The organism is Bradyrhizobium sp. B097 (assembly GCF_038957035.1).
Classification (GTDB): domain Bacteria; phylum Pseudomonadota; class Alphaproteobacteria; order Rhizobiales; family Xanthobacteraceae; genus Bradyrhizobium.
The window spans coordinates 6,132,796-6,363,481 of sequence record NZ_CP152412.1; the positions used below are offsets into that span (position 1 = coordinate 6,132,796).

At 64.8% G+C, this 230,686-nt stretch carries 195 protein-coding genes and 1 pseudogene (2 of these 196 running past the window's edge); 71 read left to right on the plus strand and 125 right to left on the minus strand.

Translation table 11 applies throughout. The annotated features are described in order from the left end of the window. The 3 genes from eutC to AAFG07_RS28640 all read right to left on the minus strand — a co-directional run. Window positions 1–436, minus strand: the 5' portion of a protein-coding gene (gene eutC, locus AAFG07_RS28630) for an ethanolamine ammonia-lyase subunit EutC (protein WP_342723134.1). Its footprint begins 359 nt before the window's first position; the window shows 436 of its 795 coding nt (coding positions 1–436); the start codon lies at window positions 434–436; its stop codon lies off the left edge, out of view. A gap of 4 nt (window positions 437–440) precedes the next feature. Continuing rightward, entirely contained in the window at window positions 441–2,027 is a 1,587-nt protein-coding gene (locus AAFG07_RS28635) for a B12-binding domain-containing radical SAM protein (protein WP_342723135.1), read from the minus strand. Between the two features lie 128 nt (window positions 2,028–2,155). After that, window positions 2,156–3,538 (minus strand): ethanolamine ammonia-lyase subunit EutB, encoded by a 1,383-nt coding sequence (locus AAFG07_RS28640; protein WP_342723136.1) that lies wholly within the window; start codon window positions 3,536–3,538, stop codon window positions 2,156–2,158. Between the two features lie 347 nt (window positions 3,539–3,885). Between AAFG07_RS28640 and AAFG07_RS28645 the strand changes: the two genes are divergently transcribed. Beyond that, window positions 3,886–5,592 carry a methyl-accepting chemotaxis protein gene (locus AAFG07_RS28645; protein WP_342723137.1) on the plus strand — a complete coding sequence of 569 codons (1,707 nt, stop codon included), beginning with the start codon at window positions 3,886–3,888 and terminating at the stop codon, window positions 5,590–5,592. Between the two features lie 171 nt (window positions 5,593–5,763). Then, on the plus strand, window positions 5,764–7,266 hold the full coding sequence (locus AAFG07_RS28650; protein ID WP_342723138.1) for a sensor domain-containing diguanylate cyclase: 1,503 nt from the start codon (window positions 5,764–5,766) through the stop codon (window positions 7,264–7,266). A 46-nt stretch (window positions 7,267–7,312) separates the two neighbouring features. Here AAFG07_RS28650 and AAFG07_RS28655 read toward each other — a convergent pair whose 3' ends face one another. The 11 genes from AAFG07_RS28655 to AAFG07_RS28705 all read right to left on the minus strand — a co-directional run bounded on the left by AAFG07_RS28655 (window position 7,313) and on the right by AAFG07_RS28705 (window position 23,497). Beyond that, window positions 7,313–8,191, minus strand: a complete 879-nt coding sequence (locus AAFG07_RS28655) for a transglutaminase family protein (RefSeq protein ID WP_342723139.1) — start codon at window positions 8,189–8,191, stop codon at window positions 7,313–7,315. After that, window positions 8,188–10,656, minus strand: coding sequence for a circularly permuted type 2 ATP-grasp protein (locus AAFG07_RS28660; protein WP_342723141.1), 2,469 nt, complete (start codon window positions 10,654–10,656; stop codon window positions 8,188–8,190). The genes AAFG07_RS28655 and AAFG07_RS28660 overlap by 4 nt, the downstream gene beginning before the upstream one ends. Window positions 10,657–10,739: 83 nt before the next feature. Continuing rightward, window positions 10,740–14,006 (minus strand): transglutaminase family protein, encoded by a 3,267-nt coding sequence (locus tag AAFG07_RS28665; protein ID WP_342723142.1) that lies wholly within the window; start codon window positions 14,004–14,006, stop codon window positions 10,740–10,742. Between the two features lie 224 nt (window positions 14,007–14,230). Next, a complete protein-coding gene (locus tag AAFG07_RS28670; RefSeq protein ID WP_342723143.1) occupies window positions 14,231–14,728 on the minus strand; it encodes a GDSL-type esterase/lipase family protein in 498 nt (165 codons plus the stop codon). 340 nt (window positions 14,729–15,068) lie between these two features. Then, window positions 15,069–16,592, minus strand: coding sequence for an altronate dehydratase family protein (locus AAFG07_RS28675; RefSeq protein WP_342723144.1), 1,524 nt, complete (start codon window positions 16,590–16,592; stop codon window positions 15,069–15,071). A 209-nt stretch (window positions 16,593–16,801) separates the two neighbouring features. Further along, window positions 16,802–17,578: an aldolase/citrate lyase family protein gene (locus AAFG07_RS28680; RefSeq protein ID WP_212311132.1), complete on the minus strand. Its 777-nt coding sequence runs from the start codon at window positions 17,576–17,578 to the stop codon at window positions 16,802–16,804. 39 nt (window positions 17,579–17,617) lie between these two features. Then, window positions 17,618–18,703 (minus strand): malate/lactate/ureidoglycolate dehydrogenase, encoded by a 1,086-nt coding sequence (locus AAFG07_RS28685; protein WP_342723145.1) that lies wholly within the window; start codon window positions 18,701–18,703, stop codon window positions 17,618–17,620. A gap of 36 nt (window positions 18,704–18,739) precedes the next feature. Further along, the gene (locus tag AAFG07_RS28690) at window positions 18,740–19,468 is read right to left on the minus strand and encodes an ABC transporter ATP-binding protein (protein WP_050406791.1); all 729 of its coding nucleotides are present in this window, start codon (window positions 19,466–19,468) and stop codon (window positions 18,740–18,742) included. Next, a complete protein-coding gene (locus tag AAFG07_RS28695; RefSeq protein WP_342723146.1) occupies window positions 19,468–21,240 on the minus strand; it encodes a branched-chain amino acid ABC transporter ATP-binding protein/permease in 1,773 nt (590 codons plus the stop codon). Before AAFG07_RS28695 ends, AAFG07_RS28690 begins: the two co-directional genes overlap by 1 nt. Then, on the minus strand, window positions 21,237–22,112 hold the full coding sequence (locus tag AAFG07_RS28700) for a branched-chain amino acid ABC transporter permease (protein WP_029082157.1): 876 nt from the start codon (window positions 22,110–22,112) through the stop codon (window positions 21,237–21,239). Before AAFG07_RS28700 ends, AAFG07_RS28695 begins: the two co-directional genes overlap by 4 nt. Before the next feature lie 239 nt (window positions 22,113–22,351). Then, window positions 22,352–23,497 carry an ABC transporter substrate-binding protein gene (locus AAFG07_RS28705; RefSeq protein ID WP_342723147.1) on the minus strand — a complete coding sequence of 382 codons (1,146 nt, stop codon included), beginning with the start codon at window positions 23,495–23,497 and terminating at the stop codon, window positions 22,352–22,354. A gap of 289 nt (window positions 23,498–23,786) precedes the next feature. Here AAFG07_RS28705 and AAFG07_RS28710 point away from each other — a divergent pair, with 289 nt between their 5' ends. After that, entirely contained in the window at window positions 23,787–24,782 is a 996-nt protein-coding gene (locus AAFG07_RS28710) for a GntR family transcriptional regulator (protein ID WP_342723148.1), read from the plus strand. A 25-nt stretch (window positions 24,783–24,807) separates the two neighbouring features. Here the strand turns inward: AAFG07_RS28710 and hpaR are convergent, their stop codons facing one another. Then, on the minus strand, window positions 24,808–25,341 hold the full coding sequence (hpaR, locus tag AAFG07_RS28715; RefSeq protein ID WP_342723149.1) for a homoprotocatechuate degradation operon regulator HpaR: 534 nt from the start codon (window positions 25,339–25,341) through the stop codon (window positions 24,808–24,810). 110 nt (window positions 25,342–25,451) lie between these two features. On the opposite strand from hpaR, the gene hpaH reads away from it, so the two are divergent. The 6 genes from hpaH (at window position 25,452) to AAFG07_RS28745 (ending at window position 32,012) form a co-directional block, all read left to right on the plus strand. After that, window positions 25,452–26,258, plus strand: coding sequence for a 2-oxo-hept-4-ene-1,7-dioate hydratase (hpaH, locus tag AAFG07_RS28720; RefSeq protein WP_074129044.1), 807 nt, complete (start codon window positions 25,452–25,454; stop codon window positions 26,256–26,258). A gap of 21 nt (window positions 26,259–26,279) precedes the next feature. Continuing rightward, window positions 26,280–26,678, plus strand: coding sequence for a 5-carboxymethyl-2-hydroxymuconate Delta-isomerase (locus tag AAFG07_RS28725; protein ID WP_342723150.1), 399 nt, complete (start codon window positions 26,280–26,282; stop codon window positions 26,676–26,678). Then, window positions 26,671–28,215 carry a 5-carboxymethyl-2-hydroxymuconate semialdehyde dehydrogenase gene (hpaE, locus tag AAFG07_RS28730; protein ID WP_342723151.1) on the plus strand — a complete coding sequence of 515 codons (1,545 nt, stop codon included), beginning with the start codon at window positions 26,671–26,673 and terminating at the stop codon, window positions 28,213–28,215. The genes AAFG07_RS28725 and hpaE overlap by 8 nt, the downstream gene beginning before the upstream one ends. A gap of 126 nt (window positions 28,216–28,341) precedes the next feature. Further along, window positions 28,342–29,325: a 3,4-dihydroxyphenylacetate 2,3-dioxygenase gene (gene hpaD, locus AAFG07_RS28735; protein WP_342723152.1), complete on the plus strand. Its 984-nt coding sequence runs from the start codon at window positions 28,342–28,344 to the stop codon at window positions 29,323–29,325. Between the two features lie 162 nt (window positions 29,326–29,487). Further along, window positions 29,488–30,360: a fumarylacetoacetate hydrolase family protein gene (locus tag AAFG07_RS28740; protein WP_342723154.1), complete on the plus strand. Its 873-nt coding sequence runs from the start codon at window positions 29,488–29,490 to the stop codon at window positions 30,358–30,360. A 23-nt stretch (window positions 30,361–30,383) separates the two neighbouring features. Beyond that, entirely contained in the window at window positions 30,384–32,012 is a 1,629-nt protein-coding gene (locus AAFG07_RS28745) for a thiamine pyrophosphate-dependent enzyme (protein WP_342723155.1), read from the plus strand. Window positions 32,013–32,124: 112 nt separating this feature from the next. On the opposite strand, the gene AAFG07_RS28750 is transcribed toward AAFG07_RS28745, so the two are convergent. The 10 genes from AAFG07_RS28750 to AAFG07_RS28795 form a co-directional block, all read right to left on the minus strand. Continuing rightward, window positions 32,125–33,333, minus strand: a complete 1,209-nt coding sequence (locus AAFG07_RS28750; RefSeq protein ID WP_342723156.1) for an MFS transporter — start codon at window positions 33,331–33,333, stop codon at window positions 32,125–32,127. A 42-nt stretch (window positions 33,334–33,375) separates the two neighbouring features. Further along, complete coding sequence (gene alkB / locus AAFG07_RS28755) at window positions 33,376–34,029, minus strand: DNA oxidative demethylase AlkB (protein WP_342723157.1); 654 nt, start codon at window positions 34,027–34,029, stop codon at window positions 33,376–33,378. 12 nt (window positions 34,030–34,041) lie between these two features. After that, the gene (locus AAFG07_RS28760; RefSeq protein WP_342723158.1) at window positions 34,042–34,785 is read right to left on the minus strand and encodes a 2OG-Fe(II) oxygenase; all 744 of its coding nucleotides are present in this window, start codon (window positions 34,783–34,785) and stop codon (window positions 34,042–34,044) included. Window positions 34,786–35,035: 250 nt separating this feature from the next. Continuing rightward, window positions 35,036–35,722 carry a DUF2848 domain-containing protein gene (locus tag AAFG07_RS28765; RefSeq protein WP_342723159.1) on the minus strand — a complete coding sequence of 229 codons (687 nt, stop codon included), beginning with the start codon at window positions 35,720–35,722 and terminating at the stop codon, window positions 35,036–35,038. Further along, window positions 35,715–37,064, minus strand: coding sequence for an amidase (locus AAFG07_RS28770; protein ID WP_342723160.1), 1,350 nt, complete (start codon window positions 37,062–37,064; stop codon window positions 35,715–35,717). Before AAFG07_RS28770 ends, AAFG07_RS28765 begins: the two co-directional genes overlap by 8 nt. Window positions 37,065–37,174: 110 nt before the next feature. Then, window positions 37,175–37,894 carry an ABC transporter ATP-binding protein gene (locus tag AAFG07_RS28775; RefSeq protein WP_342723161.1) on the minus strand — a complete coding sequence of 240 codons (720 nt, stop codon included), beginning with the start codon at window positions 37,892–37,894 and terminating at the stop codon, window positions 37,175–37,177. Next, entirely contained in the window at window positions 37,884–38,615 is a 732-nt protein-coding gene (locus tag AAFG07_RS28780; protein ID WP_342723162.1) for an ABC transporter ATP-binding protein, read from the minus strand. Before AAFG07_RS28780 ends, AAFG07_RS28775 begins: the two co-directional genes overlap by 11 nt. Continuing rightward, a complete protein-coding gene (locus AAFG07_RS28785; RefSeq protein WP_229164454.1) occupies window positions 38,605–39,525 on the minus strand; it encodes a branched-chain amino acid ABC transporter permease in 921 nt (306 codons plus the stop codon). The genes AAFG07_RS28780 and AAFG07_RS28785 overlap by 11 nt, the downstream gene beginning before the upstream one ends. Next, window positions 39,518–40,441, minus strand: coding sequence for a branched-chain amino acid ABC transporter permease (locus AAFG07_RS28790; protein WP_092125078.1), 924 nt, complete (start codon window positions 40,439–40,441; stop codon window positions 39,518–39,520). Before AAFG07_RS28790 ends, AAFG07_RS28785 begins: the two co-directional genes overlap by 8 nt. Window positions 40,442–40,589: 148 nt before the next feature. Next, complete coding sequence (locus tag AAFG07_RS28795) at window positions 40,590–41,837, minus strand: amino acid ABC transporter substrate-binding protein (protein WP_342723163.1); 1,248 nt, start codon at window positions 41,835–41,837, stop codon at window positions 40,590–40,592. Window positions 41,838–42,082: 245 nt separating this feature from the next. Here AAFG07_RS28795 and AAFG07_RS28800 point away from each other — a divergent pair, with 245 nt between their 5' ends. The 4 genes from AAFG07_RS28800 (at window position 42,083) to AAFG07_RS28815 (ending at window position 46,017) form a co-directional block, all read left to right on the plus strand. Continuing rightward, complete coding sequence (locus AAFG07_RS28800; RefSeq protein ID WP_024579400.1) at window positions 42,083–42,496, plus strand: Zn-ribbon domain-containing OB-fold protein; 414 nt, start codon at window positions 42,083–42,085, stop codon at window positions 42,494–42,496. A 4-nt stretch (window positions 42,497–42,500) separates the two neighbouring features. After that, the gene (locus AAFG07_RS28805) at window positions 42,501–43,640 is read left to right on the plus strand and encodes a thiolase (RefSeq protein WP_212311151.1); all 1,140 of its coding nucleotides are present in this window, start codon (window positions 42,501–42,503) and stop codon (window positions 43,638–43,640) included. Between the two features lie 157 nt (window positions 43,641–43,797). Further along, window positions 43,798–44,712 carry an SDR family oxidoreductase gene (locus tag AAFG07_RS28810; RefSeq protein WP_342723164.1) on the plus strand — a complete coding sequence of 305 codons (915 nt, stop codon included), beginning with the start codon at window positions 43,798–43,800 and terminating at the stop codon, window positions 44,710–44,712. Between the two features lie 192 nt (window positions 44,713–44,904). Next, entirely contained in the window at window positions 44,905–46,017 is a 1,113-nt protein-coding gene (locus AAFG07_RS28815; protein ID WP_342723165.1) for an SMP-30/gluconolactonase/LRE family protein, read from the plus strand. A 135-nt stretch (window positions 46,018–46,152) separates the two neighbouring features. Here AAFG07_RS28815 and ppc read toward each other — a convergent pair whose 3' ends face one another. From ppc to AAFG07_RS28830, 3 genes are all read right to left on the minus strand, one after another. After that, entirely contained in the window at window positions 46,153–48,960 is a 2,808-nt protein-coding gene (gene ppc, locus AAFG07_RS28820) for a phosphoenolpyruvate carboxylase (RefSeq protein ID WP_342723166.1), read from the minus strand. 274 nt (window positions 48,961–49,234) lie between these two features. Next, window positions 49,235–50,779, minus strand: a complete 1,545-nt coding sequence (locus AAFG07_RS28825) for an acyl-CoA synthetase (RefSeq protein ID WP_342723167.1) — start codon at window positions 50,777–50,779, stop codon at window positions 49,235–49,237. Window positions 50,780–50,922: 143 nt separating this feature from the next. Further along, a complete protein-coding gene (locus tag AAFG07_RS28830) occupies window positions 50,923–51,735 on the minus strand; it encodes a crotonase/enoyl-CoA hydratase family protein (protein WP_342723168.1) in 813 nt (270 codons plus the stop codon). A gap of 101 nt (window positions 51,736–51,836) precedes the next feature. Between AAFG07_RS28830 and AAFG07_RS28835 the strand changes: the two genes are divergently transcribed. Together AAFG07_RS28835 and AAFG07_RS28840 are read left to right on the plus strand one after the other, a co-directional pair. After that, a complete protein-coding gene (locus AAFG07_RS28835; RefSeq protein WP_092125071.1) occupies window positions 51,837–52,712 on the plus strand; it encodes an SDR family oxidoreductase in 876 nt (291 codons plus the stop codon). 243 nt (window positions 52,713–52,955) lie between these two features. Continuing rightward, complete coding sequence (locus tag AAFG07_RS28840; protein WP_342723169.1) at window positions 52,956–54,536, plus strand: fatty acid--CoA ligase; 1,581 nt, start codon at window positions 52,956–52,958, stop codon at window positions 54,534–54,536. Window positions 54,537–54,686: 150 nt separating this feature from the next. On the opposite strand, the gene AAFG07_RS28845 is transcribed toward AAFG07_RS28840, so the two are convergent. Together AAFG07_RS28845 and AAFG07_RS28850 are read right to left on the minus strand one after the other, a co-directional pair. Further along, window positions 54,687–55,160, minus strand: a complete 474-nt coding sequence (locus AAFG07_RS28845; RefSeq protein ID WP_342723170.1) for a GFA family protein — start codon at window positions 55,158–55,160, stop codon at window positions 54,687–54,689. An 82-nt stretch (window positions 55,161–55,242) separates the two neighbouring features. Beyond that, window positions 55,243–56,517 (minus strand): acyl-CoA dehydrogenase family protein, encoded by a 1,275-nt coding sequence (locus AAFG07_RS28850; protein WP_342723171.1) that lies wholly within the window; start codon window positions 56,515–56,517, stop codon window positions 55,243–55,245. Window positions 56,518–56,737: 220 nt separating this feature from the next. Here AAFG07_RS28850 and AAFG07_RS28855 point away from each other — a divergent pair, with 220 nt between their 5' ends. Further along, a complete protein-coding gene (locus AAFG07_RS28855) occupies window positions 56,738–57,517 on the plus strand; it encodes an enoyl-CoA hydratase-related protein (protein ID WP_342723172.1) in 780 nt (259 codons plus the stop codon). A gap of 223 nt (window positions 57,518–57,740) precedes the next feature. Here AAFG07_RS28855 and AAFG07_RS28860 read toward each other — a convergent pair whose 3' ends face one another. Genes AAFG07_RS28860 through AAFG07_RS28870 form a run of 3 tightly spaced genes read right to left on the minus strand, consistent with a single transcriptional unit; the run spans window position 57,741 to window position 59,950 of the window. Next, a complete protein-coding gene (locus AAFG07_RS28860; RefSeq protein ID WP_342723173.1) occupies window positions 57,741–58,115 on the minus strand; it encodes a DUF6285 domain-containing protein in 375 nt (124 codons plus the stop codon). A gap of 60 nt (window positions 58,116–58,175) precedes the next feature. Continuing rightward, window positions 58,176–59,159, minus strand: a complete 984-nt coding sequence (locus AAFG07_RS28865; protein ID WP_342723174.1) for a phosphotransferase family protein — start codon at window positions 59,157–59,159, stop codon at window positions 58,176–58,178. Continuing rightward, on the minus strand, window positions 59,156–59,950 hold the full coding sequence (locus tag AAFG07_RS28870) for an enoyl-CoA hydratase/isomerase (RefSeq protein ID WP_342723175.1): 795 nt from the start codon (window positions 59,948–59,950) through the stop codon (window positions 59,156–59,158). Before AAFG07_RS28870 ends, AAFG07_RS28865 begins: the two co-directional genes overlap by 4 nt. A 151-nt stretch (window positions 59,951–60,101) precedes the next feature. Here AAFG07_RS28870 and AAFG07_RS28875 point away from each other — a divergent pair, with 151 nt between their 5' ends. The 5 genes from AAFG07_RS28875 to AAFG07_RS28895 all read left to right on the plus strand — a co-directional run bounded on the left by AAFG07_RS28875 (window position 60,102) and on the right by AAFG07_RS28895 (window position 64,442). Then, entirely contained in the window at window positions 60,102–60,884 is a 783-nt protein-coding gene (locus AAFG07_RS28875; protein ID WP_092125065.1) for an SDR family oxidoreductase, read from the plus strand. A gap of 469 nt (window positions 60,885–61,353) precedes the next feature. After that, entirely contained in the window at window positions 61,354–61,731 is a 378-nt protein-coding gene (locus AAFG07_RS28880; RefSeq protein ID WP_342723176.1) for a VOC family protein, read from the plus strand. A 176-nt stretch (window positions 61,732–61,907) separates the two neighbouring features. After that, window positions 61,908–63,182 (plus strand): acyl-CoA dehydrogenase family protein, encoded by a 1,275-nt coding sequence (locus tag AAFG07_RS28885; protein ID WP_342723177.1) that lies wholly within the window; start codon window positions 61,908–61,910, stop codon window positions 63,180–63,182. A 357-nt stretch (window positions 63,183–63,539) separates the two neighbouring features. Beyond that, a complete protein-coding gene (locus AAFG07_RS28890; protein ID WP_342723178.1) occupies window positions 63,540–64,157 on the plus strand; it encodes a flavin reductase family protein in 618 nt (205 codons plus the stop codon). A 9-nt stretch (window positions 64,158–64,166) separates the two neighbouring features. Further along, window positions 64,167–64,442 carry a GNAT family N-acetyltransferase gene (locus AAFG07_RS28895; protein WP_342723179.1) on the plus strand — a complete coding sequence of 92 codons (276 nt, stop codon included), beginning with the start codon at window positions 64,167–64,169 and terminating at the stop codon, window positions 64,440–64,442. A 136-nt stretch (window positions 64,443–64,578) separates the two neighbouring features. On the opposite strand, the gene yghU is transcribed toward AAFG07_RS28895, so the two are convergent. Next, complete coding sequence (gene yghU / locus AAFG07_RS28900; protein WP_342723180.1) at window positions 64,579–65,457, minus strand: glutathione-dependent disulfide-bond oxidoreductase; 879 nt, start codon at window positions 65,455–65,457, stop codon at window positions 64,579–64,581. A 279-nt stretch (window positions 65,458–65,736) separates the two neighbouring features. Between yghU and AAFG07_RS28905 the strand changes: the two genes are divergently transcribed. After that, entirely contained in the window at window positions 65,737–66,870 is a 1,134-nt protein-coding gene (locus AAFG07_RS28905; RefSeq protein WP_342723182.1) for a nitronate monooxygenase, read from the plus strand. 144 nt (window positions 66,871–67,014) lie between these two features. Then, the gene (locus AAFG07_RS28910) at window positions 67,015–68,526 is read left to right on the plus strand and encodes an acetyl-CoA acetyltransferase (RefSeq protein WP_342723183.1); all 1,512 of its coding nucleotides are present in this window, start codon (window positions 67,015–67,017) and stop codon (window positions 68,524–68,526) included. Window positions 68,527–68,702: 176 nt separating this feature from the next. Here the strand turns inward: AAFG07_RS28910 and AAFG07_RS28915 are convergent, their stop codons facing one another. From AAFG07_RS28915 to ltnD, 7 genes are all read right to left on the minus strand, one after another. Beyond that, on the minus strand, window positions 68,703–69,905 hold the full coding sequence (locus AAFG07_RS28915; protein WP_342723184.1) for an efflux RND transporter periplasmic adaptor subunit: 1,203 nt from the start codon (window positions 69,903–69,905) through the stop codon (window positions 68,703–68,705). Then, on the minus strand, window positions 69,892–73,071 hold the full coding sequence (locus tag AAFG07_RS28920) for an efflux RND transporter permease subunit (protein ID WP_342723185.1): 3,180 nt from the start codon (window positions 73,069–73,071) through the stop codon (window positions 69,892–69,894). Before AAFG07_RS28920 ends, AAFG07_RS28915 begins: the two co-directional genes overlap by 14 nt. A gap of 387 nt (window positions 73,072–73,458) precedes the next feature. After that, on the minus strand, window positions 73,459–75,165 hold the full coding sequence (locus tag AAFG07_RS28925; RefSeq protein ID WP_342723186.1) for a methyl-accepting chemotaxis protein: 1,707 nt from the start codon (window positions 75,163–75,165) through the stop codon (window positions 73,459–73,461). Window positions 75,166–75,357: 192 nt separating this feature from the next. Continuing rightward, a complete protein-coding gene (locus AAFG07_RS28930; protein WP_342723187.1) occupies window positions 75,358–77,049 on the minus strand; it encodes a methyl-accepting chemotaxis protein in 1,692 nt (563 codons plus the stop codon). 178 nt (window positions 77,050–77,227) lie between these two features. Beyond that, a complete protein-coding gene (gene otnK / locus AAFG07_RS28935; RefSeq protein WP_342723188.1) occupies window positions 77,228–78,517 on the minus strand; it encodes a 3-oxo-tetronate kinase in 1,290 nt (429 codons plus the stop codon). Further along, complete coding sequence (otnI, locus tag AAFG07_RS28940) at window positions 78,514–79,296, minus strand: 2-oxo-tetronate isomerase (protein ID WP_342723189.1); 783 nt, start codon at window positions 79,294–79,296, stop codon at window positions 78,514–78,516. The genes otnK and otnI overlap by 4 nt, the downstream gene beginning before the upstream one ends. A 12-nt stretch (window positions 79,297–79,308) precedes the next feature. Next, a complete protein-coding gene (gene ltnD, locus AAFG07_RS28945) occupies window positions 79,309–80,220 on the minus strand; it encodes an L-threonate dehydrogenase (protein WP_342723190.1) in 912 nt (303 codons plus the stop codon). 193 nt (window positions 80,221–80,413) lie between these two features. Between ltnD and AAFG07_RS28950 the strand changes: the two genes are divergently transcribed. Beyond that, window positions 80,414–81,070, plus strand: a complete 657-nt coding sequence (locus AAFG07_RS28950; protein WP_342723191.1) for an aldolase — start codon at window positions 80,414–80,416, stop codon at window positions 81,068–81,070. A gap of 33 nt (window positions 81,071–81,103) precedes the next feature. Further along, window positions 81,104–81,394 (plus strand): hypothetical protein, encoded by a 291-nt coding sequence (locus AAFG07_RS28955; RefSeq protein ID WP_342723192.1) that lies wholly within the window; start codon window positions 81,104–81,106, stop codon window positions 81,392–81,394. A gap of 248 nt (window positions 81,395–81,642) precedes the next feature. On the opposite strand, the gene AAFG07_RS28960 is transcribed toward AAFG07_RS28955, so the two are convergent. The 6 genes from AAFG07_RS28960 to AAFG07_RS28985 all read right to left on the minus strand — a co-directional run bounded on the left by AAFG07_RS28960 (window position 81,643) and on the right by AAFG07_RS28985 (window position 87,254). After that, entirely contained in the window at window positions 81,643–82,347 is a 705-nt protein-coding gene (locus AAFG07_RS28960) for an ABC transporter ATP-binding protein (protein ID WP_092125049.1), read from the minus strand. After that, complete coding sequence (locus AAFG07_RS28965) at window positions 82,331–83,062, minus strand: ABC transporter ATP-binding protein (RefSeq protein ID WP_097670506.1); 732 nt, start codon at window positions 83,060–83,062, stop codon at window positions 82,331–82,333. Before AAFG07_RS28965 ends, AAFG07_RS28960 begins: the two co-directional genes overlap by 17 nt. Further along, window positions 83,059–84,045, minus strand: coding sequence for a branched-chain amino acid ABC transporter permease (locus tag AAFG07_RS28970; RefSeq protein ID WP_342723193.1), 987 nt, complete (start codon window positions 84,043–84,045; stop codon window positions 83,059–83,061). The genes AAFG07_RS28965 and AAFG07_RS28970 overlap by 4 nt, the downstream gene beginning before the upstream one ends. Further along, complete coding sequence (locus AAFG07_RS28975) at window positions 84,045–84,878, minus strand: branched-chain amino acid ABC transporter permease (protein ID WP_342729268.1); 834 nt, start codon at window positions 84,876–84,878, stop codon at window positions 84,045–84,047. The genes AAFG07_RS28970 and AAFG07_RS28975 overlap by 1 nt, the downstream gene beginning before the upstream one ends. Before the next feature lie 222 nt (window positions 84,879–85,100). Then, complete coding sequence (locus AAFG07_RS28980; protein WP_176532652.1) at window positions 85,101–86,348, minus strand: ABC transporter substrate-binding protein; 1,248 nt, start codon at window positions 86,346–86,348, stop codon at window positions 85,101–85,103. 87 nt (window positions 86,349–86,435) lie between these two features. Further along, entirely contained in the window at window positions 86,436–87,254 is an 819-nt protein-coding gene (locus tag AAFG07_RS28985; protein ID WP_342723194.1) for a putative hydro-lyase, read from the minus strand. 120 nt (window positions 87,255–87,374) lie between these two features. Here AAFG07_RS28985 and AAFG07_RS28990 point away from each other — a divergent pair, with 120 nt between their 5' ends. From AAFG07_RS28990 to AAFG07_RS29000, 3 genes are all read left to right on the plus strand, one after another. After that, window positions 87,375–88,292, plus strand: a complete 918-nt coding sequence (locus AAFG07_RS28990) for a LysR family transcriptional regulator (RefSeq protein ID WP_176532654.1) — start codon at window positions 87,375–87,377, stop codon at window positions 88,290–88,292. A gap of 122 nt (window positions 88,293–88,414) precedes the next feature. Further along, the gene (locus tag AAFG07_RS28995) at window positions 88,415–89,665 is read left to right on the plus strand and encodes a Zn-dependent hydrolase (RefSeq protein WP_342723195.1); all 1,251 of its coding nucleotides are present in this window, start codon (window positions 88,415–88,417) and stop codon (window positions 89,663–89,665) included. A 30-nt stretch (window positions 89,666–89,695) separates the two neighbouring features. Further along, window positions 89,696–90,607, plus strand: a complete 912-nt coding sequence (locus AAFG07_RS29000; RefSeq protein WP_342723196.1) for an NAD(P)-dependent oxidoreductase — start codon at window positions 89,696–89,698, stop codon at window positions 90,605–90,607. A 352-nt stretch (window positions 90,608–90,959) separates the two neighbouring features. Here AAFG07_RS29000 and AAFG07_RS29005 read toward each other — a convergent pair whose 3' ends face one another. Next, window positions 90,960–92,036, minus strand: coding sequence for a tartrate dehydrogenase (locus tag AAFG07_RS29005; protein ID WP_342723197.1), 1,077 nt, complete (start codon window positions 92,034–92,036; stop codon window positions 90,960–90,962). A gap of 170 nt (window positions 92,037–92,206) precedes the next feature. Between AAFG07_RS29005 and AAFG07_RS29010 the strand changes: the two genes are divergently transcribed. After that, the gene (locus AAFG07_RS29010) at window positions 92,207–92,983 is read left to right on the plus strand and encodes an SDR family oxidoreductase (protein ID WP_342723198.1); all 777 of its coding nucleotides are present in this window, start codon (window positions 92,207–92,209) and stop codon (window positions 92,981–92,983) included. Window positions 92,984–93,097: 114 nt separating this feature from the next. Here the strand turns inward: AAFG07_RS29010 and AAFG07_RS29015 are convergent, their stop codons facing one another. Then, window positions 93,098–93,952, minus strand: coding sequence for an alpha/beta hydrolase (locus tag AAFG07_RS29015; RefSeq protein ID WP_342723199.1), 855 nt, complete (start codon window positions 93,950–93,952; stop codon window positions 93,098–93,100). A gap of 88 nt (window positions 93,953–94,040) precedes the next feature. On the opposite strand from AAFG07_RS29015, the gene AAFG07_RS29020 reads away from it, so the two are divergent. After that, window positions 94,041–95,465 (plus strand): amidase family protein, encoded by a 1,425-nt coding sequence (locus AAFG07_RS29020; RefSeq protein WP_342723200.1) that lies wholly within the window; start codon window positions 94,041–94,043, stop codon window positions 95,463–95,465. 62 nt (window positions 95,466–95,527) lie between these two features. Here the strand turns inward: AAFG07_RS29020 and AAFG07_RS29025 are convergent, their stop codons facing one another. After that, on the minus strand, window positions 95,528–96,160 hold the full coding sequence (locus tag AAFG07_RS29025; RefSeq protein WP_342723201.1) for a TetR/AcrR family transcriptional regulator: 633 nt from the start codon (window positions 96,158–96,160) through the stop codon (window positions 95,528–95,530). A gap of 177 nt (window positions 96,161–96,337) precedes the next feature. On the opposite strand from AAFG07_RS29025, the gene AAFG07_RS29030 reads away from it, so the two are divergent. The 5 genes from AAFG07_RS29030 (at window position 96,338) to AAFG07_RS29050 (ending at window position 101,176) form a co-directional block, all read left to right on the plus strand. Further along, window positions 96,338–96,544 (plus strand): ferredoxin, encoded by a 207-nt coding sequence (locus AAFG07_RS29030; RefSeq protein ID WP_016842874.1) that lies wholly within the window; start codon window positions 96,338–96,340, stop codon window positions 96,542–96,544. A gap of 74 nt (window positions 96,545–96,618) precedes the next feature. After that, a complete protein-coding gene (locus AAFG07_RS29035) occupies window positions 96,619–97,845 on the plus strand; it encodes a cytochrome P450 (protein ID WP_342723202.1) in 1,227 nt (408 codons plus the stop codon). 84 nt (window positions 97,846–97,929) lie between these two features. Continuing rightward, entirely contained in the window at window positions 97,930–99,252 is a 1,323-nt protein-coding gene (locus tag AAFG07_RS29040; protein ID WP_298369758.1) for an MFS transporter, read from the plus strand. Window positions 99,253–99,265: 13 nt separating this feature from the next. After that, entirely contained in the window at window positions 99,266–99,928 is a 663-nt protein-coding gene (locus AAFG07_RS29045) for a sulfite oxidase-like oxidoreductase (RefSeq protein WP_342723203.1), read from the plus strand. Between the two features lie 27 nt (window positions 99,929–99,955). Then, on the plus strand, window positions 99,956–101,176 hold the full coding sequence (locus tag AAFG07_RS29050; protein WP_342723204.1) for a bifunctional alpha/beta hydrolase/OsmC family protein: 1,221 nt from the start codon (window positions 99,956–99,958) through the stop codon (window positions 101,174–101,176). 223 nt (window positions 101,177–101,399) lie between these two features. On the opposite strand, the pseudogene AAFG07_RS29055 reads toward AAFG07_RS29050, so the two are convergent. Further along, window positions 101,400–101,495, minus strand: a pseudogene (locus AAFG07_RS29055) (IS5/IS1182 family transposase); the annotation flags it as partial. Window positions 101,496–101,917: 422 nt separating this feature from the next. Here AAFG07_RS29055 and AAFG07_RS29060 point away from each other — a divergent pair. From AAFG07_RS29060 to AAFG07_RS29070, 3 genes are all read left to right on the plus strand, one after another. Beyond that, a complete protein-coding gene (locus tag AAFG07_RS29060) occupies window positions 101,918–103,678 on the plus strand; it encodes an adenylate/guanylate cyclase domain-containing protein (protein ID WP_342723205.1) in 1,761 nt (586 codons plus the stop codon). An 81-nt stretch (window positions 103,679–103,759) separates the two neighbouring features. After that, window positions 103,760–104,950 (plus strand): efflux RND transporter periplasmic adaptor subunit, encoded by a 1,191-nt coding sequence (locus AAFG07_RS29065; protein ID WP_342723206.1) that lies wholly within the window; start codon window positions 103,760–103,762, stop codon window positions 104,948–104,950. Between the two features lie 26 nt (window positions 104,951–104,976). Continuing rightward, window positions 104,977–108,141 (plus strand): multidrug efflux RND transporter permease subunit, encoded by a 3,165-nt coding sequence (locus AAFG07_RS29070; RefSeq protein WP_342723207.1) that lies wholly within the window; start codon window positions 104,977–104,979, stop codon window positions 108,139–108,141. A gap of 560 nt (window positions 108,142–108,701) precedes the next feature. On the opposite strand, the gene AAFG07_RS29075 is transcribed toward AAFG07_RS29070, so the two are convergent. Then, on the minus strand, window positions 108,702–110,159 hold the full coding sequence (locus AAFG07_RS29075) for a PLP-dependent aminotransferase family protein (RefSeq protein WP_342723208.1): 1,458 nt from the start codon (window positions 110,157–110,159) through the stop codon (window positions 108,702–108,704). A gap of 81 nt (window positions 110,160–110,240) precedes the next feature. Here AAFG07_RS29075 and AAFG07_RS29080 point away from each other — a divergent pair, with 81 nt between their 5' ends. Together AAFG07_RS29080 and AAFG07_RS29085 are read left to right on the plus strand one after the other, a co-directional pair. Further along, a complete protein-coding gene (locus tag AAFG07_RS29080) occupies window positions 110,241–111,149 on the plus strand; it encodes a DMT family transporter (RefSeq protein WP_342723209.1) in 909 nt (302 codons plus the stop codon). Window positions 111,150–111,389: 240 nt separating this feature from the next. Beyond that, on the plus strand, window positions 111,390–111,956 hold the full coding sequence (locus AAFG07_RS29085; RefSeq protein ID WP_342723210.1) for a hypothetical protein: 567 nt from the start codon (window positions 111,390–111,392) through the stop codon (window positions 111,954–111,956). 128 nt (window positions 111,957–112,084) lie between these two features. Here AAFG07_RS29085 and AAFG07_RS29090 read toward each other — a convergent pair whose 3' ends face one another. The 16 genes from AAFG07_RS29090 to AAFG07_RS29165 all read right to left on the minus strand — a co-directional run bounded on the left by AAFG07_RS29090 (window position 112,085) and on the right by AAFG07_RS29165 (window position 126,847). After that, complete coding sequence (locus AAFG07_RS29090) at window positions 112,085–113,140, minus strand: YeeE/YedE family protein (protein WP_342723211.1); 1,056 nt, start codon at window positions 113,138–113,140, stop codon at window positions 112,085–112,087. A 143-nt stretch (window positions 113,141–113,283) separates the two neighbouring features. Next, the gene (gene iaaH, locus AAFG07_RS29095; RefSeq protein WP_342723212.1) at window positions 113,284–114,714 is read right to left on the minus strand and encodes an indoleacetamide hydrolase; all 1,431 of its coding nucleotides are present in this window, start codon (window positions 114,712–114,714) and stop codon (window positions 113,284–113,286) included. Window positions 114,715–114,750: 36 nt separating this feature from the next. After that, entirely contained in the window at window positions 114,751–116,076 is a 1,326-nt protein-coding gene (gene paaK / locus AAFG07_RS29100; protein ID WP_342723213.1) for a phenylacetate--CoA ligase PaaK, read from the minus strand. Between the two features lie 16 nt (window positions 116,077–116,092). Further along, window positions 116,093–116,551, minus strand: coding sequence for a hydroxyphenylacetyl-CoA thioesterase PaaI (gene paaI, locus AAFG07_RS29105; RefSeq protein ID WP_342723214.1), 459 nt, complete (start codon window positions 116,549–116,551; stop codon window positions 116,093–116,095). Window positions 116,552–116,689: 138 nt separating this feature from the next. Then, a complete protein-coding gene (gene paaE, locus AAFG07_RS29110) occupies window positions 116,690–117,766 on the minus strand; it encodes a 1,2-phenylacetyl-CoA epoxidase subunit PaaE (RefSeq protein WP_342723215.1) in 1,077 nt (358 codons plus the stop codon). A gap of 2 nt (window positions 117,767–117,768) precedes the next feature. After that, the gene (gene paaD / locus AAFG07_RS29115; RefSeq protein WP_342723216.1) at window positions 117,769–118,272 is read right to left on the minus strand and encodes a 1,2-phenylacetyl-CoA epoxidase subunit PaaD; all 504 of its coding nucleotides are present in this window, start codon (window positions 118,270–118,272) and stop codon (window positions 117,769–117,771) included. After that, entirely contained in the window at window positions 118,266–119,042 is a 777-nt protein-coding gene (gene paaC, locus AAFG07_RS29120; protein WP_342723217.1) for a 1,2-phenylacetyl-CoA epoxidase subunit PaaC, read from the minus strand. Before paaC ends, paaD begins: the two co-directional genes overlap by 7 nt. A 124-nt stretch (window positions 119,043–119,166) precedes the next feature. Continuing rightward, entirely contained in the window at window positions 119,167–119,454 is a 288-nt protein-coding gene (paaB, locus tag AAFG07_RS29125; RefSeq protein ID WP_342710425.1) for a 1,2-phenylacetyl-CoA epoxidase subunit PaaB, read from the minus strand. Between the two features lie 13 nt (window positions 119,455–119,467). Then, window positions 119,468–120,460, minus strand: coding sequence for a 1,2-phenylacetyl-CoA epoxidase subunit PaaA (gene paaA, locus AAFG07_RS29130; RefSeq protein WP_342723218.1), 993 nt, complete (start codon window positions 120,458–120,460; stop codon window positions 119,468–119,470). Between the two features lie 76 nt (window positions 120,461–120,536). Next, entirely contained in the window at window positions 120,537–121,406 is an 870-nt protein-coding gene (gene paaX / locus AAFG07_RS29135; protein ID WP_342723219.1) for a phenylacetic acid degradation operon negative regulatory protein PaaX, read from the minus strand. A gap of 237 nt (window positions 121,407–121,643) precedes the next feature. After that, entirely contained in the window at window positions 121,644–122,414 is a 771-nt protein-coding gene (locus AAFG07_RS29140) for an alpha/beta hydrolase (protein WP_342723220.1), read from the minus strand. A gap of 205 nt (window positions 122,415–122,619) precedes the next feature. Next, on the minus strand, window positions 122,620–123,903 hold the full coding sequence (locus AAFG07_RS29145) for a DUF445 family protein (protein ID WP_342723222.1): 1,284 nt from the start codon (window positions 123,901–123,903) through the stop codon (window positions 122,620–122,622). A gap of 230 nt (window positions 123,904–124,133) precedes the next feature. Next, the gene (locus tag AAFG07_RS29150) at window positions 124,134–124,610 is read right to left on the minus strand and encodes a phasin (protein WP_342723223.1); all 477 of its coding nucleotides are present in this window, start codon (window positions 124,608–124,610) and stop codon (window positions 124,134–124,136) included. Between the two features lie 181 nt (window positions 124,611–124,791). Continuing rightward, window positions 124,792–125,388 (minus strand): GNAT family N-acetyltransferase, encoded by a 597-nt coding sequence (locus AAFG07_RS29155; RefSeq protein WP_342723224.1) that lies wholly within the window; start codon window positions 125,386–125,388, stop codon window positions 124,792–124,794. Next, complete coding sequence (locus tag AAFG07_RS29160; protein ID WP_342723225.1) at window positions 125,385–126,467, minus strand: alpha/beta fold hydrolase; 1,083 nt, start codon at window positions 126,465–126,467, stop codon at window positions 125,385–125,387. Before AAFG07_RS29160 ends, AAFG07_RS29155 begins: the two co-directional genes overlap by 4 nt. Continuing rightward, window positions 126,464–126,847 (minus strand): hypothetical protein, encoded by a 384-nt coding sequence (locus AAFG07_RS29165; RefSeq protein WP_342723226.1) that lies wholly within the window; start codon window positions 126,845–126,847, stop codon window positions 126,464–126,466. The genes AAFG07_RS29160 and AAFG07_RS29165 overlap by 4 nt, the downstream gene beginning before the upstream one ends. A gap of 181 nt (window positions 126,848–127,028) precedes the next feature. Here AAFG07_RS29165 and AAFG07_RS29170 point away from each other — a divergent pair, with 181 nt between their 5' ends. Both AAFG07_RS29170 and AAFG07_RS29175 read left to right on the plus strand, forming a co-directional pair. Beyond that, the gene (locus AAFG07_RS29170; protein ID WP_342723227.1) at window positions 127,029–127,949 is read left to right on the plus strand and encodes an alpha/beta hydrolase; all 921 of its coding nucleotides are present in this window, start codon (window positions 127,029–127,031) and stop codon (window positions 127,947–127,949) included. A gap of 216 nt (window positions 127,950–128,165) precedes the next feature. Further along, window positions 128,166–128,630 carry a nuclear transport factor 2 family protein gene (locus tag AAFG07_RS29175; protein WP_342723228.1) on the plus strand — a complete coding sequence of 155 codons (465 nt, stop codon included), beginning with the start codon at window positions 128,166–128,168 and terminating at the stop codon, window positions 128,628–128,630. A gap of 252 nt (window positions 128,631–128,882) precedes the next feature. Here the strand turns inward: AAFG07_RS29175 and AAFG07_RS29180 are convergent, their stop codons facing one another. The 15 genes from AAFG07_RS29180 to AAFG07_RS29250 all read right to left on the minus strand — a co-directional run bounded on the left by AAFG07_RS29180 (window position 128,883) and on the right by AAFG07_RS29250 (window position 146,845). After that, on the minus strand, window positions 128,883–129,977 hold the full coding sequence (locus tag AAFG07_RS29180; protein ID WP_342723229.1) for a branched-chain amino acid ABC transporter permease: 1,095 nt from the start codon (window positions 129,975–129,977) through the stop codon (window positions 128,883–128,885). Further along, a complete protein-coding gene (locus AAFG07_RS29185) occupies window positions 129,974–130,840 on the minus strand; it encodes a branched-chain amino acid ABC transporter permease (RefSeq protein WP_342723230.1) in 867 nt (288 codons plus the stop codon). The genes AAFG07_RS29180 and AAFG07_RS29185 overlap by 4 nt, the downstream gene beginning before the upstream one ends. 7 nt (window positions 130,841–130,847) lie before the next feature. Continuing rightward, on the minus strand, window positions 130,848–131,552 hold the full coding sequence (locus AAFG07_RS29190) for an ABC transporter ATP-binding protein (RefSeq protein WP_342723231.1): 705 nt from the start codon (window positions 131,550–131,552) through the stop codon (window positions 130,848–130,850). Continuing rightward, window positions 131,549–132,262 carry an ABC transporter ATP-binding protein gene (locus AAFG07_RS29195; RefSeq protein ID WP_342723232.1) on the minus strand — a complete coding sequence of 238 codons (714 nt, stop codon included), beginning with the start codon at window positions 132,260–132,262 and terminating at the stop codon, window positions 131,549–131,551. Before AAFG07_RS29195 ends, AAFG07_RS29190 begins: the two co-directional genes overlap by 4 nt. A gap of 85 nt (window positions 132,263–132,347) precedes the next feature. After that, window positions 132,348–133,649 carry an ABC transporter substrate-binding protein gene (locus tag AAFG07_RS29200; protein ID WP_342729269.1) on the minus strand — a complete coding sequence of 434 codons (1,302 nt, stop codon included), beginning with the start codon at window positions 133,647–133,649 and terminating at the stop codon, window positions 132,348–132,350. A 122-nt stretch (window positions 133,650–133,771) separates the two neighbouring features. Continuing rightward, window positions 133,772–135,562 (minus strand): FAD-dependent monooxygenase, encoded by a 1,791-nt coding sequence (locus AAFG07_RS29205; protein ID WP_342723233.1) that lies wholly within the window; start codon window positions 135,560–135,562, stop codon window positions 133,772–133,774. Between the two features lie 35 nt (window positions 135,563–135,597). Next, a complete protein-coding gene (locus AAFG07_RS29210) occupies window positions 135,598–136,500 on the minus strand; it encodes an intradiol ring-cleavage dioxygenase (RefSeq protein ID WP_342723234.1) in 903 nt (300 codons plus the stop codon). A gap of 25 nt (window positions 136,501–136,525) precedes the next feature. Next, window positions 136,526–137,647: a maleylacetate reductase gene (locus AAFG07_RS29215; protein WP_342729270.1), complete on the minus strand. Its 1,122-nt coding sequence runs from the start codon at window positions 137,645–137,647 to the stop codon at window positions 136,526–136,528. A gap of 185 nt (window positions 137,648–137,832) precedes the next feature. Next, entirely contained in the window at window positions 137,833–138,720 is an 888-nt protein-coding gene (locus AAFG07_RS29220; protein WP_342723236.1) for an AraC family transcriptional regulator, read from the minus strand. Window positions 138,721–138,842: 122 nt separating this feature from the next. Then, window positions 138,843–139,517: a spermidine synthase gene (locus AAFG07_RS29225; protein ID WP_342723237.1), complete on the minus strand. Its 675-nt coding sequence runs from the start codon at window positions 139,515–139,517 to the stop codon at window positions 138,843–138,845. A gap of 260 nt (window positions 139,518–139,777) precedes the next feature. Continuing rightward, complete coding sequence (locus AAFG07_RS29230) at window positions 139,778–143,011, minus strand: cytochrome P450 (protein WP_342723238.1); 3,234 nt, start codon at window positions 143,009–143,011, stop codon at window positions 139,778–139,780. 162 nt (window positions 143,012–143,173) lie between these two features. Continuing rightward, window positions 143,174–144,169 (minus strand): alpha/beta hydrolase, encoded by a 996-nt coding sequence (locus AAFG07_RS29235; RefSeq protein WP_342723239.1) that lies wholly within the window; start codon window positions 144,167–144,169, stop codon window positions 143,174–143,176. 11 nt (window positions 144,170–144,180) lie between these two features. Next, window positions 144,181–145,731: a wax ester/triacylglycerol synthase family O-acyltransferase gene (locus AAFG07_RS29240; protein ID WP_342723240.1), complete on the minus strand. Its 1,551-nt coding sequence runs from the start codon at window positions 145,729–145,731 to the stop codon at window positions 144,181–144,183. Window positions 145,732–145,790: 59 nt separating this feature from the next. After that, window positions 145,791–146,525 (minus strand): alpha/beta hydrolase, encoded by a 735-nt coding sequence (locus tag AAFG07_RS29245; protein WP_342729271.1) that lies wholly within the window; start codon window positions 146,523–146,525, stop codon window positions 145,791–145,793. Between the two features lie 65 nt (window positions 146,526–146,590). Beyond that, window positions 146,591–146,845 carry a DUF6489 family protein gene (locus AAFG07_RS29250; RefSeq protein WP_038383850.1) on the minus strand — a complete coding sequence of 85 codons (255 nt, stop codon included), beginning with the start codon at window positions 146,843–146,845 and terminating at the stop codon, window positions 146,591–146,593. Between the two features lie 432 nt (window positions 146,846–147,277). Here AAFG07_RS29250 and AAFG07_RS29255 point away from each other — a divergent pair, with 432 nt between their 5' ends. From AAFG07_RS29255 to AAFG07_RS29310, 12 genes are all read left to right on the plus strand, one after another. Further along, window positions 147,278–148,876, plus strand: a complete 1,599-nt coding sequence (locus AAFG07_RS29255; protein WP_342723241.1) for an ABC transporter substrate-binding protein — start codon at window positions 147,278–147,280, stop codon at window positions 148,874–148,876. A 105-nt stretch (window positions 148,877–148,981) separates the two neighbouring features. After that, entirely contained in the window at window positions 148,982–149,962 is a 981-nt protein-coding gene (locus AAFG07_RS29260) for an ABC transporter permease (RefSeq protein WP_342723242.1), read from the plus strand. Window positions 149,963–149,973: 11 nt separating this feature from the next. Continuing rightward, window positions 149,974–150,936, plus strand: coding sequence for an ABC transporter permease (locus AAFG07_RS29265; protein ID WP_212311227.1), 963 nt, complete (start codon window positions 149,974–149,976; stop codon window positions 150,934–150,936). Next, a complete protein-coding gene (locus AAFG07_RS29270) occupies window positions 150,933–151,916 on the plus strand; it encodes an ABC transporter ATP-binding protein (RefSeq protein WP_342723243.1) in 984 nt (327 codons plus the stop codon). The genes AAFG07_RS29265 and AAFG07_RS29270 overlap by 4 nt, the downstream gene beginning before the upstream one ends. After that, window positions 151,913–152,908: an oligopeptide/dipeptide ABC transporter ATP-binding protein gene (locus tag AAFG07_RS29275; protein ID WP_223970653.1), complete on the plus strand. Its 996-nt coding sequence runs from the start codon at window positions 151,913–151,915 to the stop codon at window positions 152,906–152,908. Before AAFG07_RS29270 ends, AAFG07_RS29275 begins: the two co-directional genes overlap by 4 nt. Window positions 152,909–153,008: 100 nt before the next feature. After that, entirely contained in the window at window positions 153,009–154,814 is a 1,806-nt protein-coding gene (locus AAFG07_RS29280; RefSeq protein WP_342723244.1) for a gamma-glutamyltransferase family protein, read from the plus strand. Between the two features lie 9 nt (window positions 154,815–154,823). Next, the gene (locus tag AAFG07_RS29285) at window positions 154,824–155,534 is read left to right on the plus strand and encodes a DUF1028 domain-containing protein (protein ID WP_342723245.1); all 711 of its coding nucleotides are present in this window, start codon (window positions 154,824–154,826) and stop codon (window positions 155,532–155,534) included. Beyond that, entirely contained in the window at window positions 155,531–156,520 is a 990-nt protein-coding gene (locus AAFG07_RS29290) for an ABC transporter ATP-binding protein (protein WP_342723246.1), read from the plus strand. Before AAFG07_RS29285 ends, AAFG07_RS29290 begins: the two co-directional genes overlap by 4 nt. Then, entirely contained in the window at window positions 156,517–157,599 is a 1,083-nt protein-coding gene (locus AAFG07_RS29295) for a dipeptide ABC transporter ATP-binding protein (protein ID WP_342723247.1), read from the plus strand. The genes AAFG07_RS29290 and AAFG07_RS29295 overlap by 4 nt, the downstream gene beginning before the upstream one ends. Before the next feature lie 33 nt (window positions 157,600–157,632). Beyond that, entirely contained in the window at window positions 157,633–159,144 is a 1,512-nt protein-coding gene (locus AAFG07_RS29300; protein WP_342723248.1) for an ABC transporter substrate-binding protein, read from the plus strand. Window positions 159,145–159,175: 31 nt separating this feature from the next. Beyond that, window positions 159,176–160,117 (plus strand): ABC transporter permease, encoded by a 942-nt coding sequence (locus tag AAFG07_RS29305; RefSeq protein ID WP_342723249.1) that lies wholly within the window; start codon window positions 159,176–159,178, stop codon window positions 160,115–160,117. A gap of 4 nt (window positions 160,118–160,121) precedes the next feature. Next, window positions 160,122–161,012 (plus strand): ABC transporter permease, encoded by an 891-nt coding sequence (locus AAFG07_RS29310; protein ID WP_342723250.1) that lies wholly within the window; start codon window positions 160,122–160,124, stop codon window positions 161,010–161,012. Window positions 161,013–161,120: 108 nt separating this feature from the next. Here the strand turns inward: AAFG07_RS29310 and AAFG07_RS29315 are convergent, their stop codons facing one another. From AAFG07_RS29315 to AAFG07_RS29340, 6 genes are all read right to left on the minus strand, one after another. Continuing rightward, window positions 161,121–161,864: a hypothetical protein gene (locus tag AAFG07_RS29315; protein WP_342723251.1), complete on the minus strand. Its 744-nt coding sequence runs from the start codon at window positions 161,862–161,864 to the stop codon at window positions 161,121–161,123. Between the two features lie 261 nt (window positions 161,865–162,125). After that, entirely contained in the window at window positions 162,126–165,227 is a 3,102-nt protein-coding gene (locus AAFG07_RS29320) for a multidrug efflux RND transporter permease subunit (RefSeq protein WP_342723252.1), read from the minus strand. 174 nt (window positions 165,228–165,401) lie between these two features. Next, complete coding sequence (locus tag AAFG07_RS29325) at window positions 165,402–166,595, minus strand: efflux RND transporter periplasmic adaptor subunit (RefSeq protein WP_092124986.1); 1,194 nt, start codon at window positions 166,593–166,595, stop codon at window positions 165,402–165,404. 1 nt (window position 166,596) lies between these two features. After that, window positions 166,597–167,298: a TetR/AcrR family transcriptional regulator gene (locus tag AAFG07_RS29330; protein ID WP_092124985.1), complete on the minus strand. Its 702-nt coding sequence runs from the start codon at window positions 167,296–167,298 to the stop codon at window positions 166,597–166,599. Between the two features lie 64 nt (window positions 167,299–167,362). Next, window positions 167,363–167,953, minus strand: coding sequence for a thiamine pyrophosphate-dependent enzyme (locus tag AAFG07_RS29335; RefSeq protein ID WP_342723253.1), 591 nt, complete (start codon window positions 167,951–167,953; stop codon window positions 167,363–167,365). Beyond that, on the minus strand, window positions 167,950–168,483 hold the full coding sequence (locus AAFG07_RS29340; RefSeq protein WP_342723254.1) for a phosphonopyruvate decarboxylase: 534 nt from the start codon (window positions 168,481–168,483) through the stop codon (window positions 167,950–167,952). Before AAFG07_RS29340 ends, AAFG07_RS29335 begins: the two co-directional genes overlap by 4 nt. A gap of 201 nt (window positions 168,484–168,684) precedes the next feature. Between AAFG07_RS29340 and AAFG07_RS29345 the strand changes: the two genes are divergently transcribed. Then, window positions 168,685–169,908 carry a cytochrome P450 gene (locus AAFG07_RS29345; RefSeq protein ID WP_342723255.1) on the plus strand — a complete coding sequence of 408 codons (1,224 nt, stop codon included), beginning with the start codon at window positions 168,685–168,687 and terminating at the stop codon, window positions 169,906–169,908. Between the two features lie 118 nt (window positions 169,909–170,026). Continuing rightward, window positions 170,027–171,241 (plus strand): ornithine--oxo-acid transaminase, encoded by a 1,215-nt coding sequence (gene rocD, locus AAFG07_RS29350; protein WP_342729272.1) that lies wholly within the window; start codon window positions 170,027–170,029, stop codon window positions 171,239–171,241. Window positions 171,242–171,783: 542 nt separating this feature from the next. Here rocD and AAFG07_RS29355 read toward each other — a convergent pair. Next, window positions 171,784–171,939 carry a hypothetical protein gene (locus AAFG07_RS29355; RefSeq protein WP_342723256.1) on the minus strand — a complete coding sequence of 52 codons (156 nt, stop codon included), beginning with the start codon at window positions 171,937–171,939 and terminating at the stop codon, window positions 171,784–171,786. Between AAFG07_RS29355 and AAFG07_RS29360 the strand changes: the two genes are divergently transcribed. Together AAFG07_RS29360 and AAFG07_RS29365 are read left to right on the plus strand one after the other, a co-directional pair. Next, window positions 171,931–173,196, plus strand: coding sequence for a Spy/CpxP family protein refolding chaperone (locus tag AAFG07_RS29360; RefSeq protein WP_342723257.1), 1,266 nt, complete (start codon window positions 171,931–171,933; stop codon window positions 173,194–173,196). The genes AAFG07_RS29355 and AAFG07_RS29360 overlap by 9 nt on opposite strands. 140 nt (window positions 173,197–173,336) lie before the next feature. Continuing rightward, on the plus strand, window positions 173,337–174,014 hold the full coding sequence (locus AAFG07_RS29365; RefSeq protein WP_249131235.1) for a potassium channel family protein: 678 nt from the start codon (window positions 173,337–173,339) through the stop codon (window positions 174,012–174,014). 86 nt (window positions 174,015–174,100) lie between these two features. Here AAFG07_RS29365 and AAFG07_RS29370 read toward each other — a convergent pair whose 3' ends face one another. The 10 genes from AAFG07_RS29370 to AAFG07_RS29415 all read right to left on the minus strand — a co-directional run bounded on the left by AAFG07_RS29370 (window position 174,101) and on the right by AAFG07_RS29415 (window position 185,084). Next, window positions 174,101–175,246, minus strand: coding sequence for an alpha-hydroxy acid oxidase (locus AAFG07_RS29370; protein ID WP_342723258.1), 1,146 nt, complete (start codon window positions 175,244–175,246; stop codon window positions 174,101–174,103). 113 nt (window positions 175,247–175,359) lie between these two features. Beyond that, complete coding sequence (locus AAFG07_RS29375) at window positions 175,360–176,223, minus strand: sugar phosphate isomerase/epimerase family protein (protein WP_342723259.1); 864 nt, start codon at window positions 176,221–176,223, stop codon at window positions 175,360–175,362. Next, window positions 176,223–177,416: a dihydrodipicolinate synthase family protein gene (locus tag AAFG07_RS29380; protein WP_342723260.1), complete on the minus strand. Its 1,194-nt coding sequence runs from the start codon at window positions 177,414–177,416 to the stop codon at window positions 176,223–176,225. Before AAFG07_RS29380 ends, AAFG07_RS29375 begins: the two co-directional genes overlap by 1 nt. A gap of 14 nt (window positions 177,417–177,430) precedes the next feature. Beyond that, entirely contained in the window at window positions 177,431–178,582 is a 1,152-nt protein-coding gene (locus tag AAFG07_RS29385) for a Gfo/Idh/MocA family oxidoreductase (protein WP_342723261.1), read from the minus strand. After that, the gene (locus AAFG07_RS29390) at window positions 178,579–179,982 is read right to left on the minus strand and encodes a hypothetical protein (RefSeq protein WP_342723262.1); all 1,404 of its coding nucleotides are present in this window, start codon (window positions 179,980–179,982) and stop codon (window positions 178,579–178,581) included. Before AAFG07_RS29390 ends, AAFG07_RS29385 begins: the two co-directional genes overlap by 4 nt. A 14-nt stretch (window positions 179,983–179,996) precedes the next feature. Beyond that, complete coding sequence (locus tag AAFG07_RS29395; protein ID WP_342723263.1) at window positions 179,997–180,845, minus strand: ABC transporter ATP-binding protein; 849 nt, start codon at window positions 180,843–180,845, stop codon at window positions 179,997–179,999. 163 nt (window positions 180,846–181,008) lie between these two features. Beyond that, window positions 181,009–181,917, minus strand: a complete 909-nt coding sequence (locus AAFG07_RS29400) for an ABC transporter substrate-binding protein (RefSeq protein ID WP_342729273.1) — start codon at window positions 181,915–181,917, stop codon at window positions 181,009–181,011. Window positions 181,918–182,066: 149 nt separating this feature from the next. Further along, the gene (locus AAFG07_RS29405) at window positions 182,067–182,876 is read right to left on the minus strand and encodes an ABC transporter permease (protein ID WP_342723264.1); all 810 of its coding nucleotides are present in this window, start codon (window positions 182,874–182,876) and stop codon (window positions 182,067–182,069) included. Window positions 182,877–183,236: 360 nt separating this feature from the next. After that, window positions 183,237–183,893, minus strand: a complete 657-nt coding sequence (locus tag AAFG07_RS29410) for a TetR/AcrR family transcriptional regulator (RefSeq protein ID WP_342723265.1) — start codon at window positions 183,891–183,893, stop codon at window positions 183,237–183,239. Window positions 183,894–184,223: 330 nt separating this feature from the next. Further along, window positions 184,224–185,084, minus strand: a complete 861-nt coding sequence (locus AAFG07_RS29415; RefSeq protein ID WP_342723266.1) for a VOC family protein — start codon at window positions 185,082–185,084, stop codon at window positions 184,224–184,226. Window positions 185,085–185,306: 222 nt separating this feature from the next. On the opposite strand from AAFG07_RS29415, the gene AAFG07_RS29420 reads away from it, so the two are divergent. Then, window positions 185,307–186,200, plus strand: coding sequence for a sugar kinase (locus tag AAFG07_RS29420; protein WP_342723267.1), 894 nt, complete (start codon window positions 185,307–185,309; stop codon window positions 186,198–186,200). Between the two features lie 27 nt (window positions 186,201–186,227). Then, entirely contained in the window at window positions 186,228–187,163 is a 936-nt protein-coding gene (gene rbsK / locus AAFG07_RS29425) for a ribokinase (protein WP_342723268.1), read from the plus strand. Between the two features lie 99 nt (window positions 187,164–187,262). Here rbsK and AAFG07_RS29430 read toward each other — a convergent pair whose 3' ends face one another. After that, on the minus strand, window positions 187,263–188,480 hold the full coding sequence (locus tag AAFG07_RS29430) for an FAD-dependent oxidoreductase (RefSeq protein ID WP_342723269.1): 1,218 nt from the start codon (window positions 188,478–188,480) through the stop codon (window positions 187,263–187,265). 260 nt (window positions 188,481–188,740) lie between these two features. Here AAFG07_RS29430 and AAFG07_RS29435 point away from each other — a divergent pair, with 260 nt between their 5' ends. Further along, window positions 188,741–189,532 (plus strand): enoyl-CoA hydratase/isomerase family protein, encoded by a 792-nt coding sequence (locus tag AAFG07_RS29435; protein ID WP_342723270.1) that lies wholly within the window; start codon window positions 188,741–188,743, stop codon window positions 189,530–189,532. A 180-nt stretch (window positions 189,533–189,712) separates the two neighbouring features. On the opposite strand, the gene AAFG07_RS29440 is transcribed toward AAFG07_RS29435, so the two are convergent. The 4 genes from AAFG07_RS29440 to AAFG07_RS29455 form a co-directional block, all read right to left on the minus strand. Further along, window positions 189,713–191,053: a TRAP transporter large permease gene (locus AAFG07_RS29440; RefSeq protein ID WP_342723271.1), complete on the minus strand. Its 1,341-nt coding sequence runs from the start codon at window positions 191,051–191,053 to the stop codon at window positions 189,713–189,715. Then, window positions 191,050–191,634, minus strand: a complete 585-nt coding sequence (locus tag AAFG07_RS29445) for a TRAP transporter small permease (RefSeq protein ID WP_342723272.1) — start codon at window positions 191,632–191,634, stop codon at window positions 191,050–191,052. Before AAFG07_RS29445 ends, AAFG07_RS29440 begins: the two co-directional genes overlap by 4 nt. 165 nt (window positions 191,635–191,799) lie before the next feature. Beyond that, window positions 191,800–192,768: a TRAP transporter substrate-binding protein gene (locus AAFG07_RS29450; RefSeq protein ID WP_342729274.1), complete on the minus strand. Its 969-nt coding sequence runs from the start codon at window positions 192,766–192,768 to the stop codon at window positions 191,800–191,802. A 186-nt stretch (window positions 192,769–192,954) separates the two neighbouring features. Next, a complete protein-coding gene (locus tag AAFG07_RS29455; protein WP_342723273.1) occupies window positions 192,955–194,658 on the minus strand; it encodes an IlvD/Edd family dehydratase in 1,704 nt (567 codons plus the stop codon). Window positions 194,659–194,832: 174 nt separating this feature from the next. On the opposite strand from AAFG07_RS29455, the gene AAFG07_RS29460 reads away from it, so the two are divergent. Together AAFG07_RS29460 and AAFG07_RS29465 are read left to right on the plus strand one after the other, a co-directional pair. Next, window positions 194,833–195,525, plus strand: a complete 693-nt coding sequence (locus AAFG07_RS29460) for a GntR family transcriptional regulator (RefSeq protein ID WP_342723274.1) — start codon at window positions 194,833–194,835, stop codon at window positions 195,523–195,525. Between the two features lie 34 nt (window positions 195,526–195,559). Continuing rightward, window positions 195,560–196,129, plus strand: a complete 570-nt coding sequence (locus AAFG07_RS29465; protein WP_342723275.1) for an invasion associated locus B family protein — start codon at window positions 195,560–195,562, stop codon at window positions 196,127–196,129. Here the strand turns inward: AAFG07_RS29465 and AAFG07_RS29470 are convergent, their stop codons facing one another. After that, complete coding sequence (locus tag AAFG07_RS29470; RefSeq protein ID WP_342723276.1) at window positions 196,130–196,951, minus strand: NAD(P)-dependent oxidoreductase; 822 nt, start codon at window positions 196,949–196,951, stop codon at window positions 196,130–196,132. Between the two features lie 113 nt (window positions 196,952–197,064). Between AAFG07_RS29470 and AAFG07_RS29475 the strand changes: the two genes are divergently transcribed. Continuing rightward, window positions 197,065–198,027: an SMP-30/gluconolactonase/LRE family protein gene (locus tag AAFG07_RS29475; protein ID WP_342723278.1), complete on the plus strand. Its 963-nt coding sequence runs from the start codon at window positions 197,065–197,067 to the stop codon at window positions 198,025–198,027. Window positions 198,028–198,239: 212 nt separating this feature from the next. On the opposite strand, the gene AAFG07_RS29480 is transcribed toward AAFG07_RS29475, so the two are convergent. Both AAFG07_RS29480 and AAFG07_RS29485 read right to left on the minus strand, forming a co-directional pair. Next, window positions 198,240–199,673 (minus strand): aldehyde dehydrogenase family protein, encoded by a 1,434-nt coding sequence (locus AAFG07_RS29480; protein WP_076862559.1) that lies wholly within the window; start codon window positions 199,671–199,673, stop codon window positions 198,240–198,242. A 323-nt stretch (window positions 199,674–199,996) separates the two neighbouring features. Continuing rightward, window positions 199,997–202,363 carry a transketolase gene (locus tag AAFG07_RS29485; protein WP_342723279.1) on the minus strand — a complete coding sequence of 789 codons (2,367 nt, stop codon included), beginning with the start codon at window positions 202,361–202,363 and terminating at the stop codon, window positions 199,997–199,999. Window positions 202,364–202,494: 131 nt separating this feature from the next. Between AAFG07_RS29485 and AAFG07_RS29490 the strand changes: the two genes are divergently transcribed. Further along, window positions 202,495–202,956: an Lrp/AsnC family transcriptional regulator gene (locus AAFG07_RS29490; RefSeq protein WP_024579268.1), complete on the plus strand. Its 462-nt coding sequence runs from the start codon at window positions 202,495–202,497 to the stop codon at window positions 202,954–202,956. A 510-nt stretch (window positions 202,957–203,466) separates the two neighbouring features. Continuing rightward, on the plus strand, window positions 203,467–205,056 hold the full coding sequence (locus tag AAFG07_RS29495) for a Spy/CpxP family protein refolding chaperone (RefSeq protein WP_342723280.1): 1,590 nt from the start codon (window positions 203,467–203,469) through the stop codon (window positions 205,054–205,056). 78 nt (window positions 205,057–205,134) lie between these two features. Here AAFG07_RS29495 and AAFG07_RS29500 read toward each other — a convergent pair whose 3' ends face one another. Both AAFG07_RS29500 and AAFG07_RS29505 read right to left on the minus strand, forming a co-directional pair. Further along, complete coding sequence (locus tag AAFG07_RS29500) at window positions 205,135–205,443, minus strand: hypothetical protein (RefSeq protein WP_342723281.1); 309 nt, start codon at window positions 205,441–205,443, stop codon at window positions 205,135–205,137. Between the two features lie 281 nt (window positions 205,444–205,724). Next, window positions 205,725–206,897 (minus strand): fumarylacetoacetate hydrolase family protein, encoded by a 1,173-nt coding sequence (locus AAFG07_RS29505; protein WP_342723282.1) that lies wholly within the window; start codon window positions 206,895–206,897, stop codon window positions 205,725–205,727. A gap of 146 nt (window positions 206,898–207,043) precedes the next feature. On the opposite strand from AAFG07_RS29505, the gene ppk2 reads away from it, so the two are divergent. Continuing rightward, window positions 207,044–208,006, plus strand: a complete 963-nt coding sequence (ppk2, locus tag AAFG07_RS29510; protein ID WP_342723283.1) for a polyphosphate kinase 2 — start codon at window positions 207,044–207,046, stop codon at window positions 208,004–208,006. 338 nt (window positions 208,007–208,344) lie between these two features. Further along, window positions 208,345–209,223 (plus strand): transporter substrate-binding domain-containing protein, encoded by an 879-nt coding sequence (locus AAFG07_RS29515; protein ID WP_342723284.1) that lies wholly within the window; start codon window positions 208,345–208,347, stop codon window positions 209,221–209,223. 164 nt (window positions 209,224–209,387) lie between these two features. On the opposite strand, the gene AAFG07_RS29520 is transcribed toward AAFG07_RS29515, so the two are convergent. From AAFG07_RS29520 to AAFG07_RS29560, 9 genes are all read right to left on the minus strand, one after another. Continuing rightward, window positions 209,388–210,056, minus strand: a complete 669-nt coding sequence (locus AAFG07_RS29520; protein WP_342723285.1) for an amino acid ABC transporter permease — start codon at window positions 210,054–210,056, stop codon at window positions 209,388–209,390. 70 nt (window positions 210,057–210,126) lie between these two features. Then, window positions 210,127–211,386, minus strand: a complete 1,260-nt coding sequence (locus AAFG07_RS29525) for an FAD-dependent oxidoreductase (protein WP_342723286.1) — start codon at window positions 211,384–211,386, stop codon at window positions 210,127–210,129. 4 nt (window positions 211,387–211,390) lie between these two features. Then, entirely contained in the window at window positions 211,391–212,149 is a 759-nt protein-coding gene (locus AAFG07_RS29530; RefSeq protein WP_342723287.1) for an SDR family oxidoreductase, read from the minus strand. Between the two features lie 82 nt (window positions 212,150–212,231). Further along, window positions 212,232–213,314 carry a zinc-binding dehydrogenase gene (locus AAFG07_RS29535; protein WP_342723288.1) on the minus strand — a complete coding sequence of 361 codons (1,083 nt, stop codon included), beginning with the start codon at window positions 213,312–213,314 and terminating at the stop codon, window positions 212,232–212,234. A 119-nt stretch (window positions 213,315–213,433) separates the two neighbouring features. Continuing rightward, complete coding sequence (locus AAFG07_RS29540; protein WP_342723289.1) at window positions 213,434–217,225, minus strand: autotransporter domain-containing protein; 3,792 nt, start codon at window positions 217,223–217,225, stop codon at window positions 213,434–213,436. A gap of 248 nt (window positions 217,226–217,473) precedes the next feature. Then, entirely contained in the window at window positions 217,474–218,412 is a 939-nt protein-coding gene (locus tag AAFG07_RS29545; protein ID WP_342729275.1) for a DMT family transporter, read from the minus strand. A gap of 445 nt (window positions 218,413–218,857) precedes the next feature. After that, window positions 218,858–219,697, minus strand: coding sequence for an aldo/keto reductase (locus AAFG07_RS29550; protein ID WP_342723290.1), 840 nt, complete (start codon window positions 219,695–219,697; stop codon window positions 218,858–218,860). Window positions 219,698–219,798: 101 nt separating this feature from the next. After that, a complete protein-coding gene (locus AAFG07_RS29555; protein WP_342723291.1) occupies window positions 219,799–220,740 on the minus strand; it encodes a transposase in 942 nt (313 codons plus the stop codon). A 344-nt stretch (window positions 220,741–221,084) separates the two neighbouring features. After that, on the minus strand, window positions 221,085–222,569 hold the full coding sequence (locus AAFG07_RS29560) for an aldehyde dehydrogenase family protein (protein ID WP_342723292.1): 1,485 nt from the start codon (window positions 222,567–222,569) through the stop codon (window positions 221,085–221,087). A gap of 116 nt (window positions 222,570–222,685) precedes the next feature. On the opposite strand from AAFG07_RS29560, the gene AAFG07_RS29565 reads away from it, so the two are divergent. Further along, window positions 222,686–223,771 (plus strand): substrate-binding domain-containing protein, encoded by a 1,086-nt coding sequence (locus AAFG07_RS29565; RefSeq protein ID WP_342723293.1) that lies wholly within the window; start codon window positions 222,686–222,688, stop codon window positions 223,769–223,771. An 85-nt stretch (window positions 223,772–223,856) separates the two neighbouring features. After that, on the plus strand, window positions 223,857–224,594 hold the full coding sequence (locus AAFG07_RS29570) for a glutamine amidotransferase (protein ID WP_342723294.1): 738 nt from the start codon (window positions 223,857–223,859) through the stop codon (window positions 224,592–224,594). On the opposite strand, the gene AAFG07_RS29575 is transcribed toward AAFG07_RS29570, so the two are convergent. The 6 genes from AAFG07_RS29575 to AAFG07_RS29600 all read right to left on the minus strand — a co-directional run bounded on the left by AAFG07_RS29575 (window position 224,595) and on the right by AAFG07_RS29600 (window position 230,529). Continuing rightward, window positions 224,595–225,497: an SMP-30/gluconolactonase/LRE family protein gene (locus tag AAFG07_RS29575; RefSeq protein WP_342723295.1), complete on the minus strand. Its 903-nt coding sequence runs from the start codon at window positions 225,495–225,497 to the stop codon at window positions 224,595–224,597. 185 nt (window positions 225,498–225,682) lie between these two features. Continuing rightward, window positions 225,683–226,108 carry a globin family protein gene (locus AAFG07_RS29580; RefSeq protein WP_342723296.1) on the minus strand — a complete coding sequence of 142 codons (426 nt, stop codon included), beginning with the start codon at window positions 226,106–226,108 and terminating at the stop codon, window positions 225,683–225,685. 78 nt (window positions 226,109–226,186) lie between these two features. Next, window positions 226,187–226,981 carry an ABC transporter ATP-binding protein gene (locus AAFG07_RS29585; RefSeq protein WP_342723297.1) on the minus strand — a complete coding sequence of 265 codons (795 nt, stop codon included), beginning with the start codon at window positions 226,979–226,981 and terminating at the stop codon, window positions 226,187–226,189. Between the two features lie 10 nt (window positions 226,982–226,991). Continuing rightward, entirely contained in the window at window positions 226,992–227,894 is a 903-nt protein-coding gene (ntrB, locus tag AAFG07_RS29590; RefSeq protein ID WP_342723298.1) for a nitrate ABC transporter permease, read from the minus strand. Window positions 227,895–227,954: 60 nt separating this feature from the next. Next, a complete protein-coding gene (locus AAFG07_RS29595; RefSeq protein WP_342723299.1) occupies window positions 227,955–229,271 on the minus strand; it encodes a CmpA/NrtA family ABC transporter substrate-binding protein in 1,317 nt (438 codons plus the stop codon). A gap of 343 nt (window positions 229,272–229,614) precedes the next feature. After that, the gene (locus AAFG07_RS29600; RefSeq protein ID WP_342723300.1) at window positions 229,615–230,529 is read right to left on the minus strand and encodes an intradiol ring-cleavage dioxygenase; all 915 of its coding nucleotides are present in this window, start codon (window positions 230,527–230,529) and stop codon (window positions 229,615–229,617) included. A gap of 148 nt (window positions 230,530–230,677) precedes the next feature. Between AAFG07_RS29600 and AAFG07_RS29605 the strand changes: the two genes are divergently transcribed. After that, a protein-coding gene (locus tag AAFG07_RS29605) for a serine hydrolase domain-containing protein (RefSeq protein ID WP_342723301.1) crosses the window boundary here: on the plus strand, window positions 230,678–230,686 show its 5' end (the start). 1,266 nt of this gene lie beyond the right edge of the window; the window shows 9 of its 1,275 coding nt (coding positions 1–9); it begins with the start codon at window positions 230,678–230,680; its stop codon lies off the right edge, out of view.

Here is a 230,686-nt window from a genome sequence, read left to right on the forward strand (position 1 = left end):
CGATCTTGTCGGCCGCAAGCCGCGGCACGAGATGCCGGATCAATTCGACGGCGTGCACATTGACCGCGGTCGGCGACAGGCCGTCGCCGATCACAATCGCGCAGGAGCATGCGGTGATGCCGCACCCTTCCAGCGACCGCCGCGATGCTGAGTCCAGCATGCGTCCGAGATCGGGCCGGCGCAGATAGTCGCGCCGGACGGGCGCCTGGCTCGACACCTCGCGCGGCGTGATGCCAAGGCTGGCAAGACCGGCCGTAATGCCGCTGACATTGAAGGCCGCGTGAACGGCGTCGCGGGCGCGGGCGTGATCGAGCGTAAACGAGAGCAGCGCATCGGTCGGCAGGCTGGCCCCGAACCGGCCGAGGCCGACGCGCGCCGGCGTGAGGTCGCGCAAATCGGAAAGCGACGGGGGCGATGGCGCCGGCGGTGTCGTCATGCTGTCATTCGGCGGGTACGGAAGCCTCGCGCAACCGGATCGAGTAGTTCGAGGCGTTCTGCCGGCCGCTGGAGGCTGCGCGCGCAAACGTGATCAGATGATGCGCAACCAGCGTCGCCGAGATCAGCCCTTCGATGTCGCCGCGCTTGAGCCGGCCGAGCGCAAACTTCCAGAACACGCGCTTGTAGTCGCCGAGCACGCCGACCTTCCAGAAGATGTTGCGCAGCATGATCAAGCCGCGCCGGATGTTGGCCCAGCTCTTCATCTCCGGGCTGACCGGCACCTTGATGCGGTTGGCATAGGTGTAGTTGCATTGATGCAAATAGCGCTCGAACAGCTTCTCGGGCTGGTAGGCGATCTCCATGCATTTGCGCCAGGAACTGACCACGTCCTCGTAGGGCAGCAGGAACTCGACATTGGAGTCGCGGCCCTCGTCATGGACCAGCCGTCCTGCCTTTTCGAGTCGATCCCACAGCGGCGTCTTCGGCAGCGCCTGCAGCAGGTTGATGGTGAGGAGCGGAATCCGGGACTCCTCGACGAAGGAGAGCAGCGCGTCAGCGGTCTGGGGCTTGTCGGTATCGAGCCCCATGATGATGCCGGAGACGACCTCCATGCCGAAGGAGTTGATGGTGCGCACGCCCTCCAGGATCGGAACCATCATGTTCTGATCCTTGTGCATGGCCTTCAGCGCGTCGGGATCGGGCGTCTCGATGCCGACGAAGATCGTCACGAAGAAGGCCTCGCGCATCTTCTCCAGGATCTCGGGGCGCTTGGCGATGTTGAGCGTCGCCTCGCAGGCGAGCCGCGTGACATAGCCGGTCCGCTTCTGCCACTCGATCAGATGCGGCAGCAGATCGCTCGCCGCCTTGCGGTTGCCGATGAAATTGTCGTCGACGAAATAGACGGTGTCGGTCGCGCCGCAGGCACGCAGCTTGTCGAGTTCGGCGATGATCTGCTGCGGCGACTTCAGCCGCGGATTGCGGCCATAGAGCCCGGGGATGTCGCAGAACTCGCACTGATAGGGGCAGCCCGACGAGAACTGAATGCTGCCGAGGAAGTACTTCTTGGTCTCGGCGAGCTCATAGGCCGGCAGCGGGAATTCCGTCATGGGCAGGCGGTCGATGGTCTTCAGCACCACCTGCTCGTCGGGGCGGCTGGTGTCCTGCTCCAGACGCTTGATCAGCTCATTGGTCGCATCGCCGAGCTCGCCGACGTGAAGGTAGTCGAATGAGGGATAGTAGTCCGGACAAGCACTGACCGATGGGCCGCCGATTGCGACCACCAGGTCGTGGTCATGCGCGCGGTGGCAGATATCGTTCATCTGCTGGCGCTGGATGTGCATACCGCTGACGAACACGGCTTCCGCCCACTCGAAATCCTCCGCCGCGGCCGGACGCAGGTTCTCGTCGACGAAACGGACCTGCCAGTTCTCGGGGAGGTATGCGGCGATCAGCAGCAGGCCCTGCGGCGGCATGAACGCCTTGACGCCGTCGGTCAGAGGATAGGAGTGCTCGAAGGTCCCAAAAGACGACGTATAGCGCGGAAAGACGCAGAGGATACGCCGTGCTGTCTTTATGCCCTCAGCTCTCATCAATCGACCCCGAAGCACCCGCAAATCTAACCATAGCGTGGAACGCTGGGCCAGAAATTCTTCAACATTGTGGCGCTTACCAACGTCACAACGATGAGATAGTTGCTCTGCAGAATTTCGCTATCCCGTCAGGTCAAAAGCCTGGCGGCGAGGTCGGGCAGCTGCCCCGCATCGGCAACGAGGCGGAAATCCCGCCCCGCAAGGCCGACGCGCGCCAGCCAGTCGTCGAATTCGGGCGCCCGCTTCAGGCCGAACAGGTCGCGGACGTAGAGCGCATCGTGAAACGATGTCGACTGATAGTTCAGCATCACGTCATCGGCGCCCGGCACGCCCATGATGAAGTTCACGCCGGCCGCCGCAAGCAGCGTCAGCAGATTGTCCATGTCGTCCTGATCGGCCTCGGCGTGGTTGGTATAGCAGACGTCGATCCCGAGCGGCAGGCCGAGCAGCTTGCCGCAGAAATGGTCCTCGAGCCCGGCGCGGATGATTTCCTTGCCGTCATAGAGGTATTCCGGACCGATGAAGCCGACCACGCTGTTGACGAGCAGCGGATCGAAGGCCCGCGCCACCGCATAGGCCCGCGCCTCGCAGGTCTGCTGGTCGACCTGGTGATGGGCGTTGGCCGACAGTGCCGAGCCTTGCCCGGTCTCGAAATACATGACGTTGTCGCCGACCGTGCCGCGGCGGAGCGACAGCCCGGCTTCCCGTGCCTCCCGGAGCAACGAGAGGTCGACGCCGAAACTGCGGTTCGCCGCCTCAGTGCCTGCGATCGACTGGAACACGAGATCGACCGGCAGCCCCTGCCCGATCAGGCCGAGCGTGGTCGTAACATGGGTCAGCACGCAGCCCTGCGTCGGAATCCCGAGCCGGGTGATGACGTCGTCCAGCAGCCGCAGCAGGGTGCCGATGACGTTCGGATCGTCGCTCGCCGGATTGATGCCGATGCAGGCATCGCCGGATCCGAGCAGCAGCCCGTCGAGGATCGAGGCGGTGATGCCCTTGGCATCGTCGAACGGATGATTCGGCTGCAGCCGCGTGCTCATGCGCCCGCGCAAGCCGATGGTGTTGCGGAAGCGGGTCGTCACCTCGCATTTCTTCGCAACCAGGATCAGATCCTGGTTGCGCATCAGCTTCGACACCGCCGCCACCATCTCCGGCGTGATGCCGCGCGAGATCCGGTTGATCGCGTCTCCAGTGGCGGCATCCGAAAGCAGCCAGTCGCGGAAGCCGCCCACGGTGAGCGACGACACCGGCAGGAAGCCGGCAACGTCGTGGCTGTCGAGGATCAGGCGGGTGACTTCGTCGTCCTCATAGGGGATGACCGGCTCATCGAGGAATTGCTTGAGCGGAACGTTGGCAAGCGCCAGCCGCGCGGCGATCATCTCCGCGGCGCTGTCGGCCGCGATGCCGGCCAGGCGGTCGCCCGACCGCGGCGGCGAGGCCTTGGCAAGCAGGATGCGCAGATCGTCGAATGCATAATTGGTGGCGTCGATGGTGTGACGATAGAGCATGGGGATTCGCGTCGAGGCTGGGGACGGCGTAACCTAGCACCTCTTTGCGAAAGTCGTGCCATCAGCTTCGCCCGGTGCGCCGGGGGATGTTGATGAATGATGATGATGGCGGTCCGTCATTCAACACGACGGCAAGCCGCCGCCATTCGGTCGCCTCGGAGCATCTCATAAGACATTGGTATTATTTAGAGATTTTAACGGTTGCGGCGGCACAGAACGCACGTGTTAAGAGATTGTCCATGAAGATTTTGCATAAGCTTTAATTGGCCGAAGGTACTCCCCGGCCTTTTGGAGTGCCCTCAATGCCGTCCCCCGTCACATCCCCCATCTCCACATCCCGACCTCCAATGGCATCCCGATTCTCGCTTGCTGCCAGGCTGTACTCGACGTTTGCGCTGATCGCGGCGCTGACCGCAGCCATCACCGTCCTGTCCGACTACAACGCGCGGCGCAATGCCGAACTGACCGCGGCCGTCGACCTCGCAAGCCGCGCCGCGCTCAATGTCGAGCGGGTCAACTCGCTGGTTTACGCGGTGGTGATGGAATCCCGCGGCATATACATGTCGACCGAACCTCCGGCAGTGAAGAAATACGGCGACGGGCTGCTGGCGTTCAACGACCGCATCCTCGGCGTGGTGAGGAATTGGGAGACGCTGGTGCAGGCCGACGACGCCGCGGAGTTCGCGGTGTTCAAGAAGCGCATCGAGCAATTCATCGAGTTCCGGAAAGAGCTGGTCCGCCGCGGCATCGAAATCGGCGCCGCTGCCGGGCGTGAGTGGGGCGACAACGACGCCAACCGCGACGTGCGCACCGCACTGAACAAGGATCTCGAGGCGCTGTCCAAGGTCTACGCCGAGCGCAGCAAGAAGCTGGCGCAGCAGACCGACACCAACCGCGAGTTGGCGCTGCTGCTGACCGGGCTCGGTGCGGCGGCCCTGATTGTGGTGGTGCTCGGCGTGCTGATCATCGCCCGGTCGGTGGCGCGGCCACTGTCGCAGATCACCACGACCATCAAGCACGTCGCCGAGGGGGCCGACCATGTCGACGTGCCGCACGTCGGGCGCAGCGATGAAATCGGCGCACTGGCACGCGCCATCAAGGTCTTCCAGGAGGCGATGGACCGCAATCGCAGCCTGAACACGCAAGTCATAGAGGAATCCCAAGCCCGCGATGCCCGCGGCCGGCATATCGAAAGCTTCGTCGAGACGTTCCGCGGCACCATCGGTGAGGTGCTCCGCGCGGTGCACGACAACGCTGCGACGATGCGGCAAACCGCGCAGACCATCGCGACCGTCGCGGCGGACGCCAGCGGCCGGACCGTTGCGGCGGCAGGCGCGACCGAACAGGCCTCGAGCAACGTGTCTGCGGTGGCAAGCGCAGCCGAAGAACTCTCCGCCTCGGTCGAGGACATCGGCCGCCAGGTCAAGCAGTCGTCCGGCGCGGTCGATCAGGCGGGCGCGCGCACCGACCGGTCGATCACCGAGATCGAGAGCCTTGCCGCCACCACGCAGCGCATCGATGGCGTGCTGAACCTGATCCAGGCGATCGCCGAGCAGACCAACCTGCTCGCGCTCAACGCCACCATCGAAGCCGCCCGCGCCGGCGACGCCGGCCGCGGCTTCGCGGTCGTTGCGCACGAGGTCAAGGCGCTGGCCGGGCAGACCGCCAAGGCAACCGCCGAGATCAGCGAAAATGTCGGCCTGATCCAGGCCTCGACCCGCAACTCGGTGGCCGCCGTGCGCGAGATCGGCCAGGCGGTGCGCGAGATCAGCAACGTCACCGCCAACATCGCAAGCGCGATCGGCCAGCAGGATGCAGCCACGCGCGAAATCTCCGCCAACGCACAGATGGCCGCCCAGGGCAACGAAACCCTGGTGACGAATGTCGGCTCGCTCCGCGACGACATGGACCAGACCAGCAAGGCGGCGGAATCGGTGCTCGCGGCGTCGAACGACCTGACCGCAACCGCCGAGACGCTGTCGCGCGAGGTCGAGCAGTTCTTCCGCAACCTGCGCAGCGACGCTGCCGAGGACCTGCGACGGACCGGAACCTGAACGGATCAGCCGATCTGTCCAGGCCCCGCAACGGGTTCCGATCAACCTGGAATGGTTAAGACTATCGCAACGCGCGGGCGCAAATTGCCCGTGCTTGCGCTCGCCTTTCTCAATTTGATGCCCCTATAGAAAGTCAAAGTGCGCGGGGGCGCGGGGAAGTGGAAGCGAGCAATGAACGGACTGTTGCCAAAGCCGAAGGCGGTGCCGACCAAACGGCTCCTCGCGCTCGGGATCGGTCTCGTCTTGTGCTTTTCGGCGATCTGCGCGTCCATTCTCTGGGAGATGGCCGGCAAGGACTATCAGCATGCGAAGGAAGGCGCGACCAACCTCGTCGCCTCCATCGCCAGCGAGATCGACCGCAACATCGAGCTCTATGACCTGTCGCTGCAGGCCGTCGCCGACGGCGTCAAGCTGCCGGAGCTCGGCAAGATCAGCCCGGAGCTTCGCCAGGTCGTGCTGTTCGACCGCGCCGCCACCGCCAAGGATCTCGGCTCGATCCTCGTGCTGAATGCGGCGGGAGACGTCACGCTCGATTCCCGGACATTGACGCCGCGGACCGCAAATTTCGCCGATCGGGACTTCTTCCAGGTGCATCAGGCGCGAGCCGACAGCGGACTGTTCATCAGCGCTCCCTGGGTGACTTCGGACGGCGAATATCTGATCAGCCTGAGCCGGCGCATCAGCAATGACGACGGGTCCTTTGCCGGCGTCGTCGCGGGCAGCATGCGGCTCAGCTATTTCCACAATCTGTTTCGCAAGCTGAGCTTCGGCCTCGGCGATAGCATGGCGTTGTTCAACACCGATGGCGTCATGCTGATGCGGGCACCGTTCGACATCGGCAAGATCGGGCAAAGCATCAAGGACTCGCAGGTCTTCAAGCAGTTCCCGGCACGGCAATCCGGCTCCTACATGACGAAATCGCTCGTCGATCATGTCAGCCGGCTCTATGTCTTTCAGGCGGTCGGACACCATCCCCTGCTGATCGCCGAGGGCCTCGCGCTCGACGGCATCTATGCCGATTGGTGGCAACAGCTCTGGCTGATCGGAAGCGTGGTGGCGACGCTCTGCGGCTTTTCGATCGTCCTGATGTTCTACCTGCTGGCCGCTCTCAAACGGCGGGCCGCCGCGGAAGGCCGGCTCGCGCACCTCGCGAACACCGATGCGCTGACGGGCCTCGCCAACCGCCGCCGCCTCGACGATACGCTTGATGTCGAATGGCGACGTGGCATGCGCGCAAAGTCGCCGGTATCGCTTCTGATGATCGACGTCGATCATTTCAAGACCTTCAACGACACGTACGGCCATCAGGCCGGCGACGCCGTGCTCGCCACTGTGGGACGGTGCATCGCCACCAGCACCAAGCGCGCAACCGATCTCGGCGCGCGCTACGGCGGCGAGGAGTTTTCGGTGCTGCTGCCCGGCATTGGCAAAGCGGGTGCATTGGAGGTTGCCGAGCAGATCCGCGCGAAGCTGACCGCTGCGCGCGAATCCGAGCATGAGTTGCCGACCGTCAGCATCGGACTGTCTTGCCTCGTCCCGGATCACGAGCGCACATCGCGCGATCTGCTCAAGGCCGCGGACCTCGCGCTCTATCAAGCCAAGCATGAAGGCCGCGACCGCGTCATCATCAGCCCGATCGGGTGGGACAAATCGGGCAAGCGGCAGGTCGCCTGATCGAGATGGCGGCGGCGCGGGCGAACGCGCGCCTCGCCCCCTCGGTTCACTCCACCGGCAACACGTCGACGGCGACGCTGAGCTTCTGCTTGCGCGCGCCGACGATGACGCCGTCGACTGGCGAGACGTCGGCGAAGTCGCGGCCGATCGCGAGAATGATATGGTCGTTTGCGACCATGAGATCGTTGGTCGGATCGAACCCGACCCAGCCGAGCTCGCTGCCGCACCAGACCGACACCCAGGCGTGGGTTGCGTCCGCGCCCTGCAGCCGCGGCTGGCCCGGCGGCGGAATGGTGCGCAGATAACCGCTGACATAGGCCGCCGGCAGGCCGAGGCCGCGCAGTCCGGCGATCATCACATGGGCAAAATCCTGGCAGACGCCGTGGCGCTTCTCGAACACGTCGCGAAGCGGCGTCGAGATCACGGTCGCCTTCGGATCGTATTTGAAGTCGCCGCGGATACGACGCATCAGGTCGGCCGCACCGGCAAGGATACCGCCGCCGGGCGAAAAGCTCGCCGAAGCGTAGGCCGTCACCGGCCGCAGCACCGGCACCAGCGCGCTGGCGAAGACGTAGCCGACCGGCGAGCCCGCATCGAGGCTCAACGCCTCGAACGCGTTGTCGCGCACGCACTCCCAGGGCGGGCTCGCCGCGTCACGGAGCGGCGGCTGCCGCGCCACGGAGACCCGCGAGCGCGAATCGATGCGAAGGCTGCGATGCGCGGTCTCGATCAGGACGCTTTCGGTCAGCGTGCCGAAAAAGTCGCGCCGCGCGGTGCGCTCCGCGGGCTTCGGACGAATCTCGACCGAATGGAAAACCAGCTCCTGCCCGTCGCCGGTGATCGGCTCCAGCCGCAGCGCGCAGCGCGCGAAGCTGACCTGGGTCTCGTAGCTGTAGGTCGTGACGTGACGGATGTCGTAGATCACGCCAGCCCCGTGAGCTTCTCCGGCCGGCTGGCGTTCGGTCCGTGCGGGAAATAGTGCAGCCCGACGGAGTCGGCGAGGTTGAGCAGGTCCTGCTCCAGCGCAAACAGTGTCTTGACGTCGAGGCTGCTGGCTTCGGCCGTCGTCAACATCGCCTCGACCGCAACCGCGAGCCGCTGCGGCCGCTCGATCAGGCCGTGCTCCTTCAGGCTCGGCAGCGCAGCGATATGCCCGTTCAGCGCCGCAACCTGGAATGCGACCGAGCGCGGATTGTAGGGATCGAGCACGGCAAGATCCCGCACCGGCGTCAGCAGCGGCTGCACCAGATACCGCGAGCGGTAGGTGATCTGGCAATCGACCAGCGTGAGCAGAACGTCGAGGTCTTCGTCGCCGGCTTCGTCATAGGCGAACTGACGGGCAAAGCGTGTGGTGTTGATGGCGCGCTCGGCACGGCGGCCCATCTCGAGGAAGCGCCAGCCGGCGGCGCGGTTCATGTTCTCCTGCGCGAGGCCGGCGAAACTTGCGAGCTCCTGCAAGGTCAGCTCGGCGGCGCTGACGACGCCGTCATCGTCGTGAACCTCGATCGCGAGCCGATCCGCCATCTCGGTGATGACCTGCCAGGCGTCCGGCGACAGCCGCTCGCGCAGCGAGGTTGCGGTGCGCTGCGCCGATCGCACCAGCGATAGCGCCGAGCCGAACTTCTCCTCGTTCTGCAACGCTTCGAGCGCAACCTTGGCGGGATTGGCGCGCGCGGTCTGCGAGGCCGCGCCCCAGGCAACCAGCATGCGCTGGATGCGCTCGGCCGAATGCATCGCCGGCGTCGAGCCGGTTGAATTCGCCCGCGCCGGATCGCGCAGCGGCGTGCACAGCGCGCGGATCAGCCGAATGGTGGCTTCGGCGCGCTCGAGATAGCGGCCGAGCCAGAACAGATTGTCGGCGGCGCGGCTCGGCAGCACGCCGGCGATGCGGCGGATGCGGACGGTGTCGACCGCCGGCAGCAGGGTCGAGGTCGCAACCGCCTTGTCGGAGACCACCCAGACGTCGGCGGACACCGCGCCATCGCCCATCGACACCGCGCGCGCATCCGCCCGATCGGCAATCCGGCAGAAGCCGCCGGGCAACACGGTCCAGCCGTTCGGCGTCGCCGCCGCGAACACCCGCAGCACGAACGGGCGCGGCGCGATGCGGCCGTTCTCCCACACCGGCGTGGTCGACAGCCGCACCAGCTCCTGGCCGACATAATCGATGCCGCGATGGCTGATCGCATCCTTCAGGCGGTCGCGGTCCACGGCCGATAGTTCGCCCGGGAGCACCGGCCCGTGGCCTGGAAAATCCGCAACGCCGCGGCCATAGGCGCCTTCGATCGCGAATTCGTCGAACCGCGACAGCACCTGCTCGCGGGCGGACTTCTGGCCGCACCACCAGGTCGCGATGTGCGGCATCATCAGGTCTTCACTGAGCAGACGCCTACACAGACTGGGCAGGAAGCCGAGCAACGCCCTCGCCTCCATCACGCCCGAGCCCGGCATGTTGGCGACCACGACGCCGCTCTTGCGCAGCACCTCGACGAGCCCGGGCACGCCGAGATAGGAGGAGGCGTCGAGCTCGAGCGGATCGAGCATGTTGGAATCGACCCGGCGCAGCAGCACGTCGAGCCGCTTCAATCCGGCGACGGTGCGGATGTGGATGCGGTCGCCGGAGACCGCGAGGTCGTCGCCCTCGACCAGCAGGAAGCCGAGATAGCGCGCCAGCGTGGCATGCTCGAAATAGGTCTCGCTGAAGGCGCCGGGCGTCAGCAGGCCGATCCGCGGCTCGTCGCGATCGGCGCTGGCGCGAAGTGAATCGCGGAACGCTTCGAAGAACGGCGCGACGCGCTCGACATTCATCGACTTGTAGAGGTTGGAAAAGGCGCGCGACAGCACCAGGCGGTTTTCCAGCGCATAGCCCGCGCCCGACGGGGCCTGGGTGCGATCGCCGAGCACCCACCAGCGGCCGTCAGGCCCGCGGCCGATGTCGGCGGCATAGAGATGCAAATAGCGGCCGCCCGGCGGCTTGATGCCGCTGACCGCGCGCAGATATTCGCTGCTGCCGGCGATCGCCGCGGCGGGAATCGCCCCCTCTGCGACGAGACGGCCGTCGCCGTAGAGATCGGCCAGCACCATTTCCAAAAGCTGCGCGCGCTGCGCGACGCCGGCAGCGAGCTGGCGCCAATCGGCCGCATCGATGATCAGCGGCAGATGGCTGAGCGGCCAGATCCGGTCGGACGTATCGCCGGGCGCGCGATAGGTGACGCCGGCCTCGCGCAGATGGCGATCGGCGGAGGCGAAGCGGCGTTCGATATCGGCCGGCGACAGCCCGGCAAAGGCGTCGAAGAAGCGGGCCCAGACCGGCCGCGGCGCACCGTTCTCGGCAATATATTCATCGGGAATGCCGGGCAGCCGGACATAGTCGCGGGTCCACTGCGCCATCCGGCGCTGACCGGGACGGGCCCTGCTCTCTTGACTGTTTCCTTGGCCACCCGATGCGGTCATTGCACTTCCCCTGCACCCAATTACTGCAGGAGCGGCGTCCGCAAGTCGAGGGTCAAGGGAAACTCAATTGTGCGTTCCTCCGGCGGTGGTTCGATCCTGCCGGGGGTATGACCGTGCTCCTGGAAGCGCGCCAGCCGCCGCGCCTCGGCCTCGTAGGAATTGACCGGCTTGGTCTCGTAGTTGCGGCCGCCGGGATGGGCGACATGATAGACGCAGCCGCCGAGCGAGCGGCCGTTCCAGGTATCGATCAGGTCAAACGTCAGCGGCGCGTGCACGGGAATGGTCGGATGTAGGCCGGAGGCCGGCTGCCAGGCCTTGAAACGCACGCCGGCCACCGCCTCGCCGGCGCGGCCGGTCTCGGTCATCGGCATCCGCCTGCCGTTGCAGGTGATGACGTGGCGGCCCTCGACGAAACCGGTCGCCTTCACCTGCAGCCGCTCGACCGAGGAATCGACGTACCGCACGGTGCCGCCAGCGGTGCCCTCCTCGCCCAGCACATGCCACGGCTCGAGCGCCTGCCGCAGCTCGAGGCCGACGCCACCATGGTGGATGCGGCCGAAGGCGGGGAAGCGGAATTCGAGCTGAGCCTGATACCACTCCGGCTCGACGTCGTAGCCGGATTGCTTGAGCTCGGCGAGCACGCCCACAAAATCCTCCCAGAGGAAATGCGGCAGCATGAAGCGGTCATGCAGCGCGGTGCCCCAGCGCACGAACTTGCCCTGCTGTGGCTCGCGCCACAGCTTGGCGATCAGCGCTCGGATCAAGAGCTGCTGCGCCAGCGACATGCGCGGGTCCGGCGGCATTTCGAGCGCGCGGAATTCGACCAGGCCGAGCCGGCCGGTCGGGCTATCAGGCGAATAGAGCTTGTCGATGCAGATCTCGGCGCGATGGGTGTTGCCGGTGATGTCGACCAGGATGTGCCGGAACAGCCGATCGACCAGCCACAGCGGCGCATCCATCCCCGGCGGCGGCACGTGCGACAGCGCGATCTCAAGTTCATAGAGTCCATCATGCCGCGCCTCGTCAATGCGCGGCGCCTGGCTGGTCGGGCCGATGAACATGCCGGAGAACAGATAGGACAGCGACGGATGCCGCTGCCAGTACAGCACGAGGCTCTTCAGCAGATCGGGCCGGCGCAGGAACGGCGAATCCTCCGGCTTGCTGCCGCCGACCACGATGTGGTTGCCGCCGCCGGTGCCGGTGTGGCGGCCGTCGATCAGGAAGCGGTTGGCCCCGAGCCGCGTCTTTGCCGAGTCCTCATAGAGGCCGAGAGTGATGTCGACAGCCTCGCGCCAGCTCTGTGCCGGCTGCACGTTGATCTCGATCACGCCGGGATCCGGCGTCACCTTGATCACCTCGATCCGCGGATCGAACGGCGGCGCATAGCCTTCGACATGGACTTGCAGTTGCAGCTGCTCGGCGGCGGCCTCGATCGCGGCGATCAGTTCGAGATAGTCCTCCACCTTCTCCACCGGCGGCATGAAGGCGCACAGCACGCCATCGCGCACCTCGATCGACATTGCGGTACGCACCGGCAGCGGCTCGTCAATGTCCTTGAGCGCCTGCGTCAGCTCCGGATCGATCTCGCCCAGTGCATCGCGCGGCGCCATCGGATCCTTCTCGATGACGTAGGGAAAATCCTCGGGCGGGACGTGTTCGAGCGAAGAGATCGGAAGCCGCAGGCCCAGCGGGGAATCGCCCGGAAAGAGAAACAGATGACTGCGCCGGATCTTCCAGTGCTCGCTGCGCCAGCGCGCCGGCCCGCGATCGCCGAGCGGGCTCCAGCGCTGGATCGGCAGCACGTAGCCCTTCGGCGTGGTCAGCCCCTCGTCGAACACCCGCGCCAGCCGCGCGCGTTCTTCCGGATCGGTCAATTTGGAATTCGCAGGGCTGACATTGGCCGGCAAGCCGGCTTCGCGCTCTAGCCAGAACGCAGTGTCCTCAAAGGCCGGCATGACGTGGTCAGCCTTCAGGCCGAGCCGCGCGGCAATGCCGATTGCGAGGTGCTCCGCATCGGCGATCTCAGCCTTGCCCGGATTTTCGACTGAAGCGATCAGGCCGGCATTGTTCCAGATCGGCTTGCCGTCCTTGCGCCAATAGAGGCCGAACGCCCAGCGCGGCAGGCTCTCGCCGGGATACCATTTGCCCTGGCCGTAATGCAGCAGGCCGCCGGGCGCGAACCGCGTGCGCAGCTTGCGGATCAACTCGTCGGCGAGCCCGCGCTTGGTCGGACCGACCGCGGCGACGTTCCACTCCGGCGATTCCAGATCGTCGACCGAGACGAAGGTCGGCTCGCCGCCCATGGTCAGCCGCACATCGTCTTTCTGCAGATCGGCATCGACCTGCTCGCCGAGCCGGTCGAGCCGCGCCCAGGATTCATCCGAAAACGGCTTGGTGATCCGCGGCGCCTCGCGGATCCGCTTGACGCTCATCTCGAAGCCGAACTCGACATTGGCGAAGCCCGCGGTGCCGGTCACCGGCGCGGCCGAGCGGTAGTGCGGCGTGGCGCAGACCGGGATATGTCCCTCGCCTGTCAGCATGCCGGAGGTGACGTCGAAACCGATCCAGCCTGCACCCGGCAGATAGACCTCGGCCCAGGCGTGCAGGTCGGTGAAATCGCTCTCGACCTCGCGCGGCCCCTCGAGCGGATCGATGTCGGGCCGCAGCTGAATGAGATATCCGGAGACGAAGCGCGCGGCGAGCCCGAGATGGCGCAGCGCCTGGATCAGGAGCCACGCCGAGTCGCGGCAGGAGCCGGAGCCCGCGGCCAGCGTCTCCTCCGGCGTCTGGATGCCGGCCTCCATGCGGATCACGTAGCCGATCTTCTTTTGCAGCTGCGCGTTCAGCTCGACCAGGAAATTGACGGTCGAGTCGGCCTTGCGCGGAATGTCCTTCAGATAAGCCGCGAGCAACGGCCCAGGCACCTCGGTCTCAAGATAAGGCGCGAGCTCGGTCTTGAGATCGCCGGGGTATTCGAATGGAAAGCTGCCGGCATAGGGCTCGACGAAGAAGTCGAACGGATTGACCACCGCCATCTGCGCGGTGAAGTCGACCTCGACCTTGAGCTCGGTCGCCTTCTCCGGAAACACGTAGCGCGCCAGCCAGTTGCCCTGCGGGTCCTGCTGCCAGTTCACGAAGTGGTTTGATGGCGTGACCTTGAGCGAGTAGCTCAGGATGGGCGTGCGGGTGTGCGGCGCGGGCCGGAGCCGAATGGTCTGAGGCCCGAGATCGATCGGCCGGTCGTATTTGTAGTGCGTGACGTGATGCAGTACGACGAAGATCGACACGGACCGAGGACTCCAGCAGCTTTTTTGAGCAGAACACTGGTTCCGGTCGACATCAAGCACTAACAACGGGCAGCGACTGCCCAAGGCAAGGGCGCAGCCGTAGCCCGGATGGAGCCAACGGGTCGCGCGAATGCGCGCCCGATGACAGGCTCCGCGAAATCCCGGGACTTTATCCGCAGCAAGAGTCCCGGATTGCGCTGCGCTTCATCCGGGCTACGCGATTGCTAGCGGCCGATCGCGCCGGATACCTGCGACGCAAGCTGCTCGGCGAGCGTGTGATAGCCCTCGGGAGTCAAATGCTGGCCATCGGGCTGATGCGGGAGCCCGCCCAGCATCCCGTTAGGAAGCATGATCACCGAGATGCCCCTGGCGCTGAGGCGACTTTGAATATCCGCTGTCCGGTCGGGGCTGCCCTTGCGCCGATCATTGCCGCCCGGTTGTAGAATCACCGCACGGGTCCCGTTCGGGACGGCACGGTCCAGGCGCTGCAGCATCCCTTCCGTGGTGTCGCCATTGATGCCGGCGTTCACGACACGGACGCTCAAACCCTTCGCCCGCAAGATCGCTTCGAGCTGCGCGGGATAGGCCTTGTTGCGCGCCACGCCCTTGCCGTAGGTGTTGCTCGCGCCAAGTGCCACGATGGTCGCGGCGTCAGCCGAACCGACGCCAAGGCTCAAAGCGGCCAGAAATGCGAGGCATCCAACCAACCGGCGCACGCGCATGTGTCCTCCGTCCAATCTGTAGCCCGGATGGAGCGCAGCGTAATCCGGGAAGCTTCATTCGCCAACAGCTTCCCCGTCGTCCCTGCGAAAGCAGGGACCCATACCGCGTGATCTATCGATGAAAAACGGTGGCAGACGCCTTGCACATCACTACGGCCGGTGGTTATGGGTCCCTGCTCCCGTGCGCAGTTGCGCACTCGGCAGGGACGACAGCGAGAATGCGGCCTGGATGTGTAGCTCCTAAGCCCGTAGCCCGGATGAAGCGAAGCGCAATCCGGGATCTCTATCCACGGTGAGAGCGTCCCGGATTTCGCTGCGCTTCATCCGGGCTACGCCAATGCTACATCGTCGCGCCCAGGACCCACGGTGCAAACTCGGCGCCGCCGAAATCAAAGCTCTCGCTCTTGGTCGGCTGGCCCGAGGCGGTCTTGAGGATCAGGTCGAAGATGCGCTGGCCGCATTCCTGCACGCTCTCCTCGCCGTCGAGGATGGTGCCGCAATTGACGTCCATGTCGTCTTCCATCCGCTTGTACATCGGCGTGTTGGTGGCGAGCTTGATCGACGGCGCGGGCTTGCAGCCGAACACACTGCCGCGGCCGGTGGTGAAGCAGACGAGATTGGCGCCGCCGGCGACCTGCCCGGTCGCAGCGACCGGGTCGTAGCCGGGCGTGTCCATGAACACAAAACCCTTCTTGGTGACAGGCTCGGCATAATGCAGGACGTCGACGAGATTGGTGCTGCCGGCCTTGGCCATCGCGCCAAGCGACTTCTCCAGGATCGTGGTGAGACCGCCGGCCTTGTTGCCGGGGCTCGGATTGGCGTTCATCTCGGCGCCTTCACGCTGGGTGTACTCCTCCCACCAGCGCATCAGGCCGACCAGCTTCTCGCCGACCTCGCGGCTGACGGCGCGACGGGTCAACAGATGCTCAGCGCCGTAGGTCTCCGGTGTCTCGGAGAGGATGACGGTGCCGCCGTGACGGACTAGCAGATCGCTCGCGGCGCCGAGCGCCGGATTGGCCGACACGCCCGAATAACCATCCGAGCCGCCGCATTGCAGCGCTACCGTCAGTTCGCTTGCTGGCACCGCCTCGCGCTTGACCTTGTTGGCGTCGGTGAGCGCTTCCTTCACGAAGGCAACGCCGGCTTCTACGGTCTTGCGCGTGCCGCCGACCTCCTGGATGTCCATCGCGCGCAGCCGGCCGGCGAGCTTCTGCTCCTGCATCAGGCCGCCGATCTGGTTCACCTCGCAGCCGAGGCCGAGCACGATGACGTTGGAGAAATTGACGTGCCGCGCATAGCCGCCGAGGGTGCGGCGGAGCAGCGCCAAGGGCTCGTCCTGGGTCATGCCGCAGCCGGTCTTGTGGGTCAGCGCGACGACGCCGTCGACATTCGGGAAATCGGCCAGCGGGTTGTCGCCGGTGAACGGGTTCTTCTTGAACATGTCGGCGACGATGCCGGCGACATGAGCGCTGCAATTCACCGAAGTGAGGATGCCGATATAGTTGCGCGTTGCGACGCGGCCGTCGGCGCGGCGAATGCCCTCGAAGGTCGCGGGCAGATCGAAGTTCGGCGCCGGCTTGACGTCGACGCCGTAAGCATAGTCCTTGGCGAAATCGCCCATGCCGCAGTTCTGCGTATGCACGTGCTGGCCGGGCGCAATCGGCCGGGTCGCGAAGCCGATGATCTGGCCATAGCGCCGGATCGGCTCACCTGTCGCGATCGGCTTGATCGCGACCTTGTGGCCGGCCGGAATGCGATCGACCGTGGTGACGCCGTCGGTCACCTCAAGCCCCGGCGGCAGGCTCGCGCGCGCGATCAGGACGCTGTCGTCGGCGTGTAGGCGGATCACTTGTGCCGAGGCCATGGGAGTTCTCCTTGGTTATTCTTCACCTCTCCCCGTCCTTTACGGGGAGAGGTCGAATTCTCGCACAGCGAGAATTCGGGTGAGGGGCGAAGCACGATGTCACTTACAACGATGGTGCTCGCCGGATAGAAGCCCCTCACCCCAACCCTCTAAGAGCCAGCTTCGCTGGTCTCGACCCCGTGAAGAACGGGGAGAGGGAGAGGATCAAATTACGCCTTGCCGCCGGACTTCTCGCGGGTCGCGTTGACCTGCATCCTGGCGTAGACCTGCATCAGGCCGACTTCGTTCGACAGCGTCACGAGCTTGAAGCCCATGTTGATCGCGCGCACCGCGCCTTCGGCGCCCGAGCAGTGGATGCCGGGATTGAGGCCGCGCTTGCCGCACTCCTTGATGATCTTCTCGTAGATCTTGAGGATCTCCGGCTCATCGCGATCGAGCTTCGGCACCAGACCGTAGGAGAAGCCGAGATCGGACGGGCCGATATAGACGCCGTCGATGCCTTCGACATCGAGGATCGCTTCCATGTTCTCGACCGCGGTCTTGGTTTCCATCATCGGCAGCAGCACTATCTCGTCGTTGGCGGTCTGCTGATAGGTGCCGGCCGAGCCGTACATGCCGGCGCGGATCGGGCCGTTGGAGCGCACGCCCTTCGGCGGATACTTGGCGTAGGAAACCAGGTTCTTGGCTTCCTGCGGCGTGTTGACCATCGGGCAGATCACGCCATAGGCGCCGCCGTCCAGCACCTTGCCGATGATGCCCGGCTCATTCCAGGGCACGCGGACCATCGGCGTGACGGGATGGGCATGCATCGACTGGAAGCACTGCACCATCGACTGATAATCCTGCACGCCATGCTGCATGTCGACGGTGACGCTGTCGAAGCCGCATTGCGCGATCACTTCGGCCGAGAACCCGGAGGGGATCGCGAGCCACGCGTTCACCACCGCCTTGCCCGATGCCCAGACTTGCTTGACCTTGTTTGCCATTGATCGCGTTTCCCTTTGCGGTTTATTGGGGGACGAGCCTCAGCTGGTCGCCCGCTGGATCGAAACTTCGCTGACGCCGACTTCGCGCGCGGTATTCACTATCGCCGCCCAGGTGTCGTCAGGCAAGGGGATGCCATTCCTGGTGCGATCGGCGCGGGTTTTCCGCTCGGGATCGCCCGGAACCAGCACGGACTCCGTGCCCGCGATCGGCTTGGTGGCGCGGATGAAATCGGTGTAGCGGGTGATTTCGCCGTCGAAGAAGTTGCTGGTGTCGATCACCTTGGGGTCGATGTAGAACGCCATCATGCCGTTGGCGAAACGGCGGTCCGACGACGTCGCGCCGGTGCCGGTCAGCGCGCCGCCGAGCAGCTCGCAGACGAACGCAAGACCCGAGCCCTTGTGATCGCCGAAGGCACGGATCGCGCCGGTTCCCTTGGTGTGGTCGCGCGGCCCGTCCGGCGTGTACGGACCATACAGCACGTGCGGATCCTCGCTCAGCGTGCCGTCGGCATCGACGAGCGCGCCGTGCGGCAGCTTCTTGCCGCCGCGGCTTGCGACCAGGCACTTGCCTTCGGCGACGACGGAGGTTGCGAAATCGAGCACGATCGGATCCTGGCCCTCGCGCGGAATGCCGACGCAATAGGGCGCGGTCGACAGCCGCTTCTCGACGCCGCCATAGGGCGCGACAAGCAACGAGCCCGCCGCGGTCACGAAATGAACAGACACAAGGCCTTCGGCGGCAGCCATTTCGGCCCAGTCGCCGACGCGGCCGAGATGGCCGGAGTTGCGCAGCGCGACCGCGGCAAGCCCCGCCTTCTTGCACTTCTCGATGCCGAGCCTCACTGCGACCGGCGTGACGGTCTGGCCATAACCGAACTTGCCGTCGACCACTGCGAGCGAGGCCGTGTCGACCACGACCTCGGGGGTCTGGTTCGGCACGATCGAGCCCATCTTCTTCCACCTGACATAGACCGGCACGCGGATCACGCCGTGGCTGTCATGGCCCGTCAGATTCGCGGTCGTCAGATAGGTCGCGATCCGCTTCGCTTCTTCCGGAGAGGACTCCGAATGGGAAAACACTTCGGACACGAAGTTGATGAGATTATCGACCTTGATGGTGACCATGAAAGACTAGCTCGCTCGATGAAACACAGTGCGTTGTCAGGCGTGGGTTTTGGCGTGACCGCCGAGATAGGCCGCGGCGATGGCTTCATTGCCCCACAATTCGTCGGGCTTGCCGCCCAGCACGATCCGCCCGGTCTCGAGGACGAAGCCGTGATCGGCGACCGAAAGTCCCATGCGCGCATTTTGCTCGACGAGCAAGACCGTGGTGTCCTTCCTGATCTGCGAAATGATGCGGAACACCGCCTGCACGATGACAGGCGCCAGCCCGAGCGACGGCTCGTCGAGCAGCAACAGCCGCGGCTTGGCCATCAGGCCGCGCGCCACCGCGACCATCTGCAGTTGGCCGCCGGACAGCGTCCAGCCGAGCGCGTTGGAGAAGGCGCGGATGTCCGGGAACAGGTCGAACATCGCGTCGGCCTCGCGTGAGATTTGCGACGCCCCGACCTTCCGGTTCGACGCGCCGAGCATGATGTTCTCTTTCACGGTGAGGCCCGGAAACACGCGCCGGCCTTCCGGTACATGCGAGATGCCGAGCCGCACGATCGCTTCCGGCCCGAGGCCTGCGATCGAGTGACCGTCGAACAGGATGTCGCCGGAGGCAGGCTTGGCGAGGCCTGAGATCGCGCGCAGCGTGGTCGATTTGCCGGCGCCATTGGCGCCGAGCAGCGTGACCACCTGCCCCTGCTCCACGGCGATGGTGACGCCGCGCAGCGCCTCGATCTCGCCGTAGCGGACCACGAGATTGCGGATTTCGAGCAGCGGCATCATTCGCTCCCGAGATAGGCGGAGACGACGTCAGGATGACGCAGCACCGCCATGGACTCGCCGTCGGCGATACGGCGTCCGAAGTTCAGCACGGTGATGTGCTGGGCGGCTTCCGAGACCAATGTCATGTCGTGATCGATGATCAGGATGGTGAGCCCCTGCGCTGCGATGCGCTTGAGCAGTTCATGTAGCTCGAGCTTCTCGGTCGAGTTGAGGCCGGCAGCCGGCTCGTCAAGCAGCAGCAGCGTCGGGTTCGAGGCCAGCGCGCGCGCGATCTCGATCAGCCGCTGATGGCCGTAGGAGAAGCTCGAGATCAATTCGTTGGCACGGTTGCCGAGACCGACGAAGGTCAAGGCCTCCATCGCGCGCTCGGTCAGTGCGTCGTCGCCCTTCCCGATCATGGTGTTGCCGGGCCGCTCGGCGCCGATCTCGACATTTTCCAGCGCCGTCATCGAGCGGAACAGGCGGATGTTCTGGAAGGTGCGTCCGAGCCCCGCCGCGGTGCGCTGATGCGGCGCCATGCTGGTGATGTCGGTGCCGTCGAGCACGATCTTGCCGGCGGTTGCCTTGTAGAGACCGGACAGCACGTTCAGCGTCGTGGTCTTGCCGGAGCCGTTGGGTCCGATCAGCGCATGCACGCTGCCGCGCTTCACCGCGATGTCGACGCCGTCGACCGCCTTGAGGCCGCCGAAATGCTTCGAGAGCCCGGTGACTTCGAGCACGATGTCGCCGCCGGTCGTCGCGGGCTTGAGCAGGAGCGCTCCGGCGACCGGCGGCGCCTTGGTGTGCGCGCGCCAGCGTGTGAACGCGTCGGACACGAATCCCCAGATGCCGTCCGGCATGAATCGGATGATCAGGATCACCGACAGGCCGTAGATCGCAAGGTAGAGGCCCGGCACGCTCTTCAGGAAGCGCAGCCATTCCGGGATCAGGATCAACAGCCCGGTGCCGATCGCCGAGCCGATCGGCGAGGCCACGCCGCCGAGCAGCGACATGGTCAGGAACTGAATGGATTCCGCGAACGAGAACTGGTCCGGACTGACATAGGCGAAGCCGCCGGCGAACAGGCCGCCCGCGAGGCCGCCGAGCACTGCGCACACCGCGAAGGCGTAGACCTTGGTGCGGAACACGTCGATGCCGTTGACGCCGGCCGCGAGCTCGTTGTCGCGCACCGCGCGCATGGCGCGGCCAAGTTTGGTGTCAGGCAAATGCCAGACCAGATAGCCGACGATCGCAAGCATCGCGACGCAGAAGGCGAGATAGCTTTGCGAGGACTGGAACAGCTCGGGCCGGCGAATGTTGGCGACGCCGTCCGGCCCATGGGTCACGCCGATGGCGTTGATCATCACCAGCGTCACGATCTGCTGGAACGAGATCGTCACCATCGCGAGGTAATGCCCGCCGAGCCGCAGGGTCGACATGCCCAAAAACGCGCCGGCGACCAGCGTGATCGCGCAGGCGCCGACCAGGCAAAGCCAGAAGTTCAGATGCAGGTCGGCGGTGCCGAGGCCGACGGCATAGGCGCCGAAGCCGAAGAATGCGGCCTGCGCCAGGTTGATCTGGCCGCACAGGCCGAGCACGACCGAAAGCCCGAACACCGCGATCGAGAAGGTCGTCGCCTGCAGCAGGATGTTGAGGATGTAGCCGTCGAACTGCATGCCGGCGGCGAGCGCCACCAGCGCGGCTGCACCGATGAAATACGGCAAATGGCGGATGATCAACGGCTTCGAGCGCACGGCCGGCACCGGAATCATGTTGTCGCTGGCACTCATGCTTTCTCCGCGACACGTTCGCCGAAGATGCCTTGCGGCCGGAACACCAGGAAGGCGATCAGCACCAGGAATGCAAAGCCGTCCTTGTACGGCACCGAAATGTAGGCGGCGCCGAACGTTTCGATCACGCCGAGCGCCAGGCCGCCGACGATGGCCCCGGCGACATCGCCGAAGCCGCCGATGATGGTCGCGGCAAACGCCTTCAGCGCGATGGTCGAGCCCATCTGGATCGAGACGAACAGCACGGGCGCCACCAGGATGCCGGCGAGACCGCCGAGCACGGCCGAATAGATGAAGGTGATCATGATCATGGTGGAGACGGAAATGCCGAGCAGCGAGGCCATCTCCTTGTCCTGCGAGGTCGCCTGCAGCTTCTTGCCGAGCAGCGTCTTCTCGAAGAACCAGAAATTGAACAGCACCAGGAGGATCGTGACGCCGATGATCAACAGATACTGGCTGTCGAGATAGACCGGGCCGAGCTGGATGCCGGGCGTATCGAACCAGCCCTGCAGCACCTGCGGCTGCGGGCCGTAGATCGCCAGCACCGAGTTCGACAGCAGGATCGAGGCGCCGATGGTGGCGATGATGACAGGCAGATAGGTGCGGTGGCGCAGCGGATAATAGACGCCGAGATTGAAGATGACGCCGAACAGCGCCATGCCGGCGAGCGCGATCAGGAACGACAGCCAGTAAGGCCAGCCGAGATCGACCGAGAACACCACCATCAGATAGGCGGCGACCATCGAGAACTCGCCTTGCGCGAAGTTCACTACGTTGGTGGCGCGGAAGATCAGCACGAAACCGAGCGCCACCAGTGCGTAGACCGCGCCGATGCCGATGCCGGTGAACAGCAGTTGTAAAACCAGATCCATGACAAACGTTCGGTTAGAGGGGAAGCGAATATCCCGGCACCGGCCGGATCGGTGTGCTTGTCGTACACAGCCTCTCGTTTAGGACCACGCGGGAGGTGGTAGGGCTCTCTCCCCCGCAAGGGGGAGAGTTGGAGAGAGGGGTAAGCCACGAATTCCGCCCGTGCGGCCTACCCCTCTCCCTAACCCTCCCCCGCAAGGGGGGAGGGAACCCATCCATTCGTGCCTCCCCGACTGTCAGATCAATCGTTGAAGTCGATGTGTTTGTCGTAGACGATCTGGCCCTTCTCGTTCTTCACGACATTGTAGCCGTGCAGACCGTCGCCATTCTTGTCGAAATTATATTCGCCTTCGGCGCCGGCGAATTTCTGCGTCGCCAGGATGGCGTCGCGGATCTTGTTCGGATCGGTCGAGCCGGCCTTGTTGATCGCCGCCGACAGGATGGTGATCGCATCGTACGGCCAGGCGCTCTGGTTGTCGGGCGCGGTCTTGTAGGCATCGCGATAGGACTTGCCGAACGCCTTCGCGGTATCGCTCGAGTCTTCGGCGAAGTCGGCAACGCCGTAGGTGCCGAACAGCGCGGGACCGGCGAGCTTGGTCGAGGAGACCGCCACCACCGAAGGCGAGCCGACCCACGGGATGTTGACGCCGAGCTGGCGCAACTGCCGGGCGAAGATGCCGAGGTCGTTCTCGAAAGTGAAGTAGGTGCCGAGCACGTCGGCGCCGGACTGCTTCACGGCCAGCACGACCGGGGTGAAGTCCTGGCTCTGGTTGGCGTAGCCCTGATCAAGCACCGGCGGCGCGCCGAACTTGGTCAGCGCCTCTGACAGCGCCTTTCCGCCAGCGGTGCCGAAGGCATCGGTGGAATGGACGATCGCCCATTTCTTCTTGCCGAGCGTGTTGACGCCGAAATCGGCGATCACGCGGCCGGAATAATTGTCGTTCGGGCGGAAGCGGAACAGCCAGGGATTGCCGGAATGGGTGAGATCGGGATTGGTGCCGCCGATCATCACGGGCTTGCCGACCTTGATCACATCGGGCGCCATCGCCTGCACCTGGGTCGAGCGGATCGAGCCGAGGAAAGCGACGATGTCGGATTGTGCGGCGAGCTTGGAGAACGCCAGCACGATGCCCGGATTGGTGGTCTGGTCGTCCTCGATGACGAGCTCGACCTGCTTGCCGAGCACGCCGCCGGCCTTGTTGACCGCGGCCAGCGCCAGCTTGGCGCCATTCTGGGCCCACAGGCCCTGCTCCGCCGCCGGTCCGGTCACCGGAACGCACATGCCGATCTTGATGGTCGCTCCCTGCGCCCAAGCGCTGCGCATCAGCGCGGGAGCAGCGAGACCTGCCGCCAAGCCGGCGGAAAACTCACGCCTCGTCAGTTTCATTCAATCCTCCCTTTGGTGCGCCGAACTTGCATGTCGGCTGCGTTGAAACGAGCTGACGCGTCGATCGAGTGCCTATCCGCAACCGTCAATCGGCGCGGCGAACAAGCGTGAGCGCCGCTGCAGCGCACAAGACGCGCAACGGCGGCCATCAATCTGGCGTTTGACGTAGCTAAACATGATTGCACATTGCACGCAATAGTCAAAACTTCGCTGGCAACGGTGTGTAAATGCCTGCTACCAGCGACCATGACGGGAATCACATGATAGTGTGACCGGCGGGCAGTCATCGATGTCGATTCCAAGAGCGAAATCGCAGACCAGACGAAAACAGCCGGCCTACGCGCTGATCAAGAGCGCATTGGCGAAGCACATCCGGGCGGGTGACGTGCCATCCGGCACGGTTCTCTCCGAATCGGCGATCGCGACCTTGTTCGGCTCCAGCCGCTCGCCGGTACGGCAGGCCTTCGAACAGCTCGAGCACATCGGCCTGGTGCGCCGCTTCGACGGCCGCGGCGTCATCGCGGGCAAGCGCAAGGTCGACCCGCGGCGCGTCCCGATCACACCGCAGATGTTCGGGCTGACCGACGGCCCCGTCGAGGCGGTGCGTAGCGACGCCTGGGATACGCTCTATTACAAGCTCGAACGCGAGATCATCTACCGGTCGCTGTTCGGACGCTTCCGCGTCAGCGAGCTCGCATTGGCGCGGCATTTCCGGGTCGGGCGCACGGTTGCGCGCAATTTGCTGCTACGTGCGCAGGCGATCGGAATCCTGGAGAAAGGCGCGAAGGCGCATTGGTATGTCGTGCCGCTCGATGAGGATCGCCTGCGCGACATCTTCGAGGTGCGCGCAACCCTCGAGCCGCTGCTCCTCAAATCCGCTGCGGCGAGGATTCCGACCGCACTGCTTGACCGGATGGCGGAGCGGCTGCGCGAGGGCATCCAATTCCGCAGCCGCGTCGGCGTCGGCGAGCTCGATGAGATCGAGGGCGATCTCCATATCCGCTGCCTGGGCTACGGCATCAATCGCGAGATGGTCGAAGCGCTCAAGCGCACTCACTGCGCTTTCGTGATCGGCAAGCACATCCAGGTCGCGCTGACCGCGCCGCAGATCGATTCCTTCATGGACGAGCATCTGGTGATCATCGAAGCCCTGCGCGCCCGCGACGGCGATACGGCCGCCGCGACCTTGCGCCGCCATATCGAGTGGTCGCACTCCAAGGTCGCCGGCTGGATCGCCGAATTCCGCGCCATCAACGTGATCTCGCGCGTGCCCTACATGGCCTGAGCGGCAAGGTCGCGCATCGTCGCGACTACCCGTCGGCCTCGACTTCGGCGTCATCGGCCGAGCCCATTCCGGCGAGGCTTGCCTCCAGCGCGCCCAGCATGTCGTGCAACTCGGCAAGCTTGCGCGCGCCATATCGCCGTGTGATCTCGGCGTAGATCGCCTCCGACGTCGGCGCCACCGCCTCGATCAGCTTCAACCCCTTGGCCGAGATCGAGACCACCGCGCGCCGCCCGTCGTTCTCCGCCGCCTTGCGCTCGATCAACGCGCGCGCCTCGAGGTCACGCAGGATTCGCGACAGGCTCGGGCCGAGCAGAAACGCCACGCGGGCGAGCTCGGTGACCTCGATCTCGTCGACCGCGGTGAGCGCACGCAAAATCCGCCACTGCTGCTCGGTCAGCCCGTGATTGCGCAGCGACGGACGGAACTGCCGCATCACCGCCTCGCGTGCGCGGAGCAGCGACATCGGCAGCGAGCGCGAGAATTCGCGCATCGGGGTCCGTCGCGACGACGCGTCGTCCCCCTGCCCCGGCCGGATCTCATCCAATTTCTTGCGCGCCATCGCCTAATCCACCGCAACAAAATTTTGCGTTGCAACATGCCCTGATTCAGTTTGCGGGAATTCACTTAACATGTTAATCATCTCCCGACATCCACTTTTGTGTAGCACGCATGGCCCTCTCCAAGGACGATATCCGCGCTGCAGCCGAACGGCTCGACAGTGCGGAAAAGACCCGCAAGCAAATCCGCCAGCTGTCGCTGGAATACCCCCGCATTACCCTCGAAGACGCCTACGCGATTCAGAAGGCCTGGGTCGAGATGAAGGTGGCGCAGGGGCGCGTCGTCAAGGGCCACAAGATCGGCCTGACCTCGAAGGCGATGCAGAGCGCGCTCAATATCGACGAGCCGGATTCAGGCATCCTGCTCGACGACATGTTCTTTGCCGATGGCGGCCTGGTGCCGACCGACCGCTTCATCGCGACCCGCGTCGAGGCCGAGCTCGCCTTCGTGATGAAGCATCGCCTCGCGGGGCCGAACTGCACGCTGTTCGACGTGCTCAACGCCACCGACTTCGTGGTGCCGGCGCTGGAGATCCTGGATACCAGGGTCGAGCGCGTCGACCCCGAGACCAAGGCGACGCGCAAGATCTTCGACACCATCGCCGACAACGCCGCCAATGCCGGAATTGTGCTCGGCGGCCGTCCGATCCGTCCGCTCGAAGCCGATCTGCGCTGGATCGGCGCGCTCTGCTTCCGAAACGGCCAACTCGAGGAAACCGGTCTCGCCGCCGGCGTGTTGAATCATCCGGCGACCGCGGTGGCATGGCTCGCCAACAAGATCGCCCCGAACGGGCTCGCGCTGGAGGCCGGACAGGTCGTGCTGGCCGGCTCCTTCATCCGCCCGATCGAGACCCGCAAGGGCGACACCATCCAGGCCGACTACGGACCTTACGGGTCCGTGAGCTGCTACTTCGCCTGACGCACTCAGCAGGAGAGCTGCATGCCGCATTTCACGATTGAATACTCCGCCAATCTCGACGGCCTCGTCGACATGGGCGCGACGGTCGAACTGGTCCGCAAAGCCGCGGTCGAGACCGGCATCTTCCCGCTCGGCGGCATCCGCGTGCGCGCCATCAGATGCGAGCACTACGCGATCGGCGACGGCCGCAAGAACTACGGCTTCCTCGACATGGTGCTACGGCTCGGCGAAGGCCGCGACCTCACCGCGCGCAAGAAGGCCGGCGAGCACATCTTCAAGGCGCTATCGGCCCATCTCGATCCGGTCTTCGCCAACAGCAAGTTCGCCCTGTCGTTCGACATGCAGATCAACGACAAGGAAACCAGCTGGAAACGCAACAACATCCACGACGCACTGAAGGTGGAGACGGTCAATGGATAAAGCCACTCCGAAATCTACAGCCGACGTGTTCCAGGCCAACCGCGATCGCGCCGGTCCTCTGCTTGCCAAGTTGAAAGCCGAAGGCATCGGCCATGTGATCGACGGCAAGGTCGTGCCGGCCGCCTCAGGCCAGACCTTCGAGACGAAATCGCCGATCGACGGCACCGTGCTTGCGACCGTCGCGCGCGGCAACGCCGAGGACATCGACCGTGCGGCAACCGCCGCGTCCAAGGCCTTCAAGGCCTGGCGCGACATGCCGGCGGCGCAGCGGCGCAAGCTGCTGCATCGCGTGGCTGACGCGATCGAGGAGCGCGCCGACGATATCGCCGTACTCGAATGCATCGACACCGGCCAGGCGCACCGCTTCATGGCCAAGGCCGCGATCCGTGCCGCGGAGAATTTCCGCTTCTTCGCCGACAAATGCGGCGAGGCGCGCGACGGTCTCAACACGCCCTCGGACGAGCACTGGAATATCTCGACCCGCGTGCCGATCGGCCCGGTCGGCGTGATCACGCCGTGGAACACGCCGTTCATGCTCTCGACCTGGAAGATCGCGCCTGCGCTGGCCGCGGGTTGCACGGTCGTGCACAAGCCCGCGGAATGGTCGCCGGTGACCGCCGATCTGCTGGTCAAACTCGCAAAACAGGCCGGTCTGCCCGACGGCGTGTTCAACACCGTGCACGGCTTCGGCGAGGACGCCGGCAAGGCGCTGACCGAGCACCCCGCGATCAAGGCGATCGGCTTCGTCGGCGAGAGCACGACGGGCTCGGCGATCATGGCACAGGGTGCGCCGACCCTGAAGCGGGTGCATTTCGAGCTCGGCGGCAAGAACCCGGTGATCGTGTTCGACGATGCCGATCTCGACCGCGCGCTCGATGCCGTCGTGTTCATGATCTACTCGCTCAACGGCGAGCGCTGCACCTCGTCGAGCCGGCTGCTGGTTCAACAAAGCATCGCCGAGAAATTCATCGAGAGGCTGACCGCGCGCGTGAAGGCACTCAAGGTCGGTCATCCCCTCGATCCGGCGACCGAGATCGGGCCGCTGATCCACGAGCGGCACTTCGCCAAGGTCTGCAGCTATTTCGACGTCGCCAGGCAGGACGGCGCGACGATCGCGGTCGGCGGCAAGCCGCATGACGGCCCGGGCGGCGGGCACTATGTGCAGCCAACCCTCGTCACCGGCGCCAACGCGACCATGCGCGTGGCCCAGCAAGAGGTGTTCGGTCCGTTCCTGACCGTGATCCCGTTCCGTGACGAGGCTGATGCCATCGAGATCGCCAACGACGTGCAATACGGCCTTGCCGGCTATGTCTGGACCGGCGACGTGGGCCGTGCGCTGCGCGTCGCGGATGCGCTCGAAGCCGGCATGATCTGGCTCAACTCGGAAAACGTCCGCCACCTGCCGACCCCGTTCGGCGGCATGAAAGCCTCCGGCATCGGCCGCGACGGCGGCGACTACTCGTTCGACTTCTACATGGAAACCAAGCACGTCTCGCTCGCGCGCGGGACGCACAAGATTCAGAAACTGGGAACTTAGCCAGCACTGTCATTCCGGGGCGACGCGTAGCGGCGAGCCCGGAATCCATAACCACGATCGTGAGTATGGATTCCGGGCCTGCGCCAAGAGGCGCATCCCGGAATAACGATCCAGAGGGGAAGCACAATGCCCGCACCAACCCACGTCTTCGATCCGCCGTTCAACATCATCCGCTGCAGCCATGCCGTGCTCGACGTCACGGACCTGGACAAGAGCGCCACCTTCTACGAGAAGACCGTCGGCCTCCATATCGAGGACCGCGACGACAAGTCGGTGTATCTGCGCGCCAGCGAGGAGCACCAGCATCATTCGGTGGTGCTGCGCAAGGCGGCGAAGGCCGCCTGCAACCGGCTCGGCTTCAAGGTCGGCAATGACGGCGACCTAGACAAGGCGGCGGCGTTCTGCTCCGAGAACGGCATTGCCTACGCCTTCGTCGACCAGCCCTTCCAGGGCCGCACGCTGCAATTCACCGATCCGTTCGGCTTCCAGATCGAGCTCTACGCCACGATGGAGAAGCGCCCGCATCTGTTGCGGCGCTACGATCTCTACAAGGGCTGCCATCCGCAGCGGCTCGACCATTTCAACGTGTTCGCCGCCGAAGTGCAGGACACCGTCGACTTCTACGCCCGGCTCGGCTTCCGCCTCACCGAATATGCCGAGGAGGACGGCGACAACGGCCGCATCGCAGCCGCCTGGATGCATCGCAAGGGCAATGTCCACGACTTCGCCATCACCAACGGCCGTGGCCCGCGCCTGCACCACATCGCCTATTGGGTGCCGACCGCGATGAACATCGTGCATCTCTGCGACGTGATGGCCTCCTCCGGCTTCCTCCAGAACATCGAGCGCGGCCCGGGCCGGCACGGCATCTCCAACGCCTTCTTCCTCTACATCCGCGATCCCGACGGCCATCGCATCGAGCTCTACACCAGCGACTATTTCACCGGCGATCACGACCACGAGCCGCTACGCTGGTCGCTGCGCGATCCGCGCCGCCAGACATTGTGGGGCGCACCGGCGCCGCGCTCCTGGTTCGAGGAAGGTTCGACCTTCGCCGGCCAGGCGGTGCGCGAGCCCCGCTTCGTCGCCGATGTGCTGGTTGCGGATTAAGCGCGAATACAACGAACACCCTCCACGTCGTCCCGGCGAAGGCCGGGACCCATAACCACCGAATAGGGTTGCCGAAAGAATGTCTAGCCGCGTACCCATTCCAATGGCCGCGGCGTATGGGTCCCGGCCTTCGCCGGGACGACATCAAGAATTGGATAGCTAATGTCAGCCCCTCGCCTCGCCACCTATTCCGTCAACGGCGCCACGCAATATGGCGCCGTCACCGACACCGGCATCGTCGACCTCTCGTCGCGCTTCGCCAAGGACTATCCGACGCTGCGTGAGGCGATCGCCGCCGGCGCACTGACCAGGCTTGTCGAGGACGCCGCCAAGCGCGCGCCCGACCACGCGCTGGACGCGGTCACCTGGCAGCCGCCAATTCCGGCGCCGGACAAGATCATCTGCATCGGCGTCAACTATCCGGACCGTAACGCCGAGTACAAGGACGGCTCGGACGCGCCGAAATATCCGAGCATGTTCCTGCGGGTGCCGCGCTCCTTCGTCGGTCACAACACGCCGGTGGTGCGGCCGCGCGTCTCGCCGCAGCTCGACTATGAGGGCGAGCTGGTGCTGGTGATCGGCAAGGCCGGCCGGCACATTGCCGAGAGCGCCGCGCTCGATCACATCGCCGCGATCACGCTCTGCAACGAAGGCACCATCCGCGACTGGGTGCGCCACGCCAAATTCAACGTCACCCAGGGCAAGAACTTCGATTCCACCGGCAGTCTTGGCCCGTGGATCGTACCTTACACCAGCGAGGCGCAGATCGCCGATATCCGGCTGACTACGCGAGTCAATGGCGAAGTCAGGCAGGACGACCGCACCTCGCGCTTGATCTTCGGCTTCCGCTACCTCATCAACTACATCTCGACCTTCACGACGCTGGTTCCCGGCGACATCATAGTCACGGGCACCCCGACCGGCGCAGGTGCGCGGTTCGATCCGCCGCGCTATCTGAAGCCCGGCGATGTCGTCGAGGTCGAGGCCGAAGGCGTCGGTATCCTGCGCAACGGCGTCGTCGACGAAGCCACCTAACCTCACAGCAAGTGGACAGTGCCATGACCTCAACATCCGGCGGCGAAGCGATCGTCAACGGCCTCGTCGCCCACGGCGTCGACACCGTGTTCGGCCTGCCCGGCGCGCAGATCTATGGCCTGTTCGATGCGTTCCACCAGGCGCAGCTCAAGGTGATCGGCGCCCGGCATGAGCAGGCCTGTGGCTACATGGCGTTCGGCTATGCCCGCTCCTCCGGCAAGCCCGGCGTGTTCAGCGTCGTGCCCGGTCCCGGCGTGCTCAACGCCTCGGCGGCGCTGCTGACCGCATTCGGCTGCAACGAGCCGGTGCTGTGCCTGACCGGCCAGGTGCCGACGCAATTTCTCGGTAAGGGCCGCGGCCATCTGCACGAGATGCCGGACCAGCTTGCGACGCTACGCACCTTCGTGAAATGGGCCGACCGGATCGAATATCCTGACAACGCGCCTGCGATGGTGTCGCGCGCATTCCAAGAGATGCTGTCGGGCCGGCGCGGTCCCGCGTCGCTGGAGATGCCGTGGGACGTCTTCACCCAGCGCACCCAGGTCGCAGCCGTCAAACCGTTCGACCTGATGCCGGCGCCGCAGCCCGATCCGGATCGCATCAAGGCCGCCGCCGATCTGATCGCCGGCAGCAAGGCGCCGATGATTTTCGTCGGCAGCGGCGCGATCGAGGCCCGCGAGGAGATCCTCGAACTGGCCGAGATGATCGATGCGCCGGTGGTCGCATTCCGTAGCGGCCGCGGCATCGTCTCCAACGCACACGAGCTCGGGCTCACCATGGCCGCGGCCTACAAGCTCTGGCCGAAGACCGACCTGATGATCGGCATCGGCACCCGCATGGAGCTGCCGACCATGTCGCGCTGGCCATATCAGCCGGCAGGCCTGAAATGCGTGCGGATCGACATCGATCCGGTCGAGCTGCGCCGCTGGCCGGCCGACGCCGGTGTGATCGCGGACGCCAGGGCCGGCACCGCCGACCTCATCGCCGCCGTGCGCAAGGCGGGCTACAGCAAGACCTCGGGCCGCCGCGCCGCGATCCGCGAGGCGACCGCGGCCACCGCCCAGGAGATCCAGCGCATCCAGCCGCAGATGGCCTATCTGAAGATCCTGCGCGAGGTGCTGCCGGCCAACGCCATCGTCACCGATGAGCTGTCGCAAGTCGGCTTCGCCTCCTGGTACGGCTTTCCGATCTACGAGCCGCGCACTTTCGTCACCTCGGGCTATCAGGGCACGCTCGGCTCGGGCTTCCCGACCGCGCTCGGCGCCAAGGTCGCTAATCCGAACAAGCCGGTGGTCGCAATCACCGGCGACGGCGGCTTCATGTTCGGCGTGCAGGAGCTCGCCACCGCCGTGCAGTTCAAGATCGGCGTGGTGACGCTGGTGTTCAACAACAACGCCTACGGCAATGTCCGCCGCGACCAGCGCGAGCGCTTCGATGGCCGTGTCGTTGCCTCCGACCTGGTCAATCCCGATTTCGTCAAGCTCGCGGAGTCCTTCGGCGTCGGCGCCGCGCGCGTCACCTCGCCCGATCATTTCCGACCCGTGCTGGAGAAGGCGCTGGCCGATGGCGGGCCCTATGTGATCTCGGTGGAAGTGCCGACGGATTCGGAAGTCAGTCCCTGGGCGTTCATCCATCCGGCGAGGAACAACTGAGGCCAAACGCCCGTCATTCCGGGGCGCGGAGCGAACCTCAGATGCGCAATTGCGCATCGGGGAATCTCGAGATTCCGGGTTCGATGCTTCGCATCGCCCCGGAATGACGATACTAGATCCGCCTCACTTGCAGCCGCGACGCGGCGATCACGAGCAGGCCGGCGCCGGCGACCGACCAGCAGGCGACCGGCGCCCAATGCACCAGCGGCGCATAGTCCGGTATCTTCTGCAGGCCGCCGGCGACCGCAGCCATCCGCGCGAAGGTCGCGAGCGCCAGCGCCGAGAACACGAGGCCCGTGACCTTGCCTTCGGCGCCGGTCTCCCCGATCGCAAGCGCGGCGGACACCGCGCTCATCAGCATGCAGCCCCAGGCCGCTCCCGCAATGAACTGCGCCACGATCAGGACGTTGAGGCTTCCGGCGATCTCCGCGGCAACGATGGCGAATGCGCCGAGCAATCCCGCCGCACCCATTACGATCAGCCCGCCGCGATGCTTGACGACAATGCTCGCTGGAAACATCGCGACGTTGAAGCCGATCCAGAACACCGGCATCAGCCATTGCAGATTGTCCGGCCTGGCAAAGCGCAAATAGAACGGGACGCTGTTGATGTTGAAGTGCAGCTGATAGCCGAGCGAGAGCAGCACCATCGAGGCGATCAGGAACATCGGCACCGCCCCGAGCCGCTTGGCCGGTGCCGCAAGCCGCTCGGGTTGCACCTCCTCGGCGACGCGGCGCTCGATCCCTGAGAACGCGAGCGCGGTCAGCAGCAGCACGGCACCGGACAGCACGAATGGCAGCCGCGCATCATGATCGCGCAGCACGACGGCGAGATAGGGCGAGACCGCACCCGCGATGCCGTAGCCCAGCATCGCCAGCGCCGCGAGGAACGGGACGGAGGGTTGCGCGCGATACTTGCCGAGCAGCGTCAGTGGCGGCGCGCGCAACGCCGACGATGTGGCCGACCAGATCACGATCAACACGATCAGCCAGAATTTCGCGCCCGGCCCGGTCCCGGCCACATAGGGCAGCGCGACGAAGGCGACGCAGGAGATCGCGGCGAGAACGCCGACGAACACGCCGAGCCGGCCGACCAGGCTTGCAATCCTGTCGGCGGCCATGCCCATCGCGGTGTCGGTGACGGTGAAGATGCCCTGGTCCATCATCAGGATCAGGATGACGGTCGACGGCGCGATGCCGACATCGGCGCACAGCTTGGGCAGATAGATCAGGTAGGTGGTCCAGCCCAGCGTGAACACGAGCTGCAGCACGGCGAGATAGACGCCGGTGCGGTTGACCGCGCGATCGGCCTTGGTGGTCATGATCCGAGTTTAGACCACCTCTCCCATTTGCGGGAGGGGGAGCTAGCGCACTTTGCGGAAGGTCAAATTGATGCGCTGGCGGCCGAGCACGCTGTGCTCGCCATCAGCGAGCGCCGCGACGCCGTGATAAAATAGCCGCGACGGCCCGCCCCACACCGCAACGTCGCCATGTTCGAGCCGATAGCGGCGCGGCGTATCGCTGCGCTTCAGCCCGCCGAACAGGAAGACCGCCGGCAGCCCGAGCGAGATCGAGACGATCGGCGCGCCGTAGTCGAGCTCGTCCTTGTCCTGGTGCAGCGACAGTTTTGCACCGGGGACATAGCGGTTGATCAGGCAGGCTTGCGGCGCGAAGCCGTTGAAGCCGGCCGCGGCCGCGGCATCGGCGGCGAGCCCGCGCAACACCTCCGGCATCGCCGGCCAGGGCTGTCCAGAGTCCGGATCGATCGGATCGTAGCGATAGCCATTGGGATCGGAGACCCAGCCGACGCCGCCGCAATTGGTCATCGCGACCGACATCCGGTGGCCGCCCGGCGTGATCAGGTGCCGGAACGGCGCCTGCTTGACGATGATGCGCAAGGCCGGGATCAGTTCGGCCTCGAACGGCCGGACAAAGCCGCGCAACAGCACCGCGCCGTCCGCGATGGTCTCGCGCGGCGGCCGCGCATCGCCAATGGTCTCGAACAGATCAGCAGCCACGCCTCTGCACACTCACTTTGCGTCGTGGAAGATCACACCAACGGTGTGGCGATGCCCGGATCTGATCCGGCTGACGCCGTGGCGCAGATTGACACGATACGGCCCGCGCGTCCCCTGCACCGGACGATGATGCACGGCAAACGCCACCGCATCGCCCTTGGTCAGCGGCACCACCTCGGGCCGCGACTGCATCCGCGGCCGCTGCTCGGTCAGCACGAACTCGCCGCCGGTGAAATCGCGCCCTGGCTGCGACAGCAGGATCGCGACCTGGATCGGGAATACGTGCTCGCCATAGAGATCCTGGTGCAGGCAATTGTAATCGCTCTCGCCATATTGCAGCAGCAGCGGCGTCGGCCGCGTCTGCCCGGCATCATGGCAACGCTTCAGGAATGCCGCATGCGACGGCGGATAGCTGATCTCGATCCCCATCGTCTCGTTCCAGCGATTGGCGGTCGCGGTCAGCCGCGCATACAGCGCCGGCCGCAGCTCCGCGATCAGGTCCGGCAGCGGATAGGAGAAATACTTGTACTCGCCGCGGCCGAAGCCGTGGCGGCCCATCACGACCCGGCTGCGGAACCGGCTGTCGTCGGGATAGAGCGCGGCGATCGCATCGCATTCCTGCGACGTCAGCAGGCAGCCAAGGACGGCGCAGCCCTGCCCGTCGAGGTCGGTCGTGATCTGGTCCCAGTCGAGCGCGTCAACGCGGGCGGGAATGCTGGTGGTTGGGCGGGTAATGGTTCTGGCTGTTGCTGTCATGCGGCGGAATCTGGCCGATGAGCGCGGCTGACGCCACCCGATTTCCGGCAGGACTGTTCGGGAACAGCGCCCCAATTCCGCTGTCGTCCCTGCGAAAGCAGGGACCCATAACCACAGGTGCTGGTTGTGAGAAAGCCGTCTGGCCGCGTGCCCTTTGCGAAAGCCGCGGCGTATGGGTCCCTGCTTTCGCAGGGACGACGTGTGGAGGAAGTGCCGACTAGCTTTCGACAAGATCACGCGCGGAAGGAAATCAGCCCCTGACCGGCAGCGTCACCACGTCGTAGCCGTGGCTGATCTTTCGCTTCAGCACCGGGTCTTCCAGCTCGAACTCGAAGCGGCTGGCCGGGCGGATGCCGCCCTTGGCCGCGAAGGTGCCGCCGAACATGGCGCAGCCATCGGGCAACGCGCCCTTGTCGAAGCCGCGCGCGATCAGGTCCTTCACCGGCAGCATGTGATCGAGCGTGCCTTCCTGGTAGAGCACGCGCTGGCCGCCGATCACGGCCCAGGATCGCAGGACCAGCTTGTCCCAATGGCCAATGACGTCCTCGAGCTCCCAGAGTTCGGCCGCCATCGGCTTGTCGCACATCTGCTTCGACACCGTGACGCTGTAGCTCTCGACCTTGCGGTCGGTATGATCGGAGCCGCAGCCGACGAAGGTGCGGCCCTGCCAGCCGATCAGCACGAACTCGACCTCGCCGCTGGAGTCTTCGCCGCAGACCTCGATCGTGTCGGCGAAGGTCAGCCGGCGCGCCGAGCAGCGGTAGTAGATCGGCGTCGTCGCGGGCCGTGCAATGCCGAGCGCTTCGAGCTCGGCGATGTGCTTGTCGCGCGCCACCGGATCGCGGCCGGTCCAGCCGGCGATCACGGCCTGTTTGATTTCGAGCGTGAGCGGCGTCGCGACGCCCTTGTCGTCGACATTGAAGGTGAGATCAAACACGGATGACGGTCTCCATTCCGGCCGCAAGCTCGAAGATGCGGCGATCCGAACCGCCCGCGGCGGCGAGCATCAGGCCGACCGGCGCCTCGCCGGCGCGATGCGCGGGCAGCGAGATGGCGCAGCCATCGAGCACGTTGATCAGTGAGGGATTGCGCAGCGCGCGCAAATTCTCCGTCGCGAATACCTTGTCGTCGGCGAGGCTCGCAATGGTCGGCGGCAGGTTCGCCGTGGTCGGCAGCACCATTGCGTCATAGGGCGCGATGCGCGCCTCGGTACGGGCGATGAACGACCGCCGCGCATTGATGAGGTCGATATAGTCGGCCGCCAGAAAGCCCTCGCCGCGCTGGATCCGCACCGCGACACGCGGATCGTAGATGTCGCCCTTGCTGGCCAGCAGGAAGCGGTGCCAGGCATAGCTCTCGGCCGCGGAAAAGCCGCCCTTGGTGTTCATCACGCCGACATCGAGCAATTCCGGCACCTCGATACGCTCGATCAAGGCGCCGGCGCGCGACAACGTCGCCAGCGCGCGCTCGAAGGTCTTTGCGACGGCATCGTCGAGGTCGTCGAGCACGACCGTGGTCGGCACCGCGAGCCGCATGCCCTTCACCGGCCGTGGGGTGAGCGGCGTCACCGGCTCGTCGGCCAGCACTGCATCGAGCGCGGCACAGCAGGCGACTGAATTGGCCAGCGGGCCGTAGCTGTCGAGCGTGAACGACAGCGGCACGCCGCCGTCGAGCGGAATCCGGCGCTGCGTCGGCTTGTAGCCGACGATGCCGTTGAAGGCGGCCGGAATCCGGCAGGAGCCGCCGGTGTCGGTGCCGAGCGCGCCGAACGCCATGCCGTCGGCGATCGAGACCGCCGCGCCCGAGGACGAGCCGCCGGGCACATGCCCGACGCTCCGGTTCCAGGCGCTCTTCGGCGTGCCGTAATGCGGATTGATGCCGATGCCGGAATAGGCGAATTCGGTCATGTTGGTGCGGCCGATCACGATGAAGCCGGCGCGCTTGAGCCGTGCCACGGCAGGCGCATCGGCATCCGCCGGCGCGGAATCATCCAGCGCGCGGGAGCCGGCGCGTGTCACCTGCCCCTTGATGTCGAACAGGTCCTTGATCGAGACCGGAATGCCGGCAAAGGGCGACGGCGCGGCGTTGGCCTTGCGCAGCCGGTCCATGCCACCGGCGGCTTCCAGCGCGGCGTCGCGGTCGACATGGATGAAGGTGCGCTGGCCCTCGCCTGCCGGATCGGCGATCCTGGCGATGCATTGCTCGACGAGCTTGCGGGCGGAGGTCGCGCCGCTGGCGAGGTCGGCGGCAAGGGAGGCGAGTGTCGGATTTTTGGGCATGGTTTTCACTTTACGGCTTGCACTTCACGGCTTGCTGGCTGGCAATTCAAAAGGTCTTGCAGCTGATTGTCGCGCGAACCGGCGCCGATTTCCAGACCGGTGCGCCGGCATCACTTCAGCCCGAAATAGGCCCGGTGCAGCTCTTCATTGCCGCTCATCTCGGCAACCGTGCCGGAAAAGCGGATCCGCCCGCCTTCCAGCACGAATACGCGGGTGGCAATCTCAAGGAAACCGATATTCTGCTCGGCGATCAAGAGCGCCAAGCCGCGGCCTTGCAGGCTCGACAAGGCACGAAGCACCTCCTTGACGAACAGTGGCGACAGCCCAGCGGAGGGCTCGTCCATGACCAGCAGCTTCGGCTCGGCCGACAGCGCCTTGGCGATGCCCAGCATCTTGCGCTGGCCGCCGGACAGGCTGGAGGCCGGATCGCGGCGCTTGTCGCGCAGCACCGGAAACAGGCCGTACAGTTCGTCGACCCGCGCACCCGGATTGGCATGGCCCAGCGCCTGCGCGCCGATCCGGATGTTCTCCTCGATCGACAGATCGGGGAATACCGCAAGCTCCGACATGTAGGTCATGCCGCGCTTCATGCGGTCCGAAGATCGCATTTTCGTGATGTCTTCGCCGCCGAGTTTGATGTGGCCGTCGCGGGCCTCGATCAAGCCGACCAGCGATTTCAGGAAGGTGGTCTTGCCCGCGCCATTGGCGCCGAGCAACAGCACGGTCTCGCCGGGGCGGACGTCGAGATCGACGCCCCACAACACCTGCATGGTGCCGTAGCCGGCATCGACGCCCTTGGCGTCCAGAAGCGACGCTGCATCAGTGGGCATGCTCGCCTCCCAAAAACACCTCGATCACCTGCGGCTCGCGCACCGCGGTCGCGAGCGTGCCTTCGAAGATTTCCTTGCCGGCATTGAGCACGATGACGCGGTCGGTGATCTGCTCGATGAAGCCCATCAGATGTTCGACCACGATGATCGCCATGCCGGTCGCGGCCAGCGCCTTGATGCGGCCGGCGATCCAGTCGAGCTCCGCCGGATTGAGGCCGGCGGCGAGCTCGTCGAGCAGCAACAGCCGCGGCCGCGTCGCGAGCGCGCGGGTCAGATCGAGCATCTTCTGCTGCGCGCTGTTGAGATCGGCGGCGGGGCGGTCGGCGACCTCCTTCAGCCTGAAATCGTCGAGCAGTTCGACGATCGACGGCGGCGTGCCGGTCGCGCCGCCATAGGCCAGCGCCACCTGGATGTTCTCGCGCACCGTGAGCGACAGGAACGGCTTCGGCACCTGGAAAGTGCGGTTGATGCCGCGGTGAACGAGCTTGTGCGAGGCGACGCCGCCGGAGGACGCGCCGTCGAACACGACCTCGCCGCCATCGGGCGCATAGAGGCCGGAGATCACGTTGATCGCCGTGGTCTTGCCGGAGCCGTTCGGACCGACCAGGCCGAGGATCTCGCCGGGCACCACGTGAAAGCTCAGGCCATCGAGCGCGTGGAAGCCGCCGAAGCGCTTGACCAGTTTCGAGACCTTGAGGATGGAGTTTTGCTCAGGGGACATGCCACCCCCTGCGCGTTGCCAGCGACACCAGCCCTGCGGGCAGGAACAGCACCAGTCCCATGATCAACAGGCCATAGATCAGCTGGAAATATTGCGGCGTGGTGAAGCCGATCAGATTGTAGATGCCGTACAGAATCAGCACGCCGACGATCGGTCCGGTGATGGTGGCAACGCCGCCGAACAGCGCGAACACGATCGCGAAGATGCTGAACTCGCCGGAGAACACGTTGTCCGGATAGAACACCGAGACGTACCAGGCATAGATGCCGCCGGCGAGGCCTGCGACCAGCGCCGAGGCGAGCCAGGCGATCACCCGCATCTTGATGATGTTGACGCCGGCCATCGAGGCCGACACCGCATCCTCGCGCACGGCCTGCAGCGCCAGGCCGAACGGCGAGTTCTTGAGATAGATCACCGCGCCGACGGTCAGCGCCATCACGACCACAGCGGCATAATAGGCATGGGTCGGGTTGAACGTGCCGGTCAGCGACACGCCGTAGGGGCCCTTGGTGATCCCCTCCAACGCCGGGTTGGCGACGAAGTGCAGCACGGCGAGCGACGCCGCGAGGTTGGCGATCGCAAAATACGCGCCCGACAGCCGCAGCAGCGGGGTCAGCAGCAGGCCGAGCGCCACCGCGACGACGCCGCCGACCAGCACGGCCAGCGGCGCCGGCGTCTGCAGATGCATCACCATGATGGCAAAGCCGTAGGCGCCGGCGCCGAAGAAGCCGACATAGCCGAACGGCAGATAACCAGTGAAGCCATAGATGATGTTCACGCCTTGCGCGAGGATCAGGAAGATCACGAAGTTGAACAGCAGCAGATGGTTTTGATAGACGCCGGGCAGCAGTGCGAACACCACCACCAGCGGCGCCAGGATGAACAGCAGGTGTTTCGAGGCGTTAGGCAACGCGCACCCGCCTTCCGAGCAGACCGCTCGGGCGCAACAACAGGATCACGATCAACAACACATAGGGCAAGAGGTCGGCCCAGGAACTGAGATAGGTCTGCACCAGCATATAGCAGAGGCCATAGACGACGCCGCCGAGCGCGGTGCCCAAGGGATTGCCGAGCGAGCCGAGCACGACGATGGCAAACGAGGTCACCGTCGCATCGGCACCGAAGGCCGGCGTCACCGAGCCGAACATGAAGGGCGCGAACACCCCGGCAACCGCCGCGATGCCGAGCCCGATGCCGAACGCCGCCGCCGAGACGCGATCGACGTCGATGCCGGTCGCCAACGCCTCGTCGCGGCGCGACATCACCGCGCGGGTCAGGGTGCCGAGCCGCGTGTGGTAGAGATAGAGGTACACCAGCGCGATCGCGACAAGGCTGGTGCAGGCCGCGATCACCCAGGGCGCGGGAAAGCCCTGGCCGAAGATCTGGATCGGCCCTGCCCCGCCGGCCTTGCCGCCGAACCACTTGACCTTGATGGTCGTGAACACGGTGCCGAGCAGCCGGCTCTGGATCGAGCGCTCGCTGGTGCCGGCGAAGATCGTGGTGACGGCTTCGATCACCTGCGACAGGCCGAAGAACAGGATGATCGACAGCATTTCCGGATTGGCCGAGCCCTGCAGCCGCGGCACCAGTACCCAGTAGAGCAGCACGCCCGCCAGCACGAAGACCATGAAGGCGAGCGGCACCGCGAACAGCGGGTCGATGCCGGCAATGCCGACCACGCCGAGCGCGATGAAGGCGCCGAGCATCAGGATGTCGCCATGCGCAAGGTTGACGATGCGCATGACGCCGAACACGAGATTGAGGCCGATGCCGACCAGGCTGAAATACAGCCCGAACAGCACGCCGGCAACGAGCGCATAGGTCATGCTACCGCTCGCCGCCGAAGGTTACGCCTGGAGCTACTTCCGTTCCGATGGAATCGGAACGGAGCTCCAGGCTTTTGTTTTGACGCGTTTTCTTCACGCGAACCGGTATCCACTTCGCTCGAAAACGCTCTTGCCGCACTCACCTGCATCACGGCGCCGGATAGATCGGCTTGCCGGTGGCGGTCTCGTGCGGATAGATCGAGACGAACTTGATGTGATCGTGCTCGTCGACCGTGAGCTGGCCGAGCGGCGTCAACTCGCCGATCTGGCCGCCGGTCTCATCCAGCGCGAAGGTGCCGTCCAACGTCTTGAGCTGGCCGCTGAGCGAGAACACCGCGCGGCGCAGCTCCATCTGCTCGAGGCTGGTCGCAACCGACAGCGTCTTCTCGATCACCAGCGCGGTGGTGTAGCCGGCCACCGCGTTGAAGCCGAACTCCATCTTGCCGTCATTGTACTTCTTCAGCCAGGCGGTGCGGAAATCCTTCATGGTCATCCCGAAATTGACGGGATAATCCAGCTCGGACGGCGGCACGTAGGTCCAGACATGCTCGAGGCCCTTGGCGCCGACGTTCTTCTCGAGCAGCTCGGTCTCGAGGCCGGCATAGATCGCGAACAGCATCTTGAACTTGGTGCCGACGTCCTGGACGTTGCGCAGGAAGGCGATGTCGTTCGGCGCGTAGCCGAAATGGATCACCGCGTCGGGATTGGTGTTGCTGATGTTGTTGATGATGACGTTGTAATTGGTGGTCTCAGTCGGGACGCCCTGGTCGTAGACGATCTCAATCGGCGCGCCGGACTCCTTGACGAACTTGCGGAACGCGTTGGCCTGGGTGCCGGTGAACTCGTTGGTCGCGTAGAGGATGGCGATCTTCTTGATGCCAAGGCCCGGACCATCATGGCTGATGAAGTCAGCTACCGGCTTCGGCCAGATCGTCGACACCGGGTCGGCCATCAGCGCGATGTAGGGATTGTCCTTGGAGAAGAAGCTCGCGCCGGTGCCGGTCTGGTCGAACAGGAACATCTTGTGGTCGCGCGCGATCGCGACCGCGGGCGCCGTCAGCACCGATCCGGAATCGGCGACCAGGAGATCGACCTTATCCTGGGTGACCAGCTGATTATAAAGCGTCGAGGCGGTCGCGGTGTTGCTCTGGTCGTCATAGGAGACGAGCTTGATCGGGATCTTCTTGTCGAACGCCTTCACGAACACGCCACCCTCGGCGTTCTTCTGCTCGACCCACAATTTGAGCGAGCTGTAGACCGGCATCGAGATCGAGGCGTAGCGCCCCGAGGACGCGTAGAGCGTGCCGATCTTGATCTCCGACGGTGCGTCGGCGGCGATTGCCTGCGTGGCAAATGCGAGGCTGGCAGCGAGTGCCGCGCCGATGATCCTCAGCATGATGTTATTCCTCCCGGGTATCTTGGACGTCTCGTGGACCGGTCTTTCGACGTATCTTGGACCGCGGCCCTTCTACGCGCCGGACCGGAGCGACACAAGCATCGCGGCCTTAGCAATTGTGCGAGGGGCGGAATATGCGGCATGCGCGGGACACAGGCCGCTGCGCGGGGCGTGGATGGACCGTTGACGGCCGTCGGTCCAATGGCGCATCAAGGCTGCAACGATTTCGGGAGGAGACATCAGACATGGCCGAGCCCGCGCGCGCGAAACCAAAACCGACACCTGAGACCCAGCATTTCTGGGATGGCACCAAGGCCGGCGAGCTGCGCTTGCAGCGCTGTGACGCCTGCGCCAACGTCTACTTTCCGCCGCGGCCGTTCTGCCCCTCCTGCGCCTCGCGCAAGGTCTCGGTCTTCAAGGCCACCGGCAAGGGCAAGCTCTACAGCTACGTCATCAACCATCGTCCCGCCGCGCCCGGCTTCACGCCGCCTTATGCGATTGCCATCGTCGAGCTCGACGAAGGTCCGCGCATGATGAGCAACATCATCGATTGTCCGCAGACACCGGAAGCGCTCGAGCTCGACATGCCGCTTGAGGTCGCCTTCGAGGCACTCGACGACAAGATCACCCTTCCCCTCTTCCGCCCGGCAAAGGGGTAATGTGATGCGCAGGAACCAGGTTGCCGTCGTCGGTGCGGCCGAAACCACCGAACTCGGGGTCATCCCGAACATGTCGCAGATCCAGCTGCACGCGGACGCGGCACTGAACGCGATCGCGGACGCCGGCCTAAAACTGTCCGACATCGACGGCTTCGCCACCGCGGTCGAGACCCCGCAGCAGATGGCGCACTATCTCGGCATCACGCCGACCTGGGTCGACGGCACCTCGGTCGGCGGCTGCTCTTTCATGCTGCATGTCCGTCATGCCGCCGCGGCGATCGAGGCCGGCCTGTGCAAGACGGTGCTGATCACGCATGCCGAGAGCGGCAAGTCGATGATCGGCAAGCAGCCGCGCTTCACCGCACCCGACAGCCTGAACGGCCAGTTCGAGTCACCATTTGGCGTGTATGGACCGCCGAGCATGTTCCCGATTCCGGTGCTGCGTTTCATGAAGACGCACGGCATCACGCATGAGCAGCTCGCGATGGTCGCGGTCGTGCAGCGCGAATGGGCGGCAAAGAATCCGCGCGCGACCATGAAGGACCCGATCACGGTCGCCGACGTCCTGAACTCGCGGATGATCGCCTATCCGTTCCGGCTGCTGCAATGCTGCCTCGTCACCGACGGCGGCGGCGCGCTGATCCTCACCTCGGCCGATCGCGCCAGGGATTTCCCGCAGAAGCCGGTCTACATCCTCGGCACCGGCGAGAGCGTGGAAACGCCGATGGTCAGCCAGATGAAGACGTTCGACTCATCGCGCGCCTTCAAGGTGGCGGGCCCCTTGGCCTTCAAGGAAGCCGGCATCGCCCACAAGGACGTCGACCACCTGATGATCTACGACGCCTTCGCGCATTTGCCGCTCTACGGCCTCGGCGATCTCGGCTTCATGCCGCATGAGGAAACCGGCAAGTTCATCGCCGACGGCAACACCCGCCCCGGCGGCAAGCTGCCGCTCAACACCAATGGTGGCGGCCTGAGCTACATGCACTCCGGCATGTACGGCATGTACGCGCTGCAGGAGAGCGTGCGGCAGATGCGCGGCATCGCGCCGGCGCAGGTGCCGAACGCGAAGATCTCGGTCTGCCACGGCGTCGGCGGCATGTTCGCTGCAAGCGGCACGATCATCTTTACGAACGAACGATAACAATGGCCGGCGCGAGCGCAGCGCCTGATCTGTCATTGCCGGGCTTGACCCGGCAATCCATCCCCTTCTGACGAAGGATGGATGCGCGGGTCAAGCCCGCGCATGACGAGTCAGCTCTGCATCGGCCTGCGGAAACACAGCAACAAGGAGAACCCACATGGCAAAATCACTGCAGGATAAAGTCGTCATCGTCACCGGCGCGGGCCGCGGCATCGGCCGCGAGATCGCGCTGCTCTGCGCGGAGGAAGGCGCCAAGGTCGTGGTCAACGATCCCGGTGGCGCCGCCGACGGTGGCGGCTCGAGCGCGGCACCCGCCGAGGAAGTCGTCGAGGAGATCAAGAAGCGCGGCGGCACGGCCGTCGCCAATTTCGAGTCGGTGGCGGAAGCGATCCCCGCCAGCAAGATCGTGAAGACCGCGACCGATCATTTCGGCCGGCTCGACGGCGTCGTCAACAATGCCGGCATCCTGCGCGACATGATCTTCCACAAGATGAGCGTGGAAGCTTTCGAGGCCGTCATCAAGGTGCATCTGATGGGCTCGTTCTATGTCAGCCACGCTGCGGCGCGGATCTACCGCGAGCAGGAGTCCGGCTCGTTCGTACACTTCACCTCGACCTCCGGCCTGATCGGCAATTACGGCCAGGCCAACTACGCCGCCGCTAAGCTCGGCATCGTCGGCCTGTCGAAGTCGATCGCGCTCGACATGGGCCGCTTCAACGTGCGCTCGAACTGCGTGTCGCCGTTCGCCTGGACCCGCATGATCGGCACCATCCCGACTGAGACCGACGCCGAGAAGGCGCGCGTCGAGAAGATCAAGCAGATGGGCCCGGAGAAGATCGCGCCGGTCTGCGCCTATCTGCTCTCGGATGCCGCCAAGGACGTCACCGGTCAGATCTTCGGCGTGCGCATGAACGAGATCTTCCTGTTCGGCCAGCATCGTCCGGTACGCTCGGTTCATCGCGGCGAAGGCTGGACGCCCGAGACCGTTGCCGAGCACGGCATGCCGGCGCTGAAGGGATCGTTCGCCAAGCTCGACCGCTCGGCCGACGTCTTCACGTGGGATCCGATCTGAGCTGATCCGATTTGAATTGGGATCCGATCTGACGGTTTTATGAAAAAGTCGCCTCGGCGAACGCCGTGCACAATCGCGCACGAGGCCGGGGCGACACACTCTTTGGTTGTTTCTTCATAGCGCGCCCGCATTGTGCCTGAATTGCGGGCGCATGATCGTCCTCCCGATAACAAAAAGCCTGGGAGGACTTTCGTGACAAATCCAAACAACACTGAGCAACACGAGCGCGACGGCGCGAAGGCGTTCGACCGTCGAACCATCTTGCGCGGCGCAACCGCGCTTGCTGCAACTGCGATGGCTGCATCCGATGCTGCAGCGCGCGACTTCGGCCGCAACGCGGAGCCGCAGCGTTATCCCGACCCCGACATCGTCGTGATCGACGACAAGCGCTTCAAGGCCAAGGTCGGCAACACCGCGATCAAGCGGCTGTACACCGGCTGCCTCTGGGCTGAAGGCCCGGCCTGGAACGCGCAGGGCCAGTATCTGGTGTGGAGCGACATCCCCGCCAACCGCCAGTTGCGCTATCTCGACGATGACGGCCACATCTCCGAGCAGTTCCACAAGCCGTCGAACGAGGCCAACGGCTCGACCTTCGATTTCGAAGGCCGCCAGATCACGGCCGAGCGCACGCGGCTGGTGCGCTACGAGCACGATGGAACCGTCACGTCGTTGGCCGAGCAAGCCAATGGCAAGCAGCTCAACGGGCCGAACGACATGGTCGTGCATCCCAACGACAAGTCGATCTGGTTCACCGATCCTGGCTACGGCGCGATCTCGATCTACGAGGGCCAGCGCGCCAACACCGGCTCGAACCAGCCCTACCAGAAGGAGGCCGTCTACCGCATCGATGCTGCGACCGGGCAGATCACCAAGGTTGCCGACGAACCGTTCAAGCCGAACGGCATCGCCTTCAGCCACGACTACAAGAAGGTCTATGTCTGCGACACCGGCATCACGCACTATCCGAACGCCAAGAACATCGTCTGGCAGTACGACCTCAACGGCGACAAGCTGTCCAACCCGCGCACGCTGATCGACATGACGCTGGACGGCAAGTCTGGCTTCCCCGACGGCATGCGCGTCGACATCGACGGCAACATCTGGGTCGGCGCCGGCTGGGTCGGCCCGGGCTATGACGGCGTGCAGGTGTTCGCGCCGGACGGTCAGCGCATCGGCCAAATCCTGCTGCCAGAGACCTGCGCCAACCTCACCTTCGGCGGCAAGAAGCGCAACCGCCTGTTCATGACCGCAAGCCAGTCATTGTATGCGGTGTATGTGGAGACACGGGGCGCGCACAATTGCTAATCTAACCGTCGTCCCGGCGCAGGCCGGGACCCATTACCACCGCTGTAGATTGTCGAAGAAAGCTGGGGCCCAAACCGTTCACGACACCACCAGTCGTGGTTATGGGTCCCGGCATTCGCCGGGACGACGCTGTGGCTAGCCGCTATTCCGCAACCCGGCCGAGATCCCGTTGATCGTGATCTGAATCCCGCGCAGCACCTGCTCGTCGGGGTTCTGCGCGCGATGCTCCTTCAGCAGCTCGACCTGCACATGATTGAGCGGGTCGAGATAGGGGAAGCGGTTGCGGATGCCGCGCTCCAGCAGCGGGTTGCCTTGCAGCAGCCGGTCGTGGCCCATGATGTCGAGCAGCGTCTCGATCGAGAGATGCCACTCGCGGCGGATCTGGCCGAAGATTTTTTCGCGCAGCGCGACATCAGGCACAAGCTCGGCGTAACGCGAGGCGATCGCGATCGAGCTCTTCGCCAGCACCATGTCCATGTTGGAGAGCAGCGTGCGGAAGAACGGCCATTCCCTGTAGAGCTCCTGCAGGAACGGCATGCCCTGCTCGGGATGCCCGGCAATCCAGGTCTCGACCGCACTGCCGAAGCCATACCAGCCCGGCAGCATCAGCCGACATTGCGCCCAGGAGAACACCCACGGAATCGCGCGCAGGTCCTCGATCTCGCGGGTCTTCTTGCGCGAGGCCGGACGGCTGCCGATGTTCAAGGTCGCGATCTCGTTGATGACGGTCGAGCCCCAGAAATAGTCGGCAAAGCCTTCGGTTTCATAGACGAGACCACGATAAGCCTTGAAGGCGAGCGCGGAGAGCTGCTCCATCGCCTTGAGATATTCGGGGCGCGGCGCGCTGCGCCGCGGCTGCAACAGGCTGGTTTCCAGCGTGGCGGCAGCCAGGATCTCCAGATTGCTGCGGCCGACCTCGGCATTGGAATATTTCGAGGAGATGATCTCGCCCTGCTCGGTGATGCGGATCTGGCCGTTCACCGCGCCGCCGGGCTGCGCGATGATCGCGTCATAGCTCGGTCCGCCGCCGCGGCCGACCGAACCGCCGCGGCCATGGAACAGGCGCAGCCGCACGCCGTGGCGCTCGAACACCTCGACGAGGCCGATCTCGGCCTTGTAGAGCTCCCAGCCCGAGGTGACGAAGCCGCCATCCTTGTTGCTGTCGGAGTAACCGAGCATCACCTCCTGCACGCTGCCGAGGCTGTCGACCAGCTTGCGATAGTCGTGCAGCACCAGCATGCGGTCCATGATGCCGCTCGAGGCCTGCAGGTCCTCGATGGTCTCGAACAGCGGCACGATGTTGATGGCGCTGCGGCCGGACGGATTGACCAGCCCGACCTCCTTCAGTAGCACCGCGACCTCAAGCATGTCGGACATGCCCTTGCACATCGAGATGATGCACTGGGGGATCACCTCGGGGCCGAACTTGGCATGCGCCTCGGCCGCGGCGCGGAACACGGCGAGCTCGCTTTGGGTCTCCTCGGAATATTTGACGAAGGGCGAGGCCAGCGGCCGCGCGTTGCGCAATTCGCCGAGCAGCAGGTTGACGCGCGCGTCCTCGCCGAGCGCCAGATAGGACATGCCGGGATTTGCGGTATCGAGCAGCTCGGCGATGGTGCGTTCATGCACTGCCGAGTTTTGGCGGATGTCGAGCCGCGCCAGATGGAAGCCGAAGCAATCCACCGCGCGCCGCAACTGCCGCAGCCGGCCGCGCGCGATCACGCCGGAATTGTTGGCGATCAGCGAGCGATTGAGCACGTCGAGATCGGCCTGGAACTCATTCACGCTCGCATAGGGTTCGGCCTTGCCGACCGGCGGCCGCGTGGTCTCGACCTCGAGCCGCATGGCGGTCGCCGCGAGCCGCGCATAGATGCCCGATACCGCCAGACGATACGGCTCGCCGCTCCGATGCGGTGAGGTGTCCGGTGAGCGCTCGGCAAGGATGCGCAATTCGTCCGAGATGTCGGCGAGATGTGCCGCGAGCGAGAGCTCGGCGCCGAGCGTATGCAGCTGTTCGAGATAGAAGCTGAGGACCCGGCTCGACTGCAGCCGCAGCGTGCCGCGCATCACCTCGGCGGTGACAAACGGATTGCCGTCGCGGTCGCCGCCGATCCAGCTTCCCATCCGGAGGAACGAGGCGAGTTCGCCCGCCTCGCCGCCTTCATTGTTCAGGCGGTCCTCCAGCGCGCAGTGCACGCGCGGGACTTCCTGCAGGAAGGTGTAATCGTAGAACGACAGGCCGTTGGCGACCTCGTCGAGCACGGTGAGCTTGGTCCGGCGCAGCAGGTTGGTCTGCCACAACGTCACGACCGCGCGGCGCAGCTGCTCGTCGCTGGCTTCGCTCTCCTCCGGCGTCATCTGCAGCCGCTCACGGCGGTCAAGCAGGTCTGCGATCTCCATCTCGCGGTCCATCGTGCTCTTGCGGCGGACCTCGGTCGGATGCGCGGTCAGGACCGGGCTGACCAGCGCGCCTTTGAAAAAGCTGCGCAGGTCGGCCGGACTGATGCCGGCCTCGCGGGCATGGACCAGCGTCTGCTCCAGCGTGCTCGGCCGCGGCGCCCCGCTGGGGGCGCAGCTGCGCATCTGGCGAATGTTGTTCTGGTCCTCGGCAATGTTGGCGAGGTGGGAGAAATAGCTGAAGGCGCGGACGATCTGCAGCGTCTCGGCGATCGACATGCCGTCGAGGATGCCTTCCAGCTCCCGCCGTGCCAGCTTGTCCTCGTCGCGATGGAACCGGACCGAGGTCTGGCGGATGCGCTCGACCAGGTCGAACACGTCGGCCCCTTCCTGGTCGCGCACCGTATCGCCCAGCACGCGCCCCAGGAGCCGGATGTCGTTCCGGAGCCGGGCATCCTCCTCTTGTGCCGCCTTCTCAAGGAGACTGGCTTCTGCGGCGCTCCTGGCACCGAGGTCGGTCTCGGAAGGCATGGTCTGGGGTGACATGGCGGGCTACTCCAGAGGCTGCCGGGTTCCTCCGGAGTGTGCGCTTTTTTTGCCGCAGCGCAAGATGAACTTGGAAGCGCTGCACCACTGCCGTCGTCCCTGCGAAAGCAGGGACCCATAACCACCGATATCCGAGGTTGGCATCGGATGGGGCCGCAGCTCGCGCAACGGAGACATCTGTGGTTATGGGTCCCGGGTCGCGCGGAGCCTGTCATCGGGCGGCGCTTCGCGCCGACCCGTTGGCTTGCCCGGGACGACAGGCTTCTTTGCGGCCCTAGATCCTCCGCCCCGCCCGCTCCCAATACGGATCGCGCAGCCGGCGCTTGAAAATCTTTCCGGAATCCTCCCGCGGCAAATTGGTCTGGATCTCGATGTGCTTGGGCACCTTGTAGTCGGCGAGCGCGGTCTTGAGCTGGGCGCGGACCGAGGCGATGTCGAGCGTGACGCCCGGCTGCGGCTCGACCACCGCCATCAGCGCCTCGCCGAATTCCGCGTCGGGAATGCCGAACACCGCGCAATCATGCACGCCGGGGACCGCATGTAGCACGGCCTCGATCTCGGCCGGATAGATGTTGACGCCGCCCGATATCACCATGTCGCGCTTGCGGTCGCAGATGAAGACGTAGCCGTCCGCGTCGATATAGCCGACATCGCCCGAGGTGATGAATCCCTGCCGGTCGATCTCGGCGCGCTTCTCCGACTTGTTGTGATAGGTGAAATCGGGATTGCCCGCGATCCGCGAGTAGATCTCGCCGATCTGCCCCTGCGGCACCTCCTTGCCGTCGTCGCCGATGAAGCGCAGTTCGGCGCCGGGCGAGATCTTTCCGACCGTACCGGGCTTCTTCAGCGCGTCCTCGGAATTGGCGAACGTCACCGCACCTGACTCGGTCGATCCGTAGAATTCGTAGATCACCGGTCCCCACCATTCGATCATGGCGCGCTTGACGTCGGGCGGACAGGGCGCGGCGGCATGGATGATGTGGCGGAGCGACGACATGTCGTACTTCCGGCGCACCTCCTCCGGCAGCTTCATCAGGCGGATGAACATCGTCGGCACCATGAAGATGGTGTCGATCTTCTCGCGCTCGATCAGCTGCAGAAACTCCTCCGCATCGAAACGCGGCATCAGCACCAGCGCGCCGCCGAGCTTGCCGGAACGCAGCCCGAACGAATTCGGCGCCGAGTGGTAGAGCGGTCCCGGCAGGATCGCGCGTGCCCCCGGTCTCAGGCCGTAGATCATCCCGCGCATCGCTTCCGCATTGGCGGTCTGTTCAGGCGTCGGCGCGAAGCGGCGCACGCCCTTCGGATGGCCCGTGGTACCCGAGGTATAGATCATGTTCTGCGGCTGCGGCACCACAGGGCCGTCATAGCGCGGGAACTGCGCGAGCCAGGATTCGAAATCGATTGCGAAATCTGGCGTCGCGAGATGATCGGGATTGATCCTGTAGTTGGCGAGGATTTCCGGCGGCGTCGGCACGCTGAGCACGGTGACATCAGCAGGGATCGCGCCGCGCAGCGGGTGCAGCATGTCGGCATGGCCGATCAGGACGCGCGTGCCGGAATCCGTCAGCACGTAGTTGATCTCCTCCGGCTTGAAGTGCCAGTTGATCGGCACGCCATAGGCGCCGAGCCGCATCGCCGCATAGGCCGCCTCGATGAAGGCGATGTCGTTGCGCATCAGCATGCAGACGCTGTCGCCCGGCTTGACGCCGAGCTTGTTCAGGCCACTCGCGATGCGCTCAGTGCGCTCGGCGACCGCAGCGTGATCGCGCCGGCGACCGCCGCTGACGATGCCGAGGAAGGGTTGGGACGTTTCCATTTGTCGCTGTCCGATCTGTCGTCGGGTTAAGTCGTCATTCCGGGGCGCGCAGAGCGCGAACTATGGTGCGCAATTGCGCACCTGAGAATCTCGAGATTCCGGGTCTGGTGCTAACGCACCATCCCGGAATGACGGCGTGACATTTACCCCGCATCGGCAAACCTTGGCGCGCGCTTCTCCAGATTGGCGCGCACGGACTCGGTCTGGTTCGGGCTGCCGAGCAGCTTCTGCTGCTCGACGGATTCCGCAAGCAGCGCGGCAGCCGGATCGACCGACAGATTGTTCAGCATCCGCTTCGCGGCACGGATCGCATCCGGGCTCTTGCCGGCGATCTCGCGCGCGACCTCGAGCGCGGCGGCGCGCGGATCGTCACAGACGCGGGTGGCGAGGCCGTAAGCCTGGGCTTCCTGCGCCGAGAAAATGCGGCCGGTGTAGGTCAGCTCGCGCAGGATATCGTCGCGTACCAGGCTCGCGAGGATCGGCGTGCCGGCCATGTCGGGAACGAGGCCCCATTTGATCTCCATGATCGACATCCGCGCATCCGGCGACAGGAAGCGCATGTCGGCGCCGAGCGCGAGCTGGAAGCCGCCGCCGAACGCGACGCCGTGGACCGCGGCGATCACGGGCACCGGAAGCTGGCGCCAGCCCCAGACCGCCTGCTGCGCGAAATTGGCCTTGCCGTGGGTACGGATGGTGAGGTCACGGTTTTCGCCGCCGGGCACCCCGTTACCGCCATCCTTCATGGCGGCGAACCGGCCCATGTCGAGGCCGGCGCAGAAGGCCCGGCCCTCGCCGGACAGCACGACCACCCGGACGCCTTTTTCCTTGGAAAGCCGGTCGGTTGCGGCGACCAATGCCTCGAACATCGCGGCATCGAGCGCGTTCATCTTGTCCGCCCGCACCAGGCGGACATCGGCGATACCGTCTGAAATCGATATCGAAACGCGATCTTCCATCATTCCCTCCGCTTTGTTCCTTGAGTTGGCGCTTTACACAAAGGCCGTTGTCCGCTTTTAGTCAATCGACCAATTAACTGACAACCCCCGTGGAGGAAACGATGTTCTCTGATCAGCTTCTTGCCGGGCGGCGCATACTGGTAACCGGTGGTGGCACCGGCCTTGGCAAGGCCATGGCCTCGCGGTTCCTGCAGCTCGGGGCCGAGGTGCATATCTGCGGCCGCCGCAAGAGCGTCTGCGACGAAACCGCCACCGAGCTGATGGCCGAGCACGGCGGACGTGTGGTCAGCCACGGCGTCGATATCCGCAACGCCATGGCCGTCGACGAGATGATCGAGTCGATCTGGACCACCAGCGGTCCCCTCACCGATCTCATCAACAACGCCGCCGGCAATTTCATCTCGCGTTCGGAAGAGCTCTCCGCGCGAGGCTTTGATGCAGTGGCCAACATCGTGATGCACGGCACCTTCTATGTGACGCATGCGGTGGGCCGGCGCTGGATCGCCGGCGGGCATCGCGGCAATGTGGTGTCGATCACCGTGACCTGGGTGCGCAACGGCTCGCCCTACGTGGTGCCATCGGCGATGAGCAAGTCGGCGATCCACGCCATGACCATGTCGCTCGCGATCGAATGGGGCCGTCACGGCATCCGCCTCAACACCATCGCGCCCGGCGAAATCCCGACCGAGGGCATGAGCAAGCGCATCAAGCCCGGTGACGAGGCCGGCGCGCGCACCAAGGCGATGAACCCGATGGGCCGCGTCGGCACCATGGAGGAGCTGCAGAACCTCGCCGTGTTCCTGATCTCCGGCGGCTGCGACTGGATCAACGGCGAGACCATCGCCATGGACGGCGCGCAGGCGCTGGCGATGGGCGGCAATTTCTATCAGCTGCGCGACTGGAGCGACGACGACTGGACCAAGGCGCGCGACTCGATCAAGGCCCAGAACGAGAAGGACCGCGCGGCGCGGGGCTGAAGCCCGCGCTTGCGCCTCAACCTCAACCGTCGTCCCTGCGAAAGCAGGGACCCATAACCACGCCTCGAAAACACCGAGCACGCTGGGGCCACAGCGCAGCTGACAACCCAATCCTGTGGTTATGGGTCCCGGCCTGCGCCGGGACGACGATGTTGAAATAGCGCGGTCACCTCCCCCGTATTGTTTTTCCTGCGCGATGCCGCCACACTCCGCACAATCAAAACAAGACGTCACGGGGGAAACATGTCCGACGCGCCGAAACTGAGCAACCTCGCCGACATGGTGCGCGACCGCGCCAAGGGTCGCGGCGATGCGCTGGCCTATGAGTTCGAGGGCCGGCAGACCAGCTTCGCCGAGTTCGACGTCAAGACCAACCGGGTTGCCAATGCGCTGATCGCGATGGGCATCAAGAAAGGCGAGCGCATCGCCTATCTCGGCAAGAACAGCGACTTCTATTTTGAATTGCTGATGGGTGCGATGAAGGCCGGCGCGGTGATGGCGCCCGTGAACTGGCGCCTCGCCGGCCCCGAGGTCGCCTTCATCGTCGACGACTGCAGGGCTCCCGTCCTGTTCGTCGGTCCGGAGTTCATCACGCAGGCGCGCAACATCAGGGACAAGCTGCCCAGCGTCCGCACCGTGATCACCACCGAGGGCGGCGCGCCGGAATGGCCCGATTATCTCGCCTGGCGCGACGCCCAGAGCGGCGACGACCCGCGCGTTGCGATCGAGCCGAAGGACATCGCGATCCAGCTCTACACCTCGGGCACCACGGGCAAGCCGAAGGGCGCGATGCTGTCGCACGCCAACTTCCTCAATCTGGTGCAGAGCGGCAACGAGGCCGAGAAGCCGGAATGGAACCGGTGGACCACCGACGACGTCTCGCTGGTTGCGATGCCGATCTTCCACATCGGCGGCTCCGGCTGGGGCGTGATGGGGCTCTATCACGGCGCCCGCGGCGTGATCGCCCGCGAGTTCGACCCAACCAAGGTGCTCGACTTCTTCGAGCAGTCCGGCATCACCAAGCTGTTCATGGTGCCGGCCGCGATGCAGTTCGTGGTGCGGCAGCCGCGCGCGCGGCAGGTCGACTTTTCCCGCTTGAAGTACATGCTTTATGGCGCCTCGCCGATCCCGGCGGCGTTGCTGAAGGAATGCATCGAGGTCTTCAAATGCGGCTTCGTGCAGATGTACGGCATGACCGAGACCACCGGCACCATCGTCGCGCTGCCGCCCGAGGATCACGTCGAGGGGCTCGACCGCATGCGCTCCGCCGGCAAGGCGCTGCCCGGCATCGAGCTTGCGATCCTCGATCCGGACGGCAAGCCGCTGCCGCCGGGCGAGGTCGGCGAGATCGCCACCCGCTCCGGCTCCAACATGGCCGGCTACTGGAATCTGCCCGAGGCCACCGCGCGCACCATCGATAGCGACGGCTGGCTGCGCACCGGCGATGCCGGCTACATGGACAGTGACGGCTATCTCTACATCCACGACCGCATCAAGGACATGATCATCTCCGGCGGCGAGAACATCTATCCGGCCGAAGTCGAGAGCGCGCTGTGCGATCACCCTGACGTCGCGGAAGCCGCCGTGATCGGCATTCCCGATGACAAATGGGGCGAGGCGGTGAAAGCCGTGGTGGTGATGAAGCCGGGCAAGAGCGCGACCGCGACCGACATCATCAACTTCACCCGCGAGCGGATCGCCGGATACAAGACGCCGAAATCGGTCGACTTCATCCCGGCGCTGCCGCGCAATCCGTCGGGTAAGATCCTGCGGCGGAATTTGCGCGATCCGTATTGGGTGGGGAAGGACCGGCAGGTGAATTAGCTCCCCCTGTCGTCCCGGCGAAGGCCGGGACCCATAACCACCGTTGTTCATTGTCTAGCGACGCTGGGGCCACATCTCATTCAACCAATAGCCGATTGTGGTTATGGGTCCCTGCTTTCGCAGGGACGACGGTGAGGAGAGTGGTCAGCCTCACGTCTTCTTCATCCTCTCCCGCAAGACGCGCCAGCGCTCCTGCGCCTCTTTCGGCCACACCTCTCGCCGATCGTAATACTCCGCGAACACCTTGGCGCCCGGCGGGAACGTCACCCACGGCTGCTTCGACGAGGTGAAGATGTGGACATCAGGCGGGCACAGGCTCGGATCATCCAGCGTGCCGACGCGGACGAACCGCACCGCCGGTCCCGAGCCCGGATAATTGCTCCACACCGCGACCTTGCAGCGTGGGCAGCGCGCGATCTTCTGCCCCTTGCCGCTCGCCGACGGCGTGTCCACGATCTCGGGCTCGGCTGCGATGTGCTCGACCCGCTCGGCCTCGTACATCGCGTTGAGCGCGTGCACGGTGCCGGTCTCGCGCTGGCACCAGGTGCAATGGCAGGCGTGCACGATCAGCGGCCTGCCGGTGAGGCGGTAGCGGACGTTTCTGCAGGTGCATCCACCTTCCATGCCGTACCGCCTCTAGATCCTTGTTTGACGCGTTTTCTTCACGCGAACCGGTATCCACTTCGCTCGAAAACGCTTTGGTGCCTCAATGCTTGCCGGCGCCCATGTAGCCGAACAGGAAGCCCGCCACCTTGCGCTTCTGGATCTCCTCGCTGCCTTCGGTGATGCGGTAGCGGCGGTGATGGCGGTAGATGTGCTCGAACGGCTTGTGCCGCGAATAGCCCATGCCGCCATGCACCTGCATCGCGCGGTCGGCGGCCTCGCAGCAGAGACGGTTTGCCCAGAAATTGCACATCGAGACCCGGTCCGACAGCGTGTGCTCGACCTGCGCCTGGGTCAGCTGATCCATCTCCCAGGCGGTCTTGCGGATCAACAGCCGCAGCATCTCGGCCTGGGTCGCAAGCTCGACCAGCGGCCACTGGATCGCCTGGTTCTCCGCCAGCGCCTTGCCGAACGGCTTGCGCTCGCGCGCATACTTGACGCTCTCATTGATGCAATAGACCGCAGCGCCGAGCGAGCTTGCCGCCTGGCGGATGCGGTTCTCATGCACGAAGCATTGCGCCAGCGACAGGCCGCGGCCGACCTCGCCGAACTGCGCATCCTCAGGCACGAACACGTCGGTGAAGCTGACCCGCGGATGATCGGTCGGCATGTTGAAGGTCCACATGTACTCCTCGACCTTCACGCCCGCCGACTTCGCCGGCACCAGGAAGCAGGAGATGCCGCGCGCGTCGCCGTCATTGCCGGAGGTGCGGGCAAACAGCGCGCAGTGGGTCGCGACATGCATGCCGGTGGTCCACATCTTCTCGCCATTGATGATCCAGCCCTTGACGTTGTCACGCGTCGCCGGCACCGCTTTGGTTTCCATATGCGTGGCATCGGAACCGTGCTCGGGCTCCGTCAGACCGAATGTGATGCGGTACTTGCCGGTGATCGAGCCGTCGATCATCGCCTTCTGCTCGTCGGTTCCATAGCGGTCGAGCATGGTGACAATCGGCAGATTGCCGACGATCGAGTGCTCGTTCTGCAGATCGTTGTGCAGGCCGAGACCCTTGGAGGCAAAATGCTCGCGGATGACAGCCATCCAGAGGTTGGAGCCGTCCTTGCCGCCGTAACGCTTCGGGATCGCGAAGCGCAGATGGCCCGCGGCGTCAGCCAGGTTCTTGACCTTGCGCAGCAAGAGCTCCCATTCACGGCGCGGCAGGCCGCCCTTGTCGAAATCCGTGCGCGCCCATTCACGGCGATGGTCGAAGAAGCGGATGTTGTCGTCAGCCGCTTCCAGCGGCTTGATCTCGCGGTCGATGAACTGATCGAGCTCGGCGAGATAGGCTGTCAGCTCAGCCGGCAGATTGAAATCCAAGGCGGTCACTCCCGAAGATATTGTTGATTCTGGTTTTGCGTTTAGGCGCTATCGCGCATCCGCGGTCGGACCGATTAAGGTGAGAAGCGCGCGGCCAAGTCAAGCAGGCCGGTGGCGCTTGCGCGCGCGGGCGCGTTGCGTAATTGGATGGCGCGGAACGAGGCGCAGGCGGTAGGATAGTGGCCATATTCTTCGCCGCAGAAAATCGACGGGAGCAAACATGGATCTGAAATTCTCCAAGGTGACGCGCAAGGGTCCCATCACCATCGTGACGCTGTCGCGGCCCGAGGTTTACAATGCGCTGCATATCGACGCGCATTTCGAGCTCAACAAGGTGTTCGACGAGTTCTCCGCCGACCCCGAGCAGTGGGTCGCGATCGTCACCGGCGCCGGCGACAAGGCGTTCTGCGCGGGCAACGACCTGAAATGGCAGGCCGCGGGCGGCAAGCGCGGCTGGGACAAGGGCGGCTTCGCCGGGCTGACCAGCCGCTTCGACTGCGACAAGCCGATCATCGCCGCCGTCAACGGCGTCGCAATGGGCGGCGGGTTCGAGATCGCGCTGGCCTGCGACCTGATCATTGCGTCGGAGAATGCCACCTTCGCCCTGCCCGAGCCGCGCGTCGGCCTCGCGGCGCTTGCCGGCGGAGTCCACCGCTTGCCGCGCCAGATCGGGCTGAAGCGCGCCATGGGCATGATCCTGACCGCGCGCCATGTCAGCGCCAAGGAAGGCCTCGAGCTCGGCTTCGTCAACGAGGTGGTGCCGCAGGGCGAGGCGCTGGCCGCCGCCGAGCGCTGGGCCGAGACCATCGCCAAGAACTCGCCGATGTCGATCCGCGCCTCCAAGCAGGCGATCCAGAAGGGCCTCGAAGTCTCGCTCGAGCAGGCGCTGGCCGAGCAGCGCGACTATCCGGCGGTGAAGGCGATGGCCGCTTCGCAGGATTACATCGAGGGCCCGAAGGCGTTCTCGGAGAAGCGCCCGCCGAAGTGGCTGGGACGGTAAACGCTCTCTCCACTCGTCGTCCCGGCGCAGGCCGGGACCCATACTCCGCGCCCAGTGTTGTGAACGGGACCGTCGTTCCGGCAGTGCGCAACAATCGATATTCGTGGTAATGGGTCCCGGCCTTCGCCGGGACGACGTCGGATGTATTGCGGCCTGTTGAACGCAGCGATACCCATCAGCGCCATCCGTGTGTCGCAATGGGTTTCGCTTCGCTCTACCCATCCTACCTATTCCCCAACTCCCTCTTGTAGGACGCGTAGTTCGGCTGATCGACGGCCAGCTTGTCCATCGTGGTCTGCCAGAGATGCTCCGATAACCCTTGCGTTGTCAGATCGACCTCCCCGCTTGCGATCTTCTCCGACAGCACGCGGTTGAGCTCCATCAGCGTGCCATCCGCGCCGAGCAGCGCCTTCAGCCGCGCGGCCTCGGTCGCATTGCCGGCCTCGGCGAGCGCGAGCTGCCGCGTCACCAGATCGAGCGCGTTGATACCGACGCGCAGCTTGAAGCTGTTGTGCCCCTTGATTGCAGGCGCGATCTCGTTGCGCAGGAAATCGGCGACCGCCTTGATCAGTTCGGTGGGTGTCGGTTCGTCCTGCATCTCATTTGCTCTTTCTTTTGCGCATGATCGATTCCGAAAACCGGATGCCACTTTTCGGGATCATGCGCGCGGTACGAGTAACCTAAGCAGATCGATCTCGGTCTCCGACGCGCGGCGCCCGATCATCGCGCGCTCCATCGAGTGATCGGGGCCCAGGCGGAAGCGCTGCATCATGCCGCAGCACATCACGCCCCAGCGCAGCGTGCCCATCACTTCCCAGAACATCACGCGGTCGGGGTCGGCTTTGCGGCCGGTTTCTTCATAGCCTGCGAACAGATCCTCACGAGAGCCGAAGCCGCCGACCGGCTTGTCGATCTCGCCGAAGCGCCACGAATTGACGCAGATCCAGCCGAGATCCTCCATGGGATCGCCGGTATGCGCGAGCTCCCAGTCGAGCACCGCGCGCACCCCGTCGGGGCCGATGATCAGATTGCCGTGGCGGAAATCGCCGTGCACCAACGTCACCTCGGACGACGGACCGGGATCGTGATCGCGCAGCCAGCGCAGCGCCAGTTCGAACACCGGCCGCGGCCAGTTGAAGCTGTGATATTCACGGGCGAGATCTTCGATCTCCTTGGTCGCTGTCAGGCTGCGCAGCTGCGGCAGTTTTGCCTGCGGCAAGCCGTGAATGCCGGCAATGACGCGGCCGAGCTGGCGCGCCAGCATCGGCCGCGCCTTGGCAAATTCCTCGTCGCGCAAAATTTTCCGCGCGATGGTCTCGCCTTCAACCCGCGCCATGATGAAGCCGCGGCCAAGGCCATCCTCCGGCGTCAACACATGCATCACCTTCGGCGACGGCAGGCCCGCGTCATGCGCGAGCTGCATCAGCGAGGCCTCGGCATCGAGGCCGGCGGCGCGGCCGGGCGCGGCACCGTAGCCCGGCGGCGCGCGGCGCAGGATCGCGCCGATCGTGCCGTTCGGGTGCACGATGTCGAACGTCCAGGTCTCCTGGCTGGCGCCGCCGGAGAGCTTTGCGGCGCCGGTGACGCCGGTCGCGCCAGGATGAAACGAGGCGACGCAGTGGGTGAGTTCGGTCTCGATCATTTGCCCTTGAACTTCGCCGGCCGCTTCTCGAGGAACGCGGTGACACCTTCCTTGAAATCCTCGGCGCTGCCGGCGATCCGCTGCGACTCGAATTCCTGGTTGAGCTGCTCCTCGAATGAATTCTCCGGGCTGTCCCAGTAGAGCTTGCGGATCAGCGACAGCGCGACGGTGGGGCCGTTGGCCAGATCGTGTGCCAGCTTCATGGTCTCCTCCATCAGCGCGCCATCGTCATAGACGCGGTTGACGAGGCCCCATTCCAGCGCCTTCTCGGCCGGCAGCCGCTCGCCGAGCAGCGACAGCTCGACCGAGCGCGCCTTGCCGATCAGCCGCGGCAGCAGCCAGGTCGAGCCGCAATCCGGCACCAGGCCGATCCGGCGGAACGCCTGCAGGAAATAGGACGAGCGCGCGCACAGGATGAGGTCGCCCATCAGTGCGAAGCTCATGCCGGCGCCGGCAGCCGGCCCGTTCACCGCCGTCACGATCGGACAGTGCAGCTTACGCAATCGGCGCAGGAACGGATGGAACGCGGTCTCCAGTGCTGCGCCGGCGTTGCTCTTGCCGGGCTTCTGCTGCTGATTGCGGCCCTGCAGATTGGCGCCGGTGCAGAAGGCGCGGCCCGCACCGGTGATCACCAGGCAGCGCACCTCGTCGCGCTTGTCGTCGATCGCATCGAGCGCCTCGGCAAGGCCGCCCAGCATGTCGATCGAGACCGCGTTCATGACTTCCTGATGGTCGAGTTTCAGGATCGCGACCGATCCGTCGAAGTCGAGCGTGACGTGTTTGAACTGCATGGTTTCCTCTTTACGTTGCTGCGGCGGTTGGTACCGCAGTAGGTCGATGCTTCGACCCATATTTGATTTTTGTGCCGGGCTTGTCCATGGTCGGCGGCAAGCCCATCCGTGAACGCGTGATTAGCGCGCACCAAACCAAATGGAAACCCCAATGAGTGGCATCTTCGATCTCACCGGCCGCGTCGCTGTCATCACTGGCGGCAATGGCGGCATCGGCCTCGGCATCGCGCAGGCGTTGAACGCCGCCGGCTGCAACGTCGCGATCTGGGGCCGCAACGCGGAAAAAAACGCCAACGCCGCGGCCTCGATGAAGGCCGGCCCCGGCAAGGTCGCAACCCAATTCTGCGACGTCACCGATCCCGGCTCGGTCAAGACCGCGATGAAGGCGACGCTCGACACCTTCGGCCGCGTCGACGGCTGCTTCGCCAATGCCGGCATCGGCGGCGGCGGACGCCGCTCCTTCATCGACCGCACCGAGGAGGAATGGCGCAGGATGTTCGCGACCAATCTCGACGGCGTGTTTCACGTATTCCAGGCTGCGGCACGCCACATGACCGAGCGCGCCGAGGCCGGCGACAAGTTCGGCCGGCTGGTGGCGACCTCGAGCCTCGCCTCGCTGTTCGGCACCGCGCGCAACGAGCACTATGCCGGCACCAAGGCCGCCCTGAACGCGCTGTGCCGCGCGCTCGGCGTCGAGCTTGCGCGTCATGGCGTCACCGCGAATGCGATCCTGCCCGGCTGGATCAAGAGCGACATGACCGCCGGCATCATGGCCAACGACAAGTTCGTCGCCAATGTGATGCCGCGCATCCCGGTACGCCGCTTCGGCGAACCGAGCGATTTCGGCGGCATCGCCGTCTACCTCATGAGCAAGGCGTCGTCCTATCATACAGCGGATTGCTTCGTGATCGACGGCGGGTATACGGCGTTCTAGCCTGGCTCTTGCCGCATCACCGGTGTCGTCCCTGCGAAAGCAGGGACCCATAGCCACAGGGTTGAGTTGTTAAAGAAGGTTCTGGCCCCAGCATCGCGCAACAATGAGCATTTGGGGTCCCGGCCATCGCTGGGACGACAGCGAGGATCGTCCTCGATTCAATCTGTCAAACAGCTTGTTCGGTGTCATCACCCGCGCATGCGGGTGATCCAGTATTCCAGAGACAGCGCTGCTTGAACCGAGAAGCCTCGGCGTACTGGATCGCCCGGTCGAGCCGGGCGATGACAGATGTGGGTGGGACGTAGTTGCCGGGCTCTCGCTTCGCTCGCCCCGGAATGACGAGAGTGGTCCGCATCAGAACCGCACGCGACGCAGCGTCGCTTCCGTCGCGGCAAAACTGCTGCTAAGCGTTCGAGCGGCAAGCACGCAACAAGGCGTCTTTCGTCGACAAACAGGGAGGATATTTCAGATGTTTTCACACGTGATGGTTGGCACCAACGATCTGGACAAGGCCAAGGCGTTTTATGATGCGCTGCTCGGCACGCTCGATGTCCGGCCGGCCCGGGTCGACGGTCACCGCATTATGTACCTCACCAAGGCCGGCATTTTCATGGTTTCCAAGCCGATCAACGGCGAACCGGCGACGCACGCCAATGGCGGCACGATCGGCTTCGCCTGCTCTTCGCCGGAGCAGGTCCATGCCTGGCACGCGGCCGGCGTCGCCAATGGCGGCAAGCCCTGCGAGGATCCGCCGGGCGTACGCGAGGGCAATGGCATCAAGCTCTACCTCGCCTATTTGCGCGACCTCGACGGCAACAAGATCTGCGCCATGCATCGGATGACCTAATCGGCATCCGCCGGAATCTCTCACGCTGTACGCGGCGGCGTTCAAACAACGTTTGAAACGCCGTCGCGATATTCCGCGATGCGGTAGGGATGATCGGAAAATCGGTACTCGCGCTTCGCGTCGCACGCGTTTATTGTCCGCCGCGAAACGCGCCTTCGCGACGGGAGAAACGACAAATGAAGCATGCCTATGTGCCGCGCACCACGAACTACACGCTCAATCCGGGCGACGAGCTCAACGACCTCCGCATGTCGGAAAAGGTCCGTCCGCTCTACGACCATGTGAAGCAGTTCATCCGCGACACAGTCGACCCGATGTCGGTCGAGTTCTATCGCGCCGGCGAGAAGAAGACCGACCGCTGGAGCTTTACGGCGGAGCAGCTCGCGATCCTGCAGAAGGCCAAGGACAAGGCCAAGGAAGTCGGTCTCTGGAACTTCTTCCTGCCCGACGCCGAAACCGGCGACGGCCTCAACAACCTCGACTACGCCTATATCGCCGCCGAGCTCGGCAAGAGCCCGCTGGCCTCCGAGACGATGAACTGCTCGGCGCCTGATACCGGCAACATGGAGGTGCTGGAGCGCGTCGGCACCAAGGCACAGAAGGAGAAGTGGCTGAAGCCGCTGCTCAACGGCGAGATCCGCTCGGCCTATGCGATGACCGAGCCGAACGTCGCCTCCTCCGACGCCAAGAATATCTCGACCACCGCAAAGCTGGTCGGCGACGAGTGGGTGATCAACGGCGAAAAGTATTACATCTCCGGCGCCGGCGATCCGCGCTGCAAGATCATGATCGTGATGGTGAAGACCAATCCCGACGCGGCGCCGAGCAAGCAGCAGTCGCAGATCCTGGTGCCGATCGACACCCCCGGCGTCGAGATCCTGGGCCCGATGCACGTGTTCGGCCATGACCATGCGCCGCGCGGCCACATGCATCTGCGCTTCAACAATGTGAAGGTGCCGAAGGAGAACATGCTGCTCGGCGAAGGCCGCGGCTTCGAGATCTCGCAGGTCCGCCTCGGACCGGGCCGCATCCATCACTGCATGCGCACCATCGGCAAGGCCGAGAAGGCGCTCGACATGATGGTGCAGCGCGGCCTCACCCGCGAAGCGTTCGGCAAGAAGATCGCCCATCTCGGCGGCAACATGCAGATCATCGCCCAGGCGCGCTGCGAGATCGAGGCGATGCGCCTGATGGTTTTGAAGGCGGCCAAGGCGATGGACGTGCTCGGCAACAAGGAAGCCCGCGTCTGGGTCTCGATGGTCAAGGCCATGGTGCCCGAGCGCGCCTGCAAGGTGATCGACCAGGCGATCCAGATGCACGGCGCCACCGGCATCTCGCAATGGTCGCCGCTCGGCGAAATGTACCAGGACGTCCGCCATCTGCGCTTCGCCGACGGTCCGGACGAGGTGCACTGGATGGTGGTCGGCCGCCACGAGCTGAGCATGACGTAGTTTCCACTCCTCCCTCTCCCCGCGCTTTGCAGGGAGAGGGGCGCACTGCGAAAATATCGAAAACAACCCCATGCAAAGTAGCCGGCGGCGCGCCGGCATTCGACATGACAACTTGACATGTCGGGCAAATCAGCGGCATTATTCTATTATTCGGAAATTGCGCGGCGCGCCTCACCCGCGCTATGGGACGTGGCGGTAGCCATATGCGTGCGCCTGCCGCAAGCGGGGCGAGGCAAGAGTGCAAGAGACCAAATCTGCAAGGGCGGGTTCACGCGAGTGTAACCCGCCTTTTGCTTTCCGAGCCGCACGCGGCGGATTACGCTTCGCTACCCGCCCACCAAAGTTCCGGACAACCGCATGGAATACGCCGCAAGCGACCTCACCCAGCGCGAACGCTACAAGGTGCTGACCTCCTTCGTGCTGCCGCGACCGATCGCATGGGTAACAAGCCAAAACGCGGATGGCGTGGTCAATGGGGCGCCGTTCTCGTTCTTCAACGTATTCTGCGAAGACCCGCCGCTCTGCATGTTCGCGGTCAACCGCAGGCCGGATGGCCGCGAGAAGGACACTATGATCAACATCCAGCGCCTCGGCGAGTTCGTGGTCAACCTGACCGACGAGCCACTCGCGCGCGCGATGCACGAGACTTCGGGCGATTTCCCGCCCGAGATCGGCGAGCCCGACTATCTCGGGCTGAAGCTCGCGCCCTCCAGCAGGATCGCGGTGCCCCGGCTTGCCGACGCGCCTTTCGCGATGGAGTGCAAGACCTGGAAGCTGATCGACGTCAACGGCGACCGCCAGTTGATCATGGGCGAAGGCATCCACTTCCACATCCGCGACGAATTGTGGGATCGTGACGCGATGCGCGTCCACATGGAGCGCTACCACCCGATCGGCCGCATGTTCGCCGACCGCTACTGCCGCACCGACGACCGCGTGGTGTTTCCCGCACCCGAAGGCGCAAGGAAGAAATAGGACAAGACAATGAGCGAAGCATTCCGCGACAACCCGGCACAGAGCCGGTTCGAACTTGACGTCGATGGCACCACCGCCTTCGTGGTCTACCGCAAGACGCCGGATACGATCACGCTGGTGCATACCGTGGTGCCGCCTGAGCTCGGCGGCCGCGGCATCGGCTCAAAACTCGCCCGCGCGACGCTCGACGCCGTCCGCGCGCAGAACATCAAGCTCGTCGTGAAGTGCGAGTTCATTCAGGGCTTCATGAAGAAGCATCCGGAGTACGACGATCTGCTGGGGTGACGCGCCGATGCGTAGGGCGGGTTAGCGCAGCGTCTCACTCCGTCATGCCCGGCCTTGTGCCGGGCATCCACGTCTTTGCATCACGTGGAATGAAAGACGTGGATGGCCGGGACAAGCCCGGCCATGACCAGTTTTGTCACGACGCCGCCTGATCGCCGATCTTGTCCTGCGTCCTGGTCTCGAAATCGCCGGCGTCATGGCGCTCCTGGAGCTGGCTCGACGGCTCGCCCCAGGTGCGGTTGACCATGCGGCCGCGCTTCACCGCGGGCCGCGCCGCGATCGCGTCGGTCCAGCGCTGCACGTTCTTGTAATCCTGCACCGAGAGGAATTCGCCGCCGCCGTAAAGCAGGCCCTTGGCGAGGCTGCCGTACCACGGCCACACCGCCATGTCGGCGATGGTGTAGACATCACCCGCAAGATATTCGTTGTCGGCGAGCCTGCGGTCGAGCACGTCGAGCTGCCGCTTGACCTCCATCGCAAAGCGATCGATGGCGTATTCGATCTTGGTCGGCGCATAGGCATAGAAGTGCCCGAAGCCGCCGCCGAGATAGGGCGCCGAGCCCATCTGCCAGAACAGCCACGAGAAGGTTTCCGCGCGGGTCTTCACATCGCTCGGCAGGAACGCGCCGAACTTTTCCGCGAGGTAGACCAGGATCGAGCCCGACTCGAACACCCGGATCGGCTCCGGTCCGCTGCGGTCCATCAGCGCCGGGATCTTCGAATTCGGATTGACCGCAACGAAGCCGCTGCCGAACTGGTTGCCGTCGATCTTGATCAGCCAGGCGTCGTATTCCGCGCCCTTGTGACCCGCCGCGAGCAGCTCTTCCAGCATCACGGTGACCTTGACGCCGTTCGGCGTCGCCAGCGAGTACAGCTGCAGCGGATGACGGCCGACCGGCAATTCCTTGTCATGGGTCGGACCGGCGATCGGCCGGTTGATGCTGGCGAAGCGTCCGCCGCTCTCCTTGTTCCAGGTCCAGACTTTCGGTGGCTCGTAGGCAGAGGTGTCAGACACGTCGTTGGCTCCCGGTTCATGTTCTTCCAAGGTGGCGCGGCGGCCGCCGGATCCATCCCATGTCCGCACTAGATGGTGCGCACACTGCGCTTTGCCCACCCCGCGCGATCGCATTTTCTACCTTGCGGAATGCACAGCGAGGGATGCAGCCAGAGCAGCGCCTGCACGCAAGATCGCCGTAGCGGAAACCAGCTTGGCTTGACCATCCATGATGCGCTAGCGTCGCGGAAGCCTGATGCCAACAAGCACAAAAAACGGCTGCCGGGAGAAAACCAGTCCATGAAATCACCGATCTGCGACATGCTGGGAATTGAATTCCCTCTGCTGGCTTTCAGCCATTGCCGCGACGTGGTAGCGGCGGTCAGCCGCGCCGGCGGCTTCGGCGTGTTCGGCGCGACCCGGTACTTGCCGGAGACGCTGGAGCAGGAATTGAAATGGATCGACGATCACGTCGACGGCAAGCCCTACGGCATCGACGTGCTGATCCCCGAGAATATCTCGACCGCGGGTGAGAAGAACGTCACCTGGAAGAGCCTCGAGAAACGGGTCTCGCAGGAGCATCGCGATTTCACCCGCAATCTGCTCAAGAAATACAACATCGAGCTCACGGCGCAGAGCGTTGCCGACAACCAGCCGCAGCCGTTCGATGCCGAGACTGCGCTGCAATTGCTCGAGGTCTCGTTCCGCCATCCGATCCGGCTGATCGCCAACGCGCTCGGCGTGCCGCCGAAGGCGATGATCGAGATGGGCCGCAAGCACGGTGTGCCGGTGGCGGCGCTGGTCGGCTCCAAGGAGCATGCGCTGCGCCAGGTCGCGGCCGGTGTCGACATTCTGGTCGCGCAAGGCACCGAGGCTGGCGGCCATTGCGGCGAAGTCTCGACCATGGTGCTGGTGCCCGAGGTGATCAAGGCGGTCAGGAAGATCCACGACGTGCCGGTGCTCGCCGCCGGCGGCATCATGACCGGCAGCCAGATGGCGGCCTGCATGGCGATGGGCGCCGCCGGCGCCTGGACCGGCTCGGTGTGGCTTGCGACCGTGGAGTCGGAGACCTCGGAGATATTCCGCGAGAAGATGATCGCGGCCTCCTCGCGCGACGCCATCCGCTCGAAGGGCCGCACCGGCAAGCCGGCGCGGCAGCTCCGCTCGGTCTGGACCGACGCCTGGGACCGCTCGCCGGACAGCCCCGGCGCGCTGCCGATGCCGCTGCAAAGCATCATCAGCCGCGACGCCTTCAACGCCATCGACCGCGCCGCTGCCGCCGGCAACGAGAAGGCGCGCGATCTCGTCAGCTATTTCGTCGGCCAGGGCGTCGGCCTGGTCGACAGCGTGAAGTCGGCGGGCGCCGTGGTGCAGGAGTTCAAGGAAGATTTCGTCGAAGCCGTCGAGCACATGAACACGCTGGTGGCGGAGTAGCACAACAGCACAACCGTCATTGCGAGGAGCGAAGCGACGAAGCAATCCACCTCTCCCCGGGTCGAGATATGGATTGCTTCGCTTCGCTCGCAATGACGCCTAGAACAACTATCGAGCCCAATACCTCAGAGTGAAGCAACAAGAATGTCGAACAGCATCCCCGAAGACCGCATCCCCGTCATCGTCGGCGTCGGTGAGATCGTCGATCGTCCCAAGGACATCGCCGCAGGCCTCGAGCCGCTTGCCCTGCTGGAAGAGGCGCTGAAGCGCGCCGAGGCCGACAGCGGCGCCAAGCTGCTCCCCGACGTGCAATCGCTCGACGTCGTCAACTTCATGAGCTGGCGCTACCGCGACCCGGAGCAGCAGCTTGCGCAACGTCTCGGCATCGCACCCGCGCATCTTGGTTACGGTCCGATCAGCGGCGAAAGCCCGATCCGCTTTGTGCACGAGGCGGCGCTGCGCATCATGCGCGGCGAATGCAGCGTCGCCGCAGTCTGTGGTGCCGAGGCGCAGTCGACCGCGACGAAAGCGCAGCGCGCCGGCGTGGAGCTGCCCTGGACGCCGTTCGCACATGACGTCGAGGAGCCGAAACGCGGTGCCGCGTTCCAGAAGCCGATGGCCGTGACGCTCGGCGTGTTTAGGCCGATTACGGTCTATCCGCTCTATGAATCCGCAACATCTGCGCATTGGGGGCAGACCCCGCGCGAGGCGCTGAAGGAGTCCGGCGATCTGTGGTCGACCTATGCGCGCGTCGCGGCCTACAATCCGAACTCATGGCTCAAGAAGCGCTTCAGCGGCGAGCAGATCACGACGCCGACGCCGGACAACCGGATGATCGCCTGGCCCTACACAAAATTGATGGTGGCGAACCCGATGGTGAACATGGGCGGCGCGCTGATCCTGACCAGCCTCGCCAAGGCGCGTGCCGCCGGCGTGCCGGAAGACAAGCTGGTCTATCCGCTCGGCGGTGGCTACGCCGAAGAGCCGCGCGACTATCTGATCCGCGACCAGTTCGTCGAAAGCCACGCGCAGACCGCGGTGCTGAAGACTGTGATGGACCTCGTCGAAGGCGACGGCCGGAAGTTCGACGCGATCGAGCTCTATAGCTGCTTCCCCTGCGTGCCGAAGATGGCGCGCCGGACCCTGGGCCTGGGCCGCGACGTGCAGCCGACGGTGACCGGCGGCCTGACCTTCTTCGGTGCGCCGCTCGCCACCTACATGACGCATGCGGCTTGCGCGATGGTGCGTAAACTGAGAAACGGCGGGAAGCTCGGCTTGCTCTACGGCCAGGGCGGCTTCGTCACCAAGCACCACGGCCTCGTGTTGTCGCGCGTGGCGCCGAAGGCCGCGCTTGCGCAGGACATCAGCGTACAAGCGGAGGCCGACCGGCATCGCGGCACGGCGCCCCAATTCACGACCGAGGCCCGCGGCAAGGGCAAGGTCGAGGCCTTCACCGTGATCTATCGCGCCAATGGCGAGGTCGAGCACGGCGTCACCATGCTGCGCACCGAAGACGGAAGGCGCACGCTCGGCCGCATCCCGGCAAGCGACGCGGCGACGCTGACGCATCTGCAGGATATGGACCGCACGCCGGTCGGCACGCTCGGCGACATCGTCACGGCCGCTGACGGCATGTTGGAATGGAGGGTGGCGTAAGAACTCTTGCCGCGGGGGCGGTGCAAAAGTCCCTCGCCCCGCTCTTGCGGGGTCGAGACGAGCGAAGCTCGCTCTTAGTGCGTAGCCCGGATGGAGCGCTGCGCAATCCGGGATCACTCTGTCCGCTGATGGACCTGCCCCGGATTTCGCTTCGCTTCATCCGGGCTACGAAAGACTTACCCCTTCACATCCTGCTTTTCGGACGCCGTCGTTGGCTTGCTCTTGGCACCGGCACCGGTGACGCGGACACGATCGCCGTCGGCGAGGCCGTCCGGCGGAGCGGTGATGATGCGGTCGTCGGGCGCGAGGCCCGAGGCGATCTCGATCTCCTTGCCGAGGTCGCGGCCGATCTTGACGGTCTTGAACAGCACCTTGTCATCGGGGCTGACGGTTGCGACCCGCAGGCCGTTGCTGTTGAAGATCAGCGCGCTGGCGGGAATGCTGAGCGGCGCGGCCTCGCGCTGCAAATTGAGCTTCACGCTGGCATAGCTGCCCGGCATCAGCTCGCCGGAGGAATTGTCGAGCCCGAGTTGCATCCGCGTGGTGCCGGAGGCGACATCGACCGCCTGCGAGGAGGCTTCCACCGTCGCTTGGAACGTGCGGTTCGGGTAATCCGGCATCACCAAGGAGGCCTTGGCGCCGATCTTGATCGCCGGAACGTAGTTCTGCGGCACGTTGACGTAGACGCGCAGCTTGGTGATGTCCGAGATCGTGAACATCGCGGGACCCGAGTTGCCGCCGGCGTTGATCAGCGCGCCGACGTCGGTGTCGCGCGAGGTCACCACGCCGTCGAACGGCGCCGTGATCTTCTTGTAGCCGGCGAGCGCTTCCAGCCGCTCGACATTGGCCTGGCCGGACCTGACCGCACCGTTCTTGTTGGAGAGGTCGGCGGTGCGCTCGTCGATCTCCTGGGCGGAGACGAAGTTCGAGGCGACCAGCGTCTTGCGCCGGGTCAGCGTCGCCTCGGAGAGCTTGGCGGAGGCCTGGGCGCTGGCGAGATCGGCGCGCGCCTGCAGCAATTGCTGGTCGAGGTCGGGCGCCTCGATCTCGGCGATCACCTGGCCGGCCTTGACGCGGGCGCCGATGTCGGCGTCCCAGTTCTTGAGATAGCCGGACACCCGGGCGAAGATCGGTGCACGGGAATAGGCCTCGAGCCGGCCCGGCAGGTCGATCGTGGGGCTCAGCGCCTTGGCGTTCGGCAGCGCCACGGCGACGGTCGGAATGGCCTGGTCGTCGGTCCATTCCTTCAGCCTTGTGTCCTGCTCCTCACGGGCGCGGATGCCGGTGCCGACGATCAGCCCGGCGCCGACCAGTGCAACCACGCCGAATATGCCCAATTTCCGGCGAGACACCGGTGGGCGCTGTTCAGTGGGCTGCATGCGGAATCTCCGATGAGGCGACGGCTTTGGCGCCTTGCTTCTTGTGTACCATACTGAATACCACGGGAACGAACATCAGCGTCGCGAAGGTTGCAAAGATCAGGCCGCCGATCACGGCGCGGCCGAGCGGCGCGTTCTGCTCGCCGCCCTCGCCGAGCCCCAGCGCCATCGGCGCCATGCCGATGATCATGGCGAGCGCGGTCATCAGCACCGGGCGGAAGCGGACAAATCCGGCCTCCAGTGCGGCCGCGACGGGATCGCCAAGTTCCTCATAGCGCTCGCGGGCAAAGCTGATCACGAGCACGCTGTTGGCGGTCGCGACGCCCATGCACATGATGGCGCCGGTGAGCGCCGGAACCGACAGCGTGGTCTGGGTCGTGAACAGCATCCAGACAATGCCGGCAAGTGCAGCGGGCAGCGCCGTGATGATCACAAACGGATCCGACCAGGACTGGAAGTTCACCACGATCAGGAAATAGATCAAGACGACCGCGCCGAGCAGGCCGAACAGCAGGCCGGTGAAGGCCGAGTTCATGGTCTGCACCTGGCCGAGCAGCACCACCGAAGAGCCCTTCGGCACTTCCTTTGCGGTGTCGGCAATCAGCTGGCGCACGTCGGTCGCGACGCCGCCGAGATCGCGGCCTTGCGTCGTGGCGTAGATCTGCACCAGCGACTGGATGTCATATTGCGACACCACCGCGCTCGAGGTCGCGCGCTTGATGTCGGCGATACCCCCGAGGATCGGCGCCTGGGTGTTGCCGGTCGCGGTGATCGGCAGCGTCTGCAGCGCGCTCAGCGAGTCGATCTGGTATTGCGGCGTCTGCATCACGATCGAATAGGACACGCCGTTATCGGGATTGAGATAGTAGGTCGGCGCGACCTGCGAGGAGCCGGCGAGGTTGACGACCAGCGAGTTGGTGACGTCGCGTTCGGTCAGGCCGACATATTGCGCGCGGGTGCGGTCGACATCGATATTGAAGGTCGGATTGTTCGGCGACTGCTGGATCCGCGCGTCGGCGATGCCGGGGATGCGCTTGATCTTGGCTAGCAGCTTGTTGGCGTAGGCGAAGTTGGCGTCGAGATTGGCGCCGCGGATTTGCAAATCGATCGGCGCCGGCGCGCCGAAGTTCAGAATCTGGCTGACGATGTCGGCGGGCAGGAACGCGAAGCTGGTGCCCGGAAACAGCCGCGGCAATTGCTCACGCAGCGCGCGGACATGCTGCTCGGTCGGCTTGTGGCCTTCCTTCAAGCGGATCTGGATGTCGCCGTCCTGCGGACCGATCACGCCGGTGTTGTTGTAGGTCATGTTGATGCCGGAGATCGGCATGCCGATGTTGTCGGTCATGGTCTCGATCTCGCCGGGGACCAGCTTGCGGATCGCCTTCTGGATGTCGGCGAGCTGGTTGGCGGTCTCCTCGACGCGGGTGCCGACCTGGGTGCGGACATGCATCAGGATGTTGCCGGCATCGACCGACGGAAAGAAGTTGCGCCCCAGGAACGGCACCAGCACGAACGACGCGGCGACCACCGCGAGGAAGCCGCCGACGAACACCTTGCGGTGGCCGAGCGCCATCTCGAGCAAACCGCGATAGCCGCCACGGATGCGCTCGAACCGCGCCTCGAAGCCGCGCTGGAACCAGACCAGGGGATTGCGCGACTTCGGCGGCGCGCCCTCGTGATGGACATGCGCCTGCAGCAAATAGTTCGCCATGGTCGGCACCAAGGTGCGCGACAGGATGAACGACCAGATCATCGCGAACATGACGGCTTCGGCCATCGGCACGAACAGGAAGCGCGCCACGCCGGTCAGAAAGAACATCGGCACGAACACGATGCAGATACAGAGCAGCGAGACGAAGGCCGGCGTCACGATCTGGTTGGCGCCGTCGAGGATCGACTGCTCGACCGGCTTGCCCTGCTCGAGATGGTAGTTGATGTTCTCGATCGTCACCGTGGCGTCGTCGACCAGGATGCCGACCGCGAGCGCAAGGCCGCCGAGCGTCATGATGTTCAGCGTCTCGCCGATCAGGGACAGCATGATGATGGCCCCGAGCACCGACAGCGGGATCGACACCGCGATGATGACGGTCGAGCGCCAGCTGCCGAGGAACAACAGGATCATCACGCTGGTGAGCAGCGCGGCGATCACGCCTTCGAAAGCGACGCCGGTGATCGCACCGCGGACGAACACCGACTGGTCGCCGATGAAGCCGATCTTGAGCGCATCCGGCATCTGGTCCTTGACGTCGATCACCTTCTGCTTGATGCCGGAGATGATATCGAGCGTCGAGGTGGCGCCGGCCTTCAGCACCATCATCAGCACCGAACGGTTGCCGTCGACATGGACGATGTTGGTCTGCGGCGGGTTGCCGTCGCGGACGGTGGCGACGTCACGCACATAGACCATTGCGCCGTTGACCTGCTTGATCGGCAGGTCGCCGAGTTCCTCCATCCGGAGCGGCGAGTTGTTCAGGTTTACGGTGTATTCGAAATTGCCGATCTTCTGCGTGCCGACCGGCGTGATCAGGTTTTGTGCCGCGAGCGTGTTGGCGACATCCTGGCCCGAGAGGCCGCGCGCCTGCAGCGCTGTCGAATTGAGATCGATCTGGACCTGACGCTGCTTGCCGCCGAACGGATACGGGATCGCGGCGCCAGGCACTGTGACCAGCGGCGTGCGCAGCTGGTTGATGCCGATATCGGCGAGGTTCTGCTCGGTCAGGCCTTCGCCCGACAATGCGACCTGGATGATCGGAACCGTCGAGGCGCTGTAGTTGAGGATCAGCGGCGGCGTCGCGCCCGGCGGCATCTGCTTGAGCAGGGTCTGCGAAATCGCGGTGACCTGCGCGTTGGCGGTGCGGATGTCGACGTTGGGCTGGAAGAAGATCTTGATGATGCCGAACCCGTTATACGAGTTGGCGGTGATGTGCTCGATGTCGTTGACCGTCGTGGTCAGCGCGCGCTGGAACGGCGAAGTAATGCGGCCGGCCATCTGGTCGGGCGGCAGACCGGTGTACTGCCAGACCACGCCGATCACGGGGATACGGATGTCGGGAAAGATGTCGGTCGGCGTGCGCAGCGCCGCCAGCGGTCCGATGATCAAGAGCAGGATCGCGAGCACGACGAAAGTATATGGCCGGCTCAGCGCGATACGGACCAGTGCGATCATAAAAGCAGCATTCCCGAAATGAAGCCCGCCCCGGGCAGCGGAATCGACATTGCAAAAGCCGTTCCGCAGCGGCCGATTTACCCGATGACGGGCAAAACGCCAACCGGCGGAGCCGCGGCGGCCTTCACTTCCTTGGCATAGTACGTGAAGCCGTGCGCTCCGATCGGCTACGCCGGACGCGGTGCCGCCGATCGCGCTCGCATCATCGTCAAAAAAGAGACGGCTCTGCTGCGAATATGCGCTGGCCGAGCACGCCGTTTCGGCCGTCACGAGGCTAACGCATCGCTGCTCTGCGAAAATGTAGAGCGTGGTGAGCCGGCTGGCTCACCACGGCGGGATCGGTTGCCCCGACAACGATGTCTGTACGGCCGAGCCGGCGGCGCCGGATCAGGCGGCGCGGACGGCGTTGAGGAACTTGCCGACTTCGAGCTTGAGGCGGCTGCTGTCGCCCGAGAGCGACTGCGCCGCCGACAGCACCTGGGTCGACGCCGAGCCGGTCTCATTGGCGCCGTGCTGCACGTCGGTAATGTTGGCCGAGACCTGTTGGGTCCCTTGCGCCGCCTGCTGCACGTTTCGGGATATTTCTTGCGTCGCCGCGCCCTGCTCCTCGATCGCGGCGGCAATGGCGGACGAGATCTCCGACAGCCGCTCGATGGTCGAGCCGATGGCGCGGATCGCGGTCACGGAGTCTTCGGTCGCAGCCTGGATGCCGGAAACCTGCTGACCGATCTCTCCGGTCGCCTTTGCGGTCTGCTCCGCGAGTGCCTTCACCTCCGAGGCCACCACCGCGAAGCCACGTCCGGCATCGCCGGCGCGCGCCGCCTCGATGGTGGCGTTCAGCGCCAGCAGATTGGTCTGGCCGGCGATGGTGTTGATCAACTCGACGACGTCGCCGATCCGGGCGGCAGCCTTCGACAGCTCCCCGACCCGGTCATTGGTCGCACGGGCCTGGTTGACGGCGTCGCCCGCCATCCGCGCCGATTCCTGCACCTGCCGGCTGATCTCGTTGACGGAGGATGACAGTTCTTCGGTTGCGGACGCCACCGACTGGACGTTGGTGGTGGCTTCCTCCGACGCCGCGGCGACGGTGGTGGCGAGGTTTTGCGAACGCTCGGCGGTCGAGGTCAGCGTGGTCGCCGACGCTTCGAGCTCGGTCGAGGCGGATGCGACGGTCTCGACGATCTCACCGATCGCGCGCTCAAACCCATCGGCCAGCTGCAACATGTCGGTGCGGCGCTGTGCGGCGGCGCGCGCTTCGATTTCCTTCTGCTCGCGCTCCATCCGGACCTTGGCAAGGCCGTTGTCCTTGAACACAAGCGCGGTCTTGGCGACGTCGCCGACCTCATCGCGGCGATCGGTGCCGTGCACCGGGATATCATATTGGCCATCGGCAATCTGCTGCAACATCGCGACGACGGCACGGATCGGCTTCGCGACACCGTATTGTCCGACGACGAAGCCGAACAGCAACCCGAGCAGGACCCCCGAAGCGGCAAGCAGGATCAATAGCTCCGAGGTCGATACGTACTCCTGCTCACTGGCCTTGACGTTGTCCCTGACCCGCTCGTCTTGGCGGTCGGCGACGGCCCGAACCCTGGCCTGAAGCTCTTCCGCGGCCGCGCGGCTCTTCATCGCGACGTCGCGCAGTTTCTCGGCGGACTGGGTCAGGTCGACCGCCTTCGCGCTCTCGACCGTGTCAAGCGTCTGCTTCAGCTGGGCCCGATAGGCCGACAGCGCCGATCGCACGCCGGGCAGCAGCGCGATGGTTTGCGGGTCCTGCGTCTTGCTGATCGTGGCGAGGCGCTCCTCGAGCGACTTGAACTGCTCATCGATCAGCGATCGCGCCGCAAGCCGGTTCTCGTCGCGCGGATCGAGCGCGCTGCGGAATTCGGCGCGATTGATCGCGAGCACGTTCTGGTTGGCCTCAGCCGACAGCAACGCGCGTTCCGCAGCGCGCGCGGTGACGACGCCGCGTTCGCTGAGCGATTTCAACGAGGAGATCCCGAGATAGGCGAGCATCCCGGCGATGATCGAGAGACCGCCCACAATCGCCAGTATCTTCGTGAGAATGCGGAATCTCGCCAGGAACATCATCCGGTGCCTCGTTTGGAATGGATTTCGCGATTCTGTGCGGGTGGTCGCGTCGCGCCACAGCAGGTTAACGCGCGCGGAACTACGGTTCGTTAATCACACATACAGTGGAACTACTGAGCACCGCATCCAGGCAAAGAAAAATGCCCGGCCTTTCGACCGGGCATTGTTCGATGGTCAGAGATTCGGCCGGCGTCAGGCGGCGCGGACGGCGTCGAGGAATTTGCCGACTTCGAGCTTGAGGCGGTTGCTGTCACCCGAGAGCGACTGCGCCGCCGACAGCACCTGGGTCGAAGCCGAGCCGGTTTCGTTGGCGCCGTGCTGCACGTCGGTGATGTTGGCCGAGACCTGCTGGGTGCCCTGCGCCGCCTGCTGCACGTTGCGGGAAATCTCTTGCGTCGCCGCGCCCTGCTCTTCGACCGCGGCGGCGATGGTGGAGGAGATCTCCGACAGCCGCTCGATGGTCGACGAGATTTCCTTGATCGCGCCGACCGACTCCTGGGTCGCGGTCTGGATGCCGGCGATCTGCTGGCCGATCTCGCCGGTCGCCTTCGCGGTCTGCTCGGCCAGCGCCTTCACCTCGGATGCCACGACCGCGAAGCCGCGGCCGGCTTCACCGGCGCGCGCCGCCTCGATGGTGGCGTTCAGCGCCAGCAGATTGGTCTGGCCGGCAATCGTGTTGATCAGTTCGACGACGTCGCCGATGCGCGCGGCGGCCTTCGACAACTCGCTGACGCGATCGTTGGTGGTGCGCGCCTGGCCGACGGCATCGCCCGCCATCCGCGCCGATTCCTGGACCTGGCGGCTGATCTCGGTCACCGACGACGACAGCTCTTCGGTCGCCGACGCCACCGACTGCACGTTGGTCGAGGCTTCCTCGGACGCAGCGGCAACCGAGGTGGTCAGCTCCTGCGAACGCCGTGCGGTCGACGACAGCGTAGAGGCCGAGGCTTCGAGCTGGGTCGAGGCCGACGACACGGTCTGCACGATCTCACCGATCATCTGCTCGAAATTGCGGGTGATGGTATCGACCCGGCGGCCGCGCTCGATCTTGGCTTCGGCATCGGCGGCGGCGGCCTCATCGGCAGCCTTCTTCGCGACCAGGGCCTCCTTGAACACCTGCAATGTGTCGGCCATAGCACCGATCTCGGTCTTCTCGCCCCGGTGCGGCACTTCCGCGGTCAGGTCGCCGCGGCCGAGCGCCTGCATCGGGCTCACGATCGAGGCAATGCCCGACGAGATGTCGCGGACCGTGTAGAGGCTGACGCCAACCGCGATCAGGATGGCAAAGCCGAGGATCGCCGCCACCATGATCAGGGCCGAGCTGTAATTGTTCGCAGCGTCCTGCGCGGCCTTGTCGGCACCGGTGTTGTTGAAATCGATGTCCTTGTTCAGGATCTCGTCCGCCTCGAGACCGATCTTGTTCACGACCTTGGTGTTGAGCTCGTGCGCCTCATGCGGAAGCTTGCCGGCTTCCTTGCGCGACAGGCTCATCACCTCCTCGGTGCCCTTGCGGTACTTGTCCCAGGTGTCGGACCACTGCCGGTAGAGCGCCCGCTCTTCGGGTGAAGTGATCATCGGCTCGTACTTGGCGCGGGCCTTTGTGTTCATCTCGACGACGCTGGCGAGGGTCTTTTCGGCGGCCAGCTTCTCTTCGAGGGTTTCCGAGAGCATGTGTTCGCGGATCACGTTGCGGTAGGTGATGACCCCGGCACGCAGCTCGCCGAGCACGCGCACGCTCGGCAGCCAGTTGGTCGTGATGTCGACGGTGCTGGCGTTGATCGCCCGCATATTCCAGACTGCAAGCAGGCCCATGCCCGTCAACGCGACAAGCAGGAACGCAACCGCGGCAATGATCTTGGCGCGGATCGAGAATTTGGCGAACATCGTGGGGTCTCTTGGGTGCCGGGCTCGCGAGGCCCGTTCGTACTGAAAGAAGATTAATGGCGCGGCGGTGCGCCGCAGGTATCAAAGCCAGCCCCCCTCCTTAAGTAGGGTTAATTTGGTTCACCGTTGAACTACGGAGATATCGGTCATCAGCCCGACATGATGCGCAACGGGCGCATCAAGGCATCAATGCCAGCGCGTCCGAGAAGAACTCCGGCCCGCCGAAATTGCCTGATTTCAGGGCAAGCACCATCTCGCTTTTTCCAGCACCGACCGCGCGCAGAACCGGCACGCCCGCAGCGATTTCCGCCCCGACCAGGAATCCCGGGATGCCCAGGCGATCGACCACAGCGCCTGAAGTTTCACCACCGGCGACCACCAGCCTGTGCACGCCGGACCGCACCAGTCCTTCCGCGAGGTCGGCCATCGCCTGCTCGATCGCATGTCCGGCTGCATCACGGCCATGACGGGATTGCAGAGCAGCCACCTCATCTGGAGTCGAACTGCTGGCGATCAGGATCGGCCCCGTGCCGAGCCGCTCTTTGGCCCAGGCGAGCGCGCGCTGCGCCTCGTCCCTGCCGGCGATCACCCGCTCGGGGTCGAGGTGCAGGACCGGCATCACCTTCTCGGCGCTGGCGATCTGGCGCAGGGTCGCCTGCGAGCAACTGCCGGCGAGGCAGGCGGCCGGCCCGCCGATCGCAGCGCTGGTCACGGCATTCACTTCAGCCGATTTGGCCTTGCCTGCGGCGACCAGCGCCCGCGCCAATCCAAGCCCGATGCCGGAGGCGCCGACCGAGAGACCGTGATCCAGCGCCACCTGCCCGATGGTTTCGAGGTCGCGGTCGAACACCGCGTCGACGATCGCAGCGCCGATGCCGCTGCGCGCAAGCTCGGCGAGCTTTGCGCGAACGGCCTCCGTGCCGCGGCTCAGCGTCGCCAGATCGACCAGGCCGATCCTGGTCGTGCTCTGGCGCGCCAACACGCGGACCAGATTGGAATCATGCATCGGGTTGAGCGGATGGTCCTTCAACGGGCTCTCGTTCAGCGGCACCGAGCCGACGAACAGATTGCCCTGATAGACGGTCCGGCCGGTTTCCGGGAAAGCCGGTGTCACCAGCACGATATTGTCGTTGGAGTCGGCGCGCAGCGCGTCCATCACCGGACCGATATTGCCGGCATCGGTGGAATCGAAGGTTGAGCAGATCTTGAACAGGATATGCCTGGCGCCGCGGCCGCGCAGCCAGCTCTCCGCGGCGCGCGAACGCGTCACGGCAACGCCGGCCTCGATCGAGCGGCTCTTCAGCGACACCACGACGGCGTCGACCTCGGGCAGCGCGAGATCGTCCGCGGGCACGCCGATGGTCTGCACCGTGCGCAGGCCGGCGCGGGTCAGCGTGTTGGCGAGGTCGGAGGCGCCGGTATAGTCGTCGGCGATGCAACCGAGTGACAAGTTTCCGGCTCGCGTCACGGCTTCACTCCGGCATAGGGCTTGAACCAGGCGAGACCGTCGGTGGTCTTGCCGCGCGGATTATATTCGCAGCCGACAAAGCCGCCATAGCCGAGCCGGTCCAGCTCGTCGAACAGGAACGGATAGTTCAGCTCCTCGCCGTCGGGCTCGTTGCGCGAGGGGATCGAGGCGATCTGGACGTGGCCGATGATCGGCATCATCTCGCGCAGCCGCATCGTGACGTCGCCATGGATGATCTGGCAGTGATAGATGTCGAACTGCAGCTTGAGATTCGCGATATCAAGCTCGTTGATCAGGTCGCGCGCGAAGATGAAGTCGTTGAGGAAATAGCCGGGCACGTTGCGCGGATTGATCGGCTCGATCACGACGTCGAGGCCGTGCGGCGCGAAGAACTCCGCGGCATACGCGACCGATTTGCGAAACGCCGCGACCGCCCTGGCATCGCTGCGGTCGGCGATGCCGGCCATCAGATGCACGCGCTTGACGCCGGTCGCCTGCGCATAAGGCAGCGCGGTCTTCAGGCTCGCTTGCAAATCGGCGAAGCGATCGGGCAGCGCGGCAAATCCCTTCTCGCCGGCGTTCCAGTCGCCCGGCGGCAGGTTGAACAGCGCCTGCGTCAGCCCTGCGCCTTTCAGCCGCTTGCCGACCTCCTCCGCCGGATGGTCGTACGGAAACAGGAACTCGACCGCGGTGAAGCCCGCTTTCGCCGCCGCCTCGAAGCGGTCGAGGAACGGGACCTCGTTGAACATCATGGTGAGGTTGGCGGCAAAGCGGGGCATCGCGGGATCCTGTTATTTCGCGCCGGGAAGCTTGGTGCCGGTGACCTGCGCATACATCCGCGCCACCGACGCATCGTCGTCGCGGCCCATCCCGGCGGCCGATGTCATCAGGAACATCTGCAGCGCCGCGGCCGAGACCGGCACCGGGAAGCGCGCATTGCGCGCCATATCCTGGATGATGCCGAGGTCCTTGACGAAAATCTCCACCGCGCTGCGCGGCGCGTAGTCGCCGTCGAGCACATGCGGGATGCGGTTCTCGAACATCCAGGAATTGCCCGCGGAGGCCGTGATCACCTCATAGACCTTGCGGATATCGAGGCCCTGTTTGGCGGCAAAGGCGATCGCCTCGGAGGCAGCGGCAATATGCACACCGGCCAGCAGCTGGTTGATCATCTTGAAGGCGGCGCCCTGCCCTGCGGCATCGCCGAGCTCGTAGAGCTTTGCCGCCATCGCATCCAGCGCCGGCCGCGCCTTCGCGAACGCCGCCGCGCTGCCGGAGGCGAGGATTGTCAATTCGCCCTGGGCCGCACGTTGCGCGCCGCCGGAGATCGGTGCATCCAGATAATGCCGGCCGGTCGCCTCCAGCTGCTTGGCCAGCCGCCGCGCGATATCGGGGTCCATGGTCGCCGAGGAGATAAAGACCGCGTCCTCGGCCAGGGTCTCGGCGGCGCCGTCCTTGCCGAACAGGATGGCTTCGGTCTGCGCCGCATTGACGACGACGCTGACGACGATGTCGGCCCCTTTTGCCGCCTCGGCCGGCGTTTTCGCGCCCTTGCCGCCGTCGGCCACGAAGCGCGCGACGACATCGGCCGACACGTCGCAGCCGGTCACCACAAGACCGGCGCGCTTGAGCGAGGTCGCCATGCCGTATCCCATCGAGCCCAGCCCGATGACAGCGACGTGCGGTGTTGCGGAACTGGACATGCGGCGATCCTCAAATTTTTACTTGATTGCGCATGGAACGGTTTCCCATCTTTCCGGATCATGCGCGCTTACTGCTTGCCTATCACGGCTTGGCCGCGCTGCCAAAGCATGAGACAAAGCGGAAAACGGATAGCGCCAAGGCCAAATGAGGCGCACGAAACTAGGTGGACGAAATCAGGCGGGGCGAAACCAGGTGAGCGATACAAAGCTTCGTGAGGATATCTGCCGCTTCGGCCGCTCGCTGTTCGAGCGTGGGCTGACGCCGGGCTCCTCGGGCAATATCAGCGTCCGGCTCGACGACGGCGGCTGGCTGGTGACGCCGACCAACGCCTCGCTCGGTTTCCTCGATCCGGCGAAAATGTCGCGGCTCGACGCCGACGGCCGCCTCATCTCCGGCGACGCCCCGACCAAGGAAGTGCCGCTGCACACCGCGCTTTACCAGACCCGCGCCAGCGCCGGCGCGGTGGTGCATCTGCACTCGACTCATTCGGTCGCGCTTTCGATGCTGCCCGAGATCGACCCACGCGCCGTGCTGCCGCCGATGACGGCCTACTACGTCATGAAATGCGGCCAGACCGCGCTGGTGCCCTATTATCGCCCCGGCGACCCCGCCGTTGCCGACGCGATCAGGGGGCTGGCCGGGAAATACTCATCGGTGCTGCTCGCCAATCACGGCCCCGTCGTCTCCGGCGACACGCTGGAAGCCGCGGTGTTCGCGACCGAGGAGCTGGAGGAAACCGCCAAACTCTATCTGCTGCTGCGCGGGCTGAACCCGCGCTATCTCTCGCCCGAACAGGTGGCGGATTTGACCAGGACGTTCGGGCTCGTGCTGCCGGATCACCCTCGCTAGATCAAACAAAGGTGAGATATACGGAGAACGGTCATGATGAGGTTTACGGGATTTGCATTCACTGCGCTGCTCGTCAGCGGCCTGGCGGGATCGACCGCACAGGCCGAGCAGACCTTGCCGGACCTGCTGGCGGTACAGCTGCGGGCGCAAGGTTATGCCTGCGACAAGCCGCTCAAGGCCGAACGGGACGACAAGCTCTCGAAGCCCGACAATGAGGCCTGGACGCTGACCTGCAGCAACGCGACCTATCGCGTCAGCCGCGTGCCGGATCTTGCCGCGAAGGTCGAGAAGGTCGAGAAGGTCGAAGAGGGCAAGGACAAGTAGGATGCGTGGGCTGGGTTCGTAGCCCGCATGAGCGCAGCGATATGCGGGACATATCGATCCCGGATGTCGCTTCGCTCATCCGGGCTGCGGGCTGGATGGCGCGCACCACATATACCGGCGTCATCCTGAGGTGCGCGCCCCTTCGGCGCGCCTCGAAGGAAGGCCGCGGGCGCGGGGGGCTCATCCTTCGAGGCTCGCTCCGCTCGCACCTCAGGATGACGTCTGCGTACGTGGAGGCGTTGCAGAAGCTACAGCCCCAGATACGCCTTGCGCACATCGGGATTGCCGGTGATCTCGGCGGCGGTGCCCTGCATCAGCACGCGGCCGGTCTGCAGGATGTAGGCGCGGTCGGCGATCTCCAGGCACTCGGCCATGCGCTGCTCGACGATCAGGACCGTCATGCCGGCGTCGCGGATGCGCTTCACGGCCTGGAAGATCTCGTCGACCAGCTTCGGCATGATGCCCTGCGACGGTTCGTCGAGCATCAGAAGCCGCGGCCGCGTCATCAGCGCGCGGCCGATCGCGAGCATCTGCTGCTCGCCGCCGGACAAGGTCTCCGCGCGCTGCTCGAGCCGCTCGCCGAGCCGCGGGAACAGATTGAACACCAGATCGAGCGGCGCATCGCGGTCGGATTGGCTGCGATAGAGATAGCTGCCGAGCCGTAGATTGTCGCGCACCGAGAGCCGCGGAAACAGCCGGCGGTTCTCCGGCACGAAGGCGATGCCACCCGCCGTGATGACGTGCTGCGGCTGGCCGTCGATGCGCTTGCCGTCGAAGGTGACGGTGCCTGCGCGCGGCCGCTCGGCGCCGGCGATCGATTTTAAAAGCGTCGACTTGCCCGCACCGTTGGCGCCGGCGACGCAGACGATCTCGCCCTTGGTGACGTCGATCGACACCGAGGAGATCGCAACCAGGCCCTGATAGGCGGTGGTGACTTCACGCACCGACAGCATGACGATCCCCGAGATAGGCAGAAATGACTTCTGGATTGCGGACGACCTCGGTCGGCTTGCCCTCGACCAGCACCTTGCCGAGATTGAGCACGATGGCGCGGTCGACCAGCGGCATCACGATTTCCATCACGTGCTCGACCATCAGCACGGTAACGCCGGTGGCCCGCACCTTGCGCACCAGTTCGACGCCAGTCTGTGCCTCGACCGGCGTCAGTCCGGTGAGAACTTCGTCGAGCAGCAGCAGCTTCGGTTCGGTGGCCAGCGCACGGGCGACTTCGAGCCGGCGCTTCTCCGACGGGACGAGATCGGCGGCAAGCTTGTCGGCGCGCGCCGCAAGTCCGCAGAACTCCAGGACCTCATAGGCCTTCTGCCGCGCGATACGCATCTTGGTGTTGCGGATCAGCGCGCCGACAATGACGTTGTCGATCACGGTCATGGTCTCGAAGCTCTTGACCACCTGAAAGGTGCGCCCGACGCCGCGCTGGCAGCGCTCGGCCGCCGGCAGCTTTGTCACGTCCTCGCCGTCGAACATGATCGAGCCTTGGGTGGGCGGCAGCACGCCCGCGATCAGATTGAACAGCGTCGATTTGCCGGCGCCGTTCGGCCCGATCAGGCCGACGATCTCGCCGCGGCCGACCGAGATCGAGACGTCGCTGTTGGCGACGAGGCCGCCGAAGCGCTGCCAGACGCCACGCGTTTCCAAGAGTGCCGTCATCGCGCGGCCTCCTTGCGCCCGGAGAGCATGCCGAACACGCTGACGAGCCCCTTCGGCAGTGCCAGCGAGATCGCGACGATCAGCGCGCCATAGACGATCAGGTCGACGCCGCGGCCGGACCCGCCGACAAAGGACCGCGTCAGCTCGGTGAGCGGGATCAGGATCACGGCGCCGAGCACCGGCCCCCACAGCGTGCCGATGCCCCCGAGCACCGCGGGCAGCGCCATCAACAGTGAGAACTGAAAGCCCATCACGCTCTCAGGATCGATATAGGAGACGAACTGGGCGTAGAAGCTGCCGCCGACGGCGACGAGGAAGGCGGAGACCGCCGCCGCGCCCATCTTGGAATTGAACACGACGACGCCGAGGCTTTCGGCCGCATCCGGATTGTCCTTCACCGCGCGCCACCAATAGCCCCATTTGGAATCTTCCAGCCACCAGGTGACGAGCCAGGCGATGCAGGCCAGCGCCAGCGCGAAATAGAAGTACGGCAGCTTGGAGCGGGTGAACTGGAATTTCAGCCAGCTGTCGCCGCGCACCGGGATATCGATGCCGAGGGCCGCGCCCGCCCAATCCCAGTTCTGGATCAAGAGCAGCGCGATCTCGGCGATCACGATGGTCGCGATCACGAAATAATGCCCGCGCAGGCGGAAGCAGGGATAGCCGAGCGCCATCGCGATCACGGCGGAGATCGCCCCGCCCGCCAGCATGCCGAACCACGGCAGCACGCCGAACTTGGTGAACAGCAGCGCGGTGGTGTAGGCCCCGAGCCCGAAATACAGCGCATGGCCGAGCGAGATCTGTCCGCAATAACCGGACAGGATGTTCCAGCTCTGCGACAGCGCGGCATACATCAGGGTCAAGACCATGATGTTCTGGACATAGACGTCCTTGACGAACAGCGGCACCAGCGCTGCGATCACCGCAAGGCAGGCCGCCACGATCAGGTCACGCCTGCGGCGTTGGGCGAAGTGGGTGTCCATCACATCGATCCGAACAGGCCACGCGGGCGGATGAAGACGACCAGGAGATAGACGGCGTAGATGCCGACCGATTTCAGCGACGGCGGCAGGATCATCGCGGTGGTCGCCTCCACCAGGCCGACGATGATGCCGCCGGCAAAGGCGCCGAACACGCTGCCGAAGCCGCCGAGCGCCACGGTGACGTAGGCGATCAGCGCAAACGACGCGCCGACGTCGGGATAGATATAGAAGAAGATCGCCATGATGGCGCCGGCAAGTCCGACCAGCGCCGCACCAAGGCCCCAGCCGAGCGCGAACACCCGGTTCTTGTCGATGCCGACCAGCGCCACCGCGCCGGCGTCCTCGCGGGTCGCCTCGAGCGCACGGCCGAAATCGGTGCGATTGATGAAGAAGTAGAGCGCGACGAAGGCCGCGATCGACAGCATCGCGCCGATCAGCTGCGGCTCCGGCAGATAGATGCCGGCGATCGAGATCGTCTTGCCGCCGACCCAGGAGTTGGTGACGCTGCGGTAGTCCGGCGTGAAGAAGAACTGGGCGAGGCCCCGCATCACGATCGCAAGGCCGAAGGTGGAGAAGATCTGCACCATGCCGGCATTGGCCTTGGCGCGCATCGCGAAGCGAACCACCAACAGGTAGACCACCGCGCCGAACACGAACAATGCCGCGGCGACCAGCGGCGCCGCGAGCAAGGGATCGATCGCGAAGAACGCGAACAGGAAGAAGGTCACGTACATCGCGATCATCAGAAATTCGCCGTGCGCGAAATTCACGACGTCCATCAATCCGAAGATCAATGCGAGGCCGGCGGCGATCAGTCCGTAGAGCAGCCCCATCAGGAGGCCGCTCGCCAAACTCTGGATAATGGTCTCGGCTGTCACCGCTGCGCCCCAGTCAACATGTGTCTCCAACGTCGTCCTGGCGAAGGCCAGGCCCCATAACCACAGATGCCTCGGTGGGAGGACCAACAACCAATCATCGCAAAACGCCTGCCTGTGGTAATGGGTCCCGGGTCGCGCTTCGCTCGCCCGGGACGACGTAGGGACGCGTCCGAACGATCAGCTGTTCATCGGCCAGATCGCCTCGGAGACGGCGGCCTGTTCCGGGAAGATCGTCACGAAGTTCTTCGCGGTATATTGCAGCAGCACCGGATCGGCGAAGTTGTTCTGCCCCATCTCGTCGAACTTGACGCGCCGCCACGGCATGATGGTCACGTCGCCCGGCATGTCGGTGGCGACCAGCGCCTCGCGGATCTTCTCGCCGTCGGTCGACTTGGCGCGGTTGATGGCGTCGGCCATCACGATCAGGCCCATGAACTGGCGCGACGAGTAGTCGTTGAAGTCCTTGCCCGACTTTGCGCGGTACATCTCGTTGATCAGGCCGACCATCGGCCGCTTCTGCGCCAGGTCGAGCGAGAAGCTTCCGCGCGAGATCACGCCCTCGAGCTTGTCGCCGACCGCGTCATAGGTCGCCTTCTCCGAGAAGCCGGCATCCTGCGCCATGATGTTCTTCGGCTTGTAGCCGAGCTCGGCCATAGTCTTGACCAGCAGGATCGAGTCGGTGGTGTAGCTCGACGGCATCAGCACGTCGGCATTCGCGGCCTTGAGCTGCTGCACCTCGGCGGTCAGCGACGGCGAGTTGGCGCGGTACTTGATGTCGGCCACGATCTTGTAGCCGCGCTCGCCGGCGAGCTTGGTCTGGGCGTTCGCCGAATCGGTGCCGAAGATGGTGTCCTCGTGGAACAGCGCCAGCGTCTCGATCTTCTGGCCCTTCTTCTTCATCGCATCGAAGAAGTCGAACATCGCGGCCGAGAACATCTCGTCATGCGGCGAGGCGCGGAAATAGTATTTCAGGCCGCGGCGATGCAGGCTCGGCGAGGAATTGTCGGCCGAGATGAACGGAACGCCGTAGCGCTCGCAGGTCTGGCTGACGGTGACGGCAACCGCGCTCTGATAGGTGCCGACCACGGCGCAGACCTTCTCCTGGGTGATCAGCCGCTCGGTCTCGGCGCGGCCCTTCTGCGGATCGGCCTGGTGGTCGGCGAACACGAGGCGGACCTTGGCGCCGCCGAGGCCGGACAGGCCTTCGCCCTTGGCGAGCGGCAGCGCGAAATCATAGTTCTTGTTGATGATCTCGGCCGCGGTATTGAAGGCATGCTGCGCGTCGACGCCGATCGCGGCGCTGGAGCCGGACAGCGGATAGATCACGCCGATTGCAACTTCGCTTGTCTGCGCGCGCGCAGCCATCGGACCGAGCGCAGCGGCGGCAGTGGCACCCAGCAACACGTTACGGCGAGAGATCGTCATCGAAATTCCCCTTAGGTCAGCTTGTTATTATCGATGTGATGCTTGTAGCGCGCAGTAAAGCCTCAATGAATTGCACGAATTGCCTATTCAGAGCACAGCCAGCTGCTTGTTCCTGAGATCGGTCACCAGCATCAGGCCCGGCGAATGCGTGATCGCGAACGGCAGCTTCGCACTTGCGATCACCGATTGCGGCGTCACGCCACAGGCCCAGAACACCGGGATCTCGTCATCGGCCACCGGCACCGCGTCGCCATAGTCGGGCTTGGCGATGTCCTTGATGCCGATCGCATGCGGGTGGCCGAGATGGACCGGTGCGCCATGCACCGACGGAAAGCGCGAAGTGATCTGCACCGCGCGGATCGCATCCGCCGGCTTGAACGGGCGCATCGACACCACCATCGGTCCCGCGAACGGCCCCGACGGCTGGCAGGCGATGTTGGTCCGGTACATTGGCACACGCAGGTTGCGTTCGATGTGACGGATCGGCAGCCCGTCCTCCAGCAGCGCCTCCTCGAACGAATAGGAGCAGCCGAGCACGAAGGTGACGAGATCGTCGCGCCAATATTTGGTGATGTCGGTCGGCTCGTCCGCCACCTCGCCGTCGCGCCAGACCCGGTAGCGCGGCACGTCGGTGCGGATGTCGAGGTCGAGACCGAGCGCGGGAATCTGGGGATCGCCCACATCCGACATGCCGATGATCGGGCACGGTTTGGGATTGAGCTGGCAGAACCGGTGGAAGGCGCCGGCGAGCTTCTCCGGCAGGATCGCCAGATTGCCCTGGACGAAACCGTTGGCGAGCCCGGCCGTGGTGGCTGAAGCCATGCCGTTGCGGCTGGCGCGCCGCGCTTCGACGCTCGCCAGCACCGGTTCCCCCTGAGATCGCTGCACTGCCGCAAAAACAGTCATGGGATTCTCCTGCCCATAATCTCGACAAGGACAAACCAACACCAAGCGTGATATAATGTCTAATCGTCCTTTCTAATCAAAATCGATAAATTGGATTTATCGATCGGGGATATGCTTCCAATGACGGACTTCCGCTCGATCGAAACGTTCCTCTGGGTCGTCAAGCTCGGCAGCTTCCGCGGCGCCGCCCAGCGGCTCAACACCACCCAGCCGGCGATCTCGCAGCGCATCGCCCAGCTCGAGCGCGAGATGGGCGTCAAGCTGTTGAACAGGGATCACCGGGTGGCCTCGCCGACGCCGAGCGGACGGCTGATGATGACCTACGCCGAGAAGCTGATCGGCCTGCGCTCGGAGATGATGGCGGAGGTCGGCGACCGTTCGGCGATGCGCGGCGCGCTGCGGCTCGGTGTCGCGGAGACCATCGTGCACACCTGGCTGCCGCGGCTGGTCAAAAGCGTCAACGAGATCTACCCGAACCTGTCGCTGGAGATCGAGGTCGACATCACGCCGAACCTGACCCCGCGGCTGCTGGCGCAGGAGATCGAGCTCGCCTTCGTGCTCGGACCGGTCTCGGCGTCCGGCGCGCACAATCATGTGCTGTGCGATTACCCGATCGGTTTCCTGGCGAGCCCGTCGCTCGGCCTCGGCTCCGGCCCGGTGGCGCGGCGGGATCTGGCGCGGTTTCCGATCATCACATTTCCGCGCAAGACCCAGCCCTATGAGACCGTGCGCGCGCTGTTCAACGCCCCCGACCTGCCGCCGATCCGGCTGCACGCCTCGACGTCGCTCGCGACCGTGATCCACATGGCCAATGAAGGCCTTGGCATTGCAGTGATTCCGTCGGCGATCGTCGAGAACGAGCTGGCCGACGGCCGGTTGCAACTGCTCGATACCGACCTCAAGCTGCCGCCCCTCACCTTTACCGCGAGCTGGCTCGCCTCCCCCGATGCGGTCGCCATCGAGCGCGTCGCCCATCTCGCCAGGCAGATCGCGCAGGCGAGCGTGGCGGTTGACGCGATGGAAGCGGCGCGCCATTGAACGAGTGCCGGATAATCAAACGTCATTCCGGGGTGGCTCGAAGAGCCGAACCCGGAATCTCGAGATTCCGGGTTCGATGCTGACGCATCGCCCCGGAAAGACAGCTGAAATGGACTGACGACATGAGCCGAGCCGCCACCAACCTGCAGATCGATTCCGCCCGCCTCTGGGGCACCATCCACGAAACCGCGCAGTTCGGTGCAACGCCAAAAGGCGGCGTGCGGCGGCTGACCCTCAGTGCCGAGGACAAGCAGGTGCGCGACTGGTTTCGCAAGGCGTGCGAGAACGCCGGCCTCGAGGTGCAGGTCGATGCGCTCGGCTCGATGTTCGGCTTGCGGAAAGGACGGGACATGTCGAAGCAGCCGATCGGCGTCGGCTCGCATCTCGACACCCAGCCGACCGGCGGCAAGTATGACGGCATCCTCGGCACGCTGGCCGCGCTCGAGATGGTGCGCACGCTCAACGATGCCGGCATCGAGACCGAGCTGCCGATCTGCATCTGCAACTGGACCAACGAGGAAGGCTCGCGCTTTGCGCCGGCGATGATGGCCTCGGCCGCTTACGTCGGCGATTTCACCACCGACGACATTCTGTCGCGCAAGGACGCCGAGGGCGTCACGGTGGCACAGGCTCTGGACTCGATCGGCTATCGCGGCGATGCCCCGGTCGGCCGCCAGAAGTTCACCAGCTTCGTCGAGCTGCATATCGAACAGGGCCCGATCCTGGAGGCCGAGGGCAAGACCATCGGCGTGGTCGATTCCGGCCAGGGCGTGTTGTGGTACGACGGCAAGATCACGGGCTTCGAGAGCCATGCCGGCTCGACCCCGATGCCGCTACGTCGTGATGCGCTGGCGACGCTGTCGGAGATCGTGCTGGCGATGGAAAGCATCGCCAGGAAGCACGGCCCGAAGGCGGTCGGCACCATCGGCGAGGCGGTGATCGCAGCGCCCTCGCGCAACGTCATCCCCGGCGAGATCGCCTTCACGGTGGACTGCCGCAGCGCCGATGCAGGGATCATGGACGCGCTGGATCGCGATCTCCGTGCTGCGGTCACCGAGATTGCCGCGCGGCGCAAGGTCGAGGTTCAGCTCGACCTCGTCTGGCGCAAGGCGCCGACGCATTTCGATCCGAAACTGGTCGACGCGGTGGAGAACGCGGCCCAGCAGCTCGGTTATTCGCACCGCCGCATCACCTCCGGCGCCGGCCACGACGCCTGCAACCTCAACACGGTGATGCCGGCGGCGATGGTGTTCGTGCCCTGCAAGGACGGCATCAGCCATAACGAGCTGGAAGACGCCACGCAGACCGACTGCGCCGCCGGCGCCAACGTCCTGATGCATACGGTGCTGGCGCTCGCCGGCGTCGCATCCTGATCATCCCTTCTTCCTTCGATGGAGGCTTTCGTGCGCGCAGTGTTTGTCGACGCCAATGAATCGCTCGCTGTCATCACGGAGCGATTGGAGAAGTCAGGCGATCCCAAGATGCGGATCAACCGCAACCCGGACATCAAGTCCGAGGATTATCCGGCGGTGCTGGACGGCGCCGAGATCGCTGTGGTCGATCACACCGCGCTGCCGACCGACATTGCGAAGAAGTGCGCCGGCCTGAAGCATGTCGTGTTCCTCGGCACCGGCGCGCGCAGCTACATGAACCCGGAAGAGCTCGCCGAGCTCGGCATCTCAGTGCATCTGATCAAGGGCTATGGCGACACCGCGGTCGCGGAATCCGCGATCGCGCTGATGTGGTCATCGGCGCGGGTGATCGCGCAGATGGACCGCGAGATGCGCGCCGGCAACTGGCTGCGCGAGGACGGCATGCAGCTCACCGGCAAGACGCTCGGCCTGGTCGGCTTCGGCGGCATCGCCGCCGAGGTCGCCCGCATCGCGCTCGGCAGCGGTATGAAGGTGATCGCCTGGAACCGGTCGCCCAAGAGCCATCCGGGCGTCGAATTCACCGAGCTCGACACCGTGCTGGCGAACAGCGACGTGGTCTCGCTCCATCTGCTCTTGAACGACGAGACCCGCGGCCTGATCACGCGCGACAAGATCGCCAAGATGAAGAAGGGCGTGGTGCTGGTCAACACCGCGCGCGGCGCCATCATCGACGAGCAGGCGATGATCGACGCGCTCAACTCCGGCCACATCCGCCACGCCGGCCTCGACGTCTACAACATCGAGCCGCTGCCGAAGGATCACCCGCTCACGAAGATCCCGAACGTGACGCTGTCGGCGCATTCCGCCTTCCGCACGCCCGAGGCGAGCGAGAACCTGATCCACGCGGCATGGGAGCATTGCCGCAGAATCGTGGAGGGGTAATTTTCGCCGTCGTCCCGGCCAAGCGAAGCGCGAGCCGGGACCCATAACCACCGCTCCACATTGTCACGAAGGTTGGGCCACAGCGAGCCCAACAACAAGACCCTGTGGTTATGGGTCCCTGCTTTCGCAGGGACGACAGTGATCGTAGGATGGCTAACCACCCTACATAGACTGCGAAGCAATAATTATCGACGTCGTCCTGGACAAGCGAGCGTAGCGAGCGCGATCTAGGACCCATTACCACCGGCCTATGTCATCGCGCAGGGCGGTGGTCAGATCGATCAAGCCAACAAGCACTCGGGGTAATGGGTCCTGGCTTTCGCCAGGACGACCCCGTGACTGACAGCGCAGCCTACTCCACCATCTCCGCCACCGCCTTGCCGCAGGCCGTGGTGTCGGCGTTGCCGCCGAGGTCACGGGTGCGCAGCGTGCGTTCGCCGAGCGTGCGCTCGATCGCGCCGACGATGGCGGCTGCTGCCTGCTTCTCGCCGAGGTGCTCCAGCATCATCGCGCCCGACCAGATCATGCCGATCGGGTTGGCAATGCCCTGCCCGGCAATGTCAGGCGCCGAGCCGTGCACCGGCTCGAACACCGAGGGGAAATCGCCTTCGGGATTGATGTTGCCCGACGGCGCGATGCCGATCGTGCCGGTGCAGGCCGGGCCAAGGTCAGACAGGATGTCCCCGAACAGATTGGAGCCGACCACGACGTCGAACCAGTCCGGATGCAGCACGAAGTTCGCGGTAAGAATATCGATGTGGTACTTGTCCCACTTCACGCCGGGATACTTCTTGGCCATCGCCTCCACGCGCTCGTCCCAATAGGGCATGGTGATGGAGATGCCGTTCGACTTGGTTGCCGAGGTCAGATGCTTCTTCGGCCGCGACTGCGCCAGATCGAACGCGAATTTCAGGATGCGGTCGACGCCAATGCGGGTCATCACGGTCTGCTGCGTGACGAATTCGCGGTCGGTATCCGGGAACATGCGGCCGCCGACGGAGGAGTATTCACCCTCGGTGTTCTCGCGCACCACCCAGAAATCGATATCGCCGGGCTTGCGGTTCGCCAGCGGCGACGGCACGCCGGGCATCAGCCGCACCGGGCGCAAATTGACGTACTGGTCGAACTCGCGGCGGAACTTGATCAGCGAACCCCACAACGAGATATGGTCAGGTATTTTCGCCGGCCAGCCGACCGCACCGAAATAGATCGCGTCATGCTTGCCGATCTGGGCCTTCCAGTCGGCCGGCATCATCTCGCCGTGCTTCTCGTAATAGTCGTAGGAGGCGAAGTCGAAATGGTCGAACTTCACGTCGACGCCGTGCTTCTTCGCCGCCGCCTCGATGACGCGCAGGCCCTCGGGCATCACTTCCTTGCCGATGCCGTCACCGGGAATGACCGCAATCCGATACTGCTTTTTGCTGCTCATCGAGAACACCCTTGTGATTTGCCCGGCCGGCAATGCCGCCTATCCTGATGGTCCTGCAATGGACCAAACTTCGCGTGAGCGCAACGCTGCAGTGCAGTGTTGACCGCGGCGCGACCCTGACCCACCAATTTCGCGGACATCCCACTCCTCATACCAAAGCGAGACATCCCATGGATCTGCATCTGCGCGGCAAGCGTGTCCTGATCACCGGCGCCTCCAAGGGCATTGGCGCGGCCGCCGCCGAAGCCTTTGCCGAGGAAGGCGCCAATCTGCTGCTCGCCGCCCGCAACGGCGAGCAATTGAAGGCGCTGGCCGAACGGCTGCGCTCCGCGCATCAGATCGATGCCGCGATCAGCGTCGTCGACCTGCGCAAATCCGAAGATCTGGCGCGATTGGCAAAAGAGGCCGCCGATATCGACATCCTCGTCAACAATGCCGGCGACATCCCGGGCGGCTCGATCGACAAGATCGACGAGGCAACCTGGCGGCATGCCTGGGAGCTCAAGGTGTTCGGCTATGTCAATTTGACGCGCGCGATCTATGCCCAGATGAAGGCGCGCGGCGGCGGTGTGATCGTCAACGACATCGGCGCGGCCGGCGAGAAGTTCGACGCCAACTACATCTGCGGCAGCGCCGGCAATGCGGCGCTGATGTCGTTCACCCGCGCGCTCGGCGGCAAGAGCCTCGCCGACAACATCCGCGTCGTCGGCATCAACCCCGGCCCTGTCGGCACCGACCGCCACGTCACGCTGCTCAAGACCCGCGCCAAGAACCAGTTCGGCGACGAGAGCCGCTACAAGGAATTCCAGAAAGGTCTGCCGCTCGGCCGCCCCGCGCATGCGCGCGAGATCGGCGACCTGATGGCGTTCCTGGCCTCAGACCGCGCGGGCTATACGTCGGGCGTGATCTATACAGTGGATGGCGGGCTGACGTCGGGGTGGGGTTAGGCAACTCGCGCTTACCACCTGTTCCGCCGTCATCCTGAGGAGGCCGCAAAGCGGCCGTCTCGAAGGATGGGCCACGGGCTGCGTCATCCTTCGAGGCTCGAAAGAGTTCGCACCTCAGGATGACACGGTCCGCTCGAACAACTGCCGGATCAGCGTCGTGATGCGGCCCTGCGGCGCCAGCATCTGGTTCATGATCGAGAAATGATCGGCACCGGCGATCTCCTCATAGGTCACCGGCAAGCCGTAGCGGGCGCGATGGCCGGCGAAATCGGCGGTCTGCTTGCGCAGCAGCGGCAGTTCGGCGCTGCCGACCACCAGCGACAGCGGCTTTGCCGTGCCGCCTTCCTGCATCATCGGCGAATTGCGCCGCGAGGAGGCCTCGTCGAGCCTGAGCTTCTCGTTGAGGTAGGAGTGCCGGATCGGCTCGAGGTCATAGATGCCCGAGATCGCCATGCCGGCCCGGACATGGGCATTCGCGAGCGCCATCGATGTCAGATGGCCGCCGGCCGACCAGCCCGACACAACGATGCCTTCGGCAGCGGCACCGAGCGCGGGCAACTGCCCGGCAAGAAAATCGATGCCTGCGTGAATCTCGGCGACGATGTCATCGAGCGTCGCATCCGGCGCCAGCGTGTAGCCGATCAGGGCGACATTGATGCCGTGCGCCATCGGCCCCTCGGCAAAGATCGTGAACACTTCCTTGGCGCGGGTCTGCCAGTAGCCACCGTGGATGAACAAGAGCGTCGGCGCGCCATCGCGCGCTTTGAGGAAATCGATCCGGTTGCGTTCACGCGGACCGTATCGGAGGTCGAGATGCTCGGGATGCTTGTGCCGCATCGCCGCGGCGCGCTGCTCCCAGCCGGCGGCGATCTCGGCGCTGCCCTTGACGGCAACGCCATTGTTCAACCCGAGGTCCCGCTCCTGCTGGCTCATCGCGCGCCAGTCCAGCGCGGAAAACAACGCTGCCATCCCTGCCCCTTCGGTTCTCGTCGCATTGCCACGACGGCAGGAAATGTTCTACAGCACAAGCAAACAGAAGACATAGGAGCAACGGTGCATGGCTGATCAGGGCTTGGTGAAGGAAACGGCGTGTGCCGTCGTCGAGAAACTGAAAGCCGGTGACGTCACGCCGCTCGACCTGCTCGACGTGCTGGAAAAGCGCATCGCCGAGGTCGACGGCAAGGTCAATGCGCTGCCGACGCTCTGCTTCGACCGCGCACGCACCCACGCGAAAACCCTGATGCAGAAGCCGGTCAGCGAGCGCGGCCTGCTCGCGGGTCTTCCGGTCCCGATCAAGGACCTCACCGCCGTCTCCGGCGTGCTGACCACGCTGGGCTCGCCGATCTTCAAGGACAATATCCCCGCGAAGTCGGACATCCTGGTCGAGCGCCTCGAACAGAACGGCGGCGTGATCTACGCCAAGTCGAACACGCCGGAATTCGGCGCCGGCGCCAACACCTTCAACGAGGTGTTCGGTCCGACACGCAATCCCTGGGACACATCGCGCTCAGCCGCCGGCTCCTCCGGCGGCGCCGCGGCGGCTCTCGCCAGCGGCACCGCGTGGCTCGCCCACGGCTCCGACATGGGCGGCAGCTTGCGCAACCCGGCGAGCTTCTGCGGCGTCGTCGGCCTCCGGCCGTCGATCGGCCGCGTCGCGCAGACGCCGAAATTCGGTGTCGACCGCACGCTCGGCCAGCAGGGGCCGATGGCGCGCAATGTCGAGGACCTCGCGCTACTGCTCGACGCGATGAGCGGCGAGCATGCGGCCGATCCGCTGTCGCTGCCGGTGCTGCCGACCTCGTTCCTGTCCGCGGCGCGTTCCGGCAGCAAGCCGAAGCGCATCGCCTATTCGCCCGATCTCGGCATCACGCCCGTCGATCCCGAGGTCAAGGCCGTGACCCGCAAGGCCGCGGAGCGGTTCGCGGAAGCCGGCGCGATCGTCGAGGAGGCGCATCCCGACTTCCGCGAGGCCCATGAATGCTTCCACGTGCTTCGCGCGTTCGATTTCGCGATCAGCAAGGCCGAATTGCTGCGCACCAAGCGCGACCTGCTCAAGCCCGAAGTGATCTGGAACATCGAGGAAGGGCTGAAGCTCACCGTCGAGAAGCTCGAGCGCGCCGAGGCGCAGCGCGTCGCGATGACCGCGCGTGCGCTTGAGTTCTTCGAGCGATACGATTTGCTGCTGGCGCCAGCGACCATCGTGCCGCCATTCCCGGTCGAGAACCGCTATGTCGCCGAATGCGACGGCAAGAAGTTCGACAATTACGTCGAATGGCTCGGCATCGTCTATGCGATCACGCTGGCCTGCTGCCCGGCGCTGTCGCTGCCCTGCGGCTTCACCGCGTCGGGCCTGCCGGTCGGCCTGCAGATGGTCGCCAAGCCCCGCGCCGAGGCGCAGCTTCTGGCCGGCGCGAAAGTGCTGGAGGACATTCTGGGCGTGCGCGGCACCACCCCGATCGATCCGCGACCGCCGAAGGCATGATCCGGAAAAGTGCGGAGCGGTTTTCCGAAAAGATCATGCCCAAGCAATAAGGCTAAGGCGTTCTACGCCTTTTCTTCCGTCGCATGCAGCGCGACTGACAGTGCGAGCTTGGTCTGCTCGACGATCTCGTCCATCAGTTCCTCGCGGCTGATCTGGCCGACCTCGCCGGTGAGCAGGCCCTGCTCGGCAAGCATCACGATGCCGTGCAGCCCGGCCCAGATCTTCAGCGCCTGCCGCTCGCGCAGCAGCCCGACGGCCGGCGCCTCGAACGACTCGATCAGCAGCGCCAGCGTTTCCATCGCCGCGACGTGCAATTCGCTGCCGACAGGCGCGCAGGCCATGGTTCTGGACGCGAACATCAGCCGGTAGATGCCGTGGCGTTCGAGCCCGAAGGCCAGCGCAGCCTGCGCAAAGCGCGACAATTTCGAGCCCTTGCCGGGCTGCTCGATCGCCTCGCGCATGATCACATTGAACTGCCGGAACGCTTCCGCGGTCACCGCCTCCAGCAGCGCCTCGCGGTCGGCGAAATGCCGGTACGGCGCCGGCTGCGAGACGCCGAGTTGCCTGGCCAGCGCCTTGATGCTGATCGCTTCGGGGCCACCGAGCTCGACCTCGCGTAACGCCGCCTGAATCAGGGCTTCGCGGAGGTCGCCATGGTGGTAGGTTTTCAACGGCTTACGAACGATTTGTCCCATTGCGGCAATGATCGCTGAATTTTCGCTTGACGCGCAAGCACGACGATAATGTAATATGCTATAACTTGGCGATCCGGTTAAGAGGCCGGCCGCCCAAGCAAGCTGGAACTTGCATAAACTAAAATGAGGAACCCGGCGCGCCCTACCTGTGCGCCAGAGCCGAGGGAGAGTGCTTGCATGTCCAAGCTCAGAATCCGCGTCGACCAGGACAAGTGCCAGGGTCACGCCCGCTGCAAATCGCTCGCCCCCGAACTGTTCGAGCTCGACGAATACGGCAACGCCCATGAAGTCGGCGACGGGACCGTTCCGGCCGGGCTCGAGGACAAGGCCTGGCTCGCGCAGACCAACTGCCCGGAAATCGCGATCGAAGTCACCGAGGAATAGCGGCTAGCAGGGATGGCCGCGTGCCTCCCATTGAGCCGACCAGCGTTTTGATCGAACGAGAAGGAAACGAGCTGATGTCCGATTCCCCGTCCGCAACCTATCTGCCCGAACATCCCCCGGTCACCGACTGGGTCCATGATTTCGACCATACCGATCCGGTCTGGACTGACGACCCGTTTCCGATCTGGGAGACGCTGCGCACCGCCTCGCCGGTCGTGCACACCGAGCGCTTCCTCGGCTGCTACATGCCGACCACCTATCAGGCGGTGAAGGAAATCGCCTACGACACCGAGCACTTCTCCTCGCGCCGCGTCATCGTGCGCGACGTCCGCCCCGAGATCACGGCCCGCGCGCCGCCGATCACCTCCGATCCGCCGGAGCACAAGCCCGCCAAGCAGGTGCTGCTGCCGCCCTTCACGCCGGACGCGATGAAGCGGCTCGAGCCGCGGGTGCGCGCGATCTGCAACGAGCTGATCGACGAATTCATCGCCGATGGCCATTGCGACGCCGCGGCGCGCTACACCAAGCACATCCCGGTGCGCGCCATCGCGCACATGCTGGGAATCCCCGAGAAGGACGGCGACCTCTTCATCAAGTGGATCCACCAGATCCTCGAGCTCGGCATCAAGGACGAGAACGAGATGATGAGCGGCGTGCGCGAGATGACCGGCTACTTCATGGCCCATCTCGAGCAGCGCAAGCTTGAGCCGGGCGACGATCTGATCTCGCAGCTGCTGCGGGCCAAGGGCCCCGGCGGCCAGCCGCTGACCGACGAGCACGTGCTCGGCTCGCTGCGGCTGCTCCTGATCGCCGGCATCGACACCACCTGGAGCGCGCTCGGCTCCTCGCTCTGGCACCTCGCCAAGACGCCCGCCGATCGCGAGCGCCTGGTCGCGGAGCCGGCGCTGATCCCGACCGCGATCGAGGAATTCCTGCGCGCCTATTCGCCGGTGACGATGGCGCGCGAGGTGATGAAGGAAACCACGATCTCCGGCTGCCCGGTCAAGGCCGGCAACATGGTGCTGCTGTCCTTCCCCGCCGCCAACCGCGACCCCGCCATGTTCCCCGATGCGGACAAGGTCGTGATCGACCGCAGGGAGAACCGCCACGCCGCCTTCGGGCTCGGCATCCACCGCTGCGTCGGTTCCAACCTGGCGCGGATGGAGATGCAGGTGGCGATCGAGGAATGGCTGAAACGGATTCCGGATTTCCGCCTCGACCCGGCCGGCAAGGTCACCTGGTCGGAAGGCACGGTGCGCGGCCCGCGTCAACTGCCCGTTCTGTTCGGCAAGAACGCCTAAGGAACAGGACAGCAGTTACATCGCACCACGCAAATGAGATAGGTTGCCCCGGAATCGCGCCAAAGAATCCGGGGAGGCCTGCCAATGTCCGAACAAACCGCTCAATCCGCGAGCGACCATCTCGACATCCATGACGTCGAGCGGCGGGTCAAGGCGATCTTCATCGGCTCGGTCGGCAATCTCGTCGAGTGGTACGATTTCTACGCCTACACCGCGTTCGCACTGTATTTCGCGCCGGCGTTCTTCCCGCATAGCGATCCGGTGGTGCAGCAGCTCAATGCGGCCGTGCTGTTCGCCGCGACCTTCCTGATGCGTCCGCTCGGCGGCTGGCTGTTCGGCTACATCGCCGACCGCTATGGCAGGCGGCTGTCGTTGACACTGTCCGTCGTCTGCATGTGCTTCGGCTCGCTGATCATCGCGGTGACGCCGACCTATGCCACCATCGGCATTGCCGCACCGGCGATCCTGGCGCTCGCCCGCATCATCGAGGGCCTCAGCCTCGGCGGCGAGTATGGCGCCAGCGCCACCTATCTCAGCGAGGTCGCCGACGCCAAGCATCGCGGCTTCTATTCGAGCTTCCAGTACGTCACGCTGATCGGCGGCCAGCTGACCGCGATCATCGTGCTGCTGTTGCTGCAAAAGGTATTCCTGACGCCGGACGAGCTGAAGGCCTGGGGCTGGCGGATTCCGTTCGTGATCGGCGCCATGCTCGCGATCTTCGCGGCGGTGATGCGGCGCGGCCTGCACGAGACCGAGGCGTTCGAGGAGGCCAAGAAGGTCTCCAAGCCGACCGGCTCGATCGTCGGCCTCCTGAACTATCCGCGCGAATTGCTGCTGGTGGTCGGCCTCACCGCCGGCGGCACCGCGGCGTTCTATACCTTCACCACCTACATGCAGACCTTCGTGAAACTGTCGGTCGGCCTCACCGAAGACCAGACCACCTTCGTGATCTTCGGCTCGCTGATCTTCGCGACCTTCCTGCAGCCGATCTATGGCGCGCTGTCCGACCGTATCGGCCGCAAGCCGCTGTTGATCTTCTTCGGCGTCGTCGGCACGCTGGCGACGATCCCGATCCTGACCGCCCTGAAGGAGACCAAGTCGCCCTTCATCGCCTTCCTCTTGATCTGCGGCGCCTGGATCTTCGTCGCCGGCTACACCTCGATCAATGCGATCGTGAAGGCCGAGCTGTTCCCGACCAATGTCCGTGCGCTCGGCGTCGGCCTGCCCTACGCCATCACGGTGTCGATCTTCGGCGGCACCGCGCCGGCGGTCGCGCTCTATTTCAAGAGCATCGGGCATGAGGACTGGTTCTACTATTATCTCAGCGGCATGATCTTCCTGTCGCTGCTGATCTACTCGACCATGCGCGACACCAAGCACGACTCCGCAATGCATCGCCACGAATGATGGCGCAACGCCGATGACCGACGACGCCGAGCCACCCGAGAGCAAGCTGACGCGCAGCAAGCAGCGCTGGGCGCGCGAGGGCAAATTCCTCACCGGGAAGGTCACCCGGCCGGAGGAGCAGCGCCTGCCGCCAGGACAGCATCTGACGGCGGACTGGCCGGTGCTCGATCTCGGGCTGCTGCCGAACATAACGCGGGAGCGCTGGCGGCTCGACGTCTACGGCGCGGTCGAGCAGACGATCTACTGGAACTGGCCGCAATTTGCGGCGCAGCCGCAGACCAGTTTCGTCTCCGACATTCACTGCGTCACGACCTGGTCGCGCTACGACAATCAGTGGGAGGGGCTTTCGACCCGCGACCTGCTCGCCGCTTGCCAGCCGCGCGAGGAGGCGCGCTTCGTCACGCTGCATTCGTATGACGGCTATGCGACCAACCTGTCGCTCAAGGATTTCGCCGCCGAGGACGCGCTGCTCGCCCATAGCTGGTCGGGCAAACCGCTGGAGCAGGAGCATGGCGGCCCGGTGCGGCTGGTGGTGCCGCATCTCTATTTCTGGAAGAGCGCGAAGTGGCTGCAGCGCATCGAATTCTTAACCGAAGATGCGCCGGGCTTCTGGGAGGTGCGCGGCTATCACAATCGCGGTGATCCCTGGGCCGAACAGCGCTATTCTGGCGACTGACACCCAACACAATGATGGAGCCTGCCCGTGCCGCATGAACGCTTTCAATTCACCGGTGTGGGCGGCCATCAGCTTGCCGCAGCACTTGATACGCCTGATGGCCCGATCAAGGCGTATGCGCTGTTCGCGCATTGCTTCACCTGCGGCAAGGACGTGCTGGCGGCCAAGCGCATCGCGGTTGCCCTTGCGGCGAAGGGTATTGCCACGCTGCGGTTCGACTTCACCGGCCTCGGCTCCAGCGAAGGCGATTTCGCCAATTCGACGTTCACGTCGAACGTCGCCGATCTGGTCCGCGCCGCCGACCATCTGCGCGAGACCCGCGAGGCGCCCGCGATCCTGATCGGCCACAGCCTCGGCGGCGCCGCGATCCTCGCGGCCGCAGGCCAGATCCCCGAGGCGAAGGCGGTTGCGACCATCGCCGCGCCGTCCGATCCCGTCCATGTCACGCATTTCTTCAGGGACCGGATCGAGGACATCCGCGCGCAGGGTGAAGGCGAAGTCTCGCTCGCCGGCCGCCCCTTCCGCATCAAGCGCGAATTCCTCGACGACGTCGCCGAGCAGAATTTGATGACGCAGGTCAAGCAGCTGCACAAGGCGCTGCTGGTCATGCACTCGCCGACCGACGATACCGTCGGCATCGACAACGCCACCAATATCTTCATCGCGGCCAAGCATCCCAAGAGCTTCGTCTCGCTCGCCGGCGCGGATCATCTCCTGAGCGGCAAGCAGGATGCCGCCTATGTCGCCGACGTGATCGGCGCCTGGGCCGAGCGCTACGTCGATCTCGCGCCGCAGCCGGTGGCCGACGCAGGCAGCGCGCCGCGCAACGTCATCGTGCAGGAGACTCGGAACGGCAAGTTCCAGCAGATCGTCACCACCGGTCCGCACCGGTTGATCGCCGACGAGCCGGTCGCGGTCGGCGGCGATGACACCGGCCCCGGGCCATACGATTTCCTGCTCACCGGGCTCGGCGCCTGCACCTCGATGACGATGCGGATGTATGCCGACCGCAAGTCGCTGCCGGTCGATCGCATCACCGTAACGCTCCAGCACAACAAGATCTATGCGAAGGATTGCGAGGAGTGCGAGACGCACGACGGCATGCTCGACCAGATCGACCGTGTGATCAAGATCGAGGGCGACCTCGACGCCGATCAGCGCAAGCGGCTGATGGAGATCGCCGACAAGTGCCCTGTGCACAAGACGCTGACGTCGGAGGTGCGGATCGTGACCAGGGCGGCGGATTAAGCCCTCGACGCAGCGAGACGGGCCGAGCCGTAGCAGCATGTCGCCGCATCCCCCTCCCGCTTGCGGCCCGTTGCAGGGGCGCGCTGCAAAATATCGAAAACAACCCCATGCAAAGTAGCCGGCGGCCGCCGGCGTTCGACAAGGCTGCTTGACACGTCGGGCAACTCAGGGATATTTTTCTAATATTCCGAAATCGTGTATTTGCCCGCACTGGCTAACTAGAGACGCGCCGGTCGTCAATATGGGGAATGCCACGCGGCTTGTTCGGCAGAAGCGACTTGATGGCAGCCCATTCAAAGTCCGTGAGTTCATACCGCATGATTCAAGGCTCCCGTTTGGTGGGTTGAATCACGGCCAAACCGATGCTTCAACCGGCAAAATCGTACAACCTGAGCTTCCGAGGTTACCCCGTAACCGGACGTGCGGCAGACGTGCCAAAATCGACGCGAATGACCCCTTTCGGAAATCGGCGACATGGGCCAACTGGCCCAAACTGCATAGTATGGGCCTGCCGATCTACGGTAACCGGTTGGTGAGCAGCCCCCGAGCCTTGCCGTCACTCTGTAAGCATCTGAAGCCGGTAGGGGCAAAAACTCCTACCCTCCCTGCTACAAGGTGCTAGGATTTGAGCGCTCCCCACCCCTCTGTCGTGGGCTGATCCCGGACGTCGTGGGCCTCGACGCCGCCTTTGCAATCTAGGGCGCGATCCGGATGATAAACAACGGTCGAGTTGAAAGGAGATTGGCGGCTGTTCTGGCTGCAGATATCGCAGGCTATAGCCGTTTGATGGGCCGGGACGAAGAAGGAACGCTTGCCCAACTCAAGACGTTCCGAAGGACGCTTATCGATCCGACAATCGCGGCATATCGCGGTCGCATCGTCAAGACCACTGGTGATGGCGTGCTAGTCGAGTTCGCGAGCGCCGTCGATGCCGCGCGTTGCGCGGTGGAGGTTCAGCGCGGCGTGGCCAGTGGAAACGAGAAGGTGCCACTCAATCACAGGATCGAATTTCGCATCGGCATTCACGTCGGTGACATTATCTTCGACGACAATGACATCTTTGGGGACGGCGTTAACATTGCAGCCCGGCTTGAAGGGATCGCGGAGCCGGGTGGCGTCTGTATTTCTGACGATGCGCAACGTCAAATCCGCGGGAAAGTCGATAGCCCATTTGAAGACATGGGTCCGCAAAACCTAAAGAACATTGCCGAGCCGATGCGCGCGTGGCGATTGAGCACCGACGCGAAATCTTCCGCATTATTGGCGGCCTACAGCTCAATAGAGACAGCCAAACCTCTCGCGCTTCCCGAAAAACCCTCCATCGCAGTGCTGCCGTTCCAGAATATGAGCAGCGACCCCGAGCAAGAGTACTTTGCCGATGGTGCCGTTGAAGACATCATCACGGCGCTGTCGCGTTACCATGCTCTGTTTGTCATCGCGCGCAATTCGAGCTTCACCTACAAGGGCCGCGCTGTCGACGTGAAGCAAGTCGGGCGTGAACTCGGCGTGCGATACGTGCTTGAAGGCAGCGTTCGCAAGGTACTCGATCGGGTGCGCGTAACCGGACAGCTCATCGATGCGTCGACGGGCGCGCATTTATGGGCAGACCGATTTGATGGCGCGTTGAAGGACATCTTCGCTCTTCAGGACGACGTTACATTGCGCGTCGTGGGGGCGATTGCACCCAAGCTTGAGCATGCAGAAATTGTTCGAGCATTGCGCAAGCCTACGGAAAGTCTGGACGGCTACGATTACTACCTTCGAGCGATGTCAAACTTTCATAAGGCCGGGAGCGAGGACATCAGCGAGGCACTCCGCCTGTTTCACAAGGCGATTGAATTCGATGTCAATTTCTCTTCAGCGTATGGGATGGCCGCATGGTGCTATGCTCGACGCAAGTTGAACGGTTGGTCGGAGGAAGGATCGTCAGAGGGCTCTGAAGCGATGCGGGTCGCGGCGCGGGCTTTGGAATGCGGCAGCGATGACGCCGTTGCACTCGCGAGCAGCGGCATCGCAATCGGGTATATGTTTTCCGATTTTGAACGCGCCGCATCGTTGATGGATCGCGCGCAGGCAATAAATCCGAACCTGGCGATGGCTTGGCATTTAAGTGGTTGGATTAGATGCTTCCTCGGTCAATACGATCTGGCAGTGGAGCACTTGGAACGGGCGGTTCGTCTTAGCCCCGTCGATCCGCAGCGCCCTGGCATGCTGGCTGCGATTGCGTCGTCCCATTTTGCGGCCGGACGTTCTGAAGTGGCGTCATCGCTTGCAAAGACGGCGCTGTTAGAACGGTCAAGCAACTTTATTGCAGTCCTCGTCGCTGCCGCGGCGAATACAATGGCGGGAAATCTCGACATCGCAGCCAATGCGATGGAGCGGGTTCGTGAACTCGATCCAAACTTTCGCGTTCACAAAGTCAAGGACCGTCTTCCGTACAGGCAGCCCGAGGTAATCGCACGGTGGGAAGATGCCCTGCGTAGGGCGGGACTACCGGAATGATTGGCTTACGAACAACCTCGGATAGAGAGTTTTCCTGACCAATGGTTCGCGTTTCTAGTTCAGCAGCGCGGGAGTGCGGCAATGATCAACAAACCGGTGCGGTTCGATCACAGGAATCAGGCAACCTGGCCTCACATAGCTGTGCTTATGCTTGCGCTCGGCCTGCTTGCCGGATGCAACGAGGCGAAGAACAAGCTGGTTCTTCCGCCACCGGCAAATGTCGGCGTGGCTACGCCCGTACAAAGCGCCGTAACGCCCTATCTTGAGCACACAGGAACCATGACGGCCTTTGCTTCTGTCGATCTGGTCGCTCGCGTGAATGGCTATTTGAAGTCCATCAACTATGTCGACGGCGCAACCGCGAAAGCTGGCGAGCTCCTGTTCGAAATAGAACCGGCACCCTATCTAGCGCAACTGAGCGCAACCAAAGCGGCCCTCGACGGCGCCAAGGCTGGGCTCGTGCAGACACAGGCAGAATTTGAACGCCAGGACACTCTGTCCAAAGAGGGTGTCAATACGCAGGCAAATCTGGACAAGGCTCGCGCGAACAGGGATGCCGACAAGGCAAATGTCGAATCGGCAGATGCCAATCTGCAAACTGCTCAAATCAATCTTTCGTACACTCGCGTCGAGGCACCATTCGATGGAACCGTCACACGTCATTTGGTGTCGCTTGGCGAACTCGTAGGCGTCGCGGGGCACACCAACCTAGCCAGTATCGTGCAGCTTGATCCGATCTACGTGACCTTCAATGTCAGCGATCAAACTCTGATGAAGGTTCGCGAGAACGGCCGTCTCACACTGGCTGAGCTTCAGCAGATTCCGATCGACGTTGGCCTGATGGACGAAGAAGGCTTCCCCCATCGAGGCACGATCAACTACGTATCCCCGAACATAGACCCGCAGACGGCAACAATTCTCGTGCGTGGCGTATTTGAGAATAAGAACCACGCGCTGCTCCCCGGCATGTTCGTTCGGCTTCGCGTTCCAATGGGCCCACCCAAGGCGGACGCGTTGCTGGTCCCCGACAGAATCCTGCAACAGAATCAGGAAGGCCGCTACCTGCTCGTCGTAGGTGCCAACGACGAGGTTGAGCAGAGGGCTGTGCAGCTTGGCGAACTCGATGGCCAATTGCGCGTCATAACCGCGGGACTGAAGCCGGACGACAAGGTCGTGATCACCGGATTGGACCGCGCAATCCCGGGCCGGAAGGTCAATACCCGGCCGATTTCGATCGCGAGCGCAGCAGGCGGCACCGATAAGTCCAAGTAGACGCACGGCACCCGAAGGGGGCGGCCATGTTTTCAAAGTATTTCATTGAGCACCCGGTCCTCGCAAACGTCGTGGCAATCGTGCTGGTTTTGATCGGCGCGGTCTCGGTTTTCAAACTTCCAGTCGCGCAGTATCCCGACATCGTGCCGCCGACAGTACAGGTCACCACCCGCTATCCGGGCGCGAGCGCCCAGACTGTCATCGATAGCGTAGCGCTGCCGATCGAAAACCAGGTCAACGGCGTTGAAGGCGCGCTATATATGCAGTCCACCAGCGCCAGCGACGGCACCTATACCTTGATTGTCACGTTCGCAATCGGTACCGATCTGAACTTCGCGCAGGTGCTGGTGCAAAATCGCGTCTCAGCCGCGCTGGCCTCGCTTCCTACTCAGGTGCAGGCGCAAGGCGTGACGGTGCAGAAGAAGTCCACCGCGATTCTCCAAATCGTCACGTTGAGCTCGCCGGACAGTCGTTTTGACAGCCTCTTCATGAGCAACTACGCCACGATCAATCTGGTGAACGAATTGGCGCGGCTGCCGGGCGTTGGCAACGTCAACGTTTTCGGCACGGGCGAATACGCGATGCGGATCTGGATGGACCCGCAGAAGATGTACGCGTTCGGCCTCATTCCTCAGGACATCATCAGCGTCGTCAGCCAACAAAGCCAGCAGGCAACGGCGGGGCAAATCGGGATACCGCCAACGCCTCCTACTCAGGACTTTCAGTACACCGTCAACATCCAGGGGCGACTTTCCGATCCCGCGCAGTTTGACAACGTGGTCGTGCGCGCCGCTACGGCGGACGGCGGACGCCTCGTGCGCCTCAAGGACGTGGCTCGCGTCGAGCTTGGGGCACAGACTTATTCCCAGAGCTTCCGTCTGAACGGAAAGCCCGGCGCCGGCATTGCCATCTATCTGACGCCCTCGGCGAATGCCCTGGAGGTCGCAAAACTCGTCAAGAACAAGATGGAGACCTTGTCGCACGACTTCCCGACCGGCTTGTCCTATACGATCCCCTTCGACACAACGACGTTTGTCGAGACGTCAATCAATGAGGTCTACAAGACGCTGTTTGAAGCCGGCATCCTGGTGTTGATCGTCATCCTGATGTTCCTCCAGAACTGGCGCGCTTCGCTTGTGCCTGCCACAACGATCCCGGTCACTATCATCGGAGCTTTTGCGGCGATGGCCGCATTGGGCTTCTCGATCAACCTCTCGACATTGTTCGGCATCGTGCTTGCGATCGGCATCGTGGTCGATGATGCGATCGTCGTCGTCGAGAGCGTATCGCGCGAAATCGAGGCGGGCTTGCCCGGACGCGAGGCTGCCGTCAAGGCAATGAGCGAATTGTTTGGTCCTATTGTCGGCATCACTCTCGTGCTGATGGCCGTGTTTATTCCGGCGTCGCTGCTGCCAGGGCTCACGGGACGCATGTTCGCCCAATTCGCACTGGTGATTGCGGCCACCGCCCTGCTGAGCGCGATCCTGGCGACAACGCTGAGCCCGACACAATGTGCGTTGCTGCTCCGAGAACCGGTGCCCCCGGATCAGCGAAATTCTTTCTTCCGTGGCTTCAACTCTGTCTATGACCGGTTGGAAGGGGGCTACACGTGGCTGGTCGGTAGAATGGTGCATTTGAGTGGCCTTATGGTGGTGATCGCACTTGGACTGATCGCCGGGGGTGTTTTCGGCCTCACGCAATTGCCGACCGCGTTTATTCCGAACGAAGACCAGGGGTACGGGCTGGTCGTGGTTCAGCTTCCTGATGGCGCCTCATCGGAACGCACGCAGGCAGCCCTGACGCAGGCCGCGGAGATCGCCAGGCAGCAGCCAGGCGTCGCGGACTCGCTCGCCATTTCCGGCCTTTCCGTTCTCGACAATAATGCGACCTTGGCGAACGCGGGCATCGCCTACGTGACCTTCAAGCCTTGGAGCGAGCGAGGCCAGGCCAAAGACCAGGATCTCAGATCCATCATGCGCGGCATCCAGGGCCGACTTTCTGAGCTTACGGATGGTAGAGGTTTTGTGCTGGTGCCACCACCGATTCAGGGCGTCGGCAATGCCGGCGGCTTTTCGATGCAGTTGCTGCAGCGCGACGGCACATTTGACTACAAGAAGATGCTCTCTTCGGCGAACGCCGTGATAGACGCCGCCGAATCGCAATCGACGATCGAGCGAGCAGTGACGTCGTTCCGAACGGACTCGCCACAGCTTGAAGTCATCATCGATCGCACCAAGGCGGAGACGCTTGGGGTCTCCGTCGGCAGCGTCTTTGCCGCGTTGTCATCATACCTCGGCTCGACCTACGTCAACCAATTCAACAAGTTTGGTCTCACGCTTCAAGTCTACGTCCAGGCAGACTCGCCTTATCGCCTGCATCCGGACGATCTTCTCAAGCTCAATGTCAAGACCGCCGATGGCAGCACCATACCGATCGGATCATTGGCGCAGATCCGTCCGGCTGTCGGCCCCTCGCTGATCAGCCTGTTCAATCTTTATCTGACTGCGACCATTTCGGGGGCTGAGGCACCGGGCTTCAGCTCAGGCCAGGCAATGGACGTGATGGAGGAGGTCGCAAGGCGCACACTGCCGCCCCGCACCGATTTCGCGTGGAGCGGCATGTCCTATCAGGAGCATGCGGTCGGCAATCAGCTTTACATGGCCTTCGCGCTCTCACTGCTGCTGGTCTATCTCTGCCTTGCCGGACAGTACGAAAGCTGGTTGTTACCATTGGCCGTATTACTGGCGGTGCCACTCTCTCTGCTTGGACCTGTCGGCGCGCTCACGGCGCTTGGTGTTGCAAACAATCTTTATGTCCAAATCGGCCTCATGCTGCTGATCGCGCTATCGGCCAAGAACGCGATCCTGATCGTCGAGGTCGCGCGCGAACGGCGAGCCGCTGGACAGGAACTTCTTGCAGCCGCCGTCGAAGCTGCGCGGTCGCGTTTCCGTCCAATTCTCATGACGTCGTTTGCATTCTTGCTTGGCGTCTTGCCGCTGGTGACAGCGACGGGCGCCGGCGCCAATGCCCGTCGATCGCTCGGTATCTCGACCTTCAGCGGCATGGTCGCTTCCACCTGCCTTGCTGTGCTGTTCGTTCCCTCATTCTTCGTTGTCATGCAGCGTCTTGAGGAACGCCGGCGAGGCAAAAGATCTGAGATTTCCGCTGTCGCGGCGTCGCCTGCAGAATAGCTTGTTGCAAGCAACAGAAATGCAGCATGACGTTCGAAGAACGTTCCAATCTTCTTTTGTCATTCGCAGAAGTTCTGTTCACCAATGGGCAAACCACGGCCCAGCTGGTGACAGCGACAGAGCGACTGGGCCGCATTATGGGCCTTCATGCTGAGGTCCTGCCGCGGGTGAGGCACCCTACAGCTACCGGCACGCGACACCGACGGCCAATTGGCCCTACGTGTGTTGGAAGCCGAACCTGTCGACGCGGACATGAATCGCGTGGCCGCCACCATGCATGCGATCGACGATATCGAAGCTCGCCGCCTTGCCGCTCTCACGTATGCGCCGAATAGCCCCGCGCAAGTGGGCGTTGCGGATCCCTCACCTTTCACTCCGGAACAAGTCGCGCGAGAATATTTCGTTGTTATGTATTCAGATGATTGGGGAAGGCATCTTACAGCCTTTCCCATGAGTTGGGCTGATTAAAAAACTTGGGAACAAGAAGTAGCTTGCCAATAATATAACGCTGGAAATCCATCCCAATCCATTTGTTGCCCAAGTCAGCAACGGTTCGAGGGCTACCCGCGTGCCGCACGCTTCCCCGCCAGGCAGTTCGCCATGGTCCGCACCGCGGCACCGATCTCGTTCTCGCGCCAGGCGGCGAAGCCGAGCAGGAGGCCGTGGTCGTGCGGCCGCTCCAGCGCAAGGCTCGACAGTGCGCGCACCTCGACCCCGGCGGCGACCAGCCGCGTCACGGCACTCTGGTCCGCGGCGCCATCCTTGAAACGCGCGATCAGCTGCATGCCGCCCGGCGGCACCTCGGCCGTGAGCACCGGCTCGAGCTGCCGCGCCAGCGCCGCGGCGAGGTGGTCGCGACGCGCGCGATAGATCCGCCGCATCCGCCGGACATGCGCCAGGAAATGTCCATCGGCCATGAAGCCGGCCAGCGCCTCCTGGACGTGCACGGAAGCGATCAGCCCGAGATGGCGCTGCGCGATCTCCATCGTCCGCGCCAGTTGTGGCGGCACCACCAGATAGCCGATGCGGATATCGGCGGTCATCGCCTTGGCGAAGGTGCCGAGATAGAGCACGCGTCCCTCGCGATCGAGCCCTTGCAGCGCCGGCATCGGGCGGCTGTCATAGTGAAACTCGCCGTCGTAATCGTCCTCGACGATCCAGGTCTTGCCGGGCTCGGCCGCCGCCAGCAGCTCGGTGCGGCGTGCAACCGGCATCACCCGCCCGGTCGGGTGCTGATGTGAGGGCGTCGTGAAGATCAGCTTCGGCGCGCGCGCCTCGCGCGTCCGCATCATGCCCCATTGATCGAGCCTGACACCGACGACGTCGGCGCCGGCCGCGCGAAACGCTGCCGCGGCGCCGGGATAGCCGGGATCCTCGGTCCACACCGCATCACCAGTCACGATGGTGGTCGCGGCGATCAGCGTCAGCGCCGCCTGCGCCGTCGGCAGGATCAGGATCTGGTCGGCCTCGGCGCGCACGCCGCGACTGATTTCGAGGTAGTCGCGCAAGGCCTCGCGCAGGCTCGGCCGGTTGATCAGGGTCTGGTCGTTGAAGCGGCGGCGCAACGCGCTGCGGCGCAGGCAGCGCGCCCAGATCTCGTGCGGAAATTCGCGCGCATCCGCTAGTCCAGGACGCAGCGGCCGGAAGTCGGCCTGGTAGGACAGCGGCCAATCCGAGTCCGAGAGCTGCAAGGCCCAGGGCGACAGCAGCGGTTTGCGGGCGGCATCGCGGCGCGGGGCCGGCACCGCCCTGGCGAAGCGCGCCTCGATATCGTCTGACACCACCGGCCGCCGCCGCGCGGCGACGCGCAGATACCCTTCGGCCGCGAGTTGCTCATAGGCGTGCGTCACCGTGTTGCGCGACACGTCGAGCTCGGCCGCAAGCGTGCGGCTCGACGGCAGCACGGCCCCGCTCCTGATCCGGCCGCTGGCCATCAGCGCGCGCAGCTGCTGCGTCAGCTGCGCGGTCAGTCCGGCATCATCGGCACGCTTCAGCGCGAGCAATTCGGCAAGGATCAATCTGGCTCCTTCTATCTGTCAAATCTGGCTCTTTCGATAGAGCCAGCGTGATCCTATTCACAAGCGGTATCGCCTGCAAGGATGCCGCCCGTGAACCCGTCGCTCTCCCCTGCCAAAGCCGTTGTTTTGTTCATCGTCGTGGTGCTGGCCTGGGGCACCAACTGGTCGGTGACGAAATCGCTGGTCGAGGCGGTGCCGCCGCTGTGGACCGCATCGATCCGCAGCTGGGTCGCCCTGATCGCCTTGCTGGTGATCCTGCGCGCCAGCGGCAATCTGATCATCCCGCGGATCGCCGATATCCCTGTCGTGCTCAGCGTCGCGCTGCTGCACATGACGTTCTTCTCGACACTGGTCGCCGCCGGCCTGCGCTATCTGCCGGCCAGCAAGGGCGTCGTGCTCGGCTACACCACGCCGCTCTGGGTCGCGCTGGCCGCGGGCGCGGCGCGCACCGAACGGCTCGGCGCGCTGAAGCTCGTCGGCGTCGCGTTGGGGCTCGCCGGGCTCTGCGTGATCCTCAACCCGGCATCGCTGGACTGGAGCAATCTGCATGTCATCGCCGGGGCCGGCATGATCATCATCGCCGCGATCTGCTGGGCCGCCAACATCATCTATATCCGCTCGCACCGCTGGGTCGCGACGCCGTTGCAGCTCCTGCTCTGGCAAGTGCTGGTGGCAACGGTGGTGCTGACGATGACGGCGCTGGTTACCGAAGGCATCCCCACGGTGAAATGGTCGCCGCACCTCGTGCTGCTGTTCCTCTATTCCGGCTTCATCGGCACGGCGCTGGCTTATTGGGCGATGTCTGTTGTCAACAAGAGCCTGCCGGCGCTCACGACCTCGCTCGGCACGACGGGGACGCCGATCGTCGGCATCGTCACCGCGGCGCTGCTACTCGGCGAACCGATAGATCTGTCGCTCGCGATTGCCGCAGCCCTGATCGTCGGCGGGATTGCGTTGAGCTCGCTCGCGGATGCGCCATCGCGTGCGTAATTAGGGCCTGTACTCATAGATTCGTCACGTCCGCTTCGGTCTCGGAAGCTGACGTCGAACCCTACGTCGCTGCATGTCGGCCTTGGGCCAAGAGGCAACATTGTAGATCAGCTCCAACGTGACAAGAAAGGCGCGTCCTTAGCGTTTGCGTCATCATAGAGGCGGCAGAAGAATTGACGCCGCGCCAGGGCAGCTTGTAACAGTCCTCGCTTTAAGGGCAGCTTGGAGAATTGCACTTTGATGCGGTTCAGAAGGTTAATCGTCGTTTTAGGTGTCCTCCTCGTGTCGGTGGGCGCCGTAGTGCTCGGACGTAGAGCCTATGTTGAGGCGTTCGGCAGCGATGAGATGGATTACCGCGGCGAGAAGATCCGACTGTCAAAGAAGTATGTCGATTACGACGACTACAAGAACGATCCGGCCAACCTTGCAGCATCGGAGATTCCGCGCGTTGAGAAGCTCATGACAGATGCGCAGGTTGGCCCGGATTTCGCGGACTGGCACGACGTCGCGCATCAGCTCAGCAACATCAAGTTTCCGGGCTACGGCATGGCAAGCGGTGCAAACGTTGTCGCCGCCGGACGAGAGTTTGCCGTCCGATCCATGGAAATCCCGCAAGTCGCGAAGGAACGCTATTTCGTTCTCGAAAAGCTGGCAGGGGGGAGGTTCCGTCTGGCTGATGATTTCGTGACACGGCGCGACCCTGGGTCGGCTTTTGCCCCGATATCCTCCATTCACCTCGTTGACGACAGACTGGTTTATGCCGACCGCAATGGCAGGGTTGTCCGCGAGACGCCTGTAGCACGCTGAGAGGCCGCGTTCATTCCATCTACCGCTCACAAGGAATGGAGTCCGCTTTGGGTCAAAAGCCGCCGATAACTACCGAACCGGGCAACTTCCGCTTTATGACTGGAAGCCGACGGTCATGAGTACACGCCCTAGGCCGTCGCGAGCGGCCTGACCCGCAAGCTCCCGCGCAGGCCGGCGCCGGTGCCGAGCATGATACCGGCGATTGCGATGAAGGACGACAGCGACAGCGTCGACAGTCCGGTCAGCCCCTGCCCGACCGAGCAGCCGAACGCCATCACGCCGCCCACGCCCATCAGCGCGGCGCCGCTTGCCGAGCGCAGCATGTGCTGCGGCGAGCGATAGCCTTCGAGCTGGAAGCGCCCGGTGGTAACAGCGGTGACCAGGCTGCCGGCGAACACGCCGAACACGGTGACGATGCCGAAATTGAGCGTCGAGCCGGTCGACAGCATCACATATTGCAGGGCGTCGGCGATCGGCGCGATGAAGGTGAGCGACGTCACCGGTACCGGATTGAAATCATCGGCGCCGAGATAGCCGGTCGCGTACCAGCCGCCCGCCACCAGCAGGCCGACGATCAGGCCGGCCGCGATCTGGCCCGGCGATTTGCGGAACGGCGCATGGGCAAAGGCGAAAATGATCAGGACGGCTGACAGCACCGAGGCCGCCACCATCCGCGCCGGCACCGCGCCAAGGCCGATGCTTGCCAATAGCGCCGGCACCGAATTGGCCGACACCGTGGCCTGCGACGCCTGCACCATTGCGATCCGCATCGGCGCGATCAGGCCCTTCAGCGTCATCTCGGCAAAGATGCCGAGCACGATCACGACCACAAAGGACCGCAGGTTGCCGCGCCCGAGCAGCACCAGCGCCCGCGAGCCGCAACCGTTCGACAGCACCATGCCGTAGCCGAACAACAGCCCGCCGAGGAACATCACCGGCGCCGAGAATGACGGCTGCAGATAGATCGACTTGCCGAGATCGACGAGGCCGGCCGCCGCCAGCAGCTGCGAGGCCGCGATCGCAACCCCCATCGCCAGCGCGTAGGTGCGCACCAGCCGGCCGTCACCATCAGCCCACCAGCCACGCAGGCCGCTCATCATGCAGAAGCCGCTGACGAGCCCGACCGAGCCATAGATCAGGCCGATGATCAGGGCGGCGAGGATGACGATCGTGGCGGGGTCCATAACAATCCTTCAATTGCCTTCGTCATTGCGGGCGAAGCGAAAAGCGCACCGCAAGGCGCGCGGATCGTGGCGGCCAAGCGGCCTCAGGCCATGACTAATCGACTGGCCGTTCAATTCAAGGGGCTTGTTGCGGCCCGGCGGCCTCAGAGATTTGGTGGTGGGGCCGTGCCCAGAAGCGCTTCGATCGACAGGCCGAGCCCGAGCAATCTGGCATCGCTGCCGACCGGACCGTCGAGCTCGAGCCCGACCGGCAGGCCATCAGGCGTCATGCCGGCATAGAGCGACAGCCCGGGAAGGCCGGCGTTGCTGCCGGGGTCGGTGTTGCGGATCATGGTGCCGAAGGTCGGCACCGTCTCACCGCCATTGACCGACATGTCGCCGGACCCGGTCTTCTCGTCGATCACAGGCGCAGGCGCGATCGTGGTCGGAAACAGGATAGCGTCCAGTCTGTTGTCCCTGAGATACGCCGCATAGATCGCCTGCAGCGCCGGCCGCTGCAACTTGATCGCATCATCATAGGCGGCGCCGAAGGCATCCGCGGTGATGGCGCCGAACGCCCCGACGACGTCGGGACTGGCGACGCCGGCCGCGATGTCGGACAGCGTGATCCCTTCGATCCCGGAGGCGGCGAGCCAGGCCGGGATATCGGCGATCGGTTCATGCAGCGCGACCACGAAGGACACCTTGTTGTTCTGCTCGAACAGGTCGGGCATATCGACATCGACCAGCACCGCGCCGGCCGCGGTGAGCCGGGCGCAGGCCGCGCGGGCAACGGCCTCGACATCGCGATCGAGGCCGCTCCAGAAACAGGCGGGAATGCCGAGACGCACGCCGCGTAGCGGAATGTTCGTTGCCCGCGGCGTGCCCGTGATCACGGCATCGAGCAGCGCGACGTCGCCGACCGTGCGTCCCATCGGGCCGACGGTGTCGCGGGTATGGCTGATCGGAACCACCTGGTTGTCGTCGTGGTAGCGCCGCTCGGCACCGCCATTGCCGACCGAAGGCCTGAGGCCCACGGTCCCGGTCAGCGCCGCGGGCACGCGGGTCGAGCCGCCGGTGTCCGATCCGAGGCCGCAGGTGGCGATCCGCGCGGCGATCGCCGCCGACGTTCCGCCTGATGACCCGCCCGGGATCCGGGTCGTGTCGTAGGGATTCCGCACGGGTCCCGCGAACGGCGCGAGATTGGTGCTGGTGATGCCGAAGGCGAGCTCGTGCAGATTGGTCTTGCCGATGACCAGGGCCCCGGCGTCGAGCAGCTTTTGCAGCGACGGCGCATTGCGCGCAGGCCGCGCGTGTTGCAGCGCCGGCGTGCCGCCGGATGTCGGCAGGTCCGATGTGTTGATGTTGTCCTTCACCACGATCGGAAGCCCGGCCAGTACGCCGGTGCGTTTCCCGGCATCGACCTCGCGCGCCGCCGCCAGCGCGCCGTCGCGGTTCAGCACGATGAAGGCGTTGAGGTGCTTGAGCCGCTCAGCTCGATCGAGCGCCGCTTCGACGATCCTGACCGCCGTTACTTTCCGGTCGCGGATGTCAGCCACAATCTCCGCAGCGGTTGGTTCATTGGTATCGGCCATGGAAACCCCGCGCCCTCCAGCATTGCGGGCGAGAGGCTATTCTTTCGGCCGCTTGTCGTAAACCCGCTTCGCCTTGCCGAGCGAACGTTCGAGCGTCTCGGGCGCGACGACGCGGACGCGGGTCGAGATGCCGATCGTATTCTTGATGAAACCCGCGACCTTCTCGGCGTGCGCGGTCAGCCCCTCGCCGTCCCAGCTCTCGGGCCGGGCTTCGGCGAGCACCGTCATCTCGTCCATGCGGCCTTCGCGGGTCAGTTCTATAACAAAATGGCCGCCGCACCAGTCGGTCGCCAGCAGCGCTTCCTCGATCTGGGTCGGAAACACGTTGACGCCGCGCAGGATGATCATGTCGTCGGAGCGGCCGGTCACCTTCTCCATCCGCCGCATGCCCGGCCGCGCCGTGCCTAATAACAGCCGCGTCAGGTCGCGGGTGCGATAGCGGATGATCGGAAAACCTTCCTTGGTCAGCGAGGTGAACACCAGTTCGCCCTTCTCGCCGTCGGGCAGCACCTTGCCGGTCAGGGGATCGATCACCTCGGGATAGAAGTGGTCTTCCCAGATGTGCAGGCCATCCTTCGTCTCCACGCATTCCTGCGCGACGCCGGGGCCAATCACCTCCGAGAGGCCGTAGATATCGGTGGCGTCCATGTCGAAGGCCTGCTCGATCTCGACCCGCATCGCGTTGGTCCACGGCTCGGCGCCGAAGATGCCGAACTTCAGCGACGATTTGCGCGGGTCGAGCCCCTGCCGCTTGAATTCATCGAGGATTGCCAGCATGTAGCTCGGCGTCACCGTGATGATGTCGGGCCTGAAATCATTGATGAGCTGCACCTGCCGCTCGGTCATGCCGCCGGAGATCGGGATCACGGTGCAGCCGAGCCGCTCGGCGCCGTAATGCGCGCCGAGACCGCCGGTGAACAGGCCATAGCCGTAGGCGTTGTGCATCAGCATGCCGGTGCGGCCGCCGGCGGCGCGGATCGAGCGCGCCATCACGTCCGCCCAGGTATCGATGTCGTTCCTGGTGTAGCCGACCACGATCGGCTTGCCGGTCGTGCCGGAAGAAGCATGGACGCGAACGAGCTGTTCGCGCGGCACCGCGAACATGTTGAAGGGATAATTGTCGCGCAGATCGGTCTTCACCGTGAACGGAAATTTTCCGAGATCGGACAGCTGCTTGAAGTCCGTGGGGTGCACGCCGGCCGCGTCAAAACTCTTCTTGTAATGCGCGACATTGTCATAGGCGTGCTTGAGCGACCAGGCGAGCCGCCTGGTCTGCAGCGCCATGATCTCGTCGCGCGAGGCGCGTTCGGCCGCATCGAGCTCGGCGTGATAGCCGCTATCCCTGACGTTGAGCTTTGCCATCACATTTCCCCCGAAATCATTGTGCCTTGATGTCCGTGTCCGGCAGCCAGGTGCCTTGTATCACGCGCGAATGTCCGCGGAACTCGGCGATCACGCTGTCGCCGGCGGTGACGCGCACGTCGTAGATTCCCGAGCGGCCGCTGCGCGAAATCTCGCGCGCGGTCGCCACCAGACGGTCGCCGAGCTTGCCGGGCCGGATGAAAGTGACGTTGCCCTGCGCCGCCACCGCGCGATCGTTGCGGCTGTTGCAGGCAAAGGCGAAGGCTGAATCGGCGAGCGTGAAGATGTAGCCGCCATGGCAGATGCGCTGGCCGTTGACCATGTGCGGCAGCACCGTCATCGCCATCACCGCCTGCCCCGGCTTGATCTCGACCAGCTCCATGCCGAGGCCCTTGCTGGCGTCGTCTTCCTTCCACATCGCGTCCGCGCAAGCGCGAGCGACATCTTCGGGCGATAGCGTAGCCTTCACGTTCACATCGAACTCCCTGTGCGCGGACCCGTTGCGACGGGCCTCTTGGTGTCTCGTCAGTGTTGGGCGCGACGCGCGAGGCGTCAACGCCACTTCCGTCATTCCGGGGCGATGCGCAGCATCGAACCCGGAATGACGACAATCCTAGACGTGGTCGTAATCGACCACGACCTTCTCGGAGCACGGCTTGGCCTGGCAGGTGAGGATGAACCCCGCCTTCAGCTCCCACGGCTCCAGCGAATAATTCAGATCCATCGGCGCCTCGCCTTCGACCAGCTTGGCGCGGCAGGTCGAGCACATGCCGCCCTTGCAGGCGAACGGCAGGTCCATGCCGGCGCGCAGCGCGGCGTCGAGGATCGACTCGCCGTCGGCCACCGGGACCTCGCGGCGCTTGCCGTCGATGATCAGTCCGGCGATCGCCTTCGGCGGCGCGCCGGAGGGAACGACGACCTTCGGGCGCGGCTTGCCGCCGAATTCCGACACGAAGCGTTCGACATGGATGCGCTCGTCGGCGATGCCGATCTCGCGGCAGGTCGCCTCGATCGTCTCGCTCATGGCGGCCGGGCCGCAGACGAAGACGTGATCGACGGTCTCGGCCGGCACCAGCGAGCGCAGCAGCACCCGCACCTTCTCGCCGTCGAGCCGGCCGTGCAGGATCGGGATGTCCTGCTCCTCGCCCGAGATGACGTGGAACACCGACAGCCGCTGCATGAAGCGGTCCTTCAGCTCCTCCAGCGCCTCGCGGAACATGACGCCTTCGGTGGAGCGGTTGCCGTAGAACAGGAAGAAGCGGCTGTCCGGCTCGCGCGCCAGCACGCCCTTGACGATCGAGAGGATCGGCGTGATGCCGCTGCCGGCGGCGAAGCCGACATAGGTCCTTGCTTCGCCGGGCGCATGCGCGACGCCGAAACGACCGGTCGGCGTCATCACGTCGAGCTCGTCGCCGGCCTTCAGCTCGTCGGCGGCCCAGTTCGAGAAGGCGCCGCCATCGACCTTCTTCACCGCGATGCGTAATTCGCCATCGTCGGGGCCGGAGCAGATCGAGTAGGAACGGCGGACTTCTTCGCCGTCCATCGTGGTGCGCAAGGTCAGATACTGGCCGGGCGTGAAGCGGTAGTCGCCTTGCAGATCGTCGGGGATCGCAAAGGTCATCGAGATCGCGTCCGACGCCTCGCGGCGCAGATCGCTGACGGACAGACGGTGGAATCGCGGTGTCGACATGGTCAATGACACTTGAAGTAGTCGAAGGGTTCACGGCAGCTCTTGCAACGCCACAGCGCCTTGCAGGAGGTCGAGCCGAATTCGGACAGCAGTTCGGTCTCGCCTGACCCGCATTGCGGGCACGCGACCTGTTGCTCGCCGAACAGCGCGCGGCGCGAGGAGCCCGGCAGCGGCGGCGCGATGCCGTACTCCTTCAGCTTGCGGCGACCGTCCTCGCTCATCCAGTCGGTGGTCCAGGCCGGCGACAGCACGGTGCGGACCTTCGGCCGGTGAATGCCTTCGCGCTCCAGCGCGAGCTCGATCTCGAGCGCGATCATGTTCATCGCCGGACAGCCGGAATAAGTCGGCGTGATCGCGACCTCGACATGGCCGTCGCGGACCGCGACATCGCGCAGCACGCCGAGATCGGCGATCGTCAGCACCGGGATTTCGGGATCGACCACCTGCGCAGCCGCGCTCCAAGCGCGCCGGCGCAGATCGGCATCGCTGAGCGCGACCGTCACCATGTTGCCCCCGGAAAGGTCCGCTGCATCGATTGCAGCTCGCTGAGGAGATGGCCGAGATGCTCGCTATGGCTGCCACTGCGGCCGCCCTGCTGCATCCAGTTGCCGGATGGCAGCGACAGCGTCGCCTCGTTGACGATGCCGGCGACGGTCTTCAGCCAGCGCGGCTTTAGCACCGCCGGATCGATCGCGATGCCGGCATCGATCAGGCCGCGCTCGCTGTCGTCGACCGCGAACATCTCGCCGGTATAGGCCCAGAGATCGTCGATCGCATCCTGCGCGCGGCGGTGGCTCTCCTCGGTGCCGTCGCCGAGACGGACGATCCATTCCGACGAATGCCTGACATGATAGGCGCTCTCCTTCTCCGACTTCGCCGCGATCGCGGCGAATGTCGGATCGGACGAGGCCATCATCGCGCGCCAGTAGAGATCGGCGAATGCGGCGTAGAAGAACTGCCGCACCATGGTGCGGGCAAAGTCGCCGTTCGGCTGCTCGACCAGCAGCAGGTTGCGGTACTGCCTGACGTCGCGCAGATAGGCGAACTTGTCCTCGTCGTTGCCCTTGCCTTCGACCTTGGCCGCATAAGTGTAGAGCTCGCGGGCCTGGCCGAGCAGGTCGAGGCCCATATTGGCGAGCGCCATGTCCTCTTCCATCGCGGGCGCATGGCCGCACCATTCGGACAGCCGATGGCCAAGGATCAGCGCGTCGTCGGCGCGGCGCAGTGCGTAGAGCACCAGCGGCGTTTCGGAGACTTCGATGTTGGCGGTTGCCATCTATTCAACTCGCTGTTGGGCCGTCATTGCGAGGAGCGGAGCGACGAAGCAATCCATGCATGCTTCTCGCTTCGCGGTCCGATGGATTGCTTCGCTTCGCTCGCAATGACGAGCGGAAGCGCAGTCACATATGTCCGACTTCGTCGGGGACGTCGTAGAAGGTCGGGTGGCGGTAGATCTTGGATTCCGCCGGCTCGAACATCATGCCCTTCTCGGCCGGATCGGACGCGGTGATCGCATTCGACGGCACCACCCAGATCGACAGCCCCTCGCCGCGGCGGGTGTAGATGTCGCGCGCGGCCTGCAGCGCGAGCGTCGAGTCCGCCGCATGGAGCGAACCGACATGCTTGTGCGCAAGGCCGTTACGGCTGCGGATGAAGACTTCCCAGAGCGGAACGTTCGGCGTGGCCATCTTGAGCGCTCCCTTATTCTGCGGCTTGCGCGAGCTGACGGCTCTTGCGCTTCTCGGCATAGGCCATCGCGGCCTCGCGTACCCAGGCACCTTCCTCATGCGCCTTGCGGCGCGCGGCGAGGCGATCGCGGTTGCAGGGGCCGTTGCCGGCCAGCACCTGCTTGAACTCGTCCCAGTCGATCGGGCTGTGTTCCCAATTGCCGTTCTCGTTCTGCTTCATGCCGGGATCGGGAATCGTAAGTCCGAGGAACTCGGCCTGCGGCACGGTGGCGTCGATGAATTTCTGGCGCAGCTCGTCGTTGGAGAAGCGCTTGATCTTCCACTTGGTCGAGGTGTCGCTGTGCTGGCTGACCTGGTCCGGCGGGCCGAACATCATCAGCACCGGCCACCACCAGCGATCGAGCGCGTTCTGCGCCATCGCCTTCTGCTCCGCGGTGCCGCGGCACAGCGTCACCATGATCTCAAAACCCTGGCGCTGATGGAACGACTCTTCCTTGCAGACGCGGATCATCGCGCGCGCATAAGGGCCGTAGGAGCAGCGGCACAGCGGGATCTGGTTCATGATCGCGGCGCCATCGACCAGCCAGCCGATGGTGCCGATGTCGGCCCAGGTCAGCGTCGGGTAATTGAAGATCGAGGAATATTTCGCCTTGCCCGAGAGCATGCCGTCGACCAGCTCTTCGCGCGAGGTGCCGAGCGTCTCGGCGGCGGCGTAGAGATAGAGCCCGTGGCCGCATTCATCCTGCACCTTGGCGAGCAGCGCGGCCTTGCGGCGCAGCGACGGTGCGCGGGTGATCCAGTTGCCCTCAGGCAGCATGCCGACGATTTCTGAATGGGCGTGCTGGGAAATCTGCCGGGTCAGCGTCTTGCGGTAGGCGGCAGGCATCCAGTCGTTCGGCTCGATGCGCTCGTCGGCATCGATGCGGGCCTGGAACTGACTGGCACGGGCGACGTCCTCGACACCGCGATCGTCGCCGTCGGATGAATTGAGCGCCTGCGTATACATGGCCGACCTCCCAGTGTGTTGTTAGGCAGGAATATATAACACAAATTTTATAATGCAAGAAGTTTTTGTAATATGTTCAGATGCCCTCAAACCGGCGCGCCACGGCCCCGTTGGGCTTCGGCAGCGGCCCGTCCTCATTGGTTGCATGGTCGTCAAGCCATTGTTCCGACGGCGGAAGCAGCCCGCGATAGATCTCGCCGCAGAGTTTGCGGGCTGCCCTGCCCGGCCAATCCTTCGGCAGCAAGGGTGCCGGCAGCAGCGGATCGCGCAGCACGACCCGGCGGTAATGATGGATCAGCAGGATGCGCGCGGTGAAGGCGTCGGCATCGCTCAGCCTATCGCCTCTGACGATCCAGCCTTGCAGCGGCTCGAACGTCTTCATGAACTTCAGATAGGCGTCGGCGGTGCGATCGAGTGGCCAGCTCTCGCTGAGCAGCCGGCGCCCGCTGTCGTCCTCCGCCGACACTTCGAGGCGGATCGCGCGCGACGCCTCATCAGGGATCGGCGCGCCCGACGGCGCGACCCACACGCCGGGCAGCGGGCTGCCGAAGCCGGCATTCTTCAACGCCTCGCGCGCGGCGTCGCGATCCTCGGCATTGCCGATCAGCAGCAGCTCGAAGCGGCCGGTCCAGTCCGACGGCGGCGGATCGTAGATGTGCCGCGTTGCAGTGTCGAAGGTCTGCCGGCCCTTGGCGTTCAAGCTGTAGAAACTGTTGCGGCCGACCTTGCTGCGCTCGAGCCAGCCGTCGGCGGCCAGCCGCGACATCGCGGTGCGCACCACATTGCCGTCGATATCGAGCGACTTGAAGAATTCCAGCAGCGTGCCGAGCCACACCGAGCCGCCGCGCGGCACGATGGAATCGCCGAACACGGTGATGATGATCGAGCCCGTGCGCGACGGCTCGCGCTTCAGCTGATCGACGATGCGGGCAAGCGGCTGTGGCATGCCCAACGCATAGCGCGTTTTGTCGATTCACGACAATGACACCGCAAACGTAGCCCGGATGGAGCGCAGCGAAATCCGGGGTGTTTCGTGGCGAGGTCCGTCCCGGATTGCGCTGCGCTCCATCCGGGCTACGCGAATGCCGTGAGAAACGACTCGTGGAGACTCCCCCTCACCCGGATCGCATCTGCGATGCGATCCGACCTCTCCCCGCAAGCGGGGCGAGGCAAGAAAGAAGCGTTACCGGTTCGGATCCGGATAGACGAAGCTGCGCCAGCCGCTGCGATCGAACGGCGCCCACTCGCCGTCCTTCTGCGCGAGGCGATCGGCGACCGCGTAGACCACGGCCGGATGATGGCCCATGCCGCAATGGCTGCTCTCGACCTCGATGCTGTCGGTCATCGACGAAGCCTGCTCGCGGCAGCCCTGCCAGGCGCAGACGCCGTCGGTGCGGCTGAAGATCGCGGTGGTCGGCACCGGCGGCGCGCTGGCGAGCGAACCGCCGAAACGCTGGTCCTCTTCGTCGGCACGGCGACCGCTGGCCATCTCGTAGACGCGCCACGCGTTGGTCGCCTTCGGGCCCGCAGCAAACGGGCTGCCGAGGGTGATCACCTGGCGGACGCGCTCCGGCATCATCTTGGCGAGCTGGCGCGCATAGAGGCCGCCAAGGCTCCAGCCGACCACCGAGACCTTGCGGCCGCTGGTCTCATTCATCTCCTGCAGCAGATCGACCATCCCGTCCTGCACGCCGGCGCGAAGCCCGAGGTTGCGGCCCTGGCGCCAGCCGCTGACGGCATAGCCCTTGCTCTTAAGGAAGTCGCGCAGCGGGCGCGTGGACATGTCGGAGGCGATCAGCCCGGGCAGCACCAGCACCGGATGCCCATCGCCGCGCGGCGCGAAGCTCAGCAGCGGCAATGCACCAAGAAAGGCACCGAGCTCGTGAATGGCGCGGCCTTCCAGGAACATCAGCGTCCTGGACGGCGGGCGTAGCGTCTGCGCAGCAACGGACATTTCAACTCCTCTTCGGCACGGCCCCCTGACGTCTTGGCGGCCGGCAATGGAATCAACGGAAATGGGTCAACAGGATTGACGCAAACCCGGCGGAATCGTTCCGCAACGCAACAATCAACCTTGAAAAGCTAGGGAACCGATCACTTTGGTGCAAGCGGCCCAGGTCACACTTGCCACAACTTAAGTGACCTCCGTGCCCAATCGGTCACAGCAGCCGCAGCACATATTCCAGCGTGTAAAGCGCCAAACCAGCAAGCCCGCCGATCAGCGAGCCGTTGAAGCGGATGTATTGCAGGTCCTTGCCGACATTGACCTCGATCAACGAGATCAATTGCTCCATGTCCCAGCTCTTCATCTGGTCGGCGATGAAGGTCGAGACACCGCTCTTCTGCTCGGCAACGACCGAGCGCAGGATCGCGACCAGGCCCTGGTTGATTTCGGCGCGCAGCTCGGCGTCGCCGTCGAGCGCATCGCCGGCCTCGACGAACATTCGCGCCAGCTGATGCTGCAGCACCTGCGACTCGCCCGAGGCGCTGCGCTCGATGAAATCCTTGACGTTGGCCCAGATCGTGCGCCCGAGGTTGGCGAGCTCCGGCCGCGCCATCAGATCGCGCTTGAGGCCGTCGATGCGATCGGCGAATGCCTTGTCACTGCCGAGCCGGTCGACGAACGACAGCAGCATGCGGTCGAACTCGCCGCGGAACGGATGTTGCGGATCGTTGCGCACCTCCTCGAAGAATTTCGTGGCCGAGGCGATGATCCGGTTCACCACGAACTTGTCGGCGCGATAGAGTCTTAGCAGCGTCGGCATCTCCGCGCGGACCTTGTCGCGGATCACGGCCATGGTCTCCTGCTGCGTCAGCGTCTGGTGCAGCACGCGCAGGATGTCGTCGAGCAGGCCGCCATGCTTGCCCTCCTGCACGAAGCCGCGCAGCGCGCCGGCCGCAAGCGGCGCGAGGTCGATCGAAAGCACCTGGGTCGTGACGCGGCGGCTGATGAACTGCATCAGGCCCGAGCTCTCGGTCGCCGCAAAGGCCTCGGGCAGCATCCGCAGCACGAAGCGCGCGAGATCCTCCGAACGTTTGCGGTCGCGGAGCCAGTCCGCGATGAAGCTGCCGAAATCGATCTCGCGCAGCTTGGCCTCTACGGGGCCGGATTCCAGAAAATTGTTCTCGATGAATTCGCCGAGCTTCTCGGCGATGCGCTCCTGGTTGCTCTGGATGATCGCGGTGTGCGGGATCGGCAGCCCCAGCGGCCGCTTGAACAGGGCAACGACGGCATACCAGTCGGCGAGGCCGCCGATGGTCGCGGCCTCGGCGAATGCCGCGATGAAGCCGAAGGCGGGATGCACTCCCAGCAGCGCCTTCGCTGCGATGAAGATGACGAGGGTGGCCGCCAGCACGCCGGTCGCCAGCCACTTCACACGCCGCAGCTCGGCGGCGCGTTCGGCATCGACGGGCGTTGCGATGAGGGCGGCGGGAAGGGTCATGGGAAGTCCGAATGACGCGAGCTTACATAGATGCCGCACGTACAGGCGTCATCCTGAGGTGCGCGCACTTTGCGCGCCTCGAAGGATGGCCACAAGCACCGGCGCTCGCGGCCATCCTTCGAGGCTCGCCGAAGACGGCTCGCACCTCAGGATGACAACCGTGAGGCAAAAAAAGAAGGCCCGCAAAATGGCGGGCCTTCGAAAAGGGCAGTTGGTCAGTGCAAGCGCGATCAGGCGGTCTTGCTGTAGACCTTGGCGAAGTTGTCCTGCGCGGTCTTCGCACCGTCGGTGACGAGCTTGCCGAGATACTCGGTGGTGGCCTTCGCCCGCGAGACGAACAGCTCGCCACGCGCACGGACCATGTCCGACTGGATCTGGGCAGCTTCGCTCAGCGACTTGGCGGAAGCGAGCTTGTCGATGCCGGCGAAGAACGCCTCGGCGTCCTGGTAGAGCGCCTGTTGGATGTTGCGGCTGATCTTGGCGGCCTCGGTCACCGAACCGGCAACGGCGGTCTCGATCACGCTGGTCACCTTCTCGGAGCCGGCATACGCATCGGCGGCGCGAGTCTTGGCGGCCTCGGCCTGCTTCTTCACGAACTCACGGGCGGCTTCCGGAACTTCCATGTTCTGGAGCTTGGTGAACGCCTCGGTGACGGGCGCGAAGGCTTCCTTGACGCTGTTCAGCACGGAATTGGTTTCGGTGGTCATTGGGGTCTCTCCATCCTCAGGTTTGAGCTATGGGCTCACCCCGTCCGGATTGGCCCGGGGCAAGGCTGTTGTGTCACAATCCATGGTGCGCTGCAACATCAATGTTGCATCGCGATATCACGAACGTGTGAACAGGACGAAGATCGAGCAGATTGCCTAAGGAACCGGCGATTGACGGTTTCTAATTACCGGCCACCGCTTCGGATACCCCATATGCCTCCATCTGCGCCCGGACCTGCGCCACATTGTGCCCAAGCACGACGATGTCATGGGTCTTGCCTTCGACATCGCGGACATGGTCGCGCAGCAGGGCCTCCGCCTTGAAGCCGAGGCTTTCGAACAGCGCGATCGCCGCCCGCTGGTCGACTGTCATCTGCACCGAGAACTTCTCCAGCCCGGCGCCGAGCGCGATCGCGAAGGTCTCCTGCGACAGCGCCCGGCCGACGCCCTGCCCGCGCACGTCGAGCGACACCACCATCCGGATCTCGCCGACATGCGGCGACCAGGAATGCGGATCGCGCACCAGGGTGCCGCAGCCGACCACCTTGCCGTCCTTGATCGCGAGCAGGCTCGTGATGTCGCCGCGCTCGATCTCGTTGATCCAGGCCGACAGCACCTTCGGCTGGCTGATGTTACGCGGCAGGAACAGCAGGTCATGCGTCGGCAGCTTCTGCGCGAAGGCCAGCACTGCGGCCTCGTCGGTCCGCTTCATCAGCCGGAACTCGATGTCGCCGGCCTCGGTCTTGACGTGGCGCGGATAGGAACGTTGTTCGGTCATGTCGATCTCTTGCCCAACCAGGAGTCCAGTTTCGGCCACAGCCGCTTGATTGCATTGGCGCCGGCGACCAGCGAGACGTGACCGCCTTTCAGCATCACCTCCTCCTTGTCCTCGGAGCCGATCTTGGTGATCAGGTGCTTTGCCGCGTCATACGGCACGATGTGGTCGTGCTCGGCGACCGCGTGCAGGATCGGCACCTTGATGTCGGCAAGCTTCGCCGCGCGGCCGCCGACTGTCATGGTGTCGTTGTAGAGCTTGTTGTCCCACATCAGGTCCTTGGTGATGGCGCGGAAATATTCGCCGGCGAGCGGCAGCGTGTCGGTCGCCCAGCGGTCGAACATCCGGTACGACTTGACGAACTCGTCGTTCCAGATGTTGTCCCAGAGCTGGATCTGGCCGACCACGCGCGCGGCCGGCCGCAACATGTCGAACGATTGCAGGATCAGTTCGGGCGGCATGTTGCCGGTGCTGTCGATCAGGCGGTCGACGTCGAAATAGCGGCGGTCGGCGAAATTCGAGAACAGCTTCATCTCGCGGAAATCGATCGGCGTGGTGAAGCAGATCAAATTCTTCATCGGCCCGTCGTTGAAGATCGAGCCATAGAGCAGCGACAATACGCCGCCGAAGCAATAGCCGATCACGGAGATGTCCTTTTCGCCGGAATCCTGCTGCACCCGGCGGACCGATTCCGGAATGAAGTCGAGGACGTAGTCCTCCATGCGCAGCGATTTTTCCTCGGGCTTCGGCGCAGTCCAGTCCAGCATGTAGACGTCGAACCCGCGCTTGAGCAGGAACTCGATGAAGCTCTGGCCCGGCACCAGGTCGAGGATGTAGCCGCGGTTGGTGGTCGCCATCACGATCAGGACCGGCACGCGATAGACTTCGTCGGCCTGCGGCCGGTAGTGATAAAGGTTCATGGTGCCGCGCGAATACAGCACGTCCTTCGGCGTCGAGCCGAGCTCGGGGCCGGAGCTCGAGAAATACTCGACGCCCTTGATGCTGCGCTGGATCGCACGTTGCACCTCGGACTGTACCCGCTCTGAGATCGAGGCGAAATCAAACCCGGTGGGAGCATTCATTTGCTGCCTCCCTCGGATGGCGGGCGCTTGGTGCGCGGCGGCCGTGGCGTTGCGCCATAGCCGTCGTCCGGCGCCAGCGAATTGTGGTGCACCTGCTGCAGCAGCGTCTTGATCTCGTTGAGCTGGGTCTCCATCGACTGCAGGCGCTCGGCCATGCCGACGAGCTGGGCGCGGCTCGGCAGGTTCATCGCCAGCAGATATTTCTCCATCATCTCGCCGAGCTGCTTCTGCGCGCCCGCCGCGGCGCTGCCGGCCTGATTCATCACCTTGGAGAATTCAGGCGAGCTCATCAACTGGTTGCCGAAGGAGTTGAACCCCTTCTCCATCTCGCCAATCATCGTCTGCCAGATCACGGCAGGGTCGTTGCCCTTGTCGGCCATGAGGCCCTCCTGCACGTCAATTCCGAGCGCTTGTCGCGCTTCCGTTTGTTTGTGCCATACGACACTGTTGCCGCTGATCGGTCAACAGTGCGGCGCGCCCGGCGACGTCGAAGCTCTTCTGCGCTGCGTCAAACCGTGGCAGCATGCAGGCTCCTGACCGCGAATCCAGGAGAGGACGCCCGTGACCACGCTCGCCCATCAGTTGCCGCAACTAACCCGCGCCAACGGCATAGACATCTGCTACGAGATTTTTGGCGATGCGAATGCGGAGCCGCTGCTTTTGATCATGGGCCTCGGCGCCCAGATGATCCATTGGGACGACGAATTCTGTCGCCAGCTTGCTGCGCGCGGTTTTCGCGTGATCCGGTTCGACAACAGGGATATCGGCAAGTCCTCCCGTATGAGCGGCGGCAAGCGGCTGACCGCCCTCGAGCTGCTCAAGCTGCGCTTCCTGAAGATTCCGGTCGCAGCGCCCTACCGGCTGGCCGACATGGCGCGGGACACGATCGGATTGATGGATGCGCTCGGCATCCGCACCGCGCACCTGGTCGGCGCCTCGATGGGCGGCATGATCGCGCAGGAGGTTGCGATCACCTTCCCCGAGCGCGTGCGCTCGCTGACCTCGATCATGTCGACCACGGGCAATCCGAAGATACCGGGGCCGACCCGCGAGGCGACCGCGGTGCTGATGGCGCCGCCGCCGAAGAGCAAGGAGGAATACTTCGTGCGCTTCGGCCAGACCTGGAAGGTGCTGCGCAACGGCTCGTTCCCCGAGGATGAGGCGCTCGATCCCGAGCGCGCGCGGCGCAGCTTTGAGCGCGGCCTCAATCCGGAGGGCGTCGGCCGCCAGCTCCGCGCCATCCTCGCCTCGGGCAGCCGCAAGGAGCGGCTGCGCAGCGTCAAGGCACCGACGCTGGTGATCCACGGCACCGTCGATCCGCTGGTGCATCCCGAAGGCGGCAAGGACACCGCAATCTCGATCCCCGGCGCAAAACTCCTGATGGTCGAGGGCATGGGCCATGCGCTGCCGATCCCGATGTGGCCGCAGATCATCGACGCCATCGACAAGCACGCGCATGGGGCGGCAGTGAAGGCGGCGTGAGGCCAGAGCGTTTTCGAGCGAAGTGGATACCGGTTCGCGTCAAGAAAACGCGTCAACGCAAGAATCCAGAGCCCCGTTCCGGTTCAATCGGAACGGGGCCCTGGTATCTGCCGGTAACCATGTGAGCTAGGAGTGCGTTCTTCCGGGCACGGCATAGAGGCTGTAGAGAGCGCCATGCAGCGCGGGTCGCGCGCCATCAGCCCCGGGAGTCACAAGATGAAGACCCTTCTCCGGCCGCGGACAGCCGTCGCGGCTCTCCTCCTCGCGCTCGCATCTTCCGCCGCGATGGCCGCGACTAGCGACGCGCAGCAGGAAGCCAACCGCAAGGCGGTGCTGGCCTTCTACGAGAAGGGGCTGAACCAGAAGGACGCCGACGCGGCGCTCGCCTATGTCGGCAACCGCTATGTGCAGCACAATCCCGGCGCGGCCGACGGTCCCGAAGGCTTCCGCAAGTTCATCGGCTTCCTGCGCGAGAAGTTTCCGAACTCGCACAGCGAGATCAAGCGTTCGTTCGTCGACGGCGACTACGTGATCCTGCACGTCCACGCGGTGCGCGAGCCCGGCACCCGCGGCAATGCCATCGTCGACATCTTCAAGCTCGAGGACGGCAAGATCGTCGAGCATTGGGACGTCGTGCAGCCCGTTCCGGAAAATCCAGCGAACAACAACACGATGTTCTGACAGCAGACCTCAGGGAGCAGCCGACGTCTTTGGCGCTAGAGCGCGATGAGATTAGGTCGAATAGCGCCGCAAAGGCGGTTCGCTCCCTCTCCCGCTTGCGGGGGAGGGTTGGGGTGGGGGCTCTCTCCGCGGGTCACATCGCGGAGAGAGCCCCCACCCGCATCGCATCTTCGATGCGATGCGACCTCCCCCGCAAGCGGGAGAGGTGAGCCAGTCCGCCGCAAGACCAATTCAACCTGACATCATCTTGCTCTACCGGCTGCGGCCGAGCCAACGCTGGGTCGGAAACAGTTGCACCTGCCAGCGCCGCGCTGCCGCGCCCCACACGCCCCGCGGCATGAACAGCATGATCAGGATGGCGAGCGTGCCGAGCACGACCAGATACAGGCTGCCATACTGGGCGAGATAGGTGACGAGCCCCCACAGCAGGAGCACGCCGACCATCGGGCCTTCGATGGTGCGCACACCGCCGATCACGACGATGAAGATGACATAGGCGGTCCAGTCGGTGACGCTGAAGGCCGCGTCCGGCGAGATGCGCGCCTTCTGCAGATAGACCACTGCGCCGACCATGCCGGTGGCGAAGGCGACCGCGATCCACAGCAGATGGCGAATCCGCGCGGTGCGCACGCCGACGCTGCGCGCCGCCGCTGCGTTGTCGCGGCTTGCCGCCAGCGCGAGGCCATGGCGCGAGCGGATGAAGGCGTAGATGCCGAGCGTGACCAGCACGGCGAGCAGCAGCGCCAGCCAGTAGACCAGCACGTCGCGCGCGGCCGCCGGCCGCAATCCGAGCAGCCCCTGCACCGCCTTCAGCCCGACCATCTGCGACAGCTCGCTCGGCGAGATCGACATTCCGGTGCCGCCGCCGAGCGACTTGAACTGGGCGCAGATCAGCCGCAACGCTTCGGCGGCAACCCAGCTGCCGATCGCGAAATAAGGCCCTTCCAATCGGAACAGCAGCGGGCCGAGCACCGCCGCGATCAGCGCCGCGAACAGCCCGGCCAGCGGGATCGCCGCAACGGGATCGAGTCCGGCCATCACGATGCCGGCAAACAGCGCATAGGCGCCGAGCCCGACGAATGCCTGCTGCCCGACCGACACCAGCCCGCCCCAGCCGGCCAGCACGTTCCAGAGCTGCGCCAGCGTCAACATGGTGAGGACGAAGATCAGATCCTGGATCAAATTGCGCGAAGCGATCGCCGGCAGTGCGGCAAGCACCACCACCAGCGCGATGCCGACGACGGCAGCTCCGCGCGACAAGCGTGTGCCGACCCGAACTTGCCACACCGGCAGATCCGCCGGAAGCTGCTCCCGGCTCGCCGGGACATGGATGCTTTCGACGCTCATGTCCGCCTCGCCGGGAAGAGACCGCGCGGCCGCACCATGAGTACGGCAAGGAAGGCGAGATGGCCGGCCAGGATCTGCCACTCCGGATTGATCCGCCCCCCGATCGCCTGCGCCAGCCCGAGCACGATGCCGCCTGCGAGCGTCCCCCACAGGCTGCCAAGGCCGCCGATGATCACGGCCTCGAACGCATAGAGCAGCCGTGCCGGGCCGATCGACGGATCGAAGCTGGCGCGGATGCCGAACACGACAGCGGCGATCACCGACACCGCGAGCGAGAGACCGACCGCGATCGCGTAGACATTGCGCTCGTTGACGCCCATCAACTGCGCGATCGCGGGATTGTCGGCGGTGGCGCGGAAGGCCCGGCCGAGCGAGGTGCGATAGAAGATGAGCTGCAGCAGCGCGACGGCGGCGATCGCCGTCACCAGCGCCGTCAGCGGCGCGAGGCCAACGCTCAGGCCAGGTGCCAGCGTCACTGACGAGGATTCGAAGGCGCCCGCCTGCAACCGGCGGCTGTCCGCGCCGTAGCCGAGCAGCAACCCGTTCTGGATCACGATCGACAGGCCGAAGGTGACCAGCAGCGGCGGCAGGATGTCGTCGCCGAGCACGCGCTCCAGCACCAGCCGCTGCAGCACGAAACCGAGCACGAACATTGTCGCGACGACCAGCAGGGCTGCGGCCGCAAGCGGCAGGCCGAGCGCCATGGTGGCGCTGAGCACCAGATAGGCCGCGAGCAGGATCAGATCGCCATGCGCCAGATTGACGAGCCGCATGATGCCGAAGATCAGCGACAGGCCGAGCGCGAACAGCGCATAGACGCCGCCCAGCAGCACGCCCTCGATGATGGTATCGAACCCGCTCATGGCTCCCTCATGCTCCGAAATAGGCTGCGCGGATCGTGTCCTGACCCGCATCCTTGGGCCGTCCGCTCAGCGTCACCCGTCCCTCCTGCAGGCAGTAGAAGCGATCGGCGGCCCGCAACGCGCGGGCGATGTCCTGCTCGACCAGCACGACCGCGGTGCCGCCGGAACGGATCTGCGGCAGCATGCGGTAGATGTCCTCCACCACGATCGGCGCGAGGCCGAGGCTGATCTCGTCGCATAGCAGCACCTGTGGGTTGGACATCAGCGCGCGGCCGATCGCGACCATCTGCTGCTGGCCGCCCGACAGCGCCGTGACGGCGCCGCGCCGCCGCTCCTTCAGCACCGGGAACATCCGGTAGACCGAGGCGAGATCCCAGGGCGCGCTGCGTTCGCCGCTGTAAGCGCCGATCAAGAGGTTCTCCTCGACGCTGAGCGAGGGAAACAGCTGGCGGCCCTCGGGGACCAGCGCAAGGCCGAGCCGTACGATGCTGGCGGCGGACGCATCGCCGATCGCCCGCCCGCCGAGGCGGATCGCATCGGGACGGTTCTTCACGAGCCCGGCCAGCGACTTCAACATGGTCGACTTGCCGGCGCCGTTGGCGCCGATCACCGCGACCGCCTCGCCCTCGCTCAACTCGAAGTCGATGCCGAACAGCGCCTGGAAGTCGCCATAGAACGCATCGAGCGCCGTAACATTGAGCAGCGCGGTCATGCCGGCACTCCCATGTAGATGGTCTCGACCTCGCGCGAGCGCATCACCTCTGATGGCACGCCTTGCGCGACGATCTTGCCGAAGTTCAGCACGACCAGTCGCTGCACCACCGCGAGCAGCGCATGCACCACATGCTCGATCCAGATGATGCCGACACCTTCGGCGTGGATGATGCGGATGGTCTCGACCAGTTCATGGCATTCGGCATCGGTAAGGCCGCCTGCGATCTCGTCGAGCAGCAGCGTGCGCGGCTTGGTGGCGAGCGCACGCGCCAGCTCGAGCCGCTTGCGATCGAGCAGCGGCAGGCTGCCGGCGAGCCGATTGGCCTTGGCTTCGAGGCCGGTCAGATCAAGCATGCGGCCGCAATGCTGGACCGCATCGGCCTCCGACAGGCCGCCACCGAATTGGGCGGCGACCGCAAGGTTCTCGAACACCGAGAGGTGATCGAACGGTTGCGGGATCTGGAACGAGCGCCCGATGCCCGCCCGGCAGCGTGCTTCGGGAGAGAGAGCCGTGATGTCGACGCCGTCGAGCACGATGCGGCCGGCATCCGGCCGCAGCAGCCCGGTGATCAGGTTGAACAGCGTCGATTTGCCGGCGCCGTTCGGCCCGATCACGCCCAGCGCCTCGCCAGAGGAGAGCGTCAGGTCGATCGCGTCGGCGACCACGATGGCGCCGAACCTTTTCGAAATGCCATGGAGTTCGAGCATGGTCGCTCACCGCATCCACTTGCTTCGAGGAGATACGCGGGTGGCCCGCGCATCTCCGATGAACAATTCGTCCGGAACGCGCTTGCTAGCTCAACGCCTGCATGTCGCCGCCGAGCGGGATCTGCGGCGCCAGCTTGTTGTCCGTGATCACCATGTCGTACTTGTCGCCGATGAGCCGCCACTGGCCGCCGACCAGCGGCGTCTTGGCGATGTTCTTCGCCGCGAACGGCGGCACCGCGCTGGAGCCGAACGCGACCTGGCCCACGATGGTATCGAGCTTGGTGGCGCCGATCGCCTTCGCTAGCGCCGCACCATCGCTCGGGTCGCTGGAGCGCTTGATCGCATCGATCGCGACCTCGAACAGCGAATGCACGAAGCCGATCGGCTGGGTCCATTGCTTGCCGGAGGCCTGCTCATATCCCTTGGCCAGATCGGCCGCGCTGGCGCCGCTGAGGCTCGACTTGTAGGGATGCGTCGGCGTCCACCACACCTCGGTCGAGATGTTGTTGCCGCCCTTGCCGAGCGCCTGCACCGACGCCGGGAACAGCAACGCCTTGGCGACCGACACGACCTTCGGCTTCAGCCCCTTCTGCCGCGCCTGATTCCAGAACGTGGTGAAGTCGGGCGGGATGATCACGCCGGTGATGATCTCGGCATCGGCGCCACGAAACGCTGCGATCTGCGAGCTGAAATCGTCGGTGAGGTTCTGGAAGCGGCCGGGATCGGTCAGCTTGAAGCCCTGCTTGGCCATCACAGGCGGGAAGCCGATCGTGGTGTCGCCCCAGGCGTTGCCATCGGCATCGTTCGGAAACAGCGCGCCGACCGACTTGTTGGTCGCGACCTGGCTCCACATGCTGGTGAAGACGCCGATCACGTCCTCGAGGCCCCAGAAGTAGTGGAAGGTGTAGTCGAACGGTTTCCAGCTCTTGGGATCGCCCGGATTGGCCTGGCGGCCGATGAAATTGGTCTGCCACGGCGCGACGGTCGAGATGCACGGCACCTGCTCGAGCTCGCACTGCGTCGCCACGGGGTTGTTGGTCTCGGGCGTGGCGCCGACCACGATCAGGCTGACATTGTCGCGGGTGATCAGCTCCTTGGCGACTTCGGCGGCACGGTTCGGATTCGACTGGCTGTCCTTGGTCACTACCTCGACCGGATAGGTCTGCGATCCGACCTTGACGCCATCCTTGATGAACTTTCGGAATTCGCCGAGCACAAAATCGTCGGCTTCGGCGAAGGCCGCCAATGGTCCGCTCTTCGGCGAGACATAACCGATCTTGATCGGCTTGTTGGCCGCGCGCACGGCCGGCGCGAACAATGTTGTCGTGCCCGCGGCAACGAAACCGCCGGCGATGCCTTGCAGCACGCGGCGGCGATCGAACGACATGACGTTCAAGTGGTCCTTGGCGTTCAAAAGGTCCTTGGTCATTTTCCCCTCCCTTGAGGCAAGCCGGTTTTCAAGCCGGCTGCCGTTCATTCCGTTCTGAAAATTACCAGCGCCGTGCCGCATCACGCGGCGGCGACGGACTTCGTCTGCGCTTTCGCGCTGCGGCCGAGGATCTGGCCGAACACATCGAGCAGCACATCGGAGGCGTCAGCCGCCGCCTCCCTGGCGCGCCAGGCGACATACATGTCGGGGCGCACCAGCACGCAGCCGTCCTCGTCGACCTCGCTCTGGCGATACCAGTCGGCATAGATGTCGAGCGCATCGCAGCCTTGCGGGCCGATGGTGACGACGTCGACCGGCAAGCCGTAGGCCTTCTCGACCGCGGCTGCGGCCGCCTTCCAGCCGTCGCCGCCGATCCCGGTGAGCAGCGTGAAACGGCCCTTGCCGGTGAGATCGAGCGTCGACTTCCGCTCGCCCTGATGCTCGACCCAGACATGCGGCAAATGCGCACCGGGCCAGGTGGTGGCCTGATAATAGAGCTCGTGGTCGCGGGTGAACGCCGGCATCGGCGTGCCGTCGGACACCACGGCGGTCGAGCCGTAGCGCTGGTTCATCTCGACGCCGTGACAGTTGAACTCGTAGCTCTTGTTGGCGATGGCCTCGTAGAGCTTCTTGCGGCGCGCCTTGCCCTCGGCGGTCGGCGCCTTGCGCGCGGCGATCGCCTTGCGCGCTTCCGCGGGATCGGTCGAGGCGACGAGGCCCACCGCCTCGAAGATCGGCGGGAAGTCGCCGATGCTCTTGTTGGCCCGGGTCACGATCTGCTTGCCGACCGGCTGGCGCTCGGCCGAATAGGTCTCGAGCAGCGACGGCGCCGCGTGGCCTTCGAGCACCAGCTTCAGCTTCCAGCACAGATTGAAGGAATCCTGGATCGAGGTGTTGGAGCCGAGGCCGTTGGTCGGCGGATGGCGGTGCACCGCGTCGCCGACGCAGAACACGCGGCCGGACGAATAGTGGCCGGCGTACATCTCGTTCACGGTCCAGGTCGAGGTGGAGCGCACTTTGACCTCGAGGGTTTCGTCACCGACGAGGTTGCGCACGATCGAGATCGCCTCGTCATTAGAGAGCTTGCGCTCGCCCTGCTCGATGTCGTAGCCCCAGATGATCAGCCACTCGTTCCACGGCCGCACCATGCGGATCAGGCCGGCCCCGATGCCGCCGATCTCGGCTCCGGGCTGCAGCACCCAATAGAGGACGCTCGGCCGGTGCGCGACGTACTTGCTCAGGTCGGCCTGCACGATGATGTTCATGCTGCCGGCGCGGCCCATCTGGCCTTCCATCGGTAGCCCGATCACTTCGGCAACCCGGCTGCGGCCGCCGTCGGCGCCGATCAGGTATTTGGCGCGGATCTGGTAGGTCTCGCCTGAGAGACGATCCTTCACCGTCGCCGTGACGCCGTCGGCATCCTGCACCAGGTCGACGAACTCGGTGTTGAAGCACAGCGAGGTGCCGCGCTGGCCGGCGGCCTCGATCAGGATCGGCTCGAGGAAATTCTGCGGCAGATCGCAGATGCGCGTAGGACTGGCGAGATCGTAATCCGCCTTGCGCGAGGGATGATTGCCCCAGGAGTAGAGCCGGCCGAACTCCTCGCCGGCGAGGCTCTCGCAGAACACATTGTTGGCCATCAGGTGCTGCGGCACGGCCTGCGCCACGGCTTTCTCTTCGAGGCCAAGATCGCGCAGCACCTCCATCGCGCGCTGGTTGCTGATGTGGGCGCGCGGCGTATCGGCCAGCCAGCCATATTTCGTCACCAGGATGTGCTTGATGCCGTACGTGCCGAGCAGCGCCGCCGCCGTCGCGCCGGCCGGGCCACTGCCGACGACAAGGACGTCGGTCTCAATCGGTTTGCTGGTCATGGTCCTCTCCTTGGTCGTCTTGTTGGTTGCGATCGTCATTCCGCGGCCATCATCGGCTTCGGCACCAGGCCGGCGCCGGGCTTCATCTGGAAGTCGTAAGTCATCAGGTGCCACGGGCCGGAGACCCGCTCGCCGTTCGGCAGCGCCGGCTCGCTCTTCGGCTCGACGCGCGCAATCAGCTCGTCCTTGACGCCGAACACCACGTCGCTGCGCAGATATTCGTCGCCATCGAGGAAGACGTGAGTGATCAGCGGCTCATAGCCTTCGGCCTTAACCAGGAAGTGCACATGCGCCGGCCGCATCGGATGGCGCTGCGTGGCGGTGATGAGATCGCCGACCGGGCCATCGGTCGGGATCGGATAGCTGCACGGCAGGATGGTGCGGAACGAAAAGCGGCCGTCGGCATCGGTGACGAAGCGCGCGCGCAGCGATGGGCCGTGAGCCGCATAGTCCGCCTTTTGTGAATCGTAGAAGCCATCGTCGTCGGCGTGCCAGACATCGATCTCGGCACCGGCGAGCGGCTTGCCGGCCAAGTCGGTGACGCGACTCTGCACGAACATCACTTCACCGTCGATGCCTTCCGAGATGTTGGCGCCGTGCGGCGTGACGCGGTGCTCGCCGACATAGAACGGGCCGAGCACCGTGGTCTCGGTGGCGCCCTCGCGCTCGCGGTGATTGACCGCGTCGACCAGCATCGAGACGCCGAGCACGTCGGACAGCAGGATGAACTCCTGGCGCAGCGGCGTGCAGGTCTGGCCGGTGCGGGTCAGGAATTCGATCGCCTGATTCCATTCCTCGAAGGTGAGCTCGGTGCGGCGCACCAGATCGTGCAGCGATTTGACCGTTTCCTCGATGAGGAACTTCAACCGCTTGTTCGGCGTGTTGGCGAAGCTGCTGATCACCTCGTCGGTGAGGTCATGCTCGTTGAAATTGGCCATCGTGTTGTCCTTTGATCTTGAGATGTCAGTGCTGCGCGGGCGCATCGCCGCGCCAGGCTGCCGCGATCAACTGCTCGATCGGGGCGCGATCGATCGGTCTGGGGTTTGCGTAGGGGTTGCGCACCGCCATCTCGGCAGCGCGCGCGATGCCGTCCTCGGGCATTCCGATGTCGGCCAGCCGACGCGGCAGCGCGAGCTGCCGGGCAAGGTCAAACAGGCCCTGCGGTGCATTGGCACTGTGCAGTGCGCGCGCCACGCGGCTCATCGCCTCCGGCGCCGCGGCGGCGTTGTAGGCGGCCGCATGCGGCAGCACGATCGCGTGGGTTTCGGCATGCGGCAGGTTGAACATGCCGCCCAGCACGTGGCAGAGCTTGTGGTGCAGCGACATCCCGACCGCACCGAGGCAGGCGCCGCACAGCCACGCACCATAGAGCGCGTCGCGCCGCGCCCCGGTATCGGCCGGCGCCGTCATGATGCGCGGCAGCGCGCGGGCGAGCGCAGCGATGCCGTCCTCCGCCATCAGCGAGGTCAGCGGATTGGCGTCGGGCGCATAGAGCGCCTCGACGGCATGGGCGATCGCATTCATGCCGCTGGCGGCGGAGATGTGCGGCGGCAGGCTGACGGTGAGATCGACGTCGTAGATGACGGTGTCCGGCACCAGATCCTGGGAATGCTGCGTGGTCTTGATGCCGTTGCTGGTCTCGCCGAGGATCGGCGTCATCTCCGAACCGGCATAAGTGGTCGGCATCGCGATATGCGGCAGCCCGGTGCGCAACGACAGCGCCTTGCCGAGCCCGACGGTCGAGCCGCCGCCGATCGCGACCAGCCCATCGATGTCGCGGGACTCGACAATGCGTAGCGCCTCGTTGGTGACCTCGACCGGCGTATGCATACGTGCGCCGGCAAACAGTCCGGCGAGCCGGTCGCCGAGGCCCGCGCCGAGCCGGCGCCCGAGGTCCTCTTGCTCGCTCGTGGTCAGCACCAGCGCCCGCTTGATGCCAAGGCGCTCGCTCTCCTCGCCAAGCCGCGCCGAGGTGCCGGCGCCGAACACCACGCGATATTGCTGCGAGCAATAGGCAAAGGTGCCCTGGCCGGCATTTCCAGCCGCCGCACCGGACGCAATGGATGCGCCTCCGGCATCCGGCATCGCGACACTCATGGCATTTCTCCCAAGCCGGCGAACCGGCAATCTCGTCTTGTTGGGAGAAGGCTAGCGGGGAGCGGCCACGGCGCGCCTGCACGAAACCGGAGAAAATCTGCACGAAACCGGAAAAATCATCCGCGGGCTCGGGCTGGGCGCCCTCGCCTATCCCGGCCGCTGATCATCGGGAGCTAATGGCTGCGGCGGTAGCGCCCCGGTGTCACGCCGGTGAAGCGGCGGAACATGCGCGTAAAATGCTCCTGATGGGAGAAGCCGCAAGCCAGTGCGATGTCCGCCAAGCTCTGCGTCTCGTCGGCGAGCAGCGCCCTGGCGCGCTCGATGCGCAGATTGAGCACGTATTGGTAGGGCGAGACGCCGCTGGTCGCCTTGAACAGGCGCACGAAATATTCGGTGCTGCGGCCGCACAGCTCCGCCAGCTGGTCGAGCCGGATATCGCTATCGAGATTGGCGTCGACGAACTCGCGGATCCGCGCCATCTGCCTGACGCTCAGCAGGTTCGGATGCTTGCCGGCCTCGACGCTCGGCTTGTGGAAATTGATCGCGACGAAGCGGTTGGCGATCGCCTGTGCGATCGGATCGATGAACAGCGACGAGGCCGGCAGGCCGCCGGTGATGGTGTCGCCGATCGCCGCGGCAAGATGCTCCAGCACGGCATCCTGATCGCCGAGCATCGGCGCGAGCCCGCCGATCAGGCTCGCCGCCCCCTCCCGGCCCGCGAACAGATCGGAGCGTAGATAGATGTGGGTGGATTCCAGCGCCTCGCGCAGCACAACGTTGCAGGTATGCCCGGCCGGCAAAAAGAACACCCCGCCGCGCGGGATCTGCCGGGCAACCGACTTGCCGTCCATCACATAGGTGATGTCGACCGGGCCACCTCGGTGCAACACCATCAGATTGTCGGAGAGCGCGTGGAAGTGCCCGTCAAACGGCCGCTCGCGCTGGACCGAGGCAAATGCGGACGACCAGCCGAGCCCCTCGCTCGAGCCGCGGAATTCGGCCTGGAAACGGTCCAGGATCCCGTGCGTCTCCTGCACCCCAAAATTCGACGTCGCCTGCATCAGACAGACCAAGGGCTCGAGGCTTCGGTGCCGCGAGTGAAACCCAATGGCCCTCGATTTTCAACACAATCGAACCGAATGGTGCTCCCGGCGGCCTTGCTGCGTCGCAATAGCGGCGCCTCCTACTCCTTGACCGCGATCCAGATCACGTGGCGCACGCCGCGGCCACGGCCCGTGGCACGGACGGCGACCTCGTTGACCGCGAACCCGGCGCGGGACAGCGATTTCGGGAACTTTTCGTTCGGACCGGACGACCAGACGGCAAGCACGCCGCCGCGCCGCAACGCAGTGTGTGCGATCTTGAGCCCGGAGACATCATACAACGCGTCATTGGCCTTGCGGGTGAGACCTTCCGGGCCGTTATCGACGTCGAGGAGAATGGCATCGTAGGTGCGCGGATTGCGCTCGATCACATCGGCGACATCCACCTCCTGGATGCTGACGCGCGGATCGGTCAGGCTGTCGCCGAAGATCTCGGCCATCGGGCCCCTCGCCCAGGCGACCACTGATGGCACCAGCTCGGCCACCACGATTTCCGCCTCGGCTCCAAGCACGGTAAGCGCCGCCCGCAGCGTAAAGCCCATGCCGAGGCCGCCGATCAGAAAACGCGGCCGTGCGACCTTCTCGATCTTCTTCGCGGCAAGCGTCGCCAGCGCGGCTTCCGAGCCCGACAGACGGCTGTTCATCAGCTCGTTGGTGCCGAGCATGATCGAGAATTCGCGGCCGCGCTGCATCAGGCGCAATTCACCTTCGGTGCCGGGAATCCGCGCGGTATCGATCTTTTCCCAGGGAATCATGCGGCGGCTTGTAGCATAGGCGTCAGGGTGGGCGAAGCTAGCGCCTCAAGCGTGTCGCGAGAATGCGAGCGCATGACTCTCCAGCGGAGCAACATATTCCGTGTCGTCCCTGCGAAAGCAGGGACCCATAACCACCGAAGGTGATTGCTGCGCACCGCTGGGGCCACAGCCCTCTTCAACAAGCCAATCCTGTGGTTATGGGTCCCTGCTTTCGCAGGGACGACGATGGGGATGCATCACGGCCATCCCAGGCCGCAAGGCTACCCGCCGGCCCAGACGTCGAGCACGTAGCGGTTCCTGGTGCCCATCTCCTCGATCCAGCGCGCGGCGGCGTCAGTGTCGGCTCCGCTGCGCTCGCGATAGATCGACATCAGGGTCGCCTTGACGTCGGGCTCCATCTTGCCGCCGTCGCCGCAGACATAGACGATGGCGCCTTTCTCGATCAGCTCCCAGACCCGGTCCTTCTGCGCGGCGACGAGGTGCTGCACATAGGTCTTGGGCCCGTCGGCGCGCGAGAAGGCGGTGTAGAGTTCACCGATGCCATCGGCGGCGAACGCCTTCAGCTCATCCGCATAGATGAAATCCTGCTCGGGATTTCGGCAGCCGAAGAACAGCATCGCGGAGCCCAGCGTCGCGCCCTGCGCCTTGCGCGCGGCGCGCTCCTGCAGGAAGCCGCGGAACGGCGCGAGCCCGGTGCCCGGCCCGATCATGATGATCGGCACGGCGTTGTCATCAGGCAGGCGGAAGCCGGCCTTGGTCTCCTTGATCGTGGCATGGACGGTGTCGCCGGCGCGGCGGCGCGCCAGATAGTTCGAGCAGACGCCCTTGTAGATGCCGCGACCGGAGCTTGCGGGCGCCTCCACGACACCGACCGTGACGCTGCAGCGCTGCGCCTCACCGGCCGGCGACGACGAGATCGAGTAATAGCGCGGCGCCAGCAGCGACAGCATTTCGAGGTAGAGGTGGAACGGCAGCTCGCAGGCCGGATATTCCTCGAGCAGGTCGAACACCGATTTGCGCCTGGCCAGCACCTCGGAGCGATAACGCCCGGCTGAGGCCTCGTCGTCGCCGACATAGGCCATCAGCTTCGGCTTGGTCATTGGGCAGCGCGTGTGCTCGGCCATGATCTGGATCTGCTTGCGGGTCGCGACCTGCTGCAGCTCGACGAACTCGGTGAGCAGCCGTCCGACCGACACGGCGTTGCCGACAGGCAGTTGCGCGCGGCGGCCTTCCGAGACCTGCAGGCGGATCTGGTCGGCCGGCAGGAAGCCGAACCGGCGCGCGACGGAATCGACCAGGGTCGGATCGTTGCGCGGCACCACGCTGAGATGATCGCCGACGCGATATCTGAGACTGGCCGGCAGCTCGACCTCGATATGCCGGGTCGAGCGTTCCGACGGATGGGCGCCTTCCTTGTTCTGCAGCTCGTTGTTGGCGAGCACCTTCATCGGCACCGCGCCGCCCTGCGTCACGATGGTGTTGACCGCGCCCTGCGCCACCGGCTCGATCGCGTAGAGCGGCTCGTCCTCGGCGGTGCGGGTGAAATTCCAGTCGATGCCGAATTCCTTGGTTGCGACCTTCGCGGCCTCCGGGAACCATTTCTGGAACTGGCCGTCGAGATCGCTGCGCGCATCGCCCTCGCCGCGCGGATAGACCGCGCGGGCGCCATGCTTGGCCAATTGCTCGTCGATGAAGCGCGGCACCGACTGGTAGGTCGCCGCCCAATCGCTGTTGCCGCAGCCGAACACCGCGTAGCGCACCTTGGCGAAGGCGTCCTTCGGCAGGTCGCTTTCGAGCCATTTGACGAATTGCGTCGCGTTGTCCGGCGCCGCGCCGTTGTAGGAGGCGCAGATGATCAGGACGCCGCCCTCCTCCGGCAGCTTGCCGACATAGTCGTCCAGCGGCCCGAGCCGCACCGCGAATCCATTGATCTCCGACAGATCGGCCATGCGGGTCGCGAGCTCCTCGGCCGAACCGAGGTTGGAGCCGTAGAGCACCAGCATCGGCGTGTTGTGGCCAGGGCGCGTGGTCGGTGCGCGCGGTGCCTTCGGCGCGGCGGCAACGGCGCCCGTACTGCCGGCGAACGCGCCGCGATCCCTGTCGTCGCGCGGCCGCACCTTGATCCTGAAACCGTCGGGCTTGACCGTCAGCGTCTCCTTCAGATGCATCTGGTAGCGATGCACGTCGAGCAGCTTGAAGCGCTGCAGGATCATCCCGATCGCGAGCGCGGCCTCGTGCATGGCAAAGCCGCGGCCGATACAGGCGCGCTGGCCGTTACCGAACGGCTTCCAGGCGTTGATCGGGCGCTTGGCCTCCGCCTCGCGGCTGAAATTCTCCGGATCGAACACGTCGGGGTTCGGGCCCCAGACCGAGGGATCGCGATGCAGCGCCATCACCAGGATGGTGATGAAGGTGTTCTTCTTCAGCTTGTACTTGCCGCCGATCGTCTCGTCCCTGAGCGGCGCGATGCCGTAAGCCGGCGCCGGCGGCCACAGCCGTAGCGCTTCCTTCAGGCATTGGGTGATGTAGGTGAGCTGCGTCACCTGCTGATAGGTCGGCCGCGCATCGACGTCGGGACCGAGGACCCGGTCGACCTCCTCATAGGCCTTCTTCAGCACCTCGGGATGCTTCAGCAGCGCGTAGATCGTGCACGACAGCAGGCCGCTGGTGGTCTCGTGGCCGGCGATCAAAAAGGTGTTGATCTGGTAGCGGATGTTGACGTCGTCGAGCTGCTCGCCGGTGGCGCGATCGACGCCGGTCATCATCGCGGCCAGCATGTCCTTCTTGTCGCTGGTTACGTCGGTATTGCCGCGCCGCTCGGCGATGATCTCATCGACCATCTTGTTCATGAAGCCGACGTCGTCGGTCAGCGTCTTGCGCCGCTTCTGCATCCACAGACCCTCGAGCGGCAGGCCGCGGGTCATCATGATGGTCTCGAGCGAGCGCACCAGCGATTCCACGAAAGGGTGGTAATCGCGGCGATAGAACGAATTGAAGCGATAGTCGAAGCCGCAGAGCCCGATGGTGTCGAGGGTCAGCGCCGTCATGTCGTGGACGACCTCGATCTCCTCGTCGGCGTTGAGGCGCTCCCACTTCTTGACCAGCTGCTCGGCGATATCGACCATGCTCGGGTGATACGACTGCATGGCGCGGTTGCCGAACGGCTGCATCAGGATGTTGTGCGCCTTGCTCCAGTTCGGCTCCTTGGTGTCGGCGGTGAACAGCCCGTCGCCGCCGACCGCACGCACCCGGCGCAGCGAGCCGCGCACCGCCTTGTCGAAGCGTTTCTCGTCGGAGAGCTCGTCGACCAGATCGTGACCGGAGACGATCACGAGCGGCGCACCCATCATGTCGAGCCAGAAGATCGGCCCAAGCTCCTTGGAGAGCTTGACCAGATGCTGCACCGGCGCGTTCGAATCCAGCGACAGCATGTTGCCGACCACCGGCTTCGTCGGCGGATGCGGAATCGGACTCAGTCTGTTGCCGGACGCCATATCGGAAGTGCCCCCTCACTACGCGCCGTCATCCCTGCATAACGGCTTTGCCGTTATTGCTCGAGGAGCGCGCACCGCGCGCGTCTCGAAGGATGGCCGCTTGCTCCAGTCCCTCTCATCCTTCGAGGCGCGCCGAAGCCGGCGCGCACCTCAGGATGACGCCTAGCCGAATTTTCGTTTACGCCACTCGATCAGCTTGGCGCTGACCTCGTCCGGCTTTTCCTGCTGTGTCCAATGGCCGCTGTCGTGGACCAGATACTTTTCGAGGTCCGGCACCAGTCTCTCCATGCCATCGGCGGCCGAGGGCGGCAGCACCGCGTCGTTCTCGGCCATGATCATCAGCGACGGCACCCGCACATTATGGTCCAGCCCTGCCGAGCGTTCCCAGTTGCGGGTGAAGTTGCGATACCAGTTGATGCCGCCGGTGAAGCCGGTCCTGGTGAAGGTGTCGACGAACACCTTCTTCTCCTCGGCCGACAGGATCGGCGTCCGCGGATCGTGCTTGGCGTCGTAGTTCGCGATCATCTGCGGGAACGCCAGGTTGAGCCGCGCCGAGGCGCCGACGCCGGCGATCGGCTGTTCCTCCGGCGTGCCAGCGGGGCGGGCCGCCGGCTTGCGCATGAAGGCATCGAAGGTCTGCTCCACGCGGCTGCCGAAGATGCGGTCGGGCTCGCGCGCCGGATCCTGGAACTGGACGATGTACATCTGGTCGCCGAAGCGCTGGCGGAACAGCGCGATCGGATCCATCGGCGCGCGGTTCAGATGCGGCGTGTTGACGCCGACGACGCCGGCAACCCGCTGATGATGCCTGAGCGGCATCTGCCAGACGACAAAGCCGCCCCAGTCGTGACCGACGAAGATCGCCTTGTCGATCTTGAGATGGTCGAGCAGGCCGACGAGATCGCCGGTCAGGTGCTCCATGTCGTAGGCCTCGACCGGCTCCGGCCGGTCGGTGGCGCCATAGCCGCGCTGATCCGGGGCGATCACCCGGATGCCGGCTTCACCCAACGCCTTGATCTGGTGGCGCCAGGAGAACGCCAGCTCGGGCCAGCCGTGGCACAGCACCACGGGCGGCGCGTCGGTCCTGGGGCCTGCTTCGTAAAACCCCATGCGGATGCCGTTGGTCTCGGCGAACTGCAGCGGTGGCATGTCAATCATGGACGGAAATCCTATTCGGCAGCGCCCTTGATATCGGCAGGCGGAGGCGCGAACGCCGCTTCGAGTGCATCGAATTCGAGCGGCAGCATGTCGCACATCACCTGCACATGCGGAATGATGTTGGCGCCGACGATGAAGCCGAAATCAAGCTGATCGCGGTAGCTCTGCACGGTGATGTTGAGCGCGATCCCGTGGGTCGAGATCGAGACCGGGAAGATGTGCAGCAGCTCTGCGCCGGCCGCGTACAGCGTCTGCCGCGGCCCCGGCACGTTCGACACCGTGATGTTGGTGGCCGGCGGCAGCACATTCGACAGGTCGGAGCGGCTGTACAGCAGCGCCATGATCTGCACCACGATCGGGGCGCCCAACAGCGAAATGTTGGAAACCTGCGGGACCAGGGCGCGCAGCGGATGCGACATCTCCTTGGACTTGGTGGATTGCGCGATGATGGTTTCGAGCCGCTTCTTCGGATCCTCGACGTCGGTCGCGATCGAGCAGATCATACCGAACACCTGGTTGTTGGATTCGGCGTTGCCTTCCTCGCGCAGCGAGATCGGCACGCCGGCGGTCAGCGACTTGTTCGGCAGCGCGCCCTGGCTGATCAGATAGCGCCGCACCACGCCGGAGGCGAGCGCCAGCACGACGTCGTTGAGCTTGCCGCCCGATGCTTTCGCCAGCACCTTGGCGCGCGACAGCGAGATCGAGGTGCCGGCAAAGCTGCGCTCCGACGAGATCGCCTTGTTGAGGATGGTCGGCGGCGAGGACATCGCTTGCAGACTCTCGCGCGACCTGGGATCGGCGATCTTGGCGACGACGTCGGACAGGCTCTTGAGCACGGTCGGCATGGAGCCCGCGAACTTCACCGCGCTCTCGATCTGGAACATGGCGTTGTCGAACAGGATCGAGCCGAGGTCGCTCTTGCCCGAGCGCGGCAGTTCCAGGCTCTTCTGTGCGGTGGCGGCCGCCTCGAACGGCTGGGTCCAGAGCTGCTGATAGGCATCGATCAAATTGGCAGCGATGTCGCGCGGCTCCGGCGCGACCTTTTTCGCGCTCGGCGGCTCGATCTGCCGCGGCACCGGCGTCAGGTCGTAGATCATGCTGGTCAACGCCGCGCCGGCGCCGCCGTCGATGCAGGCGTGGTGCATCTTGGAATAGAGCCCGATCTCGTTGTCCTTCATGCCCTCGAAGACGTAGAACTCCCAGAGCGGGCGGGCGCGGTTCAACAGCTTGGCGTGCATCCAGCCGACGATGCGCTCCAGCGTCGCGCGGTCGCGCGGCGCGGGCAGGCTGGCGCGGAAGATGTGGCGGTCGATGTCGAACTGGTCGTCTTCGACCCAAGACGGGTGATCGATGTCGAGCGGCGCCTTCTGCAGGCGCACCTTGAGGATCGGCGCGACGTGCAGCCGCGAGGCGATCATCGCCTTGAACTCCTCGAAGAAGTCGCCCTTGTAGCCGTCGGGCAGCCGGAAGATCGCCATGCTGCCGACATGCATCGGCATTTCCGGCGTTTCCAGATACAGAAACGATGCGTCCAGCGAGGACAGCTTTTTGGCGTCGCTCATGATCTCCTCCCGAGAGTCAACTCACGCGGGCGCCTTTGGCGGCGCTTCTCGTCGTCTGGTTAGGATAGTGCCTGTTCTGCCGGCCCATAGGCAATGGCAAAGGGGCCCGAGCGGTTAAAATGCCGGAACTCCCCTTCCGGCTGTGCCAGCCGGTCCGCGATCGCCCACAGCGCCGCGGGGTTGACGCCGAGGCCGAGATGGCTGGCGAAATGCACCTCGATGTTCTCGGCGGTTGCCGACGGCCGCACCCGCGAGGTCCGCCAGTTCACGATGCCGTCGGTGCGGGAATAGATCGAGGTTGCCGGCACCGGCATGTCGCCGGCGATCGCCGCGCGAATCTCGGGAATATCGTCCACCCCCTCGCCGGACAGCAGCTCGTACAGCCGGGTCGCGTTGGTGGCGCGGATATCGTCGGCGAACGGGCTGCCCAGCGTGATGATGGAGCGCACCAGCTCCGGCATCTGCGACGCCAGGTCGCGCGCATAGACGCCGCCGAGGCTCCAGCCGATGATCGAGACCTTGCGCCCCGACGCCTCATGGACCCGCTTCAGCAGGTCGCGCAGTGCACTCCGCCTGCTGGAGATGCCGCCGAAATTGCGGCCCATGTTCCAGGCGTAGGCGTCATAGCCGAGCTCCTTCAGGTAGCGCCGCATCGGCGCCATCGAAAGGTCGCTGGCGAGGAAGCCGGGCAGCGCCAGCACCGGATGACCGTCGCCCTTCGGCGCCTGCATCAGCAGCGGCGACAGCAGCAGGCTCGAATTCAACTCGAGCACGCCGCGCGCTTCCGCCAGCATCAGGAGCAGGCTGGGTGGACGCAACCGGCGTTCGGCCGCATCAACGCTCCCTTTCGCGGCCGCCACTATTTCTTGTCCTTTTTGCCCATGCCGCCGAGGCCGGCCATCGTCACGAACATGTCCTGGAAGCGCTCGGCGAGCTTGGGATCGAAGGTGAACCAGCTTTGCAGCAACGCCTCCGGCGAAACCTTCTCGATGTTCGACAGCATCTGCTGCTGCAGCCTGTCCATCACCGCGTTCTGCATCGGTGCCACGTCCGGCAGGCCGAAGAACTGCCGCGCTTCAAGGGGCGTACAATCTATCTCGACGTTGACCTTCATATCCGCCTCCTCAAATGCGCCTGGCCCGCCTCAGTATCGCCGGGACCGGGTCGGTCACGCAAGCGAGCCGTACCTGCCCCGATGGATAGTCGGCCTCAATCATCCGTTATGGTCAACCAAACCGTTTGGAACGATGGCTCCAAACCGTTTGGAACGATGGCTCCAAACCGCCTGGCGGGACCGCTCCAAACCGGTTGGCGGGACCGGCATCTGCCGGCGCGCCGGCGATCGGCGAGCAGCGCTCCGAAAGTCGAATGTCAGGCGCCCGCGCCAACCGCCTACTCTCCTTGCGCATTCATTGCGCTGCACCCGCGCGAGGCGATTAACCCTTTGGGAAATCGCGCTTGCGCGGCCGGTAAACTCTGGCAACATGCATCAATAATACCAGCCGGACAAAGCAGCCGGCGGACAAAAACGGGGACGCGGGATCACATGTCGGTACGTTGGAGTTTGTTTGCGGCGACTGCCGTCGCGCTGGTTGCCCTTGTCTTGCCGGCATCGGCCCAGACGCTGAAATATGCCAATCAGGGCGAGCTGAAGTCGCTGGATCCTTACACGCTGAAGGAAACCACGACGATCGCGCACCACGCCCACGTCTACGAAGGCCTCACCGCGCGCGACAAGGACCTCAAGATCATTCCGGCACTGGCGGAAAGCTGGGAGACGCTGAGCCCGACCAAATGGCGTTTCCACCTGCGCAAGGGCGTGAAATTCCACAATGGCGATCCTTTCACCGCCGACGACGTGCTGTTCTCCGCCGATCGCGTCCGCGCCAAGGGCTCCAATTTCCTCAGCAATGTCCCGGCCGACGCCAAGTTCACCAAGGTCGACGACTACACGGTCGACGTGACGCTGGATTCGCCCAATCCCATCCTGACCTCGCAGTGGGATAGCTGGTACATCATGGACAAGAAGTGGTGCGAGGAGAACAACGCCGTCGCACCGACGCCGGCCTCCGCGACCACGCCTAGCTACGCCGCGCTGCACGAGAACGGCACCGGCCCCTTCACGATCGAGAGCCACCAGCCCGGCGTGAAGACCGTGTTCAAGGCGTTTCCGGGCTATTGGCGCAAGCCCGAGCATAATCTCCAGGAGATCATCTTCACCCCGATCGGCTCCGACGCCACCCGCGTTGCCGCGCTGCTCTCGGGCGAGGTCGATGTCATCGAACCGGTTCCGCTGCAGGACATCCAGCGCGTCAATTCCAGCGGCGTCGCCACCGTCATGACCGCGCCGGAGATCCGCACCATCTTCATCGGCATGGACATGGCGCGCGACGAGCTGCTGTACTCCAACGTCAAGGGCAAGAATCCGTTCAAGGACATCAAGGTCCGCGAAGCTTTCTACAAGACGATCGACGTCGACCTGATCAAGACCCGCGTCATGCGCGGCATGTCGACGCCCTCGACGCTGATGATCGCGCCCGAGCTCTATCCGCTGTCGAAGGAGTTCACCCGGCCGAAGCTCGATCCCGATGGCGCCAAGAAGCTGCTGGCCGAGGCCGGCTATCCGAACGGCTTCGAGGTCACGATGGATTGCCCGAACGACCGCTACGTCAACGACGCCGCGATCTGCCAGGCGGTGGTCGGCATGCTGGCCCGCATCGGCGTCAAGGTGAACCTGCTGGCGCAGCCGAAGGCACAGTATTTCGCCAAGGTGCTGAAGCCCGGCGGCTACCAGACCTCGTTGTTCATGCTGGGCTGGACGCCTGCGACGTCCGACTCGCACAACGTGCTGCACGACATCCTCGGCTGCCGCGACGATCCGAAGGATTCGACGCGGGGCGAGGCCAATCTCGGCGGCTACTGCAACAAGGAAGTCGACGCGCTCACCGACAAGGTCCTGATCGAGAGCGACACTGCCAAGCGCGACCAGTTGATCAAGCAAGCCTACGAGATCGTCATCAAGGATTACGGCTACATTCCGCTGCATCAGCAACCGCTGGTGTGGGGCGTGTCGAAAAAGGTCAAATTGACCCAGCGCGCGGACAACCAGGTGCTGCTCTACTGGGCAACCAAGCAAGGTGAATAGTGGTTGCAGCGAATTGGGTCCCGGAAGCGCAGGCTTCCGGGACCTCTCGGTTTTCGGCCGCGCAAAGCCGCGCGCGCCAGACGTCAAAAGCAGTGAAAGGTAGAGATGCTCGCTTTCACTCTTCGCCGCGTGCTGCAGGCGATCGGCGTGATGCTCGCCGTAGGCGTCATTGCGTTCGCGATGTTCCGCTTCGCCGGCGATCCGGTGAGCCAGATCGTCTCGATCGACACCTCGGCCGCGCAGCGCGCTGAAATCCGGCACTCGCTCGGCCTGGACGATCCCGTGCTGGTGCAGTTCGGCCGCTACTTCATCAATGCGCTGCAGTTCAAGTTCGGCGTGTCCTACCAGTTCCGCCTGCCGGTCTCCTCGCTGCTGGCGGAACGGCTGCCGGCGACGCTGGAGCTTGCGATCTGCGCCACGCTGTTCGCCATGGTCGCCGGCATCCTGATGGGGGTCTATTCGGCGCTGCGCCGCGACACCGTGCTCGCCAAATTATTCCAGGCCGTATCGCTGATCGGCATCTCGCTGCCGACCTTCCTGATCGGCATCCTGCTGATCTATCTGTTCGCGGTGACGCTGGGCTGGCTGCCCTCCTTCGGCCGCGGCGAGGTGGTGAAGCTCGGCTGGTGGACCACCGGGCTGCTGACCGTCTCGGGCCTGAAGGCGCTGATCATGCCGGCGATCACGCTCGGGCTGTTCCAGATGACCCTGATCATGCGGCTGGTGCGCGCCGAAATGCTGGAAGTGCTGCGGACCGACTATATCCGCTTTGCCCGCGCCCGCGGCCTGACCACGCGCGCGATCCATTTCGGCCACGCGCTGAAGAACACCCTGGTTCCGGTGATCACCGTCGCCGGCCTGCAGTTTGGCTCGGTTATTGCTTTCTCGATCATCACCGAAACCGTGTTCCAATGGCCGGGCATGGGACTTCTGTTCGTGCAGGCCGTGCAAAATGTCGATATCCCGATCATGGCCGCGTATCTGTTGATGGTCTCGCTGATCTTCGTCACCATCAATCTCGTGGTCGACATCCTCTACACCGTGGTCGATCCGCGCTTGCGCTCGACCATCGGCCGCGCGGCGTGAGGGGGCAACCGATGTCCGACGCCGTCGTCCCCCATCGCTCCGAAGATCACCCACAGGCGCCTGCCGGCTGGTTCGGGCGCACGCTCGACAGCGACATCCTCTATTCGTTCCGCCGTTCCCGGCTGACGATGGTCGCCGCCGTGATCACGCTGTTGTTCTTCCTGCTGGCGATCTTTGCGTCATGGCTTGCGGTGCAGAACCCGTTCGATCCGGCGCAACTGCAGCTGATCAACTCGCGGATCGCGCCGTTGTGGACCGCCGACGGCCAGAGCCCGTTCCTGCTCGGCACCGACGAGCAGGGCCGCGACGTGCTCTCGGCGATCCTCTACGGCCTGCGCATCTCGCTTGCGGTCGGCGTTGCCGGCGTGGTGTTCGCCGGCGCGCTCGGGATCGCGCTTGGGCTGGTCGCCGGCTATTTCGGCGGCGTGGTCGACAGCGTGATCATGCGGATCGCCGACGTCCAGCTCACCTTCCCGGCGATCCTGATCGCGCTCCTGGTCAACGGTGTCGCCAAATCACTGCTTGGCAACCGGCTCGACGAGATGAGCACGTTCGGCGTGCTGATCATCGCGATCGGCCTCAGTTTCTGGGTGCAATATGCCCGCACCGTGCGCGGCTCGGTCATGGTCGAGAAGAACAAGGACTACGTGGCGGCGGCGCAGCTGATCGGCCTGCCGGCGCCGAAGATCATGCTGCGGCACGTGCTGCCGAACACGATGGGCCCGATCCTGGTCATCGCCACCATCAACCTCGCGCTCGCGATCATCACCGAGGCGACGCTGTCGTTCCTCGGCGCCGGCATGCCCGACACCATGCCCTCGCTCGGCACCCTGATCCGGATCGGCAACAACTATCTGTTCGCCGGCGAATGGTGGATCGTTGCCTTCCCGGGCATTGCCCTCGCCGGCCTGATCCTCTCCATCAACCTGCTCGGCGACTGGCTGCGCGACGCGTTGAACCCAAGGCTCCGATGACCCAGCCTGTTCTCTCCGTGCGCAATCTCGAGGTGGAATTCGTCACCCGCCGCGCGACCTTGCGCGCCATCAACGGCGTGTCGTTCGACATCGCCAAGGGCGAGGTGCTCGGCGTGGTCGGCGAGTCCGGCGCCGGCAAATCTGTCACCGGCCTTGCGGTGATCGGGCTGATCGATCCGCCCGGTCGTATCTCCGGCGGCCAGATCGAGCTGTCGGGCACCCGGATCGACCATCTTCCGCCGGAGGAGATCCGGCGCATCAGGGGCAAGCGGATCGGCATGATCTTCCAGGATCCGCTGACCAGCCTCAATCCGCTCTACCGGATCGGCGACCAGATCATCGAGACCATTCGCACCCACACCAATCTGAGCGAAAGCGCCGCGCGCCGGCGCGCCATCGATCTGCTGGCCGAGGTCGGCATCCCCGCGCCGGAAAAGCGCATCGACGGCTACCCGCACGAGTTCTCCGGCGGCATGCGCCAGCGCGTCGTCATCGCGCTTGCGATCTGCGCCGAGCCCGAGCTGATCATCGCCGACGAGCCGACCACCGCGCTCGACGTCTCGGTGCAGGCGCAGATCATCGCGCTGATCAAGCGGCTCGGCCGCGACCACGGCACCGCCGTGATGTTGGTGACCCACGACATGGGCGTGATCGCCGAGACCTGCGACCGCGTCGCGGTGATGTATTCCGGCCGCATCGCCGAGATCGGCCCGGTGCAGGAGGTGGTGCGCAACCCGCTGCATCCCTACGCCAGGGGCTTGATGGGCGCGATCCCGACCCTCGCAGGCGAGGACAAGCGCCTGGTGCAGATCCCGGGCTCGATGCCGCGGCTGTCGGCGATTCCGGCCGGCTGCCCGTTCAATCCGCGCTGTGCGTTTGTCTTCGATCGCTGCCGCGTCGAACGCCCCGAGCCGATCCGGCAGGGCACGCAATCCGTCGCCTGCCATCTGTTCGAGCCGGCGAAGGAGACGGCGGCATGAGCGGAACATTGATCGAGGTCAAGAACCTGCGCCGCGTCTTCGACGTCTCGAAACCGTGGCTCAACCGCGTGATCGAGGGCGGCCATCTCGAATTCCTGAAAGCCGTCGACGGCGTCAGCTTCGACATCAAGCGCGGCGAGACGTTTGCGCTGGTCGGCGAATCCGGCTCCGGCAAGACCACGGTGGCGCGCATGGTCGTCGGCCTGCTGCCGCCGAGCTCAGGCGAAGTCGTTATCGACGGCGTCTCGATGACCGATCCGCGGCAGGCGCAGGCGCGCCGCCGGCTGCGCCGGCGCATCCAGATGGTTTTTCAGGACCCCTATGCCAGCCTCAATCCGCGCTACCGGGTCGCCGCCATCGTCGCCGAGCCGATCCGCGCCTTCGACCTGATCGAGGGCGAGCGCGACATCAAGGCCCGGGTCGGCGAATTGCTCTCGCTGGTCGGCCTGCACCCCGACGACGGCCAAAAATTCCCCCATGAGTTTTCCGGCGGCCAGCGCCAGCGCATCGCGATCGCCCGCGCACTGGCGTCGGAAGCCGAGTTCATCGTCTGCGACGAGCCGACCTCGGCGCTCGACGTTTCCGTGCAGGCGCAGATCCTAAATCTGATGCGCGACCTGCAGGACAAGTTCGGCCTGACCTATCTCTTCATCAGCCACAATCTGGCAGTCGTCCGCCACATGGCGAGCCGGATCGGCGTGATGTATCTCGGCCGCATCGTCGAGATCGCCGAGGGCCGGAAATTGTTCGAGAACCCGCGGATGCCCTACACCAAGATGCTGCTCGGCGCGGTTCCGGATCTTGCGATGTCCGGCCGCCAGCGCATCCCGGTCAAGGGCGAGATTCCGAACCCGATCGATCCGCCGCGGGGTTGCGCGTTCAACCCGCGCTGTCCCCTCGCCTTCGATCTCTGCCGCGAGAAGGCGCCGGAACTGATCGACGGCGTCGCCTGCCACGCCGTCAACAGCCCTGCCGCCGCCGTTCCGGCATGATCACGCGGATGGGAGCGGCCATGTCCACCAAGCGGTTGGCATACCAGCCGGCCTGTGATCAAGTGCGCGCGCCACAAGACCGAGCCGGAAGCGCAGCCCCATGAGCAACGTCAATCCCGATCCGTTCACCACAAGGCCCGAGATCGAGGGCACCTTCGGCGTCGTCACCTCGACCCACTGGATCGCGACCGCGGTCGGCATGGCGGCGTTGGAGAAAGGCGGCAACGCCTTCGACGCCGGCGTTGCAGCGGCGTTCACGTTGCAGGTGGTCGAGCCGCATCTGAACGGCCCCGGCGGCGACGTCCCGATCATCGTGCACGACATCAAGCGCGGCAAAACCGAAGTGATCTGCGGCCAGGGACCGGCGCCGGCCAAGGCGACGATCGCGCATTACCGCAGCGAAGGCCTCGAAATGGTGCCCGGCACCGGCCTGCTCGCGGCCTGCGTGCCCGGCACGTTCGAAACCTGGATGCTGCTGCTGCGCGACTACGGCACGATGAAGCTGCGCGACGTGCTGGAGCCCGCGATCGCCTATGCCCGCGACGGCCATCCGCTGGTCGAGCGCGCCTCGGCCACCATCAAGACCGTCGAGCAGCTGTTCCGGAAATACTGGCCCACGTCGGCCGAGGTCTATTTGCCTGATGGTGAGGTGCCGAAGCCCGGCACCATCTTCACCAACAGGAAGCTCGCCGAGACCTACGCACGCATCCTGACCGAGGCGGAGAGCGCCGGCAGTGACCGCGTGGCGCAGATCGAGCGCGCGCGACAGGCCTGGTCGAAGGGCTTCGTCGCCGAGGCGATCGATAAGTTCTGCCGCACCCAGGACGTGATGGACGTCTCCGGCTCGCCGCATCGCGGCGTGCTGTCGGCCGACGACATGGCGCGCTGGCAGCCGACCGTCGAGGCGCCGCTGACCTACGATTACGGCCGCTACACCGTGCAGAAGTGCGGCGTCTGGAGCCAGGGTCCGGTGATGCTGCAGCAGCTCGCGCTGCTGAAGGGTTTTGAGCTCGACGGGCTCGATCCCGCGGGACCCGACTTCATCCATTTGCAGATCGAAGCCGCCAAGCTTGCCTATGCCGATCGCGAGACGTTCTACGGCGATCCGAAGTTCGCGGACATCCCGATCGAAACGCTGCTGTCCGATGCCTACAACAACGAACGGCGCAAGCTGATCTCGAAGGACAAGGCTTCGCTCGACTTCCGCCCCGGTTCGGTCACAGGCTTCGGCGGCGTCGTCAAGCTGCGACACGCCGAAGGGCATCGCGAAGCGGTCGGCGCCATGGGCGCGGGCGAACCGACCGTCGGCCGGTTCGGCGAGGTGCGCGGCGACACCGTGCATTTCGACATCATCGACAAGGCCGGCAACATGATCTCGGCGACGCCGTCCGGCGGCTGGCTGCAATCCTCGCCGGTGATTCCCGAGATCGGCTTCTGCCTCGGCAGCCGCGCCCAGATGTTCTGGCTGGAAGAAAACCACCCGGCCTCGCTGGCGCCGGGCAAGCGGCCGCGCACCACGCTGTCGCCGACCATGGCGCTGCGCGACGGCGAGCCGTATCTCTCCTGGGGCTCGCCGGGCGGCGACCAGCAGGACCAGTGGATCACGCAGTTCTTCCTGCGCCATGTCCACGCCAGGCTCAATTTGCAGGAGGCGATCGACGCGCCGGCCTGGCACTCCGAGCATTTCCCGATCTCGTTCTGGCCGCGCACCTCGCGTCCCGGCGTGCTGGTGCTGGAAAATCGCGTGCCGAAATCGACCATCGACGAGCTGAAGCGTCGCGGCCATGTGGTCGAGATTGGCCCGGATTGGTCGGAAGGCCGGCTCACCGCGGCCTCGAAGGTCGGCCCCCGCCGCCGCGCCGCCGCCAACCCGCGCGGCATGCAGGGTTACGCCGCGGGCCGCTAGAGGTTTCGGATGACCTGGTCGATCATCGCCCGCGACAGCGCCACCGGCCAGCTCGGCATCGCCGTCGCGACGCGGTTCTTCGCGGTCGGCGCCCTGGTGCCGCACATTGCACCTGACATCGGCGCCATCGCGACGCAGGCGCTGGTCAATCCCTATTACGGCATCGACGGCCTCGCGCTGCTGCGCGACGGCAAGAGCCCGCATGAGACGATCGCAGCGCTGCTCGCGCCTGACGGCGGCCGCGAGAGCCGGCAGGTGCATGTCATGGACAGCAAGGGCCGGATCGCCGCCCACTCGGGCAAGGATTGCATCGACTGGTTCGGCCATATCGCCGGCGACGGGTTCTCGATCGCCGGCAACATGCTGGCCGGGCCCGCCGTGCTCGACGAGACCGCGCGCGTCTATGCCGCGAACGAGAAGCTCCCGTTCGCGGAGCGGCTGATCAAGGCAATGTTCGCCGGTGAAGCGGCCGGCGGTGACAAGCGCGGCAAGCAATCGGCGGCCGTTCTGATCCACGGAACCGAGCAATGGCCGTTGCTCGACCTGCGGGTCGACGATCACGCCGATCCCTTGCGCGAGCTGGAACGGCTCGAAGCGGTCAGCCGCGAACACTGGGTGCCGTTCCGGACTTTCATGCCGACCCGCGACAATCCGGCCGGAACCAGCGACCGCGCCAGGATCGAGGCCGGTATCGCAGCCGCATCCAAGAGCCGCGAATGACCGCCGGTCCGCTGATCGAGATCGAGGGCCTGCGCGTCACCTTCCAGGGTGACGACGGCCGCATCACGCATGCCGTCGACAGCGTCGACCTTTCCGTCGCCAACGGCGCCACGCTCGGCCTGGTCGGCGAGTCCGGCTGCGGCAAGAGCGTCACCTCGCTCGCGATCATGGGGCTGCTGCCGAAGCAGTCGGCCGCGGTCTCCGGCGCGATCCGCTTCGACGGCTTCGACCTGCTCGACGTGCCGGACGCGACGCTGCGCGACCTGCGCGGCAATCGCCTCGCGATGATCTTCCAGGAGCCGATGACCTCGCTCAACCCGAGCTTCACCATCGGCGACCAGATCGCCGAGACCATTCTGCGCCACCGTGGCGGTTCACGGCGTGCGGCGCGCGAGCGCACCATCGAGCTGCTGCGCCGCGTCCATATTCCCTCGCCCGAGAAGCGCATCGACGAATATCCGCACAAGCTCTCCGGCGGCATGCGCCAGCGCGTGATGATCGCAATGGCGCTCGCCTGCGATCCGCAGCTCTTGATCGCCGACGAGCCGACCACCGCGCTCGACGTCACGCTGCAGGCGCAGATCCTCGATCTGATGCGCGAGCTGAAGGCCGCGAGCGGGGCTGCGATCATCCTGATCACCCACGATCTCGGCGTCGTCGCCGAGGTCTGCGACGAGGTCGCGGTGATGTATGCGGGTGAGATCGTCGAGCGTGCCCCGGTCGACGAGCTGTTTGCCAATCCGCAGCATCCCTACACGGTCGGCCTGCTCGGCTCGATCCCGCGGCTCGACCGCCGCACCAGCCATCTCGCCACCATCGAAGGCATGGTCCCGAACATGGCGAATCCGCCGGCGGGCTGCCGCTTCGCCGCTCGCTGCCCGTTCGTGGAAGATGCCTGCACCCGGTCGCCGCCACCGCTCGCGCTGCTGAGCGCGACCCATGCCTCACGCTGCATCCGCGCGCCCTTGGAGCGGCTGGTATCATGACGGCGCTGCTCGAGGTCGAAGGGCTGGTGAAGCATTTCGTCGCCGAACGCTCGGTGTTCGGACGGCCGACCGCTTACGTGAAGGCGGTCGACGGCGTCAGCTTCACGGTCGAGGCCGGCAAGACGCTGGCGCTGGTCGGCGAATCCGGCTGCGGCAAATCAACCGTCAGCCGCTTGGTGCTGCGGCTGATCGAGCCGGACGCTGGCCGCGTCACCTTCGAAGGCCGTGACCTCGGCGCGCTCAACGCCGATCAATTGCGCGCGTTCCGCCGCGACGCGCAGCTGATCTTCCAGGACCCCTACGCTTCGCTCAACCCGCGCATGACGGTGAGCCAGATCCTGACCGAGCCGCTGGCGCTGCACCACCTCGTCCCGGCGGCGGGCCGCCGCGAGCGGGTCGATGAGCTGTTGCGTCTGGTCGGGCTCGAGCCGCGCTTTGCGCGCCGCTATCCCCACGAATTCTCCGGCGGCCAGCGCCAGCGCATCGCGATTGCCCGTGCGCTCGCGGTCGAGCCGAAGCTGATCATCTGCGACGAGCCGGTGTCGGCGCTCGACGTCTCGATCCGCTCGCAGATCCTGAATCTGCTTCGCGACCTGCAGGATCGCCTGAAGCTCGCCTACATCTTCGTCTCACACGATCTCGCCGTGGTGAAGCACATCGCCGACCGCGTCGCCGTGATGAATCTCGGCACCATCGTCGAGACCGCGGAGGCGCAAGCGCTGTTCGCCGCCCCGCGCCATCCCTACAGCCGCGCGCTGTTGTCGGCGATCCCGGTGCCGAAGCCGCGCGCCAGGCGCAGCCGCATCGTGCTGGAGGGCGAGCTGCCGAGCGCGCTCAATCCGCCCTCCGGCTGCCGCTTCCATACCCGCTGCCCCTATGTGATCGCGCGCTGCCGCAGCGAAGTGCCGCAGTTGCGCGAAGATGGCACCGGATATGCAACGGCCTGTCACCGGACGGGCGAGCTGCCCGGCGCGGAGGCGATCGTGCCGTCCGATGGCGGGTTCTCGCCGACACTGGAAAAGCTGGTGGCGGCGTTCAATGCGGCGGAAGCCTCGGGGCGGCCCGGGGTTATTTCGTAAGGAACAAATGCGCAGGGGATTAAGGGGTTGGCGATGAGATTTTGGCGCTTGGCGGTCCTGATGGCGGCCCTCGTGACCTGGTGCGGAACGAGCGCACGTGCCGAGACGACGCTTCGCATCGGGCTCGCCGAGGACCCCGACATCCTCGATCCTTCAATCGGACGCACCTATGTCGGCCGGATCGTGTTTTCGGCGTTCTGCGACAAGCTGTTCGACATCGACGAGAAGCTGAACATCGTTCCGCAGCTCGCGCTGTCCTACGAGAACTCGGCCGACGGCAAGGAGATGACGATCAAGCTCAGGCCGGGCGTCAAGTTCCACGACGGTGAGCCGTTCGACGCCGAAGCCGCCAAGTTCTCGCTGGAGCGCCATCTGACCCTGCCGACCTCGTTTCGCAAACCGGAACTGGCCGCGCTCGACCATGTCGACGTCGTCGATCCCCTGACCATCAAACTGGTGCTCAAGACGCCCTACTCGCCGCTGATCGCCCAGTTGACCGACCGCGCCGGCATGATGGTCTCGCCGAAGGCGGTGAAGGAAGCGGGCGACAAATTCGGCCTGCATCCGGTCTGCGCCGGTCCCTACAAGTTCGTCGAACGCGTGCAGCAGGACCGCATGGTATTCGAGAAATTCGGGGATTACTGGAACAAGGACAACGTCTTCATCGATCGCATCGTGTTCCTTCCCATCGTCGATGCCACAGTGCGGCTCGCCAATCTGAAATCCGGCGGGCTCGATCTGATCGAGCGCGTGCTCGCCACCGACATCAAGGACGTCCGCGCCGACAAGCGGCTTGTGCTGTCGACCGCGCCCGAACTCGGCTATCTCGGCCTCACCATCAACATCGGCAACGACAAGAGCAAGGGGCCGCTCAGCCAGTCGGAAAAGGTGCGCCAGGCGCTCGACCTGTCGATTGACCGCGAGGCGCTCAACCAGGTCGTCTTCAACGGCGAATTCACGCCCGGCAATCAATGGGTCAGCCCGGTACATCCTTACTATCAGAAGGCCTTTCCGGTTCGGGGACGCGACATTGGCAAGGCCAAGGCGCTGCTGAAGGAGGCCGGTGTCACGCTGCCCGTCGCCATCGATTACATGGTCCCCAAAGGGGCCGAGAACGAAGCCGTGGCCCAGGTCGTGCAGTCGATGGCGGCCGAAGCGGGCTTCGACATCAAGATCCGCGTGGTCGAATTTGCGACGACCTTCAAGCAGGCCCAAGCCGGCGAATTTCAGGTGTTTCAGATCAACTGGAGCGGCCGGATCGATCCTGACGGCAATTCCTATGTCTTCCTGCACACCAAGGCGCCGCAGAACGACGGCGGCTATTCCAACGCGGAAGCTGACAAGCTGATGGAAGATGCGCGGCTGATCAACGATCCAACCCAGCGCAAGGCGATCTACGAGAAGATGACCAAGATCGTGCTCAACGACGAGCCTATCATCTACATCTATCACCGCACACTCCTGATCGCGCACACCACCAAGGTCGAGGGTTACCGGCAGATGCCGGATGGATTGGTGCGCGTGGTCGGGCTGAAATTGAAATGATCGACACAGCGCAGGGCACGCGGGGCCGACGATGCTGAACTTCCTCGCCAAGCGGCTGGTTCAGCTGGTCCCGACGCTGTTCTTCGTCTCGCTCCTGATCTTCTCGCTGCAACACCTGCTGCCCGGTGATCCGGCACTCGTGATGGCCGGCGAGGAGCGCGATCCGGCCGTCATCGAACAGATCCGCCAGCAATACCACCTGGATCGATCGATCCCGGTGCAATATGCCTATTGGGTCAAGGGCGTGCTCATGGGCGACCTCGGCGAGTCTCTGCGCAACAAGATGCCGGTGTCGAGCCTGATCGCGCAGAAGCTGCCGGTTACGATGCAAATCGCCGGCATGGCGATCGTGGTCGCCTTCCTGATCGGCATTCCTGCCGGCATCATCTCGGCGGTGAAGAAAGGCACCGCTTGGGATTACGGCGCCAATCTGTTCGCGCTGTGGGGCATCTCGACGCCGAATTTCTGGCTCGGCATCATGCTGATCTTCCTGTTCTCCGTCGAACTTGGCTGGCTGCCGGCCTCCGGCTACGTGCCGCTCAGCGAAAACTGGCGCGCGAGCCTCGCCGCATCCGTCATGCCGGCCTTCGTGCTCGGCAATGCGATCGCCGCGGTCCTGATGCGGCATACGCGAAGCGCGATGCTGCAGGTGCTGGAGAGCGACTACGTCCGCACCGCGCGCGCCAAGGGACTGTCCGAGCGCACCGTGATCCTCAAGCATGCGATGCGCAACGCGCTGACGCCGATCATCACGCTCGGCGCGCTCGAGCTCGGCACGCTGCTGTCGGGTGCGGTGCTCACCGAGCAGATCTTCTCGATCCCGGGCTTCGGCAAGCTGATCGTCGATGCCGTGTTCAACCGCGACTACGCGGTCGTGCAGGGCGTGGTGCTGACAACGGCGACGATCTATATCACGCTCAACCTGATCGCCGACATCGCCTACATCCTGGTCAATCCGCGGCTGAAGGCCTGATCGGATGACCGACGCTGTACTCAGCACATCAGCTTCGCTTGCCGCCGCCGAGACGCTGGAGAGCCCGGCGCGGCGTGCCGGGCGGCGGCTGATCCGGCGCAAGGGCGCCGTGCTCGGGATCGCCGTGATCGCGCTCTTCATCCTGCTCGCCGTGTTCGCGCCGCTGATCGTGCCCTACGATCCGATCGCGACGAGCTGGTCGCTGGTGCGCAAGGCGCCGTCGATGCAGCACTGGTTCGGCACCGATGAGCTCGGCCGCGACGTGCTCGCCCGCGTCGTGTTCGGCGCCCGCGCCTCGCTGCTTGCCGGCGTCATCTCGGTCAGCATCGCGCTGGCGATCGGCGTGCCGCTCGGGCTGCTCGCCGGCTATCGCGGCGGCTTCATCGACGCGCTGATCAGCCGCATCACCGATGCGATGCTCGCCTGCCCGTTCCTGATCCTGGCGATCGCGCTCGCCGCCTTTCTCGGGCCAAGCCTCGGCAATGCGATGATCGCGATCGGCGTCTCGGCGACCCCGATCTTCATCCGCCTGACCCGCGGCCAGGTGATGAGCGTCAAGGTCGAGGACTATGTCGAGGCCGCGCGCGCCATGGGCAATCCGCGCTGGCGCATCGCGCTGGTCCACATCCTGCCCAACATCCTGCCGGCTCTCTTGGTGCAGGCCACGCTGTCGATCGCGGCTGCAATCATCGCCGAGGCCGCGCTATCCTTCCTCGGCCTCGGCCAGCAGCCGCCGGCACCGTCCTGGGGCAGCATGCTCAACGCCGCGCAACGCTTCCTGACCAGCGCACCATGGATGGCGATCTGGCCGGGACTTGCGATCTTTCTGGTCGTGCTGTCGTTCAACCTGGTCGGCGACGGCCTGCGCGACGCACTCGATCCGAAGGCGCGGTGATGTTGTCCTCCGTCGCAGCGGGCGCCCAATCTTCTCCGTCACCCTGAGACGCGCTACGCGCTCCTCAGGATGACGGGACTCGTAGCATGCGCACCCAAAGCTCTTCAGCTAAATCACCACCTCGCGCAGCACCCTGCGGCAATCCATCTCGTATTCGAGATCGACCACCGGCGGGCGGCAGAAGTGCCAGGTCAGGCCGGAGCGCGTGGCGCCGCGGCGGACCAGCTCGTCGACGATCACGGGATGGATGTCGTGCACGGTGTAGGCCTGCACCGCGGTTGTCTCCTGCCAGCCGAAGCTGAACTCCGCAAGACGGCGCTCCATCTCACTGGCGGTGAAGCGGACCTTCTCCCGCCACGCACCGGGGCTGAGATCGCGGTAGCAAACGATGCGGTCGGGGTAGCTGGCAGTGCCACTGCGGGCTTCGGCGCCGCCCGCGATCACGAAGGACGGCGACGTGCTCGTGCTCGGCCGCGTGAACGAGAACGCGTAAAACGACGGCTCGGCCGGCGGATCGATCTCGGGACAGACATTGCTGCGCGCCACCGGATTGATAGTGCCGTCGAACAGGCCCCATTCGGCGAGCGTCTCGACGTAATGCTGGTTGAAGGCGAGGAAGCCATCCTCGGTGAAGGCGGCCGGCGAACGCAGTTCGCAGGCGCAGAACGAGGTCAGCGGCCGGCCGGCATCCTTGATGTAAGCCGCAATGCGCGCAAAGCCTTCCGCGAGCGGCACCAGGCGATCGAAGCGCACCCGCTCGATCTCATAGCCGGCGTTCGCCTGCGCGCCGCTTGAATATTGGAACACGGCCGGAATGAATCGGTAATTGCCCGTCGCAAATTCGCTCGCCATGCCTGTTTCCTCCAGATCTTGTCCGCTTCACCTCTCCCGCTTGCGGGGGAGGTCGCCACGCGCAGCGTGGCGGGTGGGGGCTCTCTCAACGATGCGACTCGTGGAGAGAGCCCCCACCCCAGCCCTCCCCCGCAAGCGGGAGAGGGAGCGCAGCGCCGTCGCGGTTAGCGCTGCCGGTCAACAAGGCTATCACGAGACAAAGAAAAGGCGGCAGTGGCTTTCGCCAGTGCCGCCTTTCCTGCGAGCATGAGCTTGGAGGGCTCAGGTCGGTTTGAGTGCGCCGCCGCGGCCTTCGAGTTCGTAGTCGGCGATCTGCTTGGCTCGCTCGGACCGGGCGGCGGCCTGGTGGTCGGTCGCGATCACCGTGTAGACCATCGGCAGCACGAACAGCGTGAACAGCGTGCCGATCGTCATGCCGGTGACGACGACAAGCCCGATCGAGAAGCGGCTGGCGGCGCCGGCGCCCGAGGCGGTGAGCAGCGGCAGCAGGCCGGTGACCATGGCCGCCGTCGTCATCAGGATCGGACGCAGACGAATCCGGGCCGCCATCTCGATCGCCGAGCGGCGGTCCAGTCCCTCGTTGAGCTGCAGCTCGTTGGCGAACTCCACCATCAGGATGCCGTGCTTGGTGATCAGTCCGACCAGCGTCAGCAGGCCCACCTGGGTGTAGATGTTCATGGTGGCGACGCCGAAGAACAGCGGGATCAAGGCGCCGACGATCGCCATCGGCACGGAGATCATGATCACGAACGGATCGCGCAGGCTCTCGAACTGCGCCGCCAGCACCAGGAAGATGATGATGATGGCGAACGCGAAGGTGACCAGCAGCTGGTTGCCTTCGTGGACGTACTGCCGGGAGTCGGCCAGGAAGTCGTAGCTGAAGCCGGACGGCAGCTTCTTGGCTTCACCCTGCAGGAACTCGACCGCCTGCCCCATCGAAACGCCGGGCATCGGCACGGCCTGGAAGGTCGACGAGTTGAGCTGGTTGTAGTGGGTCAGCGCGTTCGGATCGACGCCGGTCTCGACCGTCACCACGGTCGACAGCCGCACCAGCTGCCCGGTCGCGGTCGGGACGTAGTAGTTGTCGAACGATTCCGGCGCGAGCCGGCTAGCGCGCGGCACCTGCGGGATCACCTGATAGGAACGTCCCTCGAGGTTGAAGCGGTTGACGTAATTGCCGCCGAGCAGCGTCGCCAGCGCGCCGCCGATCGACTGCATGGTGATGCCGAGGTCGCTCGCCTTGGAGCGATCGACCTTCACCCGGACCACCGGCTGGTTGAAGTCGAGGTCGCTGTCGGTGACGATGAACAGGCCGCTCTTGCGCGCGGCATCCTTCAGCTTGTTCATCTGGTCGAACACCTGCTGGAATCCGGCCGTCGATGAGATCACCATCTGGACCGGCAGACCGCCGGGTCCGCCGGGCAGCGGCGGCAGGCTGAACGCGAACGCGCTGACGCCCTCGATCTTCGACAGCTCGGCCTGCACCAGCGGCTGCAGCGCCTGCGCGCTGCGCTTGCGCTCATCCCACGGCTTGAGCAGCATGCCGGCGAAGCCGCCCTGCGGACCGGTGATGCCGTTCAGGATGAACCGCAGGTCGGTCTCGGGGAACTTCTGGAACTCCTTGTCCATCTTGTCGCCGTAGAAATCGATGTAGTCGATGTTGGCGTATTTCGGCGCCTTGGTCACCGCGAACACGATGCCCTGGTCCTCCTGCGGCGCCAGCTCCTTCTGGATGTGCATATAGAGGAAGCCGACCAGGCCCAGGATGGTCACGGCGAACAGCGCCGTGATCGGGCGGTAGTCGAGCGAACGGTCGAGCTGGCGGCCATAGGCGCGCGTCAACGCGCCGAACACGCGATTGACCAGCCTGGCGAAACGCCCCTCTTCCGCGCTCTTGAGGAACACCGAGCACATCATCGGCGACAGCGTCAGCGCGATCACGCCCGACACGATCACTGAACCTGCCAGCGTGAAGGCGAATTCGCGGAACAGCGTGCCGGTGACGCCGCCGAGGAAGCCGATCGGCGCGTACACCGCCGCGAGCGTGATCGTCATCGAGACGACCGGGCCCACGATCTCGCGCGCACCTTTCAGCGATGCCTGCACCGGTGGCAGGCCCTCCTCGAGATGTCGATGGATGTTCTCCACCACCACGATGGCGTCGTCGACCACGAGGCCGATCGCCAGCACCATCGCCAGCAGTGTCAGCAGGTTGAAGCTGAAGCCTGCGGCCAGCATCAGGATGCAGACGCCGATCAGCGACAGCGGAATGGTGACGACGGGGATGATCACCGAGCGGAGCGACGCCAGGAACAGGAAGATGACGACGACGACGATCAGGACCGCTTCGGTCAGCGTCTTCTCGACCTCGTCGATCGACGATTGGATGAACTTGGTGGAGTCGTAGGCCACCTTCATCTTCATCGACGGCGGCAGGTTGCGCTCGAGGTCGGGGAACAGCGCGCGGACGCCCTTCACCAGCGTCAGCGGGTTGCCTTGCGGCGTCGCCTTGATGCCGATGAAGATCGCATGCTCGCCGTTGAAGGCGACGCTGGCGTCGGTCGACTGCGCCGCGAGCTCCACCGTCGCGATGTCCTCGATGCGCACGAAGCCGCCGTCCTTCGCCTTCACGATCATCCGCTTGAACTGATCGATATTCTGAAGGTCGGTATTGGCCGAGACGTTCGAGACGATGAAGAAGCCCTTGGTCTGGCCGGCGGCCGCCTGGAAGTTGTTGGCCGCGATCGCAGCCGCAACGTCGTTGGGCGACACGCCGCGTCCGGCCATCCGGTTCGGATCGAGCCAGACACGCATCGCAAAGGTCTGGCCGCCCAGGATGTCGGCCGAAGCGACGCCGTCGACCGTCGAGAGCACCGGCTGCACGACGCGGGTCAGATAGTCCGAGATCGCCGATCCGGTCAGCTCTTCGCTGGAGAAGCCGAGATACATCACGGCGATGGTGTCGCCGGTCGCCTTGCTCACGACCGGATCGAAGGCTTCCTTCGGGATCAGATATTTGACCGAATTGACCTTGGCGAGCACTTCGGTCAGTGCCTGGTTCGGATCGTGATTGAGCTTGACGTAGACCTGGATCGTCGAGGTGCCGAGCACCGAGTTCGACGTCATGTAGTCGACGCCTTCGGCCGAAGCGACGGCCTGCTCGATCGGCGTGGTGATGAAGCCGTTGATCAGCTCGGGCGACGCGCCGGGATATGACGTCGTGATCGTCACGACGGTGTTCGACAGGTTCGGATATTGCCGGATCGGCAGCACCATCGCCGCGCGCAAGCCGATCAAGAGGATCAGCAGGCTGACAACGACCGACAGCACCGGGCGCTTGATGAAAATATCAGTGAAGGCCATCGCCAACTCGATTCGTGTTGTCTGCCGGTTGCGGCAACATGTGGCGGAGGGCCAACCGGCCCTCCGGGTTTTATGATCGGGAATAGAGCTTCGGCTTGGAGTGCCGAAGCTCTAACTTCTTATCTTGACGCGTTTTCTTCACGCGAACCGGTGTCCACTTCGCTCGAAAACGCTTTAGTAGCGCGGCGGCTCGGCCGGAACCGGCGGCTGCGGATCGTTCGAGATCGCAACAGCCATGCCCGATTGCAGCTTGATCTGGCCGACGGCCACGACCCTGTCCCCGGCCTTCAGGCCCTTGAGGATTTGGACGCGGCCTTCGACACGGTTGCCCGTCTTCACGAAGGTGCGGTCCGCGGTCAGGCTGGTCTTGCCGTCCTCACCCTTCTTCTCGGTGATCAGGAACACCGAGTCGCCGTACAGCGTGTAGTCGACGGCGGTTTCGGGAATGGTCACGACTGGCGGCTTCTCGGGCAACACGATCGTGGTGGTCGCGAACATGCCGGGCTTGAGGATGCTTTCCGGATTCTGGATCGTCGCCTGCACCCGGATGTTGCGGGTCTCGGTCGCGATCTGCGGCTCGATGGTGGTGATCTTGCCCTCGAAGGTGCGGCCCGGATAGGCGTCGACCGCGACCCGCACGGCCTGGCCGACCTTGATCTGCGAGCTCTGCTTCTCGGTCACGGTCAGGTTAGCGTACAGCACCGACAAATCCGTCAGCGACACGATCTGCGTGCCGGCCGTCAGATACTGGCCGACTTCGACCTGGCGAACGCCGAGATCGCCTTCGAACGGCGCGCGCACCAGCTTCTGCGAGATCAGCGCTTCGGTCTTGGCGATGCCCGCCTTGGCCTGGTCGTAGGTCGCCTGCGCCGTATCGACGGTCGACTGCGGCCCGAACTGGCGCGACGCAAGCTGCTTGGCGCGGTCGAGTTGCTGCTCGCCCACGGTCGCCTGCGCCTTGAAGCTGGCGAGGTCGCCCTGCTCCGGTGCGTCGAACAACTGCACCAGCGGCGTGCCCGCCTTCACATGGCTGCCGGCGGTGAACTGGATCTCGGTGATGCGGCCCGGCACGTCGGTCGTGACATTGACCTGGTGCACGGCGACGAGATCGCCGACGGCGGTCAGTAGATTCGGAATCACCTCGGTCTTCGCCTCGGCGATCGAGACGTTCGACGGCGGCGGCTTATTGTTGGCGAAGAACTGCGCGATCATGTGGCTGCGGAAGGCGTTGAAGCCGACCAGCGCGCCGACCAGCAGGGCCAGCAACAGGCCTACGATGATGAACCAACGCACCAGGCGGACGGGGCGCTTGGCTTGCTTTTCCTTGAGCGGTTGCCCCGAGATGTGGCTTTCGGTCTGGATATTCATGTCATGCACTTTCTGCAGTTACCGACGGTCCTGCGCTCGGCGACGGCTGGCGGCCCAAATGAGTTGAAATTGCGGCTTCGGTAAGTCCGATGCCGCGAAGAATGAACTGGCAAAGCTGCCGTTCGGCCGCGGCGGCATCCCCATAGGGGAGACAAGGTGTCGCAGGGAGCTGCGTCAGCGCGCCCATAAGCACGGTATGGTGCGCAAACCAGAACAGGTTGAGCGGCTCGTCGCCGATCCGCGTCGCTTCGCCAGCGGCGATCGCGCTCTCGAGCGAGGCGGCGAAAGTCGGACCGATCAGCTTGCCGACCTTGTCGTAGAGCAGGCGCGCAAACTCGCCGTCGTCGAGATGGCTCGTCACCATCAGCCGCATCCGCTGCGCCTCTTCCTGGTCCGGCGCGTCGCGCAGTTGCATGAAGTGGCCGACCATGCCCTGCACCAGTTCGATCAGCGTCGCGGTGGAGGGCTCCTGGCCGAGCAGATGCGCGAGATCGGGATCCGCCTCGCACTCTTCGGCAAGGATTTCGGCGTAGAGCGCCGCCTTCGACGGGAAGTGCTTGAACAGCAGCCCTTCCGAAATGGCAGCCGCGGCCGCCACGCTCTTTGTCGTGGTGCCGGCAAAGCCGTTGCGGGCGAAACACCGCTTTGCGGCGCTCAGGATCAACTGACGCCGCAAGTCACTCGTCATGCGTAAGGTAGACATTTGGGTCGTGAGTAATCACTCACTTTACCAAAAGTCAAGGTTCTATTGCACCGCGAAAGTCACTTTATGTCGGAGTGTGTCCGATCGACCCTCTGATGCGGTTGACGATGTAGGTGCCGTCGCGGCTCGACAGCACGCGTTCCAGATTGGCCCCGTCGATCTTCGCACTGGCGAACCGCGGCCCCGCCGTAACATGTTGCAAAGACGAAGCAAAAGCCTCGACCTCAGCCATCGTGCTGATCGCCCGGCTATCCCCGATTCCGCAGGCTTTGGCAACACCCACGAGGTCGGCGGGGCCGCCGGTATGGCTGGCCTGGCCGCCGGTCTCGCCATAGGCCTCGTTGTCGAGCACGACGATCGAGAGGTTTTTCGGCTGCTGCAGCGCGACGGTCGCGAGGCTGCCGATCCCCATCAGCATCTCGCCGTCACCGGTGATTACGACGACCGGCAGCGTCGGCTGGGCCAGCGCGAGGCCGAGCCCGATCATCACCGCGCCGCCCATGCCGCCCCAGAGATAGAAGTTGCGGTCGTGGTCGCCGGCCGCGGCGATGTCATAGGTCGAGGCGCCGAGGCCGCCGACCGCGAAGGCGCCCTTACGATCCCTGAGCAGTTCGGAAACCACGGCGCGGCGGTCGAGGAGATTGGCTTTGCTCATTTGGTGAAGACCTTTGCCCCGATCAGGCGCTGCGACAGCAGCACGGCTGTTGGCGTGCAGGCATTGTAGGCTTGCGCCGCGCCGGCTTCGACGACTTCGCGCACCTCGTCCGGACGCGAGGCGCGCAGCACCTTGATCCCCGCCAATTCGAGAATCCCTTGCGTGTTCGAGCCCATCGGCACCTGCCAGGGATTGAACTCACCCCATTCGCCGCGCATCGTCACCAGCGTGAGGAACGGCAAGCGGAAGATCTGCACCAGCGACAGCATGTTGATGCAGTTGCCGACCCCGCTCGACTGCATCAGCAGCACGCCGCGCTGGCCGCCGGCCCAGGCGCCTGCGAGCAGCGCCACGCCTTCCTCCTCGGTGGTCAGCGCAATGCCGCGCATCGAGGACGATCCCAGCACGCGCTCGATCAGCTCTGAATGCCCGGCGTCGGGCACGTAGGGCACCTGACGTACCTCGAAGCGCTGCAAGATCGAAAAGATCTCCTCGGGCCAGGAGGCCACGGTGTCGGCTCGGGCATGCATCGGCGTTTCCGGTCTTGATTGTTTGGCCGCGACTGTAGAGGGGCGCGCGCGCTTCATCAAAGCGCAAAACCGCATATGGCTCTGCGATTTGCTCGCATCGCGCGGCGCACGCCGCGCCATTCCCGGCACGCAAATTCTGTTGCGCGGCCACCGCCCGCGGCTTACGATAGTTGCAAATGAAACCAATTGGGCTGGATCGCCATGAACGGGCACGCGCGAGAGCTGGCTGACGGCTTCGACCTGGAAAAGCTGACGGCTGATTTCTACGCGAACCCCTACCCGACCTATCGCGCGCTGCGCGAGCACGCACCGGTCAAGCGGCTGCCGAACGGCTGCTATTTTCTCACCCGCTACGACGACCTCATCGCCGCCTACAAGAACACCAAGACGTTCTCCTCCGACAAGAAGAAGGAGTTCTTGCCGAAATACGGCAACTCGCTGCTCTACGAGCATCACACGACCAGCCTCGTCTTCAACGACCCGCCGGCACACACCCGCGTGCGGCGATTGATCATGGGCGCCTTGTCGCCGCGGGCGATCGCCGGCATGGAGCCGGACCTGATCGCGCTGGTCGACAGCCTGCTCGACCGGATCGCCACGAAAGACCGCTTCGAGCTGATCGGCGACTTCGCCTCCGCAATCCCGGTCGAGGTGATCGGCAATTTGCTCGACGTGCCGCACGACGAGCGCGAGCCGCTGCGCGACTGGTCGCTGGCGATCCTGGGCGCGCTAGAGCCCGTGATCGCAAAGGACGCATTCGACCGCGGCAACGATGCGGTGAAGGATTTCCTCGTCTATCTCGAAACCCTGGTCGAAAGGCGCCGCGCCAAACCAGGCAATCCCGAGCGCGATGTGCTGACCCGGTTGATCCAGGGTGAGGACAATGGCGAGCGGCTGACCGCGAAGGAATTACTGCACAACTGCATCTTCCTGCTCAACGCCGGCCACGAGACCACGACCAACCTGATCGGCAACGGGCTGGTGACGCTCACCCAATATCCCGAAGAAAAGGAGCGCCTGATCGCGCAGCCCGAGCTGATCAAGACCGCGGTCGAGGAGATGCTGCGCTACGAGAGCTCGAACCAGCTCGGCAACCGGATGATCGTGGAGGAGACCGAGCTCGGCGGCATCAAAATGCCGCCTGGCACGCTGGTCACTTTGTGCATCGGCGCCGCCAACCGCGACCCCGCGCAGTTCCCCAACCCTGAAGGCTTCGACGTCGCACGCACGCCGAACCGCCACCTTGCCTTCGGGACCGGCGCGCATCAATGCGCCGGCATGGCGCTGGCGCGCCTCGAAGGCGCCATCGCGATCTCGCGCTTCCTGGCGCGCTTCCCGAACTACGCACTCGACGGCGCGCCGGTGCGCGGCGGCCGGGTGCGCTTCCGCGGCTTCCTCAGCGTGCCATGCCGGCGCGGCGCGTGAATTGTCCCCTGCGAATTTGGTTGGCAAGTCCACTTCCCTGTGGAGGAACTGATACCCAAATCAACTGCAGGCACGGATTGATGTAATCTCTCGTGCGCTGCAGCGGGAGTGACGCATGATGAATGCATCGGTCACTGATTTCCTCGCAACCGAAGCGCAGTTCGGCACCCACAATTACGAGCCGATCGGGGTGGTGCTGTCCCGCGGCGAAGGCGTCTGGGTCTGGGACACCGATGGCAACCGGTACCTCGACTGTCTCTCCGCCTATTCGGCTGTGAGCCAGGGCCACTGTCATCCAAAGATCCTGGCAGCAATGATCGAGCAGGCGCATCGGCTGACGCTGACCTCGCGTGCCTTCCACAACGACCAGCTCGCTCCCTTCTATCGCGAGCTCGCGGAGCTGACCGGCTCGCACAAGGTGCTGCCGATGAACAGCGGCGCCGAGGCGGTGGAGAGCGCGATCAAGTCGGTGCGCAAATGGGCCTATGAGGTCAAGGGCGTGCCGGACGGGCAGGCCGAGATCATCGTCTGCGAAAATAATTTTCACGGACGCACGCTCGGCATCGTCGGCTTCTCGACCGACCCGGGATCCCGCGACCATTTCGGCCCGTTCGCGCCGGGCTTCAAAATCATCCCGTTCGGCGATGCCGCGGCGCTCGAGCAGGCGATCACGGCGAACACCGCGGCTTTCCTGGTCGAGCCGGTCCAGGGCGAGGCCGGCGTCATCATTCCGCCGCCCGGCTATTTCGCCCGCGTGCGCGAGCTGTGCACGACGCGCAACGTGATGCTCGTGCTCGACGAGATCCAGACCGGGCTCGGCCGCACCGGCAAGCTGCTCGCCGAGCAGCACGAGGGCATAGAGGCCGACGTGACGCTGCTCGGCAAGGCGCTGTCGGGCGGCTTCTATCCGGTGTCGGCGGTGCTCTCCAACAACGCCGTGCTCGGCACGCTGCGGCCGGGCCAGCACGGCTCGACCTTCGGCGGCAACCCGCTTGCATGTGCGGTGGCACGCGCAGCGCTGCGCGTGCTCGTCGAGGAAGGGATGATCGAGAACGCGGCGCAACAGGGCGCGCGCTTTCTCGCCGGATTGCAGGACATCCGCGCCAACGTGATCCGCGAGGTGCGCGGGCGCGGGCTGATGCTGGCGATCGAATTACACCCGGAAGCCGGCGGTGCCCGCCGCTACTGCTCGGCGCTGCAGGCGCGTGGCATCCTCGCCAAGGACACCCATGAGCACACCATTCGCATCGCCCCGCCGCTGGTGATCACGGCCGATCAGGTCGACTGGGCGTTGGAGCGGATCGCGTCTGTCCTCACACAGGATGTCTCCTGACGGTTCCCTGCGTCGGAAGACCGCAGCGCCGGCCGTGGCCAACAAGAACAATTTCGACGCCTGCGCGTTGAATCCTTGTGGGCAGGGATGGACAGAGAGCCATGCTCACGCCTCCCCGCGGTATTTGTTTTGCTGTGCTTTTGGTTGGTGCCTCGATGCTGGCGGCGAGCGGCGCTGCCGCCCAGCCACATAAGGGTGGAGCGCCCGGCGGCGCACGTCCAGCCGCGCCACCAGCAATGGCGCGTCCCGCGCCGATGGTCCACGCCGCCCCGCCCGCAATGGCGAGACCGCCTGCAATGGCTCGGCCACCCGCGATGGCACGGCCGGCAGCACCCGCGTTCCATGCCCCGCAGCGACCGGCGATGGCGCCGCGCCCGGCACCGCATTTCGCCGCCCCATCTGTGCGCCAGGCCCCCCATATCGCCGCACCGCGGGTCGCAACGCCGCGCCCCCAATTCCATCGAGGAACACCGCAGCGTCAGGCTCCGCATATTGCCGCGCCATCGCGCCTGAGCTCACCATCGCGCTTGAGCGAGCGACCGTCACCGACGGAGCGAGTTCAGCAGCGCGCGCAGCAGCATCAACAATTGATCCAGCAACGCCAGCAGGCGGCGCAGCAGCGGCAGCGTGACGCGCTCTCGCGCCAGACCACTGAGCGGCAGACCCGGATCGATCGCCTGCAGCAACGCGTGCAGCAACTGCAGTCGCAAAAGGTCGAAGGCGCACGCGCGCAACGCGTCCATGACCGCGCGCTGCAGGCGCAGAGCCGCCTGTTGCAGCGCGAGCAGCGCTCACAGCAAGCCGACCTTGCCCGTCAGCAGCGATTGGCGCCGGCAACAACGGTTGGGGCCGCCGCAATAACGGTTGGGGCGGCCGCCGCGACCACGGCCGCGACGCAGGCGGCCCAGCGCGAACGATTTGCCGCACACTTCCGCGACCAGGCCGGTGCGCAAAGCCAGGCGGCGCTTGCGATGCGCCAAGGCGGCTGGGCGCCCCGGAATGCCTGGCGACGCGGCCACCGCGCGGCGTTCGTGGCGTGGCTTGGCCCGGTGTTCCTGCCTTACGCCTATTCGGACATCTTTGACTATACGTTCTGGTCCTATGCCTACGAGCCCGGCTATTGGGCCTACGCCTATGACGACTTCGTGGACACCGTGTTCTGGGACACCAACAGTCCCTACTCCGCCTATGCCAGCATCAACCCTGGCGACTATCCGGCGACCGCAGGCCGCGATCAGTCCCGTCAACGCACCGATACGAGTCCGCAGGCAATCAAGCAGTTATGCGGAGAGCCGGACAAGGGCGTCACGGCCTGGCCACTTGCCGACATCACGCGGGCGGTACGGCCGAACCAGCAGCAGCGCGTGCTACTCGACGAGTTGAAGACATCAGCGGCGAAGGCAGCTGATATCTTCAAGGATTCCTGCGCGGACAGCTATGCCATGACGCCAACCGGCCGCTTGCGGTCGATGCAAAACCGCATCAGCGCGACGCTCGAGGCGATCAAGATCGTGCGGCCGGCCCTGGAGAATTTCTACAGCTCGCTCAGCGACGAGCAACAGGCCCGCTTCAATGCGCTCGGTCCACATGTCGGCGAGCGTTCGCCGCAACAGCAAACGACCGCGCAATCCGGGAATTGCAGCGATTCGAAATCCGACCTGGCCCAGCTGCCGATCAACAGGATCGAGGCCTCGCTTCATCCGGCGGGCAAGCAGAAGGAAGTGCTCGACCGCCTGAGCGATGCGACCAAAAAGGCCATAGCGGACCTGCAGGCAGCCTGCCCGAACGACGTGCCGCTGACGCCAGTCGGCCGGCTGGAGGCGATGCAGCACCGGCTCGAGGCCATGCAGAAGGCCGCGAATTTGATCGAGCCTGCACTGGACAAGTTCTACGCCATGCTGAGCAGCGAGCAGAAAGCCCGCTTCAACACGCTGCAGCAGGTCGCAAGCCCCTGAGACGGCCGGCCGGCGATCTGGATCGCCGGGCGCGCCGGATGTCGGTCCCCATCTTGCCTTTGCGGCCGCCGCGCAGCAATGTCTGGCACCAGCATGCTGATGCGATGCCGAATAACGGGGCGGGAATGAAGCGCGGTTGGATGAGGACTGGCGAGCTACGCGAACGCTGGGGCGATTCCTTGCTGACCGTGCTCACCATCCTGATCCTTGTGATGATGTTCGTGGTGGCGCCCCTGCAGGCGCTCGGCCTGTTCGAATTCCAGATTTTCGAGCTGTTTCTAGCGCTGTTCCTGGTCGGCGGCGTATTCCTGATGTCGGGCAGCGCAATTGCGGTCACCGCGATGCTGGTTGCACTCGCCATGATCGTCACGGGCGGCATCTTGCGGCTGCGCTCGCCCTCGATCCTCGACCTCAATCTGTTCGCGGGCTCGTGGCTGATCGTCGGCATCACCCTGGCCGTGACGGTGGCTCGTGCGACATTTGCGCCAGGCCGCGTGACCTATCACCGCGTGGTCGGCGCCGTCTTGCTCTATCTCTCCGTTGCCGTGATCTTCTCGGCGCTCTACACCTTCATCGGCACGCTGCTGCCGAAGGCCTTTTCCGGGATGAAGATGGAGGACAGCCCCGCGCTGGCGAACGAGCTGATCTATTTCAGCTTCATGACGCTGACGACCACGGGCTATGGCGACGTCGCTCCGCTGCATCCGATCGCACGCAGCCTATGCAATCTCGAGGCGATCTTCGGCCAGCTCTATCCCGCAACGCTGCTGGCGCGACTCGTGACGCTGGAGATCACGCACAGCGATCAGGATTCCTAGAGCGCAGCGGCGATGACAGGATCGACCAAATTTGGTGCATGGCATCCCTTTACCCGGCCCGCGCGCCTATTTGAACGGCCGGGCGGCTATCTGAACCGCAGGTTTGCGCGGGAGAGCTGATTGATCGAGGAACACCCCATCAGCCGCATGTCCCGCACCAGCTCCGCCTGCAGCAGACCAAGCGCCCGCTCGACCCCGGCCTGGCCGGCCGACGCCAGCGGATAGAGATAGAAGCGCCCCAGGCCGACGGCCTTGGCGCCCAGCGACAGCGCCTTCAGCACATGGCTGCCCCGCTTGATGCCGCCGTCCATCATCACATCGATCCGGTCGCCCACGGCATCGACGATCTCGGCCAGCTGATCGAACGCTGCCCGCGAGCCGTCGAGCTGCCGGCCACCGTGATTGGACAGGATGATGCCGGTGCAGCCGATCTCGACCGCGCGTTTGGCATCATCGACCGACATGACGCCCTTCAGGCAGAACTGGCCATTCCACTGCCGGACCATTTGCGCGACATCGTCCCACGTCATCGCGGGATCGAGCATTTCCGTGAAATAGCGCCCGATCGACATCGCACCGCCGCTCATGTCGACATGCTCGTCGAGTTGCGGCAGCTTGAAGCTCTCATGCGTGACATAGTTGATGGCCCATGCCGGCTTGATGGCGAATTGCAGCATGCCGCCAAGCGTGAGCCTGAACGGAATCGAAAACCCGGTCCGCAGGTCACGCTCGCGGTTGCCGCCGGTGATGCTGTCGACGGTCAGCATCATCACATTGACGCCGGCCTGCTTGGCGCGCTGCATCATCGCCGTGTTCAGGCCTCGATCCCGATGGAAATAGAACTGATAGACCTGCGGCGTGTCGTACGCCTTGCGCAATTCCTCGAGGCTCACCGTGCCAAGCGAGGATACGCCGAACATCGTTCCGTATTTCGCCGCCGCCGCGGCGACGGCCCGCTCACCCTGATGATGAAACAGACGCTGCAGCGCGGTCGGCGAACAATAGAATGGCGTTGCCAGCTTCTGTCCCATCACGGTGACCGAGAGATCCACGTTCTCGACGCCGCGCAAGACATTGGGCACCAGGTCGCAGCGCTCGAAGCTCGCGGTGTTCTGCCGAAGCGTCGCCTCATCGTCCGCCCCGCCGTCGATATAGTCAAAGATCGGCCCCGGAAGCCGCCGCCTCGCCAGTTCGCGGAAGTCATGGAAATTGTGGCAATCGCTCAAGCGCATGTCGTGCTCCGAAGGTCGGACCGCGGAGTTCAACGGCCCCCAGTGCCCGTTCACACCCACAACCCCCGGAATAACGGGCACGCTTCGCCTTGTCCACCGAACCGGTGATTGGGTCAGACCACCGAGCGGTGCCGCTCGATGCAAGTGCGCAGCACCTCGTCCAGCGGCCGGCTCCACCAGTCATTCGAGAAGATCTCGATCTCCGAATAGCCGGCAAAGCCCTGCGCCTCGACCATCGCGCGCACGGATTTGATGTCGATGACCCCATCGCCCATCATGCCACGGTCATTGAGGATGTCCTTGGTCGGCACCAGCCAGTCGCAGACGTGGAACGCGAGCAGCCGATCCTTGCCGGCGCGCGCGATCTGGCTCTTGAGTTCGGGATCCCACCAGATGTGATAGACGTCGAGCGCGACGCCGATCGCGCCGGTGCGGCCGGGATCGAGCGCGTCGCAGATGTCGAGCGCGTGTTTCGTGGTGTTCACGCAGGCACGGTCGGCGGCATAGGCCGGATGCAGCGGCTCGATCGCGAGCGGCAGTTTTGCCTGTTTTGCATAGTCCAGCATCTCGGCGATGCCGTCATGCACCTGGTTGCGCGCCGCCGCGATATCCTTGGACGCCGTGCTGCCCGGCCGCGAATATTGCGGCAGGCCGCCAGCCACGAGCACGATGCAGGGAGCGCCGAGCGCCGCCGCCTCGTCGACCGAGCGGCGATTGTCGTCGCGCGCCTCGCTGCGATGCGCGCTGTCCGCGGTGAACATGCCGCCGCGGCAATAGCCTGAGAGATCGAGGCCGGCATCTTTCACTGCACGCACGGCGCGGTCGAGGCCGACGCTAGCGACCTGGTCGCGCCAGGGATCGATGGCGCGGATGCCATGGCGGGCGCAGGCCTCGATGATGGCGATGAGATCGCCCTGCTTGCGGACCGTCGCCGTGTTCAGCGACAGCCAGCGATGGTCGTTGGAAAAATCGCGCATCAGGCGTCGATACCGCGGGTGGCCATGATCGCCGCCATTCGGCGCGTCGCGAGCTCCGGATTGGCGAACAGCCCGGCTTGGTCGGCGAGCCGGAACAGCTCGGCCAGATGCAGGGTCGAGCGCGCGCTCTCCTGTCCGCCGACCATCGTGAAGTGATCCTGGTGCCCGTTGAGATAGGCCATGAACACGATGCCGGTCTTGTAGAAGCGGGTCGGCGCCTTGAAGATGTGGCGCGACAGCGGCACCGTCGGGCCCAGCACGTCGTGGAAGCCGGCCTCATCGCCCGCAGCCAGCCGCGACAGCGCGTAGGACGCCGCCGGCGCAATGGCGTCGAAGATGCCGAGCAGCGCGTGGGAGAAGCCCCGGTCGTCGCCGGCGATCAGCTCCGCATAGTTGAAGTCGTCGCCGGTGTACATCTTGACACGCGGATCGAGCCGCCGCCGCATGTCGATCTCGCGCTGCTTGTCGAGCAGCGAGACCTTGACGCCATCGACCTTGGCCGCATTGGCGTTGATGACCGCAACCGCAATGTCCATCGCCTTGTCGAGGTCGGCCGTGCCCCAGTAGCCAGACAGAGCCGGATCGAACATGTCGCCGAGCCAGTGGATGATGACGGGCTCGCGGACCTGCGACAGCACGCGGTCGTAGACCTTCGCGTAATCGTCCGCATTCCTGCCGAGCTTTGCCAGCGCGCGCGAGGCCATCAGGATGATGCGTCCACCGGCTTTCTCGACCGCTGCGATCTGCTCCTCATAGGCACGGATCACATCGTCGATCGACCTGGCGTCCTCCACCGCGAGATGGTCGGTGCCGGCGCCCGAGAACACCAGCGCATTGCCCTTTGCCTTCGCCGCTCTCACCGAGCGCTGGATCAATTCGAGCGAGGTCGCCCAGTCCAGCCCCATGCCACGCTGTGCGGTGTCCATCGCCTCGGCAACGCCAAGGCCGAGGTCCCAGACGTGTTCGCGGAACGCGATCGTCTTGTCCCAGTCGATCGCGGCCGTCAGCCAGGGATCGGCGTCGGCGCGCGGATCCGCCACCACATGGGCGGCCGAGAACGCGACACGATTGAGCGCGCCCGTGAGCTTCGCCGGAAAGGTCCGCGACGCCGCCAGGCGATAGGTTTCGAGGCCGCCATCGGCGGTCGGCAGCTTCAGCGATAGCGACGATATCGGCAGGATCGGTTTGTTCATGACAAAGCCCTTTCTCAGACCACGATCGGGGCGACGTCGATCCAGCGCCGCTCCTTCCAGCTCTTCAGCGCGCATTCGGCGAGTTGCACGCCCTTGGCGCCTTCGAGCAGGGTGTATTTGTAGGGCGCGTCCTCGCAGACATGGCGGATGAACATCTCCCACTGCTCCTTGAAGCCGTTGTCGTAGACGACGTTCTCGGGGAGCTTCTGCCAGTCGGCGTAGAAATCGTGCATGCGCTTCTCGTCCGGATTCCACACCGGCCGCGGCGTCGCCTGGCGCGCCTGGATCATGCAGTCGGTCAGGCCCGCCACCGCCGAGCCATGGGTGCCGTCGACCTGGAAGGTGACGAGGTCGTCGCGGTAGACCCGCGTCACCCAGCTCATGTTGATATGGGCGATCACGCCGCCCTTCAGCTTGAAGGTCGCATAGGCGGAATCGTCGGCGGTCGCCTGGTACTGCTTGCCCTTCTCGTCATAGCGCTCGGGGATATCTGTCGTCCCGATGCAGACCACGCTCTCGACCTCGCCGAACAAATTGTCGAGCACGTAGCGCCAGTGGCAGACCATATCCAGGATGATGCCGCCGCCATCCTCGGCGCGGTAGTTCCAGGACGGCCGCTGTGCGTCCTGCCAGCCGCCTTCGAATACCCAATAGCCGAATTCGCCGCGCACCGAGAGCATGCGGCCGAAGAAGCCGGAATCGCGCAGGAAGGCGAGCTTCTTCAGGCCCGGCAGGAACAGCTTGTCCTGCACCGTGCCGTGCTTGAGCCCCTTGGCATTGGCAAGCTTCACGACTGCAACGGCTTCCTCGAGATTGGTCGCGATCGGCTTCTCGCAATAGACATGCTTGCCGGCGTTGATCGCCTTGGTCAGCAGCGAGGGCCGCGCCTGGGTCGTGGCCGCGTCGAAGAACAGAGTGTCGCCCTTGTCGGCCAGCGCGCGATCGAGATCGGTGGTGTGGCGCTCGACGTTGAAGCGTTTTGCCAACGCAGCGACCTTCTCGGCATCGCGGCCGACCAGGATCGGATCGGGCATGATGCGGTCGCCGTTCGCGAGCTGCACGCCGCCCTGCTCGCGGATCGCAACGATCGAGCGGATCAGATGCTGGTTGAGACCCATCCGGCCCGTAATGCCGTTCATGATCAGGCCGAGGCGTTTGGTCGTCATGCTGTCTGCTCCTGCGAAGCGCTTGGTGTGGGCCGCTTGAGCGGCTGCATGGTGGACCAGTCCGGATGGATCGAACTGGCAAAGCCCGGCGCGGCGGCGATCGACCCCGTCAGGAGATCGCCGTCATGGATCGCGAGGCGGACCTTGCCGCCGGCGCGCGTGTAGAGATCGGGATGCGCGGTGAGAAAGGCGTCGGCCTCGTCGGCCGGGGTGTCGGCAAAGCCGTCGACATAATGATGTCCGTTGCGTTCGGCATGGGTGACGCCGATCAGGGCCCCGAGCGCGAGATCCTGCTGCACGCCGAGCCCGGCCTGACAGGTCAGGTCCTCGCCGCTGATGAAATACCGGCCATCCGCGCTCCATGTTGCCGCACGCGTCGCATTGATGATCGACTTGTAGATGCCCTTGCACGATTTCGAGGAGATGCCGCGATAGCCGAGCGCCCGCGCCTGCGGGAATGCATCGTAGCAATCGTCGGCCTCGTCGATAATGAAGCTGCGCGCGGCCAGTCCCCCGAGCGGCGAAGCTTTCGTGATATCGCGCGGCATCGGCTGCTCGATATAGAGCAGGTTTGCCGCGATCGGCTTAAGCGCCGCGTCATGGTCGAGGCGGTGGACCAGCGCGTTCAGTGCGGCAAGGTCGGCATACTGCTCGTTGGCGTCGAGCGTGACCTTGGTGGCGTAAGGCAGCCTTGCGAGCTCGCTGCCGATCCGCGCCAGCCGCGCCGCGTCATGGGCAGGATCGCCGTTCAGCTTGAGCTTGAAATAGCGCGCACCGGCATTCTCGCCTGCGTCGGCGACACCGCCCTCGCCCTCAACCTTATCGTCCATCCCGACCGTATGCCTGACGGCGACGCGATCGAGCCGCTTGCGGGTCGAGAGGAATTGCGCGATAGCCGCGTCGTCGATATCCGGCGTCAGTCGCGCGTCGATTTCGGCGATATTGCCGGTCATGCCATCAAAGAAATTCGCGCCTGCGACACGCAGCAGCGCATCGAGGATCGCCTTGTCGATCTCGGCCGGGCCAAAGGCGGCGGCGAGCGGTGGAATATCTTCTGCAGCGCAGGCCGCAACCTGCGGGCCGATACACAAGGCGTGCAAGCCGAACGCGGTCTCGAAACTCCGGTTCGCCAGATAGAGCTCGCGGGCAATCGCAAGCGAGCGGCGAAGGCCGTCAAGCGACTGCGCTTCCGTCAGATGCAGCCGCTTGTCGAACCATTTCGGCGCCAGCATTTCGGCACTGGCACCGGTCGCCCGGCCCTTGCCCTCCACCTCGATCTCGACCCGCACGAACAGCTGCGTCGACGCGGTGATCGTCACCGCGCCGAAACGGAACGGCCGGGCGAACACCAGCGGCCGTTCGAAGAAGGCGATATCGTTGACTTTGAGACGAAGCGGCATTGGAGACTCGGGTGTTAATCCAGCGGCCCCTGCGTGAAGAAATGCTTCCGGATCCGCTGCACCAGCTCGGTGAAGACGGGATCGGACATCGTCTCAAGCGAGCGCGGCCGCGGCATCGGCACGTCGTAGATCGCGGCGATCGCGCCGGGCCGCTCGGTCATCACGAGAACGCGGTCGGCGAGGAACACGGCTTCGGGGATCGAGTGCGTGATCAACAGAACCGTCTTGCCGGTCTCGCGCTGGATCCGCATCAGCTCGACATTCATCCGCTCGCGCGTCATGGCGTCGAGCGCGCCGAACGGCTCGTCCATCAGCATGATCTTGGGATCATGCACCAGCGCGCGGCAGATCGAGGCGCGCTGCTGCATGCCGCCGGACAGCTGCCAGGGCAGCTTCTTCTCGAAACCCTCGAGCCCGACCAGCTTCAGCAGTGCCTTGGCGCGGGCGAGATATTTGTCCCGCGGCAGCTCCTTCATGTCGATCGGCAGCATCACGTTGGAGAGGATGTTGCGCCACGGCAGCAGCAGCGCGTTCTGGAATACGATGCCGACATTGCCGTGCGGCTTCGTCACCGGCTCGCCGTCGACCAGCACCTCGCCGGTGGTCGGCGGCAGCAGGCCGGAGATCATCTTGAGGAGCGTGGACTTGCCGCAGCCGGAGGGCCCGACCACGACAAAGAACTCGCCGTCATTAATGGTGAAGTCGAGCGGCCGCAGCGACGGCACATCGCCGTCGCGCGATCGGTAGGTCTTCGATACGCCGGAGAGCTGGATGCCCGGCGTGGCGCCAGCGGCGCGATCCGAGACCAGGCGCAGACGCGCGGCGGGCTGGTTGACATCGACTGGTTTGGTTGCAGGATTCATCGCAGCCCTCTCCACCCGTCGTCCCTGCGCAAGCAGGGACCCATACTCCGTGTCCTCTGGTTCGGGCACACGGGTAGAGACCTTCCGCACCAATCAACTCCGGTGGTTATGGGTCCCTGCTCCGTGCGCAACAGCGCACTCGGCAGGGACGACAGTCGGTGGTTCACGAGTCACCCTTCGGCAGATAGTCGTTGGTGTAGAACGCCTTCGGATTGGCCTTGGCCTTGGCGTCGAGGCCGCCATATTCGACCATCAGATTGACCGACTCGGTCATGTTCTGGTCGGTGACCTGGAACGGCCGCTTGGCCTTGGTCTCCGCCGTGCGATAGAGCGGGATCGTCAGCTCAAAACCCTGCGTCAGCGTGTCGATCTTGCCACCCTTCGGGTTGGCGTCGAGGATCGACTGCGCGGCTGCCTTCGGCTCTTTCTCCGCGGCTTCCACCGCCTTGGTGGTCGCCGACATGAAGCGGCGGACGAGGTCGGCGTTGGCCTTCACATAGTCGGAGTTCGCGATGATGCCCGACGACACCATGTTGATGCCGTAGTCGGCGAACTTGATCGGGTAGACGTCCTTGCCGGTAGCGTCCTTGATCTTCATCGACTGGTCCATGACGTAGCCGAGCAAGAGATCGGCCTGGCCGTTGATGACGGCGTTGAGCTTGGTCTGGCCGTCGCCGGCGACGGTCTGGAAGTCGCTCTCCTTGAGGCCGGTCTTCTTCAGGAACAGCGGCCAGATCTGCGTCATCGAATCCGCCGGCGTGATCGCGACCGTCTTGCCCTTGATGTCCTCGGGCTTCCTGATGTTCTTGTCGACGAGGCCCATCGCCGACATCGGGCTGGTCTGCAGCAGCACGCCGGTGGCGATGACCGGCGCGCCCTTCACCGCGGCGCGCATCATCGTGGGCACGTCGACATAGCCGAAATCGGCGGTCTTGGCCGCCACCGCCTGCGTGGTCGCGGCCGAGCCGCGGCCTTCCTGGATCTCGAGGTCGATGCCCTCAGTGGCATAGATGCCCTTGGCTTTGCCATAATAGAACGGCGCGTGCTCGCCATAGACGTACCAGTTCAGCATCAGCACGACCTTGTCGGCCGCGGACACGGGTGCCACCGCAAGCGCGGTCCAGGCCAGCGCGGCGCCGGCGACCGCAATCAAACGCTTCATGGTTGTTCTCCCTTTATTGTACCGCGGCCCTTGTCTGGGCCGCTTGTCCGGTTGCTGCGCTAGGACGCGAAGATGATGTCGTCGCGCTGGCTGACGTGCCAGGGGATCACCAGCCGCTCGATGCGGTCGACGATCCAGAACAGGATGACGCCGAGCAGCGCCAGGATCACCAGCGCGGCGAACATCGTCGGCAGGTCGAAGGTGCCGATCGAGCGCTGCATCACGTAGCCGATGCCGGAATTGGAGCCGACGAACTCGCCGACCACCGCGCCGACCACGGCGAGCGTCACCGAGACCTTCAGGCCGGAGAAGATCGCAGGCATCGCATGCGGCAGGTTGACCGCGCAGAACACCTTGAAGCGGCTGCCCTGCATCGCGCGCGCCAAATCAACCATGTCGGGATCGACCGACTTGAAGCCCTGCACGGCCGACACCACCACGGGGAAGAAGCCGAGCAGGAACGCGGAGATCACCTTGGGGATGATGCCGAAGCCGAACCACACCACGAACAGCGGCGCGATCGCGATCTTCGGCACCGATTGGGAGAACACCAAGAGCGGATAGACGTAGCTCTCGACCGTCCTCGAGCCCGCGATCAGCATCGCTGTGGGAATGCCGAACAGCGCCGAGAGCAGGAAACCGCAGATCGTCGCATAGGTGGTCGGCCAGGACTGCCGCAGCAGCTCCGGCCAGTCGCTCCACAGCACCGCGACGACGTCGCCGGGCGACGGGATCTGATAGGCCGGGATGTGGAACAGGCGGATCGCGAGGTCCCAGGCCACCACGATGACCACCAGGAACAGGAACGGACGCACCCACGCCGCATTCAGCACCTTCGACACGCCCGAAGGGCTCTTTGCCTCCGCCACGTCACGCTCCCTTGCAGTCTCTGTTGTTCATCCAGAAATTAACCCGTTGGATAAATACTGTCCAGCCCCTCGCACCCAGCAAAATCGCGCCGAAGCACGCTACTTTCGTCAGGCGAGATTTCTTGATGGTCCGTAGCCCGGATGCAGCGCAGCGAAATCCGGGACCGCATTGTCCGCGGATACAGCTCCCCGGATTGCGCTACGCTCCATCCGGGCTACAGGCTATCGCTTTGCGGAACGATCTCGCGAAGGGACTGCTGTAGCCCGGATGAGCGCAGCGATATCCGGGGAAAATCCGCCCGCGCGGATGGTCTGTCCCGGATATCGCTTCGCTCATCCGGGCTACGGGGCCACCGGCGTTCACACCACCCGGTGTTCCGCCGCGCGCCGCGGCGGCATCGCGCTGCCAAACGCTGCGGTAGACTTGCCGGTCAGCGCCGCCAGCACCAGCGCGGTCATGTGCTCGAGCCGCTCGTCGCGGGCGTCCTTCTTGAGCAGGTCGCGGCCGAAGATCACGCTCAGCGTGGCGCTGTTGGAGAGATAGAAGAACGCCAGCCCGGCGATCGAGATATAGAGCTGCACCGGATCGACCGTGTCGCGGAAATCGCCGCTCTCGACCCCGCGCGTCACCACGGTGCGTATCATCTCGACAAAGGGCGAGTGCATCGACTTGACCTTGGTCGAGCGCTTCAGGTGCTTTGCCTTGGCGAGGTTTTCCGTGTTCAGCAGCGCCAGGAACTCGGGATTGCGCAGAAAATAGTTCCACGTGAAGTCGATCAGGCGCCCGATCGCCTCGGGCGGGTCGAGGTGCTCGAGATCGAGCGTGCGCTCCTCGGCGCGGATCTTCTCGTAGGCGCCCTCCAGCACCTCGAGATAGAGATCCTCCTTGTTGCCGACGTGGTAATACAGCATGCGCTTGTTGGCGTCGGCATTGGCCGCGATGCGGTCGACCCGCGCGCCGGCGAGGCCATGGGCGGCGAATTCCTGCTTGGCCGCCTCGAGAATCCGCAGCCGCATCCCCTGGGGGTCACGCTGCCATCTCTGTATCCGCTTTGCTTTGGCCAAATCGATCGCCCGTGATGCTGGATTAATGAATGTAGCATGACGCGCGCCGTTTGAGAACGAATGTTGTCGTGACGGCCATGCGGGAATATTTCTCGCAGCTGCGACGGCCCCGCCCCTCGTCATTCCGGGGCTCGCGAAGCGAGAACCCGGAATCCATTCATCTACGGAGCATGTGGCGCGATGGATTCCGGGTTCGTGCTGCGCACGCCCGGAATGACGGAAAACTCAAGACATGTGCTCCGCCACGCCCGCTGTCGTGACGACGCGCGCATGGAACGCGGCCTAGTCTGGCTTTCCCTGCGAGGGCTGCACCAGAAGCGTCGGCACGCCGCACGTGCCGTTGCGCACCGTCATCACGCGCGTGCCGGGCTTGCGGCCGGTGCGTATCTCCGAGGCGTCGACGCCAGCGGCAATCAGCCGCGCGCGGGTGGCATCGATATCAGTGACGCGCCAGCAGATGCCGCGCAGCCGATCCGGCGCGTCCGTCTCCGCCTTGTTGTTTTCCTTGGCCGGCCGGTGCGTGACCTCGACCACGAGGTCGCCGCAACGGAAGAACATCAGCCGGCCCCACTCGGGATGCGACCGGTCCAGCGCCATGTCGAGCCCGAGCCGCGCGCCGTAGAGCGCCGCAGCACGTTCCGGGTCGGCGGTCGAGACCACCACATGATCCATCGCGGTGATCGAGGCCGGCGTGGTGCGCACCGACAGCGGCCGCTCCTGCTCTCGCTCCAGGAAGAACATGCGCACACCCCGTGTCGCATCGGTCGCCGCGCGCGTCCGCTTCCACGATAGCGTGGCGCCGCTGGTCTCGTCGCGGCTCTCGACCTCGGCGACGGGCTCGGGCTTGAGGGTCAGCCGCTCGAGCCTGCGGTGTGTCCTGGCGATATCGCTGGTGCGGAAGCAGAGGCTCGCAAGTCCCTCGCCTTGCGTGACGAGCGCGCTGCGGACGCGCTGGGCGGCATCGTCATCGCCGCGCGGCGCCATCAATTCCAGCGTCGTGTTGTCGAGCGTGAACAGCACGCGGTCGGCGCCGTCGCCGCTGTTGCGCCAGGCCGGCGCCCTCGCGAACAGCGTCTCATAGGCGGCGCTGGCGGCAGCAATGTCGCTGGTGAGGACGACGACATGATCGAGACCGGTAATCATGGCTTTGGCCTCCCCGAATCTGCCGTCATTATGCTTCTCCTTACGAATCCCGGAACCGCGGCCTGCCGCCGGCCGTTATGCCGCATACCAGAACAGGCCGGCACATCCATCATCTCTACCTGTAAACCAAGCAGGGATGCGAATAATTTCAGCGATACCGGCCGATCAGCGGTGCTAGTCTGATCGTCGGCCGGGACCACACCAAGCGATCACGGGAAGCGAATGCAGGCTCTCTTCATTGGACAGACCTATATCGACGTCACCTTCATCACGGATCACATGCCTGTCGGCGACGAGAAGCACGTTGCGGACGCCTATGCGGTGTCGTTCGGCGGCAACGCGGTGACCGCGGCGTTCTGCTGCGCCAAGCTCGGCGTCGAGCCGGACCTGATCGCCACCATGGCCAATGACTGGCTGGGACGGATGTTCTGGGACATGGCCGACAGGTACGGCATCTCGTTCCATCCGCGCAAGGTGAACTCCTCCTCGCTGTCCTTCATCATGCCCAACGACGGCAAGCGCGCCATTGTCCGCTGCCGCGACGACCAGCACATCCATCCCTTTCCGCTGCTGAACATCAAGGGCTGCCGCGCGCTGCATATCGACGGCCACCAGCCGGACGCCGCGATCCATTACGCAAAGCTCTGCCGTGAGGACGGTATCCTGACCTCGCTCGACGGCGGCGGCCTGCGCACCAACACCCACGAGCTGCTCGCGTTCATCGACGTCGCGATCGTCGCCGAACGGCTGTGCGAGCAGATGGACAAGACGCCGGAGCAGATGCTCGACTATCTCAAGAGCCGCGGCTGCCGGGTCGGCGGCATCACCATGGGTGAGCGCGGCCTGCTCTGGTATGACGAGGCGGGCACGGTGCAAACGCTGCCGGCATTGCCGATTCCGCGCAAGCGCGTGATCGACACCAACGGCGCCGGCGACGTCTTCCACGGCGCCTACATCTATTCTTATCTCGCCAATCCCGGCAAAGTCTGGCATGAGCATTTCGAGTTCGCGCGCGCAGCGTCGACCTACAAAATCCAGAAGCTCGGCAACGAGGCCGGCCTGCCGACGCTCGCCGACATCGCGGCGGTCAAGCAGGAGTTCGGCGCCGCAGTCTGACAGGACGGAATGGGGTTGGGGTTGGGCATGGGGCGCGTCTTCGTCGCCGGTAGCATCAATATGGACGTGGTGGCGACCGCCGAGCGCCATCCGCGGATCGGCGAAACCGTCGCCGGCGAGGCCGTGCTGTATTTTCCCGGCGGCAAGGGCGCCAACCAGGCGGTAGCGTCGGCCAAGCAGGGCGTGCCGACCACGCTGGTCGGCCGGCTCGGCACCGATGCGTTCGGCAAGGAGCTGAGAGCCTTCCTTGCCGCGCAAGGCGTCGATCTCTCCTTCGTCAAGGACACCGGCAGCGCGCATTCGGGCACGGCGATCATCACGCTCGCCAATGCCGACAACACGATCGTCGTCGTGCCGGGCGCCAACGGGCTGGTCGATGCCGATGATGTCGCGGCCCCCGTGCTTGCGAAAGGTGACGTCGCGGTCAGCCAGTTCGAGATCCCGCTGCCGACGATCGCCGCATTCTTCAGCCGCGCCCGCGCCGCTGGCGCCACCACGATCCTCAATCCGGCACCGGCCAAACCGGCCGACAAGGCGCTGCTCGATCTCGTCGATGTCCTGATCCTCAACGAGACCGAGCTTGGCCTGCTCACGGGAGCGGAGCTGCGCGACAGCGACGACCCATCGCGCTTCGCCGAAGCGGCACGGACCTTGGGGCTTGGCAAGACCGTCTGCGTCACGCTCGGCAAGCGCGGCGTGCTGGCGCTGGTCGAGGATCAACCGTTGCTCGTGCCCGGACGCGAGGTCAAGGCCGTCGACACCACAGGCGCCGGCGATTGCTTCGTCGGCGCCCTCGCCTCGCAGCTCGCCATCGGCAGGCCGCTCGGCGACGCGCTGGCCTACGCCAACATCGCCGCCTCGATCTGCGTGCAACGGATGGGGGCCGCGCCGTCGATGCCGACAGCGCAGGAGGTGGCCGCTATTCTCTCCCCGAGTCGTCCCGGCGAAAGCCGGGACCCATAACCACAATCTCAAATGTTGTGCGGCGCTGGAACGACTAGTCCCGTTCACTACACCCGCCGCGGAGTATGGGTCCCGGCCTTCGCCGGGACGACCAGGGGGTTAGGACAGCGCGCTCTTCAAATCAAAGCTCGCATCCGCCGCCTGCTCCGGTGTGATCGAGCCTCCAGCGCCGAGCAGTCGGCGGCCAAACATGTGATCGCCGGCGCGATTGACCGACTCGATGCCGAGCAGCCTGTCGCCGCGATAGCAGAACGCCGAGAACGCCCCCTGCGCACGGTCGCCGCGCACCACGACGCGGTCGTAGCCGGTGGTGAGACCTGCCATCTGCAGCTTGTCCGGGCCCTGGTCGCTCCAGAACCACGGCAGGCCGTCATAGACCTCGGCCTTGCCGGTCAGCCGCGACGCCACGCAGCGCGCATGGTCGGTCGCGTTCTGCACCGACTCGAGCCGCAGCGACCCGCCGAAGCGCTTGCTGGTGTAGAGCGCGCAATCGCCGATCGCGGAGATATTCGGATCGGCCGTCGAGAGGTGCTCGTCGACGATGATGCCCGATGCGACCGGCAGGCCGGCCTCCGCGGCGAGCTCGACATTCGGCAGCACGCCGACGCCGACCACGACAAGATCGGCCGGGATGTGCGTGCCGTTGCTCAGGCTGACGCCGGTGACCCTGGCGCCATCGGCCTCGATCGCCGTGACCTGCACCCCGAGGTGGATCCGGATGCCGGCCGCGCTGTGCCGCGACTGCGAGAACTCGGAGATCTCCGCGGTCACCGCGCGCGCCATCACGCGGGAAGCGAGCTCGACCACGTCGACCTCGAGGCCCTTGGCCCGCGCAGTGGCCGCGAATTCCAGCCCGATGAAGCCCGCGCCGATCACGACGACGCGCATGCCGGGTGCGAGCAAATCGCGCAGCGCCTGACTCTCGTCGAGGATACGCAGGTAGCGGACGGCGTCGAGCTTTGCGTTGGGAATATCGAGCAGCCGGTTCCGCGCACCGGTCGCGAACACCAGATGGCCGTAGTCGAGCGACGTGCCGGAGGCGAGCGCCACCTTCCGCGCATTGCGGTCGACCGCGTGGGCGCGATCGGTGATCAGCTCGATCTTGTTGTCCTGGTAGAACTTGTCGGGCCGGAACATCAGGGTTTCGGGCCCGCCGGTCCCCTTCAGATAGGCCTTCGACAAAGGCGGCCGCTGGTACGGCAAATGGCCCTCGTCATTGATCAGGGCGATGGGCTCGGCGAAGCCGGCCTGGCGCAGCGACGCCGCGAGTTGGAAGCCGGCATGTCCGGCGCCGACGATGATGACCGAGCCTGTCATCGGAACAACCCAAATACGCGCGAGCAGGAGTGACCCATGCCGTTTCCTCTTTGTCGATGTTAGCTTGCGTGCCCCGTCACCACAGCGCTCGTGTCTGCGTACCGAAGGCGCACGCTATTTGGCCCCATGGCTCGCGCTGATGCAAGGGGGTCCCGGGCAAATCTCGGCACCCGAAAGCAGCCCCGGGGCGCCGGGCCGGATTGCCACGGCTGCCGTCAAGGCCTTAAATGTCCGGAAATAACAAGCCCAAGGTCTTCAAAATGCCAGCACCCGCCTCCGCCAACGACCCCGCTTTGCTCCGCATCGACGGCGCCATTGCGACCATCACGCTGAACCGGCCGGCCGCGTTCAATGCGATCGACATGACGATCGCCAAAAGGCTCGAACAGCTCGGCGCCGAAGTCGAAGCCAACACGGACGTCCGCGTGCTGGTCATCGAGGGCGAAGGCCGCGCCTTCTGCGCCGGCGGCGATCTGCAAACCATCGGTGCTGCGACCGAAGCCAACAACATCGCGCCCGTGGTCGGCGAGATGCTGCACCACTATCACGCCTTCATCGAAACGGTGCGGCGGATGCCGAAGATCGTGCTGTCCAGCGTGCACGGGTCGGCGGCCGGCGCCGGCATGGGCCTCGCCTTCGTGACCGACCTGTGTATCGCCGCGGAGGATGCCCGCTTCACGCCCGCCTATGCCAAGATTGGCGTATCGCCCGACGGCGGCAGCACGGTCGGCATCGTCGGTACCGTCGGGACCCGTCGCGCGCTCCAGATCTTCCTTGCGGAGGATGGCTTCACCGCGCAGCAGGCCTATGAATGGGGACTGGTCGTCAAGACCGTCCCCGCGACCGAATTGAAGGCGGCCACCCGGCAGCTCGCCGAGCGCCTGGCGAAAAATCCGCCCGCCGCGATCGCCGGGACCAAGTCGCTGGTCTATCAGGCGGCAACCACGCCGACCAAGCAGCAGCTCGACGCCGAGGAACACAAGATCATCACGTCGATGCATACCGAGGATTTCCGCGTCGCCGTGAAGAAGTTCACCAGCAAGTCGAAGTAGCAACAACAGGTACGACTGCGTCACAGCCGCGCCACCTCACGTTGCGGGTCATTGCGAGGAGCGGCAGCGACGAAGCAATCCATTTCTCCACTTGCGGAGCGATGGATTGCTTCGCTTCGCTCGCAATGACGCGGATGGAGCAGTGCGTACTCCTCCCATAAGGGGCCTACCGCGGTAGGGCTAATTCGGGCAGATGTATCCGCCGCCGCCGGGCGCCTTGAAGCAGCCGACCGATTCCGGGATCACCTGCTTGGGCAGCCACAGCACGACCTTCGGAAAATAGATCGTGAAGCAGATCGTGACCAGGAACACGACGTAGATCGGCAGCGCCGCCCGCAGCGCTTTTGCAAAGCTGATGCCGACGAATTTCGAGGCCATCAGCAGCACGAGTCCGTACGGCGGCGTGATCAGGCCGAAGGCCAGTGTTGCGATCAGCACGACGCCCATATGCACGCCATTGATGTCGCCCGCCTGGGTCAGCGCGTTCACCAGCGGCATGAAGATGATGATGGTCGGCACCGGCTCGATGAAGTCGCCGACCACGGTGAACAGCAGCACCATCAGCAGCATGATGAGATGCGGATCGTTGCCCGCGATCGAGGTGATCCAGTCGGCGATGTAGATGGCGCCGCGCAGATAGGCGAGCATCCAGCCGAACGCGTTCGCGGCGCCGATCGTGATCAGCGGCAGCGAGAAGATCAGGCCGGCCAGGCAGAAGTCATATGGGATCTTTTTCAGGTGCCCGCGGTTGAGCGCCGGGATCACGACGATAATGATGTAGGCGACCGCGACCACGCCGGCCTCGGTCGGTGTGAACCAGCCGGTCAGGATGCCGCCGAGCAGGATCACCGGGATCATCAGCGGCAGCGCGGCGTCGCCGGCGGCGAAAGCGATCTGGCGAAGCGGCGCCCGCGGCTTGCGCAGGCCTGACGGCCCGAAGAAATAGCAATAGATCATCAGGCCGAAGCCGATCATCAGGCCGGGCACCACGCCCGCCATGAAGAGGCCGGCGATCGAGACGTTGCCGACCGCGCCATAGACCACGGCCGTGATGCTCGGCGGCACCAGCGCGGCGATCGTCGAGGCCGAGGCGATGATCGCGGCGATGAAGGCCGGCTCATAGCCCTCCCGCCGCATCGGCCCGCCGAGCGCCCTGCTCATGACAGCGACATCGGCGGTGGTCGAGCCCGACATTTCCGAGAAGAACATGCTGAACACGACGACGACCTGCGACAGCCCGCCCCTGATGTGACCGACCAGCGAGACCGACAGGTTTGCGATACGGACCACGACATTCGCCGAGCTCATGAGCTCGCCGACCAGCAGGAAGAACGGGATCGCCAGCAGCGCCTCGGAATCGACACCGTCAAAGATCTTCTGGATGATCGCGGCCAGCGACACATCCGACAGCGCCGCGCCGACGAACACGCCGGCCATCAGCGAGAACGGCACCGGCACGCCGAGATAACCGAAGAACAGGAAGCAGGACGACATCAACACCAGCACGACCGGTGCGCTCACGGCTGCACTCCCGTGGTCGCATTGGTATTGATCGCGGGAATCGCAAGATCCTCGTCCGGCGGCTCCGGATGCTCAAATCCGTTGCGGATGCCGTTGACGAGCTGCTCGACCGTGAACAGGCCGATCAGGATGCCGGACAGCGGAATCACCGCATAGAGCGAGGCGATCGGCGTGCCGGACGGCAGCCGGAAGCTGCCGAAGCCGCGAAGGTAATTTTGATAACCGTACCAGACCAGGCAAAAAGCAACGCCCAGCACCACCAGTCGGATGACGATCTCGACGACCAGCCGCGACCGGCCGTGCATCGCCTCCGACAGCGCGGTGAGATAGAGGTGATCGTTGCGCCTGGTCGCGACCGCGGCGCCGATGAAGATCGCGTAGATGAACAGCGTCGAGGTCACCTCCTGCAGCCACAGCCAGGGATGACCGACGGTGCGGGTGACGATGTCGGCGGTGACCGAGAGCGAGAAGCCGAAGCACAACAGGCCGCACAGCATCATCAGGATCAGCTCGAGCCGATCCAGCGCCCGCCATTTCAGATGCCGCTGCCGTTGCAGCACCAGTCTGTCGGCGATGGCCATGCCCGAAATTCCTCGTCGTCCCGGCGAAAGCCGGGACCCATAACCCCCGGTTCGAGTTGCTTGCAAAAAGTCGGCGACCTAATCGCTCAACCGATGGGCCGCAGCGTATTGGTGCCGGCCCCCGTGCGCAATTGCGCACTAGGCCGGGACGACGCATGAAGTGCGCTAGTTGACTGCGCGGATCAGGTTCTTGATCTTCTCCGCGTGCGGGCCGAGTTCCTTGGCGAGCTTGTCGAGATAGGGATCGGCGATCGCGGTAAAGCTCTTCTTGTCCACGTTATCGACCACCTTGACCCCGAACGACTTCAGCTTGGTCAGCGCATTCCGCTCCAGCTCGAAGGCCTTCTGCGGCTCCTTGGCGCTGACCTCGTTGGCGGCGGCCTGCACCCATTGCTTCTGCTCGGCGGACAGGCTCTGCCACAGCTTGTCGGAGACGAACAGCAGCGCATTGTTGGCCTCGTGCTCGGTGATCGACAGCACCGGCGCGACCTCATAGTGCTTGTTGACGAGATAAACGTTGATGCTGTTCTCGGCGGCGTCGACCACGCCAGTTTGCAGCGAGGTGTAGACGCTGCCGAACGGCATATGCACCGTCTGCGCGCCATAGGCCGGGAACATGGTGTCCTCGGTCGCGGTCGCCTGCACCCGGACCTTCACGCCCTTGAGGTCGCCGACGTTGTGGATTTCCTTCTTGCTGTAGATGTGGCGGACGCCCTGCGAACCGGTGCCGATCACATGCAGGCCCTGTGCGGTCTCGTCGATCATCGTCCTGATGGCGTCGAACACCTGCGGATCCGCCAGCGCCTTGATCACATGGGCGTCATTGCGGAACAGGAAGTGCAGCGACATCACGCCGGCCTGCGGCGAGATCGTCGCCGTGTTGGCGGACGAGACGATCGCGAACTCGATATCGCCTGATTTCACGAGCTGCAGCAGCTGCGGCTCCTGGCCGAGCTGCGCGCCGGGATACTGGTCGACGATCATCGTCCCCTTGCTCAACTCCTTGAGCTTCTCGGCGAACAGATCGCCGGCGACCGAATAGCCGGTGTTGCGCGGCTGGTCGTAGGCGAAGCGGAAGTGCTTGACCTCCTGCGCGCCGGCGCGCGCCGGCAGCAGCAGCGCTGCCGCGGCCATGGCGATCCCGACGATCCTGGCTGAATAGCCCATCGCGACGTTCCCCCTGTTTTTAATTGACGCGATCATCCCACCAGTCCCGCGGGATTGTCAATAAAACAGAAGGAATTAGACGACTACGAGCGCTATCGTGCACTGCATCGCTGAAATTATCGACAATTCGGCAATTTCGCCGAACGACGCGCGCTACTTCCCCTTGGCGCGCATGAAGTCGAAATCGCAGCCCTCGTCGGCCTGCAGGATGGTCTCGTTGAACAGATGCGCGTAGCCGCGCTTGGCCCAATCCGGCGTGCCGGCGGGAGCGAGCGCGGCGCGACGCTTCTGCAGTTCGGCCTCGTCGACCAGGAGATCGATGCTGCGCTTGGCAACATCGAGCCGGATCATGTCGCCGTTCCGCACCAGGCCAAGCGGACCGCCGACGGCTGACTCCGGCGTGATGTGCAGCACGATGGTGCCGAACGCCGTACCGCTCATCCGCGCATCCGAGATGCGGACCATGTCTTTCACGCCAGCGCGCGCGAGCTTCTTCGGGATCGGCAGGTAGCCCGCCTCCGGCATGCCCGGCGCGCCCTTCGGGCCGGCGTTGCGCAGCACCAGCACGTCGTCGGCGGTCACATCGAGCGCGGGATCGTCGACCCGCAGCGTCATGTCCTCGACCGACTCGAACACCACGGCACGACCGGTGTGCTGCAAGAGCTTTGGGCTCGCCGCCGACTGCTTGATGACGGCACCGCGCGGCGCGAGATTGCCGTGCAGGATCGCCATTGCGCCTTCGGACTTGATCGGGTTCGCCTTGGAGCGGATTGCATCCTGCCCCGGCACGTCCTCCGCGCCGGCCACAACCTCGCGCAAGGTCTGGCCGGTGATGGTCCTGGCATCGAGATCGATGAGGTCGCCGAGCTGCGCCATCAGCTTCGGCACGCCACCGGCATGATGGAAATGCTCCATGTAATGCTCACCCGAGGGCTTGAGGTCGACCAGCACGGGCACCTCGCGGCCAAGCTTGTCGAACGCCTCGAGATCGATCTTGTGCGGCGAGCGGTTGGCAATCGCCGTGAGATGAATGAGCCCATTGGTCGAGCCTCCGATCGCCTGCAGGACGACCTGGGCGTTGCGGAACGACGCCGGCGTCAGGATCTCGCTCGGCTTCGGTCCCTTGGTCTTCGCCATTTCGGCGGCGACGCGGCCGCTGGCCTCCGCGGAGCGGAAGCGTTCGGCATGCGGCGCCGGGATCGTCGCGCTCATCGGCAGCGACAGGCCGAGCGCCTCGGTGATGCAGGCCATGGTGGAGGCCGTGCCCATCACCATGCAGGTGCCGACCGACGGTGCGAGACGGCCGTTCACCGCCTCGATCTCGACATCATCGATCTCGCCGGCGCGATACTTGCCCCACAGCCGGCGGCAGTCGGTGCAGGCGCCCAGCACCTCGCCCTTGTGATGGCCGACCACCATCGGCCCGACCGGAATCACCACCGTCGGCAGATCGGCGCTGATGGCGGCCATGAGTTGCGCCGGCAGGGTCTTGTCGCAGCCGCCGATCACGATCACGGAATCCATCGGCTGGGCGCGGATCATCTCCTCGGTATCCATCGCCATCAGATTGCGCAGATACATCGAGGTCGGATGCGCAAAACTCTCGGCGATCGAGATGGTCGGGAACACGAACGGCATCGCGCCCGACAGCATCACCCCGCGCTTCACCGCTTCGATGATCTGCGGCACGTTGCCGTGGCAGGGATTGTAGTCGCTGTAGGTGTTGGTGATGCCGACGATCGGGCGATTGAGCGCATCGTCCGAATAGCCCATCGCCTTGATGAAAGCCTTGCGCAGGAACAGCGAGAAGCCGGCGTCACCATAGCTGGTCAGTCCCTTGCGAAGTCCGTCGGCCATTTTCTTCTCTTTCCGTGTGTTGGTTGGCCGCACTTAAGGAGCGGCAGGAATTATTGTCAATATGAGATAATCTGGCGGGAGAGCGGGGCTGGCCTGCGGCAAAATCGCCCCCATTATTGACAATAGCCATGGCGTCATGCTGACCTCTGGGCATCGACCCGAAGCCGAGAGCGCATGACAGCCGAGCCCACATTGCCCGAACTCCAGGCCCCCTCGCGCGAGGAGGAACAGGCGGAAGTGATCCGCCGGCTGGAGGAGGACATCATCTTTGGCCGCTTCGCGCCCGGCCTCCGGCTGGTCGAGGATACCCTGATGCAGCGCTACGGCGCGAGCCGGCATTTCGTCCGCCAGGCGCTGTTCCAGCTCGAACGCCAGGGCATCGTGCTGCGCGAGAAGAATGTCGGCGCCACGGTGCGGTTCTATTCGGCCGAGGAAGTGCGGCAGATCTACGAGGTGCGCGAGATGCTGACGCGCCAGGCCGCGCTGATGATCGCCCTGCCCGCGCCGGACGGCCTGGTCGACCAATTGAGCGAGCTGCAACGGCATTACTGCGTCAAGGCCGACGCGCAGGACATGCGCGGCATCCATGAGACCAACGATGCGTTCCACCTCGCGCTGTTCTCCGCCTGCGGCAATCCCTACCTGGTCCGCTCGCTGCAGGACTACATGAACCTGACGTTGCCGATGCGCGCCAAGAACCTCGCCGACAGCGAAGGCCTCGCATTGTCGCGCCGCCAGCACGAATTGATGATCGAGCTCTTGAAGGGCCGCGACAGCTGGGCGCTGGCGCAGCTCTGCGTCGATCACATGCAGTACAGCAAGGCGGACTATCTCGTCCGCATCTCCAACGACAAAAAGCCGCAATAGCGCGATACGCGGCCTCCTCGCGAAGGAGACGGCGATGCGTTACGTGGCAATATTCCTTGGATCATTCGCCGTGCAGCTCGCACTCGGCGGCATTGCCGACGCGGCCGATCCGCGTGCGGCTGAGCTCACCTATGTGCCCTGGACCAAAACCTGCCTCACCGAAGCGAGTTGCTTCGTCGCTGCCGCCGCGCGCGGCCAGTGCGCGCCGTCGGGCGGCACCATCAGCGTCTCGCCGCAGACCAGCACGCGCGCGCTGCTCACCGCTAATGTCGGAACGCGGACCATGCTGGAAGGCACGATCAGCCTGCGGATCGATCAGGACGAGCCGATGCAGGTCGCCAGGACGCATTGCTACGCGCTCGGCTGCGGCGGCACGCTGGAGGCCAATGGCGAGCTGATCGAACGGCTGAAGCACGCGCAAGCGATCGTGGTGGAAGCGAAGAACCTGACTGGACAGAAGATCAGCCTCAACTTCCCGCTCGCCCACTTCTCCCAGACCTATGACGGGCCCGGAAGCGCACCCAAGGCATCCGGGCAAAGCTCGAGTGAGCCGCAGCGCCAGCACACCGAGGCCGTGAAGCAGCTGCCGCAGTGCGACGACTGATCATTTCTTCCAGTCGATCACCCTCGTCCTGTCGCCGTCGAACTCCATGCTGCAGAACGTACCGCCCTGGTAATAGTCGCCGACGGGATCGGGCGGCAGCTTGGCCTGCTCGGCCATCGCGTGCTCGCGGAAGTCTTCGCCACGACCCGTTGGACGATAGCCGAGATCGTAGGCGCGGTGATTGTCCCACCACGAGCGCTCGTTGTAGGACGCGCCATACAGCACCTCGAAATGGATGTCGGGATGTTCAAGCCCGATGCGGCAGAGCTGCACCAGATCCTCCGGCTTGAGCCAGATCGAGAGCCTGCGGTGATCGAGCGGCGCCTCGCCGAAATTGCCGATCCGGATGCAGGTCACCTTGATGCCGTGCTTGTCGGCATAGAGCGCGCCGACGCCTTCGCCGAACACCTTGCTCACCCCATAACGGCTGTCCGGCCGCGCGGTGACATCGGCACCGATGCGGTGATGGCGCGGGTAGAAGCCGACCGCATGATTGGACGAGGCGAAGATCACGCGCTTGACGCCCTTCTTGCGCGCCGCCTCGAACAGATTGTAGCAGCCGATGATGTTGGCCTGCAGGATCGCATCCCAGGAACCTTCGACCGAATAGCCGCCGAAATGCAGGATGCCGTCGACGCCTTCGCAGATCGCCTCGACCTCGGCGAGGTCGGCGAGATCGGCCGCCTTGAATTTTTCGTTGCTGCCGAGATCGGCGGGAGGCTTGATGTCGCTGAGCAGGACATCCGGATAGATCGGCGGCAGCAGCTTGCGCAGGCTGGTGCCGATTCCCCCCGATGCGCCGGTCATCAATATGCGTGGCATGCCGTCCCTCGTCTTTCCTGTTTGCTGCGACCGAATTGCGGTCGCAGGCCGACAATGATAGCAAACCATGCGCTCAAGGAAACACCATCGAAACACAACAACGAGAACAGCAAATGTCCGATGTTCATTCCGCCGGCTGGCGTCCCGCGACCTGTTATCCCGATCCCGCGATCCACGCGCTCGACCCGCGCTTCGAGAAATACTGGCTGAAGCTCTCCGCCGTTGAGCGCATCGCCACCGGCCTGCGCTGGGCCGAAGGCCCGGTGTGGTTCGGCGATGGCCGCTACCTGTTGTGCAGCGACATCCCGAACCAGCGCATCCTCAAATGGGAGGAAGAGACCGGCGCGGTCAGCATCTTCCGCAAGCCGTCGAACTTCGCCAACGGCAACACCCGCGATCGCCAGGGCCGGCTGATCACCTGCGAGCATGGCGGCCGCCGCGTGGTGCGCACCGAATATGACGGATCGATTACGGTGCTGATCGATTCCTTCGGCGGCAAGCGGCTGAACTCGCCGAACGACGTCGTGGTGAAATCCGACGGCGCGATCTGGTTCACCGATCCGATCTTCGGCCTGCTCGGCAATTACGAGGGCTACAAGGCCGATCCCGAGATCGAGCCCAACGTCTACCGGCTCGATCCCGAAACCGGCAAGGCCAGCATCGTCGCCGAGGGCGTGCTCGGCCCGAACGGGCTGTGCTTCTCGCCGGACGAGAAGATCCTCTATGTCGTGGAATCCCGCGGCGAGCCGAATCGCAAGATCCTGGCCTATGACGTCTCCGCTGACGGCAAGACGATCTCCAACAAGCGCGTGTTCATCGATGCCGGTCCCGGCACGCCTGACGGCATGCGCTGCGACATCGACGGCAATCTGTGGTGCGGTTGGGGCATGGGCGATCCCGAACTCGACGGCGTCGTCGTGTACGCGCCCGACGGCGTCATGATCGGCCGCATCGCGCTGCCGGAGCGCTGCGCCAACCTCTGCTTCGGCGGACTGAAGCGCAACCGCCTGTTCATGGCGGCCAGCCAGTCGATCTATGCGCTCTACGTCAACACCCAGGGCGCGCTCGGCGGTTAGTTTTCTTTGGTCGTCCCGGCGAAAGCCGGGACCCATAACCACCGATGCATTTGGTTGAGCAAGCTCGGGCCGCAATCTTCGCAAAAACGAAGTCCAGTGGTAATGGGTCCCGGCCTTCGCCGGGACGACGATCAAAAGTTACACCTCCAAAACGTCTGACGCCGGAGCGGTGATCCGCCCCGGCGCCAAAATGTTGTCTCTCGTGGCTCGGCTTACGCGGCGTTGTAGCCGGCGACCGCCTTGGCCTCGAGATATTCTTCCAGACCGTAGCGGCCCCACTCGCGGCCGTTGCCGGACTGCTTGTAGCCACCGAACGGCGCGGAGCGCTCGTTCGGCACGCCCTGCAGGTTGACGTTGCCGGCGCGGATCTGGCGGCCGACGCGGCGCGCGGTTTCCACGGTGTCGGCGGAGACGTAGCCGGCGAGACCGTAGGGCGTGTCGTTGGCGATCTTCACCGCCTCAGCCTCGTCCTTGGCGCCGAGGATGGTCAGCACCGGCCCGAAGATTTCCTCGCGCGCGATCGTCATGTCGTTGGTGACGTCGGCGAAGATGGTCGGACGGACATAGAAGCCCTTGTTGACGCCCTCGGGCAGGCCCGGACCACCGGCGACGAGCGTTGCGCCCTCGTCGATGCCCTTCTGGATCAGCGCCTGGATCTTGTCCCACTGGCCGCGGTTGACGACCGGACCGATCGTCGTGCCGTCGGCGCGCGGATCGCCGGCCTTGGTCTTGTCGGCGACGCCCTTCGCGATCGCAGCCACTTCCTTCATCTTGGAGAGCGGCACGATCATGCGCGACGGCGCATTGCAGGACTGGCCCGAGTTGTTGAACATGTGCATCACGCCGCCGGTCACCGCCTTGGCGAGGTCGGCACCCTCGAGGATCACGTTCGGCGACTTGCCGCCGAGTTCCTGGCTGACGCGCTTCACGGTCGGCGCGGCGCGCTTGGCGACATCGACGCCGGCGCGGGTCGAGCCGGTGAACGAGATCATGTCGATGTCCGGATGCTCGCTCATCGCGGCACCCACCTCCGGGCCGAGGCCGTTGAGGAGGTTGAACACGCCCTTCGGCACGCCGGCTTCATGGAGGATTTCCGCGAAGATCAGCGCCGAGGTCGGGGTGAACTCCGACGGCTTCAGGATCATGGTGCAGCCGGCGGCGAGCGCGGGCGCGACCTTGCAGGCGATCTGGTTGAGCGGCCAGTTCCAGGGGGTGATCATGCCGACGACGCCGACCGGCTCGCGCACGATCACGGCGGTGCCCATGGTCTCCTCGAACTCGTACTTCTTCAGCACTTCGAGGGTGTTCATGAGGTGGCCAAGGCCGGCGCCGGCCTGCAGCTTCTCGGCCATCGGCAGCGGAGCGCCCATCTCGTCGGAGACGGCGGCACCGATCTCCTTCATGCGGCCCTTGTAGACCTCGACGACCTTCGTGAGCAGCGCGATGCGCTCCTCGCGGCTGGTCTTGGAATAGGTCTCGAACGCGCGCTTGGCGGCGGCGACTGCCTTGTCGACGTCGGCCTTGGAGCCGAGCGCAATCTCATACATCGCTTCTTCGGTCGCCGGATTGACGACGGGGGTGGACTTGCCTTTGACGACGGGATCGACCCAGGCGCCATCGATGTAGAATTGCATACGATTGACCATCGGAAACCTCTTGTAGGGGGCGTATGGATAAGGGGAACGGAAAGCGTTCGGCAGGCATCCTTGCACGAAAGCAGGGCGAATTGAACCCGCCATATGCGGGGCGCGGCTCGTGCACGCCCAGGGGATATAAGGTCGGTTGCGCGCAGCTGGCAAGGTCGCCTTCGTCGCCCCGGCGAAGGTCGGGGCCCATAACCACCGACAGCAATTGGTAAGGGAGCTGTTAAAGCGAGTCGCGCTTACTTACTTCCACTTGTGGTTATGGATCCCGGCCCCCGTGCGCAATTGCGCACTCGGCCGGGATGACGATGGGGAAAGATCCCCTATTACACCGCCATCTTGCGATGCCGCACCGGGGCGCCGACCGAGAGGCTTTCCGCCGCGTCGATGATGGCGTTGGCGTCGATGCCATAGTGCCGGTAGAGGTCTCCGATCGTCCCGGTCTGGCCGAAATGCTCGACGCCGAGCGCCTCGAGGCGGTGGCCGCGCACGCTGCCGAGCCAGCCGAGCGAGGCCGGATGGCCGTCGATCACGGTCACGATGCCGCAGTCGCGGCCGAGCGGCGCCAGCATCCGCTCGATATGACTCAGATGCTGCGTGCCACGGCGGTCGCGGCGCAAATTCCGCGCGGCGGACCAACCCGCATAGAGCCGGTCGGCCGAGGTGACCGCCAGGAGACCAACATCGCGGTGGCTCTCGCCGATCAGGCCGACCGCCTCGATCGCCTCCGGCGCGACGGTGCCGGTATACGCAACAACGATGTCGCAGTTCGGGCCCGGCTTGCGCATCCAGTAGGCGCCATCGGTGATGTCGCGCTGCAGGTCCGGTGTCATGATCCGCTGCGGTTGCTCCAGCGTCCGGGTCGAGAGTCGCAAGTAAACCGAACCACCCTCGGCGCCCTCGCGCTGCATGTGGCCGAAGCCCCAGCCCATGATCACGGCAAGTTCATCGACGAACGCCGGATCGAACGAGGCGAGCCCGTCCTGCCCGATCCCGATCAACGGCGTCTTGATCGACTGATGCGCGCCGCCTTCCGGCGCCAGCGAAATGCCCGACGGCGTCGCCGCCACCATGAAGCGGGCGTCCTGGTAGCAGGCGTAGTTCAACGCATCGAGGCCGCGCTCGATGAAGGGGTCGTAGAGCGTGCCGACCGGCAGCAGCCGTGTTCCGTTGATCTGCTGCGACAGGCCGAGCGCCGACAGCATGATGAACAGATTCATCTCGGCGATGCCGAGCTCGAGGTGCTGGCCCTTCGGCGAATATTCCCAGGTGTAGGCTGACGGGATCTTCTCCTGCCGGAACAGGTCGTGGTTCTCCGCCTTCGCGAACAGGCCGCGGCGGTTGACCCAGGCGCCGAGATTGGTCGACACGGTGACGTCGGGCGAAACGGTGACGATGCGCGACGCAAGCTCGCTGTCGCCGCGCGCCAGCTCGTGCAGCACCAGGCCAAAACCCTGCTGCGTCGACATCTGCGCCGAGGCCTTGAAGGCCAGCCGCTCCGGCACGTCGATTTCAGGCGCCGAGAGCCGGCGGCGCCCCTCGCGGTTGAACGGCGCCTCGGCCAGGAACGCCTCGAGCTTCGCGGGCTCCTGCGCCAGGCCCTCGAATTTGTCCCACTCATGGCCGGTGCGGATGTTCTGCGCAGCGCGCCACTTCTCCATCTGCGCGACCGTCATCAGGCCGGCGTGGTTGTCCTTGTGGCCCTGCATCGGCAGGCCAACGCCCTTGATGGTGTAGGCGATGAAGCACACCGGACGATCATGGTCGATCGCCTCGAAGGCCTCGATCATGCTCGCCATGTCGTGGCCGCCAAGATTCGACATCAGCGCCAGCAGTTCGTCGTCGCTGCGGCGATCGATCAGCGCCGACACGTCGCCCTGGTCGCCGATATCGTCACGCAGATGCTTGCGGAACGCCGCGCCGCCCTGGAAGCAGAGCGCCGCGTACATCTGGTTCGGACAATTGTCGATCCAGCGCCGCAGCGCTTCGCCGCCGGGCTCGGCGAACGCCTCGAGCATCAGCTTGCCGTACTTCACGATCACCACGTCCCAGCCGAAATTGCGGAACATGGTCTCGAACTTGGCCCACAGCCCCTCGCGCACCACGGCGTCGAGCGACTGCCTGTTGTAGTCGACCACCCACCAGGTGTTGCGCAGGCCGTGCTTCCAGCCCTCCAGCAGCGCCTCGAAGATGTTGCCCTCGTCCATCTCGGCGTCGCCGACCAGCGCGATCATGCGGCCCTCGGGCCGGTCCTTCAGCCAGCCGTGCGCCTTGACGTAGTCCTGCACCAGCGAGGCGAACAGCGTCTGCGCCACGCCGAGGCCGACCGAGCCGGTGGAGAAGTCGACGTCGTCAGTGTCCTTGGTGCGCGATGGATAGGACTGCGCGCCCTTGTAGCCGCGGAAATTCTCCAGCTTGTCGCGGGTCTGGTGGCCGAACAGATACTGGATCGCATGGAACACCGGGCTCGCATGCGGCTTCACCGCGACGCGATCCTGCGGCCGCAGCACCGAGAAATAAAGCGCCGACATGATGTTGGCGAGCGAGGCCGACGAGGCCTGATGGCCGCCGACTTTCAGCCCGTCGGCCGACGGCCGCACATGGTTGGCATGGTGGATGGTCCACGACGACAGCCACAGCACCTTGCGGGCCAGGGCTGTGAGCATGTCGAGGCGTTCAGGCGCGATTCCCATGGCAATGCTCCCAGCGAATATGCCCGATGTTACTGCCGCGGCGGCCGCCGAAAATCTCAATTCCACGCGACAGCACAGGAAAAATTGGGATAAATTCCCACGATCCGGCCCTCACCTGCGAGTTCATCCCAATGCCTGCCCTCGACGCCATCGACCGCAAGATCCTGAGTCTGCTCCAGACCGACAGCCGCATGACCATGCAGGAGCTCGCCGACAAGGTCGGGCTGTCGGTGTCGCCCTGCCATCGCCGGGTCAAGCTGCTCGAGGAGCGCGGCGTGATCTCTCGCTACATCGCAACCGTCGACCAGAAATCGCTCGGGCTGCATGTCTCGGTGTTCATCTCGATCAAGCTCGCACGCCAGAAGGAGGAAGACCTCAACCGCTTCGCGCGCGCGATCTCGAAATGGGACGAGGTGCTCGAGTGCTATTTGATGACCGGCAACCGCGACTATCTCTTGCGCGTCGTCGCCGCCGACCTCTCCTCCTATGAGGCGTTCCTGAAGAACAAGCTGACCCGGCTCGACGGCATCGCCTCGATCGAGTCGAGCTTTGCGCTGAGCCAGGTGAAGTATTCGACGGCGTTGCCGGTGTGAGGGCGCTGGTTGATAACTCCAGCCGTGCCAACACCACGATGTCGTCCTGGCGAAAGCCAGGACCCATAACCACCGCATTTGGTGATGGATGGAATCGCGGCCCCAGCGTCATGCATCGGCAAACAATTGGGGTAATGGGTCCTGGCTTTCGCCAGGACGACGATGAGGATGAGTCGCCATTCAAGATGTCAAACAGCGCGATAATCATCACCCGCGCATGCGCATCCGGTGATCCAGTATTCCAGGGACGCCCGTGCTTGAACCGAGAGGCCGCGGCGTACTGGATCGCCCGGTCCCGTCTCCGTAAAGGCTGGGGAAGCAGTTGCGCATCCGTACGTCGGGCAACTCAGTGATTGGCACCACAGCCGCGGTGAACCAAGCCGGATGTTGCCCTGGCCCCAAGTTCCATCCGGCAAAATAGATCACCGCGACCAGATCGTCGCGGGAACCCAGCGGCGGCCTTCGATGTTGATGTCAGGTATCACTGAGTATCCGAAGGGGTGAGAACAGATGCTGAGGGCTGCCCGCAACAGATGCACCGTGTTGAAGTTCGCCGCGATCCTTGCAGTCGCGGCATCGACCGCGCTGTTCGCAGGCAGCGTCTATGCTCGCGGCGGCGGAGGTCATGGCGGCGGCGGACATGGCGGTGGAGGTCACGGCGGCGGCGGCTTTCATGGTGGCGGAGGCGGCTTCCATGGTGGTGGTTTCCACGGCGGCGGATTTCACGCCAGCGGCGCTCGTGGCGGCGGCTTTCACACCATTCATCCCGCTGCAAGAGGAGGCACGAGGCTCAGCGGCGGCTCCGCTGCGCGTCATTCCCAATTCCGTCCAGCCGCTCACGCTGCGCGCACCGCGCCGAACGTAGCTGCCGGCCAACGTGCCGCCTCACCCGCTGCGATGCGGCACAATGCGAGCGCCGTGGGGCACGCGTTGGCCTCACGCCAGATCAGCACCGCCCTGCGCCAGCCTGGCGGCTTGCGCAATCCGATGACGCGCGCCGCGATCACGACGGCCGCCGCCGGAGCCGCCATGGGTGGCGTTGGGTGGTGGCGCCATCCGAATGGCGGCTATGGCTGGGTCGGCCCGATCTTCTGGCCGTATGCCTATTACGATCTTTATGACTACGCCTGGTGGGGCGGGGGCTATGACCCGTACTTCTGGGATTACGGCTATGGCGATCTGTATGCCGGCCTGTTCGGTCCCTATGACTACGATGCCTTGAGCGGCTATGCCTATTACCTGCCCGGCTATGCCGGTCCCCGGCCGCCGCCCACGGGTCGATCGCGCGCCACCGCTCAGACCACAACCCTTGCCGACATGTGCGGCAGCGACAGAAGCGATATCGCGGGCTTCCCGATCGAGCAATTCCGCAGCGCCATCCAGCCCAATGCGGAGCAGAGCACCGCGCTCGACGACCTCGCCAGCGCATCGCAAAAGGCGTCCGCGACCATTCTCAATTCATGCCCCAAGGACGTGCCGCTGACGGCGCCGAGCCGCCTCGCCGCGATGCAGCAGCGCCTCCAGGCCATGCGCGACGCAGTCGGGATCCTTCAGCCGGCGCTGGAGAGGTTCTATGGGCTGCTCAGCGACGACCAGAAAGCGAAGGTGACCGCGCTGGTGGCAGATCAGCACCGTGGCCAGCGCGAGGCGACGGCGGACAACGGCAACTGCAATACGGCGCAGCCCGCCGCCATCGCATGGCCCGGCGACATCATCGAACGCAACGTCAAGCCAACCGATGCACAGCGTGCGAGCCTCGATGCCTTGCGGGACGCTGCGACAAAGGCCGAGGACACCCTGAAATCGTCCTGTCCGCCCACCGATGCGCGCACGCCACCGGCACGCCTTGCGGCGGTCGGAGCGAGACTCGATTCCATGCTTCAGGCGATCGGGACGGTACGTCCGGCCGTGGACACTTTCTACAGCGCGCTCAGCGACGAGCAGAAGGCTGCGTTCGACGCTGTCGGCCCCGAGCGGGACGGCGGCAGGAGCGCGATGGCCGCCGCAGGCGGTGACGAACCGCCGCGAAGCCGTCATCGCCGCCATCACCATCATGGTCCGAATGTCGGCGGCATGATCTTCCGGATGATCGGCTTGTAAGGCGCGCCATCGCCTCGCGCCTATGGCGGTGACACATCCCGCGGTATCTCAACGGGGCAACCAGCCGGAGCAACCAGGCTACGGCGCGATCCACATGCCAATCACGATGATGGCCAGTGCGACGGCAATCACCAGCATGTCGGTCGTGAGCCAATCGGGCATTCCATTCGATGGCTGCTCGCTCATGTCCGCGACTCCTTCTGTTCGCGTCGAGCCCGTATGCTGAAGCGAAGCAGCGCGAACGAGGATGAACTGGATCACATAAGGGCGCGACAAGCGGTCGCTCCGGATTTCACGCATCCGCGCGCCCTCAAGTTGCAGCACGCGATTGATCTGCCGCGCAGGTTTCTGAACATGTTCGACAACGCCGGCGGCGACAGCAAGCACAATAGCACGTCTTAGCCGGACGTTGAGCCGCGCCTCGTCTTGCAGCGACGTGCACCGTCATTGCGAGCCAACGGGTCGCGCGAACGCGCGCCCGATGACAGGCTCCGCGAAGCAATCCATGGTGCTGCAAGGAGAGACATGGATTGCTTCGTCGCTTCGCTCCTCGCAATGACAAGGAGCGAGGTGCGTAGGGTGGGTTAGCTCAAGGCGTAACCCACCGTGTCGCGCGGCAAGATGGTGGGTCACGCTTCGCTAACCCACCCTACGCGTAGCGCTCTCCGTCACAGCACCTTGCGCTGCGCGAGGTTCTTCATCAGCGCGCCGACGCCGAAAGTCCAGGGCTCGCATTCGTCGCTGCCCCGCATGCGGTTGACGAGCTTGCCGAGTTGGGGCGCGTCGATGGTGACGATGTCGTCGCGCTTGTGGGTAAAACCCTCGCCCTTGGCGTCGCGATCCTTGACCGGTGCGAACATCGTGCCGAGGAACAGCGCAAAGCCGTCGGGATATTGATGCACGGGCCCGATGGTCTGGGCGACCAGATCGGTCGGATCGCGGCTGATCTTGGAGATCGAGGAATGGCCCTCGAGCACGAAGCCGTCCGCGCCCTTCACGGTCAGGCCGACATCCATCTTCCTGACGTCGTCGAGCGAGAAGGTCCCGTCGAACAGCCGCAGCAGCGGGCCGATCGCGCAGGAGGCGTTGTTGTCCTTGGCCTTCGACAGCAAGAGCGCCGAGCGACCCTCGAAATCGCGCAGGTTGACGTCGTTGCCGAGCGCGGCGCCGACGATCTTGCCGGCGCCGGAGACGACAAGCACGACCTCCGGCTCCGGATTGTTCCAGGTCGATTTCGGATGCAGCCCGGCATCCATCCCGGTACCGACCGAGGACAGCGTCGGCGCCTTGGTGAACACTTCAGCGTCGGGGCCGATGCCGACCTCCAGATACTGGCTCCAGGCATTCTGGTCGATCAGCACCTGCTTCAACCGCATCGCTGGCTCCGAGCCCGGCTTCAGCTTGGAGAGATCGTCGCCGACGAGGCGCACCACCTCCTTGCGGATTGCCTCCGCCGACGACGGATTGCCGCGCGCCCGCTCCTCGATCACGCGCTCCAGCATCGAGATCGCAAAAGTGACGCCGGCGGCTTTCAGCACCTGCAGGTCGACCGGCGCGAGCAGATGCGGTCTTGTCGCGTCGCGGCCATCGGGCGGCGTGTTGGCGAGGATCGCCTCGAAATCGCCGATCCGCTCGCCGCGCGTGGCACGCAACGCGGCCGCAGGATCGGCTTCCTCGCACAGCGCGCTCACGGTGGGGAAACGCGCGGTGACGTCGAACACGCCGTCACCCCGCACCGCGACCACGGCGGGTCCGCCCGCCTGCGGCAGCCAGACCCGTCCGACCAGCGTGCCGGCGGTGCCGTCCTCGGGCAGGACGTCTTTTGGCGTGAGCGAAATCATCGGCGTCTCCTTTTTGATCTTGTCATCGCTTGTTAGCACAGTCCCGCCGGCTGCGTGAAACAGCGGTCATGCCAATGTCATAGAGGGGTAACATCGCCCGTCAATGCTCCCGCCGATCGATCTAGCACACTGAAAGACGGACCTTCATGACCGCCTCCGACCTCACCGACGAAGCCGCCCGAGATGAAGCCTTGCGCGGCGAAGCCTCCCGCGACGAAGCCTTGCGCGCCCGCGTCCACCAGGAGATGGCCGACAGCCTCGACGAGGAACTCGAGCTCGAGCTCGACGACGTGAGGCTCGACGAGTTCGACCACGACGGGGCCGCCGGAAGCCCGTCGATCGATCGCAAGGTCTACTTCCGTGAATTGCTGCGGTTGCAGGGCGAGCTGGTCAAGTTGCAGGACTGGGTGCAGCACGAGAGGAAGAAGGTCGTCGTGCTGTTCGAGGGCCGAGATTCCGCCGGCAAGGGCGGCGTCATCAAGCGCATCACCCAGCGGCTCAACCCGCGCATCTGCCGTGTCGCGGCGCTGCCGGCGCCGAACGAGCGCGAACGCACGCAATGGTACTTCCAGCGCTATGTCTCGCATCTGCCGGCCGGCGGCGAGATCGTGCTGTTCGACCGCAGCTGGTACAACCGCGCCGGCGTCGAGAAGGTGATGGGGTTCTGCAACGACGAGCAGTATGAGGAGTTCTTCAGGTCGGTGCCGGAATTCGAGCGCATGCTGATCCGCTCCGGCATCATCCTGCTGAAATACTGGTTCTCGATCACCGACGAGGAACAGGCGTTCCGCTTCTCGATGCGGATCCACGATCCGCTGAAGCAGTGGAAGCTGAGCCCGATGGATGTCGAGGCGCGGACCCGCTGGGAGCTCTACACCAAGGCCAAGGAGACGATGCTTGAGCGCACGCACCTGCAGGACTCGCCGTGGTGGATCGTCGATGCCGTCGACAAGAAGCGCGCTCGGCTCAACTGCATCTCGCATCTGTTGACCCAGATCCCCTATCAGCAGGTCACGCACCAACCGGTGGTGCTGCCGCCGCGGGTGCGCAACCCCGACTATCACCGCGGCCCGATCCCGCCGGAAATGTACGTGCCGGGAACGTATTGATGCGGGTCGTTTCTCCTCTCCCCGTTCTTACTGGGAGAGGGGAAGGCGCGCCTGCACTATTTCTGAATAATAGAATAATGGCACTGATTTGCCCGACATGTCAAGTTGCCGTGTCGAATGCCGGTACGCCGCCGGCTACTTTGCATGGGGTTGTTTTCGATATTTTGGCAGTGCCCCCCTGCGCAGGCAGGCTATATGCGATCGGCCTGCCGCAAGCTGGGCGAGGTGAAGAGATAGGCATCTTCTCTTCGCCACGCCTACCAATGGTGCAGGCGCGCGCACTTGCTGGCACCGGATACCGACGCTAGGCTTCCCCGATCTGGTGCAGGGAGGCCCGCTTGACTCAATCCGACGACATCGCAATTTCCGAAGATCGCCGCGACGCGCTGCGCTATGCGCTCGGGATCGGCGGCGGCGCGGCGCTCGCGGCCGCCATGGCAACCCCGGCCTCGGCGCAGACCCAGGCCGACAACACGCTCGACCGGATCAGGGCCAACAAGGTGCTGCGGATCGCGGTGCTGCCGGGCGAGCTGCCCTATTTCAACAAGGACCTCGCCACCGGCACCTGGTCCGGCTTCTCGATCGAGATGGCCAACGACCTCGCCAAGCTGCTCGACGTCAAACTCGAGTATGTCGAGTCGACCTACGGCAATTCAATCCTTGATCTGCAGGCCAACAAGATCGACCTCGGCTTCGCGCTCAACCCGACCCCGCAGCGGGCGCTGGTGGTGGATTTCACCAATCTGGTGTTCCCGCATCCGTTCGGCGCGATGCTGAAGAAAGGGCTGGAGGCCAAGACCTGGGCCGACATCAACAAGCCCGAGGTCAAGATCGCGGTCGACGTCGGCTCGGCCAACGAGGCGGTGGCCCGGCGCTTTGCGCCGAACGCCACCATCAAGTCGCTGAAGTCGCGCGATGAAGTGATGCTGGAAATGTCGTCGGGCCGCGTCGATTGCGTGGTCAACGCGCTGGTGCTCGGGCTGACCGCGATCGCCAAGAACCCGAACCTCGGCACCTACAAGATCCTGGCCTCGCCCTCGGTGACGATCGCGAGCGGCATGGCGGTGCGGCGCGAACAGGACAAGCGCTGGCGCGATTTCCTGTCGGTGTGGGTCGACTACAACCGCGGCATCGGCCAGATGCGCGAATGGTTCGTCAAGGGCCTCGGCCTAGCCGGCGTCAAGCCGGAGGATGTGCCGGTGGAGCTGAGTATCTGAGGTGATTTCCAAGACGGCAGTGATCTCCCTCTCCCGCTTGCGGGGGAGGGTTGGGGTGGGGGTATCGCCACCAGCGACGCTCTATCGTGTGGAGAAAGCCCCCACCCGGATCACATCTAACGATGCGATCCGACCTCCCCCGCAAGCGGGAGAGGTGAAGCAAGTCACACCTTGTCATACGTCAGCCCGCGCTCCAGCCGCCTGGCCACCAGCGTCGACGGAAACAGGATCGCAAAATAGATCAACGCTACGATGGTGTAGACCTCGAGCGGCCGGTAGGTGTCGGCGTTGATCAGCGTCGCGTTGTAGACGAGATCGGGCACCGCGATGATCGAGACCAGCGAGGTGTTCTTCAGCTGCGTCACCGACTGGTTGACATAGGGCGCCATCATCGGCTTCAGCGCCTGCGGGAGGATCACGAGCCGCATCAGCCGCCAGCCGCGGAAGCCGAGCGCCTTCGCCGCGTCCCACTGCCCGACCGGCACGCTCTCGATCGAGCCGCGCACGATCTCGGCATAGAACGCACCGCCATAGAGCGACAGCACGCTGACGGCTGCGACATGCGCCGGGATGTTGACGCCGATCACGACCGGAAACGCGTAGTAGAACCAGATGATCTGCACCAGCAGCGGCGTGCAGCGGAACAGCTCGATATAGGCGATCAGGAGCCAGTCGATCACGGGAATGCGCCGCAGCCGCAGCATGCCGACGATCAGGCCGATCAAAGTCCCTAAGATGATGGTGCCGATCGTATAGGCCATGGTCCAGCCGAGCCCGAGCCAGAACAGATGGCTGTACCTGGCGAGGATCCCGAAATCCCAGACGTAGTTCATCCTGCCCCTCGGTTGCCGCGCGTCTTGCGCTCGCCTAGCGTTCCCAGCATCGCAGGCGGCCTCGCGCGAGTCACGCGATATACCGGCCCGGCGAGAAGGCCTTCACGTCGAACGGCGGCGCAAAGCCTGCGATCATCGCCGCGACCGCGGCGCCCGTTCCGGGACCGGTGGTGAAGCCGATATGCTGGTTGCCGAAGGCAAGCCAGAGACCGCGATGCAGCGGCGCTTTGCCGATCATCGGCAAGCTGTCGGGCAGCGTCGGCCGCGCGCCGCGCCAGCGTTCGCCGACCGCATCGCCGAATTCGACGACGCCGCGCGCCATCGGCACCACCGCCTCGAGCTGCGCATAGTTCGACGGCGCGTCGCGCGCGGTGAGCTCAACGCCGCTGGTGACGCGAACGCCCTGCTCCATCGGCGTCATCAGAAATGCACCCTCCGCATCATGGATCGGCCGCAGCAATTTGCGTGCCGGGTTCGGCACGAAATGCTGGTGATAGCCGCGCTCGAATGCCAGCGGCACGCGATAGCCGAGCGGCCGCAACAGCTCCGCCGACCATGGGCCGAGCGCAACCACAACATGGCGCGCGGCGATCGCGCCGTCGGCAAGCTGCACGTGCCAGCCATCACCTTGTTGTGCGATCCGCCGGATCTCGGATTGCCGCACCGTGCCGCCGCTGGCGGCGAGCATCTGCGCATAGGCCTTGACCACCGCGCCAGGTGAATCGACCGATGCCGTCTGGGTGTGCAGGAGACCCGTGCTATAGGCGGGGATGATGTTGGGCTCGAGCGCGGAGATCGCCTGGCGATCGAGCACCTCGCTTTTGATGCCGAATTCGGCGAGCGCCGCCTGCTCGGCCCTGGCGGCCGCCAGCCCGTCGCCGCGCCAGGCCTTGAGCCAGCCGGTCTCACGGATGCGATGGCCGGCGCCCGCCTGCACGATCCAGTCGCGATGCAGCGCCAGCGACGTCCCGATCAGGCCGTGCAGCGCGGCGGCGCGCGGTTTGGTCTGCGATGGTATCGCCGCGGCGAGGAAGCGGATCACCCAGCCGGCATTGGCGAGCGCCCACGGAAGATTCCAGCGCAGCGCCGGATGGGTGTTGGTGAGATACTTCGGCAGGTTCTTCAAAAGCTGTGGCGTGTTGAGCGGCAGGATCGAGCCCGACGAGATGATGCCGGCATTGCCATAGGAGGTTTCGCTGCCCGGCTCGCGGCGGTCGACGATGACGACGGAGAGACCGCGCTGCCGTGCGGCAAGGCCCGCCGAGACGCCGACCATGCCGGCGCCGAGCACGGCGACGTCAACCTGCTGTGCGGACGCGCCCTCGCTCATGCCGTCACATTAAGGTCAGGCCGCCATCGACCGGCAGCGTGGCGCCGGTGATGTGGCCCGCTTCCGGCGACAGCAGGAAGGCGACGACCGCGGCGACCTCGTCGGGCTCGGCCAGCCGCTGCATCGGATTGGCCTTCGCCACCCGCTCCCAGGTCGCGGTGTCCAGCGCGCCGAACAGGCCGGGGTCCTTGCGCGTATAACCGGGCATCACGGCATTTGAGGTTGCGCCCGATGCCGCGAGCTCGACTGCGAGCGACTTCACCAGCACTTCGAGCGCAGCCTTCGCGGCGGCCGATCCCGGATAAGTGGCGCCGGGCACGAAACGATGCGGCCCGAAGCTCGATACCGCGATGACGCGGCCCTGCGCGCCGCGCGCGAGGTCAGGCAACGCGGCCGCCGCGATCTCGTGGAATGCCGCCGCCATCACCGCAAAGGCGCGCTCCAGCGCCTCGCGCGGCAGGCTGGCGAAATCGCGGCGATCGGCGAAGCCCGCAGCGTGCACGATGCTGTCGATCGGCCCGAATGCGGCGCGCGCAGCCGCGACCAGCGACGTACCCGCGCCGGCACCGGCGAGATCGCCGGTAGAGACCGCGACCTTGGCGCCTTTGCTGCGGCATTCCTCCGCAACCGAATTGAGCCGTGCCAGCCCGCTGGCTTCGGCACCCTGGCCATGCAGCATCAGTCCCTGATCGGGGCCGGCGAGCCGGCGCGCAACCGCGGCGCCGATGCCGGAGCCGCCTCCCGTGATGATTGAAACGCGCATGAGGTGCGTGCTGTCAGTGCGATAAGAGACGGCGAACTATAGGTTCGGCGTCACGAAATGCAAACCGCGCGACGCCGTCAGCTCAACGCCACGGCTCGACCAGTATCTTGGTGTGCGCTTCGGGGTTGGCGAGATCGGCAAAGGCCTGCGCGACGCCGTCGATGCCGACGCGGCCGGTGACGAGCGATGCGGCATCGACCTGGCCTTCCGCGATCAGGCGCAGCGAATAGGCGAACTCCTCCGGCGTGTAGCCGAGCACGTACTGGACGTTGAGCTCCTTGATGATGCCGAGCATCGGCTCCGACTTGTCGGTCTCCATGCAGACGCCGACCACGACGACACGGGCGCTGCGCGGGGCGCCCTCGAACACCTGCTGCAACACGCCGGGCACGCCGACGCATTCGAAGATCAGCGCGGGCTTGAGCGGCGGCAGCAGCGCCTGCATCGGCGGCCGCGCCGCCTTCTCGGCTTCGGTCATCTGGGCGTGCTCGGCCCAGCTCGCATAAGGCTGCGTCTTGGCGGGATCGACCACGACATCGGCGCCCATCTTCTCGGCGAGCAGCCGCCGCGCCGGCGAGTAGTCGGCGGCGACGATCGGGCCGAGCCCCCTGATCTTCAGCGCCGCGATCACCGCAAGGCCGACCGGCCCGCAGCCGATCACCAGCGGCACCTCGCCGCCTTTGATGTTGGCCATCGCCACCGCATGGACGCCGACCGCAAGCGGCTCGGTGAGCGCGGCGTGCTCGGCGGCAAGGCCGTTCGGCACTTCAAGCAGCAGCGGCTCGCTGAGCAGCATCTGCTCGGCATAGGCGCCGAGGTAATCGTTGGAATAGCCGATGCCCTTCGGGCCCTCCGGCGTCAGCAGCGCCGGCGGCGAGCAGACTTGCGTGCCGGGCTTCAGCTTGCGCGTGGTGCCCGGGCCGTAATCGAGGATCTCGCAGCAGAACTCGTGGCCGAACACGACGTCGCGCGACAGATCCATCGGCGTGCGGCCGGGCAGGAACTTGCTCAACTCCACCATCCGGTGAGCATGCTTGCGTGCGTGCAGATCGGAGCCGCAAATGCCGCAGGCGAGCGACTTGACCAGCACCTGGCCGGCGCCCGGCTTCGGTTCCGGCATCTGGTCGACGACAATCTCGCCGTTTCTGAAGATCGCTGCACGCATGTTTCCTCCCGCGTGGGTTTCGTCCCACTCATTTTGATGCGTATTTCGTCCCGCGAAATACACTGTCGCGGATCAAGTCCGGGACAGGCTTTCGCTGCGGGAGGCTATAGCACGGAGGGTCACCACGTATAGCGCATAACGCCCTTGCCGGCGTAGGACTGGGTGACGTTGGAGAATTCACCCTCGAAGGTCGCAGCCGCCGACCAGCCGTTGCGCCACTTGATCTCCGCCGAGGCCGTAGCCAGCGCGGACTCGCTGGCCTGCGCTGCGCCATTGACCACGAAGGCCGCGCCCGGCAGCGCCTGGAACACGGCCGCCGCGCTGCGGTTCGGATTGAAGTCATGCGCCCAGGCGACGCAGCCGCGCAGCGTCACGATGCCGCCGTCGACCGCGAACGACTTGTCGGAGCGCAGGCCGAGCTCGCTCCTGACGTCGGTGACGCTCTTCGCGGCATAGTTCAGCGCGAAGGCGCCGCCACCGGAGACCACGCTCTCCGCATAGTTCGGCAACTCGAAGCTGGTGAACTGGGCCGCCGCGTACGGCGTCAGCCCGAGCCACGGTGTCGCGATGCGATAGCCGCCCTCGAGCCGGCCCGACCACGCATTGGCATTGAAGTTGGCGCGCAGATGATCGACGCCCGCAGCAGTGACGATGCGGTCGGTGGTGATGTCCTGCCAGCCATAGGCGAGCGCTGCGCTCAGGTACGCCGCACCGACGGTGTGACGGACGAACGCGCCGGCCTGGAACAGGTCCGAGCGGCCCCAGCCGAGACCGTTGACGCTGAAGCTGGTGGCACCACCGGAGAGCGCAAAGCCGGCAATGGTGTTCGGCGAGAAGCGGTAGTCGGCGCCGACCGCCGTGCCATAGATACTGCTGCTGCTGTTGTTCGAGCCCAGCACCGCATTGCCGCTGGTGGTCTGCGAGCCGCCATAACCTGCCGCCCAGATGCTCCAGCGTTGCGCGAAATCGGGCTGCAGCGGCGGCGCCTTGGTGTAGATCGCAGCCAGCGCATCGCGCGGCTCGCTCTTGCGCGCCGCGTAGGCGAGCGACGCGCTCTCCGCGGCAAATGGCGTCGCCCCCGCGCCGCCACCAAAACCGCCATCGCGTCCGGCGACAAAGGGATCAGTCAGTAGACCGAGGAACTGGTTCATCGCGTTGAACATCGCCTGCTGCGATCCGGTCGCGCCCTCGCCCGAGGCCTGCGTCAGGCCATTCGGCGACAGTCCCGCGAACGCCGCGCTGATGCCGCCATTGGCATTGAAGAAGTTCTGCAGCGTGGTGGCGACGTTGCCCTGGTTGATATTGAGCTTCGACTTCGCGGCATAGTCGAGCGTGAAGTTGAGGTAGGTATTCCTGGCGTCGTAGCCGAGCGTCGCGACCAGCCCCGACGGCAACCCGGTCGAATCGACGCCGGCGAACGTGCCGTTGCGGCCGCCGTCCACTGACAGGATGGTGTATTGCTTCATCACCGTGCTGCCGGCAGCGACGCTGACGCCGACCGAACCGGCAAGCGTCGCCGCACCGGTCACCTTGGTTGATGTCGAGGCGCCCGCATTGAGCCCGACGAGATAGAGCGCACCGGACTGGAATGCGAGATTGCCTGCGACGTTCAGGAAGCTGCCCGGCGTCGCGTTGCCGGGCATCAGGATGCCGCCGCTTGCGATCGTCGTGTTGCCGACGGTGCCGATGCCGGAAAGCGCGCCGCCTGAATTCACCGTCACCGAGCTCGACGACACGATCGAGCCGTCGACTTGCAGGATGCCGCCATTGATAATTGTGGTGCCGGTATAGGTGTTGAGGCCCGACAGGGTCAGCGTGCCGCTGCCGGTCTTTTCCAGATTGCCGGGCCCGGTCGGGCCGCAACCGCAGGGATCGAAATCGGCGATCACGCCGCTGACATTGGTCGAGAGATTGTTGCCGCCGACCGTGAGCGTGTTGGCGGCACCGATATAGTAGATACCTGAGCCCGCGATCGAGCCTGCCGTGATGCGGCCGTCGCCGCCCGGCCCAAGGCTGCCGCCGAAATCCACAAAACCGGTGCCGTTGGTGATGAATTGCGCCGTGCCGCCGGTCGCGTTGTCGAAAAACTTGACGTTGGCACCGCTCTCGGTGGTGATGGTGGCGTTTCCGGCGGTGGCATATGCACCGAAGATCAGGAAGCCGCCGGAATGGTTGGTGATCGTCGCGTTGCCCGCGGTCGGTGCCTCCGTCGTGCTGAAGCCCGACGTGCCGAAATAGGTGTTGCCACTGTTGTCGATCGTTGCGTTCGCCGCAGTGCTGTTCTGGAAGAAGCCGGTGAAGCCGGTCGCGCTCGTGATGATCGTCGCCGATGCGGCCGACGAGGACTCGAAGAACTGCGTCGAGCCGCCGTTGGCGCCGTTGATGATGGTAGCCTGACCCGCATTGGTGTGGCCGAGGAACACAACGCCGCCGCCGTCCTGGTTGTTGAACACCGCCTTGCCGGCGGTGCTGGTGTCCGAGCCGCCGGGAGGGCCAAGCGCGTCGCCGAACACCACGGTGCCGCCATTGCTGTTGTTGAACGTGGCATTGCCGGCGGAGCTGGTGTCGCGGAAGATCGTGAGTGCGCCGTTGTTGTTGCTCACGGAGGCATTGCCGGCGGTACTGCTGTCACGAAACTGCGTGATGCCGAAATTCACGTTGTCGATGATCGCCGTCGACGCCGTCGTGGAATTGTGGAACGTCGTGGTGGCGACCCCGTTGAAGCCGTCGTTGACGATTTTCGTGATCCCCGACGTGTCGGCGTTGACGATGTCGAACTTGCCGTCGACGTTGACCTGGCCGACGATCGAGGCAGTGCGGCCGACGTCGCCGAGTTGCAACGTCGCGCAATCGCAGATCGTGGTGCCGCCGGTATAGGTGTTGGTGCCGAGCAGCACCACGCGACCAAGGCCGCCTGAAGCGTCCAGCACCGTCAGCTTGCCGGGGCCATTGCCGTCGGCGATGTTGCCGGCGATCATGAGCGTCACGCCGTTGGCGTCGATCGCACTGCCGGTGGCAGACGTGTTGATCCTGAAATTATTGCTGAAGGTCAGGTGACCGAGGCCGTCGGCCTGGAATGCCGCGTTGTCCAGCGTGACCGTGCCTAACCCGACCGACTTGTTGTTGGTGACGACAACGGTCGTGTCGACCACCAGCGTGCCGCCCGTGTAGGTGTTGGCGCCGGAGAGCTGGACGTTGGACACGCCGGACGCGGACGAGTCGATCAAGCGCAGAACGCCCGCGCCTGCACCATCGGCGATCACGCCCTGAAGATTGACCTGAGCGCCGTTCGCATCGACCGTGCCTCCGGCCGCGTTGACCGCGATGTTGTTGGAGAAGGCAACGCTCGAGACCGTCGGCGACTGCATCTGGAAGATGCCGCCGTTCAGCGTGATGGTGCCGGTGCCGACCGAATTGGCGTTGGTCACCTGCACCGTACCGGCCGAGATCAGCGTGCCGCCGGTGTAGCCGTTAGTGCCCGCAAGCACCAACGTGCTGTTGGCTAGCTGCTGCACCATCACCCCTGGCGCAAGTCCGTCGTTGATGTTGGCGCTGATGGTGATGGTCTGGCCGTTGTTGGCCCGGTTAATCAAACCGCCGGTTGGCCCCGTCAGAGCGAAGTTAACCGGATTGCCGCCGATCGTGTACGACTGCGAATTGGCGGTGAAAGTCCAGGAGTCCGGCAGCATCGGACCGCCAGCGATGGTGACCGTCGCCGATCCCGTCGAATCGAAAATGGCGGATTGGGTCGGGAGGATCGGCGGCGCACCGGGCGACGTCGTCGACCAGTTGGTCGGGAGTTGGTAGTCGGCTGTGCTCGTCGTGCTGCCGCTGCCACCCCACGTGAAGCTTTGGGCCTGCGCCGAGTTGACGGCGAACAGGCTCACGGCCGCCGAGACGCAGGCAGCCAAGGCCGTCACACCGCGAGACGACCGACCAAACGAGACAAAGAACAAACCAAAATGCACTTGCACCGCCCCCAAGCGCTCTCCGGCGCTGTTGGGGTCAGGTTAGCATGCGGCCAATTGCGAGATTGTCGTTTGTTTCCGAATCCTTCGATTCGGCCTTCCGGAGATCGAAGTTTCGGCCGGACTGTTGTACACCCGCAACGCTAGCAGAGGCTGGATTCGCAACCAGCGCACGATTTGCGGTACCGCGGTCAGGCGTTCGGCGACGGCTCGCTGGCCACGGCGAGCAACTGCGAGCGGCGCATGCGCTCGCGATGCGCGGTGTAGAGGCCGGAGGCGACAATGAAGCCGGCGCCGAGGATGGTCCAGCGGTCAGGCACTTCGCCGAAGATCAGGAAGCCGAGGATGCTGACCCACAACAGCTGCGTGTAGGAGAACGGCGCCAGCACCGAGGCATCGCCGTAGCGGAACGCCAGCACCACGATCCACTGTCCGACGGTGGACGCAACGCCGATCAGGATGCCGAACATGATGTCGTGCCAGCTCGGCGCGACCCAGACGAACGGCACCAGCGCGCTGACGATGGCGACGCCGACAATGGACGAATAGGTCATCACCGTGATCGGACGTTCGCTGCCGCTCATCATGCGCGTCAGGATCAGCGTGCCGGCCCAGGCCAGCGCCGAGACGATCGGGAAGACCGCCGCGGGATGGAAGGCGCTGGTGCCTGGCCGCAGGATGATGAACACACCGGCGAGGCCAACTGCGGTTGCGATCCAGCGCCGCATGCCGACCTTCTCGCCGAGGAAAACGATCGATAGCGCGGTGACGAACAGCGGCGAGACGAAACTGGTCGCCGAGGCCTCGGCGATCGGCAGGAAGCCCAGCCCCGTGATGAAGATCAGAGAGGAGCCGAGCAGCGCTGCGCCGCGCAGCATATGCAGGCCGGGACGGCTGCTGCGCAGCGCGAACAGCGGCGTGCCCGGCAGCATCGCCGGCATCATGATCAGCGCGAACACAAGGAAGCGGATCCAGGCGATCTCGATCGAAGGCAGCGAGGATGACAGATATTTCGCGGTGACGTCGGAAGTGCCCAAAAACACCGTCGACAGCAGGATCAGCGCAATGCCCTTGAACGGACTGTCGGTGCGGGCCGGCGCCTTGCGCGCCAGGCTTGTCGTTACGGGCAAAGAAAGAGGAACGCTGTCCAGCCTGGCGGCTACGGCGGCGGGGGGCGGTGTCACGGCAATCTCGAAGCAAAATAAGGGGAATCTCTTGTTCGTACAAAACGCCAATTCCGCCGCAAGAACAATGCCCGAAAACGGGACTCCGATATGCACCAGCGCGCGCGACCGCCCGCCGCAGCCTGTGCGCGGCCACACTTGCAACAGTTTGTTAAGAACTGTGTGGAGCTACAGCGGCAGAACACAACGAGATTAGACTGAGCTGCGGCGGCATGAGAATTCCGTCCCCTCTCCCGCTTGCGGGGGAGGGCTAGGGTGGGGGCTCTCTCCACGAGTCACATCGTGGAGAGAGCCCCCACCCGGATTGCATCTGCGATGCAATCCGACCTCCCCCGCAAGCGGGAGAAGTGCAGAGAGCCCGCTGAACCGATTCAATCTGAGCTCATCTCACTCACAGCATCGGCAGCGAGCGCGGCTTCGGTCCGCGCGGGAACGCCGCGTCGAGCGCGGCGATTTCGTCGCCGCTGAGCTTGAGCGTTCCCGCCGCAGCATTCTCCGCCGCGTGGTCCGCGTTCGACGCCTTCGGAATCGCGAGCATCGACGGCAGCCGCGTGAGAAAGCTCAGCGCGACCTGGCGTGGCGTCGCCTGGTGCGCCTGCGCGATCGATTGCAGCACCGCTCCGGATTTGCTCGATAGCGCGGGAAAGTCATTGTGGCCGAACGGCGAATAGGCGACCACGGCCACGCCATGCTGCTCGCACCACGGGATCACGGCGTGCTCGATGGCGCGCTCGCGCAGATGGTAGAGCACCTGGTTGCAGGCGATCTTGCCCGCGCCCGCGACATCGAGCAGTTCATCGAGATCGTCTGCGTCGAAATTGCTGACGCCCCAGGAGCGGATCTTGCCGGCCGCGATCAATTCGTCGAACGCCGCGACCGTCTCGGCGAGCGGATAGGTTCCGCGCCAGTGCAGCAGATAGCAATCGAGGCGGTCGGTCTTCAGCCGCTTCAGCGAGCGCTCGCAGGCGGTGACGGTGCCGCGCCGCGAGGCGTTGCTCGGCAGCACCTTCGAGACCAGGAACAGCTGGTCGCGGCGGCCGGCGATCGCGTCCGCGATCACGAGCTCGGCGTCGCCATACATCTCCGCGGTGTCGATATGCGTCATGCCGGCGTCGATACCGCGCTTCAGCGCAGCGATTGCCGCCTTGCGGTCACCGCGATCGAGATACCAGGTGCCCTGCCCGATCACCGAGACCTGCGGGCCGTTGTTGCCGAATTTTCTTGTCTGCACGATCGCCTCGTTCTGCGTGGGTCGTATCTGGCCTCACGCAAAGATAGTGGAAACAAAAGATTATGTCTCCACATCGTCGTCCCGGCGAAAGCCGGCAACTGTTATGTTGGTTTGGTTTGCAGGTAGGGCTTTCGGTCTCGCATGATGGCATTGAGGACCGTCAGCAGCTTCCTGGCGACGGCGATGAGGGCGAGTTTGGCTGGTTTTCCGGCTTGTCGCAGTCGTGCATAGAAGGCCTTGAACGGATCAGCTCTGCGAACTGCGTTGAGGGCCGCCATATAAAGGGCGTCACGAACGCGCTTTCGGCCGCCCGCAATCTTGCGCTTGCCGCGGAAGGTGCCGCTGTCGACGTTGAAGGGAGCAAGACCAGCGAGCGCTGCGAGTTGCTTCGGTCCGACCCGCCCGAGTTCCGGCATCTGCGCGATGAGCTGCATGCAGGCCACGGGACCCACGCCGGGCAGCGAACGCATTAACTTCGCATCGTCCGCGATCTCCGCTTCGGCTTTAATCAATGCGCTGATGTCGGCCTCGATCTCGGCGATCTCGCTGTCGAGGACCTCGATGAGGCGGCCAATGCGTTCGGCCATGGCGCGATCGTCGGCCTCGCTGCGCCGGTTCTTCTCCTGGGCGCGCATGAGGACCAGCTGATCCCGCCGTTTTGCAAGCCTCGCCAGGGCGTTGCGTGCAGGATCGGCGACCTGCTCGGGGGCGGGCTGCATGGCCCGCGCAAAGGCTGCCAGCATCCGCGCATCGATCGGATCGGTCTTGGCGAGTAGGCCGCTCGCCCGCGCAAAGTCGCGGGCACGGGCCGGGTTGATCCGTGCGAAGCGGATGCCGGCCTGACGCAGCGCCTCGCGAAGCGCGAGGTCATAGATACCCGTCGCCTCGAAGACGACCAGCGCATCGCATTGCCAACGCGCCACCTGCTGTGTGATGGCCTGTGTCGCGTTGGCAATGCGCCTCGGCACGCCGTCAGCCTCATCAAAGATATCGAGGTATTTTTTGGAGATGTCGATTCCGACGTAACGAAGAGCTATGGTCACGGTGCCTGTCCCTGTGATGCGAGGTCTGTTGGCGCAGCCTCATGCAACTGTTCAGGTTGATAGATGGAACGGGCGGGAGACCGAGCCGGCTCACGGCGTCAAGCGCCAAGGACCCAACGGCTTCCCGCCCACCCCATCATGACAGACTTCCAAGACACAGGGACCCATAACCACAAAAGTCAGTTGTGAAGGTTGCTGCGGCCCCAGCGTGATCCACAACGCGGATTTGGGGTTATGGGTCCCGGCCTTCGCCGGGACGACAGCGGAATATGTTGCGCAGTCTCGCGCAATCCCAACGGCGCGGATCCTCCGATCCGCGCCTGTGTTGCCCGCGTTACGCGCGGTCACACGTTGAGATTCATCCACACCGCCTTCGGCTCCGTGAAATTGTCGAGTGCGGCGGTGCCGTGCTCGCGGCCGAGACCGGAGTCGCGTTCGCCGCCCCACGGCAGCCGCACGTCGGTGTAGCCATAGGTGTTGATCCACACCGTGCCGGCGCGGGCCTTCTTGGCGAAGCGCTGCACGCGGCCCATGTCGGCGCTCCAGACGCCGGCGGCTAGGCTGTAGGCGGTGCCGTTGGCGATGCGCAGCGCATCGGCCTCGTCCTCGAACTTGATCACGCTGACGACGGGACCGAATATCTCCTCCTGCGAGATCCGCATCTCGTGCGCGACATTGGCGAACACCGCGGGGCTGATAAAATAGCCGCGGTCGCCGACACGTGCGCCGCCGGTGGCGAGATGCGCGCCTTCGTTCTTACCGATTGCGACATAGTCGAGGATCGAGCGCATCTGCTTCTCGGAGATGACAGGTCCGAGCGCGGTGGCGCGATCCGCGGGGTCGCCGATGCGCAGGCCTTCTGCGCGGGCTACCAGGCGCTCGACCACCTCGTCATAGGCGTTCTCCTGCACCAGCACGCGCGAGCCGGCCGAGCAGACCTGTCCGGCATTGAAGAAGATGCCGGCGGCGGCAGCCTTGGCGGCGGCCTCGAGATTGGCGTCGTCGAAGATCACATTGGCGGACTTGCCGCCGAGTTCGAGCGAGACCCGCTTGAAGTTGCCGGCGGCGCCCTTCATGATGCCGCGGCCGACGCCGGGCGAGCCGGTGAACGTCACCTTGTCGACATCGGGATGATTGACCAGCGCGTCGCCGACGACGCGGCCGGGGCCGGTCACGATGTTGAGCACGCCCTTCGGCAATCCGGCCTCGAGCGCGAGCTCGCCGATCCGCAGCGCCGACAGCGAGGTCAGCTCGGCCGGCTTCATCACCACCGTGCAGCCGCAGGCCAGTGCCGGTGCGAGCTTCCACATGCCGATCATCAGCGGGAAATTCCACGGCACGATCGCGGCGACCACGCCGACCGGCTCGCGCACGGTGTAGGTCAGCGCATCGTCGCGCGTCGAGACGACCTCGCCGCTGATCTTGTCGGCCCAGCCGGCGTAATAGGTCAGCGTATCGATCGCGGCAGGAAAATCCTGGCGCAGCACCGCCGATATCGGCTTGCCGGCATCGAGGCTTTCCAGAGCTGCGATTTCGTCGGCGTGCTGCTTGAGCAGCTCGGCCCATTTCAAGAGGATATGGCCGCGCTCGGCGGCGCGCATGGTGCGCCACGGGCCTTCGAAGGCGCGGCGGGCGGCGGCGACCGCGCGGTCGACGTCGAGCTCATTGCCTTCGGCGACGGTCGCGATCACCCGCTCGGTGGCGGGATTGAGCGACTTGAAGGTCTTTCCGGACAGCGAGCGGACGCGAGCACCGTCGATCAGCAACAGCTCGTCCCGGACGGCCAGCGTGTGGTGGGCGTCGCGCTCACAGTCATATGCAACCGACATCATATTTCCTCCTGGTGTTGCTTCCAACCTAAGAGGCTCTGGTCCGCAGTAAATATGATATCTTGTGCCTATTGGTATACCAGGATATGAAGTCAACTTCATAAATGGTGGCCGCAATGCTGCAGATCGAGATCGAGACCGTCTGGCGCTTTCGGAAAGAGAACTCACCGCAGACCGCGGTCGTGATGCTCGGCATCCTCAACGAGATCAGGAAGACCGGAAAGATCACCAGCGCCGCCAGCGATGCGCAGTTGTCCTATCGCCATGTCTGGAATCTGATCGAGCAATGGTCCACCTTCTTCGGCGTGCCGCTGGTGGAGACCCAGCGCGGCAAGGGTTCGAAACTGACGCCGTTCGGCGAGAAGCTGGTGTGGGCCGGCGAGCGCATGCAGGCGCGGCTCGGGCTGCAGCTCGAGAACCTCGCGCAGGAACTGGTCACCGAGATCAAGCCGTTCCTCGCGCAGCGGCCGCAGGTCATCCGGGTTCATGCCAGCCACGGCTTTGCCGTGTCCAAGCTGCGCGAGTTCCTCGATCGCGAAGGCGGCGTGGGCGTCGACCTCCGTTACGTCAGCAACCAGAATTCGCTGGTCTCGCTGGCGCAGGGCGCCTGCGATCTCTCCGGCGTGCATCTGCCGCACGGCGAACTGCGCGCGCGGGGCATCAAGGCCTGCCGCGAATGGCTCGATCCGCGCGAGGACCGCGTGATCAATTTCGTGACGCGCGAGATGGGCCTGATGGTCAAGCGCGGCAACCCGCTGAAGATCACCTCGCTGAAGGACCTGGTCGAGCGCAAGGCCCGCTTCGTCAACCGCGACCATGATTCCGGCACGCGGCTGCTGTTCGATCAATTGCTGACGCTGCACAAGATCCCGCAAAGCCGGATCAATGGCGCCCAGCACATGGAATTCACCCACGCCGCGGTCGCCGCCTATGTCGCAAGCGGCATGGCGGATGCGAGCTTCGGCGTCGAGGCCGCCGCACGGCAGTTCGGCCTCGATTTCATCCGCCTGCTCACGGAGGACTACTTCTTCGTCTGCAAGCGCGCGTTCCTCGAGACCGAGCCGATGCAGCGCGTGCTCGACATCATGAAGAGCAGCGAGTTTCACAAGGCCGTGGGCGCGCTCCCCGGCTATGTCGCCTCGAATACCGGCGCCGTCAGCGGCGTGAAGGATTTTCTCGAGAAGATGCATTCCGACCGCTGATCAGCTCCGTGCCGTGGCGGCTGGACTCGCCGCGATCCGCCACGCTATATTCAAGATTATATAGCGAAAAAACTGGACGTTGCCGATGCGACCACCCCGCTCCGCCATTGCCATCCGCCATGTGGCGTTCGAGGACCTCGGGCTGCTGGCCCCGATCATGGAGCGCGCGGGCTGGAGCGTGTCGTTCTGCGATGCGCCGGTGGACGACCTCTCCGATCGCACGGTCAGCGACGCGGACGTCCTGATCGTGCTGGGCGGCCCGATCGGGGTCTACGAGACCGACACCTATCCGTTCCTCTCGACCGAGCTTGCGCTGTTGGAACGCCGGCTCCGCCGCGGACTGCCGACGCTCGGCATCTGCCTCGGCGCGCAACTGATGGCGCAGGCGCTCGGCGGCCGCGTGTTCCCGGGCAAGGTCAAGGAAATCGGCTGGGGCCCGGTCGAGCTGACGCCGGACGGCAAATCGTCCTGCCTGCGCAACCTGCAGACAAAAGTGCTGCACTGGCACGGCGACACGTTCGACCTGCCCAGGGATGCCGTGCGGCTGGCCTCCAACGCCAATTACGAGAACCAGGCCTTCGCCTGGGGCCGCAACGCACTCGCGCTGCAATTCCACCTCGAGGCCAATCCGCGGCAGCTCGAGGAATGGTATGTCGGCCACGCCGTCGAACTGTCGGCGGCGAAAGTCTCGATATCAGAACTGCGCGCGACGACGCAGGCGCTGGCGAGGCCGGTCGCCGCGCAAGCCGAGCAGGTGTTCAGCGACTGGCTGTTGTCCATCGCACCAAGCGACAGCGTGCTTCGTTCCAGTGCAGGTGCGTGACTATCCGTCGAGCCCGCTGATATCGGCGACCAGCACCGTTCCCGTCACCGATTCCGTGATGTAGAGCCGGTCGCGATTGGCACCGCCGATCGCGACATTGGTGCAGCTCTGACCGGCGCAGGACTTGATCCGCGCGATGCACTCGCCGTTCGGCGCGAACACGAAGACGTGGCCGAGCGAGGCGTGCGAGACGAACAGCCGCCCCGCCCCGTCCATCGTCATGCCGTCGGGTCCGCTCGGGCCGAACAGCGAGCAGAAACGGCCGACCTTGGACACGCTGCCGTCCTTCATGAACGGCGCACGCCACACCGCATTGTCGCGCGTCATGGCGACGAACAGCACCGCCTCGTGCGGATCCAGCACCAGCCCGTTCGGGCTGATACCGGTGTCGATCAGGCAGTCGAGCTGCCCGCTGGTTTTCAAACGATAGACCCGGCCGGTCGGATCGTGCAGCCCGGTCTGGCCCTGGTCGGTGAAGTAGATATCGCCGTTCGAGGCGATGTGCAGATCGTTGCAGCCGCGGAACGATTCAGAATTGCGCGAACGCAGCAGCGACGTGACCTCGCCCGATTTGGCATCGAGCTCCATCAGCCCGTGCCGGTAGTCGGCGATCAGGATGCGGCCCATCGGATCGATCTTCAGCCCGTTCGGCCAGCCGTCATATTCGGCGACCTGCGTCCATGACTTGTCCGGCGCAATCCTGAAGATGCGGCCGAACGGAATGTCGACGATGTAGAGGTTGCCATCGGCATCGAACGATGGTCCCTCGATGAAGCAGTCGGTCACCGCGCCCGGCCGGTTGGCGTCGGCCCATTCGCTCGCCACCTTGCGGCGGAATTCAGCCGGCACAGCGGAGAAGACCTCGGTCGGGATCAGTTTCGGCGGCGTTTCCAGGAACATCATTGTTGGTTCACCCGTTGGCGGAACGGGTGGACCATAGATCGATCCATTCGTCATTGCGAGTGAAGCGAAGCAATCCATCTCTCGGCAAGCGGAGGTATGGATTGCTTCGCTACGCTCGCAATGACGTGGACAGAGCTTCCGCTCGCAGCGAAACCGATGTTCCGCGGCAAGCGCCGACGACCGCCCTACTCCGCTGCCTGCGCGCTGCCATATGCTTCCGAAATCATGTAGCCGGACAGCGTGCCGTAGGCCGCGGTCCATGCGGCGGCGACGTCAGGCGTCCAGGCTTCGCCGAGGCCCTTCTCCAAGGTCCACAGCAATGCGCCGCCGACCACCGGATAATGCTCGGGCTTGGCGCCATAGCCGACATGGCGCTTGGCAAGCGCGCTCGCGGCGGGAAGCACCGACGACAGATTGCTCAATCCATTGACGACGACGGCAAGCGTTCCCATCAGCTTCTTGCGCTGCTCGGTCATGTCAGAGGGAAACATCGCCTTCACGCCGGGCGCGATCTCGAACAGGCGATCATAGAAGATGACCGCCGCCTGCTCCGAGATCGGTGCGACCTTGGCGAAGGTCTCCTGGACGAGCTTGACCTGGTCTTCCGTCATGTGTGCCTCCGTGCACGCTGCTTCCTCGCCGCGCCATTGCGGCGAGACAGAAAGGCTCTCACGTGAGCGAGGCGCTGCTCATGCCGCCTCGATGAAGCTGTGGCGCTCATAGAGGAATTCGAGCACGCGCTGCCGACACTTCAGGTAGCCGGGGTTGGTTGCGAGCTCGAGCCGCTTGCGCGGACGCGCCAACGGCACCTCGAGCACCTCGCCGATCCGCGCGCTCGGGCCGTTGGTCATCATGACAATGCGATCCGACAGCAGCACGGCCTCGTCGACGTCGTGGGTGATCATCAGAATGGTGTTGCCGAGCTTCTGGTGCAGCGCCATCACCGAATCCTGCAGATGCGCCCGGGTCAGCGCGTCGAGCGCGCCGAACGGCTCGTCGAGCAGCAGCACCTTCGGCTCCATGGCGAGCGCACGCGCGATGCCGACGCGCTGCTTCATGCCGCCCGAGATCTCGCTCGGCCGCTTGTCCTTGGCATGCGCCATCTGCACGAGACTCAGATTGTGCATCACCCAGGCCTCGCGCTCGGCCCTGCTCTTGGTCCTGGCAAACACCTTGTCGACGCCGAGCTTGACGTTTTCGTAGACGGTCAGCCACGGCAGCAGGCTGTGGTTCTGGAATACGACGGCGCGATCCGGCCCCGGCGCGTTGACCTCGCGATTCTCCAAGAGCACGCCACCATTGGTGGCGCCGGTGAGGCCGGCGACGATATTGAGCAACGTCGACTTGCCGCAGCCGGAATGGCCGATGATCGAAACATATTCGCCCTTCTCGATCGTCAGGCTGATGTCCTTCAGAACCTCGGTGGTGGCGCTGCCGCGAGTGAAGGTCTTGTCGATGTGGTCGAGCTTCAGATAAGCCTGCATGACTTGTCCCTCAGTTCGCAGCCGTGCCGCGGGTTACGATCTTGCCCAGCCCCGCAATCAGGCGGTCGAGCACGAAGCCGATGATGCCGACATAGAACAGCGCCAGGATGATTTCGCTGATGTGCGAGGAGTTCCACGCGTCCCAGATGAAGAAGCCGATGCCGACGCCGCCGATCAGCATTTCCGCGGCGACGATCGCGAGCCAGGACAGTCCGATGCCGATGCGCAGGCCGGTGAATATGTAGGGCGCGGCCGCCGGGATCATGATCTTGGTGAAGAACTCCAGCGGATTGAGCTGCACCACGGCGGCAACGTTGCGGTAGTCCTGCGGAATGTTGCGGATGCCGACCGCGGTGTTGATGATGATCGGCCACACCGAGGTGATGAAGATGACGAAGATCGCCGAGGGCTGGCCGTCGCGGAAGGCGGCGAGCGACAGCGGCAGCCAGGCCAGCGGCGGGATTGTGCGCAGCACCTGGAACAGCGGATCGAGCCCGCGCATCGCCCAGACCGACTGGCCGACCAGCGTACCGAGCGCGATACCCGCGATTGCCGCCAGCGAATAGCCGTAGGCGACACGCTGAAGGCTGGCGGAGAGATGCCAGAACAGGCCTTTGTCGATGCCGCCGTTGTCGAAGAACGGATCGAGGATCAGCTCCCTGGTGTCCTTGAACACTTTGGAAGGCGGCGGCAGGCTGGAGCCGGCGCGCCGGCAGATCAGCTCCCACACCACCAGCAGCAGCGCGATCACGATCAGCGGCGGCACCACGCGCGCCGCAGTCTCCTTCGCCATCTTGGCGTAGGTCTCGGCGCGCGACGCGCGCTTCGGCGTCATGGTCACGACCGGCGCCGCGGCAGCAGCCTGCGGGATCGCCACCGCCGACATTTCGGTTTTCATGGCAGGCATCGACATTGACAGACAATCTCCGTGGTCAGGCGACGGGCCGCGCAAGAGAACGCGGCCCTATGGGGCTCAAACGTCGACACGCTTGATGGACAGCGACTTCAGGTAAGCGGCGGGATCGGCGGGATCGAACACCTTGCCGTCGAAGAAGGTCTCCTTGCCGCGCGAGGTCGAGGTTGGAATCTCAGATGCCGGCACGCCGAGCTCCTTGGCCGCCTCCTTCCAGAGATCCTCGCGGTTGACCTTGGCGATCAGCGCCTTGGTGTCGAAACCCGCCTCGTACTTGCCCCAGCGGATGTCCTCGGTGAGGAACCAGAGGTCGTGGCTCTGGTAGGGGTAGGACGCGTTGTCCTTCCAGAACCGCATCTGCTGCGGCGAGTTCTCGACCACGCGGCCGGTGCCGTAGTCGAACTTGCCCTTCATGCGATCGGTGATGTCCTCGACCGGGCAGTTGATCCACTGCCGCTTGGCGCAGATCGCGGCGGTCTCCTCGCGGTTCTCAGCCTTCTCGCACCACTGCTGCGCTTCCATCACCGCCATCAGCAGCGCCTTCGCGGCCTTCGGGTTCTTGTCGACCCAGGCGGCGCGCAGGCCGAACGATTTCTCCGGATGCTTGTCCCAGAGCTCGCCGGTGGTGATCGCGGTGTAGCCGATCTCCTGGTGGATCAGCTGCAGATTCCACGGCTCGCAGACGCAGAAGCAATCCATCGTGCCGACCTTCATGTTGGCTACCATCTGCGCGGGCGGCACCACGATGGTCTCGATATCCTTGTCGGGATCGATGCCGCCGGCGGCGAGCCAGTAGCGGATCCAGAGGTCATGCGTGCCGCCCGGGAAGGTCATGGCCGCCTTGACGGCCTTGCCGCCGGCCTTCTTTTTCTCGAGTGCCGGCTTGAACGGCGTGGTGTCGACGCCGATCTTGAGATCGGCATATTCCTTGGCGACCGAGATGCACTGACCGTTCAGATTGAGCCGCGCCATGATGTACATCGGCGTCGGTTGATTGTTCTGCGTCACCTTGCCGGCCGAGATCAGATACGGCATCGGGGTCAGGATATGCGCGCCGTCGATGCCGTTGCCCTCGGAGCCGAGCACGAGATTGTCGCGCGTGGTGCCCCACGAGGCCTGCTTCTGCACCTCGACGTCGGGCATGCCGTATTTGGCGAAGATGCCCTTCTCCTTGGCGACGAACAGCGGCGAGGCGTCGGTGAGCGCGATGAAGCCGAGCTTGGCGCCCTTCACTTCCGGACCCGCACCCTGCGCGAATGCACCAGCGGGAAAATTCAGCTTGGCTGCGGCGAGCAGCGCGGCGGCGCCGCTGGTTGCCTTCAGGAGCTGGCGACGGCTGATCGCGCGGCCTCGGGGCGTGTTGCTGGGCTTGGTCATCGGTCGTCCTTTGCGTCGTTGCGTTACGGTGTTGCGTCTTTGCGTCGAGCACCGTTCATCGGGTGGCGACGCGCGCAGGGCGCAAAAGGGCATGCACCGGGGAGGCCCGGTCTGGCGGCGTCAGAAATCCGATGGGGTGGCCTCGAGGGACGGCGTCAATGGCGTCAGCACCTGACTATTCAAGCCTTGTGCCAAGCTACCGCAGTGCAAAAATTGATTTTATTGCAATGTTTTGCGCAACTTGTCGCATCGCGCGCGGAGTCTCCGCGCGCTGCCAAAAAATGCGATTCGCTCAATTCTTGTGCGCCGCACATGAATTGGGCAGAGCGCTTGGAGGCAGTGATCAGGCGTGTTCGGCGACCTTGGTGCCGAGCGGCGCGGGCGCCATTCCGCCGCCGGGCTTCACGTGGAATTCGTAGGTCATCAGGCTCCACGGGCCATCCGACCGCTGGCCGTCGGGCATCACAGGATCGGTGTGTCGCTCGACCTTGGCGATCAGTTCGTCCTTCACGCCGAACACGACATCGGAGTCGATGTACTTGTCGCCTTCGACGAACACATGCGTGATCAGCGGCTCATGGCCCTTGGCATTGACCAGGAAGTGCACATGCGCCGGCCGCATCGGATGCCGGTTGGTCTGCGTGATCATCTGCCCGACCGGACCATCGGTCGGGATCGGATAGCTGCACGGCACGATGGTGCGGAAGAAGAAGCGGCCGTCGGCATCGGTGACGAAGCGCGCCCGCGAGGACGGGCCTTCGGTGGCATAACTCGGCTTCTGCGAGTCATAGAAACCGTCGTCGTCCGCGTGCCAGATATCGACCGGCACATTGGCCAGCGGCTTGCCGTCGAGATCGGTGACCCGGCTTTGAACGAACATGCGCTCGCCGGGCAGGCTTGCCGAGATGTCGGTGCCGTGCGGCGTCACCTTGTGCTCGCCGACATAGAACGGGCCGAGCACCGTGGTCTCGGTCGCGCCGTCGCGATCCCTGTGGTTGACCGCATCGACCAGCATCGACACGCCGAGCACGTCGGACAGCAGGATGAATTCCTGGCGGATGTCGGTGCACTTCTGCCCGGTGCGGGTCAGGAAGCCGATGGCGTGGTCCCATTCCTCGAAGGTGAGATCGGTCTTGCGCACATAATCGTGCAGCGACTTCACCAGTTCCTGCAGCAGGAACTTGGCCCGCGGATCGGGCGTCTGGTCGAAGCTGCGGATGACGGCTGTGGTGAGCTCGGTTTCGTTGAACTGGGTCATCTCGGCGTTTCCCTTGACGTATCCCTTGAGGGCACGATTGCGGGCCCGACCGTACACTACCGGCCCGGTGCCGGTAAGCGGTGGCCGATTGCTGCAGCGGACACTTTTCGGCTATCAAGGCTGCCTCGCCAGCCGGAGAAAATGCCCGATGTTAGCT

What these genes read in the sequence shown, in the direction of transcription:
- AAFG07_RS28635 (WP_342723135.1), bottom strand. Translation starts at nt 2,027, where the DNA reads ATGAGAGCTGAGGGCATAAAGACAGCACGGCGTATCCTCTGCGTCTTT.
- AAFG07_RS28640 (WP_342723136.1), bottom strand. Translation starts at nt 3,538, where the DNA reads ATGCTCTATCGTCACACCATCGACGCCACCAATTATGCATTCGACGAT.
- AAFG07_RS28645 (WP_342723137.1), top strand. Translation starts at nt 3,886, where the DNA reads ATGGCATCCCGATTCTCGCTTGCTGCCAGGCTGTACTCGACGTTTGCG.
- AAFG07_RS28650 (WP_342723138.1), top strand. Translation starts at nt 5,764, where the DNA reads ATGAACGGACTGTTGCCAAAGCCGAAGGCGGTGCCGACCAAACGGCTC.
- AAFG07_RS28660 (WP_342723141.1), bottom strand. Translation starts at nt 10,656, where the DNA reads ATGGCGCAGTGGACCCGCGACTATGTCCGGCTGCCCGGCATTCCCGAT.
- AAFG07_RS28670 (WP_342723143.1), bottom strand. Translation starts at nt 14,728, where the DNA reads ATGCGCGTGCGCCGGTTGGTTGGATGCCTCGCATTTCTGGCCGCTTTG.
- AAFG07_RS28675 (WP_342723144.1), bottom strand. Translation starts at nt 16,592, where the DNA reads ATGGCCTCGGCACAAGTGATCCGCCTACACGCCGACGACAGCGTCCTG.
- AAFG07_RS28680 (WP_212311132.1), bottom strand. Translation starts at nt 17,578, where the DNA reads ATGGCAAACAAGGTCAAGCAAGTCTGGGCATCGGGCAAGGCGGTGGTG.
- AAFG07_RS28685 (WP_342723145.1), bottom strand. Translation starts at nt 18,703, where the DNA reads ATGGTCACCATCAAGGTCGATAATCTCATCAACTTCGTGTCCGAAGTG.
- AAFG07_RS28690 (WP_050406791.1), bottom strand. Translation starts at nt 19,468, where the DNA reads ATGCCGCTGCTCGAAATCCGCAATCTCGTGGTCCGCTACGGCGAGATC.
- AAFG07_RS28695 (WP_342723146.1), bottom strand. Translation starts at nt 21,240, where the DNA reads ATGAGTGCCAGCGACAACATGATTCCGGTGCCGGCCGTGCGCTCGAAG.
- AAFG07_RS28700 (WP_029082157.1), bottom strand. Translation starts at nt 22,112, where the DNA reads ATGGATCTGGTTTTACAACTGCTGTTCACCGGCATCGGCATCGGCGCG.
- AAFG07_RS28705 (WP_342723147.1), bottom strand. Translation starts at nt 23,497, where the DNA reads ATGAAACTGACGAGGCGTGAGTTTTCCGCCGGCTTGGCGGCAGGTCTC.
- AAFG07_RS28710 (WP_342723148.1), top strand. Translation starts at nt 23,787, where the DNA reads ATGTCGATTCCAAGAGCGAAATCGCAGACCAGACGAAAACAGCCGGCC.
- hpaR (WP_342723149.1), bottom strand. Translation starts at nt 25,341, where the DNA reads ATGGCGCGCAAGAAATTGGATGAGATCCGGCCGGGGCAGGGGGACGAC.
- hpaH (WP_074129044.1), top strand. Translation starts at nt 25,452, where the DNA reads ATGGCCCTCTCCAAGGACGATATCCGCGCTGCAGCCGAACGGCTCGAC.
- AAFG07_RS28725 (WP_342723150.1), top strand. Translation starts at nt 26,280, where the DNA reads ATGCCGCATTTCACGATTGAATACTCCGCCAATCTCGACGGCCTCGTC.
- hpaE (WP_342723151.1), top strand. Translation starts at nt 26,671, where the DNA reads ATGGATAAAGCCACTCCGAAATCTACAGCCGACGTGTTCCAGGCCAAC.
- hpaD (WP_342723152.1), top strand. Translation starts at nt 28,342, where the DNA reads ATGCCCGCACCAACCCACGTCTTCGATCCGCCGTTCAACATCATCCGC.
- AAFG07_RS28740 (WP_342723154.1), top strand. Translation starts at nt 29,488, where the DNA reads ATGTCAGCCCCTCGCCTCGCCACCTATTCCGTCAACGGCGCCACGCAA.
- AAFG07_RS28745 (WP_342723155.1), top strand. Translation starts at nt 30,384, where the DNA reads ATGACCTCAACATCCGGCGGCGAAGCGATCGTCAACGGCCTCGTCGCC.
- AAFG07_RS28750 (WP_342723156.1), bottom strand. Translation starts at nt 33,333, where the DNA reads ATGACCACCAAGGCCGATCGCGCGGTCAACCGCACCGGCGTCTATCTC.
- AAFG07_RS28760 (WP_342723158.1), bottom strand. Translation starts at nt 34,785, where the DNA reads ATGACAGCAACAGCCAGAACCATTACCCGCCCAACCACCAGCATTCCC.
- AAFG07_RS28770 (WP_342723160.1), bottom strand. Translation starts at nt 37,064, where the DNA reads ATGCCCAAAAATCCGACACTCGCCTCCCTTGCCGCCGACCTCGCCAGC.
- AAFG07_RS28775 (WP_342723161.1), bottom strand. Translation starts at nt 37,894, where the DNA reads ATGCCCACTGATGCAGCGTCGCTTCTGGACGCCAAGGGCGTCGATGCC.
- AAFG07_RS28780 (WP_342723162.1), bottom strand. Translation starts at nt 38,615, where the DNA reads ATGTCCCCTGAGCAAAACTCCATCCTCAAGGTCTCGAAACTGGTCAAG.
- AAFG07_RS28790 (WP_092125078.1), bottom strand. Translation starts at nt 40,441, where the DNA reads ATGACCTATGCGCTCGTTGCCGGCGTGCTGTTCGGGCTGTATTTCAGC.
- AAFG07_RS28795 (WP_342723163.1), bottom strand. Translation starts at nt 41,837, where the DNA reads ATGCTGAGGATCATCGGCGCGGCACTCGCTGCCAGCCTCGCATTTGCC.
- AAFG07_RS28800 (WP_024579400.1), top strand. Translation starts at nt 42,083, where the DNA reads ATGGCCGAGCCCGCGCGCGCGAAACCAAAACCGACACCTGAGACCCAG.
- AAFG07_RS28805 (WP_212311151.1), top strand. Translation starts at nt 42,501, where the DNA reads ATGCGCAGGAACCAGGTTGCCGTCGTCGGTGCGGCCGAAACCACCGAA.
- AAFG07_RS28810 (WP_342723164.1), top strand. Translation starts at nt 43,798, where the DNA reads ATGGCAAAATCACTGCAGGATAAAGTCGTCATCGTCACCGGCGCGGGC.
- ppc (WP_342723166.1), bottom strand. Translation starts at nt 48,960, where the DNA reads ATGTCACCCCAGACCATGCCTTCCGAGACCGACCTCGGTGCCAGGAGC.
- AAFG07_RS28825 (WP_342723167.1), bottom strand. Translation starts at nt 50,779, where the DNA reads ATGGAAACGTCCCAACCCTTCCTCGGCATCGTCAGCGGCGGTCGCCGG.
- AAFG07_RS28830 (WP_342723168.1), bottom strand. Translation starts at nt 51,735, where the DNA reads ATGGAAGATCGCGTTTCGATATCGATTTCAGACGGTATCGCCGATGTC.
- AAFG07_RS28835 (WP_092125071.1), top strand. Translation starts at nt 51,837, where the DNA reads ATGTTCTCTGATCAGCTTCTTGCCGGGCGGCGCATACTGGTAACCGGT.
- AAFG07_RS28840 (WP_342723169.1), top strand. Translation starts at nt 52,956, where the DNA reads ATGTCCGACGCGCCGAAACTGAGCAACCTCGCCGACATGGTGCGCGAC.
- AAFG07_RS28845 (WP_342723170.1), bottom strand. Translation starts at nt 55,160, where the DNA reads ATGGAAGGTGGATGCACCTGCAGAAACGTCCGCTACCGCCTCACCGGC.
- AAFG07_RS28855 (WP_342723172.1), top strand. Translation starts at nt 56,738, where the DNA reads ATGGATCTGAAATTCTCCAAGGTGACGCGCAAGGGTCCCATCACCATC.
- AAFG07_RS28860 (WP_342723173.1), bottom strand. Translation starts at nt 58,115, where the DNA reads ATGCAGGACGAACCGACACCCACCGAACTGATCAAGGCGGTCGCCGAT.
- AAFG07_RS28865 (WP_342723174.1), bottom strand. Translation starts at nt 59,159, where the DNA reads ATGATCGAGACCGAACTCACCCACTGCGTCGCCTCGTTTCATCCTGGC.
- AAFG07_RS28870 (WP_342723175.1), bottom strand. Translation starts at nt 59,950, where the DNA reads ATGCAGTTCAAACACGTCACGCTCGACTTCGACGGATCGGTCGCGATC.
- AAFG07_RS28875 (WP_092125065.1), top strand. Translation starts at nt 60,102, where the DNA reads ATGAGTGGCATCTTCGATCTCACCGGCCGCGTCGCTGTCATCACTGGC.
- AAFG07_RS28880 (WP_342723176.1), top strand. Translation starts at nt 61,354, where the DNA reads ATGTTTTCACACGTGATGGTTGGCACCAACGATCTGGACAAGGCCAAG.
- AAFG07_RS28885 (WP_342723177.1), top strand. Translation starts at nt 61,908, where the DNA reads ATGAAGCATGCCTATGTGCCGCGCACCACGAACTACACGCTCAATCCG.
- AAFG07_RS28890 (WP_342723178.1), top strand. Translation starts at nt 63,540, where the DNA reads ATGGAATACGCCGCAAGCGACCTCACCCAGCGCGAACGCTACAAGGTG.
- AAFG07_RS28895 (WP_342723179.1), top strand. Translation starts at nt 64,167, where the DNA reads ATGAGCGAAGCATTCCGCGACAACCCGGCACAGAGCCGGTTCGAACTT.
- AAFG07_RS28905 (WP_342723182.1), top strand. Translation starts at nt 65,737, where the DNA reads ATGAAATCACCGATCTGCGACATGCTGGGAATTGAATTCCCTCTGCTG.
- AAFG07_RS28910 (WP_342723183.1), top strand. Translation starts at nt 67,015, where the DNA reads ATGTCGAACAGCATCCCCGAAGACCGCATCCCCGTCATCGTCGGCGTC.
- AAFG07_RS28915 (WP_342723184.1), bottom strand. Translation starts at nt 69,905, where the DNA reads ATGCAGCCCACTGAACAGCGCCCACCGGTGTCTCGCCGGAAATTGGGC.
- AAFG07_RS28920 (WP_342723185.1), bottom strand. Translation starts at nt 73,071, where the DNA reads ATGATCGCACTGGTCCGTATCGCGCTGAGCCGGCCATATACTTTCGTC.
- AAFG07_RS28925 (WP_342723186.1), bottom strand. Translation starts at nt 75,165, where the DNA reads ATGATGTTCCTGGCGAGATTCCGCATTCTCACGAAGATACTGGCGATT.
- AAFG07_RS28930 (WP_342723187.1), bottom strand. Translation starts at nt 77,049, where the DNA reads ATGTTCGCCAAATTCTCGATCCGCGCCAAGATCATTGCCGCGGTTGCG.
- otnI (WP_342723189.1), bottom strand. Translation starts at nt 79,296, where the DNA reads ATGCCCCGCTTTGCCGCCAACCTCACCATGATGTTCAACGAGGTCCCG.
- ltnD (WP_342723190.1), bottom strand. Translation starts at nt 80,220, where the DNA reads ATGTCCAGTTCCGCAACACCGCACGTCGCTGTCATCGGGCTGGGCTCG.
- AAFG07_RS28955 (WP_342723192.1), top strand. Translation starts at nt 81,104, where the DNA reads ATGATGAGGTTTACGGGATTTGCATTCACTGCGCTGCTCGTCAGCGGC.
- AAFG07_RS28960 (WP_092125049.1), bottom strand. Translation starts at nt 82,347, where the DNA reads ATGCTGTCGGTGCGTGAAGTCACCACCGCCTATCAGGGCCTGGTTGCG.
- AAFG07_RS28965 (WP_097670506.1), bottom strand. Translation starts at nt 83,062, where the DNA reads ATGACGGCACTCTTGGAAACGCGTGGCGTCTGGCAGCGCTTCGGCGGC.
- AAFG07_RS28970 (WP_342723193.1), bottom strand. Translation starts at nt 84,045, where the DNA reads ATGGACACCCACTTCGCCCAACGCCGCAGGCGTGACCTGATCGTGGCG.
- AAFG07_RS28975 (WP_342729268.1), bottom strand. Translation starts at nt 84,878, where the DNA reads ATGGGGCTGCTCTACGGACTGATCGCCGCCGGCCTCGCATTGATCTTC.
- AAFG07_RS28980 (WP_176532652.1), bottom strand. Translation starts at nt 86,348, where the DNA reads ATGACGATCTCTCGCCGTAACGTGTTGCTGGGTGCCACTGCCGCCGCT.
- AAFG07_RS28985 (WP_342723194.1), bottom strand. Translation starts at nt 87,254, where the DNA reads ATGACTGTTTTTGCGGCAGTGCAGCGATCTCAGGGGGAACCGGTGCTG.
- AAFG07_RS28990 (WP_176532654.1), top strand. Translation starts at nt 87,375, where the DNA reads ATGACGGACTTCCGCTCGATCGAAACGTTCCTCTGGGTCGTCAAGCTC.
- AAFG07_RS28995 (WP_342723195.1), top strand. Translation starts at nt 88,415, where the DNA reads ATGAGCCGAGCCGCCACCAACCTGCAGATCGATTCCGCCCGCCTCTGG.
- AAFG07_RS29005 (WP_342723197.1), bottom strand. Translation starts at nt 92,036, where the DNA reads ATGAGCAGCAAAAAGCAGTATCGGATTGCGGTCATTCCCGGTGACGGC.
- AAFG07_RS29010 (WP_342723198.1), top strand. Translation starts at nt 92,207, where the DNA reads ATGGATCTGCATCTGCGCGGCAAGCGTGTCCTGATCACCGGCGCCTCC.
- AAFG07_RS29015 (WP_342723199.1), bottom strand. Translation starts at nt 93,952, where the DNA reads ATGGCAGCGTTGTTTTCCGCGCTGGACTGGCGCGCGATGAGCCAGCAG.
- AAFG07_RS29020 (WP_342723200.1), top strand. Translation starts at nt 94,041, where the DNA reads ATGGCTGATCAGGGCTTGGTGAAGGAAACGGCGTGTGCCGTCGTCGAG.
- AAFG07_RS29025 (WP_342723201.1), bottom strand. Translation starts at nt 96,160, where the DNA reads ATGGGACAAATCGTTCGTAAGCCGTTGAAAACCTACCACCATGGCGAC.
- AAFG07_RS29030 (WP_016842874.1), top strand. Translation starts at nt 96,338, where the DNA reads ATGTCCAAGCTCAGAATCCGCGTCGACCAGGACAAGTGCCAGGGTCAC.
- AAFG07_RS29035 (WP_342723202.1), top strand. Translation starts at nt 96,619, where the DNA reads ATGTCCGATTCCCCGTCCGCAACCTATCTGCCCGAACATCCCCCGGTC.
- AAFG07_RS29040 (WP_298369758.1), top strand. Translation starts at nt 97,930, where the DNA reads ATGTCCGAACAAACCGCTCAATCCGCGAGCGACCATCTCGACATCCAT.
- AAFG07_RS29045 (WP_342723203.1), top strand. Translation starts at nt 99,266, where the DNA reads ATGACCGACGACGCCGAGCCACCCGAGAGCAAGCTGACGCGCAGCAAG.
- AAFG07_RS29065 (WP_342723206.1), top strand. Translation starts at nt 103,760, where the DNA reads ATGATCAACAAACCGGTGCGGTTCGATCACAGGAATCAGGCAACCTGG.
- AAFG07_RS29070 (WP_342723207.1), top strand. Translation starts at nt 104,977, where the DNA reads ATGTTTTCAAAGTATTTCATTGAGCACCCGGTCCTCGCAAACGTCGTG.
- AAFG07_RS29080 (WP_342723209.1), top strand. Translation starts at nt 110,241, where the DNA reads ATGCCGCCCGTGAACCCGTCGCTCTCCCCTGCCAAAGCCGTTGTTTTG.
- AAFG07_RS29085 (WP_342723210.1), top strand. Translation starts at nt 111,390, where the DNA reads ATGCGGTTCAGAAGGTTAATCGTCGTTTTAGGTGTCCTCCTCGTGTCG.
- AAFG07_RS29090 (WP_342723211.1), bottom strand. Translation starts at nt 113,140, where the DNA reads ATGGACCCCGCCACGATCGTCATCCTCGCCGCCCTGATCATCGGCCTG.
- iaaH (WP_342723212.1), bottom strand. Translation starts at nt 114,714, where the DNA reads ATGGCCGATACCAATGAACCAACCGCTGCGGAGATTGTGGCTGACATC.
- paaK (WP_342723213.1), bottom strand. Translation starts at nt 116,076, where the DNA reads ATGGCAAAGCTCAACGTCAGGGATAGCGGCTATCACGCCGAGCTCGAT.
- paaE (WP_342723215.1), bottom strand. Translation starts at nt 117,766, where the DNA reads ATGTCGACACCGCGATTCCACCGTCTGTCCGTCAGCGATCTGCGCCGC.
- paaD (WP_342723216.1), bottom strand. Translation starts at nt 118,272, where the DNA reads ATGGTGACGGTCGCGCTCAGCGATGCCGATCTGCGCCGGCGCGCTTGG.
- paaC (WP_342723217.1), bottom strand. Translation starts at nt 119,042, where the DNA reads ATGGCAACCGCCAACATCGAAGTCTCCGAAACGCCGCTGGTGCTCTAC.
- paaB (WP_342710425.1), bottom strand. Translation starts at nt 119,454, where the DNA reads ATGGCCACGCCGAACGTTCCGCTCTGGGAAGTCTTCATCCGCAGCCGT.
- paaA (WP_342723218.1), bottom strand. Translation starts at nt 120,460, where the DNA reads ATGTATACGCAGGCGCTCAATTCATCCGACGGCGACGATCGCGGTGTC.
- paaX (WP_342723219.1), bottom strand. Translation starts at nt 121,406, where the DNA reads ATGCCACAGCCGCTTGCCCGCATCGTCGATCAGCTGAAGCGCGAGCCG.
- AAFG07_RS29140 (WP_342723220.1), bottom strand. Translation starts at nt 122,414, where the DNA reads ATGTCCGTTGCTGCGCAGACGCTACGCCCGCCGTCCAGGACGCTGATG.
- AAFG07_RS29145 (WP_342723222.1), bottom strand. Translation starts at nt 123,903, where the DNA reads ATGACCCTTCCCGCCGCCCTCATCGCAACGCCCGTCGATGCCGAACGC.
- AAFG07_RS29150 (WP_342723223.1), bottom strand. Translation starts at nt 124,610, where the DNA reads ATGACCACCGAAACCAATTCCGTGCTGAACAGCGTCAAGGAAGCCTTC.
- AAFG07_RS29155 (WP_342723224.1), bottom strand. Translation starts at nt 125,388, where the DNA reads ATGACCGAACAACGTTCCTATCCGCGCCACGTCAAGACCGAGGCCGGC.
- AAFG07_RS29160 (WP_342723225.1), bottom strand. Translation starts at nt 126,467, where the DNA reads ATGAATGCTCCCACCGGGTTTGATTTCGCCTCGATCTCAGAGCGGGTA.
- AAFG07_RS29165 (WP_342723226.1), bottom strand. Translation starts at nt 126,847, where the DNA reads ATGGCCGACAAGGGCAACGACCCTGCCGTGATCTGGCAGACGATGATT.
- AAFG07_RS29175 (WP_342723228.1), top strand. Translation starts at nt 128,166, where the DNA reads ATGAAGACCCTTCTCCGGCCGCGGACAGCCGTCGCGGCTCTCCTCCTC.
- AAFG07_RS29180 (WP_342723229.1), bottom strand. Translation starts at nt 129,977, where the DNA reads ATGAGCGTCGAAAGCATCCATGTCCCGGCGAGCCGGGAGCAGCTTCCG.
- AAFG07_RS29185 (WP_342723230.1), bottom strand. Translation starts at nt 130,840, where the DNA reads ATGAGCGGGTTCGATACCATCATCGAGGGCGTGCTGCTGGGCGGCGTC.
- AAFG07_RS29190 (WP_342723231.1), bottom strand. Translation starts at nt 131,552, where the DNA reads ATGACCGCGCTGCTCAATGTTACGGCGCTCGATGCGTTCTATGGCGAC.
- AAFG07_RS29195 (WP_342723232.1), bottom strand. Translation starts at nt 132,262, where the DNA reads ATGCTCGAACTCCATGGCATTTCGAAAAGGTTCGGCGCCATCGTGGTC.
- AAFG07_RS29200 (WP_342729269.1), bottom strand. Translation starts at nt 133,649, where the DNA reads ATGTCGTTCGATCGCCGCCGCGTGCTGCAAGGCATCGCCGGCGGTTTC.
- AAFG07_RS29205 (WP_342723233.1), bottom strand. Translation starts at nt 135,562, where the DNA reads ATGACCAGCAAACCGATTGAGACCGACGTCCTTGTCGTCGGCAGTGGC.
- AAFG07_RS29210 (WP_342723234.1), bottom strand. Translation starts at nt 136,500, where the DNA reads ATGGCCAATTTCAACGAGCATGACCTCACCGACGAGGTGATCAGCAGC.
- AAFG07_RS29215 (WP_342729270.1), bottom strand. Translation starts at nt 137,647, where the DNA reads ATGCCGGATGCCGGAGGCGCATCCATTGCGTCCGGTGCGGCGGCTGGA.
- AAFG07_RS29220 (WP_342723236.1), bottom strand. Translation starts at nt 138,720, where the DNA reads ATGCAGGCGACGTCGAATTTTGGGGTGCAGGAGACGCACGGGATCCTG.
- AAFG07_RS29225 (WP_342723237.1), bottom strand. Translation starts at nt 139,517, where the DNA reads ATGATTCCCTGGGAAAAGATCGATACCGCGCGGATTCCCGGCACCGAA.
- AAFG07_RS29230 (WP_342723238.1), bottom strand. Translation starts at nt 143,011, where the DNA reads ATGGCGTCCGGCAACAGACTGAGTCCGATTCCGCATCCGCCGACGAAG.
- AAFG07_RS29235 (WP_342723239.1), bottom strand. Translation starts at nt 144,169, where the DNA reads ATGATTGACATGCCACCGCTGCAGTTCGCCGAGACCAACGGCATCCGC.
- AAFG07_RS29240 (WP_342723240.1), bottom strand. Translation starts at nt 145,731, where the DNA reads ATGAGCGACGCCAAAAAGCTGTCCTCGCTGGACGCATCGTTTCTGTAT.
- AAFG07_RS29245 (WP_342729271.1), bottom strand. Translation starts at nt 146,525, where the DNA reads ATGCTGGCGGAAGCGCGCGGCGTGCTCGAGTTGAATTCGAGCCTGCTG.
- AAFG07_RS29250 (WP_038383850.1), bottom strand. Translation starts at nt 146,845, where the DNA reads ATGAAGGTCAACGTCGAGATAGATTGTACGCCCCTTGAAGCGCGGCAG.
- AAFG07_RS29255 (WP_342723241.1), top strand. Translation starts at nt 147,278, where the DNA reads ATGTCGGTACGTTGGAGTTTGTTTGCGGCGACTGCCGTCGCGCTGGTT.
- AAFG07_RS29260 (WP_342723242.1), top strand. Translation starts at nt 148,982, where the DNA reads ATGCTCGCTTTCACTCTTCGCCGCGTGCTGCAGGCGATCGGCGTGATG.
- AAFG07_RS29265 (WP_212311227.1), top strand. Translation starts at nt 149,974, where the DNA reads ATGTCCGACGCCGTCGTCCCCCATCGCTCCGAAGATCACCCACAGGCG.
- AAFG07_RS29270 (WP_342723243.1), top strand. Translation starts at nt 150,933, where the DNA reads ATGACCCAGCCTGTTCTCTCCGTGCGCAATCTCGAGGTGGAATTCGTC.
- AAFG07_RS29275 (WP_223970653.1), top strand. Translation starts at nt 151,913, where the DNA reads ATGAGCGGAACATTGATCGAGGTCAAGAACCTGCGCCGCGTCTTCGAC.
- AAFG07_RS29280 (WP_342723244.1), top strand. Translation starts at nt 153,009, where the DNA reads ATGAGCAACGTCAATCCCGATCCGTTCACCACAAGGCCCGAGATCGAG.
- AAFG07_RS29285 (WP_342723245.1), top strand. Translation starts at nt 154,824, where the DNA reads ATGACCTGGTCGATCATCGCCCGCGACAGCGCCACCGGCCAGCTCGGC.
- AAFG07_RS29290 (WP_342723246.1), top strand. Translation starts at nt 155,531, where the DNA reads ATGACCGCCGGTCCGCTGATCGAGATCGAGGGCCTGCGCGTCACCTTC.
- AAFG07_RS29295 (WP_342723247.1), top strand. Translation starts at nt 156,517, where the DNA reads ATGACGGCGCTGCTCGAGGTCGAAGGGCTGGTGAAGCATTTCGTCGCC.
- AAFG07_RS29300 (WP_342723248.1), top strand. Translation starts at nt 157,633, where the DNA reads ATGAGATTTTGGCGCTTGGCGGTCCTGATGGCGGCCCTCGTGACCTGG.
- AAFG07_RS29305 (WP_342723249.1), top strand. Translation starts at nt 159,176, where the DNA reads ATGCTGAACTTCCTCGCCAAGCGGCTGGTTCAGCTGGTCCCGACGCTG.
- AAFG07_RS29310 (WP_342723250.1), top strand. Translation starts at nt 160,122, where the DNA reads ATGACCGACGCTGTACTCAGCACATCAGCTTCGCTTGCCGCCGCCGAG.
- AAFG07_RS29315 (WP_342723251.1), bottom strand. Translation starts at nt 161,864, where the DNA reads ATGGCGAGCGAATTTGCGACGGGCAATTACCGATTCATTCCGGCCGTG.
- AAFG07_RS29320 (WP_342723252.1), bottom strand. Translation starts at nt 165,227, where the DNA reads ATGGCCTTCACTGATATTTTCATCAAGCGCCCGGTGCTGTCGGTCGTT.
- AAFG07_RS29325 (WP_092124986.1), bottom strand. Translation starts at nt 166,595, where the DNA reads ATGAATATCCAGACCGAAAGCCACATCTCGGGGCAACCGCTCAAGGAA.
- AAFG07_RS29330 (WP_092124985.1), bottom strand. Translation starts at nt 167,298, where the DNA reads ATGTCTACCTTACGCATGACGAGTGACTTGCGGCGTCAGTTGATCCTG.
- AAFG07_RS29335 (WP_342723253.1), bottom strand. Translation starts at nt 167,953, where the DNA reads ATGAGCAAAGCCAATCTCCTCGACCGCCGCGCCGTGGTTTCCGAACTG.
- AAFG07_RS29340 (WP_342723254.1), bottom strand. Translation starts at nt 168,483, where the DNA reads ATGCATGCCCGAGCCGACACCGTGGCCTCCTGGCCCGAGGAGATCTTT.
- AAFG07_RS29345 (WP_342723255.1), top strand. Translation starts at nt 168,685, where the DNA reads ATGAACGGGCACGCGCGAGAGCTGGCTGACGGCTTCGACCTGGAAAAG.
- rocD (WP_342729272.1), top strand. Translation starts at nt 170,027, where the DNA reads ATGAATGCATCGGTCACTGATTTCCTCGCAACCGAAGCGCAGTTCGGC.
- AAFG07_RS29365 (WP_249131235.1), top strand. Translation starts at nt 173,337, where the DNA reads ATGAGGACTGGCGAGCTACGCGAACGCTGGGGCGATTCCTTGCTGACC.
- AAFG07_RS29370 (WP_342723258.1), bottom strand. Translation starts at nt 175,246, where the DNA reads ATGCGCTTGAGCGATTGCCACAATTTCCATGACTTCCGCGAACTGGCG.
- AAFG07_RS29375 (WP_342723259.1), bottom strand. Translation starts at nt 176,223, where the DNA reads ATGCGCGATTTTTCCAACGACCATCGCTGGCTGTCGCTGAACACGGCG.
- AAFG07_RS29380 (WP_342723260.1), bottom strand. Translation starts at nt 177,416, where the DNA reads ATGAACAAACCGATCCTGCCGATATCGTCGCTATCGCTGAAGCTGCCG.
- AAFG07_RS29385 (WP_342723261.1), bottom strand. Translation starts at nt 178,582, where the DNA reads ATGACGACCAAACGCCTCGGCCTGATCATGAACGGCATTACGGGCCGG.
- AAFG07_RS29390 (WP_342723262.1), bottom strand. Translation starts at nt 179,982, where the DNA reads ATGCCGCTTCGTCTCAAAGTCAACGATATCGCCTTCTTCGAACGGCCG.
- AAFG07_RS29395 (WP_342723263.1), bottom strand. Translation starts at nt 180,845, where the DNA reads ATGAATCCTGCAACCAAACCAGTCGATGTCAACCAGCCCGCCGCGCGT.
- AAFG07_RS29400 (WP_342729273.1), bottom strand. Translation starts at nt 181,917, where the DNA reads ATGCTGAACTGGTACGTCTATGGCGAGCACGCGCCGTTCTATTATGGC.
- AAFG07_RS29410 (WP_342723265.1), bottom strand. Translation starts at nt 183,893, where the DNA reads ATGCGGCTGCGGATTCTCGAGGCGGCCAAGCAGGAATTCGCCGCCCAT.
- AAFG07_RS29415 (WP_342723266.1), bottom strand. Translation starts at nt 185,084, where the DNA reads ATGATTACCGGTCTCGATCATGTCGTCGTCCTCACCAGCGACATTGCT.
- AAFG07_RS29420 (WP_342723267.1), top strand. Translation starts at nt 185,307, where the DNA reads ATGCAGGCTCTCTTCATTGGACAGACCTATATCGACGTCACCTTCATC.
- rbsK (WP_342723268.1), top strand. Translation starts at nt 186,228, where the DNA reads ATGGGGCGCGTCTTCGTCGCCGGTAGCATCAATATGGACGTGGTGGCG.
- AAFG07_RS29430 (WP_342723269.1), bottom strand. Translation starts at nt 188,480, where the DNA reads ATGACAGGCTCGGTCATCATCGTCGGCGCCGGACATGCCGGCTTCCAA.
- AAFG07_RS29435 (WP_342723270.1), top strand. Translation starts at nt 188,741, where the DNA reads ATGCCAGCACCCGCCTCCGCCAACGACCCCGCTTTGCTCCGCATCGAC.
- AAFG07_RS29445 (WP_342723272.1), bottom strand. Translation starts at nt 191,634, where the DNA reads ATGGCCATCGCCGACAGACTGGTGCTGCAACGGCAGCGGCATCTGAAA.
- AAFG07_RS29450 (WP_342729274.1), bottom strand. Translation starts at nt 192,768, where the DNA reads ATGGCCGCGGCAGCGCTGCTGCTGCCGGCGCGCGCCGGCGCGCAGGAG.
- AAFG07_RS29455 (WP_342723273.1), bottom strand. Translation starts at nt 194,658, where the DNA reads ATGGCCGACGGACTTCGCAAGGGACTGACCAGCTATGGTGACGCCGGC.
- AAFG07_RS29460 (WP_342723274.1), top strand. Translation starts at nt 194,833, where the DNA reads ATGACAGCCGAGCCCACATTGCCCGAACTCCAGGCCCCCTCGCGCGAG.
- AAFG07_RS29465 (WP_342723275.1), top strand. Translation starts at nt 195,560, where the DNA reads ATGCGTTACGTGGCAATATTCCTTGGATCATTCGCCGTGCAGCTCGCA.
- AAFG07_RS29470 (WP_342723276.1), bottom strand. Translation starts at nt 196,951, where the DNA reads ATGCCACGCATATTGATGACCGGCGCATCGGGGGGAATCGGCACCAGC.
- AAFG07_RS29475 (WP_342723278.1), top strand. Translation starts at nt 197,065, where the DNA reads ATGTCCGATGTTCATTCCGCCGGCTGGCGTCCCGCGACCTGTTATCCC.
- AAFG07_RS29480 (WP_076862559.1), bottom strand. Translation starts at nt 199,673, where the DNA reads ATGGTCAATCGTATGCAATTCTACATCGATGGCGCCTGGGTCGATCCC.
- AAFG07_RS29485 (WP_342723279.1), bottom strand. Translation starts at nt 202,363, where the DNA reads ATGGGAATCGCGCCTGAACGCCTCGACATGCTCACAGCCCTGGCCCGC.
- AAFG07_RS29490 (WP_024579268.1), top strand. Translation starts at nt 202,495, where the DNA reads ATGCCTGCCCTCGACGCCATCGACCGCAAGATCCTGAGTCTGCTCCAG.
- AAFG07_RS29495 (WP_342723280.1), top strand. Translation starts at nt 203,467, where the DNA reads ATGCTGAGGGCTGCCCGCAACAGATGCACCGTGTTGAAGTTCGCCGCG.
- AAFG07_RS29505 (WP_342723282.1), bottom strand. Translation starts at nt 206,897, where the DNA reads ATGATTTCGCTCACGCCAAAAGACGTCCTGCCCGAGGACGGCACCGCC.
- ppk2 (WP_342723283.1), top strand. Translation starts at nt 207,044, where the DNA reads ATGACCGCCTCCGACCTCACCGACGAAGCCGCCCGAGATGAAGCCTTG.
- AAFG07_RS29520 (WP_342723285.1), bottom strand. Translation starts at nt 210,056, where the DNA reads ATGAACTACGTCTGGGATTTCGGGATCCTCGCCAGGTACAGCCATCTG.
- AAFG07_RS29525 (WP_342723286.1), bottom strand. Translation starts at nt 211,386, where the DNA reads ATGAGCGAGGGCGCGTCCGCACAGCAGGTTGACGTCGCCGTGCTCGGC.
- AAFG07_RS29530 (WP_342723287.1), bottom strand. Translation starts at nt 212,149, where the DNA reads ATGCGCGTTTCAATCATCACGGGAGGCGGCTCCGGCATCGGCGCCGCG.
- AAFG07_RS29535 (WP_342723288.1), bottom strand. Translation starts at nt 213,314, where the DNA reads ATGCGTGCAGCGATCTTCAGAAACGGCGAGATTGTCGTCGACCAGATG.
- AAFG07_RS29560 (WP_342723292.1), bottom strand. Translation starts at nt 222,569, where the DNA reads ATGTCGGTTGCATATGACTGTGAGCGCGACGCCCACCACACGCTGGCC.
- AAFG07_RS29565 (WP_342723293.1), top strand. Translation starts at nt 222,686, where the DNA reads ATGCTGCAGATCGAGATCGAGACCGTCTGGCGCTTTCGGAAAGAGAAC.
- AAFG07_RS29570 (WP_342723294.1), top strand. Translation starts at nt 223,857, where the DNA reads ATGCGACCACCCCGCTCCGCCATTGCCATCCGCCATGTGGCGTTCGAG.
- AAFG07_RS29575 (WP_342723295.1), bottom strand. Translation starts at nt 225,497, where the DNA reads ATGATGTTCCTGGAAACGCCGCCGAAACTGATCCCGACCGAGGTCTTC.
- AAFG07_RS29580 (WP_342723296.1), bottom strand. Translation starts at nt 226,108, where the DNA reads ATGACGGAAGACCAGGTCAAGCTCGTCCAGGAGACCTTCGCCAAGGTC.
- AAFG07_RS29585 (WP_342723297.1), bottom strand. Translation starts at nt 226,981, where the DNA reads ATGCAGGCTTATCTGAAGCTCGACCACATCGACAAGACCTTCACTCGC.
- ntrB (WP_342723298.1), bottom strand. Translation starts at nt 227,894, where the DNA reads ATGTCGATGCCTGCCATGAAAACCGAAATGTCGGCGGTGGCGATCCCG.
- AAFG07_RS29595 (WP_342723299.1), bottom strand. Translation starts at nt 229,271, where the DNA reads ATGACCAAGCCCAGCAACACGCCCCGAGGCCGCGCGATCAGCCGTCGC.
- AAFG07_RS29600 (WP_342723300.1), bottom strand. Translation starts at nt 230,529, where the DNA reads ATGACCCAGTTCAACGAAACCGAGCTCACCACAGCCGTCATCCGCAGC.